The 230,686-nt window shown below is 34.6% G+C and carries 197 protein-coding genes, 1 other RNA gene and 1 riboswitch (1 of these 199 cut by a window edge); of the genes, 114 read left to right on the top strand and 84 right to left on the bottom strand.

What is annotated here, in order from left to right:
• The 7 genes from ilvD to ACFSJT_RS16035 form a co-directional block, all read left to right on the top strand.
• Window positions 1-1,073 carry the 3' portion of a dihydroxy-acid dehydratase gene (gene ilvD, locus ACFSJT_RS16065; protein ID WP_378321353.1) on the top strand. Its footprint begins 604 nt before the window's first position, so the window shows 1,073 of its 1,677 coding nt (coding positions 605-1,677); its start codon lies off the left edge, out of view; it ends in the stop codon at window positions 1,071-1,073.
• A gap of 135 nt (window positions 1,074-1,208) precedes the next feature.
• Window positions 1,209-2,942: a biosynthetic-type acetolactate synthase large subunit gene (ilvB, locus tag ACFSJT_RS16060; protein ID WP_378321352.1), complete on the top strand. Its 1,734-nt coding sequence runs from the start codon at window positions 1,209-1,211 to the stop codon at window positions 2,940-2,942.
• 49 nt (window positions 2,943-2,991) lie between these two features.
• Entirely contained in the window at window positions 2,992-3,525 is a 534-nt protein-coding gene (gene ilvN / locus ACFSJT_RS16055; RefSeq protein WP_378321351.1) for an acetolactate synthase small subunit, read from the top strand.
• A 223-nt stretch (window positions 3,526-3,748) separates the two neighbouring features.
• Complete coding sequence (gene ilvC, locus ACFSJT_RS16050) at window positions 3,749-5,224, top strand: ketol-acid reductoisomerase (protein WP_378321350.1); 1,476 nt, start codon at window positions 3,749-3,751, stop codon at window positions 5,222-5,224.
• Window positions 5,225-5,443: 219 nt separating this feature from the next.
• Entirely contained in the window at window positions 5,444-6,709 is a 1,266-nt protein-coding gene (gene ilvA, locus ACFSJT_RS16045; protein ID WP_378321349.1) for a threonine ammonia-lyase, read from the top strand.
• 198 nt (window positions 6,710-6,907) lie between these two features.
• On the top strand, window positions 6,908-7,459 hold the full coding sequence (locus ACFSJT_RS16040; protein ID WP_378321348.1) for a hypothetical protein: 552 nt from the start codon (window positions 6,908-6,910) through the stop codon (window positions 7,457-7,459).
• A gap of 307 nt (window positions 7,460-7,766) precedes the next feature.
• On the top strand, window positions 7,767-8,324 hold the full coding sequence (locus tag ACFSJT_RS16035) for an outer membrane beta-barrel protein (protein ID WP_378321347.1): 558 nt from the start codon (window positions 7,767-7,769) through the stop codon (window positions 8,322-8,324).
• Between the two features lie 70 nt (window positions 8,325-8,394).
• Here the strand turns inward: ACFSJT_RS16035 and ACFSJT_RS16030 are convergent, their stop codons facing one another.
• Window positions 8,395-8,700, bottom strand: coding sequence for a hypothetical protein (locus ACFSJT_RS16030; RefSeq protein ID WP_378321346.1), 306 nt, complete (start codon window positions 8,698-8,700; stop codon window positions 8,395-8,397).
• A 741-nt stretch (window positions 8,701-9,441) separates the two neighbouring features.
• On the opposite strand from ACFSJT_RS16030, the gene ACFSJT_RS16025 reads away from it, so the two are divergent.
• The 13 genes from ACFSJT_RS16025 to ACFSJT_RS15965 all read left to right on the top strand — a co-directional run bounded on the left by ACFSJT_RS16025 (window position 9,442) and on the right by ACFSJT_RS15965 (window position 23,164).
• The gene (locus ACFSJT_RS16025) at window positions 9,442-10,083 is read left to right on the top strand and encodes a GNAT family N-acetyltransferase (protein ID WP_378321345.1); all 642 of its coding nucleotides are present in this window, start codon (window positions 9,442-9,444) and stop codon (window positions 10,081-10,083) included.
• Window positions 10,071-11,261: an argininosuccinate synthase gene (locus tag ACFSJT_RS16020; protein WP_378321344.1), complete on the top strand. Its 1,191-nt coding sequence runs from the start codon at window positions 10,071-10,073 to the stop codon at window positions 11,259-11,261. The genes ACFSJT_RS16025 and ACFSJT_RS16020 overlap by 13 nt, the downstream gene beginning before the upstream one ends.
• Entirely contained in the window at window positions 11,258-12,235 is a 978-nt protein-coding gene (gene argC, locus ACFSJT_RS16015) for an N-acetyl-gamma-glutamyl-phosphate reductase (protein ID WP_378321343.1), read from the top strand. The genes ACFSJT_RS16020 and argC overlap by 4 nt, the downstream gene beginning before the upstream one ends.
• 93 nt (window positions 12,236-12,328) lie before the next feature.
• Window positions 12,329-13,123: a pyrroline-5-carboxylate reductase gene (gene proC / locus ACFSJT_RS16010; protein ID WP_378321342.1), complete on the top strand. Its 795-nt coding sequence runs from the start codon at window positions 12,329-12,331 to the stop codon at window positions 13,121-13,123.
• Between the two features lie 66 nt (window positions 13,124-13,189).
• Window positions 13,190-14,335, top strand: coding sequence for an aspartate aminotransferase family protein (locus tag ACFSJT_RS16005; protein ID WP_378321341.1), 1,146 nt, complete (start codon window positions 13,190-13,192; stop codon window positions 14,333-14,335).
• A complete protein-coding gene (locus ACFSJT_RS16000) occupies window positions 14,332-15,528 on the top strand; it encodes a glutamate-5-semialdehyde dehydrogenase (protein ID WP_378321340.1) in 1,197 nt (398 codons plus the stop codon). Before ACFSJT_RS16005 ends, ACFSJT_RS16000 begins: the two co-directional genes overlap by 4 nt.
• Window positions 15,506-16,315 carry a glutamate 5-kinase gene (proB, locus tag ACFSJT_RS15995; protein ID WP_378321339.1) on the top strand — a complete coding sequence of 270 codons (810 nt, stop codon included), beginning with the start codon at window positions 15,506-15,508 and terminating at the stop codon, window positions 16,313-16,315. Before ACFSJT_RS16000 ends, proB begins: the two co-directional genes overlap by 23 nt.
• Window positions 16,312-17,256 carry an N-acetylornithine carbamoyltransferase gene (locus tag ACFSJT_RS15990; protein WP_378321338.1) on the top strand — a complete coding sequence of 315 codons (945 nt, stop codon included), beginning with the start codon at window positions 16,312-16,314 and terminating at the stop codon, window positions 17,254-17,256. Before proB ends, ACFSJT_RS15990 begins: the two co-directional genes overlap by 4 nt.
• 200 nt (window positions 17,257-17,456) lie before the next feature.
• On the top strand, window positions 17,457-18,239 hold the full coding sequence (argB, locus tag ACFSJT_RS15985) for an acetylglutamate kinase (protein WP_378321337.1): 783 nt from the start codon (window positions 17,457-17,459) through the stop codon (window positions 18,237-18,239).
• Window positions 18,240-18,241: 2 nt separating this feature from the next.
• A complete protein-coding gene (locus ACFSJT_RS15980; protein WP_378321336.1) occupies window positions 18,242-19,306 on the top strand; it encodes a M20 family metallo-hydrolase in 1,065 nt (354 codons plus the stop codon).
• Between the two features lie 29 nt (window positions 19,307-19,335).
• Entirely contained in the window at window positions 19,336-20,613 is a 1,278-nt protein-coding gene (gene argH / locus ACFSJT_RS15975) for an argininosuccinate lyase (protein ID WP_378321335.1), read from the top strand.
• Between the two features lie 685 nt (window positions 20,614-21,298).
• A complete protein-coding gene (locus ACFSJT_RS15970; RefSeq protein WP_378321333.1) occupies window positions 21,299-22,180 on the top strand; it encodes a carbohydrate kinase family protein in 882 nt (293 codons plus the stop codon).
• Between the two features lie 78 nt (window positions 22,181-22,258).
• Window positions 22,259-23,164, top strand: a complete 906-nt coding sequence (locus ACFSJT_RS15965) for a hydroxypyruvate isomerase family protein (RefSeq protein WP_378321331.1) — start codon at window positions 22,259-22,261, stop codon at window positions 23,162-23,164.
• A 4-nt stretch (window positions 23,165-23,168) separates the two neighbouring features.
• Here the strand turns inward: ACFSJT_RS15965 and ACFSJT_RS15960 are convergent, their stop codons facing one another.
• Window positions 23,169-23,528, bottom strand: a complete 360-nt coding sequence (locus ACFSJT_RS15960; RefSeq protein ID WP_378321330.1) for a hypothetical protein — start codon at window positions 23,526-23,528, stop codon at window positions 23,169-23,171.
• 221 nt (window positions 23,529-23,749) lie between these two features.
• Here ACFSJT_RS15960 and ACFSJT_RS15955 point away from each other — a divergent pair, with 221 nt between their 5' ends.
• The 34 genes from ACFSJT_RS15955 to katG all read left to right on the top strand — a co-directional run bounded on the left by ACFSJT_RS15955 (window position 23,750) and on the right by katG (window position 58,758).
• Window positions 23,750-24,169: a transposase-like zinc-binding domain-containing protein gene (locus ACFSJT_RS15955; protein ID WP_378321328.1), complete on the top strand. Its 420-nt coding sequence runs from the start codon at window positions 23,750-23,752 to the stop codon at window positions 24,167-24,169.
• Between the two features lie 112 nt (window positions 24,170-24,281).
• Window positions 24,282-25,517 (top strand): hypothetical protein, encoded by a 1,236-nt coding sequence (locus ACFSJT_RS15950; protein ID WP_378321327.1) that lies wholly within the window; start codon window positions 24,282-24,284, stop codon window positions 25,515-25,517.
• A 10-nt stretch (window positions 25,518-25,527) separates the two neighbouring features.
• Complete coding sequence (locus tag ACFSJT_RS15945) at window positions 25,528-25,785, top strand: DUF4212 domain-containing protein (protein WP_378321325.1); 258 nt, start codon at window positions 25,528-25,530, stop codon at window positions 25,783-25,785.
• Between the two features lie 30 nt (window positions 25,786-25,815).
• Window positions 25,816-27,588 carry a sodium:solute symporter family protein gene (locus ACFSJT_RS15940; protein WP_378321324.1) on the top strand — a complete coding sequence of 591 codons (1,773 nt, stop codon included), beginning with the start codon at window positions 25,816-25,818 and terminating at the stop codon, window positions 27,586-27,588.
• 81 nt (window positions 27,589-27,669) lie between these two features.
• Window positions 27,670-27,864, top strand: coding sequence for a hypothetical protein (locus tag ACFSJT_RS15935; protein WP_378321323.1), 195 nt, complete (start codon window positions 27,670-27,672; stop codon window positions 27,862-27,864).
• The gene (locus ACFSJT_RS15930; RefSeq protein ID WP_378321322.1) at window positions 27,857-30,541 is read left to right on the top strand and encodes an ATP-binding protein; all 2,685 of its coding nucleotides are present in this window, start codon (window positions 27,857-27,859) and stop codon (window positions 30,539-30,541) included. The genes ACFSJT_RS15935 and ACFSJT_RS15930 overlap by 8 nt, the downstream gene beginning before the upstream one ends.
• Window positions 30,542-30,606: 65 nt before the next feature.
• Window positions 30,607-31,020 (top strand): response regulator transcription factor, encoded by a 414-nt coding sequence (locus ACFSJT_RS15925; RefSeq protein WP_465252812.1) that lies wholly within the window; start codon window positions 30,607-30,609, stop codon window positions 31,018-31,020.
• 51 nt (window positions 31,021-31,071) lie between these two features.
• Window positions 31,072-31,296: a hypothetical protein gene (locus ACFSJT_RS15920; RefSeq protein ID WP_378321319.1), complete on the top strand. Its 225-nt coding sequence runs from the start codon at window positions 31,072-31,074 to the stop codon at window positions 31,294-31,296.
• Window positions 31,297-31,333: 37 nt separating this feature from the next.
• Complete coding sequence (acs, locus tag ACFSJT_RS15915; protein ID WP_378321317.1) at window positions 31,334-33,241, top strand: acetate--CoA ligase; 1,908 nt, start codon at window positions 31,334-31,336, stop codon at window positions 33,239-33,241.
• 11 nt (window positions 33,242-33,252) lie between these two features.
• On the top strand, window positions 33,253-33,750 hold the full coding sequence (locus ACFSJT_RS15910) for a DinB family protein (protein WP_378321316.1): 498 nt from the start codon (window positions 33,253-33,255) through the stop codon (window positions 33,748-33,750).
• A gap of 40 nt (window positions 33,751-33,790) precedes the next feature.
• A complete protein-coding gene (locus ACFSJT_RS15905) occupies window positions 33,791-34,342 on the top strand; it encodes a hypothetical protein (RefSeq protein ID WP_378321315.1) in 552 nt (183 codons plus the stop codon).
• Between the two features lie 27 nt (window positions 34,343-34,369).
• Window positions 34,370-34,846 (top strand): YcxB family protein, encoded by a 477-nt coding sequence (locus ACFSJT_RS15900; RefSeq protein ID WP_378321314.1) that lies wholly within the window; start codon window positions 34,370-34,372, stop codon window positions 34,844-34,846.
• A gap of 1,216 nt (window positions 34,847-36,062) precedes the next feature.
• Window positions 36,063-36,395 carry a hypothetical protein gene (locus ACFSJT_RS15895; protein WP_378321312.1) on the top strand — a complete coding sequence of 111 codons (333 nt, stop codon included), beginning with the start codon at window positions 36,063-36,065 and terminating at the stop codon, window positions 36,393-36,395.
• Window positions 36,392-36,763, top strand: coding sequence for a hypothetical protein (locus ACFSJT_RS15890; RefSeq protein WP_378321311.1), 372 nt, complete (start codon window positions 36,392-36,394; stop codon window positions 36,761-36,763). The genes ACFSJT_RS15895 and ACFSJT_RS15890 overlap by 4 nt, the downstream gene beginning before the upstream one ends.
• 163 nt (window positions 36,764-36,926) lie before the next feature.
• Window positions 36,927-38,009, top strand: coding sequence for an alpha/beta hydrolase family protein (locus ACFSJT_RS15885; protein WP_378321310.1), 1,083 nt, complete (start codon window positions 36,927-36,929; stop codon window positions 38,007-38,009).
• Between the two features lie 367 nt (window positions 38,010-38,376).
• Complete coding sequence (locus ACFSJT_RS15880) at window positions 38,377-38,502, top strand: hypothetical protein (protein ID WP_378321309.1); 126 nt, start codon at window positions 38,377-38,379, stop codon at window positions 38,500-38,502.
• A gap of 104 nt (window positions 38,503-38,606) precedes the next feature.
• A complete protein-coding gene (locus ACFSJT_RS15875; RefSeq protein WP_378321308.1) occupies window positions 38,607-39,059 on the top strand; it encodes a nuclear transport factor 2 family protein in 453 nt (150 codons plus the stop codon).
• 292 nt (window positions 39,060-39,351) lie between these two features.
• Window positions 39,352-40,395 carry a serine hydrolase domain-containing protein gene (locus tag ACFSJT_RS15870; protein ID WP_378321307.1) on the top strand — a complete coding sequence of 348 codons (1,044 nt, stop codon included), beginning with the start codon at window positions 39,352-39,354 and terminating at the stop codon, window positions 40,393-40,395.
• 477 nt (window positions 40,396-40,872) lie between these two features.
• A complete protein-coding gene (locus tag ACFSJT_RS15865) occupies window positions 40,873-41,409 on the top strand; it encodes a hypothetical protein (protein WP_378321306.1) in 537 nt (178 codons plus the stop codon).
• A gap of 150 nt (window positions 41,410-41,559) precedes the next feature.
• The gene (locus ACFSJT_RS15860) at window positions 41,560-42,378 is read left to right on the top strand and encodes a DUF5694 domain-containing protein (RefSeq protein ID WP_378321305.1); all 819 of its coding nucleotides are present in this window, start codon (window positions 41,560-41,562) and stop codon (window positions 42,376-42,378) included.
• Window positions 42,379-42,657: 279 nt separating this feature from the next.
• Window positions 42,658-43,815 (top strand): helix-turn-helix domain-containing protein, encoded by a 1,158-nt coding sequence (locus ACFSJT_RS15855; protein WP_378321304.1) that lies wholly within the window; start codon window positions 42,658-42,660, stop codon window positions 43,813-43,815.
• Window positions 43,816-43,934: 119 nt separating this feature from the next.
• On the top strand, window positions 43,935-45,581 hold the full coding sequence (locus ACFSJT_RS15850) for a serine hydrolase domain-containing protein (protein WP_378321303.1): 1,647 nt from the start codon (window positions 43,935-43,937) through the stop codon (window positions 45,579-45,581).
• Between the two features lie 513 nt (window positions 45,582-46,094).
• Window positions 46,095-46,661, top strand: coding sequence for a hypothetical protein (locus ACFSJT_RS15845; RefSeq protein WP_378321302.1), 567 nt, complete (start codon window positions 46,095-46,097; stop codon window positions 46,659-46,661).
• A gap of 287 nt (window positions 46,662-46,948) precedes the next feature.
• Window positions 46,949-48,631 carry a tetratricopeptide repeat protein gene (locus ACFSJT_RS15840; protein ID WP_378321301.1) on the top strand — a complete coding sequence of 561 codons (1,683 nt, stop codon included), beginning with the start codon at window positions 46,949-46,951 and terminating at the stop codon, window positions 48,629-48,631.
• A 1-nt stretch (window position 48,632) separates the two neighbouring features.
• Window positions 48,633-49,292 carry an SCO family protein gene (locus ACFSJT_RS15835; RefSeq protein ID WP_378321300.1) on the top strand — a complete coding sequence of 220 codons (660 nt, stop codon included), beginning with the start codon at window positions 48,633-48,635 and terminating at the stop codon, window positions 49,290-49,292.
• A gap of 100 nt (window positions 49,293-49,392) precedes the next feature.
• A complete protein-coding gene (locus ACFSJT_RS15830) occupies window positions 49,393-49,920 on the top strand; it encodes a hypothetical protein (protein ID WP_378321299.1) in 528 nt (175 codons plus the stop codon).
• A gap of 425 nt (window positions 49,921-50,345) precedes the next feature.
• Window positions 50,346-50,636 carry a YgaP family membrane protein gene (locus ACFSJT_RS15825; protein WP_378321298.1) on the top strand — a complete coding sequence of 97 codons (291 nt, stop codon included), beginning with the start codon at window positions 50,346-50,348 and terminating at the stop codon, window positions 50,634-50,636.
• A gap of 4 nt (window positions 50,637-50,640) precedes the next feature.
• Window positions 50,641-50,940: an SRPBCC family protein gene (locus ACFSJT_RS15820; RefSeq protein WP_378321297.1), complete on the top strand. Its 300-nt coding sequence runs from the start codon at window positions 50,641-50,643 to the stop codon at window positions 50,938-50,940.
• A gap of 104 nt (window positions 50,941-51,044) precedes the next feature.
• Window positions 51,045-51,464 carry a hypothetical protein gene (locus ACFSJT_RS15815; protein ID WP_378321296.1) on the top strand — a complete coding sequence of 140 codons (420 nt, stop codon included), beginning with the start codon at window positions 51,045-51,047 and terminating at the stop codon, window positions 51,462-51,464.
• Window positions 51,461-52,351 carry an RNA polymerase sigma factor gene (locus tag ACFSJT_RS15810; RefSeq protein WP_378321295.1) on the top strand — a complete coding sequence of 297 codons (891 nt, stop codon included), beginning with the start codon at window positions 51,461-51,463 and terminating at the stop codon, window positions 52,349-52,351. The genes ACFSJT_RS15815 and ACFSJT_RS15810 overlap by 4 nt, the downstream gene beginning before the upstream one ends.
• Window positions 52,352-52,936: 585 nt before the next feature.
• Window positions 52,937-53,464, top strand: a complete 528-nt coding sequence (locus ACFSJT_RS15805; RefSeq protein ID WP_378321294.1) for a hypothetical protein — start codon at window positions 52,937-52,939, stop codon at window positions 53,462-53,464.
• 61 nt (window positions 53,465-53,525) lie between these two features.
• The gene (locus ACFSJT_RS15800) at window positions 53,526-54,752 is read left to right on the top strand and encodes an alpha/beta hydrolase-fold protein (protein WP_378321293.1); all 1,227 of its coding nucleotides are present in this window, start codon (window positions 53,526-53,528) and stop codon (window positions 54,750-54,752) included.
• 98 nt (window positions 54,753-54,850) lie between these two features.
• The gene (locus ACFSJT_RS15795) at window positions 54,851-55,942 is read left to right on the top strand and encodes an alpha/beta fold hydrolase (RefSeq protein WP_378321292.1); all 1,092 of its coding nucleotides are present in this window, start codon (window positions 54,851-54,853) and stop codon (window positions 55,940-55,942) included.
• Between the two features lie 515 nt (window positions 55,943-56,457).
• Entirely contained in the window at window positions 56,458-58,758 is a 2,301-nt protein-coding gene (gene katG / locus ACFSJT_RS15790; RefSeq protein ID WP_378321291.1) for a catalase/peroxidase HPI, read from the top strand.
• A gap of 152 nt (window positions 58,759-58,910) precedes the next feature.
• Here katG and ACFSJT_RS15785 read toward each other — a convergent pair whose 3' ends face one another.
• The 5 genes from ACFSJT_RS15785 to ACFSJT_RS15765 all read right to left on the bottom strand — a co-directional run bounded on the left by ACFSJT_RS15785 (window position 58,911) and on the right by ACFSJT_RS15765 (window position 65,196).
• Window positions 58,911-60,452: an acyl-CoA carboxylase subunit beta gene (locus ACFSJT_RS15785; RefSeq protein ID WP_378321290.1), complete on the bottom strand. Its 1,542-nt coding sequence runs from the start codon at window positions 60,450-60,452 to the stop codon at window positions 58,911-58,913.
• Window positions 60,453-60,548: 96 nt separating this feature from the next.
• On the bottom strand, window positions 60,549-61,988 hold the full coding sequence (gene accC, locus ACFSJT_RS15780) for an acetyl-CoA carboxylase biotin carboxylase subunit (protein ID WP_378321289.1): 1,440 nt from the start codon (window positions 61,986-61,988) through the stop codon (window positions 60,549-60,551).
• A gap of 48 nt (window positions 61,989-62,036) precedes the next feature.
• On the bottom strand, window positions 62,037-62,522 hold the full coding sequence (locus tag ACFSJT_RS15775) for an acyl-CoA carboxylase biotin carboxyl carrier protein subunit (RefSeq protein WP_378321288.1): 486 nt from the start codon (window positions 62,520-62,522) through the stop codon (window positions 62,037-62,039).
• 89 nt (window positions 62,523-62,611) lie between these two features.
• Window positions 62,612-63,280, bottom strand: coding sequence for a 3'-5' exonuclease (locus ACFSJT_RS15770; protein WP_378321287.1), 669 nt, complete (start codon window positions 63,278-63,280; stop codon window positions 62,612-62,614).
• A 2-nt stretch (window positions 63,281-63,282) separates the two neighbouring features.
• A complete protein-coding gene (locus tag ACFSJT_RS15765) occupies window positions 63,283-65,196 on the bottom strand; it encodes a DUF294 nucleotidyltransferase-like domain-containing protein (RefSeq protein ID WP_378321286.1) in 1,914 nt (637 codons plus the stop codon).
• Window positions 65,197-65,332: 136 nt separating this feature from the next.
• On the opposite strand from ACFSJT_RS15765, the gene ACFSJT_RS15760 reads away from it, so the two are divergent.
• Window positions 65,333-65,938, top strand: a complete 606-nt coding sequence (locus ACFSJT_RS15760) for a LysE family translocator (protein ID WP_378321285.1) — start codon at window positions 65,333-65,335, stop codon at window positions 65,936-65,938.
• 51 nt (window positions 65,939-65,989) lie between these two features.
• Entirely contained in the window at window positions 65,990-66,490 is a 501-nt protein-coding gene (locus ACFSJT_RS15755; RefSeq protein ID WP_378321284.1) for a DUF1761 domain-containing protein, read from the top strand.
• 66 nt (window positions 66,491-66,556) lie between these two features.
• On the opposite strand, the gene ACFSJT_RS15750 is transcribed toward ACFSJT_RS15755, so the two are convergent.
• The 5 genes from ACFSJT_RS15750 to ACFSJT_RS15730 all read right to left on the bottom strand — a co-directional run bounded on the left by ACFSJT_RS15750 (window position 66,557) and on the right by ACFSJT_RS15730 (window position 72,182).
• Complete coding sequence (locus tag ACFSJT_RS15750) at window positions 66,557-67,570, bottom strand: metal-dependent hydrolase (protein ID WP_378321283.1); 1,014 nt, start codon at window positions 67,568-67,570, stop codon at window positions 66,557-66,559.
• Window positions 67,571-67,574: 4 nt separating this feature from the next.
• Window positions 67,575-68,765: a hypothetical protein gene (locus ACFSJT_RS15745; RefSeq protein WP_378321281.1), complete on the bottom strand. Its 1,191-nt coding sequence runs from the start codon at window positions 68,763-68,765 to the stop codon at window positions 67,575-67,577.
• Window positions 68,766-69,051: 286 nt separating this feature from the next.
• A complete protein-coding gene (locus tag ACFSJT_RS15740; protein ID WP_378321279.1) occupies window positions 69,052-69,501 on the bottom strand; it encodes a DoxX family membrane protein in 450 nt (149 codons plus the stop codon).
• Window positions 69,498-70,133, bottom strand: a complete 636-nt coding sequence (locus tag ACFSJT_RS15735) for an HmuY family protein (protein WP_378321278.1) — start codon at window positions 70,131-70,133, stop codon at window positions 69,498-69,500. Before ACFSJT_RS15735 ends, ACFSJT_RS15740 begins: the two co-directional genes overlap by 4 nt.
• A gap of 18 nt (window positions 70,134-70,151) precedes the next feature.
• Window positions 70,152-72,182, bottom strand: coding sequence for a TonB-dependent receptor plug domain-containing protein (locus ACFSJT_RS15730; RefSeq protein WP_378321277.1), 2,031 nt, complete (start codon window positions 72,180-72,182; stop codon window positions 70,152-70,154).
• Window positions 72,183-72,366: 184 nt separating this feature from the next.
• Between ACFSJT_RS15730 and ACFSJT_RS15725 the strand changes: the two genes are divergently transcribed.
• The gene (locus ACFSJT_RS15725; RefSeq protein ID WP_378321276.1) at window positions 72,367-73,257 is read left to right on the top strand and encodes a DUF6607 family protein; all 891 of its coding nucleotides are present in this window, start codon (window positions 72,367-72,369) and stop codon (window positions 73,255-73,257) included.
• A 141-nt stretch (window positions 73,258-73,398) separates the two neighbouring features.
• Here the strand turns inward: ACFSJT_RS15725 and ACFSJT_RS15720 are convergent, their stop codons facing one another.
• The 11 genes from ACFSJT_RS15720 to ACFSJT_RS15670 all read right to left on the bottom strand — a co-directional run bounded on the left by ACFSJT_RS15720 (window position 73,399) and on the right by ACFSJT_RS15670 (window position 83,584).
• Window positions 73,399-74,193 (bottom strand): 3-keto-disaccharide hydrolase, encoded by a 795-nt coding sequence (locus ACFSJT_RS15720; protein WP_378321275.1) that lies wholly within the window; start codon window positions 74,191-74,193, stop codon window positions 73,399-73,401.
• A 22-nt stretch (window positions 74,194-74,215) separates the two neighbouring features.
• Window positions 74,216-75,268: a sugar phosphate isomerase/epimerase family protein gene (locus ACFSJT_RS15715; RefSeq protein WP_378321274.1), complete on the bottom strand. Its 1,053-nt coding sequence runs from the start codon at window positions 75,266-75,268 to the stop codon at window positions 74,216-74,218.
• Between the two features lie 127 nt (window positions 75,269-75,395).
• Window positions 75,396-76,541 (bottom strand): Gfo/Idh/MocA family protein, encoded by a 1,146-nt coding sequence (locus ACFSJT_RS15710; RefSeq protein WP_378321273.1) that lies wholly within the window; start codon window positions 76,539-76,541, stop codon window positions 75,396-75,398.
• Window positions 76,542-76,545: 4 nt separating this feature from the next.
• Window positions 76,546-77,775: a nucleoside permease gene (locus tag ACFSJT_RS15705; protein ID WP_378321272.1), complete on the bottom strand. Its 1,230-nt coding sequence runs from the start codon at window positions 77,773-77,775 to the stop codon at window positions 76,546-76,548.
• A 13-nt stretch (window positions 77,776-77,788) separates the two neighbouring features.
• A complete protein-coding gene (locus ACFSJT_RS15700) occupies window positions 77,789-78,781 on the bottom strand; it encodes a sugar phosphate isomerase/epimerase family protein (RefSeq protein ID WP_378321271.1) in 993 nt (330 codons plus the stop codon).
• Window positions 78,782-78,797: 16 nt separating this feature from the next.
• Entirely contained in the window at window positions 78,798-79,436 is a 639-nt protein-coding gene (locus ACFSJT_RS15695) for a gluconate 2-dehydrogenase subunit 3 family protein (protein ID WP_378321270.1), read from the bottom strand.
• A gap of 10 nt (window positions 79,437-79,446) precedes the next feature.
• A complete protein-coding gene (locus tag ACFSJT_RS15690) occupies window positions 79,447-81,138 on the bottom strand; it encodes a GMC oxidoreductase (protein ID WP_378321268.1) in 1,692 nt (563 codons plus the stop codon).
• A gap of 30 nt (window positions 81,139-81,168) precedes the next feature.
• On the bottom strand, window positions 81,169-81,657 hold the full coding sequence (locus tag ACFSJT_RS15685; protein ID WP_378321267.1) for a c-type cytochrome: 489 nt from the start codon (window positions 81,655-81,657) through the stop codon (window positions 81,169-81,171).
• A gap of 360 nt (window positions 81,658-82,017) precedes the next feature.
• A complete protein-coding gene (locus tag ACFSJT_RS15680; RefSeq protein WP_378321266.1) occupies window positions 82,018-82,320 on the bottom strand; it encodes an HPF/RaiA family ribosome-associated protein in 303 nt (100 codons plus the stop codon).
• A 218-nt stretch (window positions 82,321-82,538) separates the two neighbouring features.
• Window positions 82,539-82,775, bottom strand: coding sequence for a hypothetical protein (locus tag ACFSJT_RS15675; RefSeq protein ID WP_378321264.1), 237 nt, complete (start codon window positions 82,773-82,775; stop codon window positions 82,539-82,541).
• A 29-nt stretch (window positions 82,776-82,804) separates the two neighbouring features.
• Entirely contained in the window at window positions 82,805-83,584 is a 780-nt protein-coding gene (locus ACFSJT_RS15670; protein ID WP_378321263.1) for a prohibitin family protein, read from the bottom strand.
• Between the two features lie 102 nt (window positions 83,585-83,686).
• Between ACFSJT_RS15670 and ACFSJT_RS15665 the strand changes: the two genes are divergently transcribed.
• On the top strand, window positions 83,687-84,610 hold the full coding sequence (locus ACFSJT_RS15665; RefSeq protein ID WP_378321262.1) for a LysR family transcriptional regulator: 924 nt from the start codon (window positions 83,687-83,689) through the stop codon (window positions 84,608-84,610).
• Between the two features lie 428 nt (window positions 84,611-85,038).
• Here the strand turns inward: ACFSJT_RS15665 and ACFSJT_RS15660 are convergent, their stop codons facing one another.
• Both ACFSJT_RS15660 and ACFSJT_RS15655 read right to left on the bottom strand, forming a co-directional pair.
• Entirely contained in the window at window positions 85,039-86,001 is a 963-nt protein-coding gene (locus tag ACFSJT_RS15660) for a sodium-dependent bicarbonate transport family permease (protein ID WP_378321261.1), read from the bottom strand.
• 55 nt (window positions 86,002-86,056) lie between these two features.
• Window positions 86,057-86,347 carry a hypothetical protein gene (locus ACFSJT_RS15655; protein ID WP_378321260.1) on the bottom strand — a complete coding sequence of 97 codons (291 nt, stop codon included), beginning with the start codon at window positions 86,345-86,347 and terminating at the stop codon, window positions 86,057-86,059.
• Window positions 86,348-87,198: 851 nt separating this feature from the next.
• On the opposite strand from ACFSJT_RS15655, the gene ACFSJT_RS15650 reads away from it, so the two are divergent.
• The 9 genes from ACFSJT_RS15650 (at window position 87,199) to ACFSJT_RS15610 (ending at window position 98,750) form a co-directional block, all read left to right on the top strand.
• The gene (locus tag ACFSJT_RS15650; protein WP_378321259.1) at window positions 87,199-88,839 is read left to right on the top strand and encodes a TldD/PmbA family protein; all 1,641 of its coding nucleotides are present in this window, start codon (window positions 87,199-87,201) and stop codon (window positions 88,837-88,839) included.
• 33 nt (window positions 88,840-88,872) lie between these two features.
• Window positions 88,873-90,189, top strand: coding sequence for a TldD/PmbA family protein (locus ACFSJT_RS15645; protein ID WP_378321258.1), 1,317 nt, complete (start codon window positions 88,873-88,875; stop codon window positions 90,187-90,189).
• 135 nt (window positions 90,190-90,324) lie between these two features.
• A complete protein-coding gene (locus tag ACFSJT_RS15640; protein ID WP_378321257.1) occupies window positions 90,325-90,945 on the top strand; it encodes a DUF4159 domain-containing protein in 621 nt (206 codons plus the stop codon).
• A 10-nt stretch (window positions 90,946-90,955) separates the two neighbouring features.
• On the top strand, window positions 90,956-91,948 hold the full coding sequence (locus tag ACFSJT_RS15635) for an AAA family ATPase (protein WP_378321256.1): 993 nt from the start codon (window positions 90,956-90,958) through the stop codon (window positions 91,946-91,948).
• Window positions 91,949-91,968: 20 nt separating this feature from the next.
• Complete coding sequence (locus ACFSJT_RS15630; RefSeq protein ID WP_378321255.1) at window positions 91,969-92,868, top strand: DUF58 domain-containing protein; 900 nt, start codon at window positions 91,969-91,971, stop codon at window positions 92,866-92,868.
• Window position 92,869: 1 nt separating this feature from the next.
• Complete coding sequence (locus ACFSJT_RS15625; protein ID WP_378321254.1) at window positions 92,870-94,171, top strand: BatA domain-containing protein; 1,302 nt, start codon at window positions 92,870-92,872, stop codon at window positions 94,169-94,171.
• Window positions 94,168-96,384: a tryptophan-rich sensory protein gene (locus ACFSJT_RS15620; protein WP_378321253.1), complete on the top strand. Its 2,217-nt coding sequence runs from the start codon at window positions 94,168-94,170 to the stop codon at window positions 96,382-96,384. The genes ACFSJT_RS15625 and ACFSJT_RS15620 overlap by 4 nt, the downstream gene beginning before the upstream one ends.
• The gene (locus ACFSJT_RS15615) at window positions 96,377-98,137 is read left to right on the top strand and encodes a hypothetical protein (protein WP_378321252.1); all 1,761 of its coding nucleotides are present in this window, start codon (window positions 96,377-96,379) and stop codon (window positions 98,135-98,137) included. Before ACFSJT_RS15620 ends, ACFSJT_RS15615 begins: the two co-directional genes overlap by 8 nt.
• Before the next feature lie 154 nt (window positions 98,138-98,291).
• A complete protein-coding gene (locus ACFSJT_RS15610; RefSeq protein WP_378321251.1) occupies window positions 98,292-98,750 on the top strand; it encodes a COG2426 family protein in 459 nt (152 codons plus the stop codon).
• A gap of 65 nt (window positions 98,751-98,815) precedes the next feature.
• On the opposite strand, the gene ACFSJT_RS15605 is transcribed toward ACFSJT_RS15610, so the two are convergent.
• The gene (locus ACFSJT_RS15605; protein WP_378321250.1) at window positions 98,816-101,158 is read right to left on the bottom strand and encodes a hypothetical protein; all 2,343 of its coding nucleotides are present in this window, start codon (window positions 101,156-101,158) and stop codon (window positions 98,816-98,818) included.
• A gap of 252 nt (window positions 101,159-101,410) precedes the next feature.
• Between ACFSJT_RS15605 and ACFSJT_RS15600 the strand changes: the two genes are divergently transcribed.
• From ACFSJT_RS15600 to ACFSJT_RS15550, 11 genes are all read left to right on the top strand, one after another.
• The gene (locus ACFSJT_RS15600) at window positions 101,411-101,911 is read left to right on the top strand and encodes a GTP-binding protein (protein WP_378321249.1); all 501 of its coding nucleotides are present in this window, start codon (window positions 101,411-101,413) and stop codon (window positions 101,909-101,911) included.
• Between the two features lie 299 nt (window positions 101,912-102,210).
• Window positions 102,211-102,834, top strand: coding sequence for a hypothetical protein (locus ACFSJT_RS15595; RefSeq protein ID WP_378321248.1), 624 nt, complete (start codon window positions 102,211-102,213; stop codon window positions 102,832-102,834).
• A 292-nt stretch (window positions 102,835-103,126) separates the two neighbouring features.
• The gene (locus ACFSJT_RS15590; protein ID WP_378321246.1) at window positions 103,127-104,098 is read left to right on the top strand and encodes a helix-turn-helix domain-containing protein; all 972 of its coding nucleotides are present in this window, start codon (window positions 103,127-103,129) and stop codon (window positions 104,096-104,098) included.
• Window positions 104,099-104,175: 77 nt separating this feature from the next.
• Window positions 104,176-105,027 carry a DUF5694 domain-containing protein gene (locus ACFSJT_RS15585; RefSeq protein ID WP_378321245.1) on the top strand — a complete coding sequence of 284 codons (852 nt, stop codon included), beginning with the start codon at window positions 104,176-104,178 and terminating at the stop codon, window positions 105,025-105,027.
• Window positions 105,028-105,030: 3 nt separating this feature from the next.
• On the top strand, window positions 105,031-106,113 hold the full coding sequence (locus ACFSJT_RS15580; RefSeq protein ID WP_378321243.1) for a serine hydrolase domain-containing protein: 1,083 nt from the start codon (window positions 105,031-105,033) through the stop codon (window positions 106,111-106,113).
• A gap of 58 nt (window positions 106,114-106,171) precedes the next feature.
• Complete coding sequence (locus tag ACFSJT_RS15575; RefSeq protein WP_378321242.1) at window positions 106,172-107,590, top strand: S41 family peptidase; 1,419 nt, start codon at window positions 106,172-106,174, stop codon at window positions 107,588-107,590.
• A 36-nt stretch (window positions 107,591-107,626) separates the two neighbouring features.
• Window positions 107,627-108,547: a serine hydrolase domain-containing protein gene (locus ACFSJT_RS15570; protein ID WP_378321241.1), complete on the top strand. Its 921-nt coding sequence runs from the start codon at window positions 107,627-107,629 to the stop codon at window positions 108,545-108,547.
• A complete protein-coding gene (locus tag ACFSJT_RS15565; RefSeq protein WP_378321239.1) occupies window positions 108,547-109,113 on the top strand; it encodes a tetratricopeptide repeat protein in 567 nt (188 codons plus the stop codon). Before ACFSJT_RS15570 ends, ACFSJT_RS15565 begins: the two co-directional genes overlap by 1 nt.
• Before the next feature lie 446 nt (window positions 109,114-109,559).
• Complete coding sequence (locus tag ACFSJT_RS15560; protein ID WP_378321238.1) at window positions 109,560-110,171, top strand: DUF6434 domain-containing protein; 612 nt, start codon at window positions 109,560-109,562, stop codon at window positions 110,169-110,171.
• Window positions 110,172-110,389: 218 nt separating this feature from the next.
• Window positions 110,390-111,988: a malate synthase A gene (aceB, locus tag ACFSJT_RS15555; RefSeq protein ID WP_378321237.1), complete on the top strand. Its 1,599-nt coding sequence runs from the start codon at window positions 110,390-110,392 to the stop codon at window positions 111,986-111,988.
• Window positions 111,989-112,055: 67 nt separating this feature from the next.
• Window positions 112,056-114,341 (top strand): isocitrate lyase/phosphoenolpyruvate mutase family protein, encoded by a 2,286-nt coding sequence (locus tag ACFSJT_RS15550; protein WP_378321236.1) that lies wholly within the window; start codon window positions 112,056-112,058, stop codon window positions 114,339-114,341.
• A gap of 660 nt (window positions 114,342-115,001) precedes the next feature.
• On the opposite strand, the gene ACFSJT_RS15545 is transcribed toward ACFSJT_RS15550, so the two are convergent.
• The 5 genes from ACFSJT_RS15545 to ACFSJT_RS15525 all read right to left on the bottom strand — a co-directional run bounded on the left by ACFSJT_RS15545 (window position 115,002) and on the right by ACFSJT_RS15525 (window position 119,604).
• Window positions 115,002-115,565, bottom strand: coding sequence for a Fic family protein (locus ACFSJT_RS15545; protein WP_465252811.1), 564 nt, complete (start codon window positions 115,563-115,565; stop codon window positions 115,002-115,004).
• A gap of 217 nt (window positions 115,566-115,782) precedes the next feature.
• Entirely contained in the window at window positions 115,783-116,943 is a 1,161-nt protein-coding gene (locus ACFSJT_RS15540) for an NAD-dependent epimerase/dehydratase family protein (RefSeq protein WP_378321234.1), read from the bottom strand.
• Window positions 116,944-116,981: 38 nt separating this feature from the next.
• Entirely contained in the window at window positions 116,982-117,635 is a 654-nt protein-coding gene (locus tag ACFSJT_RS15535; protein ID WP_378321233.1) for a hypothetical protein, read from the bottom strand.
• A gap of 47 nt (window positions 117,636-117,682) precedes the next feature.
• On the bottom strand, window positions 117,683-118,852 hold the full coding sequence (locus ACFSJT_RS15530) for a LamG domain-containing protein (RefSeq protein ID WP_378321232.1): 1,170 nt from the start codon (window positions 118,850-118,852) through the stop codon (window positions 117,683-117,685).
• 101 nt (window positions 118,853-118,953) lie between these two features.
• On the bottom strand, window positions 118,954-119,604 hold the full coding sequence (locus ACFSJT_RS15525; protein WP_378321231.1) for a hypothetical protein: 651 nt from the start codon (window positions 119,602-119,604) through the stop codon (window positions 118,954-118,956).
• A 399-nt stretch (window positions 119,605-120,003) separates the two neighbouring features.
• Between ACFSJT_RS15525 and ACFSJT_RS15520 the strand changes: the two genes are divergently transcribed.
• A complete protein-coding gene (locus ACFSJT_RS15520; RefSeq protein ID WP_378321230.1) occupies window positions 120,004-121,266 on the top strand; it encodes a hypothetical protein in 1,263 nt (420 codons plus the stop codon).
• 66 nt (window positions 121,267-121,332) lie between these two features.
• On the opposite strand, the gene mnmE is transcribed toward ACFSJT_RS15520, so the two are convergent.
• Window positions 121,333-122,724: a tRNA uridine-5-carboxymethylaminomethyl(34) synthesis GTPase MnmE gene (gene mnmE / locus ACFSJT_RS15515; protein ID WP_378321229.1), complete on the bottom strand. Its 1,392-nt coding sequence runs from the start codon at window positions 122,722-122,724 to the stop codon at window positions 121,333-121,335.
• Between the two features lie 307 nt (window positions 122,725-123,031).
• Here mnmE and ACFSJT_RS15510 point away from each other — a divergent pair, with 307 nt between their 5' ends.
• Entirely contained in the window at window positions 123,032-125,473 is a 2,442-nt protein-coding gene (locus tag ACFSJT_RS15510) for a trypsin-like peptidase domain-containing protein (RefSeq protein WP_378321228.1), read from the top strand.
• A gap of 184 nt (window positions 125,474-125,657) precedes the next feature.
• Window positions 125,658-125,996 carry a DUF4870 domain-containing protein gene (locus ACFSJT_RS15505; protein ID WP_378321227.1) on the top strand — a complete coding sequence of 113 codons (339 nt, stop codon included), beginning with the start codon at window positions 125,658-125,660 and terminating at the stop codon, window positions 125,994-125,996.
• A 59-nt stretch (window positions 125,997-126,055) separates the two neighbouring features.
• Here the strand turns inward: ACFSJT_RS15505 and ACFSJT_RS15500 are convergent, their stop codons facing one another.
• On the bottom strand, window positions 126,056-127,306 hold the full coding sequence (locus tag ACFSJT_RS15500; protein ID WP_378321226.1) for an ammonium transporter: 1,251 nt from the start codon (window positions 127,304-127,306) through the stop codon (window positions 126,056-126,058).
• Window positions 127,307-127,377: 71 nt separating this feature from the next.
• Complete coding sequence (locus ACFSJT_RS15495) at window positions 127,378-127,716, bottom strand: P-II family nitrogen regulator (RefSeq protein WP_378321225.1); 339 nt, start codon at window positions 127,714-127,716, stop codon at window positions 127,378-127,380.
• A 448-nt stretch (window positions 127,717-128,164) separates the two neighbouring features.
• Here ACFSJT_RS15495 and gltB point away from each other — a divergent pair, with 448 nt between their 5' ends.
• Window positions 128,165-132,667, top strand: a complete 4,503-nt coding sequence (gltB, locus tag ACFSJT_RS15490) for a glutamate synthase large subunit (RefSeq protein ID WP_378321224.1) — start codon at window positions 128,165-128,167, stop codon at window positions 132,665-132,667.
• 205 nt (window positions 132,668-132,872) lie between these two features.
• Window positions 132,873-134,336: a glutamate synthase subunit beta gene (locus ACFSJT_RS15485; RefSeq protein WP_378321223.1), complete on the top strand. Its 1,464-nt coding sequence runs from the start codon at window positions 132,873-132,875 to the stop codon at window positions 134,334-134,336.
• A 194-nt stretch (window positions 134,337-134,530) separates the two neighbouring features.
• On the opposite strand, the gene ACFSJT_RS15480 is transcribed toward ACFSJT_RS15485, so the two are convergent.
• The 3 genes from ACFSJT_RS15480 to ACFSJT_RS15470 all read right to left on the bottom strand — a co-directional run bounded on the left by ACFSJT_RS15480 (window position 134,531) and on the right by ACFSJT_RS15470 (window position 138,508).
• Window positions 134,531-137,260, bottom strand: a complete 2,730-nt coding sequence (locus tag ACFSJT_RS15480) for a M56 family metallopeptidase (protein WP_378321222.1) — start codon at window positions 137,258-137,260, stop codon at window positions 134,531-134,533.
• Window positions 137,260-137,619 carry a BlaI/MecI/CopY family transcriptional regulator gene (locus ACFSJT_RS15475; RefSeq protein ID WP_378321221.1) on the bottom strand — a complete coding sequence of 120 codons (360 nt, stop codon included), beginning with the start codon at window positions 137,617-137,619 and terminating at the stop codon, window positions 137,260-137,262. The genes ACFSJT_RS15480 and ACFSJT_RS15475 overlap by 1 nt, the downstream gene beginning before the upstream one ends.
• 379 nt (window positions 137,620-137,998) lie before the next feature.
• The gene (locus ACFSJT_RS15470) at window positions 137,999-138,508 is read right to left on the bottom strand and encodes a peroxiredoxin-like family protein (protein ID WP_378321220.1); all 510 of its coding nucleotides are present in this window, start codon (window positions 138,506-138,508) and stop codon (window positions 137,999-138,001) included.
• A 271-nt stretch (window positions 138,509-138,779) separates the two neighbouring features.
• Here ACFSJT_RS15470 and ACFSJT_RS15465 point away from each other — a divergent pair, with 271 nt between their 5' ends.
• Window positions 138,780-142,493: a bifunctional metallophosphoesterase/BamA family protein gene (locus tag ACFSJT_RS15465; RefSeq protein WP_378321219.1), complete on the top strand. Its 3,714-nt coding sequence runs from the start codon at window positions 138,780-138,782 to the stop codon at window positions 142,491-142,493.
• Here the strand turns inward: ACFSJT_RS15465 and ACFSJT_RS15460 are convergent.
• The 14 genes from ACFSJT_RS15460 to ACFSJT_RS15395 form a co-directional block, all read right to left on the bottom strand.
• A complete protein-coding gene (locus ACFSJT_RS15460) occupies window positions 142,490-143,425 on the bottom strand; it encodes a threonine ammonia-lyase (protein WP_378321218.1) in 936 nt (311 codons plus the stop codon). The two genes, ACFSJT_RS15465 and ACFSJT_RS15460, sit on opposite strands and share 4 nt — an antisense overlap.
• Window positions 143,426-143,523: 98 nt before the next feature.
• A complete protein-coding gene (locus ACFSJT_RS15455) occupies window positions 143,524-144,729 on the bottom strand; it encodes a succinylglutamate desuccinylase/aspartoacylase family protein (RefSeq protein WP_378321217.1) in 1,206 nt (401 codons plus the stop codon).
• Complete coding sequence (locus ACFSJT_RS15450; RefSeq protein WP_378321216.1) at window positions 144,713-146,590, bottom strand: glutamate-cysteine ligase family protein; 1,878 nt, start codon at window positions 146,588-146,590, stop codon at window positions 144,713-144,715. Before ACFSJT_RS15450 ends, ACFSJT_RS15455 begins: the two co-directional genes overlap by 17 nt.
• Window positions 146,591-146,774: 184 nt before the next feature.
• A complete protein-coding gene (locus ACFSJT_RS15445; RefSeq protein ID WP_378321215.1) occupies window positions 146,775-147,734 on the bottom strand; it encodes an aldo/keto reductase in 960 nt (319 codons plus the stop codon).
• An 8-nt stretch (window positions 147,735-147,742) separates the two neighbouring features.
• The gene (locus ACFSJT_RS15440; RefSeq protein WP_378321214.1) at window positions 147,743-148,591 is read right to left on the bottom strand and encodes an alpha/beta hydrolase family protein; all 849 of its coding nucleotides are present in this window, start codon (window positions 148,589-148,591) and stop codon (window positions 147,743-147,745) included.
• A gap of 1 nt (window position 148,592) precedes the next feature.
• Entirely contained in the window at window positions 148,593-150,110 is a 1,518-nt protein-coding gene (locus ACFSJT_RS15435) for a M20/M25/M40 family metallo-hydrolase (RefSeq protein ID WP_378321213.1), read from the bottom strand.
• A gap of 176 nt (window positions 150,111-150,286) precedes the next feature.
• A complete protein-coding gene (dnaN, locus tag ACFSJT_RS15430; protein WP_378321212.1) occupies window positions 150,287-151,405 on the bottom strand; it encodes a DNA polymerase III subunit beta in 1,119 nt (372 codons plus the stop codon).
• Between the two features lie 157 nt (window positions 151,406-151,562).
• Window positions 151,563-152,138, bottom strand: a complete 576-nt coding sequence (locus tag ACFSJT_RS15425) for a DUF1572 family protein (RefSeq protein ID WP_378321211.1) — start codon at window positions 152,136-152,138, stop codon at window positions 151,563-151,565.
• A 74-nt stretch (window positions 152,139-152,212) separates the two neighbouring features.
• Complete coding sequence (locus tag ACFSJT_RS15420; protein WP_378321210.1) at window positions 152,213-153,244, bottom strand: FecCD family ABC transporter permease; 1,032 nt, start codon at window positions 153,242-153,244, stop codon at window positions 152,213-152,215.
• Entirely contained in the window at window positions 153,245-154,384 is a 1,140-nt protein-coding gene (locus ACFSJT_RS15415) for an ABC transporter substrate-binding protein (protein ID WP_378321209.1), read from the bottom strand.
• A gap of 30 nt (window positions 154,385-154,414) precedes the next feature.
• Window positions 154,415-154,981: an alpha-ribazole phosphatase gene (gene cobC / locus ACFSJT_RS15410; protein ID WP_378321208.1), complete on the bottom strand. Its 567-nt coding sequence runs from the start codon at window positions 154,979-154,981 to the stop codon at window positions 154,415-154,417.
• On the bottom strand, window positions 154,963-155,727 hold the full coding sequence (locus ACFSJT_RS15405; RefSeq protein WP_378321207.1) for an adenosylcobinamide-GDP ribazoletransferase: 765 nt from the start codon (window positions 155,725-155,727) through the stop codon (window positions 154,963-154,965). Before ACFSJT_RS15405 ends, cobC begins: the two co-directional genes overlap by 19 nt.
• Before the next feature lie 169 nt (window positions 155,728-155,896).
• On the bottom strand, window positions 155,897-156,934 hold the full coding sequence (gene cobT, locus ACFSJT_RS15400; protein ID WP_378321206.1) for a nicotinate-nucleotide--dimethylbenzimidazole phosphoribosyltransferase: 1,038 nt from the start codon (window positions 156,932-156,934) through the stop codon (window positions 155,897-155,899).
• 8 nt (window positions 156,935-156,942) lie between these two features.
• Window positions 156,943-157,449 (bottom strand): bifunctional adenosylcobinamide kinase/adenosylcobinamide-phosphate guanylyltransferase, encoded by a 507-nt coding sequence (locus ACFSJT_RS15395; protein WP_378321205.1) that lies wholly within the window; start codon window positions 157,447-157,449, stop codon window positions 156,943-156,945.
• An 84-nt stretch (window positions 157,450-157,533) separates the two neighbouring features.
• Window positions 157,534-157,821: riboswitch (cobalamin riboswitch) on the top strand.
• A gap of 77 nt (window positions 157,822-157,898) precedes the next feature.
• Between ACFSJT_RS15395 and ACFSJT_RS15390 the strand changes: the two genes are divergently transcribed.
• The gene (locus ACFSJT_RS15390; protein ID WP_378321204.1) at window positions 157,899-159,857 is read left to right on the top strand and encodes a TonB-dependent receptor plug domain-containing protein; all 1,959 of its coding nucleotides are present in this window, start codon (window positions 157,899-157,901) and stop codon (window positions 159,855-159,857) included.
• Window positions 159,858-159,934: 77 nt separating this feature from the next.
• On the opposite strand, the gene ACFSJT_RS15385 is transcribed toward ACFSJT_RS15390, so the two are convergent.
• Together ACFSJT_RS15385 and ACFSJT_RS15380 are read right to left on the bottom strand one after the other, a co-directional pair.
• Window positions 159,935-161,452 carry a S41 family peptidase gene (locus tag ACFSJT_RS15385; protein ID WP_378321203.1) on the bottom strand — a complete coding sequence of 506 codons (1,518 nt, stop codon included), beginning with the start codon at window positions 161,450-161,452 and terminating at the stop codon, window positions 159,935-159,937.
• A gap of 95 nt (window positions 161,453-161,547) precedes the next feature.
• Window positions 161,548-162,948 carry a S41 family peptidase gene (locus tag ACFSJT_RS15380; RefSeq protein WP_378321202.1) on the bottom strand — a complete coding sequence of 467 codons (1,401 nt, stop codon included), beginning with the start codon at window positions 162,946-162,948 and terminating at the stop codon, window positions 161,548-161,550.
• A 135-nt stretch (window positions 162,949-163,083) separates the two neighbouring features.
• Here ACFSJT_RS15380 and ACFSJT_RS15375 point away from each other — a divergent pair, with 135 nt between their 5' ends.
• The 4 genes from ACFSJT_RS15375 to ACFSJT_RS15360 all read left to right on the top strand — a co-directional run bounded on the left by ACFSJT_RS15375 (window position 163,084) and on the right by ACFSJT_RS15360 (window position 165,283).
• Window positions 163,084-163,593: an RNA polymerase sigma factor gene (locus tag ACFSJT_RS15375; protein WP_378321486.1), complete on the top strand. Its 510-nt coding sequence runs from the start codon at window positions 163,084-163,086 to the stop codon at window positions 163,591-163,593.
• The gene (locus ACFSJT_RS15370; protein ID WP_378321201.1) at window positions 163,580-164,011 is read left to right on the top strand and encodes a hypothetical protein; all 432 of its coding nucleotides are present in this window, start codon (window positions 163,580-163,582) and stop codon (window positions 164,009-164,011) included. Before ACFSJT_RS15375 ends, ACFSJT_RS15370 begins: the two co-directional genes overlap by 14 nt.
• A gap of 45 nt (window positions 164,012-164,056) precedes the next feature.
• Complete coding sequence (locus tag ACFSJT_RS15365) at window positions 164,057-164,596, top strand: DUF4252 domain-containing protein (RefSeq protein ID WP_378321200.1); 540 nt, start codon at window positions 164,057-164,059, stop codon at window positions 164,594-164,596.
• 144 nt (window positions 164,597-164,740) lie between these two features.
• Entirely contained in the window at window positions 164,741-165,283 is a 543-nt protein-coding gene (locus ACFSJT_RS15360; RefSeq protein WP_378321199.1) for a DUF4252 domain-containing protein, read from the top strand.
• Window positions 165,284-165,354: 71 nt separating this feature from the next.
• On the opposite strand, the gene purB is transcribed toward ACFSJT_RS15360, so the two are convergent.
• Together purB and ACFSJT_RS15350 are read right to left on the bottom strand one after the other, a co-directional pair.
• On the bottom strand, window positions 165,355-166,698 hold the full coding sequence (gene purB / locus ACFSJT_RS15355) for an adenylosuccinate lyase (protein ID WP_378321198.1): 1,344 nt from the start codon (window positions 166,696-166,698) through the stop codon (window positions 165,355-165,357).
• Between the two features lie 172 nt (window positions 166,699-166,870).
• Window positions 166,871-167,425: an adenylosuccinate lyase gene (locus tag ACFSJT_RS15350; RefSeq protein ID WP_378321197.1), complete on the bottom strand. Its 555-nt coding sequence runs from the start codon at window positions 167,423-167,425 to the stop codon at window positions 166,871-166,873.
• 233 nt (window positions 167,426-167,658) lie between these two features.
• On the opposite strand from ACFSJT_RS15350, the gene ACFSJT_RS15345 reads away from it, so the two are divergent.
• Entirely contained in the window at window positions 167,659-168,195 is a 537-nt protein-coding gene (locus tag ACFSJT_RS15345) for a heme-binding domain-containing protein (RefSeq protein WP_378321196.1), read from the top strand.
• On the opposite strand, the gene ACFSJT_RS15340 is transcribed toward ACFSJT_RS15345, so the two are convergent.
• Complete coding sequence (locus ACFSJT_RS15340; RefSeq protein WP_378321195.1) at window positions 168,181-168,861, bottom strand: SIR2 family NAD-dependent protein deacylase; 681 nt, start codon at window positions 168,859-168,861, stop codon at window positions 168,181-168,183. The two genes, ACFSJT_RS15345 and ACFSJT_RS15340, sit on opposite strands and share 15 nt — an antisense overlap.
• A 371-nt stretch (window positions 168,862-169,232) precedes the next feature.
• On the opposite strand from ACFSJT_RS15340, the gene ACFSJT_RS15335 reads away from it, so the two are divergent.
• From ACFSJT_RS15335 to ACFSJT_RS15295, 9 genes are all read left to right on the top strand, one after another.
• Window positions 169,233-169,970 carry a LytR/AlgR family response regulator transcription factor gene (locus ACFSJT_RS15335; protein WP_378321194.1) on the top strand — a complete coding sequence of 246 codons (738 nt, stop codon included), beginning with the start codon at window positions 169,233-169,235 and terminating at the stop codon, window positions 169,968-169,970.
• Between the two features lie 396 nt (window positions 169,971-170,366).
• Complete coding sequence (locus tag ACFSJT_RS15330; protein WP_378321192.1) at window positions 170,367-170,525, top strand: hypothetical protein; 159 nt, start codon at window positions 170,367-170,369, stop codon at window positions 170,523-170,525.
• A gap of 55 nt (window positions 170,526-170,580) precedes the next feature.
• The gene (locus ACFSJT_RS15325; protein ID WP_378321191.1) at window positions 170,581-170,745 is read left to right on the top strand and encodes a hypothetical protein; all 165 of its coding nucleotides are present in this window, start codon (window positions 170,581-170,583) and stop codon (window positions 170,743-170,745) included.
• A gap of 106 nt (window positions 170,746-170,851) precedes the next feature.
• Window positions 170,852-172,885: a tetratricopeptide repeat-containing sensor histidine kinase gene (locus ACFSJT_RS15320; protein ID WP_378321190.1), complete on the top strand. Its 2,034-nt coding sequence runs from the start codon at window positions 170,852-170,854 to the stop codon at window positions 172,883-172,885.
• 120 nt (window positions 172,886-173,005) lie between these two features.
• Window positions 173,006-173,677, top strand: coding sequence for a response regulator (locus tag ACFSJT_RS15315; protein WP_378321189.1), 672 nt, complete (start codon window positions 173,006-173,008; stop codon window positions 173,675-173,677).
• A 237-nt stretch (window positions 173,678-173,914) separates the two neighbouring features.
• Window positions 173,915-174,871: a PorP/SprF family type IX secretion system membrane protein gene (locus tag ACFSJT_RS15310; protein ID WP_378321188.1), complete on the top strand. Its 957-nt coding sequence runs from the start codon at window positions 173,915-173,917 to the stop codon at window positions 174,869-174,871.
• Between the two features lie 40 nt (window positions 174,872-174,911).
• Entirely contained in the window at window positions 174,912-176,885 is a 1,974-nt protein-coding gene (locus ACFSJT_RS15305) for an OmpA family protein (protein WP_378321187.1), read from the top strand.
• A 1,671-nt stretch (window positions 176,886-178,556) separates the two neighbouring features.
• Entirely contained in the window at window positions 178,557-179,213 is a 657-nt protein-coding gene (locus tag ACFSJT_RS15300) for a TrmH family RNA methyltransferase (protein ID WP_378321186.1), read from the top strand.
• A gap of 27 nt (window positions 179,214-179,240) precedes the next feature.
• Window positions 179,241-179,606, top strand: coding sequence for a VOC family protein (locus tag ACFSJT_RS15295; RefSeq protein WP_378321185.1), 366 nt, complete (start codon window positions 179,241-179,243; stop codon window positions 179,604-179,606).
• Window positions 179,607-179,611: 5 nt separating this feature from the next.
• On the opposite strand, the gene ACFSJT_RS15290 is transcribed toward ACFSJT_RS15295, so the two are convergent.
• From ACFSJT_RS15290 to ACFSJT_RS15280, 3 genes are all read right to left on the bottom strand, one after another.
• Window positions 179,612-180,379, bottom strand: a complete 768-nt coding sequence (locus ACFSJT_RS15290; RefSeq protein ID WP_378321184.1) for a carboxypeptidase-like regulatory domain-containing protein — start codon at window positions 180,377-180,379, stop codon at window positions 179,612-179,614.
• Window positions 180,380-180,460: 81 nt separating this feature from the next.
• A complete protein-coding gene (locus ACFSJT_RS15285) occupies window positions 180,461-182,227 on the bottom strand; it encodes a DEAD/DEAH box helicase (protein ID WP_378321183.1) in 1,767 nt (588 codons plus the stop codon).
• Between the two features lie 254 nt (window positions 182,228-182,481).
• Window positions 182,482-183,531 carry a glutaminyl-peptide cyclotransferase gene (locus tag ACFSJT_RS15280; RefSeq protein ID WP_378321182.1) on the bottom strand — a complete coding sequence of 350 codons (1,050 nt, stop codon included), beginning with the start codon at window positions 183,529-183,531 and terminating at the stop codon, window positions 182,482-182,484.
• A gap of 89 nt (window positions 183,532-183,620) precedes the next feature.
• Here ACFSJT_RS15280 and ffs point away from each other — a divergent pair.
• The 3 genes from ffs to fsa all read left to right on the top strand — a co-directional run bounded on the left by ffs (window position 183,621) and on the right by fsa (window position 185,307).
• An RNA gene (ffs, locus tag ACFSJT_RS15275) (signal recognition particle sRNA small type) lies at window positions 183,621-183,719 on the top strand.
• Window positions 183,720-183,817: 98 nt separating this feature from the next.
• Window positions 183,818-184,642, top strand: a complete 825-nt coding sequence (locus ACFSJT_RS15270) for an SDR family oxidoreductase (RefSeq protein WP_378321181.1) — start codon at window positions 183,818-183,820, stop codon at window positions 184,640-184,642.
• Window positions 184,643-184,653: 11 nt separating this feature from the next.
• Entirely contained in the window at window positions 184,654-185,307 is a 654-nt protein-coding gene (fsa, locus tag ACFSJT_RS15265) for a fructose-6-phosphate aldolase (protein WP_378321180.1), read from the top strand.
• 34 nt (window positions 185,308-185,341) lie between these two features.
• Here fsa and ACFSJT_RS15260 read toward each other — a convergent pair whose 3' ends face one another.
• Window positions 185,342-186,814, bottom strand: coding sequence for a TlpA family protein disulfide reductase (locus ACFSJT_RS15260; RefSeq protein ID WP_378321179.1), 1,473 nt, complete (start codon window positions 186,812-186,814; stop codon window positions 185,342-185,344).
• Window positions 186,815-187,079: 265 nt separating this feature from the next.
• Between ACFSJT_RS15260 and ACFSJT_RS15255 the strand changes: the two genes are divergently transcribed.
• Entirely contained in the window at window positions 187,080-188,705 is a 1,626-nt protein-coding gene (locus tag ACFSJT_RS15255; protein ID WP_378321178.1) for an ABC-F family ATP-binding cassette domain-containing protein, read from the top strand.
• 152 nt (window positions 188,706-188,857) lie between these two features.
• Here the strand turns inward: ACFSJT_RS15255 and ACFSJT_RS15250 are convergent, their stop codons facing one another.
• Window positions 188,858-189,457 (bottom strand): TetR/AcrR family transcriptional regulator, encoded by a 600-nt coding sequence (locus tag ACFSJT_RS15250; RefSeq protein WP_378321177.1) that lies wholly within the window; start codon window positions 189,455-189,457, stop codon window positions 188,858-188,860.
• An 85-nt stretch (window positions 189,458-189,542) separates the two neighbouring features.
• Between ACFSJT_RS15250 and ACFSJT_RS15245 the strand changes: the two genes are divergently transcribed.
• Together ACFSJT_RS15245 and ACFSJT_RS15240 are read left to right on the top strand one after the other, a co-directional pair.
• Window positions 189,543-191,393 (top strand): fatty acid desaturase, encoded by a 1,851-nt coding sequence (locus ACFSJT_RS15245; protein WP_378321176.1) that lies wholly within the window; start codon window positions 189,543-189,545, stop codon window positions 191,391-191,393.
• Window positions 191,390-192,943 (top strand): GMC family oxidoreductase, encoded by a 1,554-nt coding sequence (locus tag ACFSJT_RS15240; RefSeq protein ID WP_378321175.1) that lies wholly within the window; start codon window positions 191,390-191,392, stop codon window positions 192,941-192,943. Before ACFSJT_RS15245 ends, ACFSJT_RS15240 begins: the two co-directional genes overlap by 4 nt.
• 213 nt (window positions 192,944-193,156) lie before the next feature.
• On the opposite strand, the gene ACFSJT_RS15235 is transcribed toward ACFSJT_RS15240, so the two are convergent.
• The 7 genes from ACFSJT_RS15235 to ACFSJT_RS15205 form a co-directional block, all read right to left on the bottom strand.
• Entirely contained in the window at window positions 193,157-193,384 is a 228-nt protein-coding gene (locus ACFSJT_RS15235) for a putative signal transducing protein (protein WP_378321174.1), read from the bottom strand.
• A 207-nt stretch (window positions 193,385-193,591) separates the two neighbouring features.
• The gene (locus ACFSJT_RS15230) at window positions 193,592-194,311 is read right to left on the bottom strand and encodes a hypothetical protein (protein ID WP_378321173.1); all 720 of its coding nucleotides are present in this window, start codon (window positions 194,309-194,311) and stop codon (window positions 193,592-193,594) included.
• A 251-nt stretch (window positions 194,312-194,562) separates the two neighbouring features.
• Window positions 194,563-195,429: an N-acetylmuramoyl-L-alanine amidase-like domain-containing protein gene (locus ACFSJT_RS15225; protein ID WP_378321172.1), complete on the bottom strand. Its 867-nt coding sequence runs from the start codon at window positions 195,427-195,429 to the stop codon at window positions 194,563-194,565.
• 246 nt (window positions 195,430-195,675) lie between these two features.
• The gene (gene leuB, locus ACFSJT_RS15220) at window positions 195,676-196,791 is read right to left on the bottom strand and encodes a 3-isopropylmalate dehydrogenase (RefSeq protein ID WP_378321171.1); all 1,116 of its coding nucleotides are present in this window, start codon (window positions 196,789-196,791) and stop codon (window positions 195,676-195,678) included.
• Between the two features lie 78 nt (window positions 196,792-196,869).
• Window positions 196,870-197,457 carry a 3-isopropylmalate dehydratase small subunit gene (gene leuD, locus ACFSJT_RS15215; RefSeq protein WP_378321170.1) on the bottom strand — a complete coding sequence of 196 codons (588 nt, stop codon included), beginning with the start codon at window positions 197,455-197,457 and terminating at the stop codon, window positions 196,870-196,872.
• Between the two features lie 2 nt (window positions 197,458-197,459).
• Window positions 197,460-198,842, bottom strand: a complete 1,383-nt coding sequence (leuC, locus tag ACFSJT_RS15210; protein ID WP_378321169.1) for a 3-isopropylmalate dehydratase large subunit — start codon at window positions 198,840-198,842, stop codon at window positions 197,460-197,462.
• 129 nt (window positions 198,843-198,971) lie between these two features.
• Window positions 198,972-200,144: a 2-isopropylmalate synthase gene (locus ACFSJT_RS15205; protein WP_378321168.1), complete on the bottom strand. Its 1,173-nt coding sequence runs from the start codon at window positions 200,142-200,144 to the stop codon at window positions 198,972-198,974.
• Window positions 200,145-200,352: 208 nt separating this feature from the next.
• Here ACFSJT_RS15205 and ACFSJT_RS15200 point away from each other — a divergent pair, with 208 nt between their 5' ends.
• Both ACFSJT_RS15200 and ACFSJT_RS15195 read left to right on the top strand, forming a co-directional pair.
• On the top strand, window positions 200,353-201,897 hold the full coding sequence (locus tag ACFSJT_RS15200; protein WP_378321167.1) for a hypothetical protein: 1,545 nt from the start codon (window positions 200,353-200,355) through the stop codon (window positions 201,895-201,897).
• A 9-nt stretch (window positions 201,898-201,906) separates the two neighbouring features.
• Window positions 201,907-202,764, top strand: a complete 858-nt coding sequence (locus ACFSJT_RS15195; RefSeq protein ID WP_378321166.1) for a DMT family transporter — start codon at window positions 201,907-201,909, stop codon at window positions 202,762-202,764.
• 9 nt (window positions 202,765-202,773) lie between these two features.
• On the opposite strand, the gene ACFSJT_RS15190 is transcribed toward ACFSJT_RS15195, so the two are convergent.
• From ACFSJT_RS15190 to ACFSJT_RS15175, 4 genes are all read right to left on the bottom strand, one after another.
• Window positions 202,774-203,472, bottom strand: a complete 699-nt coding sequence (locus ACFSJT_RS15190) for an RluA family pseudouridine synthase (protein WP_378321165.1) — start codon at window positions 203,470-203,472, stop codon at window positions 202,774-202,776.
• Window positions 203,473-203,508: 36 nt separating this feature from the next.
• A complete protein-coding gene (locus tag ACFSJT_RS15185) occupies window positions 203,509-203,859 on the bottom strand; it encodes a four helix bundle protein (protein WP_378321164.1) in 351 nt (116 codons plus the stop codon).
• 51 nt (window positions 203,860-203,910) lie between these two features.
• A complete protein-coding gene (gene panB, locus ACFSJT_RS15180) occupies window positions 203,911-204,729 on the bottom strand; it encodes a 3-methyl-2-oxobutanoate hydroxymethyltransferase (RefSeq protein WP_378321163.1) in 819 nt (272 codons plus the stop codon).
• A gap of 160 nt (window positions 204,730-204,889) precedes the next feature.
• A complete protein-coding gene (locus ACFSJT_RS15175; RefSeq protein WP_378321162.1) occupies window positions 204,890-205,270 on the bottom strand; it encodes a hypothetical protein in 381 nt (126 codons plus the stop codon).
• A gap of 174 nt (window positions 205,271-205,444) precedes the next feature.
• On the opposite strand from ACFSJT_RS15175, the gene ACFSJT_RS15170 reads away from it, so the two are divergent.
• Window positions 205,445-205,870, top strand: coding sequence for a nuclear transport factor 2 family protein (locus ACFSJT_RS15170; RefSeq protein WP_378321161.1), 426 nt, complete (start codon window positions 205,445-205,447; stop codon window positions 205,868-205,870).
• 93 nt (window positions 205,871-205,963) lie between these two features.
• Here ACFSJT_RS15170 and ACFSJT_RS15165 read toward each other — a convergent pair whose 3' ends face one another.
• The gene (locus tag ACFSJT_RS15165; RefSeq protein WP_378321160.1) at window positions 205,964-207,388 is read right to left on the bottom strand and encodes an L-serine ammonia-lyase; all 1,425 of its coding nucleotides are present in this window, start codon (window positions 207,386-207,388) and stop codon (window positions 205,964-205,966) included.
• A gap of 227 nt (window positions 207,389-207,615) precedes the next feature.
• Here ACFSJT_RS15165 and dnaK point away from each other — a divergent pair, with 227 nt between their 5' ends.
• Entirely contained in the window at window positions 207,616-209,526 is a 1,911-nt protein-coding gene (gene dnaK, locus ACFSJT_RS15160; RefSeq protein ID WP_378321159.1) for a molecular chaperone DnaK, read from the top strand.
• Window positions 209,527-209,611: 85 nt separating this feature from the next.
• Here dnaK and ACFSJT_RS15155 read toward each other — a convergent pair whose 3' ends face one another.
• From ACFSJT_RS15155 to ACFSJT_RS15145, 3 genes are read right to left on the bottom strand one after another with little or no spacing between them, the layout of a single operon-like run.
• Window positions 209,612-210,283 (bottom strand): DNA alkylation repair protein, encoded by a 672-nt coding sequence (locus ACFSJT_RS15155; RefSeq protein WP_378321158.1) that lies wholly within the window; start codon window positions 210,281-210,283, stop codon window positions 209,612-209,614.
• 10 nt (window positions 210,284-210,293) lie between these two features.
• Complete coding sequence (ggt, locus tag ACFSJT_RS15150; RefSeq protein WP_378321157.1) at window positions 210,294-212,000, bottom strand: gamma-glutamyltransferase; 1,707 nt, start codon at window positions 211,998-212,000, stop codon at window positions 210,294-210,296.
• 2 nt (window positions 212,001-212,002) lie between these two features.
• Window positions 212,003-212,587, bottom strand: a complete 585-nt coding sequence (locus ACFSJT_RS15145; RefSeq protein WP_378321156.1) for an acyl carrier protein phosphodiesterase — start codon at window positions 212,585-212,587, stop codon at window positions 212,003-212,005.
• A 122-nt stretch (window positions 212,588-212,709) separates the two neighbouring features.
• On the opposite strand from ACFSJT_RS15145, the gene glmM reads away from it, so the two are divergent.
• Window positions 212,710-214,098 (top strand): phosphoglucosamine mutase, encoded by a 1,389-nt coding sequence (gene glmM / locus ACFSJT_RS15140; protein ID WP_378321154.1) that lies wholly within the window; start codon window positions 212,710-212,712, stop codon window positions 214,096-214,098.
• Between the two features lie 133 nt (window positions 214,099-214,231).
• Here glmM and ACFSJT_RS15135 read toward each other — a convergent pair whose 3' ends face one another.
• The 3 genes from ACFSJT_RS15135 to ACFSJT_RS15125 all read right to left on the bottom strand — a co-directional run bounded on the left by ACFSJT_RS15135 (window position 214,232) and on the right by ACFSJT_RS15125 (window position 217,105).
• Entirely contained in the window at window positions 214,232-215,131 is a 900-nt protein-coding gene (locus ACFSJT_RS15135; protein ID WP_378321153.1) for a lysophospholipid acyltransferase family protein, read from the bottom strand.
• A 64-nt stretch (window positions 215,132-215,195) separates the two neighbouring features.
• Window positions 215,196-216,101 (bottom strand): lysophospholipid acyltransferase family protein, encoded by a 906-nt coding sequence (locus ACFSJT_RS15130; RefSeq protein ID WP_378321152.1) that lies wholly within the window; start codon window positions 216,099-216,101, stop codon window positions 215,196-215,198.
• Between the two features lie 104 nt (window positions 216,102-216,205).
• Entirely contained in the window at window positions 216,206-217,105 is a 900-nt protein-coding gene (locus ACFSJT_RS15125; RefSeq protein ID WP_378321151.1) for a lysophospholipid acyltransferase family protein, read from the bottom strand.
• Between the two features lie 143 nt (window positions 217,106-217,248).
• On the opposite strand from ACFSJT_RS15125, the gene ACFSJT_RS15120 reads away from it, so the two are divergent.
• Window positions 217,249-217,899 (top strand): rhomboid family intramembrane serine protease, encoded by a 651-nt coding sequence (locus ACFSJT_RS15120; protein ID WP_378321150.1) that lies wholly within the window; start codon window positions 217,249-217,251, stop codon window positions 217,897-217,899.
• 48 nt (window positions 217,900-217,947) lie between these two features.
• Here the strand turns inward: ACFSJT_RS15120 and ACFSJT_RS15115 are convergent, their stop codons facing one another.
• A complete protein-coding gene (locus tag ACFSJT_RS15115; protein WP_378321149.1) occupies window positions 217,948-219,081 on the bottom strand; it encodes a redoxin domain-containing protein in 1,134 nt (377 codons plus the stop codon).
• A gap of 337 nt (window positions 219,082-219,418) precedes the next feature.
• On the opposite strand from ACFSJT_RS15115, the gene ACFSJT_RS15110 reads away from it, so the two are divergent.
• Entirely contained in the window at window positions 219,419-221,782 is a 2,364-nt protein-coding gene (locus ACFSJT_RS15110; RefSeq protein WP_378321147.1) for a GAF domain-containing protein, read from the top strand.
• Between the two features lie 24 nt (window positions 221,783-221,806).
• Here the strand turns inward: ACFSJT_RS15110 and ACFSJT_RS15105 are convergent, their stop codons facing one another.
• Window positions 221,807-222,982: a Pycsar system effector family protein gene (locus tag ACFSJT_RS15105; RefSeq protein WP_378321146.1), complete on the bottom strand. Its 1,176-nt coding sequence runs from the start codon at window positions 222,980-222,982 to the stop codon at window positions 221,807-221,809.
• A gap of 57 nt (window positions 222,983-223,039) precedes the next feature.
• On the opposite strand from ACFSJT_RS15105, the gene ACFSJT_RS15100 reads away from it, so the two are divergent.
• Complete coding sequence (locus ACFSJT_RS15100) at window positions 223,040-226,744, top strand: metallophosphoesterase (RefSeq protein ID WP_378321145.1); 3,705 nt, start codon at window positions 223,040-223,042, stop codon at window positions 226,742-226,744.
• Window positions 226,745-226,765: 21 nt separating this feature from the next.
• Here the strand turns inward: ACFSJT_RS15100 and ACFSJT_RS15095 are convergent, their stop codons facing one another.
• The 3 genes from ACFSJT_RS15095 to ACFSJT_RS15085 all read right to left on the bottom strand — a co-directional run bounded on the left by ACFSJT_RS15095 (window position 226,766) and on the right by ACFSJT_RS15085 (window position 229,413).
• Window positions 226,766-227,632, bottom strand: coding sequence for a hypothetical protein (locus ACFSJT_RS15095; RefSeq protein WP_378321144.1), 867 nt, complete (start codon window positions 227,630-227,632; stop codon window positions 226,766-226,768).
• Window positions 227,633-227,695: 63 nt separating this feature from the next.
• On the bottom strand, window positions 227,696-228,259 hold the full coding sequence (locus ACFSJT_RS15090; RefSeq protein WP_378321143.1) for an NUDIX hydrolase: 564 nt from the start codon (window positions 228,257-228,259) through the stop codon (window positions 227,696-227,698).
• Between the two features lie 59 nt (window positions 228,260-228,318).
• Window positions 228,319-229,413, bottom strand: coding sequence for a M42 family metallopeptidase (locus ACFSJT_RS15085; RefSeq protein WP_378321142.1), 1,095 nt, complete (start codon window positions 229,411-229,413; stop codon window positions 228,319-228,321).
• A gap of 119 nt (window positions 229,414-229,532) precedes the next feature.
• Here ACFSJT_RS15085 and ACFSJT_RS15080 point away from each other — a divergent pair, with 119 nt between their 5' ends.
• Window positions 229,533-230,252, top strand: a complete 720-nt coding sequence (locus ACFSJT_RS15080; protein ID WP_378321141.1) for a DUF4294 domain-containing protein — start codon at window positions 229,533-229,535, stop codon at window positions 230,250-230,252.
• The last annotated feature ends 434 nt before the right edge of the window (window positions 230,253-230,686 follow it).

The following is a 230,686-nucleotide window of genomic DNA, read 5'->3' as shown; positions in this document are numbered from 1 at the left end:
ATACGATGGCTTCTGCTATCGAGGCTTTAGGGATGGCGTTACCTTATAACTCTTCAAATCCTGCAATAAGTAAAAATAAGGAAGAAGAAAGTATAGCGGCAGGTCGAGCCATGCGGTTACTTTTAGAAAGAGATATTAAACCTAAAGATATTGTTACCAAAAAATCTTTAGAAAATGCAATACGATTGGTTACCGTTCTTGGAGGGTCTACCAATGCGGTATTACACTTCCTGGCAATTGCCAGAGCAGCAGATGTAGAATTTACATTGGCAGATTTTCAAAGAATTAGTGATGAAACTCCTTTTCTTGCTGATCTAAAGCCTAGCGGAAAATACTTGATGGAAGATGTACACGAAGTGGGAGGAATTCCTGCGGTATTGAAATATTTATTAAAGAAGGGCCTGCTTCATGGAGATTGTTTAACCGTTACCGGAAAAACATTGGCAGAAAATCTATTAGATGTCCCAGATCTTACTGAAGGTCAGGACGTCATAAAACCTCTCGAGAATCCTATTAAAAAGACAGGTCATTTGAGAATACTATTCGGAAACTTGGCCAAAGAGGGTTGCGTTGCAAAAATAACGGGTAAAGAAGGATTGCGTTTTCAAGGAAAAGCAAAAGTGTTTGATGGCGAGTATGCAGCAAATGATGGTATTAAAGATGGGAAAGTGCAAAAGGGAGACGTGGTCGTCATACGATATGAGGGGCCTAAGGGTGGTCCGGGAATGCCAGAAATGCTCAAGCCTACTGCTGCGATTATGGGAGCTGGTTTAGGAAAAGATGTCGCTCTGATAACCGATGGAAGGTTTTCTGGAGGAACACACGGATTTGTAGTTGGACACATTACGCCAGAAGCTCAAGAAGGTGGATTGATTGGCCTCGTAGAAGATGGAGATATGATTACTATCGATGCAGAAACAAATTCTATTACAGTAACTATTGATGAGGAGGAAATTGAGAGAAGAAAAACCAAATGGGTACAACCAAAACTAAAATTTAGTAGAGGAGTATTATATAAATATGCCAAGACAGTATCATCAGCATCAGAAGGATGTGTAACCGATGAATTTTAATAGAACTTCAATGCTTAGCATTGATTTCAACGATTGTCATTCCTGCAAGATGCATCGAGCTTGTCGAAATGTAGGCAGGAATCTAATAAAATCTAGCATCTAATTTTTAGATGTCTGAATTTCTAAAAAAAGCGTATGGAAACACAAACGCAAACGATAAAAAAAGAAACAAAAGCAGTGACAAAAAAAATCACCGGAGCAGAAGCTGTAATCCGATGCCTTTTGGCAGAGGGTGTAGACCTGGTTTATGGATATCCTGGAGGTGCCATTATGCCGGTGTATGATGAGTTGTATAAATTTAGGGATCAATTGCATCACGTACTCACTCGACATGAGCAAGGTGCTACGCATGCGGCTCAGGGATACGCACGTACAAGCGGTAAAGTTGGTGTTGCAATAGCGACTTCGGGTCCTGGAGCTACTAATTTCGTAACCGGGATTGCAGATGCTCAAATCGATTCTACACCCATGGTTTGTATAACAGGTCAGGTTGGCTCACATTTGTTAGGTTCTGATGCATTTCAGGAAACTGATATTATTGGGATCTCAACGCCAATCACGAAGTGGAATCATCAGGTTACCAAAGCGGAAGATATCCCCACCATATTGGCTAAAGCATTTTATATAGCACGTTCTGGGCGCCCGGGCCCCGTTTTAATAGATATTACCAAAGATGCGCAGTTTGGAGAACTAGATTTTAAGTATTCAACATGTAAAGGTATAAGAAGTTATGTACCAGTGCCAGAAACTGATCCAAAAAGTTTAGAAGAAGCTGCAGTATTGATCAACAAAGCTAAAAAACCTATGATTGTTTTTGGACAGGGAGTAATTTTAGGTGAAGCAGAAGAAGAATTGAAACGCTTTGTAGAAAAGTCCGGAATTCCAGCCGCATGGACAATACTTGGGCTTTCGGCCTTGCCAACCTCGCACCCACTTAATGTGGGGATGGTGGGGATGCATGGTAACTATGGTCCAAATATGTTAACAAACAAATGTGATCTGCTATTAGCCATAGGAATGCGGTTTGATGATCGCGTTACTGGAAATTTACAAACCTATGCAAAGCAAGCAAAAATTGTTCATTTTGAAATCGATCCTGCAGAGGTGAATAAGAATGTTAAGGCAGATGTGGCGGTAATGGGCAATGTCAAGAATACACTTAATCAGATACTACCTTTAGTGAAATCTGATGCTTATGAAGTATGGGTGCAAGAATTCAAAGATCATGATGAAATAGAATTTGATAAAGTAATCAAAGAAGAATTACATCCTACCAAAGAAGGTTTGTCTATGGGAGAAGTTCTTAGAGGTATTAATGAAGAAACGAAGGGAGATGCAGTAATTGTGTCTGATGTGGGGCAACATCAAATGATTGCCTGTCGATATGCAGAATTTACCAAATCAAAAAGTAACGTCACTTCTGGTGGTCTGGGAACGATGGGATTTGCACTGCCAGCCGCTATTGGTGCCAAAATGGGAGCTCCAGAGCGTGAAGTGGTTGCCATCATTGGCGATGGTGGATACCAAATGACTATACAGGAATTGGGAACCATATTTCAGACTAGAGTCCCTGTGAAAATTGTGGTGCTTAACAATGATTTTTTAGGAATGGTACGCCAATGGCAACAGTTATTTTTTGATAAACGTTATGCTTCTACAGAAATGGTGAATCCTGATTTTGTGACCATCGCAAAAGGATACCACATACAAGCAAAAAGAGTAGCTAAACGAGAGGATTTGCAAGACGCAATAGCAGAAATGATAGCTTCCAAAGAACCTTATTTTTTAGAAGTATGTGTTGAAAAAGAAAATAATGTATTCCCCATGATACCAACAGGTGCATCGGTTTCAGATATAAGACTTGAATAATAAAAATTTGTCATTCCGGCGTAGGCTGGAATCCATATAATTTAAAATAATGGAAAAAGAGAATTTCACAATATCGGTATACACCGAAAATAATATAGGATTGCTTAACAGAATATCTGCAATTTTTTTAAAGCGTCATATTAATCTGGATAGTATGACGGCTTCTCAGTCTGAAATCAAAGATGTTTTTCGATTTACAATCGCTGTGAAAGTAACAGAAGAACAAGTAAAGAAGATTGTGGGACAAATTGAAAAACAGATAGAGGTGATCAGGGCTTTTTATCACAAGGAAGAAGATATTATTTACCAGGAAACTGCATTGTTCAAAGTAGCCTCAAAATTACTTTTCGAAGAGCGTCAAATTCAAAATGTTATAAAGAATAGCAACGCAAATATAGTTACCGTTACTCCAGAGTTTTTTGTGTTAGAAAAAACGGGAAGGCGAAGAGAGGTTGATGCTTTATATCATAAGTTAGAACCCTATGGATTAATGCAATTTACCAGATCAGGTCGGATAGCAGTTACTAAAGAAAAGATGCACATATCCACAATTCTTGAAAAATTTGCAATAGAAACCGTGTAAGGCCTGCCTGACGGTAGGCAGGGATAGCAGCGGCATCCTTTTATTTTTGACCCCTGAGGTTCTCCGAAGGGGTCAAAAATAAAAGATAAAGTGTATAGCCCGACCCTGAGGTGTCACACTGAGCTTGTCGAAGTGCAGTCGAAGGGAACACCAAAAATAAACAACCAAAAATCAAAATTAAATCAGATTTCCAATCGGAAATAGTAACAAATTAAAAAAGGAAATGGCAAATTATTTTAATACGCTATCATTAAGAGATAAATTAACGCAATTAGGAAAATGTAGATTCATGAATGCCGAGGAATTTTCGGCAGGTGTTGACGCCTTAAAAGGGAAAAAAATTGTGATTGTAGGATGTGGTGCTCAGGGCCTTAATCAAGGATTAAATATGAGAGATTCTGGACTTGATATCTCATATGCTTTACGTGATGCAGCTATAAACGAAAAAAGACAATCCTATAAAAATGCTACCGATAATGGTTTTAACGTAGGTACTTATGAAGAATTGATTCCTGATGCCGATGTAGTGATTAATCTTACACCCGATAAGCAACATACTCAGGTAGTCAATACAGTAATGCCATTGATGAAAAAAGGTGCTACATTATCTTATTCTCATGGATTCAATATTGTAGAAGAAGGAATGCAGGTGAGAGATGATCTTACGGTAATCATGGTTGCTCCTAAATGTCCGGGATCTGAAGTGAGAGAAGAGTATAAGAGGGGGTTTGGAGTACCTACTTTAATCGCAGTACATCCTGAAAACGATCCTCAGGGACATGGATTAGATCAAGCCAAAGCTTATGCTGTGGCAACAGGTGGTAATAGAGCAGGGGTGTTAGAGTCTTCTTTTGTAGCCGAAGTAAAGTCTGATCTCATGGGAGAGCAAACCATACTCTGTGGTTTGCTGCAAACAGGATCTATTTTATGTTTTGATAAAATGATTGAAAAAGGAATTGACGCCGGATATGCTTCAAAATTGATCCAATACGGTTGGGAAACCATTACCGAAGGGATGAAGTACGGGGGAATCACTAATATGATGGATCGTTTATCGAATCCTTCAAAAATAAAAGCTTATGAGCTATCTGAAGAGTTAAAAAATATCATGCGGCCATTATTTCAGAAACATATGGATGATATTATGACCGGTCACTTTTCCAGAACAATGATGGAAGATTGGGCCAATGACGATAAAAACCTATTGTCATGGAGGGCTGCTACCGGCGAAACCGCATTTGAAAAAACTCCTGCGGGTGACGTTGCAATTTCAGAACAGGAGTTTTATGATCATGGTGTTTTGATGGTGGCTTTGGTTAGAGCTGGGGTGGAACTGGCTTTTGAAGCAATGACAGAATCAGGAATTATTGAAGAATCAGCATATTATGAGTCATTACACGAGACACCACTTATTGCGAATACTATTGCACGCAAAAAGTTGTTTGAAATGAATCGCGTGATTTCTGATACTGCAGAATATGGCTGTTATTTATTCGATCATGCTTGTAAACCTTTATTGGCAGATTTTATGAAAAAAATGGATACCGATGTTATTGGAAAAGCTTTTGATCAAGGAAAAGATAATGGGGTTGATAATGCAAAATTGATTGAAGTAAATGCTGCATTTAGAAATCATCCTATAGAAACGGTGGGAGCAAGGTTAAGGGCTTCGATGACGGCGATGACACCCATAGTTTAATCCACATCTTGGAGTTTAATTCTCCGGGCTTGCCCCGAAATCAAAAAAAGGTGTTTCAGCTGGATGCCTTATGGGATTGCCCCGGGGTAGTTGACTTTGAGAAATATAAAAACCAACTAAATTTTGTTAAGCCGGATCTGTTAAAGTTTTGAGATGTGTATTGTGTGAGCTTTGATAGATCCAGGCTAACAAAGAATTAATAAATACGATAATGGAATTATGAGTACCGCTACGACCACCTATTTTCCTGAATTAGAAGATATTCAGAAAGCGGCTTCTGCTATAAAAGAAGTTGCTATGGTAACTCCATTGATGAATAGCATCCGGTATTCTAGAAGATATGATGCCAATATCTTACTCAAAAGAGAGGATCTTCAGCGTGTTCGTTCATACAAAATACGTGGTGCTTTTAATAAGATAAGTTCACTATCCAATGAGGAATTAAAAAAAGGGGTAGTTTGTGCCAGTGCAGGTAATCATGCGCAGGGCGTGGCTTTTGCCTGTAATCATTTGGGCATTAAGGGTACAATTTACATGCCTTCGGTGACTCCTAAACAAAAAGTGGCTCAAACGCAAATGTTTGGAGGGGATCACGTTCATATCGTTTTAGAGGGAGATACTTTTGATGATTCTTCAAGAGCAGCAATGAAAATGTGTGAGTCTGAAGGAAAAACATTTGTTCACCCTTTTGAAGACCCTAAAACCATAGAAGGTCAGGGCACAATCGGTCTTGAAATATTCAAACAGGCAGACATCCCTATTGATTATGTTTTTGTAGCGATCGGTGGTGGTGGTTTAGCTTCTGGATTGTGTGGTGCTTTAAAAGCTTTATCGCCTAAAACTAAAATTATTGGTATTGAACCTGAAGGAGCTCCTTCTATGCTTACTTCTATTAAAAAAAATAAAAACACCGAAATTTTTGATATTGATAAATTTATCGATGGGGCCGCTGTGCAAAAAGTAGGGGATCTCAATTTTGAAATTTGCAAAGAATATTTATCAGATATGTATACTGTTCCCGAAGGACTAGTGTGTCAGACAATACTTGATTTGTATAATAGAGATGCCATAGTAGTAGAGCCGGCGGGAGCTTTAACCCTGGCTGCTTTAGAGTTTTATAAGGAAAAGATCAAAGGGAAAAATGTAGTTTGCATAGTAAGTGGTAGTAATAACGATATCACTCGTACTGCAGAGATCAAAGAGAGAGCTTTGTTGTATGCAGATTTGAAACATTATTTCATCGTTCGTTTTCCGCAACGGGCAGGGGCACTAAAGCAATTTGTGGGAGAAGTATTAGGCCCTAATGACGATATCACTCATTTTGAATACTCTAAAAAGTCAAGTAGAGAAAATGGCCCTGCAGTAGTTGGTATAGAATTGAAAGATAAAAAAGACCTCGAGCCTTTAATCTCAAGAATGAAAGCACTTAATTTCTTCGGTGACTATCTTAATGATAAACCAGATTTGTTTCAGTTTTTGGTGTAACTACATAGACGAAGTTTAAATAGTTTTGTCAGCACTTATTGATTAATATGGATCTCCTACCCCTTAAGGGTCTCTTTTTTAATTAGTTAAATATCAATCAATTACGGTTTAACCATAATTTTTTTACATAAAAATTTGTTAATTAATGTTTTTTATCGATATATTCGTACACTTTAACGATAAAACCTAAAATCTATTATGAAAAAATTATTACTTTTTACTGCTGTGGCTTTATTAGGATTAACGGCTACAAACGCCCAGGTTAAACTTGGTTTTGGTGTTGGTTATGCAGTACCATCAGGAGATGTTGCTGACTTTACAGACGGTGGTATTTCTGCGCATTTTGAACTTGGATACGGCGTTACAGAGAATATTGATGTCTCTTTCCTTTATACAGGAGATTTCCTGGTTGGAGCAGATCTTGACGAAGCTGGAGTTAGCGGATCGATAGGAAACGTTGCTGTAGGTACTTATATGGTAAACGGACGCTATTATTTTACAGAATCAGGATTTAGACCTTACGGGAGTCTTGGTTTAGGTCTTGCATCGATAGGAGCTATTGAAGTAGATGGTTCTTCAGCAGAGCTGGCGGCAAGCACATCTAACTTTGCATTTCGTCCTGCTTTAGGATTTAAGTATGGAGTTCTTAATATGAATGCTGCATATTTAAGTGCAGGTAAAACGGGTGAGGCTTCTGTAAATGATATTTCATTTAATATTGGATTGTTATTTACTTTCGGAGGAAAGTAATAGAAACTGTAAATGATATTTTAAAGAAGGCGGTCTAAATAGATCGTCTTTTTTGTTTAGTGTTATAAAGCGAATATATAAATGAATAAATAGTTTATAGTCTTGAAGCTTCGATTAAAACATAAGAAACCTCTAGAGGCATTTTTTAAGGGCTTTTCTGTAATGCTTAAGAGATTGATTACTAGAGATTAATAAATCAATCAAGTAAGAATTGCATATGTTTATCTTAAGTACCAAATCAGGGATGTTTTAATTTTTGGTCTGATAGTTGATAAGTAAGGTATTCAACATAAATTTAAATTCAATTATGAAAAAAGTTTTATTTTTTGCTGCAATAGCAGTATTAGGTTTTACAAGTGCCGAGGCACAAGTTAAATTAGGTTTTGGTGTTGGTTATGCTATACCGTCTGGAGACGTTGCCGACTTTACCGACGGTGGTCTCTCTGCACATTTCGAACTTGGATATGGCGTTACAGAGAACATCGATGTTTCTTTATTATATACCGGAGATTTCCTTATAGGATCAGAACTTACTGCAGGAAATGGACAAGCAAGTGTATCTGTAGGAAATGTTGCTGTAGCCACTTATATGGTAAACGGGCGCTATTATTTTACAGAATCAGGATTTAGACCTTATGGTAGTCTTGGTTTAGGTCTCGCATCGATTGGTGCTATCGAAGTAGATGGATCTTCGGCTGAGCTATCAGCAAGTACATCAAACTTTGCATTTCGTCCTGCTTTAGGATTTAAGTACGGGGTGCTTAATATGAATGCTGCGTATTTAAGCGCAGGTAAAACGGGAGAGGCTTCTGTAAATGATATTTCATTTAATATCGGATTGTTATTTACTTTTGGAGGACAGTAGTAGAAATTGTAAGTAATATTTCAAGAAAGGCGATCTACCCAGATCGCCTTTCTTATTTGTGTCCAGATTTTTAATACTCAGTTTGTCTTACAATTCGTTCCAACTTTTCGTAATGCTCATAAAGAACATGGTTTGGATTGCTAGGATTGTAAAGAATACTAATTCTCTCATAAACAATTGCTGGAGTTTCCCTTAAGAAATGATCTTCCTCAACGTTATAAGAATTCTCTATATTTGTTTTTTGCTCGAAATTATCATCATCGAAATACTCGTAAATAATTTTTTTTAATAGTACCACATCGTTTTCTTCCACTACAAATTGTCCGTACATGCTATTGCACAGTAAAAAACATAGAAGTAAGCCCCAAATTCTCATATTTTTTCTATTTCCTATAAAATTAACTGCTTCATGAATGTAAAAATGAAAACAGTTTGTTAAAAAGAAGCTATTAAAATCAATTGTTTGGAAGAATATTTCGGTACTTTAAAGTATTTATTCGCTTTTTAAAGATATAATGAGTTCTTAACAAGATTTAATTATGTTTTGTGGTACTTTTTTGATGAAAAGTGTATTGAAAAGTATTACAAAAACTATGTTAAAGTCCTAAAAATGATTTTTAACCCGATTGACCCAGAAAAGTGCTCTTTAGAGTATTTTCCTCTTTTCTTTGAATTCAATAAGAATTTATCATTTAATTTAGAAAAAAGAAACAATCTGAAAAAAAACAAGAAATTCCACCTTTAGATGATGGAACCGATTATTTTTTTACGTATTATTGTACTATCTAGTTAACGAAAGGGGCTACGGCCGACGATTTAGAGTTACTATTATGAAAACGGCAAATTTTATTTATTCAGAAGTTAGAGTTCAATCTTTGAACAAACCAAGTAACGTAGTTATACCAGCACGTCGTTTTCGTCGCCCCTAGGGGGTCTAATTTTCTTTTGAAGTAGGTGCGTCCTACTTCCCCGAGAGACATATTCCATTTTCGATGTAAATAAATTTTAATAATAGGGCTAATAGCTTTTGTATAATCATTTACAACACTCGAGTCTTTTTTCGGAATCCAATCATAAATTTTAATAATTAAACTATTTGATAAACGGAAACACGTTTATGAAACAGGTAGATATCATCATAGCCGACGAAAGTCACTTTAAGTACTCGCAAGAGATATGTGACGTTATATCAGACTCTGCCAAAGTCAGAGGAACAGGTATTGCAAGACGTACTCCAGAATATATCCATGCCAAAATGGAGAACAAAAATGCAATCATCGCCTTGTCTGGTGATCGATTTGCGGGATTTTGTTATATAGAGGTATGGGGTCACGAGAAATATGTAGCACATTCTGGATTGATAGTGCATCCCGATTTTAGAAATCAAGGTTTAGCAAAAAAGATTAAAGAGTTCACTTTTAATTACTCCTTGAAAAAGTATCCAGCGTCAAAGGTGTTTGGTATTACAACGGGATTGGCAGTAATGAAAATTAACTCGGATCTTGGATACAAACCTGTTACCTTTTCAGAACTCACCGATGATCCTAAATTCTGGGCTGGTTGTAAAACATGTACAAATTTTGATATTCTAACAGCGAAAGAATATAAAATGTGTCTTTGTACAGGGATGCTGTATGATCCCACAAAAAAATTAAAGAAAAAGGAAAAGTGGTTCAATAAGAAAATATTAAAAAGATTAAAGAATATTAAGCAGACAATGATCACGAGCAATAAACAATTGTTATTATGGAAAAAGTAGTATTGGCATATAGTGGAGGTTTAGATACTTCATACTGTGTAAAATACCTCATTCATGAAATGAATCTGGAAGTTCATACCATATTGGTAAATACCGGTGGATTTTCTGTAAAAGAATTAGAAGAAACAGAAAAGAGAGCTTATGAATTAGGGAGTGCAGATCACGTCAATAAAACTATATTAGATGAGTTTTATCAAAAGGCAATCAAGTACTTGATCTTTGGTAATGTACTAAAAAATAATACATATCCTCTTTCAGTAAGTGCAGAGCGAATTTTTCAGGCTATCGAGGTGATTAACTATGCCAAGAAAGTAGGGGCAAAATACATTGCACACGGTAGTACAGGAGCAGGTAATGATCAAATCAGATTTGATGTGATTTTTCAAACATTAGCCCCAGAGATTGAGATTATCACACCGATTAGAGATCTTAAACTTTCCCGCCAGGCAGAAGTGGAATACCTAGAAAATCACGGTGTGCATTATAGTTGGGAAAAAGCTCAATATTCGATCAACAAAGGAATTTGGGGAACAAGTGTCGGCGGTAAAGAAACCTTGACTTCCCATGATTCATTGCCAGAAGAAGCATATCCTAGTCAACTTCAAAATGAAAAAGAAGAGACTATCAAACTCAATTTTGAAAAAGGGGAATTGATAGGAGTAAACGGAGTTATAGAAAATCCCGTAAAAAATATTCAAAAACTGGAAGAACTAGCAAGTGCATTTGCCATTGGCCGAGATATTCATGTAGGGGATACCATTATAGGAATTAAAGGAAGAGTAGGATTTGAAGCGGCTGCACCCATAGTTATTATTAAAGCACATCACTTATTAGAAAAGCATGTTTTAACTAAATGGCAACAGTACTGGAAAGAGCAATTGGCCAATTGGTATGGCATGTTGTTGCACGAAGGTAATTATTTGGATCCGGTAATGAGAAATATTGAGGTTTTTATGGAGGACTCTCAAAAATCGGTAACAGGATCAGTAAAAGTTAAGTTAAAGCCATATCATTTTACTCTGGAAGGTATAGAGTCTGATTTTGATATGATGAAATCTGATTTTGGACAATATGGGGAGATGAACAACTCATGGACAGCCGATGATGCGAAAGGTTTTATTAAAATTTATGGAAATGCCAATAAAATTTATCACAATGTAAATTCAACTGAATCATGATAAAAGTAGGAATCATAGGAGGATCAGGATATACGGCAGGAGAGTTGTTAAGGTTACTTATTCACCATCCAAAAGTAGATCTAGATTTTGTTTACAGTACGACGAATGCTGGTATATCAATTCACAAACAACATCCAGATATGATAGGAGAAATCGATTTGAAATTTACCGATATGATAAATCCCAATGTGGATGTAGTGTTTTTGTGTTTGGGTCATGGAAAATCAAAGTCTTTCTTAAAAACTTATGATTTTTCTGAAAAAACTAAAGTAATAGATCTGGGAAATGATTTCAGATTGAAAAATGATCAAAGGTATTTGAATCGAGATTTTATTTATGGTCTGCCAGAATTACAAAAAGAAAGTATAAAATCTGCTCAAAACATCGCAAACCCAGGATGTTTTGCTACTGCAATTCAATTAGGATTGTTACCATTAGTTTCAGTTGGTAAACTTGTCGACACTGTTCATGTAAATGCAACAACAGGTAGTACTGGTGCAGGAGTGATGCCTGGTGCAACGACCCACTTCAGTTGGAGGGATAATAATTTTTCAAGTTATAAGATGTTTACCCATCAACATTTAGGAGAGATTGAACAAAGTATAACAGAATTACAAAGTGATTTCGAAACTACTATTTTCTTCATTCCAAATAGAGGGAATTTCAGTAAAGGAATCTATGCAACCATATATACGAAGTATGATGATGATGAACAGAAGGCTGTTGAATTATACAAAAAATTTTATAAGGATGCTGAGTTTACCGTAATCTCTGATGAGGAAATTCATCTGAAACAAGTTATAAATACCAACAAGTGTATCCTTCATATCTGTAAAAAGAAAGGAATGCTAATCATAACATCGATACTTGATAATTTGATCAAAGGAGCTTCCGGACAGGCAATTCACAATATGAATTTGATGTTCGGATTAGAAGAAAAAACAGGATTAGAATTAAAAGCAAGTGCTTTTTAACATTGATGTCACACTGAGCTTGTCGAAGTGTACCTCAAAAATACAAATATTGTGGGTCTTCGACAGGCCCAGACTGACAAAATAGAAGACAAAATGAACAAAATAACAATCATAGGAGGAGGGAACTTAGGTAAATCGATTATTTATGGTCTGGCAAATAGTGATTTGTTTGAAGCGAAAAATATCACAGTAGTTGATAAGTCAAAGCATAATCTAGAAGAGGTAGCAGAAAAATTTGGTGTTTCGACATCGCAAGATATAGTAACCTCGATAAAACAAGTAAAATGGGTTATCCTTTGTGTACAACCAAGACAACTAAATGCTGTTTTACAAGAAATTACAGATATCGTTACTAACGATCAGATATTAATTTCTACAGTAACAGGCACGTCAATGGCAGAGATCAATGAGGTGGTACCAAATAATACCGTAATACGAGTAATGCCCAATACTGGCGCGGCTAAAAGGCTGTCTATGACTTGTATTTCGGCAAGTGAGGATGCGAGAGAAGAACTCGATTTTGTAGAAAAAATGTTTAATACCATCGGAAAAACTCTGGTTATTGAAGAGCGATTAATGCAAGCTGCTACAGTTTTAGGGGCCAGTGGAATCGCATTTTTTTTAAGATTTCTAAGAGCGATGATTCAAGGTGGCATACAAATGGGATTTCATCCACATGAAGCTCAAATTATAGCTGTGCAAACTGCTATTGGAGCAGCAACATTGGTTGCAGAAAATGATACTCATCCTGAGCGTGAGATAGATAAAGTGACCACACCGCAAGGATGTACTATAGAAGGCTTGAATGAAATGGAACATCAAGGGCTAAGTTCTTCGGTAATAAAAGGAGTAATGGCGTCTTATGAAAAAATAAACACTATAAAATAGATCCCTCTACCTCTGGGAGAGGATTGGGGTGAGGGCTTTTTAGTCAGAATTTTAATTATAAATATTATGAAATTATTTGATGTATATCCATTATATAAGGTAGAGCCCGTAAAGGCTTACGGTAGCACTGTGATTGATAAAAACGGAACAGAATACCTGGACTTATACGGCGGTCATGCGGTGATTTCGATTGGTCATTCACATCCTCATTATGTTAAAAGGTTAAAAGAACAAGTAGATAAAATAGGGTTTTATTCTAATGCGGTTCAAAATAGTTTGCAAAATCAATTGGCCCAAAAGCTTGGGGAACTCTCAGGATACAATGATTATCAATTGTTTTTATGCAATTCAGGAGCTGAAGCCAATGAGAATGCATTAAAGCTAGCTTCATTTTATACAGAAAAATCAAGAATTATTGCGTTCAATAATGCCTTTCATGGTAGAACCTCTGCAGCAGTAGCAGTTACAGATAATCCAAGAATCAATGCACCACTCAACAAGCAGCAAAATGTAACCTTTTTACCACTAAACCAGATAGAGTTAGTAAAAGCAGAATTGGCAAAAGAAGATGTATGTGCTTTGATTATAGAACCTATCCAGGGTGTGGGCGGATTAGATGAAGGTACAACAGCCTTTTTTCAAGAAGTAGAGCAGCTATGTCAGGAATTTAAAGCGGTTTTGATTTTGGATGAAGTCCAATCAGGATACGGAAGAACAGGGAAATTCTTTGCACATCAATATCATGGCATCACCCCCGATATTATTGCTATAGCAAAAGGTATGGGTAACGGCTTCCCGGTAGGAGGCATTATGATTGCTCCACACATAGAACCAAGCTACGGATTGTTGGGAACTACCTTTGGTGGAAATCATCTGGCATGTGCAGCAGCATTATCAGTACTGGAAGTCATTAAAACTGAAAACTTGATCGATAATGCAAGGTTAACAGGGGATTACTTTTTATCGCAGATCTATGGTCTTTCCGGACTGAAAAAAATAAAAGGAAGAGGGCTAATGCTCGGTTTAGAATTTGATTTTGAAGTAGCCGAATTAAGAAGGAAGCTCATTTGTGATCAACATATTTTTACAGGAGGCGCTATGAATAAAAAACTGCTCAGGATACTTCCACCACTTACTATAGGAAAGAAGGAAATAGATCAATTTATAAAAGCATTGCAAAGTGTCTTAAAGAGCCAAAAAGTAGGATTATGAGTATACAATTGAGTTTAGAACAGAGAAATTCAGTACTGCACAACATGGCTACTCTTGTACATCAAAAGAGCGAGTTGATCATCAATGCTAACCAGAAAGACCTTGACGCATACTCGGGTAATGACAAGGCGATGTACGATCGGTTAGAAGTAGATCAAAACAAGATTAAAGGAATGATCTCTTCACTTCAGCAACTAACAGAACTGGATGATCCGGTTGGAGTAGAAAGATTTAGGTTTGTACATGATAACGGAATGAAAGTGACTAATAAAACTGCATCTTTTGGCACCATATTGATTATTTATGAGTCCAGGCCAGATGTTACCATAGAGGCAACAGGAATAGCTTTTAAATCTGGAAATAAGATTTTACTTAAAGGAGGTAAAGAATCTATCCATTCTAATTTGGAAATCGTCAAGCTTTGGCATCAGGCACTTTCTGAAAATAATATAACTACCAATTGGGTACAATACTTGAACTATAATAGGACAGAGACTCAGGCATTTCTCGAAAAACCAACTCAAAAAGTAGATTTGATAGTGCCGCGAGGAGGAGAGAAATTAATTGATTTTGTAAAAACCCATGCTACGTGCCCTGTAATCGTTAGCGGAAGAGGAAACAACTTTGTATATGTTCATAAAGAAGCTGATAGAGGTTTGGCATTGGATAATATCATTAACGGAAAAACAGATAAAATCTCTGCTTGTAATGCGATAGATAAGGTGTTGATTGACAAAAACCTTCCCAATAAAGAGGATTTTGTGAGAAACTTGATCACCACCCTTAAAAATTATAACGTAGAGATCCTCGGTGATGAATCATTGTCAAAGTATGAGGAAGTAAAACAAATCAAAGCTGATTCTGTTTGGTACGAAGAATTTTTAGATTATAAAATTGTATTGGGGGAAACCGAAAGTAATGTTGATGCAATTACAAAAATTAATCAGTACAGTGGAGGACATTCTGCAGCAATTATTACAAGAAACAAAAAGGAGGCTGAATCGTTCATGTCATCAGTAGACTGTGCAGCAGTGTATCACAATGCATCTACCAGGTTTACAGATGGATTTCAGCTTGGATTAGGAGGAGAGTTAGCAATAAGCACAGATAAATTGCACCAGAGAGGTCCAATAGGACTACAACATTTGGTGACTAATAAATGGTATATACATGGCGACGGGCAAATCAGATAAAAAAAGGATTGTTCTAAAGATAGGATCTAACACCCTGACAAAGGGAACCGACCAGATCTCTAGAGGTAAGATCGAAGATATTGGTAGGCAAATAGTGGCACTACAGGATATTTATGAATTTGTAATTGTAAGTTCAGGAGCCATAGCTGTGGCAAAGCAGTTTGTTAATTTAGAAAGTACTGGAAAAGAAATTAATGTAAAGCAGGCACTCGCATCTATTGGTCAGCCTCATTTGATGAGAATATTTCAAGAAAGCTTCAGAGATCTAGGTTTATTAACCTCACAGTGTTTACTCTCATATTCTGATTTTGAAAGAGAGCAATCTAAAAAGAATATCGTAAATACTATTAATGTGCTGGTTGCCAATAATTACATACCCATTATAAACGAAAATGATACGGTGGCTATAGACGAAATTCAATTTGGGGATAATGATAAGTTAGCTGGCCTAACAGCAGCATTATTACATGTAGATTTACTAGTAATTGCTACAAATACAGATGGAATTTGTACCAAAGAATCTGTAGAGAATGATACATATCAGACTATTCAGGAAGTAGCAGATATTGAATCGCTTGAAAATGAAGTAGCACCTTTAATTTCTTCTCATGGTACGGGCGGAATGAAATCAAAGATTGAAGCAGCTCAAATAGCACAAAAGGAAGCAATAGAGACTTGGATTGTAAACGGGCTTACAGATAATTTTTTAATAAAAGCAATTGAAAATAAAATTTCATTTACAAGAATTTGCAGAGAAAATAAAAAAGAGAAAATAAACTTAAAATGAAGAATTATTTTTCCATAAAAGATATAGATTCTATAGAAAACTGGGTTAATGAGGCAATTGAATTGAAGAAAAATCCATTAGCAAATAAAACACTGGGTACAGATAAAACAATTGGACTTCTTTTTTTTAACCCTAGCCTTCGTACACGTTTAAGCACCCAGAAAGCAGCTACGAATCTTGGAATGAATGTGATTGTCATGAATTTTACAGGCGAAGGATGGTCACTAGAATATGATGATGGTGCAGTCATGGACCAGGGAACCTCAGAGCATGTAAAAGAAGCGGCTCAGGTCGTTTCTCAATACTGCGATGTATTGGCAATTCGTGCTTTTGCAAAATTAAAAAACAGAGAAGACGATTATAACGAAAAAGTGTTACAAAGCTTCATAAAGTATGCTACTATACCGGTTATTAATATGGAAAGCGCTACAGGCCATCCTTTGCAGGCATTAACCGATGCCATAACAATTATCGAACATAAAAAGAAAAATAAACCAAAGGTTGTATTATCATGGGCACCGCATCCTAAAGCTTTACCCCAGGCCGTTGCTAATTCTTTTGTAGAGATGATGCAACGTATGGAAGCAGATTTCGTAATTACTCACCCTGTCGGATATGAGTTAGCCAGCGAAATTACGAAAGGGGTATCTATTGATTACAACCAGAAAAATGCATTTAAAGACGCGGATTTTATATACGTAAAAAATTGGAGTTCCTATGAAGATTACGGTAAAGTGAGTGAGGATAAAAGTTGGAAGATTACTGAAGAAAAAATGAAGCAAACCAATAATGCAAAGTTTATGCATTGTTTGCCGGTTAGAAGAAATGTTGTTGTTGATGATGCAGTACTTGATAAGGAAAACTCAATAGTTATAGAGCAAGCAAATAATAGAACATATGCTGCCCAGCTAGTATTAAAGAAAATATTGGAAAGTAAATAAGTGATTTAAAACTACTATACCAAAGTTCCCTATCCTTGTTGAGAAGGCTAGGGTGAGGTGTAATTTAGAAAGAAATGAAACAACAACAAATATTAGTAGCCAAAATTGGTGAGGACCGAACGTTAAGAAAATGTCTCGCAGACATTTTTAGTGAATGGGCCAGCTGGCGGGTTGGCATTATGAATTTATAGTTCAGTTTTATGAAGAAAAGGAAATTATTAGTAGCCAAAATAGGAGGAAATATAATAGAAAATCAAGATTCTTTAAATTCTTTCTTATCTGATTTCGCTAAAATTAAACAACCAAAAATTCTGGTGCATGGCGGAGGGAAATCTGCTACAAATCTCGCTATGAGGTTGGGGGTAAGGACAGAAATGATCGATGGACGAAGAATAACTTCAGTAGAGAATCTTGAAATAGTAGTAAAGACTTATGCCGGGTTGTTGAATAAAAAAATAGTAGCGAGTTTACAAAAACACAATTGTAATGCCTTAGGTCTTACGGGATCAGATGCTAATGTGATTTTGGCAGAAAAAAGACCAGTACAGTTTATTGACTATGGATATGTAGGTGACGTGATCAATGTAAATGCTGATACCATAAAAGAGTTTTTGGAGTTGGGAATAACCCCGGTGTTTTGTGCAGTAACTCATGATGGTAACGGACAATTATTGAACACCAATGCAGATACTATAGCTTCTGAAATTGCCTCAGCAATGGGAGACCATTATGAAGTTTCTCTATTCTATTGTTTTGAACTTAAAGGAGTTTTAGAAGACATAGGTGATAAAGACTCTGTAATAGAACACATTAATTTAGAAAAATATAACAAATTGATTGAGGCCAAAATAATCGCAGACGGCATGCTTCCGAAGCTCCAGAATTGTTTTGACGCACTACAAAAAAAAGTAAGTGAAGTACATATCGCAAATGCAGAATTTATTAAAGATCAAACAACCAAACATACGACGTTGAGTTTATAAAAATGATAGAACAACTTACAAATAAAGCTATTGAGCTTTTACAACAACTGATTGAGACACCATCTTTTTCAACAGAAGAGGATAAAACGGCACAGCTGATCGAGAATTGGTTTAAGCAATACGCAATTCCTTTTGAGAGGGAGAATAATAATATATGGGCCTACAACAAACATTTTCATGAATCCAAACCCACTATTTTATTAAATTCTCATCACGATACCGTAAAACCAAACGGCAATTACACGAATGATCCTTTTAAAGCTTTTGTACAAGATGGTAAATTATTTGGTTTGGGAAGTAATGATGCAGGAGGCTGCTTAGTTTCACTCATGGCAACATTTACCCATTTTTATCATCAAGAAGACTTAAAGTACAATTTTGTAATTGTTGCTTCAGCAGAAGAAGAAAATAGTGGTCCATTAGGATTAAAAAGTGTATTAAAATATTTTGAAAATGTCGAATTTGCAATTGTAGGTGAGCCTACTTTAATGCAATTAGCCGTGGCAGAAAAAGGACTCTTAGTATTAGACGTTTCAATAAATGGAACGTCAAGTCATGCTGCACACCCAAATGACGATAATTCTATATATAATGCACTAGAGGTTATAGAATGGTTTAAAAATTATCAATTTAAAAAAGAATCAGACACTCTAGGTGAGGTAAAAATGACGATAACCCAGGTGAATGCAGGAAATCAGCATAATGTAGTCCCTTCACATTGTGATCTGGTCGTGGATATAAGGGTCAATGATAAATATAAAAATGAAGAGGTATTAGAAATTGTAAAGAAAGCAATGCCCAAAAATGTTAATGTAAAACCAAGATCCTTGGATTTAGGCTCTTCTTCAATTCCGGTAGAACATCCAATTGTAAAATCAGGAGTCGCCCTGGGGAGAACCACTTACGGCTCACCAACATTATCTGATCAATCGGTTTTAAGTTGCCCATCTTTAAAACTTGGACCTGGAGATTCTACCAGATCACACTCGGCAAATGAGTTTATTTATATAAATGAGATTAAAGAAGGAATAGTATTGTATATAAAGATTTTAGAAGGAATAGTTTGAAGTATAAATAGATAATAAATAATAAGATAATGAAACTTTGGGATAAAGGTTTACCAACCGATCAAAAGATAGACATGTTTACCGTAGGTAAAGACAGGCAATTGGATTTGGTACTTGCTAAGTACGATGTGAAAGCGACATTAGCGCATGCATTAATGCTACATAAAATAAACCTTCTTTCTAATGAAGATATATCAAGTATTAAGAAAGAATTGAGCAACTTGAAGAACGAAATTGAAAATAGCACCTTTATCATTGAAGATAAGTTTGAAGATGTCCATTCTAAAATCGAATTTGAGTTGACTAAAAGAATTGGGGATGCAGGCAAACGTATTCATACGGCTAGATCGCGCAATGACCAGGTGCTAGTCGCGATGCATTTGTATTTGAAAGACGAATTGTCCCAGATTAAATCCTTAGTTAAAGATTTGTCAAAAGATTTATTGATTTCAGCAGAGAAATATAAGAATATTTTGTTACCAGGCTATACACATTTGCAAATTGCAATGCCATCATCTTTTGGTTTGTGGTTTTCAGCCTATGCAGAAAGCTTCGTAGATGATTTATATTTTGTGAATGCAGCTTTAGAAGTTGTAGATCAGAATCCATTGGGCAGTGCAGCAGGATATGGTAGTTCTTTTCCGATAGATCGAGAATTTACTACAAAAGAATTAGGTTTCAAAACCTTAAAATATAATGTAGTTGCAGCACAAATGAGTCGGGGGAAATCTGAAAAATCTACTGCTTTTGCAATGAGTAGTGTTGCTGGTACACTCTCAAAGTTGGCCATGGATGTTTGTTTGTATATGAGTCAGAATTTTGACTTTATGAGTATTCCGTCAGAGTTTACCACGGGATCGAGTATTATGCCGCATAAAAAGAATCCGGATGTTTTCGAATTAATTAGAGCAAAATGTAATAAGATTCAAGCACTACCATATGAACTTACTTTATTGACCAACAATTTGCCAAGCGGTTATCATAGAGATTTACAATTACTTAAAGAAGGTATCGTACCTGCTATCCAGGATTTGAAAGCGTCTTTAGAAATGGCAATGTATGCGCTAAAAAATGTTACAGTAAACAAAAATATTTTAGAAGATGAAAAGTATGATTATTTGTTTAGTGTAGACACATTGAACACTTTGGTGATGAATGGGATGTCGTTTAGAGATGCTTATTTGAAAATTGGGAAAGATATAGAAAGTTCAAATTATAAGCCCGAAAAAAATACTAGGCACAGTCACCTGGGTAGCATTAATAATTTATGTCTTGAAAATATAGAAGAAAAGCTGAAGCAAGTTTAATGAGACTTTGCTTTCAGGAGCGAAAGCGAATTGAAAGTAAATAGCCGAATTAAATCCCGAACTCGTTTCGGGATCAGTCAAAAAGAAGCTGAAAATTTAAAAATATCAAAAAGAAGCTGAAGCAAGTTTAATTGAGTGTAAGTTGAGTTAGTTTAATTTTTTGGCTTCAGCCTAGACCCTCAGCGGAGTTGTTAACCGCTGGGGGTTGTTTTTTTTACGATAAGAAACTCACATTATTTAGAATTATTATGGCAAACTGGAAACCCTCTCAGAAAACCTGGCAGGTACTTCTGTACAACTGGAATGCCCTCTGGATTTCGGTGAGCATAAACGGTTGCACCTGAATGCTGTTTACAGTCCCGATATATATTTTTAGTACAATTGAAGTAGCCTAAGGTATTTTGGAGGAAGGTTACCTTATTTTTTTAATCTTGGATTATGCATTAAAATTTCGTTATGAAGCTTTGAGATATAATAAATAGGATGTTTTTTTATTCTAAGAAATTTTTCGAGGCTCTGCCCTGGAGTTTCAGGTTTACCTTTCCTTTGGAGAGGTCAGAACTGCCATTTTTGGCAGTTCTGGGTGAGGAAAAATAAAAGTTCAAAATAGTTCACCAAGAGGTTAGCAATAACGCTAAAGCTATTTACACATAAAAACCTATATTTATCATAAAGAATCACAAAAATGAAAATCACCTGTTTCGGAGAAGTACTTTGGGATATATTTCCAGAACATAAAAAAATAGGAGGAGCACCACTTAATGTGGCTTTACGACTCAAAAGTATAGGGGTTGATTCTTCAATTATTACTAAAATCGGAAACGATGATTTGGGCAACGATATCAAAGCCTATGTAGAGGATAGAGAGTTACCTACGCATACCTTTCAGGTAGATAAGAAGTATAAAACCGGAGAAGTTCTGGTAACACTGGATCATGAAAATACCGCTACTTATGAAATAAGCGGACCCGTCGCCTGGGATTTTATAGAGTATTCCGAAAAGATCTCAAATGAAGTGCAACAGTCTGATGCCATAATTTATGGAAGTTTAGCAAGTAGACATGAAGTTTCCAGAAATACATTGCTCAAATTATTAGATAGCGCCAGGTTTAAAATATTAGATATAAATCTTAGACCGCCGCATTATAATGCAACGCTTCTTTTAGAATTAATGCAAAAAGCAGATTTTATAAAACTAAATGATGAAGAGTTAGAGGAAATTTGTACTCATTTTGATATCGCTAAAAATGTGCTCGAAGACCAGGTTAAAGCAATCTCTGAATATACAGATACAAATCAAATTTGTATTACTAAAGGTAGAAAGGGAGCCACTTTATTTTATAACAATACTTTTTACTACAATTTGGGGTATGAAGTAAAAGTTGTGGATACTGTAGGAGCAGGCGATTCTTTTTTAGCCACCTTGATTTCAGAATTGCTTAGTGGAAGGAATTCGCAAGACGCACTTGACTATGCCTGCGTCATCGGGGCAATGGTAGCAGGTAGTGAAGGCGCTAACCCGACATTTACTCAAGAGGAGGTCACAAAATTCATAGAAGATCAATGAAAATCAAAAAGGTATTGATAAAGATTGAGTTATAAGCTATTGTAGTATATTTATTACAATCACACAACCATTTTTGATATGGCAGCAAAGAAAATTAGTCGTAGACAGGCATTAAAGAATGTATCTATAGGAATAGGAGCAATTAGTATGACTGGATCTGTTTTGGCCAGTAATATTAGAAATGAAGAAAAAAGCCCGGGCAATAAACAAGCAGTTACTTTAAAAGGTAATATCAATCATTCTGCATGTAGATGGTGCTATCAAAAAATTCCATTGCAAGAATTTGCTCGAAAAGGAAAAGAGATAGGGTTGAAAGCAATAGATCTATTAAAACCAGAGGAGTGGAAAATTGTTCAGGATTCAGGTTTGAAGTGTTCATTGGCTACCGATTCCTTTGCCAGTATCTCCCATGGATTTAATGACCCTAAGAATCATCAAAAATTGCAGCAACAGTATCTTGAACTTATTTCCAAAGCTTCACATGTCGGGATAAAGCAAGTTATTGTATTCTCTGGGAATCGTAATGGTATGTCAGATGAAGAAGGATGGGAGCAATGTGCAAAAGGATTGGATCCATTAGTAAAACATGCAGAGAAAAACGATGTCACTCTAATTATGGAATTGCTAAATAGTAAAGTCGATCATAAGGATTATCAATGTGATCACACTCCTTGGGGTGTGGCTTTAGTCGATAAGATTGGATCTCCAAATTTTAGACTACTGTATGATATCTACCATATGCAGATTATGGAAGGAGATATTATCGCTACCATTAGAAAGTATAAGGATTACTTTGCACATTACCATACTGGAGGTGTTCCCGGGAGAAATGAAATAAATGACAATCAGGAGCTCAATTATCCTGCAATTATGAAGGCAATTGTTGATACAGGTTTCAAAGGGTATGTGGCTCAGGAATTTATCCCAACTTATGATAATAAACTAAAAGCTTTACAAGAGGGTATCACGATCTGTGATATTTAATAATTTAAGGAACTAGTTTTTTAAGATCATCAACTACATTGATATTATGTCTTAGACTTGCATATAGAATAAAAAGTACAAAAATTGCAACCGTAAAACCAAAAAGAGTACCATTCTTACTGGTGCTCGAGAATCTTTTTGAAGTTTTTAAGTACGCTTGGGAGAGTTTCTTAGTGTATTTGGTTACCAAGGCAAATGCAGGAGCGAATATGAGTACCACAATAGCCATGTCAATGATCACCAAAAGATATCCATCTTGTTCAATATGTTTTTTGACATATTTTATAATGTGTTCATTAATTAAAGCTGCACAAAGAACAGCAACTGCATAAATAGCGTATTGGGTCAGTTTTTTATTATTCATCGGGTCGTAATCTATTTTTTTAAAGCGGAAAAGCTACTAAAACTATCGGGTTATATCAAGATTTCATGACAAGAAAACGTCTTGGACAGTATTTTTAGTATAGCTCAAAACCAATGAATACAATAAATTTTTAAGAATTTACTTGTTATTTATTCATAAAAAATAATATTTACTTAAAAATTTTATTGCTAAATTAATATATTTATGCTAAATAAATATATATGGAAATTAAAACATGCCCTAATTGCGGTTCAGCTAAATATATAAAGAGTGGAATAGTGAATAACAGACAGCGATTTAAGTGTAAATCGTGCAGTTATTTTTTTTCTGTAAATAAGATTGGAAAAAAAATTGACGATTACTATGTTAATAAAGCGTTACAGTTATACTTAGAAGGGTTAACGTATCGAGAAATAGAACGAATTTTGGGCATTTCTCATGTAAGTATTATGAATTGGGTAAAAAAATACAACATAAAAAGACCTTATAACGCCAATTATCATCCTACTTACAAAATTTTAAGCGCTTCAGAATTATCTAATTATTTTCAAAATGTTAACAATTTGTCAGGAGCAGGTGTTGTGGTTACTGAGCTTGGAGATAAGTTTATGCTCATAAAATGGGAACGTTTTAGAGATTAGATATATTAAATTAACAAATAAGTATATTAGTTTTTTGTTAACTCATACTTTTTAAGAGATTAGTAGTGCACACAGTATCAAATTAATACTAATCTTAATTTTTTAAAACTCTATGAGAAAACAACTAATTCTACTGTTTGGTTTAACTTTTTTTACCTTACAGTTTACGTATTCACAAGGATCACCAGATTATACTGGTGGACTAAAAGTGAAACTCAACGAAGAGGGATCAAAATACTTTAGGATCATTTCATGGGCACAATTCTGGGCACGATATCAGGATGAGGTACCAGACGATGTTAGTAATACCAGTATGAGCATTCGAAGAGCTCGAATTCTTACATATGCACAGATCAACAAGGATTTCTTAATTCTTACACATTTCGGATTAAACAGTTTGAACGGAAATAACCAAAGTCCTCTGGGATTTGGCGAGGAGTCTCAATTGTTCTTTCACGATGTTTGGGTACAATATAGTATTGGCAAAAACCATGTGGTTGGAGGCGGCCTCCATTACTGGAACGGGATCTCTCGTCTTAATAACCAAAGCACACTTAACATCATGACTTTAGATAATAATCGCCAGTCCTGGGCAACTATTGGACTGTCAGACCAGTTTGCCCGTCATATAGGAATTTTTGCCAAAGGAGCCTTTGGTAAATTACAATATCGTGTTTCGGTGAACGAATCTGGGACTAACAACCTTCAGGAAACCGTCGCCGCACCTATAGCTGGTGAATCTGCTGTTTACGCAGGTAGAAGATTATTAGGATCCAAAGATGCTGGAAAAAACTTTGCAGGATATTTTGATTATAATTTCCTCGACCAGGAATCTAACTTTTTGCCATATAAAGTAGGATCATACATAGGTGGTAAGAAGATTTTTAATGTAGGTGCTGGATTCTTCTTTCATCCAAACGGGAGTGTAATCGCTAACTCAACCGGAGAACTAGAAGGCGAAGACGTGGCAATATTTGCTGTCGATGCTTTCTACGATGCTCCTTTAGGTGAAAACGGCTCTGCTATTACGGCGTATGCTACCTATCAAAATAATGACTACGGAGAAAATTTTACCTTAGGACAGACCTACGAGACCGGTTCTATGATTTATGGTCATGTAGGATATGTGATTCCAAATGACAACAAGAAAACTAAGTTTCAACCTTATGCGTCCTTTAACACCAGATCGATTGATGCAATAGATGATAATGCTACGACCTTTGGAGTTGGAGCGAATGCATATTTCAGCGGGCACAATTCTAAAATAACATTAGAATATTTGAATACAAAATATGGGGATAACGATGCACAAAGCTTTCTTACTCTTCAAGCAATGATTTACTTATAAAATTAAACTTATGACAGATAAACAAAAAGCAGTCGCTTACTGGAAAGAAAACCTTAAGTATCTGGTAATTCTATTAACAATTTGGTTCCTGGTTTCTTATGGAGCAGGAATATTGTTTAAAGATGCATTAAATAATATTCGATTAGGAGGATTCAAATTAGGGTTCTGGTTTGCTCAACAAGGTTCTATTTATGTTTTTGTAATACTCATTTTTGTGTATGTACGATTGATGAATAAACTGGATAAAAAATATGGTTACGATGAGTAATCTTAATACTAACCAAAAAAATATATTATTATGAGCGTTCAAGTATGGACATGGATTTTAGTAGGGATTACGTTTACCCTTTATTTTGGGATAGCCATATGGGCTAGAGCAGGTTCTACAAAAGAATTTTATGTAGCCGGCGGTGGAGTTTCTCCATTGGCAAACGGTATGGCTACAGCAGCCGATTGGATGAGTGCTGCATCATTTATCTCAATGGCGGGTTTAATCTCGTTTATGGGATATGATGGTTCTGTATTTTTGATGGGATGGACCGGAGGATACGTTTTGTTAGCACTTTTGCTGGCTCCTTATCTTAGAAAGTTCGGAAAGTTTACTGTGCCTGACTTTATTGGAGACCGATACTATTCGAACACAGCCCGAACAGTCGCAGTTATTTGTGCGTTGATCGTTTCATTTACCTATGTAGCAGGTCAAATGAGAGGCGTAGGAATCGTATTTTCCCAATTCTTGCAAGTTGATATTACCCTTGGAGTGATCATTGGAATGGCAGTAGTATTGGTTTTTGCCTTTTTAGGAGGAATGAAAGGAATCACGTATACGCAGGTTGCTCAGTATTGTGTTTTGATCTTTGCCTTTATGGTTCCGGCATTTTTTATTTCAATGCAAATGACTGGTAATATCATTCCACAAATAGGAATGGGGGGTACTGTTGAAGATGGAACTTATTTGTTGGAAAAGTTGGATACATTACACACTCAACTTGGATTTAATGAATATACAGATGGATCAAAATCAACCTGGGATGTTTTTGCAATTACATTAGCTCTTATGGTGGGTACAGCTGGATTACCTCACGTGATTGTACGTTTTTTTACGGTGCCTAAAGTAAAAGATGCCCGTAAATCTGCTGGTTTGGCACTCTTGTTTATTGCAATACTGTATACTACAGCACCGGCAATCGCAGTTTTTGCAAGAACAAATTTGATTGAAACGGTTAGCAATACTGAATATGAAGCGGTACCAGAATGGTTTAAGAATTGGGAAAATACAGGGTTAATCGCCTGGTATGATAAAAATGGTGATGGTAAAATTCAATATGTAAATGGTAGTGCCACAGACGGAAAACCAAAATATACCGGAGAACGAGGGCAATACAATGAACGTTTGGTTTCTAACGCCAACGACTCTGCAAATGAGTTATACGTAGATAGAGATATTATGGTACTTGCCAATCCCGAAATCGCCAATTTACCAAATTGGGTAATTGCCTTGGTGGCGGCTGGAGGTTTGGCTGCTGCCTTATCAACTGCTGCAGGATTATTGCTGGTAATTTCAACCTCTATTTCTCATGACTTGATCAAAAAACAAATCAAACCCGATATTTCAGAAAAAGGAGAGCTTTGGGCTGCCAGAATCAGTATTTTGTTTGCGATTATTATTGCAGGACTGTTCGGTATCTATCCGCCTGGTTTTGTAGCTGCGGTCGTCGCATTGGCTTTTGGATTGGCTGCTGCATCTTTCTTCCCAGCAATTATCCTTGGTATTTTTGATAAAAGAATGAACAGGCAAGGAGCAGTTTGGGGAATGATCGTAGGAATTACCCTCATGTTATTTTACATGATTAGATACAAAACAGGATTAATAGGGGTGATGGAACCAAGACCGAAAGAAGAATGGTGGTTTGGCACATCTCCTGAAGGCTTTGGTACGATTGCCATGATAGTTAATGTTGTTGTTTCTGTTGTAATATCACGCATGACAGCTGCACCACCAGAAGAAGTGCAAGATATTGTAGAACACATTAGAATACCGAGTGGAGCGGGAGAAGCATCTTCACACTGATTTTTAATTTAGAAGAATACGGTGTTATACCATAGTATAGCACCGTTTTTTTCCTAACTTTATAAGGTTAATTGTTCTAAAATGAAAAAAAGACATCAACAGAAGCTTATTGTTCTTTCCCTGGTGTTGTTTTTACTATGGAATGTCCCATTGGTATTGATTTTTGATCATTCTGGCGAAATTTTTGGGTTTCCGATGATCTATTTCTTTATTTTCCTGGTTTGGATATTGGCTATAATCATCTCATTTTTCATATTACGTAGGCACTATGAATAATTATCTTTTGATATCTGTCATTATTGTCTATTTGGCTTTTTTATTTTTGATTGCCTTTTGGGCAGAAAAAAACTCAAAAAGCAAATGGGTTAATAACCCTTATATATATGTTTTATCTTTAGCGGTATACTGTTCTGCCTGGACATATTATGGTAGTGTGGGTATAGCTTCTCAATCCGGTATCAGTTTTTTGACCATTTATTTGGGACCCGTAATCTCATTACCACTATGGATATTGGTAATGCGCAAGATCATTCGCATTTCAAAACAACATAAAATATCCAGTATTGCCGATTTTATATCCTTACGCTATGGAAACAATCGATTTCTAGGAGCTCTTGTCACAGTAATTTGTGTGTTTGCTATTGTGCCTTATATTTCTTTACAATTAAAAGCTATTTCGGAAACCTTTGAGATTATTACTGATGAAACTAGTTATGTTTCAACTACAATATTAGATGATTCCACTTTCTATATTGCGGTACTTCTTGCAATTTTTGTGGCCTTTTTTGGGACACAGGCAACAGATGCGTCACAACGAAGAAAGGGGATTATGACAACCGTTGCAGTAGAGTCGATACTTAAATTGGTATTTTTCTTGGTCGCAGGTGTTTATGTGACCTTCTTCTTGTTTGACGGAACTTCAGATATTTATCAGCAGGCTTCGCAACTTGACAACTTTAAACAAATCACTTCATTCAACGGATTAGAATCAGGTTTTAACTGGATGTTTACCATAATGCTTTCATTTTTTGCCATTTTTTTACTGCCCAGGCAATTTCATGTTGCAGTAGTAGAAAACGATAGAGAACGATATCTCAAAAAGGCGATTTGGATGTTTCCATTATATTTACTCTTATTCAATGTATTTGTAATTTTTATTGCCTGGGGCGGAAATCTTTCTTTTCAAGGCGATGTAAATCAAGATTATTATACACTTCTTTTGCCATTACAGAATAACAACATTGTACTAGCAATGACAGTATTTCTAGGAGGCTTTTCGGCCGTGATTTCTATGGTGGTGGTGTCTACATTGGCTTTATCGACCATGGTCAGCAATAATCTGGTAATACCTTATGGATTTTTAGATAAATTCATTCAGGGAAATCCTGAAAAGAACACCAATTATATTAAGAACATTAGAAGAATATCAATTTTTTCTTTAATTATCATTGCGTACTTCTTTTATGTAAACTTCTCTTACGAATTGTCATTATATTCAATAGGATTAATATCGTTTGTCATCATTGCACAGCTTGCCCCTTCCTTCTTTATAGGACTTTTCTGGAATCGTGGTTCAGCCAAAGCAGTAAAAACTGGAATGATTGTAGGAGTTTTGATTGTCGTGTATACCCTAATTCTTCCGTTTGTTTTAAATGTCCTAAGAGGGAATAACTCGTTTGTTGAACAGGGCTTATTTGGAATCGAGTTGTTAAAACCCTATGCGTTCTTGGGGATCGATTTTCTTAGTCCAGAGGCACATTCCTTTTTTTGGAGTATGTTTTTAAATACCAGTAGCTTTCTTACTATATCCTTACTTTCTAAGGGGAATTATAGAGAACGTAATTATGCCGAAATGTTTATAAATAGTAGTAATTATGCTAACCTACAAGATGGAGCATTTATCTGGAAAGGCGAAGCTTATGTTTCTGATATACGTAGTGTGCTGAATCGTTTTTTAGGCGAAAAACGAACAGAAAGAGCATTAAATCTTTTCAACATGAAGTATGGTATTTCTAAGGAAGAAGAGATGGCCGATGCCAGGCTTATTAATTTTTCTGAAAAATTACTTACGGGTAGTATCGGTAGTGCTTCGGCTAGAATTTTAATTGGTAGTGTAGCCAAAGAAGAACCGGTAAGTCTTCTTGAAGTATTAAAGATATTGGAAGAATCAAAAGAAACTATTGCCATAAATAAGGCATTAAAAGAGAAATCAGAAGAACTTACCCAACTCACAGAAAAATTAAAAACTGCCAATACTGAATTGTTAGAACAGGATCGAATAAAAGATGAATTTTTGGACACCGTGGCCCATGAACTAAAAACACCAATTACTTCCATAAAAGCAGCATCAGAAGTGCTTACTGATGGAGATGAAATGCCTCCTGAACTCAAAACCAAGTTTCTTGATAATATTGTAAATGATTCTGATCGCCTGGCAAGATTAATTCATAATATCCTGGATCTCGAAAAGCTTTCGGGTGGTCATGATCAATTAGAAATTCGAACTAACCAGATAAATAAAACTATAGATAAAGCTATCGATGGGATTTCACAGATGGCTAACCATAAAAAAGTAACAATTGTTCATCAAAACGGCATAGCTATTTTTGCTAATTATGACGAGGACAGAATGCTTCAGGTACTTACCAATCTGTTATCAAATGCCCTTAAGTTTTCTGATCCCCACAAAGGGGCAATAACTGTACTCGCTCATCAAAAACAGGAAGTCGTAGAGGTGGTTGTCGAGGATAACGGAAAAGGAATTCCGGCAGAAGATGCAAACTACATTTTTGATAAGTTTTATCAGGCGAAACATCAAAATATAAAAAAGCCACAGGGTAGTGGTTTGGGGTTAGCAATAAGTAAGAAGATCATAGAGAGTCATCATGGAAAAATTTGGATTGATAAGAAATACAAAAAGGGAGCACGCTTCTTGTTTACCATACCAAAGTAATAGCCTCAATCAAGAAAAACTAATGTATGAAATAAGCCATAACAATAAGGTTGATACCCACCGATATGATTATATGGCGATTCCATCTGACCGCTAAAAAACAGAAATATAAACAGATGAAAAAGATATTAATCGTAGACGATGAACCTAACATAGTAATGTCACTCGAATATACCTTCAAAAAAAAGAACTTCGAAGTATATATCGCTCGAGATGGCGGAGAGGCTCTGCATATAGCAAAGGAGAAGATTCCGGACATAGTGTTGTTAGATATCATGATGCCCAATGTAGATGGTTATGAAACCCTAAAGAAAATTAAAAGCAATAAAAGCCTGAAAGGCATAAAAGTAGTTTTCCTTACAGCTAAAAATAAAGCTTCAGATATCGAAAAAGGATTGCAAATGGGTGCAGACAAATATATAACCAAACCTTTTTCTGTAAAGAAATTGGTTTTAGAAATAAACGAATTATTAAACTAACTTTTTGATGTTGTGTGCAATCGACATTTGTTTAAACTAAATAAGTAACACATGAAATTAAGATTGAATCCCTTAGCCTCAGATATTGTAATTAGCATTTATGTAGTTATATCGCTATACTTAAGATTTAGCCTTGAAAATCAAACACCTATAAGTCCTTTAAATTCTGTTGTTATAGGACTGTGCTTTGTAACCATCCTTTGGGTTTTAATTAAATTAAAGGTGCTGAACCCCAATTGGTTTGGTCTTTTTAAAGGAAAAAAACACAAGAATTAAAAAAAATAGAATTAAAAATATATTAAATACACCAACAATGAGTAATTATCACATAAAACATCTTGAAGAATACTATCAGGTATACAGAAAATCAGTAAGAGATCCAGAAACGTTTTGGGCAGAGGTAGCCGAAGAACACTTTATGTGGCGTAAAAAATGGGACAACGTATTAAGCTGGGACTTTACAAAGCCAGAGATAAAATGGTTTGAAGGTGCACAATTAAATATCACAGAAAACTGTATAGACAGGCACTTGAGTAACAGGGGGCATAAGACAGCGATTCTTTTTGAGCCTAATGACCCCAAAGAAGATGCTCAACATATTACCTATAAACAATTACATGAGCGTGTTTGTAAGTTCGCTAATGTACTTAAAGAACAAGGGGTAAAAAAGGGAGATCGAGTTTGTATTTACCTTCCTATGATTCCAGAATTGGCCATTTCGGTATTGGCCTGTGCAAGGATAGGAGCAGTACACTCCGTAGTTTTTGCTGGTTTTTCGGCTAAAGCATTGTCAACAAGAATTAATGACTGTGATGCAAAAATGGTAATCACCTCAGATGGGTCATATCGCGGAGCCAAGACTATCGATTTGAAAGGTATCGTCGATGAAGCATTAGAAGATTGCCCGGGCATCAAATCAGTGCTGGTTGCTAAACGAATAGGATCTGATATTCATATGAAAAAAGGCCGAGATCACTGGTTGCAGCCACTACTTGATGAAGCATATAAAGATTGTGTTCCCGAAGTAATGGATGCAGAGGACCCTTTGTTTATTTTATATACCTCTGGTTCGACTGGGATGCCAAAAGGAATGTTACACACTACAGCAGGTTATATGGTGTATACTGCCTATACGTTCAAGAATGTATTTCAGTATCAGGAGAATGATATCTATTGGTGTACCGCCGATATCGGCTGGATCACAGGACATTCTTATATCGTTTATGGTCCCTTGGCAAATGGGGCAACTACGGTAATGTTTGAAGGAGTACCTTCATATCCTGATTTTGGACGTTTCTGGGATATTGTGCAAAAGCACAAGATCACTCAATTTTATACCGCACCAACTGCCATTAGGGCATTGGCAAAAGAAAACCTGGATTATGTGACCGATCATGATCTATCTAGTCTTAAAGTATTAGGCACCGTAGGAGAACCTATTAATGAAGAAGCCTGGCACTGGTATAATGATCATGTAGGGGATAAAAAATCACCTATTGTAGATACCTGGTGGCAAACTGAAACTGGCGGAATCATGATTTCACCCATACCTTATTCTACACCTACCAAACCCACCTATGCAACCTTGCCTATGCCAGGAATTCAACCTGCTTTAATGGATGAAAACGGACAAGAAATCAAAGGAAATCAGGTCGATGGACGTTTGTGTATTAAATTCCCCTGGCCATCGATGGCTAGAACCATCTGGGGCAATCATCAACGATATAAGGATACCTACTTTTCGGCTTTCGAAAACAAATACTTTACTGGCGATGGTGCCTTGCGTGATGAAGTAGGATATTATAGAATTACAGGTAGGGTAGACGATGTGATTATTGTTTCTGGTCATAATTTGGGGACAGCACCAATCGAAGATGCAATTAATGAGCATCCTGCCGTAGCAGAATCGGCAATTGTTGGTTTTCCCCATGATATTAAAGGAAATGCATTGTATGGATATATCATTCTAAAAGAAACTGGTGAGTATCGTGATCGTAATAACCTGAGCAAAGAGGTCAACCAGCAAATTACAGAACGTATAGGGCCCATCGCAAAGCTCGATAAAATTCAGTTTGTACCCGGGTTACCTAAAACAAGAAGTGGTAAGATTATGAGAAGGATTCTTCGTAAGATAGCTTCCAAAGATACCAGCAATCTTGGAGACACCAGTACACTTCTCAATCCTGAAGTGGTACAGCAGATCATAGATGAGGCGTTATAATCCTAAATGGTATGCAAATTAATGATATCAATAGCTTTCTGGGATACTATTCTAAAATAAAGAATAGAACCAGGAAGCTTTTTGAGTATATCCCGGAAGATAAGATGGAATGGACATATCAAGAAGGGAAATTTACCATTGGTGATATCATACGACATCTAGCGAATATAGAACGTTATATGTATGCCGAAACGGTTCAATCCAAACCGAGCCTCTATAAAGGTTGCGGAGTCGAATATGCCAAAGGATTTCAGGAAGTAACAGCTTATTATAACCGAATGCATAATGAATCCATGAAAATATTTGCAGAAGTATCACCAGAAGATCTTCACAAAAAATGCAAGATCCCCGGGGGAATAGAAATTACCATCTGGAAATGGTTACGAGCCATGGTAGAACATGAAGTACATCACAGAGGGCAACTGTATTTGTACCTGAGCATATTAAATGTAAAAACTCCACCAATTTTTGGATTAACTTCTGAAGAGGTGGTAGCAAATAGTGATTAAACCCATTATCTTTACAACGTTGAATTGTAAGGAGTGCTGCATGAAAGTAACGTTAAAAGATCGCATAGATTTCTCGATTAGATCGATTAAGAAGCATTCGGGAATTCTGGCTATACTATTACTATTTATCTCTATTGGTAGCTTTCTCATCTATATTGGTACAAGAACCGAAGATTATATTTTCTTTTATGCTTTTGGCGGGCTCATGGCAGGAATGTCTCTTTTTGCTTTTTGGTATACGATGCCCTCTAGTTTTTTGTACTATTACGAACAGGAAATGACCAAAAAGTATGGCAGTTATGCAATTGCCAAAATCACACACAAAGAAATTGAAGATCGTTCGTATCAAGAAAAGGTAGGTAATCGCATCGATCATATAGAAGAGCTTCATTATATCATATCCTATACTTTTGAATATAGAAATATTATGTATAACAACAGTTTTTATGTGGCGGGCGAAGCATGTTTTAATGGGTTAACTATTGGATCCACGATACCTATCAAATTTTTACGCACTAACCCAAAAAAATCATCAGTGAGAAGATTGAAACTTAGCAAGGAGCTTGGTCTTGAAAAGAAATTATGTGAATGATGATCATCTTAAAACAGCAAAGTAATCATGGTTACTATAAGAATAGTAGTAAATTTTAAATATGCACTCAAAGGTAAGTTCTATCAATTCTTTAAGAAATCGATGTATTTATATTTGGCGGCCTCTTTACTAATTGGGTATGCCAATCCATTAGAGAATCAAGGTATTTTCATTTCGGGGATGATCTATTTTTTGATACTATGCAGCATTGTGTTTTTCCTGTATATATTGATGGCTTTCATCATGCCACCTATCATTGGCTTCGATGCAGATGTCACCTTTACCGAAAATGAAATCATTTTGAAGCATAGAAATAAAAACGATATCGAAAAACGAGATTGGACCACTATTAAAAAGATCGATGAAAGTAAAACGATGTTCTACCTGCATGTAGATCGGCGTGCTTTGGCCGCCAGATCCGGGGCTAATCTCTTCTATATCCCAAAAGATAAGCTATCCAAAGAAGCTCTGGAATTATTTAAAGAAAAGAAAAAAGCTTTATAGGTCAGTATAACTATATTCGTAATGCTGCCTATCATGGTCACTGCCCTATTATACACAGTTCCGTCATTACGAGAAGGCATAACAAACATACCGTCACTACGAGGAGGTACGACTAAGTAGTCTGCTGACTATGAAACTATACTTCTCATTATAGCAAAAAGATTGGTTCATTCTACTTTCCTAATGCCAAGCATGTTCGCAATTACGAACATACCGTCACTACGAGGAGGTACGACAAAGTAGTCTTTCAGCTATGAAAAAACTACGCCACTCCCAATAAAAAGATTGCTTCTTCGCTTAAGGCGAATCGCAATGACGAACACCCCGTCACTACGAGGAGGTACGACGAAGTAGTCTGTTTACTATAAAACGATACTTCTCATTATAGCAAAAAGATTGCTTCATTCTACTTTCCTAACGTCAAGAAGATTCGCAATGACAAGCACCCCGTCACTACGAGGAGGTACGACTAAGTAGTCTTTTCTATACGCTCTACACGCTCGTAACACCAAAAAATACAAACCCATTGTGGAAATCCGTAAAGAACTATAAAAGTTATTATCGAATTTTGTAGAAAGAGGTATTGGTAAATTTTTACAAACGTCTTTAAGTATTTTTATAATGGAAATAATAGCAATTGCTATACTTAAAATATGTTTACTTTTATATATACACAATTGTTAGCAAGCATTTGATGAAGATAGTAAACACAAATAATTTGAAAGTTGAGCAATTAGGTGAAAACAAATATCTGACCTGGACTTCTACTATCTATATTTTATTTGTCCCGAAAGTTATTTTTGAGTTGGATGATAACGGAAAAGTGAAAAACACCGATGTTATTGGATTCGCTAGATCTTTGTTGTTAAACTATGCATTTATAATTGGTATATTTTTAATTTATCTATACTTTAAAAATCTGAGCCTTTCTCGAATAACTGACTTTGCGCCTTTTCTCTTCGGAATATTATTATTTCTAATTTTAATAAATTTTATAGTTATTGGAACAACAAAAAGAATTGTAAAAAAGCAAATTAAATAAAAACGACTTGCTAACAATGAACTAAGCTAAAATCCATTGCTTGATATGGTTTTAAAACAAAAGTTTATGTAAATTTTATAATGGCTGATTCCTACTCGGAAATTTCCGTTGGAAATTTACTCCCAACGAAATCATAGCCAGAAACGTTGTGTGTGATCCAAAAAAATCCTTGATTTGATTAAAAAAATAGACATTTTCACTCTAACTATTACTATTTCAACAATTCTCTTTTCTTGCAATAAAGGAATTAAAGTTAATGATGAATTTACTATTGAATATATGGAAATGTTTTCATCAATTTCGTTACGAAATGAGATGCAGGGATTTGTACCAAATGTAACCGAGGCATATTGGAATAAGGATTCTTTAGTTGTATCTGGAAATACAGGATGTTTTCTAATAATATTTAAAAAAACGGAATACAATGATGAAATGGAAAAAATAGATTGTAATGATCTCAAGAAGAAGCTAAAAACAGAACCTACAAAAAAATTCTTCTCAAAATGAAAAGAAAGTATTTTCTATTATTTATTGCTTTTATAATTAGTTGGACTTATTCAGTGCTTATTTTTTATCCTCAACCTGGCCGGTTTGATTGGTTAGGAACTACCATCTTAACATTACTATATGGTTTCTCTTGGATTATCCCAATGACATTCTTTGCATTAGGAATCTTTAAAAAAGGAAATAGAATTCGAAAGATTATAGCAAGTAAGTATTTCACAATCGGACTTATATTAATACTAGGAACTTTTCTGTACATATCTTGGAATACCAAATTTTCAAATGACTTAATTTTTATTGGTTTTTGGACTTTAACAACTTTGCTGTGGTGGAACACTTATCTGAACTTAAAAATATTACAAGGAATTTAAAAATAGACGTTTCAAGAAATAGAATAAAACTACACACAACAATTTGTATATTGTATATGTCGCCTTCAGCAAGCAAACGTACCATACAAGAGCCGTTAGCAACTATTGCAAAAAATGAAGTAACAAGATTCAAATTTGTTCGTCTTGTTAATAAAGAAACTCAATGAAGATTAAGAAATTTTATAAACTAATACTTGCAATTTGGGCATTCGCTCTATTTGGTTGTAAACAAGACAAACAATATTTAAACCCAATTTCTGAAGATGTAGTTATCGAAAACACAGAAGACAATATAAGTCTTTCGGGGACATTATCCTTACCGAGTGAAAAAGGTATCTTTCCAGCTGTAATTCTAATAAGTGGAAATGGAGAGCATAAGAAAGATGCTGAATTCGGTACTCACAAACCATTTTTGGATATTTCAAATTATTTGACTAAAAACAGAATCGCTGTATTACGCTACGATAAGAGAGGTGTTGGACAATCAACTGGAGATTATGATTCGGCGAATTCATTTGATTTTGCTTCCGATGTTAAATCTGCTTTAGATTATTTATTAACAAGAGATGAAATCAACAAACAACAAATTGGATTGATTGGTCATAGTGAGGGAGGTTTAATAGCACCAATAGTTGCCTCTAATTCTTCCAATGTAGCATTTATAATTTCATTAGCGGGACCAAGTCTCTCAGGCGATAAAATTCTTCTATCCCAACAAAAAGCAATAGCCTCTTCGAAAGGTGTAAGTCCGTCTGAAATAGAAAAATCTCAAAAAATAAATAGAGAGGCTTTTGAAATTGTTAAAAAATATAGAGATAAGGATACTCTAAATAGAAAAATGACGGAATACATTGAAAGAATATCTTTAAACGATCCAGATAAACCTGAGAATATGACATATGAAGAATATGTAGATGCACAGGTAAACGGAATTTTAAGACCTTGGATGGAAAACTTTTTAAGGTATGAACCTTCCAATATTATCAAAGATGTAAAATGCCCTGTTTTTGCTATCAACGGCTCTAAAGATTTGCAAGTTTTAGCAAGTCAAAATTTACCAGAATGGAAAAGAATTTTAGAAAATTCGGGAAACGAGAATATAACGATTAGAGAGTTTCCGAATTTAAACCACTTATTTCAAAATAGCGAAACAGGATTACCCGAAGAATACAAGAATCTTGATGAATCTTTTTCGAATAAAGTGATGGAAGAAATGTCAATTTGGATAAAGAAACAAATAAAATAATAGTTGCTAACACCAGTAACCCTTGCACAAGTCCTTAAAAAGTAACTATTGCATTCCACATCTTCAATGTAAGCGATGATTTATGTTGGTGATATTGTAATACTTTAAGGATATAAAGTTGTTCTAAACAGCTTATTTAAGGCCTTAAAGAGGATTTTAATAGTAAAATATATGTAAATATCACCCCAGTTTTGACTTTGCATAGTATTCCCAGTAAATTTTAAAATTTTCCCAGCGGGTAAGCAATGGCAGATAAATACGCATACTTGTTTGCCCGATCTCTAAAGCAAAATCAACACAAATATGCATACGCACCCTGGGGTCATTTATTTAGATATAGAAATTCTCATCTGGCTTAAATTTTTGGATGTATTGGGTATATTTAACAGCAGCTTTAAAAGGAAAATATGTAGGTGTCGAAGAACTAGTAAATGGTATTTGGAAAGTTTATTATGGAAATGTATTTTTAGGATACTTTGATGAAAAACAATGAAGAAACAAACAATAATCTACAAGGTTAGAAACTAATTTAGTGTAAAGTCTAATCTTTAACTTGTGTAGACCATGTATCTTAACGAACACCTAAAAAATATAGAAATGAAAAAATCAATTATCGGATTAGTTTTAGTTATCGCTTGCTCGAGCCTATCCTTCTCACAGAATTCTAACGCTAAAGATGAGATTAAAACTCTTTCCAAGAATAAATGGACATGGATGGCGGACAAAAATGTGGAAGAACTAGCCAGACTTTTTGATGACAGGTCTAAATTCGTCCATATGAGCGGGACTTGGAACAAAGACAGGGAACTCGAAATAATTAAAACTGGTAGTATTTGGTACAAGCAAGCCGATGTTCATGATGTTGCTGTAGAAATTTTTGATAATACCGCGGTACTATGGAACCGAATAACCTTGGTTGCACATGTAAGAGGGAACGACGTATCCAATGAATTTACGGTAACCGAAATCTATAAAAAGGGAGAAGCAGGATGGAAATTGTTGGACTTGACATTCAGTAAGGTTAGGGATACCCATGAAATTGAGCATTAGTCGGCCGATTAATGCAATGCTAAAAAAGGCAGCAGACAACAAAACCATAAACAATACGGGCTTCGGGCTTAATCGAAAGGTTTTTGTGTTTTTATGTTATCCGCAAAATCTTCGGGATTTTGCTTTAGACAAGAAAAGAAAAAACAAAAAGATTTTGCTATGTGCGTGGCGGTAAGTAATTGCTAGTTTGCTCCCGTACTGTTCATAGCTAGTTAGCAAAAATTAAATTCACGAAATGCTGTAACCTAATTTATTTATTAATCGTCCTAAGCATATAAATCAAATATATATTATGAAAAGACGAGTACTTTTATTTTTTGCACTATTCTATGTTATAGTATCAACCGCTCAACACAATACTTCAGTAACCACTCCAGATCACAATACAATAAACGAATGGTTATTGAATAATAATGTTCCAGCTATTGCTATTGCCACAATTGAAAACGGAAAATTAAATCATCTACTTTCATACGGAAATACTCAAGGTGGATTACCTGCTAAATCGAACACTATATTTGATGTTGCTTCACTTACAAAAACCGTAACAACATTACTGACTCTAAAACTAGTTGGTAATGGTTCTTGGGATTTGGACAATCCTTTGTTTAATTACTGGATAGACCCAGATGTGAAAAATGATTCCCTACATAAAAAGATAACAACACGACATGTTTTAAGCCATAGGACAGGTTTTGCCAACTGGAGATGGATGCACCAAACTAAAAAATTAACTTTTGAGTTCGAACCCGGTTCTAAATTTCAATACTCTGGAGAAGGTTTTGAATATTTGAGAAAAGCTTTAGAGAATAGGTTTGACATACCCTTTGAAGAACTTGCCGATTCGTTGGTTTTCAAGCCAAACAAAATGAACGACAGTTATCTAGTTTGGAATGAACATATAGATAGTGTCAGGTTCGCAGGTGCTCACGACAAATCTGGAAATGCATATGATTATGTTAAATCTTTTAAAGTAAATGCAGCCGATAATTTATTAACTACAATTGAAGATTTTGGAAATCTTGGAGTAAATATTATTAATCGCCAATACCTTGATCAAAATGTATATGATGAAATGATAAGTCAACAATCCATAGTTCGTGAAGGAATAAATTTTGGATTGGGTTGGATTGTTTTCAATGACTTACCTAATAATGAGTATGCGTTGTTTAATGCGGGAAGTGATATAGGTGTAAACGCCTTGATAGTTCTCTTGCCTAAATCTAAAAGAGGACTTATCGTGATTACAAATGGAGATAATGGAAGAGCACTTGCTATGAAAACTATCGGAGAAACTTTGGGAGAAGCTGGAAAGGAAATCCTGGGCAGATTCTAAAACTTTTGCTAACTATGGTAACCGTTGCACAATCCTCTAAAAAGAACAATATTGATTAGAAAATCGATGATCTAAGCCCTGCTTTCTATGAACAATATTATACTATCTTACGAATGTAATTATGCTCTAAATTGCTTATTTGATGCCTTAAAAGGTGTTTTAATATTAAAATTTATGCAAATTGTACCGCAGTCTGACTTTGCACAGTATTGATGGTAAATTTTAAAAATTTTTCCAGCTGGTAAGCAATGGCAGATAAATACGTACACTCGTTTGCCCGATCTCTAAAACGCAATCAAGACAAATATGCATACGCATCCTGGCCGTTTATTTAGATGTAGTATAAGAGTAATGGTAGAGAGATACAAATGTTTTAAGTATTTTTATAATGGAAATTATAGCAATTGCTGTATTTAAAATATGTTTACTTTTATACATATGCAGTTGTTACCAACAATTAAAAGGAAAACAAAAACCATGAATCGAATTAAAATAATCATACTAACAATTTTGGCAATTGCATTAACAAGTGCGTTTACTGTAACTATTGATCTAGAAACAAAGTCCTTACTGAATGAAAAAGTTGAGCTGAAGATTCCAAAGGATTTCGATATTATGTCGGAAGAATTGATGAAATTAAAATATCCGTCAGATAGAAGACCAACTTTAGTGTATTCTAACGAATCGGGTGGAATTAATATCGCTTTGAATCTGACTCAAAATCAGGCAAGTCAACAAATGATTCCTGCCTACCAGGACAATTTCGTTCAGACTTTTAAAAATCTTTATCCTTCTGCTGAGTGGAAAGACAATGGGATTAAAATGATTAATGGTAAGAAAGTTGGTTATCTTGAATTAGTGACCCCTGCAATAGACACCGAGATTTACAATTTACTGTTCTTTACTGACTTAGACGGTAAATTGCTTCTTTGCACTTTCAATTGCACTAAGAAAAGCATTGACAAATGGACACCTATTGCCAAGGAAATTATGAACTCTCTAAAAATAAAATAACTGGTGCCAACACCGCATATAGCTTATAGCGGGGGGATGGCTGCCAGCAAGGTTCTCGCTTTATTAACCAACGTTGTTTTTGGTAGACAGAAAAGTGCTTGGAAATCGCCACAAGCCGTATGCAAAGCATTAGCCTCAATTTGACCAAAAATGAGAAATCTAATTTTAATATTTTGTATTTGCTTCTGCTTCCAAAGTCAAGGACAGGAAAAAACAATCGATACGATAAATGTAGTGTTGCTCGGAACTTTTCATTACGGAACGACAACCGACGCTAGTAGAACTGATTTTCCAGACTTGTTTAGCGATAAAAGGCAAATTGAACTCGAGGAGTTAACTAACCAACTTGCTAATCTTGACTTTGATAAGGTTTTTATTGAACGACAAGAAAAATATCAGAGAAAATATGATAGCCTTTACAATCTCTATCTTTCTCAAAAATTAAAAGATACAACGATTATTCGGCCAGAAGAAATTCAAATTGGCTTTAGGTTAGCTAAAAAATTGGGACTCAACAAAGTATTTTGTGTTGATGTTAAGCAATCCCTGCCGTATCATAAAATAAAGGAATTCGAGAAAAATTTTGCTAACGAGGAAGAATCATCATTTTTTAAAAATTCTATTTATCCATTTAAAGACAAAAGCCAAAAACTTGATTTGTCAAATCAAAGTTTATCTGAATACTATTTGAAAATGAATAATGATTTTCATAAAAAATATAGATTTTACGATTATTTTCATTATTCAATGTCTTATCAATCGGAAAATGATTTCACTGGAGCTGAATTTACTAGTGTTTGGCATGAAAGAAATTTGAAAATTTACAGTAAAATCTTGAATCACCTAAGTGAAGAAGATAAAACCATTTTTGTTTTGTTTGGAAGCTCTCATACCGACATTCTTGAACAATTCTTTAAATTAAATCCTCACTTCAAAATAATCAAATTAAACGAAATAATAACCGAATAAAAACTGTGGCTAACCTTGACTATAAATAATTGCTTGTTCTCGACTACTTCTGAAAATTCCAACTGAATTTTCAGTTTGATGTGCACTTACAAACATAATTAAGGAGAATCAAGAAACAAGTCTCTAGCAATCAAAAAATATAATCAAGCGTTAGATATAGCTAAAGATTATTTTGATTATAATCGTACATTTATTCATGATATAGGAAATAAATTAAAAAAATAACAAACTACAACAGACGTTATGTACAATTACGAAAACAATAAAACTCTATAACAAATGGATAAACTTACCATAGTAGGTACTTTTACTTTTGTTATTCTGTTTTTCTCCGTACTATTTTCCTTTTTTCTACTAACCGTAAAACCTAAAAACAAAATAGGAAATAAATTATTGGCCATATATTTTATTGCATTTGCAATACATATTAGTGTTTTCTTCTATTCTCAATATATAGAACTTCCATCGGTAATTGAAATGTTACGAGATCAAATTATTGATTTATCTAGTCCGCTACTTTTCTTGTATTTATTAGCTAATATATATTCAGATTTTAAATTTCGCTTGATACACCTCTTACATGTACTTCCTTTAATTATTGGCATTTTAATATTTACTCCTCGATTTTATGGAGTTAGTGAAAGCGATAGGATTCTTTTTACTGAAAATTTCAACTCGCAAATTGAAGTAAAAATCAGCTATGTAGTTAGCACACTTATTAGCTTATTTTACTTGATTTTAATGTTTAGTGAATTAAAAAAATACAAAACACTACTTATAGAAAATTATTCAAATACATCTTCTTTTAACTATAAATGGCTATATCAATTAACCTTGGTCGTTTCATTTATTTTTGCATTTTCTCAATGTAAACAAGTGTATAAATTTATAGGTAGCGATGTAGATACCTTAAATTTAATGCGCCTGTTACTTATCATAGTTCTATTAGGCTTTCTACTTTGGATTGTATTGAAAAGTATGTATCAGCCTGAATTATTTAAAGCGATCGATTCCAGACACCTTTTAATCACTGAAGAACTAAAGAAAAAGGATGTAGTTACAGAGATAGATAACGTTGTAAAGTCACAAATTAAAAGCTTAGAGCGTTTCATGGAAGAGAAAGAACCCTTTCTCGATGCTTCATTAACTATTCAGAAATTAGCTTTTCAATTTGGAATACCTTCGCGAGAATTATCTATTTTAATAAATCATCATTTAAATCAGCATTTTTTCGATTTCATAACAACGTATCGTATAAAAAAAGCGATAACTTTAATAGAAAACCCTTCAAATAAAAACCTTACTGTTTTAGAAATTTTGTACGATGTTGGCTTTAATTCTAAATCTCCTTTCAATAAAGCTTTTAAAAAACATACAGGATTAACACCAACTGAGTATCGCAAACATCTTCACAAAAAAGATCTTAACATAAAGTAGTACGTCCTCTAAAAAAGTAATACGCATTTATAGGATAAAAAAGCGTACAACTTTATTTAGTTGTACGTCTTATTAACTACTTCTTTTCACTTTTGCTTTGAATTTAAAACAAAACAAAAATGAAAACTCTTTTTTTATCCATCGTTACTATGTTAACCTCTTCTAATTTTTTTGCGCAAAATCAATCGCAAGATATCAATGCTCAAAACGCAGAAATATTACTAAATGAATATCTAATTAAAAATGATCCTGGAATTGCTGTTTCTGTTGTTAAAGATGGAAATGTCATCTATAAGAAAAATAAGGGGTATTCGAATTTAGAACATAGGGTTCCCATAACAGATTCTACAAAATTTGTTGTAGGTTCCATATCAAAACAATTTACAGCATTCTCAATCTTATTATTAGAAGAGGAAGGAAAACTTTCTATAGATGATGATATTACGAAATATTTGCCTGAACTCAACGGTTTACCCTATAACATAACCATTAAGCATTTTATGAACCACACCAGCGGGTTTAGAGATAATACAGATTTGAATAGTCTTAAAGGTAGAACAGATTTGGACCGTACAAGTCAAACACAAATGGTAAACCTATTATTAAGACAAAAAGGATTAAATTTCGTACCAGGCTCTAGGTTTCAGTATTGTAATTCGGGTTATGTTCTATTGGCAGAAATTGTGAAACGTGTTTCTGGGATAACATTTGCTGAGTTTGTTCGCAAAAGGATTTTTGAGCCTCTTGATATGAAAAATAGCCTGTTTTTAGACGACCCTGGTTTAGTGGTAAAAAACAAGGCGCTTTCTTATGGTAAACAGAATGACAAGTATTATTACATCCCACTTAATAGGTCTATAGTTGGGTCTACAGGACTTTATACTACCGTTAACGATTTGTCTCATTGGGCCAATAATTTTGACAATTTGACTATTGGAAGTACAAACATACTTAAGAAAATGGAAACCAAAAGTCGTTTAAATAATGGCGAAATTATTCCGTATGCATTAGGTCAAGAATTAAAAGTTTACAAAGGTCTGGATGTTATTTTTCACGGAGGAGGTGATGCTGGTTACAGATCGTATTTATTAAGAGTACCAGAACATCAACTTAATATTTCAGTTTCTGGTAATTTTGAATCATTCAATCCTTTAAATATTTCTTATGGTTTGGTTGATATATTTTTATCCGATTACATTAAAAAACCTATTAAAAAAGAACTCCCAAATTACACAAATAAGAAATTAAAAAAGTTCGAAGGCGAATATCAAGTTTTCCCGGGTTTGTATATAACTATTTTTGCTGAACAAGACGCTCTTTTCTTTAAGAGTTATGGTTATGAAGATAAATTAAAATTACCTGTTTTGGGAGAAAATGAATTTGAGTTCCCAGCCAGAGCACATAGCAAGTTCAAGTTTGTAAAAAATGGTCTTAATTGGCATTTTTCAGACTTTTATTATCCTGCAAAAAAAGTAACTCTAAATCCACCACAATATGCTGATATAGATTTAAAAGAACTAAAAGGAATATATAAAAGTGATGAAGTTCAAACTTCCTATGAATTTATAATACAGGATAATAAACTAATAGGTATTCATAATTTTAATGGCGATGTAGAATTAAAGCCAATAGACAAAGATAGCTTCATAACTGATTTATCATATATTGGTCGTATAGAATTTACGAGAGATAGTAAAGGAAACATTGATGGTTGTAAAATATCTGGACAAAATTCTTACGATGTGTTTTTTTATAAAAGTGAATAAAATAACAGTACAAAACAATGGTAACTGTTGCGCGAGCCTGTTAAAAGAACAATATTGATTAGAAAATCGATGATTTAAGCCCTGCTTTCTATGAGCAATATTATATTATCTTGAGTGTATAACTATGTTCTAAACGACTTATTTGATGCCTTAGAATGGGTTTTAATAATAAAATATATGCAAATAGCAACCCAGTCTGACTTTTTACAGTATTCCTAATAATTTTTAAAAATTTTTCCAGCTGGTAAGCAATGGCAGATAAATACGTACACTCGTTTGTCCGATCTCTAAAGCACAGTCAACACAAATGTGCATACACATCCTGGGGTCTTTTATTTAGATGTAGAAATTCTCAATCTGGCTTACCAATTTTTAGATGTATTATAGGAGCGATGAAAGAGAGATACAAATGTTTTAAGTATTTTTATAATGGAAATAATAGCAATTGCTAAACTTAAAATATGTTTACTTTTACACATATACAATTGTTAGGATTTATAAATATTAAAATAAATGACAATCCCGAGATTTCTGTATCACTACTATGAACTTGAAAAAGGATCATTCCAGAATATTACTGAACTTGGATTTGACAATGCTATAAAAATCCAAAATCAAATATCTGAGGGATGGAATAGTCAAAGACCCAATAATTACATTGAATTAAGATTTGCTTTGGAAAAGCGAATTAAGGAACAGTTTACTTTAATGGGAGGAAAACCTAATCGAAATGACCCTTTTTACTTCACATTAGGAGAATGTGAATGGGCTAAATCTTGGTATGTTAACCCAAGTTTTATAAAAATACCTTTGTCTGACTTTCATACTGAACACATCAGCTTTACATATCCCGATAGTATGATTTCTTTTCAATTTTATGATGAACCTAAACTTAATACTTATCGAAAAGAATGTAATGGAAAGGTTTTTTTATTAAATGAATTGGATAACTTGATAAATGAATATGGTTTACCTTCAAAACAGCTATGGGAATCTGAAGAAAAAATGAAGTATGATCGATATATCGAGGTACAAATATGGGATGATTCAATAATTAAAGATTATAAAAACAAATCCTAACATCATATATAAAATCAAAGCAAAGTTTAAGGCTAGATCAGAAGATAATTTCCTTTTTGCAATGGCGCTAGATACCCAGTCAAGCTGAGTACAAGCTTTTATAAATTAAACCTGCCTACCTGGCGGATGGCAGGCAGGCAAGAAATAAAAATGCACACCTGCCTGCCGTCCGAAGGTAGGCAGGGATAAATCAAATGGTTCAGGTGTGTTTGCCTTGCTCCAACTCATATATTTAACGTTAGCAAACATAGCACAAACCCTTAAAAATTAATTCAGTACCTTGTAGAATGAAATATTCTATAAGTACTTTGCTAAGTCTAGGGGCTATTGTCATTTTTTTAATTTCTTCATGTAAAAACAACAAGCCAAATGCAGATTTATCATCATTAAATCTACTGAGAGGTGAACTCCAATTGTGTGGTAATGGTGAGTTTGGAGATGTCAACTTTTCAGAGTCCTGTAGTTATGAAACAAGAGAAACATTCAACCTTGCTATTTCTTTGCTTCATTCCTTTGAATATATTGAAGCTGAAAAAGCATTTGCAAAAGTAATAGATAAAGACCCTGAATGTGCCATGGCATATTGGGGTGTAGCAATGAGTATTTATCACGGGTTATGGGCACCACCTGAGAAATCCGTTTTAGAAAAAGGAGTAAAACTTATTGCAATAGCTGAAAAACTGCCCAAATCAAAAAAATCGAAACAATATTTAGACGCCATAGGTGCTTTCTATAAGAACTGGGAATCAGCTGATGACCAAAGTCGAAAGCTTGCTTATGCCCAAAAAATGAAAGACATGTATGAAGAAAATAGCGAGGATACCGAAGTAGCCGTATTCTATGCTTTGGCCCTTCGAGCATCAGCAGTAGCCTCAGACAAAACCTATTCAAAACAACGTGAGGCTGGACAAATTTTAGAGGATTTGTTCAGAAAAGAACCGAACCATCCGGGCATTGCACACTATATCATTCATTCCTACGATTATCCAGAATTAGCCAAGCTGGGACTGAACACAGCTAGACGCTATGCAGATATTGCTCCAAATTCTGCACACGCCCAACATATGCCGTCACATATATTTACACGTTTGGGACTTTGGGACGAATCAATTGGCACTAATCTTAATTCTGCTGAATCAGCAATTTGTTATGCAGAAAGCGTTTCACCTGGAGCACATTGGGACGAAGAAGTACACGCCATGGGATATTTAGTTTATGCCTATCTGCAAACAGGAAATAATAAACTCGCTTATCAACAATACGAGTACCTTAAATCTTTTAAAGAAATCTTTCCGCCTAACTTTAAAATTGCTTACACTGCAGCAGCTATTCCTGCACGTATAGCCGTGGAAAACAAAAATTGGGAAGAGGCAGGAACTTTAGAGTTACCTCGAATTGCGGGATTAGAGTGGCAGAAATTCCCTTGGCAAAAATCATTACTACATTTTGCAAGAGCATTGGGCAACATTCATACAAATAATCTAGAATTTGTACATAAAGACCTTAATTTCCTACGTTCTTTTGAGAAAGAGCTGATCATAGTAGACGACACCTATAAAGCCAATCAGGTAGCTATCCAAATTAAAACAATAGAAGCATGGATTAAATTAAAAAAAGGGAATAACGAAGAAGCCATCACTTTAATGACTACCGCAGCTGAAATGGAAAGTTTAACCTCCAAACATCCTGTAACTCCAGGTGAAATTTTACCAGCAGATGAACTTTTGGCAGATATGCTTTTAGCCTTAAATAAACCGCAGGAAGCATTAGCAGCCTATGAGCTAAACCTCGTAAGACGTCCAAACAGATTCAACGGTCTATATGGAGCGGCCATTGCAGCAAAACAATCTGGTAATATGAAAAAATCAGCTATTTATTTTGAAGCACTGCTAAAACTAACTGAGAAAATAGACAGCGATAGAAAAGAAATCAAAGTGGCCAAAGCATTTCTAGAACAGAATACCATTTAATATGAGCTTAGGTAAACCCTATGGTAGTATTCTCATTGTCTTCGTTATTTGTTACTCAATATCTTGTCATAGAACAACGAAAAATGAATTGCCAGTTTATAATCCTTCAGATTTTAATCCAAAATTAGTAGATATAAGCTTACAAAAAACAAGTAAAAACCATACTGTATTAGATTTTGAATTGATAAATCAAAACGGAAAAATTGTAACTCAAAAAGATTATCATAATAAAATTTATATAGTCGATTTCTTTTTCACTCGTTGTCCAAGTATTTGCCCTATAATGACTACTAATATGGGTGAACTTCAGAAAATATTCTTAGATAATGATAACATTATGTTTTTATCATTGTCAGTCACACCTGATATTGATAGTATTGCTGTGTTAAGAAAGTATGCCACCGACAAGGGAGTAATAGATACTAAATGGAATATTACAACTGGAAATAAAAAGCATATTTATGAATTAGCGAGAAAAAGTTATTTTGCAGTTGTAGAAAAAGGTGATGGCGGGCTACAAGACTTTATTCATACTCCCAACTTTATATTAGTGGATAAGAAAAAACAGATACGAGGAATTTATGATGGCACGGATAAGGATGAAATTTTTCGAATTATAAATGATATTAGGACTTTAACAACTGATATTGAGAAAAAATAAGTGTCTACTACTGGGGTACAACAAGGCTAAAAATGCATTAAAACATATTTCAAATTAGACGTTAACTTTAGTAACTCAAAATATGAAATAACTTATTTATATGTATTTAATTAGTCTATTTTGTATAAGTTGCTATAAGCAAAAAAAGAAATCTATTGAGATACAAACTCAAAAAGAAAATGAAATAGAATGCACCGAAAATGGTTGTAGCGGTACATACACTGGTGCCGAATTTATAAATGGTAATGATATTGCTCATCAATTTTCAAATAAAATGAGTCAAGCTGTAGGAAATAAATTAAAAGAGCTTTATCACGACAATAAATATAAAAAAGTAGATTTTTCCTCGATTAAAATGACAACGAAAGCGATGGGAAGTGGAAAAGTAATTTATTACCTTTTTATACCGTTCTCTTCTGTTGAGTCAAAATGTGATGGGTATACATCCTTTGATCACGTTGGAGGTTGGAATCATACACCAGCACTAAACAGACGAAAAAAAGAACTTGAATCAGTAACTATGGAAGGGCATAATTTAGATATTAGTGAAATTAAAAAAACACCAGAAGGGTTACAGGAATATTGGATTCAATTGAAAAATAAAAAAACTCAATCAGATTGTGAATAAAAAAACTACAGTTAATCAAAGTAACCGTTACACAAGCCTCTAAAAAGGGTAAGATTAGGTAGGAAATCGATGATCTAACACCCTTCGTTTATTTGCAATATTGTAGTATCCTAAATATATAACTATGTTCTAAACTGCTTGTTTGAAGCCTTAGAAAAGGTTTTAATGATAAAATACACGAAACCTGGCACTCCTGCCTGACCTTGCGATGTGTTTCTGGTAAATTTCAAACATATGCTAAGCCGGTAAGCAATAGCAGACAGATTGATCTGGACTTATTTGCCTTGTTCCGATTCCTATATTTGGCGTTGTGTTCATAGTAATCTCATGGCGCACATAAAAATTAACTACCATACTTGTCACACATCAGAACTTTCATTGTTTCATGATAAATACCTCTTAAAGGAGATATAAAATGAAACTATATGAACAAATTTATTAAAGGAATTACATATTCCTACTATAGGAACATTGGCTGGCAAGACCGAACTATTCGAACCACTGTGGGAATTCTTGCTGTTGTTGGAGCGATTTACTTTTTCAAAACTAATGCATCGGTGTCTATTGTATTAGTTGTTTTTGCAATCGCCCAATTTGGAACAGTCCTATCTGCACGTTGCATTATGTGCTACTTCGCAGGAAAGTGCACAATAGACAGCAAAGAAAAAAAGGCACTTCAAGCCAAAGCCATTCCTTATGAAAACCCAAAAAACTAAAAACATGAAAAAAACTATCGAAACATCTCACAAATTGAATGCAAACCCTGAAAAGGTTTGGACGATAATAAGTAAAGCCTCAGGTGTAAATGAATGGCTACCGATAATTACTTCTTGTAGTTTTGAAGGAAACAAAAGGATTTGTACTACTGAACAAGGCGATTTGAAAGAAACTATTTTAATAATTGACAATGCCAATAAAATATTTCAATACGCGATAGACGAACAGCCCTTGCTACCAATTCACAACGTTGTAGGAACGATGAAAGTACTTACAAAAAATGGTGGTACAGAACTAATTTAGAATATTGATTTTGATATTGAAGACGAAAGTCAATTCCCAATGGTAGCACAAGCTATTAAGGATTTGTATCAAGCAGGTGCCAATGGACTTGAAACCATATCAAAATGAAAAAAGTAATCTTTCTAATTATAGCATCAATTGCACTTTTGAATAGTAATAATCTCAAAGCTCAGCATAAAATGGAACAAAATGATTTTGTCAAAACGTTTGTTTTAGATCACAAAACCTACCAAATGGATATTCAGTCGGCAGGTATCGCAACAATTCCAAATGCAACCCTATCTGATAAAGGTGCTTTACACATTGAGTACGCATATAATTCTGAAGGTGAAAAAAGAAATGGAGAAATGACACTTATGCTTAACCTTAAAAGTGAAAGGTATGAAGGTGGTTGGAAAACAGTGGCAGATAGTGGAAATATTTACCAAGGCGATCTTTATTTTAAGTTTGAAAAAGATGGTCAGGCAAATGGCTTTTATCAATTTGGTGGAATTAACTATAAAATAACGATATTTAAGTTATGAGAACTGTAAATCCATTCGGCCAGAACAATTATTCAGACCAAAAAGATTTGGAACTGATTCATTTGGCCGTAAATGGCAATCGAAATAGTTTGAGTAAACTGATTGAAAATCACCAACAATATATTTTCAATATTGCCTTAAAAATGGTGAATAATATTGCTGATGCAGAGGATATTACGCAGGAAATACTAATAAAATTGGTGACTAACCTTTCTCAATACGATAGCACAAAAGGAAGATTTAGGACGTGGCTTTATAGAATTACGTTCAACCATTTTCTTAACATCAAAAAACAGAAATACGAAACCTTGGTAACCAGTTTCGATGTATTTTTCGATTATATAAGAGAAACACCAGAAATCCAACTGACACAGGCAGAAGAAAAAGAAATGCAACAAGAGATCGAAGAAAGTAAAGTTTCATGTATGGCAGGAATGTTAATGTGTCTTGATAGAGAGCAAAGGCTCATTTATATTGTAGGTGAACTTTTTGAAATAGACCATAATTTAGGTAGTGAAATCTTCAATATAAGTCCGGCAAACTTTAGAAAAAAGTTATCCAGAGCAAGAAATGATCTTTATCAATGGATGCACAATAAATGTGGACTGGTAAACACAAATAATCCCTGTCGATGCCCTAAAAAAACCAAAGGATTTATTGCAAATGGTTGGGTAAATCCTGAGGACTTAAAATGGCAGAGTAATTATCAGAAAAGGATCATAGATTTTTCAGAAAGAAATTTGGAAGAAACATTAATGACTATTGATGATATCTATGCCAAACTATACAAAGAACATCCATTTAAAATTTCACAGAAAACGGAAAATATTGTGGAAAAAATAATCAATAACAACAATCTCAAGAACACATTTAATTTAGAAGAGTAAGTAGGAATTTTTGTAATAGATTAAAATTATGGTAAAGCAGATGAAAACATCATTTGTACTAAATGCAACAAGAAAACAGGATTGACACCTTCAAAATATAGAATAGAGTCAGAATAATGACTGGGGCTAACTTACGATGACCTTTACACAAGTCCTTAAAAAGCGACTCAGGATTCTATATCTTCGATGTAAGCGATGATTTGTATGTGTCATATTATAATATTTTAAGAATATAAAGTCGTTCTAAACCGCTTATTTAAGGGCTTAGAAAGGATTTCAATGATAAAATACATAAAAGTAACACCCCTGCTTGACTTTGTATAGTGTTTCTGGTAAATTTCAAGTACTTTTTTAGATTGGATTCAATAGCAGATAGGTGCATACACTTGTATGCCTGATCTTTAATGGGCAATCAACACAAACAAGCTTGCTAGTCCCGAGGTAGTTTACTTGGACTACGGAAATTCTCAATCTAGGTTTCGATTTTTTGAGTAGTATAATAGGAGCAATGGTTAACAGATACAAATGTTTTTAAGTATTTTTATGTAATGGGAATAATAGCAATTGCTATTATACAATTGTTGTGTGTCATTAAACAGAGATATGAAATTTTGGAAAAATAATAAGGAATCAAAATCTGAAATAGAACTGAAAGAACTAAACCCGCAAGAGTTAAGTGAAATTGAAGTTTCGTACCTAAAAGGTAATTCCAGAATTACGGATTACTATGACATTCTGACTATTAAATACTCAGGCAAATACGGAATTGGTTCAGCAGGAAATAGTGATGCTCAATACATGTATGCGAAAGGTGAATATGGTTTGAACTGTTATGAACCCATGGGAGCCATTCTTGACTTGTCGAACCTTGAATATGAATGGGGAGACATGATGGATTTAGTATTCAATGTTGGTTCAAATCAATATGTTGATGCCGAATTTCCCATTGCATTGATCATCGGAGAGAAATGTGCTGAAGCGATTGGAACCTTAATTCATGGGATTAATAGTAAAGAATCCGCAACTACCGAAGAATGGATTTTTGACGATTTTGAAATGGCGTGGAAATTTGTGGAAGAGAAAATAGAAAAACGAACACACAACAACGTATAAGAGGCATTAAAACAATCGCTTATACGAACCGTTGTAAACAATTAAAACCAAAGTGTTAAACATGAAATTCAATCTATTTATTGGTTTAATTCTAATCAGTTTATCAATCTTTGCCCAAAAGAACATTACCATAGGGCATACTTCAACAATATACTCACAAATTCTAGATGAAGATCGATTATTGGAGATTTATCTACCTAAGAGTTACGAGACGTCTAATAAGAATTACCCCGTACTATATTTACTAGATAGTTTTTTAAATTTTCGGCATGCAGTAGCCTCAGCTGAATTTCTTAATTTTGACCAGCGTATTCCAGAAATAATTATTGTGGGGATAAGAAATACACATCGTATTCGTGACCTTACTCCCGAATCTTCTAATCTCGACCCAAAAGAACGGGAAAGATTGGGTAATGTGGGTGGTGCCGACAACTTTATTGCCTTTCTTGAAAAGGAATTAATACCCCATATAGAAAAAAATTATAGAGCAGCTCCATACAAAATAATTTCTGGACATTCATTAGGTGGGCTTTTTAATGTTTATACTTTCTTAAAACATCCTGAATTGTTTAACGCTTATATAACCATAAGCCCAAGTTTATGGTATCCAATTGATAATATTTATCAAGGACTTGACACGATATTTCCTGACCCTACTAAAATGAAACAAACCTTTTACATGACTCTTGCTAGCGAAATTGGAGGCAACATGCGAGGTAATATTATTAAATTAAGTGGTGACTTTGAAAACTACATTAATACTCATAAGGACACAAGTCTTCGGTTTAAATATAACCATATGCCTGAAGAATCACATCTTTCTGTGGGTTTGCCTTCTGTGTTTTTTGGTTTACGTTACATATTTGAGCCTATAAAATTTAAAAGGTTTAAAACTAAAGCAGCAATTATGGCACAAGGTGGTCCAAAAAAAGCCATTGACAATATCATCACCTATTTCAATAAAGCTTCCAAAACGTATGGGTTTGAAATTTCCAATGAAAGTGCATTAATAGATTTGGGTTATGATTTATTAAAAATAGAGGACCTAAAATCTTACGCCGTTGATGTTTTTAAAGTTAACCTAAAAGCACATCCCGATTCTTATGATGCTTATTCTTTATTAGGTATGGCTTACGAAAGTCTTGACGAATTACAAAAAGCAAAGGACAATTACGAAATATCTTTAAATATGGTTAAGAAAACTGGGAACTTTGAATGGGAGACTTACAAAGCCGACTTAGATAACATAGAAAAGAAAATAAAAGCAAAGACCGACAAAAAGCATTGAAAAACTGTTTACAACACAATATAACAATATATGGTTGCTCTTCGGGACAACAACGTTTGTTATATTTACCGTTGTGTGTTATACAATAAAAATAATAAATGAGAAAAGTTTTGAAAACAGGACGTATTATATTTTTTGGACTTACAATTTGTCTTATTGCTCTTTTCATAATATTTTATATTTATAGTCCTGGAAAGCCACAATCTTTTTTAGATGAAAATGGAAATCCAATAGAAAACAGCATCTCAATCATTGAAAAAATAAGCATTGGAGATGTAAGCCAACATCTAATTATACGAGGAGTAGACACCAGAAATCCTGTACTTTTGTTTATTCATGGAGGTCCTGGATTCCCTGAATTTACAATTTTTAAAGAGAGCAATACCAATCTTGAAAAAGAATTTGTTGTTGTTTACTGGGAACAACGAGGAGCTGGTAAATCGATGTCAAATAACATTCCTGACTCCAGTATGAATCTTGAACAGTTTATCCAAGATACTTCGGACGTTAGTGAATATATCAAAAAACGCTTCAATCGTCAAAAAATACATTTAATGGGGCACTCATGGGGTTCTTTAGTCGGTATACTAACGGCCCATAGGTATCCACAGCATTTTAATTCATATGTAGGAATTGGACAAATAGTAAAACAATACGAAGGGGAGCAAATATCTCTTGATTGGATAAAGAATGAAGCCCGAAAAAGAAAGGATAATAGGGCTTTAAAGAAAATTGTGAAAATTGATATTCCCGATTCTCTGGCAGATGGCAAAATTTGGCTAGATTATCTAATGAGACAAAGAGCTTATGTCCAAAAGTATGGTGGAGGTATGGACCGGGAAAAAACTAATATTTGGACCTACACGGTAAAATTAATCACTAAAACAAAAGAATACACGCTAAAAGAGAAGTTAAATTTTATAAAAGGGAATCCTTATTCTGTTAAAAGATTGTGGCCAGATGTTGTACAAACAAATCTCTTCAACGAAATAGATAGTATTGCAATTCCTATTTATTTTATGCACGGAGTACATGATTATCAAGTTCCCTACTCCCTTGCAAAAAAATTTTATACCAAAGTAAATGCACCAAAGAAAACCTTTATTTCATTTAACAATTCTGCACACGCCCCTTTCTTAGATGAAACTGAAAAGTTCAACGCAACAATTATAGAAAAAATCTTAAGATAATAAGTATAAAAACCACGAACGCACAACATTATATCTTTAAAAATCATCATATCCGAATATACGGTTAAAAAATGCCTTCAGGAGGAGGTGCAATTACTAGAAATTAACGTTATAATATTGTAAAACAATTCAAATACTGGGAATGCTTCTTGTTAAAAGCATGACATTCATAATCACAAAAGAGAACACACCTTTTTCTTAGCTCTTAACAGACCTGATCATTCTTGATGATTTTGAAAACTCAATGATCAATAATAAATGAGTTTAAGGGAAGTGGAGAATAAGTTTTGGCTCTTGCTTCTTGTGCGGGTCAGGCTTTTGTTTTAAGGAATAATCATAATCAACGAAATATACTTTTTTTGTATTTGTCCTATTAATGGTGTTCTGTGGTAAGTCATAAATATTATCTATTTATCTATAATTTTATTTAAGCTTTTGCCTTCATATCTACAAAAAATAACCTCTACTTTTAATGCTGATACCTAAAACCATATTATTAATTTAAACACAAATCAATGAAAAAGTCACTCTTAACAGTTGTATCTTTCCTAATACTTCTTGTAGTAGGATGTCAACAAAACGAATCAAGCGGGGATGTTTCCGAAAAGGGGAAATGTCCTTTCGGTTTTACCTCTGAGGGACCATCGGGAGGTCTTAATGTGAGCAATGATGCTAAAACCAATAGAGATTGGTGGCCTAATCAGTTAGACTTAAGTGTACTTAGACAACATTCAGCTAAGTCGGATCCCATGGGTGAAGATTTTAATTATGCAAAAGAGTTTAGTAGTCTGGATTATGAAGCTTTAAAAAAAGATTTAACCGAGTTAATGACCGATTCTAAAGATTGGTGGCCAGCTGATTATGGTCATTACGGTGGACTTTTTATTCGTATGGCATGGCATAGTGCGGGTACTTATAGAACAGGAGATGGGCGAGGGGGCTCACGTGAAGGGCAACAACGTTTTGCACCACTTAATAGCTGGCCGGATAATGCTAATCTTGATAAGGCAAGAAGACTGCTTTGGCCCATTAAACAAAAATACGGAAGTAAAATCTCATGGGCAGATTTAATGATACTCACTGGTAATGTTGCGTTCGAATCGATGGGTTTCAAGACTCTTGGTTTTGCAGGAGGTAGAGAGGATGTCTGGGAACCCGCAAGCAGTGTATATTGGGGTAAAGAATCTAAAATGCTTGATGATGAACGATATTCAGGAGATCGTGAGTTGGAAAAACCCCTGGCAGCCGTACAAATGGGACTTATATATGTGAATCCTGAAGGACCAAACGGAAATCCGGACCCTGTTGCCGCGGCAATCGATATAAGAGAAACGTTTGGACGCATGGGTATGAACGATGAAGAAACAGTAGCGCTTATAGCAGGCGGGCATACGCTGGGTAAAACTCATGGTGCAGCCCCTGGTTCACACCTGGGCGCTTCACCAGAAGCTGCTGACATAGAAGAGCAAGGATTTGGTTGGAAAAGTGATTATGGTACAGGAAAAGGAAAAGATGCAATCACCTCTGGATTAGAAGTTATCTGGACGGCCACTCCCACACGATGGAATAATACCTTTTTTTCCAATTTGTTTAATAATGAGTGGGAGTTAACAAAAAGTCCCGGTGGAGCGCATCAATGGGTAGCAAAAGATTCAGAAGAGATATTTCCAGATGCTTTTGATTCAGAAAAGAGACATAAACCCACCATGTTAACTACCGATCTTTCGCTAAGATTTGATCCAGTTTATGAAAAAATTTCAAGAAACTTCTTAGAAAATCCAGACGCTTTTAATAAGGCATTTGCACGCGCATGGTTTAAATTAACGCATAGGGATATGGGACCGAAGACTGCATATTTAGGACCAGAAATCCCCAAGGACGAGTTTATCTGGCAGGACCCAATTCCCGCACTTGATCACAACTTAGTCAATGCAAAGGATATTACTGATCTGAAATCGAGCATTTTAAGTTCAGATCTAACGATAAGCGAATTGGTGTCTACCGCATGGGCTTCTGCATCTACTTTCCGTAACTCGGATAGACGTGGTGGTGCCAATGGGGCACGTATTCGATTAGAGCCTCAAAGAAACTGGGAGGTCAATAATCCCGAACAACTGAATAAAGTACTGACAACTTTAGAAAGAATACAAGATGATTTCAATGCAAAAGGCAAAAAAATATCTATGGCCGATTTGATTGTTTTGGGAGGATCGGCTGCTATAGAGGAAGCAGCTAAAAAAGCTGGTTTTTCTATTGAAGTACCTTTTACTCCAGGACGAATGGATGCGCTGCAGGAACAAACAGATGTGAATTCTATGACTTTATTAGAACCTATGGCCGACGGATTTAGAAATTATTTAAAAACGAAGTATACCTTAACTACAGAAGAATTACTTGTAGATAAAGCACAATTGTTAACATTAACTGTTCCCGAAATGACAGTTCTTGTTGGTGGTATGCGTGTGCTAAATACAAATTTTGATAATTCAAGACATGGTGTTTTTACAAAAAAACCAGGGGCGTTAACCAATGATTTCTTTGTGAATCTTTTGGATATGAGCACAGAGTGGAAAGCGGTTTCTGAAGCAAAAGAAACGTATGAAGGAAGAGACCGAACAACCAATGAATTAAAATGGACGGCAACTCGTGCCGATCTTATATTTGGTTCGAACTCTGAATTAAGAGCATTGGCTGAAGTCTATGCAAGTAATGACGCTAAAGAGAAGTTTATAAAAGATTTTGTTGCAGCCTGGAACAAAGTCATGCAACTTGATCGTTTTGACCTTAAAGTAAGCCAGCAGTTGGCGCAATTGTAAAGGAAAAAATTGGGTAATGAAACGTTTTAAAGAGCTTATCACTTTTAATAACGTTACTTTGGTAAGGTATGACGAAGCAGTCTTTTCATATCAGGAAGATTGCTTCATCATCCTTCCATATCGCCAAGCAAGTTTGCACTGACGATCTCTATCTACAAAGGAATATTCCCATGTTTACGTTTAGGTTGATCTACCACTTTATTTTCAAGCATACTAAAAGCCTTTAAAAGCTTACGTCTTGTATTTTCGGGTAAGATGACTTCATCTATAAATCCACGTTGCGCGGCACGATAGGGATTGGCAAATTTGTTGGCATACTCTGCTTCTTTTTCGGCTAGTTTGGCTGCGGGATCATCTGCAGCTTGTATTTCTTTCCTAAAGATAATCTCACTCGCTCCCTTGGCGCCCATTACTGCAATTTCAGCAGTGGGCCAGGCATAATTAAGATCGGCCCCAATATGTTTTGAATTCATTACATCATAAGCACCCCCATAGGCTTTACGAGTGATCACGGTAACTTTGGGCACAGTAGCTTCGCTAAGCGCATATAATAATTTGGCACCGTGAACGATAATACCATTCCACTCCTGATCAGTTCCGGGTAAGAAACCGGGAACATCTACTAACACTAACAACGGGATATTAAAGCAATCGCAAAAACGAGTAAATCGGGCGGCTTTTTTAGAACTATTTACATCCAACACTCCTGCCAGAAACATAGGTTGATTGGCAACGATTCCAATACTTCTTCCACCAAGACGTGCAAAACCTACGATAATATTCTCTGCATAATCCTTATGGATCTCATAGAACGAATCCTCATCAATAATGCCACCAATCACCTCATGCATATCATAAGGTTTATTTGGATTGTCAGGAATAATATTAGAGAGTTGTTCCCGTACTTCTTCATCTATCGAATAGGGCAACTTGTTTGGATATTCGGCATTGCTTTGCGGTAGATAACTTAAAAGTTTCTTTACATCTTCAAGACATTCAATATCATTACTAGAAGTCACATGGGCTACTCCGGATTTAGTAGAGTGCGTGCTTGCTCCACCCAATTCTTCAGAGGTTACTTCTTCATTGGTTACGGTTTTAACTACGTTGGGTCCGGTAACAAACATATAACTGGTTTCTTCAACCATCAATGTAAAATCGGTCATAGCTGGAGAGTATACCGCACCACCGGCACAGGGCCCCATAATCGCAGATATCTGGGGAATAACTCCAGAGGCCTGCACATTTCTATGAAAAATATCGGCATAGCCACCCAAAGAACGAACACCTTCTTGTATTCTTGCGCCACCAGAATCATTAAGACCAATAACAGGAGCTCCAATTTTAACGGCCATGTCCATGATCTTGCAAATCTTTTCAGCATGAGTTTCAGATAGCGCACCTCCAAACACTGTAAAATCCTGGGCATAAATATAGACTAACCTGCCTTCGATGGTTCCGTAACCTGTAACAACTCCATCTCCATAATAGATTTCTTTATCCATTTCAAAATCTGTGGTTCGATGGGTAACAAGAATTCCTATCTCTTCAAAAGAACCTTCATCCAATAAATAAGCTACACGCTCACGGGCTGTTAGTTTTTTCTTTTCATGTTGTTTTGCAATTCGATGTTCACCACCACCTAACTTTGCCTGATCTATTTTTTCTTGTAATGTTTTTATTTGTGAATCCATTTAATTGTTAGTTTATTGTTCCTCAATCACCTACTATCCAAATATCTATTATCCACTGCCCACCTTTTAAAGTCTACAGCCTACTACCTAAAGCCTTCAAATCGGCAGTCTTAATTTTTTTTGATCTTTTTGGTATTGTTTTAAGGCGATTAGTGCAGCAATTCTTGCCTCTTCTGCAGTTGCAGCTTGTATTTTTTCTGCAGAATAGTATTTCTTTACAAAATGTGTATCAAAGTTTCCTGATCTGAAAGCCTCATGCTCACACACAAATTTTCCGAAGGGTAGGGTAGTCTGCACCCCTTCAACTTGATATTCACCAATGGCTTTAATCATTAATTGAATAGCTTCTTCTCGGGTTTTACCATAGGTGATGAGCTTGGCAAGCATAGGATCATAATAAATTGGGATATCCATACCTTCTTCAAAACCATTGTCGACACGAATTCCTTTTCCGACAGGTATTTGATAAGTATCTAAATGCCCAACACTTGGTAAAAAGTCATTTAGAGGATCTTCAGCATACACCCGAAGTTCTAATGCGTGACCGTTGATCTTCAAGTCTTCTTGTTGTATGGGTAACACTTCTCCTCTTGCTACTCTGATTTGAAGTTCAACCAGGTCTACTCCAGAAATAAGTTCGGTTACGGGATGTTCTACCTGCAAACGAGTATTCATTTCAAGAAAATAGAAATTATGATTTTCGTCTAACAAAAATTCAACGGTTCCTGCACCTATGTAGTCACAGGCTTTGGCTACTTTAATAGCCGCTTGACCCATTTCCTCTCGCAACTTGGGAGTTAATACTGCCGAAGGTGCTTCTTCAACTACCTTTTGATGACGGCGCTGTACACTACATTCTCTTTCAAAAAGGTGAATGGTATTTCCGTGGCTGTCTGCCATAACTTGTATTTCTATATGACGTGGTGAGCCTACATATTTTTCTATAAACACAGAACCATCACCAAAGGCCGAGATTGCTTCACTTATAGCACGTTGCATTTGTGATTCCAGATCTTCTTCTTTTTCTACGACACGCATGCCTTTACCACCGCCACCTGCAGAGGCTTTAATCAAGATAGGGAATCCAATATCTCTCGCAATGGTTTTGGCTTTATCTACATCGGTAATCGCTTTGTCGATACCAGGCACCATGGGAATATCATACGCTTTTACAGCATCTTTGGCGGCAAGTTTGCTACCCATCACTTTAATAGCCTTAGATTTTGGCCCTATAAATATGAGATCATTTTTTTCTACAGCCTCGGCAAAATCGGCATTCTCACTTAAAAATCCATATCCCGGGTGGATAGCGTCTACATTCAATCTTTTAGCAACTTCAATAATTTTTGAACCTAACAAATAGGATTGACTAGAGGGTGCTTCACCGATACATACTGCTTCATCTGCAAATTTTACATGAGGAGCATTTCTGTCAACAGTAGAATAGACCGCCACTGTTTTTATACCCATTTTTTGTGCGGTGGTCATTACTCGTATAGCAATTTCACCTCTGTTGGCAACTAATATTTTTTTCATAGTATATTCTATTAGAACTGTTTGTCCTATTTAATATCCCTAATGGGCTTATGCGAATTCAATTAACATTTGTCCTTTATCTAAGGCATCACCTTTGCTAGCTGTAATAGATTTGATGACTCCATCTCTTGGCGAAAGGATAACATTTTCCATTTTCATGGCTTCGAGGATCAATATTGGATCATTCTCTTTCACCTCTTGATCCACTTCTACATGAATGTCTAGCAATAAACCTGGCATTGGAGCCTTGATCGCATTTACTTGTTTTGAAGACCCAACAGAAAATCCCATTGCGGCGATTTGCATATCAAGCTCGTTGGCAATGGTGACCTGGTAGCTATTACCGTTTACTTTGACAGTATATTTCTTGGTATTGAAATTAGTTTCAACTATTTCAGCATGGTATGATTTTTCCTCTAGAAGCGTATGATATCGATTTTCTGAAGTCTGCAATGCGTCAATTTTTGAAACATCTTCGTCGGTAAGATCAAACTCAAGAGCCCCATTTACCCGAAACTTATATTTCTTGCTCATCCTATTATTGGTTTACATGATAAAAATATGTGTTAAAGAGAATAATTTCTTGGGGTAAATGCAAATTAATTATGAGTTCGTTGACAGTTTTATAATAATCCTCTTCGATTTGGATTATAAAACAAGCTTTTTAAGGTTGTTTTTCTTGTTGCTGAAAGTTGTGCCAAGATTTTTAAAAAAACAATTCCTGTAATGAAAGCATCGCCAGAAGCCGTATGTCGATCATGTTTCTTAATATCAAATAGGGTGCACAACTCATCCAAAGCATATAATTTGTCTTTTGAAGTGCAAAGCGTTGTTTTCTTGAATAGTGTACCTGTGTCTAATACTTTATTTTTTAGTTTTGGTAAGTTTTGTCTTGCCAAACATTCGTTAATCATTGTAACATCAAAAGCTGCATGATGTGCAACCAGAATAGCGTTTTTTATATAATCCAAAAATTGCGCTAAGGCTTCTTTTTCTTCAGATTTTATGATATTGCCTTCTTTTAGAATCCCATGAATGGCTACTGTTTTTGAATTGAACAGGTCTTGTTTGAGGTATATTTCCAGACTATCGGCTACATCCATCGTATTCCCCGTCACCGCAATAGCGCCAATCGATAAAATCCGATCTTTTTTTATATCGAGACCAGTAGTTTCGGTATCAAAGACGACAAAACGAGCGGTATTTAGGTCATGTTCTTCTTTGTTCTTGAAATGTTCTTGATATTGCTTCCAAAAATCAGGATAGTTTTTTTGCTTGAACCAGGTAAACATATTTATAGTAGTTGTGATAAGTTGAAACGTACCTGTATTAATTCCTGTATGTTTTTTATAGGTTTAAAACATCCTTTAAGTTTAAGTCGATCTGTTTTATTTAAGGTTTTAAGATCAATAAACCTTCCTGAATTACCATGTCGTAATCCTTGCTGAGTTCTAAACTGAAGTAATATGTTAAAAGCATCTATGCATGAAACATATAGATCTTTGTTTTGAGGCTCGACTTCGGCTAATTTTTCGTATCGTAAAACCGTATTATTAAAATCTTTAATGTTATGAGAAAGAATCAGTAAACGTGCCGCATCTACCAGGGGCATGAGTGCCCGAGCTTTGATATCAAATTGGTCTTTGTGTTCTCCGCTGTGCTCTACCAAAAACTGTCTAAAAAAGCTAAGTGGAGGAGGATTCTTTAACGCATTTAATCCCAAGAAATTTAGAAAGATCTCATAGGTATTGATAGCGTCAAAAATACTTTCAGACATTTCATTTACTAATTCTTTATTGCCAAATACCAGATTATAATCAAAAAAAATAGTACACAACATTATTTTATCGGCATCGGGTTTCGTAATCCATTTATTAAACTGCTCTTTCCATTCGTCTAGTGACAAACACCATTGCGGATTGCTAGCCATCATCTTTGCAGGGCAAAATTCGAAACCAATGGTATTCAGTTTATGAGTAACTTTATCAGAAAGTGAAAGAAAGTAATTTTTTGTTTGAAAGTACTTCTCTTCGGGTACATTTTCAAATACTAATGCGTTATCCTGATCTGTAAGTAGTAATTGTTCTCTTCTGCCTTGACTTCCTAAGGCTAACCAACTATACTCTGTTGGTGGAGGGGTATCCATTTCTTCTATGGATAATGTTATAGCTTTTTGTGTAATAGTAGTATTAATTGCCGAAATGACTTTAGCAATAAAAAAGATCGGGACATTTTGTGTAATATAGCCTTCAAGTAGTTGTTGCGCTTTATCACGAATATATTTAAGATCTTTGGCGGTCTTAGAGCGTTTTACCTCCTTAATGAGAACGGAAGGATTGTTACCATGGATTACCACGATATCATGTTCAGATAGAATACCTACAAGTTTGGCGTCCAGGGTTCCGTTCTCGGTAATACATAAATGAGATATGCTATGCTGCAGCATGGCTATTTGTGCTTCGGCAACAGTAATATTTTTTGGGTATGTAATTACCGGCGCAGACATGATGTTTTTTACTGTATCTTCAATAGGAAATTGTCCTGTCGCAATTTTATTTCGTAAATCTTTATCGGTAATAATCCCTAAGGGTTTTTCTTCTTTGGTAATAACAATAGAACCAATACGATTTGAACTCATAGTCTGTGCGGCTTCTTTAATAGAGGTATTTAAAGTACAAGTGATGGGATTCTTCGAATATTGAGCAGACTGTACCTCGGTTAAGTTAGAAGTGCTTTTCTGAAGATCTTCTGTTTGCGTAAATAAAGAGTCTTTACTTTCACCAGAATAGGGATTTCGTATGTTAGCGACAAAGCTTGCCAATAAGTACTTATTGGCCTGAGCATTGGTATGAATTACTTTTTCGAGTAACTCTGACGATATGCTGTACAAAATACTTTCCTCGATAGCCTTGGCACTTAAAATATAATTATCTTTTCTGATCAAAGCTCGTAGACCAAAAATATCCCCTTCATCGCACTCGTCCACCAGGGTATGATCTTCTTCTCTAAAAATACCTACAGCACCATCTTTTACCACATAAAAATGATCATGAATCTTTTCGTCAGTTTTAAAGATATATTGATCTTTTTGTAAATACACTACTTTAACATTTTTTGATATTGTGTAGAGTTCTTCTTTCTGAAGAACATCAAAAGGAGGGAAGTCTTTTAGGAAATCAAAAATTCTTTCGGCAATAGTATTCTTCATGGTACTAATTTAGATAAAAGTCGATATGAACAGAATGAGATTTGTCATTTTTTTAATTCGAATTATCCATTAGAAAATCTCTTACAGCTTGAAATTACTCTATATTTACCAGTATTTAATAGGTATTTACGTTTTAATGTCATTTTTAGAAGGATATGGTATTGGCTTAGGAATGATTATATTCATTGGTCCTGTATTCTTTTTATTATTGAATAGCAGTCTTCAATATGGAAAAAAAGCAGGACTAGCGGTAGCTTTGGGTATCATTTTCAGTGATTTTATTTGTGTAGGCCTATGTTATTATGGGCTCTCTTCTTTTATTAATATCGAAAAAAATGAATTTTTGATTGGGAGTATCGGTAGTGTAATTGTTTTCGGTTTAGGAGTAAATTATTTGATTAAAAAAATCATAATAACTACAAATATTTCGATCAACACCAGAAACCTTCGAACTTTTTTTTTAAAAGGATTCAGTGTTAATTTTTTTAATCCATTTGTATTTGCGGTTTGGATAGGGGTTTATAACTATGGTAAGCATAAATATTCCAGTACTGAATCTTTATTAGTCTTTATTTTTGCTGTATTGATGGGTATATTTACTACAGATGTATTAAAGGTATTTTTGTCTGAAAAATTAAAGAAATTCATTTCCCCAAAACGCCTGATTCTATTCTTTAGAATAACCGGAATCCTTTTGATTGTACTGGCTTTCAAGCTATTATATCTTGTTTGGCACTATTGATAAAACCGATTTTACTTATATTTGGTATAACAACCTTTAATACTAATCAATATGGAATTTAATTTTTTGATTACTGCCCTTGCGGCATTGGTCCCTATGATTTTGGGATTTATTTGGTATAACCCTAAAGTTTTTGGAACCGCATGGATGAATGCATGCGGATTTACAGCAGAAGATTTAAAAGGAGGCAATATGGCCTTGATCTTTATCCTAAGTTATATTTTTAGTTTCTTTTTGGCAGCTATGCTCACGGGAATGGTGATACATCAATATGGTTTTTTTTCTAGTATTATGGCAGATCCGGCCTGGAATGAAGTAGGTTCTGAAACCTATGAGTTTTCTCAGCAATACATGGAAACTTATGGACAAAATCATAGAAGTTTTGGTCATGGCGTATTGCATGGAGTAGTGGTGGGCTTATTCTTTGTGCTTCCTGTATTGGGTACGAATGCTCTTTTTGAAAGAAAAGGCTTTAAATATATTGCAGTAAATGTTGGATATTGGACTGTATGCCTGGCATTAATGGGTGGAGTTATATGCCATTTTGTATAATGGTAAAGGGGATAAAATATTAGGCAAAGCTGAATTCTAAGGTAACAAAGGAAGAATTCAGCTTTGTTATGATTTATTTCCAAGCACTCTGTTGAACAGTTTTTTTAATAGTGGAGAGGCATCATCCATATCCCGTTCACGTTCTTTTGCCGTTAGTTCTCCATTGTTATCATAATATAACTCATAACTAAACACAAAGCGATTTGCCTCAGGACCTATACCTAATAATCCAAAGCGAAGATCATTAAAAAAAATTTTATTATTAGTTTTTTCGATAGTATACCAGCCTTCTGTTAATTTTATTAGTCGAGGAATAAGGGGATCTTCTTTCATACCGGCTAATAAATGATGATTTTTAGGAAATTCAGAAAAGTCAATATGATCATCTTCATCTAATAGTGAGTAGTATCCTATTAAGAAAGAATCTTGAGTTTCAATATTGGCTGTCCATAAAACACTATTTAATGGTGTAGGACGAGTTTGTATTTCATTGTATTGTATATGTTGATTCTCTAAACTAGTCGAAAAATTTGCTTTTGCACTTTGTTGTAGCATCAAGGTGATTAAGAGATAAGAGCTACTTACATATAATCCATAGCTATTATATCTTTTTCTTTTTGGATGCGTTCGCTTGTAAAACATGGCTATAATTACAAATACTAAAAAAGGGACTGTATATAATGGATCTACTACAAAAATATTATTAATGGCTATTTTATAGTCTAATGGCCAGAATAGCTGGGTTCCCCAGGTTGTGAATGCGTCTAAAACAGGATGCGTGAAAAGCCCCAGAAACATCAACTTGGTCCAGTCTTTCCAATCTGCTTCTTTGTTTTTATATAATTTTGAAATCAACCAACCCAATAGTGGTGCAGCCAAAATGCTAAACAGAATAGAATGTGAAAATCCTCGATGTAATTCATTTGCCGTCACTGTATCTACAAAAAGTTTTGATACTACATCAAGATCCGGAATGGTTCCAGCTACTGCTCCCCATAGCATAGCTTTGTTACCTACTTTTTTTCCGAGAACGGCTTCTCCAACGGCAGCTCCTAATACAATTTGGGTTAACGAATCCATATCACTAATCTAATTGAAGTTTGAAAGGGTTTCTAACTTCATATTCACTTGGAGAAATTAATTCTACCAATGGTTTTAGAAGTGTGTTAGAAATAGAATTTCCATGACGAACATATAGTTTCATTTCTACTGGTTTGGCACCAACACTACTTTTAATAATTTCTGCAGTTCTTCCCAATCTAAGTGCTTTTACTTTTTTGGTAATGGCTAGGTCAACATAATCATATAGCATTTTTTGATAAATAGCATGTTTTTTGTTAAAACTATAATCAATACCAATGTGATTTGCCTCTATGGCATCGCTTAGCATAAAAGATGAAGTAAACCCTACCAACCTCTTATCAATGAAATATCCCTTAAAAATAAATAATTCACCTAGTTTTTGTTTTAGATGCCTAAAAGTAGAAGCATTTAATTTTCCAATCTTAAAATCTGCTTTTTCAATGACCGATAAATAGAGTTTGTTGATTTCTTCTTGATATGTTTTAATATCCTCAGGGGTAAAATCCTGTACTATAATCTTTTCAGATTTTTGAAACACTTTTTTAGCTCGAGTTCTAAATTTTGTACGCATACTTGCCAGATAATCCTCAAAAGTATCCCAGCTAGCATGAATGGGTAGCACCATATTAACATCGATTTTAAACTCCTTAAAATCATATTCCTTTATATAATCACTAGTTTCAAAAGATTCTGGCCAAAATTCTTTAAGTAATATAAAAGATGGTTTGTTAGAATTTTCAGATTTTCTAATTTGGAGCAAAGCATTCGATAAATTTTCAAACGCCTGCTTAGCATCTAGACGTTTAGCATCATATATAAAGCCATGCTCTCCACAAGAAAAGATATTTCCACACACCAATGCTTTAACTTCAAGGTTTTTGAGCAACGTATTTTTTATGGTATCATTGATTTTACAAGGGAATTCCTGAATTTCTAACTCTGCAGGATTAAATTTTATGAGCTGTGCAATGGCTAATGCTACCGGAACCTCCTTATCATAAAACAAGATATATTTAGATTTTATAGCCTCGGAAATAGTATTCTCCAAAGCTTTTAGGTAATCGAGTGATAAAAAAATTAAATTATTCCGATTTACCCTATTCCAATCCTTTACAGGAATATCATTGGTATGATTGAAATATGCATATCGCAAAGATTTGGTTTTACACCTATTTTTTATTTTTTCAAGCATTGATCCCTTTCAGACTATTCAAGTAGTATATAAGTCGTCTGTTTATCCCCAAAGTTACATTTATTTTTGATTGTTATCAGATTGACCAACTGAATAAGTCAGGTATGATCGAATAAAGTACTCAATTTTCCATCCTTAAGCGGGTCACAGTATCGATGAAATAGTATTAATTTTTTTGGAATTTTTAAGTATGTCATAAAACTTTGAATATTATTGATAATAATTAAAGCCAAAATCATTAGTTTCTTATGCTAATGATTTTGGCTTTTAGCGATCCTTTTTGGACTTATTTGAAAGAGATCCAAAGTAGGTCTTTCCATTTTTTGTATTCTTTGGTCACTAACAAAATATTCACTGTTAAATATCCTCCAGTTGTTATCAGCTCTCCAATTTCATCAGATTCTAAAAATAAATGAAACAGGAAAATATGCAGCGTTATGGGCAACAAAAATAATGCACCTATCAGGCTAGTGCCTTGTATCACCAGTAGTAAACCAAATAGTAATTCGCATATTCCTAAAATTTGCCAAAAATAACCGGTCTGTTTCATTCCGTTGATATACAAAATCTTTTGTAAGGTATTTTCTTGATCAGGTTCCTGAAATTTTGAAGCTTTTTGTATGACTTCATTTGGAGTTGGATTTGGCTTCTGAAACTTTTGAATGCCACCATAGATCATCATTCCTCCCAAACCTAAACGAAGAATAATAAAGAAGATGCTTATAATTTTATTCATAGTTCTAAATTTTTGTCTCCTTCATTAGGGTTATAGACATAGTTAAATGTATAATATCTTCCTTCGTTTAAGGTCGGGTCAGGAGAAGTTGGAGCGTCTTTATAATAACTAAGGATTTCTAATTTGGCGTATCTATTATTTCTAGTTCTAAACACTAAAATTTTACCAGCAATTGGGGACACTATATTGGTCTGAAAATTATAATTGTACCATCCATTTCCACTTCCTGTAGGTATGGCAAAAGCTCCATCAGAGTCCTGAAGGAACTCTGATGTTTCAGGCACTTCTTTAACGTCATTAAAAGTATCGGTCATAAGCAAGGCAGCTACATTCCCGTTTCGTAGGGGTTCATCTTTGGTTCCGGTAACAGATCCGCCATTAATAGCAATAGTAGTTCCTCTAAAAGCAATATCCCATTCCGTTTCGCTGGTGGTAATTTGCCCTGTAGAGAAGTCGAACTTGGTAAATGTGCCGCCCACAGGTTGTCCCTGACCGCCAGTTTGTGGCGCATGAAGATTACTAAATCTTTGAGACACTACAGGATCGGTAACCGTTGCCGAATCATCATCGCTACTGCATGCTGTAGCGAATAGCATAATAAGTAATAAAATAATGGGTTTGAAGGTTTTCATATTGATTGTGATTTATAATTAAAATTGAATATTTATTTTTCCATAGACTTGTCTTCCTGCAAGATTTGGGATGTTTTGTATATCGGTATAGTCAAAAAGGTTATTCACCCCAGTCTGAAGCGTATAACGATCGTAAAAAGTTTTTGTAAGGGTTACATTGGTTACTGCATATCCTTGAACAAAGGGGTCATAAATATCAAGTATGTCATTTCCTCCTTCAGTATTATTTAGGAGGCCATATTTGCTTCTATAATTTATGCGTAAACTCATATTTGCATTCAAGTCAGGAATGTCACAAAATAACTTGAAGTTAATGGTGTGTCTGGATCGGTTTAATAATCCAAAATAATCCGATTTTTGTAATCTTAAGGTTTCTAAGGTCTCAGGGTTACGGGCAAAGAACTCTCCTTTTTCTAATCTGTCTAATACATCTTTATCCCTGGCGTACAATAATTGATAACCACCTTGAATATTGATATGTTTAGTGAGTTTATATTGAGTATTAATTTCTAGTCCAGTAGTAAAAACGGTGTTGAAATTAGTATAACTAAAAACATTTTGGCCATTTGTTTTTCTTGCAATGACCCGGGTGTCGATGAGGTTTTCAATTTCGTTTCTGAAGTAATTTGTTTCCAAAAGGAATTTTTTATCCTTGTACGTAAAACCAAAATTGAAACCAATAGAATTTTCGGGTTTTAAGGGATCAGTAAGGTCATTAGGATCAACGACTATATCAGCAATTTGATCAAGATTTACTAATTCCTGAAGTTTGGCAACTGTGACATTATATCCAAGAACGGTATATCCAACGGCAGAGTTTGTAAAATCGAAGTACAGTTGTCTGAAATCGGGTGCTTTATAGCCATATCCAGTAGATGTTTTTATAGAAAGGTTTGTAGTAAGATCATATTTAAAGGAGACTTTGGGACTGAATTGAGATTGATACTCGCTATGATTGTCAAATCGTGCACCAATGATGATATTTAGATTGTTCAATGGATGAAAGTCATATTGTGCAAAGGCGTATTGAGCATTAAACTGTACTTCTTGATCAAAGAAAGTACGGTTTAATCGCTCATTATTCCATCCCATGCCAAGGGTAACGTCATTTTTTGGTTTGAAAGAATAGGTACCTCGAACTTCTGGACGAAAGAGATGTTGATCAAAACTACTTTGGGATAAAATAGTAATGTTAATGGGATCGGTTAATAGTTCTGAAGCTTTATAGTTGGTGTAATATAATTCGTATTGTATTTTTAGTGCTGATGAAGGTAAATGGTCGAGTCTGATTTGAGCGTTCATCTCATTAAGATCACTAGTGCCTTCAAAAGTAGTATCATCAAAAAACAAACTAAGATCCTGATCCTGAAAATAGTATCTACCCGATGCAAAAATGGAGAGGTTGTCACTGAACTCATACCAGACTTTCCCTTGAAACGTATAATTTTCGAAAGGATTTACTGTTTGTCCGGGAGTATCTGGCCTAAGATCATAACCCTCACTAAAAAGTCGATTAACAAAAAAGTTATACCTCAACTTATTTATTCGTTGTTTCATGGTAAGATTGCTGTCTTGTGTATTAAAGGAAGCGATTCTATGAGAAATGTTACCTTGAAAATCTTCATTGGGTGATTCAGTAATGATATTAATGATTCCACCTAGGGCTTCAGATCCAAAAAGGCTTGAAGAAGGGCCTTTAACCACTTCAATCTGTTTAATATTACCTACAGAGAGCCTGCTTAAATCAAGATTTCCTGCACTTCGACCTATAAGCGGTACTCCATCGATTAAAATCATAATGTAATCTGAACTAATACCCTGCATTTGGATTCCCTCAAAACCACTTTCATCAGAAGTGGTAATAATACCGGTTTGCTCGTTTAAAATTTCATTTAGTCGAATAGTGCCAGTATTTATGATTTGTTTTTTAGCTATTAAACTAACTGGAAGTGGAAGAGAAGACAACTGTCTTTCGGTACGTGTTGCACTAATTATTACTTCTTCCAGTTGTTGAGATGGTATAGAGTCTAAAGCTTTTTTAGCTATCATTTCTTGACCGTAAAATTTTGATTGTAAGAGTAGTGAGATAAATAAAGCCCTAATCATATTATTTATATTAATTCTAAATAATCGTGTGTGCCGACAAATATATAAATCTTATTTTTATTAAATCTAAATAAATTTAATTATTTTTGAACCAATTTTTAACCTATAAATCATCTTAAAAATGAAAATGAAAAACTTTAGTATTCTTCTTTTAGTGCTTGCTTCATCGGCCATAAATGCCCAAGGAGATAAGAAGCAAAAGGACATCAAAGCGATTAAATCTATGTGTGGTTGTTATGAAGTGACCTTTAAATATTCTGAAACTTTTTCTCCAAAAGAGGGATATGAAAAATCAAAGGATTATGTCTCGGGCGGTCTCGAATGGGCAGAATTAATTGTTGACGAGGACGATAAATTATCGATTCAACATTTATTAATTGTAAGAGATTCTATGATTGTAAAACATTGGCGGCAAGATTGGTTATATGAAAATACAGATGTACATCATTATTTTAAAGACAATTTATGGAAACATACTTCTCTTAAACGGGAACAGGTAAAGGGACAATGGACACAAAAAGTATACCAGGTAGACGATAGTCCAAGATATTCGGGATCAGCGACTTGGGTGCACGTTGATGGTCGTCACTATTGGGAGAATAAAACCGATGCTCCATTACCAAGGCGTGAGTATACCAAGCGCAATGATTACAATGTGATGGTACGCGGTAATAAGCAAGAAATCACCAATTATGGATGGGTACATGAACAGGATAATGATAAAGTGATTAGAAAAGACGGACAAGAAGATGTTTTATTGGCAAAAGAAAAGGGATATAATATTTATACCAAAGTCGAAGATGAGAAATGTACGTTAGCCAAAACCTGGTGGAAAGAAAATCAAAAGTTTTGGGCTGCTGTACGTAGTGAGTGGGACGAAATTTATGATAGAAATACTGATCTTTCTCTTAAAAAATCGGTGAACGATAAACGCTTATATGAATTTTTATTTGGAATGGATGCGAAAACAAAACAAAAAGACATAGCCGAGGTCGTAGAGAAATTCTTACAAGAATAAGGGATATTACTTCTTTTTCTTAAAAAGAAACCCTAACGGAAAGACCATAAAAATAAAAAGGTACCACCCGGTGATTAATCCGATTATGGTGATTGCAGCTGCAATCACCATAATCCAAATATTTTTTTGAGACCATTCCATTTATAACTCCCTCACCCAAATATTACGATACTGTACTAAATTACCGTGATCTTGTAGTTTAATTGGCCCTTTACCATGGGCAGGATTTTTAGGAGGGCCAATATACTCGGTAGTACCTAGAATTTCAACATGGTCTTGTACCAGCACTCCATTATGAATAACAGTAAAAGTTCCAGATTTAGTTTTATTGCCCTCTCCATCAAACTCTGGTTGATGAAAAATAATATCATATGTTTGCCATTGATCAGGAGCTTTGGTAGCATTAGCTAACGGAATGTGCTGTTTGTAAATTGAGGTAGCTTGCCCGTTTGCATACGTTCTATTCTGATAACTATCCAGAATTTGCACTTCGTATTTGTTTTGAAAGAAAACTCCGCTATTTCCTCGACCCTGTCCTTCACCTTGTATAATATCGGGGGCACTCCATTCCAGATGTAATTGAATACTACCAAAATTCTGCTTCGTTTGGATATCTCCGGATCCTGGCTTCACTGTCATTGTTTTATCAGGATGTACTGTCCAGCTAGCAGGGGATATGCTGTCCTTAGCAGAAACCCATGCTTTTAAGTCAGTACCATCAAATAGTACAATTGCATCAGAAGGTACATTGTTATTATTAAATGAGATTACCTTTGGTTCTGGTTCCCAAACTTCAGTTGCTGTTGGATCTGTAATCTCTTTTTCTGATTGTATATCTTTTGTAACCTCTTCTTTTTCAACTTTAGTGATTTCAATTTTTTGTTTACATGAAAAAGTGATCATGATTAGACAAAAAAGATAATTTAATTTCTTCATTCTGATTATTGGTTTTAGTTAGTTACAGTCCTAAAATTTTCTTTAGTTGTTCTTTATCAATATCTGCTCCGGCAAAATCATCAAAAGCTTTTTCTGTAGCCTCTATAATATGATTTTTTATAAATGGGGCACCTTCTTTAGCTCCTTGTTCGGGTGATTTTATACAACATTCCCATTCCATCACCGCCCATATATCGCAACCGTACTGGGTAAGTTTAGAAAATATGGTTTTGAAATCTACTTGCCCATCGCCCGGAGAACGATATCTTCCGGCTCTATCGATCCAATCACTATATCCTCCAAAAGCTCCTTTTTTTCCTGTAGGATTAAATTCAGAATCCTTCACATGAAAAGCTTTAATAAACTCGTGATAGTGATCAATATATTCGATGTAATCTAATTGCTGCAGCACAAAATGGCTCGGATCATATAAGATGTTTACTCGTTTATGATTATTAGTGGCTTCCAAAAAACGTTCAAAAGTAACACCATCATGAAGATCTTCCCCCGGATGAATTTCATAGCATACATCGACTCCATGAGTATCAAAATGATTAAGAATAGGCAACCATCGTTTAGCGAGTTCTTCAAACCCCATTTTTACTAAACCTGTCGGTCTCTGTGGCCATGGGTGCATCGTATGCCAAAGTAAAGCTCCTGAAAATGTTGCATGAACGTTAATTCCTAACCTTTGACTGGCCTTGGCAGCATTCATTACTTGTTGCACCGCCCATTCTGTTCGCCTTTTTGGATTATTTTTACAATCATCTGGCGCAAAATTATCGAACATTGTATCATAAGCAGGATGCACAGCGACTAATTGTCCCTGCAAATGTGTTGATAATTCGGTTATTTCTAATCCGTAATCGGCAATTTTACCTTTTAATTCGTCACAATACGTTTGACTTTCGGCAGCTTTGTCCAGGTTTATTAATCTTGTTTCCCAGGTAGGAATTTGAATACCTTTATAACCCAAGTCAGATGCCCATTTGCATAATCCATCTAAAGAATTAAATGGAGCTTTATCATCCATAAATTGAGCTAGAAATACGGCAGGGCCTTTGATTGTTTTCATGCAATTAGTTTTTTTATAGCTTGAAGTCCCTTCTCCTGGGGAGAAGGTTAGGATGAGGAGATTTTCTTAGAACACCCTCACCTTAATCCTCTCCCTCAAGGGAGAGGAAACCTTTGGTACTTTATTATTAAATTTTTATCCAAGTAGCGTTGTTTTTACTGCTTTCTACAGCCGCATAAATAAATTTCATTCCTCTAACACCATCTTTTATTGTTGGGAAATCGGCCGAAGTTGAAGGGCTTTTTCCAGCTTTTATTTGATTCACTTCTTTTGCAAAGCTTCTATATATCGTCGCAAAAGCTTCAAGATATCCTTCCGGGTGGCCAGCAGGAATTCTCGTATACTCTGAAGCTTCAGGATATCCACCGTTTCCTCCGGGAGTAAATATTTGTTTGGGCTTGTCGAGCCAACGAACTACCAATTCATTAGGATTTTCTTGATACCATGCTACACTTCCTTTAGTTCCATATATTCTAATACCTAAATTATTTTCCTCACCGGTTGCAATTTGTGAGAATGTCATGGTTCCCTTGGCACCGTTCTCAAAACGAAGTAAAACATTGCCATCGTCGTCAAGTATTCTTCCTTCTCCAAATGCAGTAACATCTGCCGCCAATTCTTCAATCCGGAGTCCAGTAATGTATTCAGCCAAATTTTCTGCATGGGTTCCTATATCTCCTAATGCGCCACCAATTCCGGATTTTTTTGGATCAACGCGCCATGCGGCCTGTTTCTGGCCGGTTTTTTCAAGCGAAGTGGCTAACCAACCTTGCAAATACTGTACATTGATCTTGCGAATAGTTCCTAAATCTCCTTTCGCAATCATGGCCTTTGCCTGTTTTACCATGGGGTATCCAGTATAGTTGTGCGTTAATGCAAAAACTTTTCCCGTAGATCGCACTATTTTTTCCAGTGCTATGGCTTCATCCAAAGTTAATGTGACCGGTTTGTCACAAATTACATGAAATCCTTGTTCGAGAGCCATTTTCGCGGGAGGAAAATGCATGTGGTTAGGGGTTACAATCGCAACAAAATCCATACGTTCTGCTTCGGGTAGTTGTGCTTCTGCTTTGATCATTTGTTCAAAGCTACCATACGCTCTGTTTTTTGGGATACCCAACGCTTCCGCGGAAGCGATACTTTTTTCTTCACTACTTGAAAATGCACCACATACCAAATCGATCATTCCATCGATACTGGCAGCTTTTCTATGTACGTCTCCGATGAAAGAACCAATTCCTCCACCGACCATTCCCATTTTCAGTCGGGTCATATTTTCATTTTTTATATTCTATTTTTTCATTTTTGAAGAAAATTGCAAAAAGTAGTAGTACTACTGCTGCAAAAATTGCAGGAAAAATCCAGATATGATTCCAATCGTGTTGTCCTTCTGAAATCAAATTCGCATCTGTTATTTTACCGGCAACATAAAAACCGATTAACATCCCTAGTCCATAAGTAGCTAAAGTTATTAATCCTTGTGCGGCACTTTTAAATTTTTCTCCTGCTTTGCTATCGGTATATATTTGCCCTGACACAAAAAAGAAATCATAGCAAATACCATGTAATGCAATCCCGATAATCAACATGAAAGCTAATTCGCCCGAATTTCCATAAGCAAATAGCAAATATCGTAGTGTCCAGGCAAGCATACCTACTAAAAGAGTTTTTTTGAAACCAAACTTTTTAAAGAAAAAGGGGAGGAGCAACATAAAAATCACTTCGGAAGCTTGGCCAATAGTCATCTTCGCAGCCGGATTAGACACTCCAATTTCACCTAAAAATTGACCTGCATGTTGATAATAAAAAGCTAAGGGAATACATATTAATATGGAAGCAAGGAAAAAGAACAAAAAGTTTCTATCCTTTAAAAGCTTTAATGCATCTAACCCCAAAATATCAGAAATACTAATCTTTTGATCTCTACTGACCTTTGGGGGTGTTTTAGGTAATGTAAAACTAAAAACCCCAAGTACTAGTGATGCTACAGATGTCATTAAAAAAGTATTTTTTAGCATTCCGCTGGCAACTCCTGCTTCAGAATCCCAATGAAAAGCATAACTTATCACCAAACCAGCTACGATCCAGCCAATGGTACCAAATACACGTACAAATGAAAATTGTTTAGCAGGGTCATTCATTTGATTAAATGATACAGAGTTTACTAAGGCTAATGTTGGCATATAAGCAATCATGTAGCCTAATACATAAGGATAGAATATCCCAAAGTCGGTAGCATTTGCCATTTGGTACATTAAAAATGCTCCGATGAGATGTAATATACCTAATATTCGTTCTGCATTAAAAAAGCGGTCGGCTATGAGTCCGATAATAAAAGGTGCGATAATCGCTCCCCATGATTGGGTAGAGTAGGCCATAGCAGTTTCACCCCCGGTAGTTTTTAAGGTATTTGGTAGATATATGCCCAAAGTTACAAACCAACCTCCCCAAATGAAAAATTCTAAAAACATCATTAAGGACAATTGTACCTGAGTTGTGGTTTTCATAAAAGGATATGGGTTAGTTAAGTTGTTTTGCTGCATTTAATAATAAATCACGAGTAGCTTTAATACCTTCAATTTCATTGAGTTGTTTTCCTTCGTACTCTACACCAATAAAACCATGATACCCTGATTTTTTAATGATTTCCAGCATTTTTCTATAGTCAATAGTAGTCTCATTTCCTTCTGCGTCAAAATCATAAGATTTTGCACTTACGGCTTTAGCATAAGGCATCATTTCTTCTACACCTTGATATTTTGGGTATTCTTTAATACATTTTCCACCCCAACGAGCACCTCCTTCTCTTTCTAGGCAGAAATTTCCAAAATCTGGGAGTGTACCACAATTTGGTTGATTTACCTTTTGCATAACTGCTATTAATAAGGAAGCATTTGAAGAAAGATATCCATGATTTTCTACTATAATATTTACATTCTTGGGAGCAGCATACTCTGATAGCTTGCTTAAACCATCAACCGATGCATCAACCCATAGTTTCTGATCATTTGTACCGAAGAGATTAACACGTATCGAGTGACATCCTAAAAATTGAGCGGCATCGACCCATTTTTTATGATTTTCTACTGCTTGATTTCGTTTTTTTTCATCTGTGACAGCCAGATCACCTTCGCCGTCCACCATAATAATTAGGTTTTGAATATTATGTTCTTGACTTTTTGCTTTTAAAGACTCCAGAAGTACCTGCATAGCTTTTTTTGGATCTGGATCCTTTTCTAATTCTTTTTTATAGAGATGATTAACATATTCGACACCTTCAAAACCAAGTTCTTTGGCTTTTTGAGCAAAGTCCATGGGGTTCATTTCGCCAGAAAGTATAGCTTGATGAAGCGACCACTGAGCTAGTGAAAGTTTGAAAAATGGTTTGGTTTCTTTTTCATTGGTTTCCACAGTTGATTCTTCTTTTTCAATTTCTGATTTTTCAGCAGTATTATTTTTACAGGAACTTAAGAAAAGAGCGATAATAAGACCTGATATGATGATTTTTCGCATGATTTAAATTATAAGTTTATAGTGACCAGGCTTTTCCGCCAGTTAGTTTTTCCAGAGAATCGCATCCAATTTGTTCACCAGGTACGGGAGCATAGGCCAATACGTTTTCTCCGATTTCTTCACTGGTTTTAAACCCCCAAATAGATAAATCTCTTACCGCACTCAGAAATGAAAAAATACTAACTTCATTAGATAAACTTTCGAAATCTTTCAGGCTTTTAATTTGCGCTACTTCTCTATTATAGGTTTCTTGTTGTTCTTTCGTAGATTTAAGATATTTTGATAACAAGGCATCATATTCTTCGATCTTTATTTTTTTAACAGGCCTGTCTTCGTTTACACCTAGTTCTTCTAGAACAAGACCTGCTGATCTTTTGAACATTGCTGCTTCTTCTTTTTTGGCAACCTCATTCATATATTTATCGATAAACATCGGTACATTAAGAGATTTTGCACCAGGAATATCAGTTTCAGGAATTATTAGGTCAACAAGTTGGTCTAATATTTTTGCTTCATCTTCTGAAAGTAATTGAGGAACCCAATCTAGTTTTATTTCGCTCGTACAACTCTGTAGTACGCTTAGAATAGTTGGGGTTGCAGCTATATATCCGACTGATAATCCGATATTTTTTAGGGCTTGTCGTCTGTTTATCATAGGTATGGGATTAGGCGTTTGTTTGAATTTGTTTGGCAGCATGTTCTGCAGCTCTGGCAGTAAATGCCATATACGTGAGAGATGGATTTACACAACTTGCAGAAGTCATAAAAGAACCATCGGTCACATAAACATTGGGTACTGCATGAATCTGATTGTTTTCATTTAAGACAGATGTTTTGGGATCTTTACCCATTCGGGCCGTTCCCATTTCATGAATACCCAGTCCAGGAGCGCCGATGTCATCCCAGGGTTCAATATCTTTAAAACCAGATTTTTTAAGCATTTCCATGGCTTGAGTAACCATATCTTTGCGCATGGCGAGTTCATTTTCTTTAAATTCTGCATCAAAAGTTATCGTTGGTAATCCCCACTCGTCTAGTTTCTCATAATCCAATGTCATCTTGTTTTCATGATAGGGTAAACATTCACCAAAGCCCATTAGTCCTATTCTCCATTTCCCCGGTTTTAAAATACTCTCTTTTAGTGCTGCCCCATACCCTAATTCTGCAATGGTTTCTCTCCAGTCGCTTCGAGAAGCTCCTCCTTGATACCCGTATCCTCGTTTAAACGTTTTTTGATCGGTTTCACCACCAATATTTCTGAAACGGGGAATGTATAAACCATTAGGCCTTCGTCCTTTATAATATTTATCTTCAAAACCATCAAAAGTGGCAATAGCACCGGCTTTAAAATGATGATCCATGATATTATGACCTAATTCATTGCTGTCATTCCCCATTCCGTTTGGAAAACGGTCTGATTTTGATTGCATCAGGATACTTGCCGAGGCAATAGCAGAGGCACATAGAAAAATAACCTTAGCAGTGAACTCGAACGTTTCTTTGGTTTCGGCATCAATTACTTTTACACCAGTAGCTTTGCCTGTTTTATCATCATAAATTACCTGATGAACAATAGAGTTGGGACGTAGTGTCATGTTACCCGTTCGTTCTGCAGCAGGCAAGGTCGAGGAGTTACTACTAAAGTAAGCACCAAAAGGACAGCCTCGCATACAGCGATTTCGATACTGGCAATTCATACGGCCTTCGAAAGTTTTTGTACCGGTAATGTGTGCTGTTCTTCCAATGGTTAGTAATCGATCTTCATAATTTTCTGCAATATTTGATTTTAAATGCTCCTCTACACAATTAAGCTCCATGGGTGGCAGAAATTGTCCGTCGGGTAGTTGTTCCAGTCCTAATTTTTCACCACTAACTCCAATAAAATCTTCGACTTTATCGTACCAGGGGACGATGTCATTATAACGCACCGGCCAGTCTACAGCAATTCCTTCTTTTTTATTTGCTTCAAAATCGATATCACTTAATCGATAACTTTGACGCCCCCACATTAATGATCTTCCCCCGACGTGATATCCTCTAATCCAGTCAAAACGTTTCGTTTCATTATAGGGGTGCTTAAGGTCATTTACAAAAAAGTGACGATGTTCTTTGGCGGTTACATATCCGGTACGATGTTGTTTTTCTTGTTCGGCCACTTCTTCTCTGGTAGGTTGACCTTTGAACTCAGCATCCCAGGGGTCATCATTCATAGTTGTGTAGTCTTCGATATGGCGTACCATTCGTCCACGTTCTAAAACTAGTGTTTTCAACCCTTTTTCACAAAGTTCTTTGGCAGCCCAGCCGCCACTTATTCCTGTTCCTACGACTATAGCATCGTATTGCGGTTCTTTTTTCATGTATTTTTATCGATTTTTGAGTGATTTCTATTATTCTAAGGTTCTGAACCATTCTACCATTGCCCGTGCTTCTTCTTCAGGTATATTTTGATTGATCATGATGGTGTTATTGTATTTTTTTAGCAAAGCCTTGGCAACAGGGTCTTTCTCCAGCATCTCAGCAGGGTTCATAATCATATTCATCACCCATTCTGGACTTCGCTTTTCGTAAATCCCGACCATTGGTGGTCCAATAAATCTTTGTTTTACCTTATGACAAGCTGTACATTTAGACTTAAATAACTCAGCCCCTTTCTTTGCCAGATTTTGATCAATCTCACTTTCAAAAGTAATTGAAGTTATGGGGCCTATACCTTTATTGTCCAGCATAACAGGTACTGTAGAATCTTCTTTTGTTGATATTGGTTTTTCCTTCTTTTTACCAATGGATATAGATTCATTGTTTGATTTTTTTTGTTCTGCACAATTACTAAATAGTACAGAGCACATAAGGACTAAACAAATAGAGATTGTTTTCATGTAAGATGGTTTGTTTTAACATTTTACCGTACTAATAATTATCTGAAAATAAACATAGTGTGGCTCTATGATTAAATTCGGGTACTCTCTGACTTTTAAGTTAAGCCATAAGCCATTTAACAATGACTTTATAAATGTGAAATGTTAGCTTTTGAATAATAACAGTTAAATATAAGAAGTTTATTTTTGTTTTAACAAAACAATTAACTATTCCTTAAATAAAATAGGTTGCGTATTCAAGATGTAATAACACATTAAGAACTCGTTTTTTTGAAAATATCCTATATATACAACCCTATTTGCATAAAAACTGATATTCATTATTATGCAAATAGGGTTTTTTTGAAGATTTTATAAATATTATGCAGATTTATAGAGTTTCATTTTCCGTTTTTGAAGTTGATCCTTTAAATCGTCAATTGTGTTACTTATAGCATTTTCGAAGTTTTTTTCGTCTGATGAAGCATACAAACGTGGTCCGGGAGCACTTAGTCGTATCCCGCATATATGACCTTTTTCATTATTTTTATTTTCCTTTTTGAAGAATACGTCTCCGCGTATCACGAATGGATATTGATCAAAGATTTTTTTCATTTTTTTGATTGTAAATGACTCTAATCGGTCGCTTGCTGTTACATTGGTGTATTCGAAAATGGTTTTCATACGTTTGTTTTTTATGGTTATTTTTCCAATTTCTAGTTTTAAATAAATTTGAATTATCTAATTCAGAAACGCTACTTTTCCTGTTTCTATATGGTATAAGATAACTACTATTTTTAGTACAAATCACAAGTAAAGAATTTTTTGACCGCAGTATCTAAGTATACATTATTTAGTTCAAACTCTATCTTTACATGTGGTTTGATTTGAATTGATAGAATTTATAAATGCTGTAAGGTGCTAATCAATCCTTTTAGTCGTTTTTCAGTTTTACGTTTTTTATTGGTGATAGATTTCATGATTTCCATAAGTTTGGGATCTTTATTTTTCTTGTATATTTCATTGATTTTAAGAACCAGCTCTTTAGCTTCTCTAGAAGCAGAAACTCTATCGCTAGTACTCATGTGTGATATTTTCTTTCTTTGAAATTTTTTGGCTTGTTCTATTAATAATTCCATAATTAAAAATTTTAGATTAACACTTGTATTTACTCATCGGTTTCGATCAATAATGGGGTTTTACCATCGGTGATGATCACTTTGCTATTTTGAGATTTTGATAATTCATTAAATGCCTCTATGCTTCTTATTTTGATGATCTCTTCGGTTAACCCTTCGGCTAATATTTTTTGAGCATCCCGTTCTCCTTCTGCATCAATTATTTTCCTATCGGCCTCTAATCTTGCCTGTTGGATAACAAATTCCATTCGCATTGCATCTTGTTCTGCCTGTAATTTTCGTTCTATAGAATTGGCCAGACCCCTAGGTAATTGAATACTTTTCATTAAAACTGCAATTAACTCGATGCCATCTGCTTGTTTTTCGAGGTTTTCTTTCATTTTCATTTTGATCTCTTCTTCTATTTTGGCCCGCATTCCTGAGTGCATGTCTTTGGCAAAAAATTGTGCGCATACGTCTGAAGATGCAGATCTAAAAACGCTAGTGATGATTGACTCATATCCTTGACCTAAATTTTCTAGCACAGAGGGGATTTTATCTAGTTGTAAGCGATATAAAATTGAAATTTCTGAGTTAACGCTTAACCCTTCCTTACTTGGTAAACTCAATATAAGCTTAATGTTATTGGTCTGTGTGGATTCTTTTATGACCTTACTCGTAAAAGGGTTATAAAATATAGTGCCTTGTGTAGAGACCTTATCCGAAAACTTACCGAGTGTTTGTCTAACACCTGCTTCTCCTGGTCTAATGACAGCACAGTTTGTACATAGGATAAGTACTCCAATTAATAAGAAAATTTTTGTTTTCATTTATGTGTGATTTAAGTTGAACTATTGCTTTTTTTATAAATTTATTAAAGAATATTCATATATTTTTATTTATCTTTATTATGATTTACATAAATAAATATTATGCATTATACTTTACATCAACTACAGATCTTTTTAAAGATAGCAGAGAAACAAAGCATTACGAAGGCTTCTGAAGAACTACATCTCACACAACCGGCAGTATCGATACAATTGAGAAACTTTCAGGGTCAATTTCCAATTCCTCTTACAGAGGTAATCGGTAGAAAATTATACATCACAGATTTTGGGAAGGAAATTGCTGTTGCTGCAGAAAGGATTTTAGAAGAAGTAAAGGAGATCAATTATAAAACCATGGCTTATCAGGGGCAATTGTCTGGAGTACTGAAGATTTCTGTAGTTTCTACAGGGAAATATGTTATGCCCTATTTTTTATCTGATTTCATCAAAAAACATGAGGGAATCGATTTAATCCTTGATGTAACCAATAAAGCCAAAGTTATACAAAGCCTTGAAAAAAACAATGTGGATTTTTCTCTAGTATCTGTGTTGCCCACCAATTTACAAATTGAAAAGACCGAATTAATGGAAAATCAATTATATCTTGTAGGCAATACAAAGGAAAAGTTTAAAAAGAAGATGTATGATAAATCTATATTCACAAAATTGCCATTAATTTACCGCGAACCTGGGTCGGGTACAAGACATACTATGGAAAAGTTTATCGAAAAGAATAGTCTACCCGTAAGAAAGAAAATGGAGCTTACTTCTAACGAAGCTGTAAAACAAGCTGTCCTGGCTGGACTGGGATACTCCATTATGCCATTGATTGGGATACGAAATGAATTGAGTGCTGGTCGTTTGCAAATTATCCCAGTTAAAGGATTTCCTATAAAATCAAATTGGAATCTTATTTGGTTAAAGAATAAAAAGTTTTCTCTTGCTGCAAATGCATTTTTAGAGTATCTAGAGGTAGAAAAAGAAACGATTATGAAAAACAACTTTGAAGGCTACGAACAAAATTAATCAACGTGGCCTTTATTTAATTTCTTTAGTTCTTTCTCTGTGGCATGTAGTAGTTTTTTAAGTCTTCTTTTTTTAATTAAGCATGTAGAATCATATAAATCATTTTTTGTTCTATATAATAAAGATTCACAATAATTAATTCTGTTGAAGACCGGAAGTTTCGAAATAACGATCCTATACAAGTAATCACATTTGATTAAAGAGTTTGGGGTATTCTTTTTGAAGAGAGGCATTTCAGTTGGGGTTTGGGCCGATTATTCATAAACATTGTGTAATGTATGTCTGTACATCACACAATGTTTATCTTCAAATTTCATACCTAAGAGTACTTTTATAATTTAAAATTTATATAAATTTTTAGGACTTCTCTGTATACCAGTTTTCATTATTATGAATAGTGAAAATTATTTGTCGATTATATTGCTACATTAAAACATTTGTATGAGATAGAGGTAAAAAGGCATTCCAAGGGTTATATTAAATGGAAATGTTATAGCTAATGCCATGGGTAAATACAATCCGGGATTTGCTTTTGGAGCAGCTATTCTCATAGCTGCCGGAACTGCAATATAAGAAGCACTGGCCGCTAAGATGGCAAAAAGAAAACGGTTTCCCACATTATCTGTAAAAGTCGAACTTAGAAAAGAAACTATAGAACCATTGACCAAAGGAATAATTATAGCAAATATTAAGGCAAACCATCCTTTCTTGAGAAAAGCAGAAAGTTTTTTACCACTAGTAATTCCCATGTCTAATAAAAATACAGCGAGAAATCCTTTAAAAATATCAGTTGTAAAAGGTTTGATGCCTTCAGCTTGTTGTTCACTGGCCATAAAACCTATTATAAGACTTCCTAAAATCAGTAAGACGCTACCATTAGTTAAAGAATGTTTCACGACTTTGCTCATGGGTATCTTATCATTTTTGTCTTTATTATAGATAGACATTAGAAGTACTCCTACCATAATAGAAGGAGCTTCCATCAATGCCATGACTGCCACCATATGTCCACCAAATTCTATTTGTTCGATTTCCAGAAAAGAAATTGCAGTAACAAAAGTAACTGCACTTACAGATCCGTAGGCCGCCGCTATTGCTCCGGCGTTATAGACGCTGAATTTTCTTCGTAATATAAAGTAAGAATAAATCGGAACTACTAATGCTAACAGAATACCAAATAACAGTGACCATATAATTTCAAGGTCTAAGTCACTATGAGATAATTCTTGTCCTCCTTTGAAACCAATTGATAAAAGAAGATATAGTGATATGAATTTGGAGGAGTTAGGGGGTATTTCTAAATCACTTTTAAATCTTACCGAAACGATTCCTAAAAAGAAAAAAAGGAGAGCAGGATTAGTAAGATTGTCAATCAATAAATGTAAATCCATATATTGCTTTAAGGGTACGTAATCAAAAATTTATGACTGTCGATTAATGAAATAATTAATCGTTTTTGATTAATTCAATCTCGACAGATCCGTTTATTTTTAATTGATATCCTTCATTTCTGGCATTTACAATCAATGCTTTTGTTTCTTCTTCTGCCCTTTTTAATTGTTCTATACGGTCGTCAAGATGTACGGTATTATCATCACAATATTGTTCTAGAGCACTTAGTCTTTGAAGCTTGTGAAAGTTTATTTTTTTACTGATCATTGAAATTAAGATGTCAGCAGCTTCAGAAGGTGTAAATGTTCCTTCGATAAGTTTAACGTGTTGTTGTGTTTTAGTCATTACTTCCATTTTAATAATTATTTAAAGTTTGATTCGTTTAAAATTTTCAATCCTAAAATACAAGCCAAAATAAAGGCAGATACTATTAGTTTGTCCATAAATAAATGATTGTTTAAATAGGACAATATTAGAAAAGTACTTACAATACCTATTCCGACAATAGCAGAAAAAGTTGTCTTGGAGTTAGTTCTCTTATTCTTCTTGATAATGGATCTGTACAATTTCATCTTTTATTATTTTCGACAAAATTGAGAAGAGTTTTTTATATATTTTCATTTATATAAATTATATAAATCATTAAATTAATTTATATTTAGTATGATTTTGCAAATTGATTTATTGACTAAATACACAAAACCTGAGATGTTATAGGGTCTTAAAAAAAGGAATACGTTCATTACCTTTAAATAAAAATTACTTGAAGTTTATTTTAATATGGGTAAATATGAGATCTTTATATTTTAGAGGAATGAATAAAAAGTTTAACAAAACTTTACAAGTATTTCTGTGTGATGTTTTGCAAAAGTGATATGGTCATTTTTAGCTTATCTATAATACTAGCCTTTCTTTTTTTAAAATTAATAATTTGATAATGAGATAATTAATAGATTCTGTAAGTTTTCTCATTATAGAATATAGTATGGGTATACAGGTTTTTACGATAACTATGACAATATGGTTATTTGGTATAATTTTTCTACTTTTAGTCCTAATCCAAACTAATACGCTTGTTAAATTGATTTCTACTACCTGCATAGAATTGTTTGTAGTATTTATAAATACTTCGTAGCGGACTATTTCGGATAAAAAACAAACAAATAAATTTTCATTCAATCAAAAATGAGGCTTATATGAAACGAAGAGACTTTGTTAAGTATGCAGGATTAGGATCAGGTGCATTGATGATGCCATCCTTATTACTAGGAAATGACATTCCTGTAGAGGCGTTACTCCATCCAGGAATGGATGTAGCGATCAAAAAAAGTTTAGCGGATATGGCATTAAATACCGCAAAAAATTTAGGAGCATCATATGCTGATGCCAGAATTGGCAGATATTTAAATCAGTATGTATTTACAAGAGAAGATAAGGTGCAAAATGTTGTAAACACCGAATCTTTTGGTATAGGAATTAGAGTCATTGCTAATGGTACATGGGGTTTTGCGTCCACAAATAATGTTACCGAAAAGGGTATTAAAAAAGCAACCGAGCAAGCTGTAGCCATAGCAAAGGCTAATTCAAAAATTCAAAAAGTTCCAGTAAAATTAGCTCCTGTGCAATCATATGGAGAAGTAACCTGGAAAACCCCTATCAAGAAAGATTTTAAAGAAGTACCGGTTTCAGAGAAAGTCGATTTATTACTTTCTGCTAATGCTGCTGCGTTGAAGAGTGGAGCAAATTTTGTGAATTCGGCATTGTTCATGGTGAATGAGCAAAAGTATTTTGCTTCAACAGAAGGGTCATATATAGATCAAGATGTTCATCGTATCTGGCCGACTTTTACAGTTACCGCTATTGATAGAGCTTCAAATAAATTTAAGTCTCGTCAGGCTATGAGTGCACCTATGGGAATGGGATATGAATATATGGATGGATTAGCGTCAGAGAAGCTACAAGGACCTGAAGGACTAAATCTATATAGAAACAGTTATGATATGGTAGAAGATGCTACCGTAGCTGCAAAACAGGCTAAGGAGCGACTTACTGCTAAATCAGTAGAGGCCGGTAAATACGATCTTGTTCTCGAACCTAATCATTTAGGATTGACTATTCATGAATCTGTAGGACATCCATTAGAATTAGATAGAGTACTGGGTTATGAGGCCAATTATGCAGGTACTAGTTTTGCAACGTTAGACAAGTGGAAATCTAAAAATTTCAAATATGGAAGTGATATCGTAAATCTGGTTGCAGATAAAACCCAAATTGGATCTTTAGGAGCAGTAGGTTATGATGATGAAGGAGTAAAAACCAAACAATGGGATTTAGTTCGTAACGGAATCTTAACGAATTATCAAGCCATTCGCGATCAAGTGCATATGATTGATCAAAATGAATCTCATGGATGTTGTTATTCTCAAAGCTGGAACGATGTACAGTTTCAGCGTATGCCTAATGTTTCTTTAGAGCCAGGCAAAGAGAAATATTCTATTAATGATATGATTAAAGATGTAGAAAAAGGAATTTATATTGCCGGTAGAGGTTCTTATTCTATTGATCAACAACGATACAACTTTCAGTTTGGAGGAACCGTGTTTTATGAGATAAAGGATGGCAAGATTGTAGGAATGCTAGATGATGTTGCTTATCAATCCAACACTCAGGAATTTTGGAATTCGTGCACAAAGATTTGTGATGAGAGTGATTACAGGCTTTTCGGATCATTCTTCGATGGAAAAGGACAGCCTTCTCAGATAAGTGCTGTATCTCACGGAAGTTCTACGACCAGGTTTAATAACGTAAACGTGATCAACACAGGTAGAGCTATTTAAAATACTGTTTCACTACAAAATATTAAAAATATCATGGCAATATATTCAAAAGAAGAAGCAAGACAAATCATGGAAAAGGCATTAAGCTTTTCTACAGCAGATGCTTGTGAAGTTAATTTGAGTGGAAGTGAAAGCGGTAATATCCGCTATGCAAGAAATACAGTGTCTACCGCAGGACACAGATCTAATCAAACTTTGGTGGTACAATCAAATTTTGGAAAAAAATCAGGTACCGCTACTATCGATGAGTTTGATGACGAATCTTTAAAGAAAGTAGTTAAGCGATCAGAAGAGCTGGCAAAACTCTCTCCAGAGAATCCTGAGTTTATGGCTCCTTTAGGTCCGCAAAAGTATGATGAATCTATTACCTTCAACAAAAGTACAGCTGAGATTACTCCGGAGTATCGTGCGAATGTAGCCAGTAATAGTATAGAACCAGCTGCAGCCAAAGATATTACTGCAGCAGGATTTTTTGATGACTCTTCGGGATTTAGTGCTATGCTAAATTCTAACGGACTTTTTGCATATAATAGATCTACAGATATGAATTTTACCGTCACTATGAGAAGTAACGATGGTACTGGTTCTGGATGGGTTTCAAGAGACTTCAATGACGTTAGCAAGTTTGATGCCGCTGAAGCTTCAAAAGTAGCAATAGATAAGGCTATACTATCTAAAGAAGCCAAGGCAATAGAACCTGGTAAATATACTGTAATCTTAGAACCAGCAGCCTCTGTTGGACTATTGGGCAATATGGCTCGTGCATTTAATGCTCGTACTGCAGATGAAGGGCGAAGTTTTATGTCTAAAGAAGGAGGAGGAACCAAGATGGGAGAAAAGATTGTTGACGAACGTGTGAATATCTGGTCAGATCCTTTACATCCAGAAGTTCCCACAGGTACATGGAACGGTCAAGGGCAGCCTCTCAAAAAAACCACTTGGATAGAGAATGGAAAGGTTAAAAACCTTGCTTATAGTCGCTATTGGGCAGATCAAAAAGGTGTAGATCCTGTGCCTTTCCCTAACGGATTCATAATGCAGGGAGGAGATGCTTCTCTTGAAGATCTTATTAAGGATACCAAAAAAGGAATTCTGGTTACCAGGTTATGGTATATCAGAACTGTAGATCCTCAAACACTTCTGTATACAGGTCTTACAAGGGATGGGACCTTTTATATCGAAAATGGGAAAATTAAACATCCTGTAAAAAACTTTAGATTTAATGAAAGTCCGATTATTATGCTTAATAATCTGGAAACTCTTGGTAAACAAGTAAGAATTAACGGTAATCTAGTACCTTATATGAAGGTAAGAGATTTTACATTTACCAGTTTATCTGATGCGGTATAATTAAGAAAATTGATAACAATTACTGGTTATATTTGATACTTCATATAACCAGTATTTTTCCTTGGAAGTTCGGATGAATTTTAGTGTCGCTTCAAGAAAGAAACATATAATTTAAGGGAATATAAAACGAATTCATTGGCAAACAAATTCTTCTTTACAAGGTTACAATATGAGTCAGGGGATTGGGATGTGGATCAAAGAATGCCTTCTAATCTTTTAAATTCTCTCGTTGAGTATACCACACTTGAAGTAGATACACAGGAAAAAATTATTCCTTTAAGCAGTGATGATATCTTTAAAAGCCCTTTTTGTTATATATCGGGCCATAAATTAGTACAGTTTACCAGAAAAGAAAGAGAGAATTTTAAAAAATATGTTAAGAATGGAGGTTTCGTCTTTGCCGATGATTGCAATCACGACATTGACGGTCTGTTTTCTAAATCATTTGAACGCCAAATGGAAGAGATTTTTGGTCCTGGTGAACTAAAAAAGATTCCAAATAATCATGAGATTTATAACATCTTTTTTGAATTTGAAAATGGTCCGCCTACAACATCACAAGAGCTTAATGGGTGGGGAGACGATATCGTACATGATTACTTGAAAGCGATCGAAATTAATGGTAGAATTGGAGTTCTTTTCAGCAATAAAGATTATGGTTGTGAGTGGGATTATGATTTTAGAAACAAACGATGGTATAAAATTGACAACACCCGCTTTGGGGTAAATATAGTGATGTATGCATTGACATCATAAAAATAGAACTATGAATAAAGACTTAGCAAGTATAGAAAAGGAGATAAATATACTTACTGAAAAACTAGTAACCTTAAAGAAAGAAATAGGAAAGGTAATTATAGGGCAAGAAGAGACTGTAGAGCAATTGCTTATTACATTTCTTGCAGGAGGACATGCACTTTTGGAAGGTGTTCCCGGACTAGCAAAAACTCTAATGATTCGAACACTGGCTCAAGCTATTGATCTAAAATTTAAAAGGATACAGTTTACCCCGGATCTAATGCCTTCAGATATTATTGGAACCGAAATATTAGAAGAGGATCATAGTACCGGTAAAAAGTTTTTTAAATTTAATAAAGGCCCAATCTTTGCCAATATCATTTTAGCAGACGAAATCAATCGAACACCTCCTAAAACTCAGGCAGCTTTACTAGAGGCGATGCAGGAATTTGAAGTTACTTATTCAGGTAAAACTTATACCCTGGACAGGCCATTTTTTATTCTGGCAACTCAAAACCCCATTGAGCAGTCAGGAACCTTTATTCTTCCTGAAGCACAACAAGATCGATTTCTATTGTACATCAAGATTGGATACCCAACAGAATCTGAAGAAACAACGGTTTTAAAAAATACGACGGGAACGAAACAGACAATGTTATTTAAAGTGATTAGCGAAGAGGATATACTACGTTTACAAGATTTGGTAAGAGAAGTACCAATTAGTGATGATCTGATCTCATTGGTGAGTAAATTGATCAGAGCTACACGTCCCGAAACTACTTCAGATTCTTATGTAAAAGAATGGGTGAGTTGGGGAGCAGGACCAAGGGCAGGGCAAGCCATGATATTGACAGCCAAGGCTAGAGCCCTAATTAAAGGGCGTTTATCTGTAACTCCAGAAGATATAAAACATGTAGCACTTCCTGTATTGCGACATAGAATTATTGTGAACTTTAGAGCAGAATCTGAAGGTATTACCGCTGATAATGTGACATGTCAGCTTATAAAGACACTATTTTAATAAGGTTTTATTTTAAATAAGTGAAACGAGAAGAGTATCATCAGTTACTTAAACCAGAGCTAATCAAAACCGTATCGGGGTTGGCGCTCATAGCTCGTGTGATAGTAGATGGATATTTATCAGGACTACAGCATAGTAATAATGTGGGATCAGGTATGGAGTTTAATCAATACCGTAACTACGAGCCTGGTGATGACTTGCGTCTATTAGATTGGAAAATGTTAGCCAGATCTGGAAGGTATTATATTAAGCAATCAGAAATAGAAACTAACATTGCGGTAAAATTTATATTGGATTCCAGCAAATCTATGCTTCATACAGAGGAAAACTTATCTAAGATGGATTTTGCCAGGGTTTTAATTGCTTCTTTAGCATATTTATCTAAAAATCAAGGAGATGCGGTGGGGCTTTTTGCACTCAACGATCAACAGTTATATAACATGTATCCGAAGGTACAAAAACAGCACTATAATAGGTTATTAGAAGGTCTTATTGATATTGAAAACAAAGGAAAATGGCCTGTCAATCCTGAAACGTCTAAGCATCTTTATGATCGAAGCCATAAAGAATTGATTTTTTTTGTCACCGATTTATATGAACAGGATGAAGAGATTATCTCTTTTGTTAAGCGATTAAAAACACCTAGAAATGAAGTTGTCGTGTTACACCTTATGGGTAAAAATGAATTGGATTTTAATTATGAGGGAACCGTAACTTTTGAAGATTTAGAAACCGGAGCTAGACTTCAGGTAGATGCAAAAGCAGCAAAAAAAGAATATCTTTTTGCCCTAGAAGAAATGATGAAAAAGGCTAAAAATACTTTATTGGCTAATGATATAGGATATCACCTATTCAGACTAGATGAAAATATAGGAGCAGCTTTACAATTCTTTCTTAAAAAACGAAATAAACTCATTTAATATGTTTTTTCTTAATCCGACATACTTATGGGCAATGCTTGGGTTAATCGTGCCCGTAGCAATACATCTCTGGAGTAAGAAAGAGGGTAGAACAATTAAGGTCGGAAGCACCAAACTGTTTAACGAAACAGATTCTCAAAAATCCAGAACTATTCAGCTTAATGAATGGTTCTTATTGCTTTTAAGAATGTTACTTATCGGTATGCTTGTCATTATCATTGCGGCACCAAGAATAAAGAAGAAAGTAGATGCGATTCCGATTACATATATAGTTGAACCCGCTTTATTAAATAATGAAAGGATACGCACTATTATAGATACGCTTGAAAAAGGACCTTCATTAAGACTTCTACAAGTTGATTTACCAGAGTTAGAAGAAGAAGATTTAGATAAAGACAACCATCATAAGTTATCATATTATTGGCAGCTAATTCAAGAAATGGAAGCATTGAACACCGATAGTATTGTGGTTTTCACCAATGGATTTCTTTCTGGGCTACGGGGTTCGAGGCCTAAAATGAGCAAAAAGATTTCTTGGGTGGCCATAAATCCAGGAAATAAAGTAAGAAAAGAACTAAAGGCCATACGAAAAGAAAATGGAGTAACCTTACTTTCTCTATCAAGTGATCAGCAACATGTAACTTTTAAAAAAGAAGTAATCGCTGTAAATAATAATGGTTATACACTTAACTCAACTAAGGACAGTTTGCTTTTCGATGTAGATGAAAAACAAGAAAGATTGGCTATTACTTTAGAAAAGCCGGTTAATATACTTTTGAACTATCAGGAAAGTTTGTCTAATGAGGCGACATATATTAATACAGCATTGAATGTCATATCAAAATTTCTCAAAACCCCTATTGCAGTGCAAAGAGCAAAGAGTATGGATACGGTAGATATCGAACGTTTCGATATGGTGGTTTGGTTAAGCACAGATTCAATTCCGCAGACTTCGGCAAAGGTATTAGCCTATCAACCAGACGAGCTAGCTTCTCGAATAATAGAGCCAGGATCTACAAAAAGAGTTTTTTATATTACAAAATCACTTACTTCAGAAAATATTATAGAAGAACATTTTTCTGAACAACTTTTGAGAATATTAGATTTTCATAACGATATAGAGGAAGAAATTATAAAATACGATAAACGAATTGTTGCCTTAGAAGAATTACTTCCTGTACATATTAAACCTAAGGTTGATACAAGGAATTTTTCTATTTTGGATATTTCTAAATGGTTGTGGGGTTTATTGGCCATATTATTGATGATAGAACGCATTACTGCAAAATTGAGAAATCAATGAGTGCACCAGGAAACAAAATAGTAACTCGATTCAAGAGGCATTGGCAATTAAAACTTTGGATAGAAGTGATAATGTATGCCCTGGGACTTACGATTTTTACTTATTTTGTATTTCAAATAATTCTATTTTCAGTAGTTGTTTTTGTAGTAGCTGCAGGAATAATGGCTCTCATTATTAAGCCTTATGCTCTTAATCTGCAAAAAGTAAGTACATACATTGACCAACATCTACACGATGCAGAATATAGCACAGGCCTTTTATTAATTCCGGAAGAGAATTTATCTGATATAGCAAAACTTCAACAGCATAAGATAATCACAGAGTTGAATGCAAGGCTGAAAACTTTAAAGCCTCCCGGTCATTCGATCAGAGGAGTAGTGGTTATGGGATTATTTGTGGTCATTGGATTTGTTATAAGTCAATTTGATCTAATGAGGCCTTCTCAAAAGATTCAGCAATCAAATATGCCATCAGAACAGATAGTTTTTGTGCCTACAGACTCAACTCAGGTAAAAACCAAACCTCCCAAAGTAGAAAGTCAGCACGTAACAATTCAATATCCTAAATATACCAACACACCTTCTTTTCAAACTTCAGAAATGAATATAAAAGTGTTGGAAGGGTCAGAGTTATCTTGGCATATAAAATTCGATTCAGCTATCGAAAGTGTAACTATGGAAAGTATGGGGAATCATTATCCTATGCAACCGGTTGATAGTGCGTATGTAAGTACCTCAAAAGCAAAATCTACAGGTTTTTATAATTTCAAATTTATTAATAGTGACGGCGCTTCGTATGTATCGCAATTGTATTCAATTGAAGTGATCAAAGATCAGATTCCTATAGTGGAGGTTAAAGATATTAAACAGTTTACTTCTTTTTCTTTCAAGGACAGTAAAAATCTAGCTTTTAACGCTTCAATTACCGATGATTTTGGGGTGGCAAGTGCCTATATTATTGCTACAGTAAGTAAAGGCTCAGGCGAGTCAGTAAAATTTAGGGAAGAAAAGTTAAATTTTGATACCGGAGTAGTTGTAGGAGGCAAAAGACAAAACCTTTCAAAAACGATTAACCTGGATCAGATGAAAATGGAACCCGGTGATGAATTGTATTTTTATATTGAAGTTCTTGATCAAAAAAGACCCAAACCAAACAAGTCAAGAAGCGAAACTTTTTTTGCAGTAGTCAAAGACACAGTTTCAGATCAGTTTGCAGTAGAAGGGACTATGGGAGTAGACTTAATGCCGGATTATTTTAGAAGTCAGCGTCAATTGATTATTGATACCGAAAAATTGTTGAAAGATAAGCCCAAACTTTTATCTCAGGAATTCAAGTTTAAAAGTAATGAGTTAGGTTTTGATCAAAAGGTGTTACGTATTAAATACGCCGAATTCATGGGTGACGAATCAGAATTTGGCCCGGCTCAACAAGAAAGTGAAGGAACACATGAAGAAGGAGAACAACATGATAGTGAAGATCCCTTGGCAGAATATACTCATAAACATGATACAGAAAATGAGCATAATCTGGTAGCCGAAGAAGGGGAGGGCGGGGAGAAGGAAGATCCCTTACATGAATATTTACATAATCATGACGACCCTGAAGAATCTACACTCTTTACCCAGTCATTAAAAAGTAAATTACGGCAAGCTTTAAATCAAATGTGGGATTCAGAATTATATTTAAGACTTTATCAACCCGAAAAATCCTTGACTTATCAGTACAAAGCTCTTAAACTTATTCAGGAAATTAAAAACAGCGCACGCATTTATGTACATCGTATTGGTTTTGATCCTCCACCTATTAAAGAAAACAAAAGACTTACAGGTAAGATTAAAAAGGTAAAAAATTTTAGGAAAGAGGAGGAGTTAGCCCAACCTGCATTATATCCATTCATAAGACAGGCAACTTTGCGACTGGAACAATTAGTAGCGAACAAACAAATCCTTTCAGAAAGTGACAGAAATCTTTTTGAACAAGCCAGAAATGAATTAGCTATAAAGGCTATTGAAGCCCCGGGAAAGTATCTCAAAACATTACAACAATTAAAACAGATTACAGAGATAAAAGAAATACCTAGCTCGACTTTAATAGAAGTACAAAAAGAATTATTTGCTGTACTTCCTGAAGCCAATCCCAATCCCATTAAAAAAGAGAAAGTGGCAAGTGAGATTAATGAATTATTACTAAAAGAGCTCGAGATTCATGATTGAAACCTTAACTTTTTTAAATAATCACATGTTCTGGCTGATCAGTATAGGTGGGTTTATACTTTTCGCAATATTTATATGGAAGGAATTCCATCAATTTGGTACACGCAAATTTTGGGTTAAAGTGATTGTATCTTTTTTGGCTATTGTTTCACTAGTGTTAATAGCATTACGCCCTGCGATTTCTGTTCGTAAAGGAACTGCAAATATCGCACTACTCACCAAGGGATATGATTATCATCAACTAGATAGTCTTCGAAAAGTTCATAAAAAATTAAAACTGATTACATATAAAGCCAGCGATCCCATTTTTGATAATCAGACCGCGATCGATTCAGTTTTTTTATTAGGATATGGTATAGAACCTTTCGACTTTTGGCAGTTAGATGAAAGGAATGTAAAATATTTGGCTAAACGTGAGCCTTCCGGTATTACCAGGTTTACATATAATTTTAAAAATAAGATTGGTCAAGATGTAGTTTTTAAAGGACTTTATAATAAACCAGAAAAAGACAAAAAACTTATCCTTCAGGGGCCTGGCGGATTAGCAATAGATTCTGTCATTTTAAATGCTGCAGACGAGTACAAATTTCAGCTACAAGTCAAACCAAATGTCAAGGGTAAATATCTTTTTTCGCTTGTAGAGAAAGATTCTTTGGGTACAGTAGTATCTCGTGATCCAGTTCCAATATTAGTAGAAAACCCAATGCCTTTGAAAATATTAATAGTTAACGGATTTCCAACTTTTGAAACTAAATACCTTAAAAATTACTTAGCAGAAAAAGGGCATCAAGTAGCAGTGAAAACTCAAATTACCAAGGGGCGGTACAAGTTTGAATATTTTAATATAGAAAAATTACCAATTAGAGCTCTTTCCAGAAAAAATCTGAAACCTTTTGACCTTGTAATTATTGATGCTACTTCATTCCAAAACTTAGGAAAAAAATCACTTACCGCTATAGAAAATTGTGTAAGAGAGAATGGATTAGGTGTTTTTATTCAACCTAATGGCCAATTTTATATATCCTCAATAAAAATTACATCTTTCAATTTTGTTTCTGATAAAAAGGCAGAAGTTATCTTCAAAGAAATACCAAAATCTAAAACATCTAAGTATGCTTATGTGTTTAAGAATGAATTTCCGATACAGTCTATTCATAATGATCGTCAAAACAATATCATCTCTGCTTACAAACGTGTCGGTAAAGGTAGAATTGGATCGACAGTACTAGAAAATACGTATGAATTGTTGTTGAAAGGAGAAACAACAGCTTACCAACAAATATGGTCAGATATTATTGGTAAGGTGAGTGGGAGAGAAGTTTCTTCCATTCAGTGGGAGTCAAATACAATAATTACATATAAAGATCATCCTTTTGAGTTCAACCTACGAACTTCGATAGAGAAACCAGAAATAGAAGCAAATGAAACTTACAGGGTTTCATTACAGCAGCATATAGATGTTAACAATCTATGGAGAGGAATCACGTATCCGTATAATTTTGGATGGAACACGCTTTCTGTAAGACAAGATACTACAGTCGTTTTCAATTATTTTGTTACTGATACTATACATTGGCAATCATTAGCAGAGTATAAAAAAGTGAGAGAAAATAAAAGGCAATTTGATAAATTGTATGAGAAAACCAGACATAAAACATATCCGTCAAAACCTGTTAACCTCACTTTATTTTTTATAACATTTTTATTATGTATGGGATACTTATGGTTAGAACCTAAAATAGCAAGCAACTAAAAGTGATCATTTCCAACAAATTGTACTTATATCTCGTACTAAAAAAGGATCTTAATATATAAGGGGAAGGATATTTTAATGGTTTTTTATGATTAAAAATATGATGTAAGTCATTTATAACCTTAACTTTGCATTCTCAAAAAAAAGTAAGTTAGTGATAAAAGAAATAATTATTGCCATTCTTTGGAGTATCTCTCCCTTTGGAGAAGCCAAGGTTGGAATCCCTTATGGAATGTTTAATGGTGTAAACATCTACTTAGTATTTGTTGTCTGTTTTATTGCTAATTTATTGGTCTTTCCTTTAATGATTTTCTTCTTAGAAAAAATTAACACCTATTTATTAAGGTGGAATTTCTATAAGAAATCTGCCATTTTTGTCGCCAGAAGAGCCAAGACAGGTTCTGGAGATAAGATTAAGAAATACGGTTTTTGGGGACTTTTGCTTTTTGTGATGATTCCGCTTCCAGGAACTGGTGTATATGCAGGAAGCATAGCAACGTATTTATTTAAGATTAAAAGGAGAAAGGCTTTTATCGCTAATACTGTGGGGATATTCTTATCTTCGGTTATAGTTTGGTCTACTACTTTGCTTACTATGCAAGGGGTTTCTTGATACAGCTGTTCAAAAATACAATAAACAAAAGAATACCATGCAAACTTCTGTTTATTTGGCTTGGATCAATCAAAATTTACTTGATTAATTGAAGAGATGAGCTTTCCGTTTTCTGTCATCCCTTCTATAAATAGTTTTACACCCTTTAATCCATAGTAAGGAAAAGTAATAGTAACTTCTTTGTTATTACTAAAGGAAAGCTTGGGTTCCCAATGAATATGCCCATAATTAAGAAAAGATTTGTTCACAAAAGTTCCAAATTTTGGATTGTAATAATCGACGGGTCTTTCAAATCCTTCACTAGCCATTTTTTTAACTAGTCTTTTTTTGGTTTCTAAGAAATCCTCACCGTATTTTCTATAGATATAAACTGTTCCTCCACCACTTCCATGCGTTCCAAAATTCTCATAATAAATCTCATCGATACTGTCAAGAGGATAATCGGTGAGGTTGTTATCAACTCGAAAATCATCCAGAATAATAATGGGAGGATCATCGACCCTAGTTTTTGGTAATATCCAGAAGGAACTGTTTGCCGAATTTGATCTAACCTTAAAACCAAGACGTTTTATTAGATTAGACAATTTTCTATGTTTCTTTATATCAGTTTCATTAATTTTTTTTCCTTCAATAGTACCACCAATTAATTTTTTGTTTTTTGTAAGTTCAGGCACTATTTTTTTTTGAATAATAACACTATCAAGATTTATAGTGTTTTCGGTTCTAATTATTTCATCATTACTATTAAGTTTTTTCGGTTTTACGAAGGTTGTGATATCGAGATTTAAGTCAGAAGATGAAATGGAGTCTTGTTCAATTTTAGGGAAAAAGTCTAATAGGATATTAGGGTTTTTTTTTAAAGCTTTTCCATTAGTAATACCAATATTTAATGTTTCTCCTTTAAGAATATATTTGTTGCTAAACTCGAATTTTTTATTTTCTGCAAGATTAGCATTTAATAAGCTGCCCAAGCTGGGTTGAAACATAATTACTTGATCTTTTTTGTTTTCAGCCGGAGTAAGCACTTGGCCTTTGATAGTAATACCTCTTTGAAAATCAAATTTTCTATTTGGAGTCTCTTCAAATATATTTTTCCATTCATATCGGCTCCAGCCAAGTGTAAGAAATAACAAATCCAAATTATTCAATGTAGATCGATTAATGTTATGAAAAAAAGACGAAGAGTTGGTCACTTTATTCTTGAAATAAGGTTGTAAAAGAAACGAGGAAATAATTGATTTTTCAGGATTGGCCAAGGTTTCTTCTGGGAGCACAGACACACTCAAAGATCCCGACTTTATATTTTGATGGTTAAGACTAATTCTAACTTTTACAGAATCGTTTGTTTTGTCAAGGACTTCTGTATTAGGCTCTATTTTTAGAAAATCCAAGTTACGTTCATTAAAAATTAGTCTTTCAAGTAAAGGGTTTAATTGGTTGTCGAAAAGGGTCATAATATTTGTACCTGTAAGTAGTTTTTTTTTAGAGAACGAAATAGTTTTTTCGGTTTTATCAAACACAAATTCATGGGCTTTGATCATTCCGTCTCTATGTATTGCCAGATAAAAATTATTACCCTGTATTTTTGAAAAAGTTCTTGAATTGGTTCGTAAGGCTACAAAAACCTTATCCTCAAATAAGTTATTTATCGATATAGTTATTCCTGTTTCCTTAGGTTCGGGGAGTATTTTTGTAATGCTATCTCCATTGACAAGTTCGATCTTTAAATAGTAGCGCTGATTTTTACTTGGACGTATAGAAAATTTTCCGATACCATCATTATTACATTTAATATTCTTGAGTATAACTTCATTATTTTCAGTAACGATGAAACCACGTCTTATAATTTTTCTTGTGTCATCTGGGCTTTCAATTCTAAAACCAACGGTATTCAAAACTTCTGAAACCAAATTTCCTCCTTCGGGTAAAATATGCAGTGCATATTTTTTTTTAGCATTTTGTGTGGTGATGATTGTATCATTAAGAACATAAATTTTTTGGAAGAAAGCATTATCTTCTTTAAAATTTTTCATCCAATTGGTGTATAATTTTACGATAAATTCTCCCGAACCAAAACTTGGATCCAAGGATAACGTCCCAAATGCTACGCCATTGTCGACGTAGAATAACTTTTTGGTCAGAAGCTTTCCATTACTATTATAAATACCACAATAAAGATTAGTAGTTTTCAAAAAGGGAAGCCCTGTTTTTGTATGGTATACATATCCTGTAAACCAAATATTTTCTCCTTTAAAAAAAATGTTCTTATTGAGATGTAAAAAAACGCTTTCTCTGGGTAGTTCAAAGTAATCCTTATATGTTTTTGTTACTGTAGAAGAAACATCTTGAGCAGACGCAGGAAATATAAAAGTCAAATGAAGAATAAAAATTAAGCACGTTGCTCTCATATAGGCATAATTCAAAACTTAAATTTACGAAACTTTAGGGCTATAATATGAATTGATAACGGGGGGTGACTTTTTTTGTGCTGTTTTTATTACTTGTTTATTATTAATTAACATTTACAGCAATGAATAGCAATCTAGATGTGATAAAGTTCTGTGTTCAATATATTAAAATACTTCAGGATGTTCAAAAACTGATAAAAATCAGTAATAAACAGTAAAAAAAATATTAAAATTGATTTTTAAATTTGGTGTATGGAAATCTCAAAAGATATCGTGTTACGGCCAAGGTTTTTTCAGGACTTGAACATTCCGTCAGAAAAAGTACTAGAAGCTTTTGAAAGTAAGGGTGAAACCTGTAAAAATTTTAAAGTAAGTCGCATAGATCATCATGTTTTTATACGAATTCCAAAGAAAGAACAACACTTTTGGTCACCACAACTTCATCTGGAGATTTATGACGTTAAAGGTAATAAACCGAAGCTTAAGGGGCTTTTTGGGCCCAGTCCAACAGTTTGGACGTTTTTCATGTTCTTACATTTTATGGTCGCAATAGTATTCATTGGAGCAGGAATTTGGATGTACGTAAATATGAGTTTAGGTGAGCCCTATATCTATCCAATTATAGCAATGGTTTTTCTTTTTATCACTTGGTTTGTTCTTTATTTTGCAGGTCGCTTAGGAAGAGATGCAGGAAAAAAAGAAATGCTCTCGTTATATGAATTTATGAGAGAGACCTTGAATTCGATTAAGTAGTCTTATCTTACCGATGACCTGCCGATATATTGTATATCAAATCTTCATCGATACATGACTTTTAAATGAGATACGCTCATAACAGAAGCCTTTATGAACTCCTGGCATGTTTTTTGTCTTTATATAATCTGACGAATTAAGTGATATTTGATGTATTATCGATTACTATTTTGAGAAAGAATGCCCCAGAAAGGGACTTTAAAATATTAAATTTTAAAACAATGATAAATCAGAACAAACAAAGCTTTGAAAATAATTTATGAAGTTATAATTTTGAATCCCTAAAATAACCTATTATTATGCGTGGAATAAATGTTAAGAATGCAAAAAAGTCATTATTGATACTTGTAAATTTATGCTTTTTCGTAAGTATGCAAGCACAAAATGACCAAATCTCTCTTCAATCTATAAGTGAACAAGAATTTGCCGTCAACAGTATTAATGGAATTCCTTTTACAGTGGTTTTAGAAGACAGTAACAGTGATGGGCAATATCATTTACCAAGTGGTGGAAGCGTTACCTTTAAAGTTGCAGACATGATCGGTAAAAGAAGTACTCTCAGAATTGTTTTTGAAGAAGAGATGTACCACTCTCTAGAAGATAAACTTATCGAACAATACGATTCTGATGTGCAGTGGATTACTAATTTTTTAGAAATAAAGGAAAAAGATCGTAAAATGTTTCCAACACGACCGGTCTTTACAGATGCAGGTTTAGAAAAATTAAAATCCAAAGTATTCGAATATGCCACTACCGATAGAAAAGAGGATTACTTTAACCAATGGATCGAAAAAATAAACTACTCTGTTGGTGCAGTGGATTTTTTCAGGAAGTTGTACGCTGCTTCTAATGGTGAAGATAATGAACATCGCCATAATTTTTTACCCATTAACATACACGAAGAACTTCAAAAATATAGATAGATAGTCTCTCAAATACAAAAATTGTTAAAAGGGTTGTTTTTACGACCCTTTTTTCATGGTTTAAATTTAGTTGTACTTCAAAATCATTCAGAACCTGTATTTTTTCATACAATAAAAAATCACATTCATAGGGCTATCTATGAGAAGTTCATAATTGCTCTAAACCAATTTTTAATACTCTACATCCATTTTTACGTAACGCATAGGAGTTTTGTAAGTCAAATATCTTCATATTGCCATAGTATTTCTTGTTATCTTTAGACTAGATACGCAAAAGACTCAGTAAATTTATATGAAAGAAGTAGCATATCGCATTGCACATACCCCATTTATCGCCCAAGCAGTAGCTAATACCTTTGGGATATCTATAGAAAATTCTATTTACGATCTTCAGCATGAATTGATAGGAAGTGTAGAGTTTTATCAGCTCAATACAGGATTATCAATACAGATTAGTAAATTTCAACCTAAACTACCTATTAGAGTATCAAGGACTGGAACAGTAGATGATCGATTGTTAGTCTTGGATTTTCATATTACCGGTAACGCAACTTTAAATGTCGCCAACAACTCTGATTCTTCTCAAACTAATAACGGACTAATTCATGGGGCTTATTTTGCATCTTCAGAAGTGCAATCATTTGCTTCATTTTCTCCAGGATTTTACAATGAACAATTCCATATTATCATCGATAAAAAATGGTTAGAAGATTTCTTTTCATCTGATATTGAAGAGATTTTACATAAAATTATAACCGCAGAGCCATTTTTTATGTATGAGCATTTAAACAGTGAACTAATGACTTTGCTCGTTACAATTTTTAATTCAAATAGAAATGCGAGTTTTAGACAAAGCTATCTGTATGGAAAGACTATTGAGTTGCTATCACTTTTCTTTAATCAACTTAAAAATAGAGAAGAAAATTTGGGCTATACTGCATCCAACTATACAGATATTTCTAACTTGTTCGAATTAATGCAATTTGTTGATCATCATCTCGATAGTGATTTGAGCGTTCAAAGATTAGCTAATGAAATTGGATATAGTGAAAGTAAATTACAAAAGCTTTGTAAAGCAGTTTACGGAAAAAGTGTGTCTAAACAAATTACAGAACGGCGTATGAATAAAGCTTTAGAACTACTGGGAAGTCGAAAGTATACTATTGCCGAAGTAGGGTATAAAATGGGATATCAGAATATGAGTCATTTTTCAAATGCATTTAGGAAAATCCATGGGTTTCTTCCTTCTCAGTATTTGAAATAATTGAAACGGAGTATTAATTTGTCCAAATCGGGTATAAGATGTGGATATTTCATTGTTTTTTTGGTCATAAAGTAATCATGAAAAAAATCATTTTTTTATTCTTATTAGCAGTAAGTATTTGTAGTTATGCGCAAGATGTACCTATGGTAGAAATATCCTTTTTAGGAACATTTCACTTTGATCAGGTGCATAATCCCGAAAATTCAAATACCAATTTCTTCGAAAAGGATCGTCAATCTGATATACAAAAGATACTTTCTAGACTCAAATTATATCAACCAGACCGAATATATATTGAAAGAGAGCCTAAATTTCAAAATTCGATAGATAGCATTTATCAGTTATATAAAGTCGATAAACTACAATTAAGAGACCTTAGAAATGGTTCTGGCGAGGTATATCAATTGGCCTTTCAACTCGCTAAAGAATTGGATCTACCAGCTCCATTATGTGTAAATTATTATGCAAGTACTTCACAAAGTCTTTTGAGTTCTGGAAAAAACATAGAGAAATATCAAATGGCTTTACAAGATTTTCAGCAACTTGGAAGAAGTACAGAGCGAGATTTTATACAAGGAAAAGCCTCTTTACTAGAAACTTTACTACTCATGAATACACCGGAGAATTTAGCTAAATCGTACAGGCTATTATTCAATATTCCTGCTTATGTTAAAAATGGCGAATTTGTGAACTATGATAAAGTAGATTCAACTTCGATTGATAAAAATTATATAGGGGCAGAGTTTATCTCCCTGCTTTATGAACGTAACCTAAAAATTTATTCCAATATTCTAAATACTCAACAGGATAATGGTGGAAAAAGAATTTTAATGATAACAGGTCAAACCCATGTAGGGGTACTTCAAGAACTCTTGTATAATAATACAGATTTTAAGGTGATACCAATTCATACATATTTAAAAAACTAGATTTTGAGGATATATTTGACTTTTACTTTACTTACTTGCGTTATCCTTTCTTCAATTGCTCAAGAACAACTATTAGAGAAACTCTCTGAGTCTTTCTTTAAGGATTCTACCAATTATGGATTAGCAGTAGGAATTGTACATAACGATTCTGTGAAGGACTTTTATTATGGGGGCAAGTACTATCCAAACAATCTGGATATCGATGATCGAACTATTTTTGAGATAGGTTCTGTTTCCAAAACTTTTACATCGTATATATTGGCTTCTATGCAGGTTAAAGGAATAATACATAAAGATGATCATCTCACCGATTACATGTTTTCGAGTCTTGAGAACAAAAAAGTTTTTGAACCTGTTTTGTTAAAAAATTTAGCCACTCATACCTCTGGAATTCCGTTAACAGGTACCGATGACTGGCAGGTTTTACAAAAGGACCAACGTTTTAATCCAGAAAGTCAGTTTGATTTACTTACAAAAGAATTTATTTATGAAAAACTCGCTAAGATGGATAGTTTAAACAATTTCGGCACCTACAGATATTCTAATGTCGGACTATCAATACTTTCATTTGTTTTGCAAAAGAAAACCAGTTTATCTTACCAAGAATTATTACAAAAATTGATTTCCGATCCATTGCAATTAAAAGATCTTTATCTGGAGGTACCCCAGGATAAAGTACATCGAATTGCTATGCCACACCAAAAAGAGTTGCAAGTTCCTCTAATTGAATTAAGCGATACCAAGGCTGCAGGAGGTGTTAAGACGACCATGCCAGATATGTTAGTTTATCTCAACAGTTTGGCTAATCCAAAAACTAAAGCTCAAAAACAAATTCAGCAGCTGCTTTTCGAACCTCAATTCACAGATAATAACCTAAAACATCTTGGACTGAGCTGGGGCATATACAAATTAGCTGGAGAGCAGGTATATTTTCATAACGGAGGCACTTATGGTAGCGGAAGTATCGCTATAATATGTCCTTCAAAAAAACTAGCAATAGCTCTTTTTGCAAATAGTCAGGTTACCAGTGAAGTGCAGAGTTATGGTATTAAAATTATAGAAGAAATCATCTCTGGCAATAATTAGATAAAAATAAATTACTGTAACAGCGTAATTTTTATTTCATCTTTAAAACAAAATGACAATGAAAATTAGAATATCTATTTTATTTCATATCCTGATCACATTATTGTTCGTTGGGTGTCAAAAAGAAACTTCTAATCCCTTGTATGGCTCATGGAAATCAGTCGGGTACGGAAAATATTTAGTGTTGGATTCTATAAATTATGCTTTTTATGACCATACAGACATATCTTGCCTACCAGCCCAAAAAGGTGATATTTCTCTATTTGATAAAAGAATGCATCTTCAAAATGACACCTTAATTATTACCAAGGGAACTGGTTTATATTCATATACCAGAGTGAAACAATTGCCTGAGCTATGTTTTCAGAAACTTTCAGAAGACAAGAGAAATGATCCAGAGTACAATTTTGAAGTATTTGTAAATACTATTAGGAATCATTACGCCTACTTCGAGCTTAATAAAATTGAATGGGACAGCCTATATACAAGAACAAAACGAAACGTATCTACACAGACCACAGCAGTAGAATTATATATGATATTTGAAGAACTTATCGTTGCATTAAATGATAATCATGGTTACGTCGAACCTACCGATGAGGTGTATCAAGAGGCAGAGAAGTTAGACGCGCACTCGCGAGAAACGGATACGGTACCAGAGTATGGAGATTTCCAAATAGCGCAAATGGTGGCTGATGTATATTTGGAAGAAAATATGACGAAGGATAGCGGGCTAGTGAGTTGGGGTAGGACATGTGATAATATCGGGTACATTCAATTGAAAGCCATGTGGTTGTTTGCAGATTTGCAACTGTCAAAAGAAGAAATTGAAGAAAAAGGATATGTTGATGCTTATGTAGACACTTTTACCAAAATGAATGAAGGAGAATATATTAAAAAGGAACGTGCAGGAGTGGCTAAAGTAATGGATCAGGTAATCCATGATTTGTGGGATACAGACGTAATAATTTTGGACATACGATTTAATGGTGGGGGTCAGGATGCTGTAGCCTTAGAAGTAATGAAAAGATTTAATAACAAGAAAAGGTTAATTGCCACCAAAAAAACAAGAGCTGGAAAAGGATATACACAACCTATTCCAATTTACCTTGAAGCTTCAAGTCGACCTTACCTAAAACCTGTATATCTTCTCACTTCTCAACAAACGGGAAGTGCTGCAGAAATGGCAACGATGGCTACCTTAGAACTAAAACATATAAAAAGAATAGGCTCACATACACAAGGGGCTACTTCTGATGCTTTAGAAAAACGTTTGCCTAACGGATGGTATTTTACTACATCAAACGAAGTATATTTAGATGCTAGGGGAAAATGCTACGAAAACATAGGACTGCCGGTAGATTATGATCTTCATTATCCTGATGATCGACAAACATTCTTTAGAGATGTAGCTAATGATCTGGAAGGAGACCAAACGAAGGTGTTCAAAGGAATTGAAGTGCTGAATGCTAAATAATGTATAGTCTCAATCAAAAAACGTAAACTTGATATTATGTTTAAAATACCACAATTACCAGTTTGTATGATTTGTATGTTCATCATTTTGAATGGGTGTAACTCTAATAAAAAGAATGATAAAGACAGTCAAAATTTGGAAAAATTTGGTCAGGAATTGATCGAGCTTAAGGAGTACTTTAAAATTCCGGGGATGGCAGTTCTTGTTAAGAAAGATGGTCAAATTATCTATGAGGAGTACTTGGGTAAAAGTGATATCAAAAATACTGTACCTGTTGATGCTAGTACGGTTTTTCCTATCGCATCATTAACAAAAGTATTTACAGGAATTGCTATGATGAAGCATGTAGAAGAAGGAAAACTATCGTTAGACGAACCTTTATCCAAGTATTTTCCTGATCTTCAATTCGATGATTCGATCAATTTAGCACATGTTCTATCTCATACCTCTCAAGGCAGACCTGGGGAAAACTTTTATTATAGCACGCGTTTTGGGATATTAACCAAGGTTATAGAAAAAGCTTCATCAATTTCGTTTAAACAGTATATTGAGGAAAAAATTATAAACAAACTCTCCTTAAAGCATACTTTCCTGTTGCAGGACTCTACACAATTAAAGGGAATAAAAATTGCAAAACCGTATCTTTTGGAAGAAGGTATTCAAGATGGGTTTATAGATTATGGTTTTTCTGCCGCAGCTGGAATTGTTTCTACAGCCAGGGATCTTTCTAAACTAGATAGTGCGTTAGACAACAATACCCTTATCTCTAAGGCTTCAAAAAACAAGATGTTCACATCTTTCAAACCTGATTTGCCTTATGGTTACGGAATTTTTAGTCAAGATTTTGAAAATAAAAAGTTCATATGGACTTATGGCCAATATGATTGCTATTCATCGCTCTATCTTAAAATACCAGAAGATAATCTTACGCTAATTTATTGGCCAATAATAATTTGATGAGTGATCCTGCAAGGCTGATTTACGGTAACATTTCTTCCTCATTATTTGCGATAAGTTTTCTTAAAAATACAGTACTCGGCTATGACAATTTATTTTTATTTGAAAGTGAAGAAACCCTTCAGCAAGACGCAAAGATTTCAACCTTTAAAAGAGAAAAAATGTTAGCACAAGCACTAGCTGCTTCTTTTATGTCCCGTTTTGACTTAAAAGAAATGGAAAGCAGCAAAAGATTACTAAAAAAAGTGTTTAAAGATTATCCGAATTATCAAGAATATGGAGACCTTTCTTTACTGCATAACCTGATGTTCTTAAAAGAAGTTGCTTTCCATAGAGAAATAGGTGAGTTCAATGATTTTGATGTGCAAATCGAAATCATTGGTAAAAATTTACTACAAACAGATCCTGATAATCCGTATGCTAACTATTATTTGGGAAGTTTTTATAATAAATCGGGGAGTATAGAACAAGCGAAGAAGTATTTTGAAAGAATTGTAAATGCCAAGAACTTCTCTCCAAATTGGTATACAAAAGAGGCAGAGTTATGGTTAAAAAGTAACAAGTAAAAATCAATAATGTTCTAGAGTACAATGATTAGTTCGAATCAAAATGGTTTTATCGTAGGAGATAATCGGGTGAAAAGTGTCGAATTTAAAAAGAGGATTACCAATTAATAATAGAAGATCTTTAACACCCTAAATGGATATTATTTCAAACCTTATTCGTTGCCCAAAATGAAGCCATTTAAAGATCAGTTTAATGGTTATGTCACTGTAAAACAGATAGTTACTGCATGTCTGTAAGTACAGAATTGATAGCCTTGCGCTGGCCATATAGAGGCATTAACCTATTAGCTGATCAAACAGGAAGAGACATGAAAAATACTGCGCCAGACAGTATATCATTATGAAGTTGCCTAACTCAAAACTTATTTGTTACACCTCCTTGTAAGAATTGGAAATAGGTGATCATGTTAAATTATAAGAATTAAAATCCTTACAATAATTAAAAAATGCAAAGGCCTAAGTTTGAAGACATCATATCAGGAGCCGAATTCAATAATTGGTATTGGTTGAAGGAAGAAATGGTTGATATCTGTAAACGCTCAAATTTACCTGTTAGTGGTAGTAAATTTCAATTGAGAGATCGAATTATGTATGCTCTGGACAATGATGGAAAACTAAAACCTGAAAAGAAAACAGCTAAACCAAAATCCAAGTTCAATTGGGTAAAAGCAGAATTAACGTTAGATACCATTATTACCGATAATGTCTCTTTTGGTCCTAATTTCAGAAAATTTATGAAAAGTCAGATTGGTAATAAATTTTTCTGCCATAGTGATTTTATGGATTGGGTTAAAGGGAATATAGGTAAGACTCTAGAAGATGCAGTGTATCAATGGGAAGAATTAGAAAAAAGAAAAGATCCCAATTTTAAGAGAGAAATTGCCAGTAATAATATGTTCAATCAGTATATAAGAGATTTCTTAGATGACAATAAAGGGGGATCATTTCAAACTGCTAAAAGGTTTTGGGACATAAAAAAGCAATATCCTGCAAAAAATGGTTTCGTGATCTACGAAAAATCTGATCTGGAGTTAGCCATAGAAGTTGATAAAGAATGATAGGTCAATAGAATTCATAGTTGATTTCAATAAGCTTGCTATTCCAAAGAATTCTTATGTAGTATCATTTTTATAGTACAGCTTTTTATGGATTCTTCAAATTATTCCCTTGATATTTGTTAAATCTGTTATTTTTTGTGTTAATTTAAAATTTAGCGAACGTTCGCTTTTTTTTGAAAAATTATTTTATTAATATTATGGTATATAATGAGTTAGCCATGAAAAATATTGATGAAATCACAAAAAAAATTGAATACTCAGGTAATGTTTCGAACTTTTATCCTGAGATTCTAACCCAAAGTGCCCTTACATTTCTCGTAACCCTTCATGAGAAATTTGAAAGTAAAAGATTTGAATTATTAGAAAGTAGAAAAGCAGCCCAGCTTACATTTGATGATGGTGCTTTTCCTACTTTCCCAGAAGAAACTGTATCTATTAGGGAAGGAGAGTGGCAGGCAGCTCCAACCCCGGCTGATTTGCAGGATAGGCGTGTAGAAATAACCGGTCCAGTAGATAGAAAAATGGTGATTAACGCACTCAATTCTGGAGCTAAGACCTTTATGGCTGATTTTGAAGATAGTAATTCACCTACCTGGGATAATACTATTCAGGGACAGCAAAACTTGATTGATGCCAATAATAAAACCATCACCCTCGAGGATAAACAACGCGGGAAATCCTATAAGTTGAATAAAGAAACCGCAGTTTTACTAGTTCGTCCCAGGGGATTACATCTTAATGAGCGTCATATCTTGATTAACGGCAAAGAAGCGTCAGGAAGTTTGGTGGATTTTGGTTTGTATGTTTTTCATAATACCCAAGTACTCCTAGGCAATGGTACAGCTCCTTATTTTTATCTACCTAAATTAGAACACTATCTGGAAGCACGCTGGTGGGATGAAGTTTTTACTTTTGCAGAGCAGTATCTCGATGTCGCTCATGGAACTTTCAAAGCCACCATTCTAATTGAAACGATTACTGCCAGTTTTCAACTTGATGAGTTTATTTATGAACTCAAGGATCATATTGTTGGGCTTAATTGCGGTCGGTGGGATTATATTTTTTCCTATATCAAAAAATTTAGAAATCACCGGGGGTTTGTCGTCCCAAATCGTGATCAGGTAACTATGGCAACACCTTTTATGGCGGCCTACTCTACATTAGTAATCCAGCGCTGTCATAAACGTGGCATTCATGCTATGGGTGGAATGGCTGCGCAAATTCCTATTAAAAATGATCCTGAAGCAAATGCTGCAGCATTGGAAAAAGTAAGAAAAGACAAAGAACATGAGGCCAAAAGTGGTCATGATGGTACCTGGGTAGCACATCCTGCATTGGTTGAGGTAGCTATGAAAGAATTTGACACCTACATGCCCACACCTAACCAGAAACATGTGTTGCGGGATGATATTTCTATTTCCAAGGCTGATTTGGTAGAAATCCCGAAAGGTACAATTACAGAAGCAGGTATAAGAAAGAACATAAATGTAGGGATTCTATATATAGAAGCATGGCTTCGGGGCAATGGTGCTGTAGCACTGTATAATTTAATGGAAGATGCTGCAACCGCTGAAATTTCAAGAACTCAAGTTTGGCACTGGTTAAAAATAAATGCTACACTTGAAGATGGAAGAAGTCTTGATAAAAAATTGTATCAGGAAATTTTTGAAGATGAGGTAAACAAAATAAAGCGGGAAGTAGGGACAGAAAAACTCGCAGAAACTAAGTTTCAGTTAGCATTTGATTTATTTAATGAGTTGGTGATTAGTGAAGATTTTGAAGAGTTTCTCACACTACCAGCTTATCAATATATTTAAAATAAAAAATCCCACGAATGCGACAACACTCCTATGGGATTTAGTATCAAAATTAAAACACAAAATTATGAAAAATGAACAAATTAGGATGAAAGATTCCATTGAAGCCGTGAAGTCTTATTTTGGATCACCCCGTTTTAAAGGTATTAAAAGGCTTTATGCTGCCAGGCAAGTAGCAGAGCAACAAGGAACCATTACTAATGACTACTCCATAGCAAAGAATGCAGCGGTAGGTTTCTTTAACAGGCTTAGAGAGCATTACGCGAACAAAACGCAGATTACCACTTTTGGTCCGTATACGGCCAGCCAGGCGGTAATGATGAAACGTTCTGGTATTGAAGGTATTTATCTGGGGGGCTGGGCTACTTCTGCTAAAGGCTCAATGGATGAGGATCCGGGAGCAGATTTGGCAAGTTATCCGCTAAGTCAGGTACCTAATGAGGCAGCTGGCATTGTAAGGGCATTGGTAACGGCAGATAGAAATCAAGCTTTTCAGCGATTCAAAATGACAGAAAAGGAGCGTACAACACAAAAAGAGTTTGACTTCAGGCCGTTTATCATTGCAGATGCAGATACGGGCCATGGTGGGGATGCACATGTAAGAAATTTGATCAGGCGTTTTGTAGAAGCAGGCGTAACAGGGTATCATATCGAGGATCAAAAGCCAGGTACAAAAAAATGCGGACACCAGGGCGGTAAGGTATTGGTGCCTTGCGACGAGCAAATCAAAAGGTTGAACGCTGCTCGTTTTCAATTGGATATCATGCGGGTTCCCGGTATTATTGTTGCAAGAACCGATGCAGAAGCTGCTTCACTACTAGAGAGCATCTCTGATGAACGAGATCACCCATTTGTGCTTGGTGCTACTAAGACAACAGGTGTTCCTTCTTATAAAATAACATTCCTGGCATTACAAAAATACTTGCATGATCTGGGAGCAGAGGACATTAAAGGACATTTGTTATATAATATTTCTGTTGCAGACATAGAGAGGGCTACACAGTGGTTAGAGTCTACTGATATTGTTGAAGTGATAGAAGAGTATAAAACAAAATTATTAAGTGAATCCGCTTCAGAATTTGAACCTGCCTATGATACAGTTCTAGGTCATTTTGCTAAAATATGGGAGTCTTCTGCTGGGATTCAAACCCTAGGTATGGCAGTGGCCAATCTAATCGATTTAGGAGTTGAAGAAGGTTCAAAATTTGAAATGACCAAAGACGAATGGTTTAAATTTTCAGGTACTGCTTCCTTTTTACAAATGTATCAAAAGGCCCAGGAATTAGGATTAGATGTGTCATGGGATTGTGAAATGGCTCGTACACCAGAGGGATATTACCAGGCTAAAGGAGGGATTCCTTTTGCTGTTGCTCGTTCGTTAGCGGTGGCACCCTATGCAGATATTTTGTGGATGGAAACAAAAACAGCAGATTTGGCAGATGCTAAAAAGTTTGCCGATGCTATTCATGAAGTATTTCCAGATAAAATGTTGGCTTATAATTTGTCACCTTCTTTTAATTGGGATACCACAGGAATGACAGAAGAGGAAATGGCTAATTTCCCTGCGGAATTAGGTAAAATGGGATTTGTTTTCAATTTTATTACTTATGGAGGACATCAAATAGACGGTTTGGCAGCAGATGAGTTTGCGAATTCATTAATGACAGAAGGAATGGTAGCTTTGGCAAAAGTACAACGTAAATTCAGATTACTGGATTCGCCATATAAAACACCACAGACTCATGTAGGAGGCCCTCGTTTGGATAGTGCACTGGCGGCTTCTTCGGGTAGAACAGCAACAACAAAAGCTATGGGTAAAGGTTCAACACAGTTCCAGCATTTAACCCATACAGAACTTCCTACCAAAGTATTATCAGCCTGGATTGCAGAGTGGAAAGCATATTATAAGATTACCAACGATTTCGAGGTACAATTGAAGCCTCATATTCCTGCTTCAACTATTATGGAGTTGTCTTTAATTGCAGATAAAGAAAAGGTAGCCAATGTAGTGTTTACTTCGGTAACAGATCGAAACCAGAAGTATATACTCTCTGTACGGGATCAGAATATTTTCAAAACGTCACTCAGAAAAAAACGTTTAATGACGTTGTTACATATTTTTTTAATTAACAGATATAAATCCAACGTAGTTCATTATTTAACACCTACCGATGATAATATCCAACAATGTGAAGGTATGAAACGACTTGGGATCTATACAGATGTAAAAAATGAAATAGGACAAATCATAGTTGCTGAAATTGCTGATAAAAAGGTAAAATCGTTCTTAGAAGATATCGAATCCATTTTGAGACTCATTAGAAAAGAAAGTTTGGATCCTATTGGAACATAATTTAGGTTACATCCTAATGGCTATAGAGGGCTTTATTGCATAGATAGTTGACTTCAATAAATTTTCAATTCTTTTTTGGAAATGAATACTTGTATTATCCCAGCATAGATTTACGGGATCAGTACTCAGCAGTTACCCGGCTGTGCTGATCCTGTTTTTAAAACTTTTGGAAATAAAAAATCTTTTTTGAAGTGAGGATAATTTAAGATTTTCAAATTATGCCCAAATAATATGATCATTATCTTTTAAGTTATTAAAAAAAACAAAAACAAAAACAAAAACTAATCGAATAATCTCCAACGAATACTAGAATAATAATGCCTAAGCTTTAACATGTATTTTGTAGAGAAGCTTCTACTATATTGTAAAGTATAATTTTTCGTTACATACAGTACATGAATATATATATTCCTTATAAAGTACTTTGTAGATGGTCTTGTTTTCTTTAAGAGTAATCTGCCAAAGAAAGGAAAAACTACTTCCCGATACAATAAGTAGCAAACCCTTGTGGATAAAGAGGTAAAGGAGTTGGGTGTGAAATGGAGGTGCTAGATTTTCTTTTCTTTTGGTAAGGTTTTATTTGACTTAACCTCAATTAATAAAATGATATTTTGTATTTCTTTTATCTCCAGTCTTAGAAAGAATACGTTCCGAAACAATTCAATTTAAATCTCTACTTGCTGTTGCCTGAGAGATATTTTTAAAGTTTTTTAAATATTCTTTTCTTCCGAAATCCTCTTTTTTCATTTTATCTCTAAAAATAGAAATTCGATCATCTTTGGTAACAGATTTATTTTGAGATGGTAATACTCTTTTTAAAGCTTCAAGAATGATAGCCAGCATGAATTCTATAAATGGGGTTGAGTTTCCAGATTTATCGGATATGGCTAATACGTTATAGTATTCTTCTTGTTTATTTTTGATTAGCGTTTCTGCAGGGAGATATTCAAGTGCAGGATATTGTTGTATCAATATTAAAGTTTGCCATAATCTACCCATTCTACCATTTCCATCAATAAAAGGGTGAATGAATTCTAACTCGTAGTGAAATACGCAGCTTTTTATAAGTATGAGATCATTTTCGTTTTTGATATAATCAAATAGATCGCCCAGTAAACCTTTTACCATATTTCCTCCTGGAGCAATATGAGCAACTTCTGATCCCTTTACAATACCTAAGTTTTTTGTTCTAAGTTTTCCAGCTGTATCAATTAATCCATTCACTAAACACCTATGTGCTTTACATAGATCATTTAGTTTATGTGGATTAAGTTCTTGTAATAGTTCATAAACTTTTATAGCATTCTGTATTTCTAAAATATCTTTTTGAGGAGCTAGGACTCTTTTATTATCTAATAGAGCAGTAATCTGCTCTTCTGTAAGAGTATTTCCTTCTATCTCGAGTGACGCCAGATGATATGTCTTACTATGAAATTTGTAATCAATTTCTATTTTTCAACTTCCATTTTTTAATTATTTCTTTCTCCTGATCTAATGAATAACATTTTACCCTACCATCAGGCTGTTCACCAAATTTGATATCATTTTTCGGATATCTATGTTTATAACCCTCTATCTGATCTTTTATCATATCTACCAAAGGTCTATGCACAAAACCAGCTTCGATTGCCTTTTGTACATTAAAATAATACGACCCTTCCGGATGAGGTTTCCAAAAAGGAACGATTTTATAGGGAATAAGTCCATTTTCTATTAAGAATTCACCATCAATCCAATGCATTCTTGTTGGTTTTTGAGTAGCATGTATTAAACTTGACACATAATCTTTAAAGGGTGTTGGTTGAAAAGCAATATTAAACTCCCCAAAAGTTTTCTTGTTAGAACAATGGAGAATGAAACTCACCATACTTCGTACATCAACTGCTTGGATATGATGATTTTTTACATCAGGCAGTAAAATTTCCCCTCCTCTGTAGAAGCGTATCGGCCAAAATGGCTCGTCAATTATATTGTTAGGGTCAACACTTCTGTAATCTCTCATCCCGTGAGATCTATATATCGTATAATTATCTATTCGTGTTCTTATAATTTCTTCTGCAAACGTTTTACGAAGCGCGTAACGATGCTCCATTCCTTCAGCTATAGATTTAGGGAGTTCAGGCAAAGGATTTAAAGGCTCGTCTTCCTTTATGAATTTTTTGTCCCATTTATCGTAAACAGAAACACTCGAGATATAGTGGTAATGACCAATACTATCTTTAAACTCCTCTAAAAAATCTGAAACAGCCTTTGGTGATTTTTGCCACGTATCTATTACCACATCCCAGAATTTATCTTTGTATTTTTTATCAATTTCTTTCAAACCAGCCTTATTTTCTTTTTCGCGATCACAAATTATTAAGGGTAAGTTTTCAAAAAGATGCGTATTTGTTTTATTTCTGTTTAACAAGGTGACTTCGTAACCACCATCTAAAAATGATTTGACAATAGTAGGGCCGATAAAACCTCTACCACCAAGAATCAATACTTTTTTATCATTACTAATTTTAGGTTGTTCTGAAAAACTTAAAGCTGTTAATGGATTTAAGATTGTAAGAGCCGCAGTAGTGCCAATAGTTTTTATAAATTGTCTTTTGTTCATAAGTAATTAGTTTTTTATTCTTTTTACATCATTGGTGTTTAGTATCCATTAGTACTATTTTTATTTTTAAATAAGATTCGGGTAAACCAAATAAAAACGATCAAAGCCCATAAACCTAAGAATGGACCCAAGTCTATAAGATCAGCTTCTGCTGGTGCTGTAGGGAAAGTTACCATATTTAAGGTCAAAAGACTCGCTGAAATCAGGCAACCAGTCCATCCCAATAGCTTATTAAAATAAGAACTTTTCGCAATGTTAATTCCGAAAAGGAACCAAGATATACTAATGAAAATATCGAAAGTAACATCCAATCCTGCTTGCACTCTGTTTGCACCTTTGAAAGATGCTTTTAACAATGATTTTGCTTCTTCAGAATGTGTTGCTTCCATTGCAGTGGTATGCCATATAAAATTTGCTTGTTGAACCACAATAAATGAACAAGCAATTGCCGCTCCAATGATTCCAAATAAATAAGCTATTTCAAGTGTTGACGTGTGATACTCTTTTTTTAAAAAACTATAAAGTCCCATAAAAGCAATAATCCAAAATAATGGAAAAGTGAACCCTAACAATCTACTTAGGTAATCCGGAATAAACGGTAGGACCGCTAGTAAGTAAAATATAATGGAGAGAATTCCAGCTATTGCTCCGATTTTTTCTAAATGATGAATGGTATTCTTCTTTGATTTCATGACTTTTTTGACTATTTGGTCATCCAAATTATTAAACATATCACGAGTTACCTCTCCATGTAAATAAAGAAGCCTCCTGAAGCAAACTGTCCATTCCTAACCCTAATTATTAATTGATTTTTTCCTTGCTTTAGAGAAATTCTTTTCTTCCTGCCTTTATGTTCAGGATTTTTGTAGAAATCGTACCAGGCATTCCAGTCATTGTCTTTCGAAACATAGCCATCTCGGTAAACTCTTCCTGCGTCTTTTCCATTTAAATATAGGGCCAACTCATCTGTAGTTGTAAAGTGCAATGTCACCGTTTTATCTTCTTCGGCAATTAACAACGTACGAAAATAGGCAACCGTGTTTTCTCCTTGATATTCAGTGATTCTACCTGTGATTAACGCACCTCTTGCATCCGTTTCAAAATTTTCCCACATACTTTTTTTTTCATCTATCTCCATTGAAACATCATTGTAATTTGCAGTTTGTTCAATTGCTGAATAGGGCTTTGTTAAAGGTCCAAATACTTCCCATTTTGTGATTAACGAATCTGGTTCGTACTTAATAGTTGGAATATTTTCGCCTTTATAATTAAGCTGTTTAATTGAGGTTACTTTAATATCGTCAATCCAGACAGCTCCACCTGTAACTCTGGGTTGAAATCCTATTTTACCAGATTTTAGCTCAAAGTGGTCGAAGGTTATTTTAGGTCTCTGCATGTCATTAACGTATAAATGGCAGGTTTCATTGACAACTTCCATTTTAAACGAGTGCCACGTCCCAATTTTAATAGCCTGATCTTCTGCTAGATTAGTTTTGTACTCTTCGTATAAAAGTCGAGAAACATTACCATCTCTACATGGATTTGCTCTTATATAACTTCCATTTCCTTTAACATACAACAGACCAAAGTCTTCTCTTTGGGTTGTTTTTTGATAATTGTAAATGAATCCTAAATAATTATGCTCATCTGTTGGAAACAACATTTTGCCTTCTACTCTTATAGAACCCCATTGATCAGAATTTTTGATTAACGCCGAAACATTACTATTAGGTCTTAATATTAGCGCCTTTCCTTGTTTGGGGTTTTGAGAATCGAGTATTTCCAACGATGCGGTATTATTTAATTCCCATCCAGAAAGATTTCCTTCAAAATTATCCTCAAATAATATTTGAGCAGCGCAAACTATTGGTAAAAATGAAGCTATTACAAAGTTTTTGGCTTTTAGCATCGTTATGTCTTTTTATACTAACATTAATCTTAACAAGGCTGAATTCAGGCTAACGAAGTTTACATGAAACGTAGCATCTCTGTAGGGTCTTCTATACATTGTTAGTACTTCGTTTTCAACTTCTTTATTTTTAAATTTCTAAACTCACCTTTAGAATTATAACCTGTCCAGAGTCCTATTCTGTTAGAGATTTGTTTTGTTAATCGTTCAATCGAGAGTAATTCTACCTTAGTTTCTTGGTCATAAACGAATACTTTTTTACCATCAATTTTCACTCTTACTTTAAACCATTCATCTGGCGATGGTTGGCGTGGGTATTCACTCTCAAATTGCCCTTTATAGTTGGTTCTCAAAAATCGCCATTCAAATTCTGGTTTAGAGATATACTGGACGGAATGTTCTCTTCTTACTTTCTCATTAGATTGAAAGTTGAAAGGTCTAAAATAAACCGCTTCGTATATAGAATCGTTTTGAATGTTAAATGCAATACCCACAAAGCTTTTTTGTGGATTATTCTCTCCTTTTAACTCTACTTCAATAATACCTTCATCGAATTTCAAATCTTTGATTATTGCGATTCCATCTCCTATTTTGTTATTTAATATCAGAGTGTTGACGTCCCTATTAACCGACACAATATCCCGATTTCTAACATCTAAATTAGCATTGGTTAACGGTATTATTTTACTTGAACATCCCATTAGGATTAGAACTATAAAATTTGTTATAAATCTCAAAATTTCTTTTTTCATCTTATCTTTGTTTAATCGATGAGGGTTTAATTTCAGGCTTATTCAGTATATATGTCGAAATATCTATTTTTGGATATCAGCCTAGAAATATCTTATGTAATATTATGCTTAACCGTTTCATTCTTTTTAATTTTTAAAAATGTATACTCTTTATTATTCTATTCCGTTTTGCTACTCGAGAATCATAAAAAGGTCAATGAAACCTTAGTTGTATTGAGTAATAATGTTTAATGGTAAGACATAATAGTTTTATAATTTTTGTTAGGTTATTAGGGCATTGATAAAACATTTATTTGATAGAATGAAATTGCACGAAAAGCATTAATACTAAAATTCAAATGAGTATCAATCTGATTCAAAAACATTCAATCTTAGAAAACATCAGGTTTTCAATTACTTATGGATAGAACGAGAGAGAACATAAATCGACTATTGAAAATTATCGAGAATCAAATCGGTAGAGGTAATGGCAATACTTGGAATGGATATGATTTTGAGTGGCTGAGTGATGCTATTCAAGAAAAGACTGGGGAAAAAATTAGTTCACTAACCTTAAAACGGCTATGGGGAAAGGTTAATTATGATTCTAAACCCAGTATTAGCACCTTAAATATTTTAGCTCAATATGGGGGCTACAACGATTTTAGAGATTCCGTACTTCAGCAATTACAGAACTCTGAAAAAGAAGTTATGTCCGTCATATCAAACAAAAAAAGAACCATTGCACTTAGGAAAATTTTTCTCTCAGTGATATCCATATTAGCATTGAGCCAGGTTGTCTGGTTACTTTCTAAAAACGGATCATCTAAGAGAACGCTTGATGCAAAGGAATTTAATTTCTCTATTGATAAAGTTGGGAATAACCTCCCATCTTCAGTAGTGTTTAGATACGAAAGTAAAAACACCTCTTCTGAAGATGTCTTCCAGATTCAACAAAGCTGGAATACCAAAAGAAGGACTCAAGTAAACCAAAATGATTCAATCCATACCAGTATTTATTATTATCCTGGTTATTATGAAGCAAAACTAGTTGTAAATGATAAGGTAGTCAAAGAAAAACCTTTACTTATACCCTCCAAAGGTTGGATTGCAGCAATTGATAGGAAAACTATACCGCAATATCTTAACGATTCTGAATTCCGGTATAAGGATAGTTTAAGTATATCCAAAGACTTACTTAAAACTTATAACATAGTTCCAGAGACCGAAGAAGTTTGGACGGTATTTAGTTATGTTAAAGAGTTCGAAGGTTTATACGCAGATAATTTTAGTTTTAAAGCAAACCTGAAAAATGAATCCATAGGAGGAGTAAATATTTGTCAAAATACTGAATTACTAATATTATTGGAAGGTGATGCTATTATTATTCCATTTTCGTTGTTAGGTTGTATTGCTAATTTATATATGTACGTTCCTTCTGTAGAAATACGCGGAAAAAATAATGACTTATCAAATTTTGGAATAGACCTATCTAACTGGCAAACCGTTGAATTAATATCAAAAAACAATGTACTCTCTGTTCTAGTTAATAATCAAATTATTTATACTATACCAACAGAAGCATCTAATCCCATTTATGGGTTAAGAGTTCGTTTCCAAGGGGCAGGGAATATTGCTAACGCTGTTTTTAAAAATAATTTAAGTACCTACGAGCTAAAATAATATACTATAGCCTCTTTTATTAGAGAATATTTAGCAAAGCAAGAAGTACACTAAAATTGAGAAAAACTACTTCCCGATACAGAAATTAGCAAAGATATTCCCCAAAAGATCATCACTGGATATTTCACCAGTGATCTCACCAAAATGGTATAATGCCTGTCGAATATCAATAGCCATTAAATCTCCCGAAAGCCCGGTGTCTAGACCATATTGGACTTTTTGGATTTCTTCTAGAGCCTTTAATAACGCATCATAATGCCTGGTATTGGTAACAATAGTTTCATTGTTACGCAGGGCTCCTGTATTTACAAATTCCAAAAGTTTGTTTTGTAATTCTTCAACTCCCAAACCGGTTTTTGCAGAAAGTAGATGAATATTCTCGATTTCCAAAGTCAAATGATCAATTTGATCCTGTTGCAGTTTATCAGTCTTATTGGCAACAATAATCAACGGTTTTTGCGGGTATTTATTTTTTATTTTACCGATTTCAGTTTTTAGTACTTGCAAACTATTAGCTGTTAATTGTGAACTGTCAACCAAATAGATGACTACTTGCGCTTGTTCAATTTTTTCAAAAGTCTTCTGTATACCTATACTTTCAACTATATCTTTAGTATCTCGTATTCCAGCAGTATCAATAAACCTAAACCCTATTCCACCAATATTAATTTCATCTTCAATCGTATCTCGTGTGGTTCCGGCTATATCGGATACAATGGCTCTTTCTTCATTGAGAAGAGCGTTAAGTAATGTAGATTTACCAACATTAGGTTCGCCTACAATAGCGACCGGGATTCCATTCTTGATTACATTTCCAACGGCAAAAGAGTCGATCAAACGTTTTAAAACCTTGGTAATTCTATTGATTAATTCCTTAAACTGAGTGCGATCCGCGAACTCTACATCCTCTTCTGCAAAATCAAGCTCTAATTCAATTAATGAGGCAAAGTTAAGTAACTCGTCTCGTAGCATTTTTATTTCATTAGAAAACCCTCCGCGCATTTGCTGCATAGCAATTTGATGAGATGCTTCAGAATCTGAGGCTATCAAGTCGGCCACCGCTTCTGCCTGAGAAAGATCCAATTTTCCATTTAAGAAGGCGCGCAAAGTAAACTCACCAGCATCTGCCATTCTGCATCCTTTACGCAGTAAAAGTTGAATAATTTCTTGTTGAATATAAATAGAACCATGACAAGAAATTTCAATAGTAGGTTCGCCTGTATATGAATTATTTCCCTTAAAAATAGATATCAATACTTCATCCAACACTCGTTCTCCATCTACAATATGTCCAAGATGTATTGTATGACTTTTCTGTTTATCAAGCTCCTTTCCACTTACTGATCTAAATAAGGGAGAGCATATAGCAATCGCGTCTTTCCCGGAAACACGAATTACTGCTATGGCACCTGCTCCTGATGGAGTGGCTAATGCTACTATAGTATCTTGTGGGATCATAATTGTTCTTGCTAGGTGGTAAAAATAGAGATTAATATACTCACTTTAAATACACATTGTTAAACTTTTTTTGAAGAGTTGTTTTTCTTTTTTTATCTTGTACAGGGAAGAAGTTAAAACACTTCTATCGTAGCTACCTCTTTTACTAGTGGAAACAAGAATTAGGATAAAAATTGGAGTCCGAATTAAGCAAACTACTTAGTCACGGATGAATTGGGAGACAGTTTTGTTGTAATTATGAAATTACAGCAATTTTTTATGTATGTTAAATTTAATGTCTAACCAATAATAACTAATTCTTATTCGTATGAATTTACAAAACACAAACTCAACTTATTTTAAAAAACCGCTTGATTTGCGAAAATTAGGAGTCCTAATTAGCATGGTTTTCTTAATTTGTACTCATGTTGCTTTAGCTCAAAACGAGTTAAAAAGACATTATACAAAATATGATCTGAATTTAAAATCTGGAATACAAAAAAGTAATAGTTCACAGATTATTACCGAAACTATTTCTGAAAAAGATGCTACTTGGTTACGTTTATTTTTCAAAGATGTAAATCTTGGCCAAAGAAGTACGTTAACCATTACTTCAGCATTAGATGGAGCTACTCAAGTTCTAACTTCTCAAACTATTAAAAACTGGAATAATTCCAGTGCTTATTTTAATGGCGATAAAGTAATAATACAATTAACCATAGCCCCTGGAGAAAGCGCCATTGGGTTGAATATAAGAGAATTAGGCGTAGGTGAATTAGATCCTACGATAAAGTCACAATGCGGATCAAACGACGATAGAATAGATTCAAATGATGCTGCTATCGGTAGAATGGTTCCTATCGGTTGCACTGGTTGGATTATTACCAATGGTAAATTGGTAACTGCTGGACACTGCGTAGGTAGTAGTGCTCAGGTAATAGAATTTAATGTTCCGAAATCAAATCCTGATAGAAGTATTGTGCATCCGGGACCAGAGGACCAATACCCAATTGGTAATTTCGTTTCTCCATATCCAAGTAGCCCTAGTCAAGCCAATGATTGGGGAGTCTTTACCGCAAGTGCGAATTCGCAAACAGGTTTAACACCTATCGAGGCACAAGGTAAATCTTTTAATGTGGTACAAGATGCCCCTAGCGGTAATATCACCATTACTGGTTTTGGGACCGATACAGGGATTGATAATCAAACTCAACAAACGCATACAGGACCTTTATCTTCTGCAAATAATACTTTTGTAAGGTATAGAACAGATACTACCGGGGGTAACTCTGGAAGTCCAATTATAGATGCAGCGACAGGAAATGCAGTAGGAGTTCATGCGTATGGAGGCTGTTCTGGATCAGGAGGTTCAAATTCTGGAGAGCGAGCAACCATACCTGCCTTTTGGGATGCTATGGGGTTAGGCACGCCACCGCCTCCGCCAAGTGGAGATTGTACAGGTGATGTTGCTTCTTTTCCATTTAGTGAGAGTTTCGAATCAAGTTTTGGACAATGGTCACAAGCTACTACAGGTGATGATCTGGATTGGACAAGAAACACAGGGGGTACGCCTTCTAGTGGCACAGGTCCAAGTAGCGCTGGCGATGGGAACACATATATTTATGTAGAGGCTTCAGGTAACGGAACAGGTTATCCTAACAAAAGAGCGATTTTAAACTCTCCTTGCTTAAACTTTAGTAGCTTAACAGATCCAAACCTTACCTTCCAATATCATATGCTGGGAAGTGCGATCAACAGTTTAACGGTTGAAGCCAGCACCAATAATGATGGTAGCTGGACTAGTGTCTTCAGTAGAACTGGGGAGCAGGGGAGTGCCTGGAATGCTGCCGATGTTGATCTTTCTGCCTATGCAGGAGAAGCCAGTGTACAGTTACGCTTTAGTGTAGTTACCGGTAGTGGTACCAGTGGCTGGCAAAGTGATATTGCCCTTGATGATGTAAGCATTCAAAATGGTTCAGGAACTCCACCACCACCTACCTGTAGTGCATTGAATTTTAATGATTTTACGATTACTTCGTTCTCAAATCAGGATGCAGCAGGAAACTTCTCTGTAGGCAGTGGAGGTGCATCTCTGGCACTAAGCAACAATACCTGGAAGTATATTGGTCTTACCTACAATGTAACGGCTAATACTGTGATAGAGTTTGATTTTAGCAGTACAGGTCAGGGAGAAATCCATGCAGTTGGATTTGAGGATGATAATGCCTTAACACCAACGAGATATTTTAAAGTCCATGGTACACAAAATTATGGGGTTACCAATTACGATAACTACGCTGGGGGTACGACAAAATATGTGATCCCTGTAGGAAGTTTCTATACAGGAGCTATGGATCGATTGGTGTTCATCAATGACAATGACGCTGGTTCTGGAAACAATTCAACCTTCTCTAACGTGAAGATCTATGAAGGTTCTTGTGGTCAATCTGTACTTACAGAGAGTATGGTCAGTGAGAGAGCATCCGTAGTTCCGACACTGGGGACCGACAATGAGTATAGTGCTCTTAGTTCAAAAATATCTCCTAATCCGGCGAGAGAAAGTTTCTCTATCCGCATCAACAACAATATTGAAGGAGAAATAAATGCAGTAGTCTACACGATTTTAGGAAGGAGAAAGGCGTTAATTAAGCTTTCTTCTGGTGATAATACTATTCTTACTCGTAATTTTGGTTTAGGTACAGGGATTTATCTGATTAAAATCGAAAATAGAGGAAACGTATTAAGTACTCAGAAACTGATTATAAACTAAAGCATTTTTTAAAAGACATTAAATTAATGAAAAGCATCTCGATATCATGTTGGGGTGCTTTTTTATTTATGGAAGCTAATTTTTAGGAATATTCCTTGTAACGAACTGCAATTGTTTTCGTCATATATGCATATATTGCTAAAAATATTAGCAAAATCATCAATCAATCAAAATTATAGAAATCATGAGAAAGGACAGATCACTATTAGTCATCACACATTTATCGCAATTGTTGGATATTATAACTGGATTTGGGGGATTTATAGTACCCTTAATTTTATGGTTAACTCAGAGAGAAAGAGTGCTGGCAATGGATGAACACGGTAAATCAATTATGAATTTTCAGATGAGTATGTTTATCTATGCGATGATTTGTATTCCGTTGATATTATTATTCGGATTAGGCGTATTGGGATTAATTATTATTGCGATATTATGTTTTGTGTTTCCTATTCTTAATGCCATAAAGGCGAGTAATGGAGAGCATCCTTCATATCCTTTGTCGTTACAAATAATTAAATAATTTAAAAAGCGGGAGGTTTCATGAAATCTCCCGCTTCATTGGTCAACATTATTTAAGTTCTAATGTTGGTTAAGTCTAAAATCTGGATAAGCGTCCATACCATGCTCATGACTATCCAGTCCATCAATCTCTTCTTTTTCAGAAACTCTGATTCCGATGGTTTTCTTTAGTGCAAAGATGATAATGAAAGCGGTGGTTACACAAAATCCGCCAACAATGAGTACACTAAGTCCTTGTACTAAAAACTGGTCAAATCCAGCTTTGGATCCAAAGATGCCAACGGCCAACGTTCCCCATATACCACATATTAAGTGTACAGCAATGGCGCCAACGGGATCATCTAGTTTCAATTTGTCTATTAATGCTACGCCAAGCACAATTATTATACCTGCTAACAGTCCTATTATAACGGCTTCATTTGGAGACATTAAGTCTGCTCCGGCAGTAATACCTACAAGTCCTCCTAAAATTCCGTTTAAGAACATCGTTAGGTCGTAGTTTTTATATAAAATTGTAGAAAGCACAAATGCTCCTATGCCTCCTGCTGCAGCTGCAAGACATGTAGTCACCAATACGAGAGAAGTTCCTGCTGGGTCTGCAGAAAGTACAGACCCTCCATTAAATCCGAACCACCCTAACCAAAGAATAAGTACTCCCGCTGCTGCTACTGGAATGTTGTGTCCTGGTAGTGCTTGTGGCTTTCCATCTGAACTAAATTTTCCAATTCTTGATCCTAAAAGAGCGACAGCTATCAAGGCAGCCCAGCCTCCTACAGAATGTACCAAGGTTGAACCGGCAAAGTCATAAAACCCTTCAGCTTCTCCTATAGACAGTGAGGATAGAAAACCACTTCCCCATTGCCATGAACCTACGATTGGATATACAAGGCCTACATAAATCACGGTAAAGATCATAAACGCACCAAGTTTGATACGCTCTGCTACAGCTCCTGATACAATAGTCGCCGCAGTAGCAGCGAACATTCCCTGGAACAAGAAGTCGGTCCACCAGGTATATCCTCCATCTGCATACTCAGGAGTCATTCCATTCTCTGGTGCAGCAATACCAAATCCTGCAAATTTTAAGAATCCGAAGTCCCCGTCTTCAAATCCTGGATACATTAGGTTAAATCCACCAATATAGTACATCAGTAGCCCTACACAGATGATAAAAACGTTTTTAAATAATATGTTGATTGTATTTTTTTGACGAGTTAATCCAATTTCTAAAAAAGAAAATCCTAAGTGCATGAAAAATACAAGTGCAGTGCACAACATCATCCATACATTATTTGTAGTTAAAAGTTCCATTGCTTAATTACTATTAAAATTATTTTTTGTTTTCAAGTTGATTATTTGTTATCTCAATGAATAAAGAAGATTTAGGTGAGAGTTTCTCCTCCTTTTTCTCCTGTGCGTATGCGATAAGCTTCTTGTATGTCGGAAACAAAGATTTTTCCATCTCCTACTTCTCCAGTTTTTCCGGCTTCCAAAATTGCAGCAATAGCGACCTCGACAAAATCATCATTCACCACTATAGATAAGTAACGCCTTTGAATATCTGTGGTGCTGTAAGAAATACCCCGGTATACACTCCCTTTTTGCTCATGTCCAACACCAGTTACATCCCAGTATGAGAAAAACATTACGCCTTTACCATGTAAAGCTTCCTTTACGGCACGGTACTTTGATCTCCTGATGACTGCTTCTATTTTTTTCATAAAGAATAAAAGTTAAAATTAATGTTAAATTCGATTCAAAAATATGTCAAATTGTATTTTACATCCAAATTTTATGGGGTTAACACGTAATTTTTATCATTTTTGAATATTTATCCCCTAAAAAATTAGGGGTACATATTTTTTAAACTAAAAAATGATGATTTGACATACAATAATTACGGACTTTTTAACGAAAACGTTGTAGTTGTAATTTATTGATAATAATAGTTATGAAATCTTGAAAATTTTATATTTAAAAGAGGTGTTTCTCCTCAAAACCCTATTAGGAAATTCGTAATTAGAAGTTGTTATTTTGTGATTATTTTATCCATTCAGGCCTTTTTTTAGAGAGCTCAGAAAAGTGATATAGAATGATTCCATTTTTTTTCTTCTTCCTTAATGATTTGTTAATTTCAATCTCTTGAAATCGTTTAAGTCGGAAAATATTATGAAGAAACAAGGAATGTATTTACCAGAATTCGAGCATGATGCATGTGGTGCCGGATTTATATGCAGTTTGGCAGGAAAAAAGTCGAATGACATTATTCATAAAGCACTAGAAATTCTTGAAAAACTAGAACATCGCGGTGCTGTAAGTGCAGATGGTAAAACAGGCGATGGTGCGGGGATACTAATTGACATACCTCATGATTTTTTTGTAGAACACTGTGATTTTGAACTACCAGAACCGGGTGAATATGCTGTAAGTAATGTCTTTTTGCCCAAAAAAGAAAATCAGAGACAGTTTTGTATAGATACATTCGAAAAGAATGTTGTTGAGCAAGGTCTAGTACTGTTAGGATGGCGAAATGTTCCTGTCGATCATATACATATAGGTGAAATAGCCGCTACAACAGAACCTTTTATTAAACAAATATTTATTGGTAAAGAAAATAAAGAGCAAAGCTACTTTGATTTTAACCTGAAGTTATTTACAGCAAGAAAAGTTACAGAGCATAGTATATATGGTTCTAAACTTTCTGAAAGCAAATTTTTCTATTTACCAAGTTTATCGACTAAGACATTAATATTTAAAGGACTCTTAATGCCAGAAGATATTAAATTGTATTATACCGATTTAATGGATCCCAAAGTAGTTACCAGATTAGCTCTGGTACATCAACGTTTTTCTACCAATACATTTCCTACCTGGGATTTAGCCCAACCTTTCCGATATATGTGTCATAATGGGGAGATTAATACCTTAAGAGGAAATGTTACCAGAATGCGCTCTAGAGAAGAATTATTGAAGAGTGATTGGTTTGGAGAAGATATCAAGAGAATACTTCCGGTAGTATTAAAAGGAAAATCAGATTCTGCTTCTATGGATATGGTGGTAGAATTATTATTAATGACAGGTAGATCACTTCCCGAAGTGATGATGATGATGGTGCCCGAGGCATGGGAAAAAAATCCTGAAATGTCTGAAGCGAAAAAAGCATTCTACGAGTATAATTCTTGTGCTATGGAACCATGGGATGGTCCTGCATCAATTCCATTTACTGATGGCAACTATATTGGTGCGGTATTAGATAGAAACGGACTACGACCATCAAGATATACAGTGACCAAGGATGGTTACGTGATAATGTCGTCAGAGACAGGAGTGGTTGATATAGTACCAGAAAATATTGAATATCACGGTAGACTAGAGCCAGGCAAGATGTTCCTGGTAAATATGGAAGAAGGAAGAATCATAAACGATGAGGAAATTAAAGAGGAAATTGCATCAAAACATCCTTATAGAGAATGGTTAGATAACAATCTCGTTCATTTAAAAAATATTCCTTACAATGATTGTCCATTATTTTTAGGAGAAGAAACGGTAGCTAAACGAAAGGAAGTATTCGGGTACACCCAGGAAGATATAGATACTATTATTTCGCCCATGGGTCAATCGGGAAAAGAGCCCATCGGTTCTATGGGATCAGACACTCCAATTGCGGTACTTTCAGAACGTCCTCAATTAATTTACAATTACTTCAAGCAATTATTTGCCCAGGTTACGAATCCACCACTAGATGGTATACGTGAAGAATTGATTTGTGATATTAGTCTTACCTTAGGTTCAGATCATAATATCTTCGATATTAATGAAAAACATTGTCAGAAATTAAAGATCCAAAATCCGGTGATCTCCAAAGAGGATCTGGATAAAATCAAAACCTATGCCGATAAAGGGTTTAAGTCGACTTCGGTGCCAATGTTATACAATGTAAATAGAGGACTGAACGGTCTGGAGGATGCTTTAGAAAAATTATTAAAGGAAGCTTCTGAAGCTATTGATGAAGGAACAAATATCATCATCCTTTCTGATAGAAATGTGAGCAAGCATAGGGCTCCTATCCCTGCTTTACTGGCATGTTCTTACGTAAATAGTGGTTTACAGAAATTAGGAAAACGCTCTAAAGTGAGTATTATAGTCGAATCTGCAGAGCCTAGAGAAGTGCACCACTTTGCTTTATTGTTTGGATATGGTGCCAGTGCTATCAACCCATATATGGTAAACGAAATTATTGGAGAACAAATCGAAGAAAATAATATCATTGATCTGACTTTTGAAGATGCCATATATAACTATAACAAAGCAGTTGGAAAAGGAGTGCTCAAAGTGATGAATAAGATTGGTATTTCTACCCTAAATTCATACAGAAGCTCACAACTTTTTGAGTGTATAGGAATTAACACCAAAGTTGTCGAGCAATATTTTCCAAATACTGCTACTCGTATTCAGGGTATAGGACTATATGAAATCGAAAAAGAGATTTCAAAACGACATAAGAAAGCGTATGCCGAAAGAGAGGTAGGTGCAAGTCTAGATCTTGAAATAGGAGGCCAATACAGGTGGAGGAGAAACGGAGAGAAACATCAATTTAATCCTTTATCTGTTGCAAAACTTCAAAAGTCTGTGCGTGATAATGATCCTAAGACCTATAAAGAATATGCCAAATTGATTAATGAACAGTCCAAGGCTTTAATGACCATTCGTGGATTGTTAGAATTTTCTAATTATGATCCAATCTCAATCGATGAGGTAGAGCCATGGACAGAGATCGTAAAACGCTTCAAAACAGGAGCTATGTCTTATGGATCAATTAGCAAAGAAGCTCATGAGAATTTGGCCATTGCTATGAATCGTATTGGCGGAAAAAGCAATTCTGGAGAAGGTGGAGAAAATCCACTTAGGTTTTACAAAGATGTAAATGGTGATTGGAAAAACAGTGCCATAAAGCAGGTAGCTTCAGGACGATTCGGAGTTTCTTCAAATTATCTTACGAATGCAGCAGAAATTCAGATAAAAATGGCTCAGGGTGCCAAGCCTGGGGAAGGTGGGCAATTACCAGGTCCAAAAGTAAATCCTGAGATAGCAAAAACACGTAATTCAACCCCTTATGTTGGATTAATTTCTCCACCACCACATCATGATATTTATTCCATCGAAGATTTATCACAATTAATTTACGATTTAAAATCTGCTAATAGAAACGCAAGAATTAATGTAAAACTGGTTTCTGAAGTAGGAGTAGGTACCGTCGCTGCGGGTGTTGCAAAAGCAAAAGCCGATGTGATTCTGATTTCAGGATTTGATGGAGGTACGGGTGCCTCGCCCTTAACATCCTTAAAACATGCAGGGTTGCCTTGGGAGCTTGGTATTGCTGAGGCACAACAAACACTGGTGGGCAATAACCTACGAAGTCGAGTAGTGGTAGAATGTGACGGCCAATTAAAAACGGGGCGAGATGTTGCTATAGCCTGTCTATTAGGAGCAGAGGAATTTGGATTTGCAACCGCACCATTAGTAGCATCAGGATGTATCATGATGCGTGTGTGTCATCTAAATACATGTCCGGTAGGAATCGCAACGCAAAACCCAGAATTGCGTAAAAAATTCAAGGGTAAGCCAGAACATGTAGTTAATTATATGTACTTCGTAGCTCAGGAATTGAGAGAGATTATGGCGCAACTTGGTTTCCGTACGGTCAACGAAATGGTGGGGCAAGTACATAAGTTAGATCATAATAAAGCCATTGAGCATTATAAGGCAGCTGGAGTGGATCTTTCACCCATCTTACATCAAATAGAAGTTCCGGAAGGAATTCAAGTATATAATACAGAAATTCAGGATCATGGCCTTAGTAAGTCTATCGATTTTGAAATTATTGAGCAAGCGCATCCGGCATTATTCCGTAAAGAGAAAACAACTTTAGATTTTGATATTACCAACACTGATAGGGCAGTAGGAGCTATCCTTAGTAACGAGATTTCTAAAATATATGGAGCACAGGGATTACCTGATAACACATTGAAATTGAACTTTACCGGCGCTGCGGGACAAAGCTTTGGGGCTTTTGCTACCAAAGGATTGACCATGGTAGTGAATGGTAATACAAACGATTATTTAGGCAAAGGGCTTTCTGGAGCAAAATTGATTATTAAAGTTCCAGATGAAGCCACAATTGTTCCTGAAGAAAATATTATTACAGGTAATGTGACGCTATATGGTGCAACAGATGGAGAAGTCTATATCAATGGTAAAGCTGGTGAGCGATTCTGTGTGCGCAATTCGGGTGCTCAAGCAGTAGTTGAAGGAATTGGAGATCACGGTTGTGAATACATGACCGGCGGTGTAGCCGTAATTCTTGGTGAAGTCGGAAGAAATTTTGGAGCCGGAATGTCTGGAGGTATAGCTTATATCTACGACAGCAAGAAAACATTTGAGGCACATTGCAATAAGGAGTCTTTAAATCTTGATCCTGTGGTTGAACAAAAAGATATTGATGAATTAAAGATATTGATAGAGAATCACTATAACGCTACCTTAAGTCCTCTGGCACAAAGGATCCTTGAAAATTGGGAACAAGAATTACCAAAATTCATCAAAATATTCCCCGAAGAATACAAGCAAGCTTTAAAAAGAATAGAAGAAGAGAAGGTAGAAGTTAGAGGTTAGAGGTTAGAAAATAGAGAGATTTTGATTTATCAGTTAGAGGCAGATTAATTATTTATTTTGAACTTTAGATAAGGTGAAGTTAAAAATTCTAATCATGATACAATAGATAATAAAAAACAAGTTTTATAAAATGAAGAGCTAATTCTAGAGAAAATCTGAAACTTAGATTCTTTGTTGCTAAGAGACTTAGAAACTTAAAAATAACATGGGAAAGATAACTGGATTTTTAGAATTTGAAAGAGAGACCGAACAGTACCAACCTGTTAAAGATCGTATAAAAGATTATAAAGAGTTTACAGTAGAAATGCCTGAAAAAAAACTCAAAAATCAGGGGGCAAGGTGTATGGATTGCGGAATACCATTTTGTCATAGTGGTTGTCCGCTTGGTAACCTGATCCCTGACTTTAATGATGCTGTGTATCGTGGCAAATGGGAAAAGGCAGCTAGTCTATTACATGCAACCAATAATTTTCCTGAATTCACAGGAAGATTATGCCCAGCACCTTGTGAAGAGGCTTGCGTACTTGGGATTAATGAAGACCCGGTAACCATCGAGAATATTGAAAAAAATATCGTTGAGCAAGCCTTTAAAAACGGTTGGGTAAAAGCAAATCCCCCAAAAGAAAGAACAGGAAAAACCGTAGCCATAATCGGCTCAGGACCTGCCGGGCTAGCTGCAGCCCAACAATTGAATCGTGCAGGGCATTTGGTAACCGTTTTTGAAAGAGATGAAAAAGTTGGAGGTTTGTTGCGTTATGGTATTCCTGATTTTAAGATGGAAAAACATGTGATCGATCGTCGCATTGCTGTTTTAGAAGAAGAAGGGATTTTATTTAAGACCAGTACTCATATTGGAAAAGATATCAAAGCAGATCAGATCAAAGCAGATTTCGATGCAGTTGTCTTATGTACAGGAGCCACAGTTCGACGTAATTTACCAGTAAGAGGTTCTGATCTTAAAGGTGTGGTACAAGCAATGGATTTTCTTCCACAAAACAATAGAAGAGTAGATGGGATCAAAGATTTAGGAGAAGAGATTCTGGCAACAGGAAAAGATGTGATTGTGATCGGAGGAGGAGATACGGGATCAGACTGCATTGGTACTTCAGTACGTCATGGTGCCAGTTCTGTAACTAATTTTGAAATTATGAATAAAGGAACCACAGCGCGTCCTACAAATCAACCTTGGCCATTTTGGCCGATGCGTTTGCGTACAAGCTCGTCGCATCAGGAAGGAGTAGAACGTAACTGGAGGATCTCTACCAAAGAATTTTTGGGAGATGAAAATGGAAATTTAAAAGGATTGATTACTTCAGAAGTAGAGTGGGTAAAAGAAAATGGTCGCTTTACCTTAAAGGAAATCGCCGGTACAGAAAAAGAATGGAAATGTGACCTTGCATTATTGGCCTTAGGGTTTACAGGATCAGAACCTACAATCGCAGAACAATTAGGGATCAATTTGGATGCCAGAACTAATATTGAAGCGAATGAAGATAATTATGCAACCAACATAAAAGGTGTTTTTGCTGCAGGTGACACCCGAAGAGGACAATCCTTAATTGTTTGGGCAATTGCAGAAGGGCGACAGGCGGCCCATCATGTAGATACCCATTTGATGGGAAATTCTAATCTTCCGCTTAAAGGTGATGGTGATTTGCCAAGAATCTAATTGCGTTTCTAATATTTTAATTACTAGTGTTAAAAAAGAGGTCTATAAAAGATCAAAAAACGTCATTACGATCTGCCTTTGGGCGGAGAAGTAATCTGTTGTTTATTAGTATTCAAATTTGACAGATTCCTTCTCTATGCTCGGAATGACGACCTTTTAGACCTCTTTCGTTTTTTGATTGACTAACTTTTAATTTAAAAATGGATCTTAATTCTTACAGCTTGATCTAATGAGATATTAGGATCTTGTTTCTTTAGCTTTTTTACAAATTCCGGAGTTACATTATGAATTTTTAGACTTTGTGCTTGGTCTGCAGTAATGTTTGGATATCCTAAATCTTCGAATTGCTTAATAAACGCTGGTGTAACATTATGTATTTTGAAAGAAATGATCTCATCTAATGGAATATCTCCATATTTGGTTTTCTTGAACTCTCTAATATACTCTGGTGTGACATTATGAATTTTTAGTGACATTAGATCATCGACAGAAATATTGTTGTATCCCAACATGATATAAGCCTTTGCGTTATCTGGAGATACGTTATGGATTTTTAAACCGACCGCATTGTCTAAAGAGATATTTTTATATCCTGCTTTCTTAAAAGAATTAATGAACTCTGGAGTTACATTATGGATTTTTAATGCTATTACTCTATCCAGTGGAATATTTTTGTAACCAGCGGCATTATATTTCTTAATAAATTCTGGCGTTACATTATGTATTTTTAAGGCGATAATATCATCAATGGGAACATTAGTATATCCCAGATCAGCAAAAGCTTTCATAAAATCACCAGGATCTTGTTGAGTATCCTGTTCTTTTTTACCCGAGTTATTTGTGGAACTAGAAGAATAACCTCTGGTTACTTTAGCTTGCTCAGGACTTACATTATGAATTTTAAGTTTAATAACATCTTGCAAAGAAAGAGTTGTTTGCCCTGATTTTAAATAAGATTGTATAAAATCAGTAGTGATATTGTGAATCTTTAATTTTTTAGCCTCGTTTAGGGTAATATTTGGATAGCCAATTTTCTTAAAGCTATCAATAAACTCCGGAGTTACATTGTGAATTTTTAATTCTTTAGCTTCTTTTAGTCCTATATTTTTATACCCGGCATCTTTATAGGTTTGAATGTACTTTGGAGTCACATTATGAATTTTTAGGTTTTTAGCTTCGTTCACAGATATATTCGAATAACCTTCTTTTTTAAAGGTATCTATAAACTCTGGTGTTACATTATGTATTTTTAATTTGATATATTCATCCAAAGACATACTGCCATACCCCTTGTTTTTATATGAATCTATAAACTCTGGTGTTACATTATGAATTCTGGCTTTGGTAATTTTTTTTAACGATGTTTTTGAAGAATTTACCTTGTTTATAAAAGAAATATAAGAAATGTCTACATCAAAAAGATTAAGTTTACTAACCTCTTCCATCGTGTAATTATTATATCCCAATTTGTCTAACTCTTTACGATACATTTTTAATTTTTCAAGAGGTAGAGATTTATGGATAATATCTTCAAAATCATCTTGATCTATATTGAGTTTTTCATTCTTGAGATAAGTGAGGTAAGTGGTATTGAAATCTGTTAAAAAACAATGCATTAAATCACTATTATCTGCCTGTAAGCTATATTTTTTTAAAGAATTTTTGAAATTCAAATTAGGCTCGAAAATGTATCTACCATCACCGATATTATTTTCAAATTCGCCAATAAAAGTTAGCGTACCTGCATCGCGCGTTATCGAAAATTTTTGTTTATCTCCATGCGGAAAATCTGAAAAAAATGAAGGTTCATAACATCGTGTTGTGGACCAGTAATTTCTTTTGAGCGGTTCAGCACTTCTGAACATAATACAAAGTTTACCTCCCCCAATCTCGGCATCCCAGACACCTTTGGTAAAGTCATTTTTGAATTTTGAAACAGTTTCTTTAGGTTCTGATTTCAAAACCATATCTAAAGCTTCATCATCATGATTAGTTAGTAACGATTCGTTTGGTTTTACCGGATTGAAAGAAAACACGGTAAGAGCCAGTAATGGAATAATGATTAGGTATTTCCATCCTGATTTTGCTGTCGATTTTTTAGAATTCATCATAAGTATTCGTTTTTTGAGAAATGATTGATTGTAACTTGTTGCCAAACCTGTAGGCATATTTGGAGTTGATACTTTTAGTAAATTCATTTGATAGACCTCTTTATCTTCACCAATGCTTAGCATATTATCATCAGTTAGATATTCAAGATTATTATCAATAGCTTTACGATATAACCATGCAAAGGGGTTAAACCATTGCAACATGACCAGAAACTCTACTAATAGCATGTCAAGGCTATGCTTACCTTTTATATGTAGTTGTTCATGTTTTAAAATTTGCAAATAGGTGTCAGGATTATACTGACTCGGGTTCATAAAAATTCGATTCCAAAACGAGTAGGGTGCATGGTTCTTATTAGTTTCAATTATTTTATAAGAATCAACCTCTATAGTAGGATATCTGATAATTCTATATAGTAAAACTCCCAATTGAATTAAAAAGTGAACCATAAATACTAATACTCCTAAAACATAGATGTATAGAACAATGGATTTCCAATCTAGGGCAATATTGGTTGAACTTGCAGTAGGGGCAGTATTTATAATTGATGTGTTTTCATTGATCATAGGTTCATCGACTATGTCAACTTTTGTAGATGGAGTTTCAGAAAAAAAAGTTGTGTTTTCAGAATTTACAACATTTTTGAATGATAAATATTCTGGAACCGATATCAGTGGTAGAGTAAACGACAGAAGGATCAATGATATTAATATCCATCGGTTTAAATGATAAAAGGTTTCTCTGGAAAGAAAAAATTGATAAATCAAATACGATAAACCTATTAATGCCGAGCTATATATGATATAGTCCATTATTTTTTGTTTTTGATAAGTTGAATGATTTCTTCTAGTTCTTCTGTTTTAATTTTCTCTTCTTTGGCAAAAAACTTAACCAAAGCCAAGGGGGAGTTATCAAAATAATTATTCATTACTTCTCCCAAAATTTGTTTTTGATATTCATCTTTTGACACTAATGGATAGTACTGAAAACTATTTCCATAAGCCACATGACTTATAAAACCTTTTTCCTCAAGAATTTTTACTATAGTTGCTGTAGTATTATAATGAGGTTTGGGATCTGATAGCTCCGCAATAATCTCTTTTATGAAAGCTTTTTCAAGTTTCCAAAGACTTTGCATAATTTGTTCTTCTCTTTTAGCTAGTTTTTGCATGCTATTAATTTTATAAAACAAACGTACTACTAATTTTTTAGTTTTACAACTAATTAATTAGTAGATAAACTAATGAATTAGTAATTTATAGTTCAATCTCTCATTATACTTGGGCTACAAGACTTGTTAAATAAATAATAAATTAATTTTGGATATTTGATTTTTTCGATTTGTAATCGATTTTCTATAAAAAAGGGGATGTCTAAAAAGTATCAGAAAACGTCATTACGATCCTCCTTTGGGCGGAGAAGTAACCTGTTTATTGGTGCTCAAATTTGACAGATTCCTTCGCTATGCTCGGAATGACGACTTTTTAGACATTCCCTTTTTTATCAGATCAAGATGATCGCATTTATATAGAAGCCACCAAAAGAATCATTTAAGATTCTCCTCTTGCAGGATATTCATTTTTCATTATATAGTCGATAGCATTTAATATCTCATCAAACTTTGGTCGTGCAAAAGGCATGGTCTGCACAGAAGAAAAATATAAAGTTTGATCTGGCCGTATCAGAAAAATTCCAGGTTCTGAAAAATGCTCAGGTTCTTTGTCGTCTTTTGCAGTGGATATATACAATCCCCATTCTCGTGCTTTTTCTATAGTCATTTCATAACCAATGGGTAGTGAAGGAACTTTCCATTTGTCTCCCGTAGTTTTGGCCTTTTCTTCTGTATCACAACTTACCGCTAGAACGTTTACTCCTTTTTTAACAAATAAATTTAATTTCGAAGCTAATTCTTCCAATTGTTTTTTACATATGGGGCAGTGTAATCCCCGGTAAAAAACAATCATTGTAAAATTTTCGGGGTTTTGATCCTCTATTTTCCAATGGGTATTATTAATCAAATCTACCTGAAGACTTGGTACTTTTTTTCTTGGTTTTAACATAGCTAATTTCTTTGTGATGAAAATATTATTTCAACAATAACTTGATTGACTTTATCACAAATTTTGATAACCCAAATCAAATTTATCGTTACAAATTTTTAGAAATATAAATTTTTGATTTTATCGTTAGAGTAAAAGAAAATACGGTATGCGATACGATTATTTTTCAGTTTTAAGTTCCTTAGCTTTTTTAAGAAAGTATTACCTAGCCGAAATACTTCGCAAAATAACTAACGAGATATTTTATTGATATAAAATTAAATAATTTACTATGAATTTCCGTATATCGACAATTTCTTTTCTTGTATGTATACTTATACAATCTTGTGCAACATTTCAACCTCAAATAAAAGACTCGGTTGACACCACTGGTGTTATAGATAAAGAGGTTTCTCATATTTTTTATGTTGTGGGAGGATATGGTAATCAAGAAAAAGACAATTTCACCGCAGCTTTAGATCAAAAATTGTCTGCCGAACTCAAGAAAGCCGGAAAAAACAGTACCCTCCTTTTCATGGGAGATAATATTTCTGATAAAGTAGGGCAGAAAGAAAAAGATTTCAAATTATTAGATAAGCAATTGTCTTTGGCCGAGGATTATAAAGGAGAGACGCTTTTTATTCATGGGGTAAATGAGTGGAAGGACGCCAATATTAATCAAATGGAGGAATATGAGGATTATGTAGAAAAGAGAAAGTCAATAGACTCAAAATTTCCTGAAAAAAATGGTTGCCCCATTGAGCATATCGTCGTTAATGAAAAATTGGATATCATTGTGGTCAATTCTTATTGGTTTATTGCTAATTGGGATCGGATCGAAGAAATCAACAAGAAGTGCACCAGTGTAAACACAAGAAGACGTTTCGCAGAAGAACTTGAGGGGTATATTAATGATGCACAAGGTAAAAATGTGTTGATCGTGATGCATCATCCAATTTTTAGTAATGGTACTTATGCTGGTCATGAAACTTTGAAAAGTCATTTATTACCGTTACCAGTAATAGGAACATTAACCGGTGAAGTTAAGGATTTGGCCAATTTAAATAGGGACCAATTAGATTTTCCGAGATATAGATATTTAAGAATATTGTTAAGTTCTGTTGCGCAAAAATCAGATCGAGTGACAATCGTTTCTGGTCATGAAGAAAGTTTACAATATCTCGAGGGAAAAGGTATACATCAGGTAATAAGTGGTTCATATGGGGGAGCAGAGGCCACAAATCGTTCTAAAGGATTCATTCATGCACCAGGCGGAAGTTTGTCTTACGAAGGAAAATATACACATGGAGCACCTGGTTTTGCCAAAATCACATATTACAAAGACGGATCTTCTGCAGTAGATTTCATAACTGAAGATGATGATAAAAACGAATCATTTAACGTGTTGTCACCTTTTAAAACCTATAAAGATTACGCATTTACAGCAGAGTCTCATCCCAAACAGAAAAAAGCGGTAATTATTAAAGATGAGGTAACATTAGATAAATCTGGATTCTATAAGCTCTTATGGGGAGACCGTTACCGCTCTTACTTTAATAAAGAAGTTACAGTTCCCGTAGCTCTCTTGGATACATTGTATGGCGGTTTAGAGGTAACCAAAAAAGGGGGAGGGCATCAATCTAATTCTCTTAGATTGGTAGATAGTCAAAATCGAGAGTATGCAATGCGTTCTCTTAAGAAAGAAGCCCTAAAGTTTTTAACACAAAAAGTAAGAGGAATTTCGTATGATACTCAAGATTATGAAAACACGCTAACTGAGGATCTTGTTTCAGATTTTTTTACTACTGCTCACCCTTTTATGCAAATGGTAATTAATGATATGGCTAAAGCTCTGGAGATTAACCATGCCGAAACCGAATTGTTTTACGTACCAAAGCAAGACCGCTTGGGAGAGTATAATGCTACTTTTGGAGATGAACTTTATTATATAGAACGCAGACCTTCTGATGAGCAAAAAAAATACAAAGGATATAGAAGAGCACTGCCCGATGTTGAAGGCGAAATAACAGATTTTGAAAGTACTACAGATGCTTTAGAAAAATTAAAGGAAGATGAATCTTACATTATGGATCAAGAGGCGTATATACGCGCCAGAATCTTTGACATGCTTATCGGTGATTGGGATCGCCATCAGGATCAATGGAGATGGATAGAGTATGAAAAAGACGAAGGAGACGATAAGATTTTTATTCCAGTAGCAAGAGACAGGGATAATACGTTCTCTAAGTTTGACGGTATTGCAATGCCCATGATTAAAATCTTCTCTCCGGCTACACGACCTTGGCAAACCTACGGCCCCGAAATCAAAAGTTTGAAATGGTTTAATGCAGAAGCGAATAATCTTGATCAAACACTTATCACCAAGTATGGAATAGATACTTGGGTAAAAGAAGCAAAGTACATTCAAGAAAATCTTACAGAAACTCAAATTGAAATAGCTTTTACCAATTTACCACCAGAAATTCAGGATAAAACAACCAACGAAATTAAAAATAGCCTAAAAGCACGACTAAAAGTTATTGATCAATATGCCAAAAAATATGCAACGTATTTAAATAAAACTCAGGTTGTATACGGGACGCACAAAGATGATTTATTCGAAATCACAAGAATGCCAAATGGTAAAACAAAGATTATAGGAAAAAGAAAATTGAGCGATGAAAAAAATAAAGTCTTTTATGAAAGAATTTTTGACAGCAAGGAAACTAAAAGAATTCTCGTTTACGGATTAAATGATGACGATACCTTCATAGTTAATGGAGACGGAGATGGATATAGTAAGGTAAAAATCGTCGGTGGGTATGGGAAGGATACTTACAAAATTGAAAATAGAAAAAAATTGAAAGTATATGACTGGAAATTCGAAGAATCTAAATTTGAAGAAAAAAAGCCCAGTCGACAGCTTACTAATTTATACGAGACAAATACCCTACACTGGAGGTATTTTCAGGAAGATTTCAATATAGTAATACCTACAATTGGATTGCGCAATGATGATGGTTTTTTCGTAGGATTGACAGATACGTATACTATTTATGGAATTCATGGTGATGGCAAAGATTTTAAACAACGACATACTTTTGGTGGAAATTATTATTTTACATTTCAAGGTTTTGATCTTAATTACCAGGGAGTTTTCGCTAATATTTTTCCCAATTGGAATTTAACGATCAATGGGTACTTCACTAACGAAGCATATGCTAATAACTTTTTTGGTTTCGGAAATGATACTGAGAACTTTGATGATGATTTGAGTCAGGATTTTAATAGAACTCAAATGCAACAAATTAAAATTGACGCAGGAGTTAGCTACAGGTCATTGTATGTAAAAGGACTTTTTGAGTCTTTTAACGTTGTCGAAGATGAAGATAGATTCGTATCAACCGGAGTCGTAAATCCCTTAGTTTTTGATTCTCAAAATTATGTAGGTGCCGAGGCAGGTATTTCTTTTGACAGTCAGAACGCACTTGATTTCCCTACAAAAGCTTTACTTTTTAACCTTTCCGGTGGGTACAAGCGAAATCTTGATATTCCCGACAATGAGTTTGGTTATATCACTTTCGCTTTAGGCGGAAGTCACCAGCTTATTTCTTCTGGTCACTTAGTGTTAGGGACTAAAGCCGAAGTAAAAGCAAATCTTGGAAATAACTTTTTTTATTATCATGCACCATCAATAGGAGGAGATAACGGACTAAGAGGTTTTAGAAATGAACGATTTACAGGAGAAAGTTACTTTTATCAAACAACTGATTTAAAGGCAAGGCTAAAACGATTTACCACCTCGGTATTTCCGGTTACTTTTGGTACCTATGGAGGTTTTGATTACGGAAGGGTCTGGATAGATAATGATGATTCTAATCAATGGCATACTTCGTACGGAGGTGGATTCTGGATTAGCGGGGCAGATACCTTTTCGTTTAGACTGGGAATGTTCTCTTCAGATGAAGGCGTTCAGGTACAGGGAGGCTTCGGGTTTGAGTTTTAGAAGGGTAGGTTATTCAAATCTATGTTTCCGCCAGAAAGAATGATACCTACTTTTTTGTCTTTAAAACGATCTTTTTCTCGAAGTAAAGCTGCAAACGGTACAGCGCATGAAGGTTCTATAATAATTTTCATGCGTTCCCAAATCAGTCGCATTGCAGATATGATTTCATTTTCTTCAACTCGAATGATTTCTGAAACATATTTTTGTATAATGGGAAAATTAACATCTCCCAACTGAGTTTTTAATCCATCTGCAATAGTGTTGATCGTGATATTGGTTTCGATTTTCCCACTTTGCAAAGAGCGGTAAGCATCATCAACTTCAAAAGGCTCCCCGCCAATAACCTTACAATCAGTACCATAGAAATGCGCAGCCAGAGCAGTACCTGCAATTAATCCACCACCACCTACCGGTGTAAAGATATAGTCTAAATCAGGATAATCTTCAAGAAGTTCGATCGCAGCCGTACCCTGACCTAAAATCACATCCAAATTATTTGATGGATGTAAAAAAGTAGCGCCCTTTTCTTCTTTAATTTTGGCCGCAGCACGTTCTCGTTCTTCTAGGGTAGGAGGACACTCAATAATTTCTCCTCCGTATCCTTTTACAGCATCTTTTTTAACTTGCGGTGCGTTTGAAGGCATTACAATATATGCTTTCACTCCCAAACTCTTTGCAGACAAGGATAAAGCTTGGGCAAAATTACCCGAAGAATGCGTAACTACGCCTCTTGATTTTTGAGCTTTTGACAATTTTGAAATAGCACTAGAGGCTCCGCGCATTTTAAAAGCACCCATTCTCTGAAAATTCTCACATTTAAAGAAAATTTTGGCTCCAGAGATCTCATTCAGTAAGGTTGAAGTTAATACGGGCGTCCTGTGAATATAGGGTTTGATACGATCATGACACGCTGCTAGGTCTTGTTTCGTCATTATCTAAAAATGATGTTTATAAATGATGTTTAAAAGTAAGACTTTACGAATAATAATAAAAACATAAATAAGTTTCAAATCGTAATTAAAACTTCTTCTTACTTATTGATCCAAGATGTATTTTTATATTCTTTAGTTTTCGATGCGGTTTCTCTATTTCTAACTCTCAAACGTGTTTCATCAACTTTTTTGTTCCTATACCCCAGTAAATGGAAAAATTGTTTAGTAAAAAAACGTGCAATCTTCAGGTCTACGGTTAACACATCTTTTTTGTCAGAACCCCATTGAACGCCAGGCAGTAGGGTTAAAATGTGGTCAAAACGTATCTTGCGTAACGCTGCAGATAAATTTAGAAATAGCTTTGGAGTTCTTTTTATGGTAAAAAAACCATCGTCTCCCAAATTTTGATAAAGAGGCATAAAAATCCTACCATCTCGTTGGGCCGTAATGAGTTTGCCATTACTTTTGGCTAACTCTTGTCCTTTTCTAATTTCCTGGAAATTAATAAATCCTGGTTCCATCTTAAATGTATCGCCATTAATGATTTCATGGCGATAATATATCTCATAAATATGTTTAAACTCCATCGAGTTATCGAATAATATGCTGTAATAATGAGGGTAATTAATCGAAGTTTTTGAAATACTTCCGGTAAAAACTAGGGTCAGATAGATAAAAGCAACATGATTTTGAACAGAGGCAGGGTCATCATGCTGACCGGCTTCAAAACCAAAAGCTACATAGCCTAGCTCATTAATATAGCTAAGTAATGGCCCTTCAAGATATTCTTCAATACCTAAAATTATAGGTACAGGATATTGATTGGTAAATTTCCGATTCAATAAACTATCATTTACGGTTAAAAAAGGGACGGTTTCACTTGAGGTGGTATGTAGATCCATAAAATAAAATGGACCACTTTCCTTTTGTACTATATCGCGTATGGTTCGATAGAGATCAATTTGTTGGGAGATGTCTTCATTTCGAATCTCAAGATGGTTGTTGAGTACCTTCTGCATATTCTCACTCGTCCATAGTCTGTTGAGATCTTGTTTATCGTAACGTTTATTACGTTCTAGTGCCCAAAGATTACCACTTAATGCGTATACATTTCCTGTAATGGAAATTTTCTTTTTTTGAAGCTCATCGAGAACTTGCTGGAGTGCGAATACACCAGAGGGTTCATTACCATGGATTCCTCCAATAAAAATAAGGGTAGGCCCAGACTGAGAACCTTTTAAATGTTTGATAATTCGTTTTATCTCCAAGGTTTGGTTCAATACTGTACTATGAATTTTTACCATTGTCAAATTCAATTACATCCTTGATTGTAATAATTCCCACAAGATCTTCCTTTTGTACAACCGGAAGACAACCTATTTCATTTTTTTTCATTATTCTGATAGCCTCTTTTATAGATGATTTTGGAGATATGGTTATCACTTCTTTTTCCATAATGTCAGAGACTGTACGTTCGTCCCCATTTGTTTTTAGATTTTGAATTTTCGTTGCATGAGTCCACGTAAGTAAACCACAAAGAGTACCCACCATACTTTCTACAGGGACATGGTGTATGTTTTTCCATTTCATGATGTTTGTAGCAAGAGTCGCAAGATCATGTTCACCTACTGTAAATAATTGAGTGGACATAATATGCCCTACCAGAGTGGCATCCTCACTTGTTTTTGGCAACTTCTCAAGCATTGGCCATTCATGTATTGGAGATCCATGCTGTTGATTGTCATACATGGTTTTTGTAAGAGCTCTTAAAGCACTATCGATCTTCATATTTTTTCTGAGAAGCCTATAGTTTTTGATATTCCATACCGAAGGTGTGATACCCTTAGCCCGACTTTCAATAACCGATAGTAATCTTTCCCTGTCCTCTTTATCTACGTTGGCTTTCTCTAATCCTGAATGTGCTATAGGTAAAAGCTCTTTGATAATCAAATCCTGGACCGAAATAGAGTTTCCCATCCATTGCAATATGGTATCCTTCCCCATGCGCGCAGCTTTAATAAAATTTGCTTTTACATCTCTAAAATCCATACAAGCGGGCATATTATCAAACTTTGTAGGGCGTCCTATCATTACTCCTGCCCAGAAGGCGAAATTAGCGATCTCATCCAATACTGTTGGTCCCGAAGGGATGTATCGATTTTCTATTCTCACATGAGGTTTTCCTCCTCCAACACCATAGCATGGCCTGTTCCATCGGTATACCGTACCATTATGCAAATTGAGAGCTTGTAGTTTAGGAATATTTCCCTTTTTTAATTCAGAAAGAGAATTAGCGGCAATATCACGGGATATCACTACTTTGTGCTCTGCTATATCATTTTTGAAAATTTGGGCTACTGATCCATAAGCCCAATGATCACTAAAACTTACTCTTGCCCTTCGATCTTTAAGGGCGTGAGATGCGCTGCGTATATCCAGGCTTTGTCTAAATAAGGCTATCCGGGTTTCACTCCATAGCTCTCTTCCAAACAGCAAAGGAGAATTAGTACATATTCCTAATATTGGTCCTGATATGGCTTGGGCCCAATTATAACTTGATATAAAATCTTGGGGAGGTACTTGCAGATGCATTTGAAAACTAGTATTGCAAGCTTCAAAAAGCACAGAATCATGATGTATGCTTAATTCATCTACTCCTCGTATATGAAGTTCGAAATCTGTACCTCTTTGCAACCTTAGAATAGCATTAAGAGCAGAATATCTGGGGTTTGGAGTCATATACTCTAGTTCTAAATGCCGTTTGCTTATTGTGGGTAAAATTCCTGTTAGCAAAATTTTAGTTTCGCTATCGATACCAGCTTCTTTTGCCTTATTTAGTAAACGATTTATTTCACTTTCTACTTGAGAAAAGCAATCTTTTTTTAATTCTAAGGGATCTAGATTAATCTCTAGATTAAATTTTGCTAACTCTGTTGTAAAATGGGAGTCATTAATAGTCTTTAACATTTCCATAGCATTATTAGCTGGTCTCCAGTTTCGATCAACCAAACAAAATTCCTGTTCAGCTCCAATACGAACGATGTCATCTTCTATCAGGTTTTGTTCTAGCATAATTTCTAATGCTTTTATATCGTCTAGCAGATGTTTTATAAACCCGGCTTTGTTTTTTTGATCTATACTACTATGTACATTGTGTTCTCCCATACAATTATGTTTTATGAAAATGCCGTTATGAACGATAAATTGGTCAAAAAGAGCTTTTTATACTGATTTTATTGCATAATAGCGCTAAAACTAAGTATTCGTAACATTATAAAATATGCTATTTGTCATAGTTATTGATTTTTTTATCGTTATCCTATAAAATTAGAAATGTTTAAAAGAATCTCTAGTTCCAGGGAAGTCTTTTTCGTTCTGACCAGTAATTTTCAGGATTGATACGAAAAGATTTCAGAAGTTCAATTTCTTCATCCTCAAGTTGAAATGTTAGCGTTTTTAGGTTGTCTATAATTTGTATTTTATCAGAAGCTCCGCTTAAAATTTTAAACGGTTCTACAGTATCAATACAAAAGCGCAAAGCAATAGCATCAATGCCAACATTGTATTTGTTAGCAAGTTGACCCATAAACGAATACAGTTTTTGATAATGTCGATATTTCTTATTAGGGAACAGCCTACCATTAGCCAGTGCTTCTTTAATAATTACTTTTTTAGCTTGATTTTTAAGCGTTTTTATCATTTCAAAAGTGTTTTGATCCTTAACGTTATAGGTTACTTGAAAAGCTTCAAATAAAGAATGACTTTCAACTTCTATATCAAGTGCTTTCTTAAGAACTTCTACCTGATTACTTCCGGTAGTCGTTATCCCTATATCTATGTTATATTCTTTCCTTAATTCTAACAATTTCTGAAGCACAGCTTCATTTTCTAATACCCCTGACTCAAAAGTAGCTGAATGAATTTGATAGATTGTAAGGTTAGAAAGGAGCTCCTTGGATTTTTGCCATTGTTCATTTAATTTAGAAAGGCTATGCTCTTTGACTTCGTGTTGTTTTGCTTCAAGATCAAAATTAGCAGTATAGGTATAGCCCCATTTGGTTGCGATCTGGATTGTGGGATCATTCTTAGTTTTCACCCAATCGATAAGTAATTCTTCTGCCAGACCATATCCAGGTGCCGTATCAAAATATCGAATACCTTGTTGGTATGCATATTCTAAAGTACTTCTGCCAAGTTGACGAAAATCTTCTAGAGAAATTTGATCACTTGCTTCTTGCCTTATGTTGATGTATTGTGGTCTACCAATGGCTGCAGTTCCCAAACCAATTATTGAATCATTTTTGCTCATTATACGTATTAAATGTCATCAAACCAAGCCAATGTCTTTGTCCATAGAGTATCTTCAAACTTTCGACTAAAAAAACCAAAATGACCAATTTTTCTGGTAGGTACAGATGATAATTTAATTATTTCAATTTGTTTTTCAGAAGCTTCAAATAAATTGTGAATTCTTCTAATTGCTGATTCTGTTCCTATGGGATCGTCTTCAATACCCAGAGTTAATAGTTTGGCAGCATAAGTATGATAAAAGAGCTGAACACCCTGAGCCTCGATCTGGGTTTTCATGTCTGTATACTTTCTTCGATTATGCCATTGATCGATTACTCCTTTGGGAATATCTTCTAACATTCTAAGTCTTTTTCCGGGGAAATAACCGTATAACCTGGTAATAGCGGGAAAAAGAATATGCCACATAAAATAAATTTTAGTTTTTTGATCTTTTGCCCAATCTTTATAGTATGCTGTTTGTGCACCGATATTAATAATACCACTAATTTGGATGTTATTCTCAGTCATTCCAATGATCGTACCCCCAATACTGTGACCGAGTGTTACAATTTTATGGTCAGGAAACTTATCTTTTGTAAAATCTAATACTGCAGAAAAATCTTTTTTTCCCCAGTCTGTAAAAGAAGCCTTAAAACCTCGTAGTTTTTTGGGTCTCGAAGATGCAATTCCCCTATAGTCGTAAGTGATCACATGATATCCATTCTGGGTCATGAAAGAGGCATAATGGTGGTATAATTTCTTGTCTACAGCTGTTGCTGAGTTGATTATCAACACCTTACTTTTATGAAGGTTACTTGATGTAGTATACAACTTCCCAGCAAGCTTATAGCCATCTTTTGCGGGAATCGAAATCATATCATAATTCTTGAGTCAATATAGCTGTAACAGTTTTGATACCATCAATATAATTACCAAGCCTGATATTTTCATTAGGACTGTGCTGATTATTATCTTTGTTTACGGTTGGTACAATAACAGCAGGAATATTCAAGGTATTCACAAAAGGTGAAATTGGTATGGAACCTCCTCCAGTTCTTATTTGTACTGGTGCACTACCAAAAGCCCTGTTCATAGCTTTTCGTAACCAACGTCCAATTTCTGTATCAAAATCTGTTCTAAAAGCATCATAAGCAATATTATAATTAAATCTAACAATTTTCGGATATTCCATTCGCTCTTTTTCAGTAGGAAGACTATCAACAATATGATATCCTTCTTTAATAATATGTTGCTTCACCAGGTCTACCATACGTTGAGCACTAGTTTCTTTAACTAATCGTATATTCATTTCGGCGATGGCGCTAGAAGGTATGATCGTTCGTGTTTCATTACCGGTCCATCCTGAACGAAGGCCTAAGATACCTAAAGACGGATACTGAATAGATTCTTGATAGGTTTCTGCAATATTATCTATTGAGGCGATTCCTAACTTGTTTCTGATTGTTTTTTCATCATCAGGCACTTCTCTTAAAATCTTTTTTATTTCGGGAGAGATCTCAATACCATCATACCATCCAGGAATAGCAACTCGTCCATCATCCTGCATCATAGAAGCCAATAATTGTGAAAGCTTAAGAGCAGGATTGGGAACATAATTTCCGTAATGACCGCTGTGTTGTGGTGCTCTGGGACCAAATACTTCTAGTGACAACCTTGTTATACCTCTGGCACCATAGGTTAATGTTGGTTGATTCGAAATATGTCGAGGGCCATCAAAAATAACCAACATGTCTGAAGCCAATTCTTCCTTATAATCGATCACAGCTTTTGGCAAACGAGGAGAGCTTATTTCTTCTTCAAAATCGAGGATCACTTTGATATTATAATTGGGTTCTTGTTTGAAATCGTTGATGATGTCCATTGCTTTTAAGAACATCATTACAGGACCCTTGGCATCTGAAGCCGATCTTGCAAAGATCCTCCAATCTGGATTAATGTCACCTTCCAATTTTGTAATAGGAATCGTATTCCATTTTTTAGCGGCATCAAGTTCTTTTAAAGTTGCTTTATATGGGTTTTCCTGAAACCATTTTGTGGTGTCTACCGGCTGGCCATCTACTTGCAAATAAACTAAAACGGTTTTTTTAGCATTTTTATAGTTTTTGTTGGCCAAAATCAATGGGATTCCACCTGTAGTTAACTTTTTAGTTATAAAACCACGATTAGCAAAAGCCGATTCACACCACTGTATATTCTTTTTAATATCATTAGGGAAGTGAGCGTCATTAGGTAAGCTTAACAAATTAATAAATTCATCAAACGATGACTTGGCATATCTAAGTGAGAGTTTATCAAGTTCATTATCCTGTATTTCTTGAGCATAGGAGTCGAGAAGGGTAAACAGTAAAATAAGTCCTATATAATATTTTTTCATGATGAAAAACATTTAGTTACGGTTGTAGATAAGGTAAATGTATGTAAAATATTAAAACTATCTTTTCTATTTTTTCAAAGTCTGATAATGAACTCATATCACTAGCGATTAAATTATAACAAAAAATCCAATCACATTATATGATTGGATTTTTTGCTATAATTTGAGAACCCGGTTTAATTATTGAGCATCACGGGCATCACCAACATAGTGACATGTTCACCTTCATCTAATCCATCTACCGGGGTAAGAATACCCGCTCTGTTTGGTAAAGACATTTCCAGTTGTACATCGTCTGCATTCAGGTTACTTAACATCTCGCTAAGGAAACGAGAGTTAAAGCCGATTTGCATATCATCACCCTGATAGTCACAAGTCAAACGCTCTTCAGCTTTGTTTGAATAATCAATATCTTCTGCAGAGATATTTAATTCAGCACCCGCAATTTTTAAGCGTATCTGATGCGTTGTTTTGTTAGAGAATATAGAAACCCTACGCACAGAGTTTAAGAATTGAGTACGTGCTATAGTTAATTTATTAGGATTTTCTTTCGGAATAACGGCTTCATAATTTGGATATTTACCATCAATAAGTCTACAAATCAACTGCGTTTCATCAAAAGAAAATTTAGCGTTAGATTCATTATATTCAATAACCACTTCGCTATCACTTCCTGCCAATATACCTTTAAGTAAATTCAATGGTTTTTTGGGCATAATAAACTCAGCAGACTGCGAAGCTTTAATATCTTCTCTTGTATATTTTACTAGTTTATGAGCATCTGTAGCAACAAAGGTTAATCCTTCTGTAGAAAACTGAAAAAACACACCACTCATTACAGGTCTAAGATCATCATTACCTGTTGCGAAAATGGTTTTTCCCACAGCGGTAGCTAATACATCACCAAGTAGTGTAGTCGAACTAGGATCTTCTAACTCTACAGCTTTCGGAAATTCTTCTCCATCAGCGTAAGCCAATGCATATTTACCATGATTAGAGCTAATTTCAATGGTGTTATTATCTGTAGCAACAAAAGTTAAGGGTTGCTCTGGAAAAGTTTTCAGTGTTTCTAATAATAATTTGGCAGGAACAGCAATGGTTCCCTGATCTGAAGATTCAACTTCTAATTTTGCAGACATCGTAGTCTCAAGATCTGAAGCAGAAACCGTTAGAGCGTTATTATCTAATTCGAATAAAAAATTATCTAAAATAGGTAGCGTATTACTATTACTGATTACTCCACCTAATACTTGTAGTTGTTTTAATAAATATGAACTTGATACTATAAATTTCATATAAGTGTGTGTGACTAATTATATTAAGTTTTACGCAAATATAATTGGAATCTGTAAGGATTATGGTATTCAAAAAACCATAGTTATTAACAAACCCAAAGGAGTTATTGACTATCCTGAAATATTGTAGGATTTAGGAATTAGGTTTTACCAATTATCATTCGGTATCATTATCCATAAGTTTATCTGTATAATGTGCTTTATGTTTAGGAGTATCAAAGCGTTTTTTATTATATTCCGATGATTCTCCTCTAGGAATTGAGAGACTTTTCCAGTCTGATCCAGCTATCATTTTTCCCAGAAGCACTATTTGCCCAACATGATAAGCATAGTGTGCCAGTTGTCTGTTAACTGCTTCAGTAATACTATGTTCTATATTTCTTATGTAAATGGGTTGATTGAAATTGTCATTATCTATACTTTCCAAGGCATCAAAAAGACATTGCCAACCTTCATTCCATTTCAATAAGAGTTCTTCTTTAGTTTCAATAGTACTCTCAAATTCTGCATCGCGTTCTCGCCAGTCTTTTTCGCCATCAGTCGTAAGAAAATTGGTCCATCTGGATTTCATGTTTCCCCAAAGATGTTTTATCAATATGGCAATGCTATTATTGTCTTCATTATACGGCCAGAACAGTTTCTCTTCTGGTAATTGATTTATTGTTTTTTCTCCCAGAGATTTATAGTATCTAAATTGTTTTTGTATTCCTTCGAGATAGATATCTGGATTCATTGTGTTCAGGTTTACTCTAAAGATACTTTTTTTAAAAGAATTATATCTAAGATAGTATTACTAAAATAATGTCTTTAGAATAGCATTTTTCGTTTACGTACCAATAACCAAATTACAACGGGCGCCCCGATTAAAGAAGTGATCGCGTTAATTGGCAATGTATATTCACTAGAGGGTAATTGAGCAATACTATCACAAATTAGCATAATTACGCTTCCTATAAGTATTACAGCAGGAATTAACGTTTTATGGTCAGAAGTATGAAACAATTGTCGTGTAAGATGAGGAACGGCAAGCCCAATAAAAGCGATAGGACCCGCAAAAGCAATGATGCTTCCAGAGAGTAAACCGGTTGCCAAAATAATAATAAAACGACTGGATTTTATATTTAACCCTAAGCTACGGGCATAGTTTTCTCCTAGTAATAATGTGTTTAGTGGTTTTATAGAAGCTATAGTAAGCAGTATGCCCAATACAAATACAGCAAAGAAGATGAGGACTTCATTCCAAGATAGATTTCCAAGACTTCCGAAACCCCAAAAAACATATCGCTGTAATTGATCTGCAGGAGCAAAGTAGGAGAGTACACTCACAATAGCTGCAGTAATACTACCAAACATGAGTCCAATAATTAGGATGGCCATAGTATCTCTTACCCTGGTGGATACGAGCATTACTGCAAAAAGTACCAGAATACTGCCGATACATGCTGCAATAACTAATCCCCATTTTGAGATTAAAAAGCCTGATAACGCTGTTCCAAAAAAGGCACTTCCTAAAATTAATAAAGCAACCCCAAGTGTTGCACCAGAACTGATCCCCAAGACAAAAGGTCCGGCTAGAGGGTTTCTGAATAAAGTTTGCATTAACAAACCAGAAATACCTAATCCGCTACCAACAATAATAGCAATTAACGCTTTTGGCAACCTATAATTTATAATAATATGTCTCCAGGATTCTTTTTCTACAGAGCCACCAACTAGACTACTCAATGTATCTAGCCATGGGATAATAACAGAGCCTAAGCTAATATTAGCAATAAAGCATATTAGCAAAAGCACAGCAATTCCTATAAAAACCTTTTTATATGATTGGTTTGGGGTCAATTAATTAAGTTTTTCAAAAAAATATAGTTCGTAATCGGTTAACAGCTCTGGATGGGCAATTTGGATAATATCTTTTAAAATTAAATCCGGGCGCATTGGCCCTAGTTCGTAATATATCAATCCTCCTTTTACACCCATTTTTAATGTTGAAGAATATACGGTTTTATTTTTAAACGCATCAAATAGAACGTACTGATGGTTTTTTTCTTTTAGCTCTGTTAGTGATTGAGAATTTCCAGAACCAATCCATAAATCGGCATTTTGGGCCTTTTCCAGCACACTTTCAAAACTTAATGCAATACTTCCTGTTTTTTGAGTATCTGCCCATAAATAGTTTGTATTAGCATCTTTTAAAAATTTCGCAACATAACTATTTCCACCAGGAACGTGCCATACATCTTTAAACATATTGCCAGATAACACCGTGGGTGAACGAGTAACATTTTGGGCCAGTGTAAGGGCCTCATTATAATCCTTTTTTATTTTATGAAATACTTTTTCGGCTTTGTTCTCTTTTCCGAAAAATGCTGCTATAAATTTAATCCATTCTGCTCTTCCCAGTGGATGCTCCTCCATCCATGAACCATTCATTACAACCGAAATACCTGTCTTTTGTATTAAATCGTATGCTTTTGTATCTCCGCTGGCAGAAAATCCAAGAATCATTTCGGGAGAAAGCTCAAGGACTATTTCTGTATTTAGATTGTATTCCTTACCTAGCTCTTTTATAGCGCCTTTATCTATCAAAGCACGGGTCTTTTCTGAAGAAATATAATCGGTATGTGGGAAACCTACTAGTTTATTTTCTAAATTTAGATATTCTAGCATGGGTATATCAGTAGTAGAGGTCACCACAACTCTTTCTATAGGAACTTCAACAAACACAGCTTTCTTTGACTTGAACGGTTTTTCAGTTCCTTTGGGATGTAAAATATATACTAATTCTTCTTTGGCGTCAGGCCAAGGCGTGGTAACTTTGATCTCTTTGTAAGTTCCATGATTTTTAATGGTAAATCCTTTGGCGTATTCAATTTGTTGAGGAGCAAAATACATGACAGTAAGCTGATCTGCTTCTTCATGTATCTTTTTACAGGAAGTATACATGAAAAATATAGACAATAATAGTAAAATGCTACGCATGAGATAGGATGTTTATGTAAAAATAATAAATCATGATACGTTCAAACCAGAGGTGATTTCAAATTGATTTTGACTGGTTTTTATGGTTATGATATGACCATAATCCAGCTTTATGTTAAACGAATTTTTGAGGGGAATATTTTTGATAGAGGATACTAATGATCGTATGGTTCCTGCATGAGATACAATTATATTCTTTTCTTTAGAATTATGATTTAATGAAGTGAAAAAATCCAATATACGTTGTTGCAGCATTACATAAGACTCACCATTCGGAACTTTAACATTAACAAAATCGATCATCCAGGGATCCAATTCTTTACTATGAATACAATCCCAGGAGCGTAATTCCCAATCTCCGAAGTTTAGTTCTTTTAAACGGTCATCAAAATGTATCTCTTTCTTAAATGTTTTTGCCAGTAGTTTACATCGCTGTAGTGGGCTGCTGTAAACCGTAGAGATTTCCTGAACTGGAATATTACTATGTATTTCCTGAACTTCAGTATGAAAGGAATCAGTAATGCCTATATCACTTTGGCCATAACAAATCCCTTTTTCAATATTGGGCGTCGTATGTCTTACCAGATATATTTCCATATCGCTATAATTGTAAGGTAAAATACCACTTCGCTAAGTTGTTGAACGGCTCCTGCACAATCCCCTGTTTGACCACCAATCCATTTTCTAAATTTGACCCCTAAAAACATTTTTGACAAGTACATTGGGATCAATGTAAGGAATATCCATGGATTTTTAAATAAAAACATCGGAGCAATTCCAAAAACACCGCTTATCATTAGCATCTTCACATTCATGCCCTTTGCAGCGGGTTTGGCCTTGCTATCATCAGTATCTCTTACGTAGGGGTGTGTAAATATTAAGGTGTTTGCAATAAACCTACTCAGGCTATGTCCCGAAATTATTACTAACGGAATATATAATATCTCAATCTCTCTTAGAGCGGTAAATTTAATAGCTAGAATTAGTAATAATCCGATAGTGCCGTAAGTACCGAGTCTTGAATCTTTCATGATGAAAAGAATCTTTTCTTTGGTCCATCCTCCACCAAAACCGTCACAAACATCTGCAAAACCATCTTCGTGAAACGCACCCGTAACATAAATAGTTGAAAATATAGAGAGTAATAATGCAATTTCAACCGAAAAAAGAAAAGAAGTCGTATAAAAAACACCACCACCAATGCTACCCACAATGATCCCTATTAAAGGAAAATACTTAGCACTTAGTTGCAAATAACCTGGATCATGATTTACCCATTTCGGACAAGGAATGCGGGTAAAAAACATAAGCGCTGTAAAGAAAATCTGAATTTCATTTTTCATTCTTGAATAGGCGTTAATTTATCATAGTTTAACTTCAATTAAAAATCTAAAACAAATTTGTTGTGTATATAACTCCAAACAGACTCATCACAAAAGATTTAAAAATCATTAATTATTAGGTGTATTTTCTAACAATTACTTTTTTTACTCACTACTCACTACTCACTACTCATTCACTACCAGAAACTCCAGCAGTTTCGAAACTAGCCATGTTATTTAAAAAAGCAACCGCAGATGCTATTAATGGAAAAGCAACCGCAGCACCGGTTCCTTCACCTAATCTCATACCAAGGTTGATTAGAGGTTCTTTTTTCAAATAGTCCAGCATTTTTTGATGTCCTTGCTCTCCCGACGTATGCGCAAATATGCAATAGTCAAGAACTTGCGGATGTGTGCAATGAGCCGCTAACAATGCGGCTGTAACAATAAAACCATCAATAATAATGGTCATTTTAAGCTCAGCAGCTTTCAAAATGGCACCATTGATCATAGCAATTTCAAAACCGCCATAATACATAAGTGCATCTGTATCTGTGGATAGAGTATACTTATCATACGCTTTAGACAAGATTTTTTGTTTTAATTTAATAGCTTCAGAATCCAGCCCTGTGCCAGCCCCAACGCATTCTTGAAGAGGTATTTTGGTATAATAAGACATTAACAGGGAGGCCGATGAGGTATTACCGATTCCCATTTCACCGAAACCGATTATATTGCAGCCTTCTTTATGAGTTTGATATACTATATCAGCACCCTTTTTTATAGCAGCGTTGTATTGCCGAGCGTTCATGGCTGGTTCAGACTCATAATTTTTAGTACCAAAAGCAATCTTGGCATTGATTAGTTCTGGTATTTCTCCAAAATCATGATTTACTCCGGCGTCAATAATTTTTAAATTGATATTATTTTGTTTGCAAAACACGTTTATAGCAGCCCCTCCATTTAAGAAATTATAAACCATTTGCGCTGTAACTTCTTGTGGATAAGGGTTAACTATACCTTTTTTGGCTATCCCATGATCTCCTGCAAAAACAAGTATGGTTGGATTAGAAAGTACCGGGCGTTCGGAATTTTGGATTTTACCTATCCGTAAAGCAACTTCTTCCAATGTTCCCAAGGCTCCAATGGGTTTGGTTTTGTTATTAATTTTATATCGAAGAGTTTCTTCAATACTGTTATCTGAAACGTATGCTATGTCAAAGTTCATGTTTCTTTTTAATTTTTAATCTCTAGAGGGATACCTGAGATCATTAGTATGGCTTTATCGGCATGTTTTGCAATATGCTGATTCATCCAACCTTGTAGTTCAGTAAATTTTCTGCCTACTTCGGTAGTGGCATGAACACCCATGCCTATTTCATTAGAAATGATAATAATAGTAGCTTCTCGCTTGAGAAGCTTAGTAAACTCGTCTTTTGCCAGCGCTAACGATTTTTCAATATCATTTTTGGTATCTACAAAATAGTTCGTGAGCCAAAGTGTTACACAATCTATGACCACAACACTTCCATCCTTAATGACTTTAGACAACTCTTTTTCTTCTTCGATAACGGTCCATCGTTGATCTCGATCAGCAATATGTCTCTCTATTCGTTTACGATGATTTTCATCCCAAATGCGAGATGTTGCAAGATAAAAAGGAGTGCTGGATAGTTCTAAAGCAAGGTTTTGAGCATAATTGCTTTTTCCAGAACGTTCTCCACCTGTAATATAATAAAGCATGACAGAGCTAGTTTTAAAGATGCCAAAGTTAATCGAATAGATTATATATGGGTTACTATAATATCAGATTCGTAAAAATATAATACATTCGCACTGAATTTTGGTTCTGAGACTCTAACCGTAGAGTTAAAGATTAAAAGGGAATCAGGTGATCTGTAAAAAAATGAAATTTCTAATTTCTGTTTTTATAACATTCCTGGGCTGTTCCCGCAACTGTAAGCTGTACCGAATCGCTATTGATATGTGAAAATATCAGTCCGTATTAGGTGCTCATTGTTAATTCTTTTGAAACCACTGTCTTCATATTATTTGGGATGGGAAGGTAAACAATGAGACGCGAGCCAGGAGACCTGCCTTTATTCGATAAAGTCAAACTTTCGGGATAAAGGTTTGGGTATGGGTAAACTACATACTTTTTTCCGGTAATTGTAAACAATTAAGTAATTAAAATGAACAAAGAAATGTTTTTTGGGGCAGCATTTTTGTTGCTGGGATACTCTGTTGTCTCTGGACAAGACACCCAGAAGAAAGAGAAAGTAAATGAATTAGAGGAAGTCGTTATTTCTGATTCTAAATTTAATTTAAAACGAGAACAAAGTGGTAAGGTAATCACCAAAATTAGCGAGACAGAGTTAGAACGTAGCCAGGGGCAGTCTGTTGCCACAGTTTTAAATCGTATTGCCGGTATCGAAATTAATGGGAATACGAGTGCTCCCGGTCAAACCCTTGGCTATTTTATTAGAGGAGGAAGAAACCGCCAGGTAGTCATAAGGATAGATGGTATCACAGTTAGTGATCCTTCAACCATAACAGGCGAATTCGACTTAAGATTATTATCCACGAACCAAATAAAAGAAATAGAAATCCTTAAAGGAGCTTCAAGTACATTATATGGATCAGGAGCTTCTACCGCGGTCATAAATATTACTACAAAGTCTGAAAGCAAAGAAAAGGTCTCAGCAAATTTTCAATCAAGCCTTGGGACTAATCAATCACAGGATAATCAGGATTATGATGTTAACGAGTTCGTCAATTTAGCTTCTGTGAGTGGAACTTTAGGTAAAATATCATACCTAACTAGCTTTAGCAATCAATTTTCTGATGGATTATCAGCTGCAGAGAAATTACCTGATGATTCTTCAGAAACCGTTTTTGAGGATGATGCGTATTCAAAATTTAATATTAATACTAAATTAGGATATCAAGTGAATGAAAAAATGAAACTTCAATTTTTTGGAAATCTGGATCAATTTAAGAACGAATTTGATGCAGGAGCAGGAGAGGATGGCAATAATGATGCTTTTAGTAGACAACTTAGAGGTGGAGCTTCGGTAACTTACGAGTATACCAATGGTAGTGTTGTTTTTACTAACAGCTATTCTTTGTTAGAAACAGAATTTTTGTCAAATACTTTTGCTTCCAAAAATAAAAGTAGATTTTATTCTTATGATTTTTACAATAAATATAGTTTTAATGACAAAATATTCACTGTTGTAGGAATAAACGGATCTAATAATGATTATGAAGGATTTAGTGCCGGGGCAAGAGGACAAGAATTTTTTAGAACCATTGATGATGATACGGCCGATTTTGATATTGTAGACCCCTATGCTAATATAGTATATGCTTCAGGTTTTGGTTTGAATCTAAATTTGGGAGCAAGACTCAATATACACAGTGAGTATGGAACTAATATCGTATATAGTATAAACCCTTCTTATACGTATAAATTTGGCGAGAATTACATCAAGGGGCTAGCTTCATATTCTACGGCATACATTACTCCTTCACTTTTTCAATTGTTTGCAGAAGGTTTTGGAAATCGGAAATTAGACCCCGAAGAGAATACTACTATAGAAGGGGGAATTGAATTTTCTTTAGTGAAAAAATTGCGAGTGAGTGCCGTATATTTTGTCCGTAATGAAGAAAATTTTGTTGATTTTGTAGATACAGGAAATTTTGTGTTTCAATATCAAAATATAAAAGAAGACTTTAGCACAAGCGGATTAGAATTTGAAATCAACTCTCGAGTATTGGACGATAAATTGTCTTTGGCTGCTAACTTTACGTATACCAATGTAGATGAAGACCTAGCCCAAATTAGGATTCCTGAAATTAAAATTAATGCCACTGTTGGATACCAGATAACCGATAAAACATTTTCGTCATTAAGCTATCAATTTAATGATGATAGAGAGGATAGTTTTTTTAATAATACAACATTCGAATCAGAATCTAAAACTTTGGATTCTTATAGTTTGCTGGACTTGTATATCAGCCATCAGCTCATGAGAAATTTAAAGATTTTTGGAGCATTGAATAATATCGCCAACGATGATTATCAAGAGATCTTTGGTTTTAGTAGCAGAGGTAGGAATGCTAGGATAGGGTTTAATTTGGAGTTTTAAACTCAAGTAGCAATAACAAAGAACTCCCAAACATTTTTTGGGAGTTCTTTGTGATTTATATGTTCGGGCTAAACGATTTATTTTAGAGTTAAACCTTTTAATGGCCGGTCTAAGTACATTTTTTGATATGATCTCCTATTCATTTTACTTTCTCCAACCATTTCAAATTTCATAAATCCTTCTTTACTTCTAACAGCGGGTATCGAATTATTCACAATGTACTCTAATGCTGCATTTAAAAATGGCTCAGAAGTTTCTCCAATAACTCCTAGGTTTTGAAAATCTTCATCAAATGGAACTAGCGGAGTAAACCCTGTTATGTAGTCTGTATTGCCATCTTTATTTGATACTTTGCTAACTAACGGTTGAAGTGCATACGTATGATTTTGATTTACACCCTCTCTACCTAAGTCTTCAGAATCATAAAGCGTTCTGGAAGCTTGATACTTCCCCCTTGTCTGAGCTCCGATATGAATTACATCTATATAAGAAGTAAGACCGTTAATAACTAACTCACTTGCCGACGCACTGCTTCTTGTCGCAAGAACATAAAGTTTTTGAAGTCCCAAAGAATTAATAGGTTCTTCAATATTGTTCTCAAAATCAACTATTACATTGTCCAAAAATCTGTCATTTAAAAATGAATCGGCATTAGATTGGTTGTTTACGATAGCTTGAACATCAGGATTATAAATGCTCTTTGCAAAAACTTCACCTGTATAACCGCCTGTAATCATACTCGCAAGTGCAGTAGCAGTATATACAGAACCACCTCCATTATAACGCAAATCAAGAATTAAATGAGAAATTTGATCATTTTTAAATGCGGCAAATGCATCATTAAGTTCTTTGTTGAAACCAAAGGTAAAACTGTTATAAAGCATGTATCCTACTTTTTCACCTTTATATTCTATAGTTTTCGACATGAATATGGGATTCTCAGTATATTCAGTTTTATTGAGCGTAAGTGTTTTTGCCGGAACGAGCGTATTATTTTCTATGGTATTAAAGCCTATGTCGTAACCATCTGTATTGAAAAGAAAATCTACGTAATTAGAAACCGTCAATTGAGTACCATTAATGGTTGTAAATATATCTCCTCTGATTACACCTTTGGCTTCCGCATCTGTCCCTGGTAATACATAGGTGACAAAACCAAATAAATCATTAGAATCACCTATTCGCCCTAGTTGAAACTCCATTCCATTGCTTTTACTTACTCCACTAAACTCTTGCTCCAAAGCAATGTAATCATTAACTACAAAACTAAATTGATCCTCTGGTAAACCTTGCAATGTTCTTTTGGTTAGCAATGCATCAAATAGATTTTCTGGAGCATCATAAGAATTTAAAAACCTTCTATAGGTATCAACATTATCTAATTTACTATCTTGAAGATCAGTGACATCAGGCTTGTATAAATACCAAAAATTCATAGCTTTCCAGACAAAATCATCGATTTCTTCATCGGGATTGTTTATCGTAACTGGTGTAGATCCGGGATCAGGAATTTGTATATCATCATCACTCGAGCATGCAACGATAAACAGAAATGAAAGTAACAGTATTCCTAACTTTAATATTTCCTTCTTCATAAAATTTGTTAAAATTTGTTAATTTTTTTCGCTAAAGTACAGATTTTTTTACGAAACTGAAAAATGTCCATATTTTCAATAAAGCAAAGAGTATTCTAATTTTTATGGATATACATTCTTTCATAATTTGGTAAATGCATCTTGCTACTTCCTATATTTTTCAAACTTTGTGTGTTATATTGAGCAAAACTACGAACACCAGAAATATGATCTAAAGCAGCTTTCAAAAGAGGTTCATCTGTATTTCCAAGAATTCCAAGGTTAGAAAAATCCTCTTCAACTAGTATCTCAGGGGCAAATCCGTTGAAATAATCAGTCACTCCGGCAGAATTAATAGATTTTAGGACCAAAGGCTGCATGGCATAGGTGTGTCCTGCAACTTCAGCTCCTTGTCTTGCATAATTTTCGGTATCATATAAGGTAATCGAAGCCTGAAATTTTCCTCGCGTAGTATCACCTACTTTTATGGTCTGTATATATGGGTTCAATCCATTAATCACAAGTTCACTTGCTGATGCAGAGCTTCCTGTTGTTAAAATATAAACGCGAGATAAATTAAGACTATTAACAGCGGCCCCTGTTCGAATCTGATTATCAAAAAGGTTGGTACTACCAAACTCTTCCTGGCGGTCAGCATTCCATTCTTCTGTTGTAAATACCTGTCCGTTAAATTGTCCCGTGATCATACTTGACAGGTCAATAGCACTGGTAACAGATCCACCCCCATTATATCTTAAATCCAAAACCAAATCAGTCACATTTTCTGATTGAAATTGTGCAAAAGCGGCATTAAGTTCTTCATCAAAATCAGCAGTAAAAGAATTGTACATTAGATACCCCACTGAATTACCACCAATATCGAAGGTCTTTACTATAAAAACTGGATTTTCTTTATATTGTACTTTAGTAAGTGAAATAGAAGTGCCGGTTGGAGTTACTTGGGTGCCATCAAAAGTTGCCAAACCAATAGTATAACTATCCGGTGCCAGTAGCTCGCTAAAATTCTGGTCGGTAATCTGGGTGCCGTCTATACTGTTAAAAATATCTCCTCGTTTTATTCCTTTTGCTTCAGCATCAGTCCCCGGTAAAATATAACGTACATACCCAAATACATTAGTTGGGTTATCTGGATAACGTACCAAACCAAACTCCATTCCATTGTTTCTTGTTATACCATCAAAAGCTTGTTCTAAGGCAACATAATCATCCACCAGAAAACTAAACTGATCTACATTAGATTGCAAATCATCAAAAATAGCTTCGGGAGAAGGATATCCTCTTAAGAAATCGGTATATTCCTGATCAGAAGAGAAACGATCATCTGCCAGATCGGCTACATCGGCTTTGTATAGATAAAAGACATTCATACCTTTCCAGATAAAATCATTAATATCTAGCGTAGTAGCAATCTGTGGTACATCATCATTATCATCAAAACATGCGGTTAATAGACTTCCAGATATCATCAACAGCAAGAAATGCTTCCAAAATTTCATATGATCTTTTTTATATGTAAGGCTTTAAATGTAATTACTTTATTATAATTTTAAAAAAGAATGTAACAAATTATAGGTATAGTCGTCTCCCTTATATAAAGCTGACAAGGTTTTATGCAACCAACCAAGAAAGAAATGAAAGAAAGAGCATTTATAACGCTTACCAATGGGTTTAAAGACAAACTGTTTAGGTTGGCAAAGCGCTTGTTGATAAGTAATGAGGAGGCAGAAGATGCTACTCAAGAGGTTTTACTTAAGCTTTGGAAGAATAAAACCAAAATGACTGAGTATAAGAATGTAGAAGCTTTTGCGATGACAATGACCAAAAATTATTGTTATGACAAGCTTAAAGCAAAAGAAACAGGAAATTTAAAGATCGTACATAGTAATTATAAAGATGAACGACCTTCATTACAAAGACAAGTAGAAGCAAAGGACAGTCTGGATTGGGTAGGTAAAATCATGAATGATCTGCCAGAGCAACAACGTATGATTATTCAACTTAGGGATATAGAACAATATGACAATGCAGAAATTGCAGACATGTTAGGGATTAACGAAGTTGCTGTAAGAGTTGCATTATCAAGAGGAAGAAAAAAAATTAGAGAAGAATTATTAAAAAAGCATAATTATGGAGTTGTCTAACATAGAAAAATTACTTGAAAAGTATTTCGAAGGCGAAACGACCATTTCTGAAGAAAAAAAGTTAAAGGTTTATTTTACCAGAGAAACTGTGCCGTCACATCTTGAGAGATACAAAGATCTGTTTCAGTATTTTTCTAAAGAAAGCAACATTACTGCTACCAAGGATCTAAAATTGAAGACAAGTAAAACATTCAGATATTCCTGGATTGGTCTTGCAGCATCAGTAGCGTTGATTGCCGGTATATTTTTAACAAAAACTACACCGTCTGACCCTGTTGATACTTACGAAGATCCCGAAATAGCATTACAAGAGACCAAAAAAATCCTCAATATGGTTTCGCAATATATGAATGAGGGAAAACAAGGGTTAGTGTACCTTAATGAATTTGAAAACACTAAAAATAAGTTTATAAAGTGAAAATTAATTAACGCTGATTATAGCGAGACTTAAAATTATGTAATTATGAAAAAGTTAGCAATTGTATTACTACTGGCTGTTTTACCATATGTGTCTAATGCGCAAAGTTATTTTGATAAATATGAAAACATGAATGATGTTACCTCTATGGTCATCACTAATAAAATGTTTAAGCTATTAAGCAAAATGGATTTTGAAAGTACTGATGCAGAAACACAAGAATATCTTAATCTGGTAGAAAATATTAATAATATAAAAGTATTTGTTACCGAAGATAAAGATGTGGCTCAAAAAATGAAAGGAGATGTTGATCAATATCTGAAAAAGTCATCTCTAGATGAATTAATGCGAATAAAAAGTGATGATGGTGAGAATATTAAGTTTTATGTAAAACCGGGAAAAGATGAGGATCATGTACAAGAGTTATTTATGTACCTGGTAGGGAATGATTCTAATGAAGGAAAACCTGAAACGGTAATACTTACTATAACAGGTAATATAGATTTAAAGCAAGTATCAAAACTGGCAAATGATCTTAATATCCCGGGAGGAAAAGAACTTAAAAACGTAAAGAAAAGAAATTAGTACCCACTTCAGGCGGGCAAGCATTTTATATTATAAAGAATCAAACTTCTTTTGGCCTGGAGGATTAAAAGGAGTTTGGTTTAAACATCAATCAAAAACAATAAAACAATCCTGAAATATTCGGGATCAAAAAATCAATCAAAAATGAAAAATATAGTTAAAATCTTAGGTTTGGCAAGTGTATTGCTTTTTATGAGTTGTAACAATGATGCATCATTACAACAATATTTTGTTGATCATCAGGGCGATGTGGATTTCATAGCAGTAGATGTGCCTTCGAGTCTTTTGGACAAAGAAACGGTAGCACTAAATGCTGAGGAGAAAGAGGCACTAGAAAGTATTAAAAAAGTAAATTTTCTTGCCTTACCATTAAGCGAAAAAAATAAAGTACGTTATAAAAAGGAAAGTGCTGATATTAATAAAATTTTAAGCTCTGATAAGTATGAAACATTAATGAAATTTGGATCTAACGGAACCAATGCGGTGTTGAAATATACAGGCGATGATGATGATATCGATGAAGTTATTGTTTTTGCAACAGACGATAAGAAAGGCTTAGCATTAATACGTGTATTAGGTGATAATATGAGACCCGAGAAAATGGCTAAACTGGCAAGATCGGTAGAAAAAGGTAAAATTGACTTGGAAGCTTTTAAAAAAATAGGTGAAACTATAGATATAGATTAATCACGGTTGTATAAAATAAAAAAGCGCTGATAGAAATATCTGCGCTTTTTTAATATTATAGATTCTGTATTCTATATCCCCGTATAATTAGATGGAGTAATCTGTTTCAATTCAGTTTTGATAGCTTCAGAAATCTCCAGGGTTTCAATAAAGTTAGCAATACTTTTCTGGTTAATTGTCGAATTCGTTCTGGTGAGGCCTTTAAGCGCTTCATACGGATTTGGATATCCTTCTCTACGTAAAATTGTTTGAATAGCTTCGGCTACTACTGCCCAGTTATTCTCGAGATCTTCAGCAAACTTATCTTCATTCAATAAGAGTTTATTTAGACCCTTCAATGTAGCTTGAAAAGCAATCAGAGTATGCCCAAAAGGAACTCCAATATTTCTAAGAACCGTACTATCAGTAAGATCTCGTTGTAATCTACTTACGGGTAATTTTGCAGACAGATGTTCAAACAAAGCATTTGCTATACCAAGGTTACCTTCACTATTCTCAAAATCTATAGGGTTTACTTTGTGAGGCATGGCAGAAGATCCAACTTCTCCTTTTTTGATTTTCTGTTTAAAATAATCCATCGATACATAAGTCCAAACATCACGGTCAAGATCAAGTAAAATGGTATTGATACGTTTTAAACCGTCAAAAAGCGCCGCCATATGGTCATAATGTTCTATCTGCGTCGTTGGAAACGAATGATGTAACCCCAGTATTGATTGTACAAAATGAGTTCCGAAGGCTTTCCAGTCAATATTTGGGTAAGCGACTTGATGTGCGTTATAGTTTCCGGTGGCACCGCCAAATTTTGCTGCACTTGGGATATCTTTAAGCTGATCAAATTGTGCTTCGAGCCTGATAACATATACCTGAAATTCTTTTCCCAATCGGGTAGGTGAGGCAGGTTGGCCATGAGTTCGAGCTAACATGGATACCTCTGCCCAATCTTTAACCAAAGACTTAAGTTTTTCTAAAAGCTCAGTATAATGTGGTATGTAGACATCGCTTATTGCTTCTTTAATACTTAAAGGTATTGCGGTATTATTGATATCCTGAGAGGTAAGTCCAAAATGGATGAACTCCTTATATTCTTGCAGGCCAAGCTGATCAAATTTTTCTTTTATGAAGTATTCTACTGCTTTGACATCGTGGTTGGTTACCTTTTCTATGTCTTTAATCGCCAGGGCGTCCTCACTCGAAAAGTCAGTATAAATTTTCCTAAGTTTATCAAATAAAGATGGATCAACATTTTGCAATTGTGGTAGCGGAATCTCACATAAAGCAATAAAATACTCGATTTCTACTAATACGCGGTACTTGATTAAGGCTTCTTCGCTAAAATATAAGCTTAGCGATTGAGTTTTTGAGGCGTAACGACCATCAATAGGAGAGATAGCTTTCAAAGGAAATAATGACATGATTTTCTTTTTTTGAAGCTGCAAAGATAGGGGATAAGTTTTTATTAATGATTTTTTAGAGTTTCAAAGTTTTAGGGTTTAAAAAACCTGGGGACATATCTTTGATTTACCGCGTTTCTAACGCTATTCAGTATGTAGTTAACAACTCATACCTCAGACCTCACCACAAATACTAGCCAAGTTTTTTCAATATCATTCTGGATCTGGCCTTATACGCCGCACTTCCCATATTATAGTTGTTTTCAAGAATGATTTTGAGTTCTGGGTGAACCCAGTCAAATTCGGTGCCCAGCAAATAGAGTGTAGTCATAGAATATGCCTGTGGAGCGACTTTTTGATCGGTAATAAGCCAGTCAAAGCAGATTTCGGTAATTTTTTCACGATGTGTTTGGGTTAGATACTTGTTCACTTCGTTAGATTTCTTCTGATAATAGGCAATAATTAGACATTCAAAAATTTTTGCCATAGGTCGTACCGAAGGGTGCTGATATACCTTTGAGGTAATACCGATAATTTGATCAAGATACGGGAGTATAGCCGTAAGATTCTTCTTGCACAAGTACTCAAGTGCCCATGATGCCTTGCAAGAAATCTCATCATCTACTTTTTCACAAATACTTAACAACTCTGGTAACGATTGTGGATTGTCAAGAATAAGATTTGCAAAATAATTTCTTTTTTCACGAGAATGATCGACAGTATTTAAAATATCTACTAAAGCTGACATCTGCACTTCATGTATGGTTGTATTGCATATAAAAATAATCGAAAAAGAAAGAATTCTAGCAATACCAGTAGATATTTCAACAATGATTTACGTAAAGTATAGGTATTCAATCCGTCTTCTTTTAGCATTGCAAATGGCATTTTATTGATAATAATTACTTGTTAAAACCGTTATCTCTTCTGTAACAGGTTATTATAATCGTCTTTAATCACTTTAACTAAATAACACACGTCATGCTTACTAAGATTAAAAACATTTTCATTGTTCTAATATTGGTCTTAATCATCACCCAGTTTTTGAGACCTGAAAAAAATGAAGCTAGTTATGATAGTATTGCTAGTTTTGAAGAAGCCACCAGCTTACCGGCTGAAGTTAAAACCGTACTGCAAAACAATTGTTACGATTGCCATAGTAATATAACCCGATATCCCTGGTTTATGGAGGTTAGTCCCATAACACATTATATGGCCTATCAAATTGAAGAGGGTAAAGAGCATTTTAATGTATCTACCTGGGATACCTATACTGATAAGCAAAAGGATCGAAAGTTGGCAGAATTAATCGAAGAAATAGAGTACAAAAAGATGCCATTGAAACCCTACACCTGGATGCATGGTGAGTTATCTGGAGCAGATGGCAAAAAACTGATTGCCTGGGCTAAGGAGACCCGGGAAAAGGTAAAAACCCGTAAGTCTGATTCTTTGAATACTCAAAAAATCGATTCGACTGTAATAGATAGTACAATAAGCAAAGTATCACTTGTTTATTAATTCTTTCACAACTCTGGGAACACCCACTGTTGCCTTTTCGGCTATAATAGTAAGATGTTGGGTTGGTGAAATAGCAGGATTCGGATCAATAAAATAGATAGGAATCTGTCGCCTGGTATATTGCAATAGGCCAGCTGCGGGATATACCTGCATCGAGGTTCCTATAACCAGTAGGATATCGGCTTGTTCTGTAATATTAATTGCCATGTCCATCATGGGTACCATTTCTCCAAACCATACAATATGGGGGCGTAATTGCGAATTATGTTCACAAAAGTCACCAAGATTAAGATCTTGCTTCCAATCTAATATAAGATTTTCATCAAACTGACTACGTACCTTTAAAAGTTCCCCGTGCAAATGAATTACAGATGAGCTGCCAGCTCTTTCGTGCAGGTCATCAATATTTTGAGTCACAATGGTTACATCGTATTTCTCTTCTAATGTTACAAGAGAAAAATGTCCTTCATTTGGAGACACTGTTAATAATTGCCGACGTCTTTCGTTGTAAAAGTCAATTACCATTTGTGGATTGTTTTTCCATCCCATAGGGGAGGCGACCTCGGTTACATCGTGTCCTTCCCACAGTCCATCGGCATCTCTAAAAGTTTTGATACCACTTTCTGCACTTATACCTGCTCCTGTAAGTACGACGATTTTTTTCATAGAGATAAAGCTCTTTGCAATTTGTTTTAAAGCTATTTAAAATAGTTGAATTGTATACGCCAAAGCGGGATAGATTTTTTATAATTCTTACCTAATTTTTATAATTTTTAGCCGTTTTAAGAATTTTTAACATTTTTTAACAGGGCTACATACTTAAAAATGGAGGAATGCGTTCTAGATTGGCGATAGCTCTTATATCGATGAATAGCGCAAGTTTACCGATGAAGTGTAAATCGTAATCGTTTGATTTGAAGATAGTTCCGTAGTATTATTACGGTATTACCGTATTTATAAAAGCATTAAAAAACCTATCTTGTAAGTAGAATTTTACAATGTTTAAGTGCCAACACTAACTAATTAATCGATACCCTATGAAATATCCTTACGTAATTATTGATCATGACCCGAAAAATGCAGATGCTATTCAAATTGCATTAGAAGGTCAAACGGACTATATCTGCACGGGAATTGCAAAAGATGAGCAAACGGCATTGGATTTAATTTTAGAAAGGAAGCCCCGATTAGTTTTTTTAGAACCAGAAGTCCCTGGAGTACATTGTGCGAAAACACAGTATACTTTAATTACAGAATTGGCAAAATACATGTCCAGGTTACCAGAGTTTGTAGTGATTACAAAAACTGCAGAATATGCTATAGAGGGAATACGCAACAGGATACTGGATTACATTTTAAAACCAATGGGTAAAAGTCAGATTTTACGAACATTAATGCGGTTTGAGAAAGATTTTAACGAGGTAGCAGATAACACACTTTGTTTTAAATCTTATGGCGATTATCGCTTTGTGGATGTCGAAGAAGTACTCTACTTAAAAGCAGATAACAACACTACCGATTTTATTATGAGCAATGGTAATAAAGTAGAAGCTTTTAAGACCCTCAAACATTTTCAAAATTTATTGCCAGACCATTTTGTGCGAATTCACAATAGTTACATTATCAATACGCATTATGTCTCGAGGATCCATTTTGGCAAGGCCAAATGTGCTATTAAAAATACCAACGATATGATTCCTTTTTCAAAATCGTACAAGAATACTGTAGAAGAGATTAAAGATAATCTGGCCAAAAAAAGCCTGATCCATATTTAGTATTACAAAACATTTTTTAGATAGTAACCGATAGATCGTATGATTTATCGGTTTTTTTGTTGAGTAAACTTGTTGATTCATACAAGTGAAAATCGTACGCTAATTCCTACAAGAAAAATCCCCTATTTTGAAATCCATCTAAGTACCCGTATAAACGGTCTATTTACCCCTAAAAAAGGTCAATTCACTAAAGAGACCTTTATTTATTGGGCGCGCGCGAGGTTTAGACCTACATTTGTAGTGTACAAAAGGAGAAATAGTCAATTTATAATCCACTTTTTTCCTACAAAATCGTAAGCGCAACGATTACCCAAAGTAAGAAAAATGAATATATTAATTTACCCCACAAAGATCTTTATTGGTCTTTGAATGAAAACAAAAAAACTAAGAGAACATATGAAAACAATTAAGACTTTATTTACAGTATTATTTTTAAGTACATTTTTTATCGCGTGTGAAGCGGATTCAGTAAATGAAGAGGTTGGAATTGAGTTCGTTGATGAATCGGGATCTGAAGAGGAGCTTCCATCATCAATACCTCCTGTAAAAGTATAATATAATAAGAATTAGAAACAAATTTATAAAATAATATTCTAAAACATATATAGGTATGAAGACTATAAAAATTATATTCGCAGTATTACTCATGAGTAGCATGTTTTTGGCGTGTGAAAAAGACAACGTCAATGATGAATTAGGAGTTGAGTTTGTTGATGAATTCGGATCTGAAGAGGAGCTTCCATCATCAATACCTCCTAGGGGAAATGGAACTTGAAAAAAAGTAATTTACCCACAAAAGAATATCAGCCTTATTAATTTTGTAATAAGGCTTTTTTCTTTTAAATAAATTTTTTAAATTCTTTTTAAAATGTTTAAACTTAATGAGCCGTTATATTATATACATATTGTCAATTATACTTCTAATTAATTTGTCATGTTCTAATACTAATAAAAAGCCAGCTGTTAGTAAAGAAGAAGATAAAACAAAGATGATAAACAACTATATAGAAAAAGCCAAGGATGATCTACTTTCCGAAGAACAAAGAATTTCTAATTTAAATAATGCTTTGTTTTGGTCTATTAAGCTGCCTGAAAATAGAGAAAAAAGAGTGATTTTATTAGAGATTGGATATCTATATTATGGTTTAAAGAAATATGATAAGTTTAAGAAAACTAATGATTTAACACTTCTTCTTTCAAAGAAAACCAAGGATTCTTTTGGTATTGCAAAATCTTATAGTAACATAGGATCATATTATGAAACTCAAAGTTCAAAAGATAGTGCATTCTATAACTACATAAATGCTGATAAGATTTATAGTAAAATGAATAAGAAATACCCAGATGACCATGGTATACCTTTATTTAATATGGCGATTATCCAGCGGAGTTTTAAAGACTATGTAGGTAGTGAAGCTAATATGATTAATGCTATTGAACAGTTTAAAGAATCAAACAATTTTTTATATTTAAATTTTTGCTACAATTATTTGGGCGTGTTGTCTAAAGACGTAGGAATGTATGAAGAAGCCATTGAAAATTATCAAAATGCGTTGGATTATGCAAAGAAGCTGGAGAGGGGTAAGTATATGGAAATTCAAGCACTTAATAATATTGGAGTGGTTTTTAAGGATCAAAAGTTGTACAATAAAGCTATTGAATATTATGAGCGAGCCATAAATTATGAAGGATTAGCGAAAAAAAATCCTCGATTTCATGCTAGGTTACTTGATAATATTGCTTATGCAAGGTTTTTGTCAGGAGAAACGAAAGGTATATTAGATTCATTTAATATAGCATTAGGTATAAGGGATAGTATAAATGATAAAAGTGGTCTAATCACAAGTAATTTGCATCTAGCTGAGTATTATGATACCATTGGTGTAGATAGTACGGCGAATAAATATGCCTCATATGCAAGGGATGTGGCGCAATCAGTAAATTCTAAAAAAGATTTACTTAAGTCTCTGTTACTACTTAAGGATGTTTCACCAGAAAATGAAGGATTAGTTTATGCCAATCAATACATTGCACTTAATGATAGTTTACAAAATCAAGAGAGATTAAGCAGAGACAAATTCGCACGAATACGATTTGAAACCGATGAAATCGCAGAACAAAACCAACAAATAAGTCGGGAGAATGAAATTTTGATCATTGCGATATTAGGCTTAACCGCTTTGTTTTTATTAGGATATATCATTTTTAGACAGCAGCAAAGTAATAAAGAACTATTGTTTGCCCAGACCCAGCAAGAAGCGAATCAAGAGATCTATCGCTTGCTGCTTAACCAGCAAATTAAATTGGAAGAAGGTCGAAAACTAGAACAGCAACGTATGTCTGAGGAGTTGCATGATGGCGTATTGGGTCGCTTATTTGGAGTGCGATTAAGTCTGGATGGGATCAACCAACGAGCCAACGATGGCTTTACAGAGGCACGTAACAAATACATAGATGAGCTCAAGGATATCGAAAAAGAAATACGCCTTATTTCTCACGACTTGAGTTCTGAGACCTTACCGTCTGATGTAGCCTACATTGATGCGGTAGAAAATTTGATTAGTGACTTATGCGAAGTGAACAATATTAATTTCGAATTTAATAATGACGAAGAGATCGATTGGGAAGTGATCGATGACCAGAAAAAGGTAAATTTATTCAGGATTTTACAAGAATCATTGCAGAATATTTTTAAACATTCAGGTGCAAAAAGCATAAAAATTAATTTCGATTATATAGAAGATAAAATAAATCTTACTATCTTGGATGATGGAATCGGGTTTAACAGTACAAAAGTGAAAAAAGGAATTGGTTTAAAAAATATTACATCAAGAGTTAGTCAGATGAGTGGAGTGGTACAATTTTTAAGTAATAAAAGCACAGGTACCCGGGTATCTGTAAGTGTACCGGTGTAAACGAATATGTAAAACAGTTCTTTATAGATTCAGGATAGGTTATACTATTTTTCTATGATCACAGTTAGATAAGAAGAACGTCCCGTTTTTTTGAGAACTAAAAAACAACTAATTTAAAAAATGAAGAAAAAGCTAAAAGTTCTTATGATTGATGATCATCCTATGATTATCGAAGGGTATAAGAATACCTTATTAGGTGAAAACCAAAAAGAATATCAGATCAAGATCGATATTGCATCAAATTGTGATGATGCATACGAAAAAATTGTTAAGTCTTCAGAAACGATACCCTATGATATGCTTTTTGTAGATATAAAACTACCTCCATCTTCAGACGGTACGATTACCTCTGGAGAAGATTTGGCAAAACATGCAAAAGAACTGCTTCCAAAATCAAAGGTGATTATTTTGACTATGCATCGAGAAGATCATAGAATTCACAATATCCTTAAAAATATTAATCCTGCTGGTTTCCTTATAAAAAGTGATTTAACATCAAGCGAATTGCTTTTAGCATTCAATAATATAGTAAAGGGTAAGGCGTATTATAGCGCTACGGTAAATGATCATTTTAGAAAAATGATGACTAATAAATTTTCTCTGGATGAGAAAAATTTAAAAATACTCTACCATTTATCTCGGGGTGTAAAAACAAAGAATCTCCCTAATTATGTAAGCTTATCTTTGAGTGCTATAGAAAAAAGAAAAAATCAAATCAAAGAAATGTTTTCTATCTCAAAAGCAGACGATCAAAAGTTATTAGAAGAAGCTCGTAAAAGAGGATTTATATAATCTTAAATAAGAAATGAATTATAAAAGGGATCGGTTTTGATCCCTTTTTTGATCGATTAAAAGCAAAATAAGTCAATTTACGTTTTGATAATGCCCGATTTTAATCTGGTATTTTATTTATATTGGTTTATAAGGTCTTTAATAACGATGATGAAGATTTTTCTATTTTCTTCAAAAACAGTCATATTTATTTTATATTAGTATATTTGGGAGTCCCTAAATCTAAACCTAAATGCAATGATTAGAATTCCTATTCTATTTCTATTGTTAATATCTCTATTGACAAGAACCTCCCTGGTAGCCCAGCAAGATGCTCAATATACCCAATACATGTATAATACAATTAGCGTTAATCCTGCTTATGCAGGTAGCCGTGGCGTAATGAGTATCATGGGATTGCATCGCAGTCAATGGGTTGGTTTGGAGGGTGCACCACGTACTCAAACGTTAACGCTTAATACGCCCATAGGGGATAACGAACGTGTGGGCCTTGGATTCTCTATCGTTAATGATGAAATAGGTCCTACCGATGAAACCTATTTTGGAGTTGATTTTTCATACACCATTCCAACTTCAGAGGAAGGAAAATTAAGTTTTGGATTAAAAGCAGGAGGACATTTGTTAAACATTGATTTTCTTCGCCTGACTCAGTTTAATGCTAATGACGCACTTTTTGAAGCAAATATTGATAATAAATTTAGTCCACAAGTAGGTATTGGGGCATACTACCATACAGAAAAATTTTACTTTGGATTAAGTGCACCAAATTTATTAGAAACTGATCATTTTGATGAAAGTACAACCAGTAGTGATAGTGATGCGGTAAGCTTTCTGGCAGAAGAGCGTATTAACTATTATTTAATCTCGGGATATGTGTTTGATATCAACCCTGATCTTAAATTGAAACCGGCTATACTTACCAAATTAGTATTTGGGGCCCCTTTGCAGGTTGATCTGTCTGCCAACTTTTTATTATACGATCGTTTAACTCTGGGAGCAGCCTATCGATGGAGTGCGGCGGTTACCGGGCAAATAGGTTTTCAGATTTCAGATGCCATGATGATAGGTTTTGCTTATGATCGGGAAACTACAGAACTTGGACAAGCACAATTTAATGATGGCAGCTATGAAGTAATGTTACGGTTCGAACTCTTTAAAAAATATAATAGAATGTTAACGCCACGTTTCTTCTAAACGAAATATCATTCCTAAGAAATAAACAAAACCAAGACAGATGAATTTGAACAACTACATGGTACATCTATCCTTATGCATATTAATATCTTTTATGTCATATTCTCAGGAAAAACGTCTCGAAAAGGCAGACGAGAGTTTTAATCGTTTTGCTTTTGTAGATGCACGTAAAATATACCTCCAGGTTGCCGAGAGTGGTTATGAGTCATTAGAATTGTTTAAAAAATTGGGAGATTCCTATTATTTTAATGCACAACTAGAAGAGGCTGTAACCTGGTATGAGAAATTAACTAGTAATTATGCAGAAGAAATAGATCCAGAGTATTTATTTAGATATTCTCAAAGTTTAAAAAGTGTCGAGCGTTATGACGAAGCAGATAAGGTCATGGAAAAATTCATTACCCTTACCGGAAATGATCAAAGGGCTGAATATTTTATGAATACCAGGGATTATTTAAAGTTTATTGAAATGCAATCAGGGAAATTCAGGTTGTTGAAATTGAGTGTGAATTCCAAATTTTCTGATTATGCCCCCAGTTTTGACAATCAAGGACAATTGGTATTCGCATCTTCAAGAGGTGGTGGTAGTGGTATGACTAAAACAATCCACGAGTGGAACGAAATGCCGTTTCTGGATTTGTTTGCCTCTAATATGATTGCAGCTAATGGGATTCTTCAAACTCCCAAAAAACTGAAAGGTAAAATCAATTCAAAGTTTCACGAATCATCAACTTCCTTTAGTCAGGATGGTAAAACGGTATATTTTACAAGAAATAATTATACCAAGAAAAAATTAGGATCCAATACACAAGGAACTATTTTGTTGAAAATTTACAGAGCAACACTCGAAGAGAATAAGTGGACAAACATAGAAGAACTACCTTTTAATAGCGATGAGTATTCTGTAGCACATCCCGCACTTACCGCAGATGGAACCAAACTCTATTTTGCTAGCGACATGCCAGATAGTAGAGGGCTTTCAGATTTGTATGTTGTAGATATTAATACCGATGGAACCTTTGGAGAACCAAAAAACCTTGGTGATAAAATTAATACTGAAGGTAGAGAAACATTTCCATATGTTAGTGACTCTGGGAGATTATATTTTGCAAGCGATGGGCATATAGGTTTGGGTGGATTAGATGTTTTTGTTGCTGTTCCCGAAGGGCTTGATGAATTTTCAATACCGTATAATGTAGGAAAACCGGTTAACAGTGATGAAGATGATTTTACCTTTGTTCTTAATGAAACTACCAAAATAGGATACTTTGCAAGCAATCGTTCAGGAGGGAAAGGAAATGATGATATCTACAGTTTTAAACAAACCGGAGAATTAATTACTGAATGTAATCAATACGTAACCGGTGTGGTCACCGATGCTACTTCTAAAGAAAAACTGGAAGAAGTAGAAGTTATCTTAATGGATGATAAGAATAATGAATTGCAACGAACGACTACGGGAAAGGATGGAAAATACAAATTTGATCTCGAATGTGACATAGCATATATAGTAAGAGCTACAAAGGCTACATACACCCCAACAGAGACCTTACTTACTACTAATAATGTATTAGAGTTTGAACATGACCTTGCCTTACAACTTACTCAAGGAAGGTTAGATGGTCGAAAAGAATTCCGTCGTGGGGACGACTTAGCATTAATATTAGATTTAGAACCTATTTATTTTGACTTGAACAAATTTTTGATCCGTCCTGATGCTGAAGTGGAGCTACAACAAATAATTGCCGCGTTAAAAGAATATCCTCAACTGAAAATAGATGTAAGATCACATACCGATAGTAGGGCAGATGATAATTACAATATGTTGTTAAGTGAGAAAAGAGCTAAAAGCACTATCAAGTATATTATAGAAAAAGGAGGTATTGATCCGTCACGTGTCACCGGAAGAGGTTATGGCGAAACTGCTTTAGTTAATAAGTGTTCCAATGGTGTAGAATGTAGTGATGAAGAACATCAGCTCAATCGAAGAAGTGAGTTTATTGTTGTTGAATAAGACGTGTTGCGAAATATTCAAGATGGAAATCAAGTTTTAATCTACAATCACAAATTAAGATAAGCTTTTGCTAAAGAATTTCTTTTTTAAACTATTTACTATAGGATAACTAGAGTATTTCCGTACATTTTTTTTGAAACAGAATGCTCAATGGATGTTTTATACAAAAACATATAAATGGTAATACAGTACAATTTTTATAGTAGAAGCGTAAATTTTAATAGGTAAACGAAGGATACTTTTACAGGATTTTTATAAGAAAATTCAAATTCTGGACTGGACAAGAGATGAAGTAATCTGAAAATAAAGTGGTTAGGCCCGGTTCTAAGATTTTGAACACTCAAAAGCCGTTAAGTTTTGATGAATACATCATTGTTATGGTTTAACCATAATAATTAGGTGGTTTTTTAGTAATTTAATTTAACAAATTGTAACTATATTTAAATATCGTTTTAAGAGAAAAATTGACATTGTAGTTTTAGTATAAAAAAAAGCTTATTTCTTACCCCACCCTGAGCTTTTTTAAGTACAATTACGTAGTATTGTGCAAAAGTTCAAGACTATTGTATTAGTACATTTCACAAATGTTTTGAATGATTACATAAGTAAGGGAGCATATAATCTAGGAATACGTAAAAAAATAATCAATTAATATCCTTTTTTGGGATGTTTGGTAAATTTAGTATACAATATGATCAATAATTAATTATGAATGATGAAAAAATATGAAGTCTAATGTCTAGACATGTTGTTGCTTATTTTTAATAAGTGATAGCCTAAAAAAAACAACCCCGCTATTTGTAAAACTTTGGCGAGCCGACAAAAGCAGGGTCTGAATAACAATTAATTGAATAAATTAATCATTATGAGTACAATATTACTTCTTACAAGTATAAGATATGTTCTATGTCTAAGAGTAATTTCTCTTTATTGTAAAGAAAAATGCATACTTCCTATTTGCATTAAATTTCAAACGAAATATAGGGATTCTTTAACTTTTCTACGGTATCCCCGTAAAACTTTTAGCACTTTCTTAACAAGTTTAGTGATGCGTTACTCTGTATTACTCCATGGTTTTTTTAACTCAATTAAGCTTAACATTTTGACTATCAAACATGTTTTGGTGTTTTTAATTCTATCTGTTCCTTAAATAAGGGAATCTTATTATCCTGACACTTTAGGTGAAAATTTAATAGGATCTATTTAAATATCAAAGTGATAGGATTGTTAAAAGCGATTAAAAAAAAATTAAAATATAGTACAAGTTATTGAAAGAGGAGAATTAGACTATTTAACAATTTACTTGATGAATAGTTGAAAGATGCATTTTGACGATGTGTTTACTTTAAACCCCCTGTTTTTAGGGGTAATTTCAGGGGGTTTTAACCTTAAGATATACTTGGTAATAAAAACATAAACTGTTCATTGCTTAAGTGATTAGTTGAAAGATGCATTTTGACGATGTGTTTACTTTAACCCCCCTGTTGTTAGGGGTAATTTCGGGGGGGTTTCTTTATCATCGCAGTATAGAATTTAGAATAAAATATGATATCTTCTCATAATTTGACAAGTTTAAATGCTTGTCATTTGCTAAGTGTTTTTTTATAGAATGTAGATTTCTGTGGAGCTGCCGGGTTCATATCCTGGTAGCTTTTTTATATTTTAGCGGTTATGGTAGATATAAAACTTCTAGAATACTTAGAAACCTTTCTTACTCCACGACGTCTTGAATTATATAAAAAGGTACTGGAAAAAAGAACCAATCATTTTACAGTGGCCGTTGAAGATGTATATCAATTACATAATACTAGTGCAGTGATACGTAGTTGCGATGTTTTTGGTATCCAGAACGTTCATGTAATTGAAGAAGTCAATGTAAAACGTATTGATAGAGAAATAGCAATGGGAGCTCAAAAATGGGTAGATATTAATCGCTATCTCACTACCAGGGAATGTTTAAAAGAGCTAAAAGAAAAAGGATATCAAATTGTAGCCACAACTCCCCATGATGATTCTAAGGTCTTAACAGATTTTGATGTGACAAAGCCTTCAGCTTTTTTCTTTGGCAGAGAGCAACAAGGGTTAAGCAATTTGGTGCTTGAGGCAGCAGATTGCAAATTACATATACCCATGGTCGGTTTTACCGAAAGTCTAAATATTTCAGTTTCAGCTGCTATAATTTTACAGCACGTTACTTCAGAATTAAGAAGAACAGATATTATTTGGCGATTATCAGAACAGGAAAAATTAGAAAAACGAATGGAATGGGCCAAGAAGGTAATCAAAAGTCACGAGCAGATTATTGCACGATATCATGATAATATGTAACTTTATAAGAACTAACAACTATACGTTATGGTTATCTGGTTCGAAATTCCTGTTACAGATATGAGTAGGGCAAAAGCTTTTTATGAAAATGTCTTTGGTATTGAGATTGATTTGCAAAAAATGAATGGCCTTGAAATGGGATGGTTTCCTAATAAAAATCAGACAGGTATGGCTACTGGGACATTGATACGAGCAGGAGAACACTATAAACCATGCAATGATGGGGTTTTGGTATATTTTTCATGTGAAGACGTAGCTAATGAAATTAGTAGAGTAGAAGTAGCGGGAGGAAAGGTCATTTCAGATAAAAAACAAATATCAGAAAATCATGGCTTTATGGCTAGTTTTATCGATTCTGAAGGCAATAGAATTGCATTACATTCCGAGAGATAAGAGTGCTACTTTCTGTCTAATACCTTGTATTCCTCATAGCATTCACTTATGGCATCCAATATTTGAAGATCGTTGGCAAATTTTATAAAATCGACTGAGTAATTGCAATTTCTAAGAATTTCATCAATATCTAAACGTTCTACTTGCAAAAGGGCCATTAAAGTTTCACGATCAAATTTATTTTCGAGTAAATTCCTAATTTGATCATCTTTCTTCATTTTCCGCAGTTTTCTAAGTTCTTTAGAGCGTTTGCTAAAAATATTATATAAAAAATCTGCAGGGTTAAAAATAGCACCCAGTACTTTGTTAACAGCTCCTGGTTGCCTACTGCCACCTTCATACCCTGAGTTTAGTCCCGAAATACTGTATCTATAGTTATTGTATACCGGAATTCTCTTAGCATCAATTTCTAGATATCCGGTTAATTGTATATCAGCGACTATTACTTCTTCCAAGGCAATTCCTAGCTCGGTCATTTTAATTTTCACGTCACCAAACTTGATCCAGTCGTTGGTAACTCGTACTCTAATTGGTTTGTAACCAATATATGAAAAGTATAGCGTATCATTTACCTGTGCCTGAATGGTAAAATCACCTTCACCATTAGTAATAGTACCAATCACTTGAGAAAGGTTAACGATATTAACATTTTCAAGCTTTTGGTCTGTTGCGGCGTTGAGCACTTTTCCAGAAACTGTCTCTGTATTGTTTTCCTGTGCAAATGCAGTTGCACTTTTTGCAAGTACTAGTATGTAAAATAGTATTCTCTTCATATAATAGTATGACGTTCTATATATATTAAGATAACATAAAAATCGCGCCAAAAATCATATTACTATGTTAATGTATATAATTTATCTTCGATCGCTACGTTTTCTACGATCTCTTCTTCGGTTACCACCCTCTCGGCTACTCTCATTAGAATCGAAACGCTTTTTTCCTTTAGGTTTAAACCCTTCGCTTCTTCGTTTTCCTTTAAAACCACCGTCACTGGTATCACGGCGACGTTTACTACCTCTACGGTTTCCAGAACCTTTAGAAACTTCAACATTTACTTTACGGCCTTCCATCTTAAAGTCTTCAAAAACAGCAAGTACTCGTTCTTGATACTCTGCACTGGTATTGAAAAAAGAAAAACTTTCTTTTACATCAACGCGACTTAAAGAATCACTTCCAAGTTCTAATACTTCTTTTAAGAAGTCCTTTAAGGTCATCCAGTCAAATCCGTCTTTTTCACCAACATTGATAAAATATCGTGTGCTTCCATCACCTCCAGAATCTCTCGCGCTATCTCCCCCTATAACATTAAGGTCTCTTGCATTTTTATAATAATTGTGGAAACGTGAAAATTCAACAGAAAAAAACTTTTTAATTAACTCTTCTTTGGAGAAGTTTTCTAAAACTTCATTAATAGAAGGAAGGTAACTATCGATCTCATGGTTTATTTCTGCTTTTGCAATATCACTTGCCAAATGAAACAATTGTACCTGACATATCTCTTCTCCATTCGGAATTTCTTTCTTTTCGAAATTCTTTTTGATAATGCGCTCAACAGATTTTATTTTTCTTACCTCACTTTTTGAAACGATTACCATCGACACACCACTTTTTCCAGCACGTCCTGTTCTTCCGCTACGGTGCGTATAGGTTTCTATTTCATCAGGTAATTGATAATTGATGACGTGAGTAACATCATCTACATCGATTCCTCTTGCTGCCACATCAGTCGCCACCAACATTTGTATTTGTCGATTTCTGAAGCTCTTCATAACCATATCGCGCTGATTTTGACTTAGATCTCCATGCAATGCTGCGGCATTATATCCATCTCCTATGAGGTTTTCTGCTACTTTTTGAGTATCTCGTTTAGTACGACAAAAGATAACCGAAAAGATGTCTGGATTGGCATCTGCAAGCCGTTTTAAGGCAGCATAGCGATCACGGGAATTAACCACATAATATTCATGAGAAACATTCTTAGAACCCGTATTCTTATGACCTACGGTAATTTCTACCGGGTCGTGCATAAAACGTTTGGCAATGGTCGATACTTCTTTGGGCATAGTAGCCGAAAACAACCAGGTGCTTTTTTCATCCGGAGTGTTAGATAATATAGCTTTGATATCTTCATAAAACCCCATATTGAGCATCTCATCTGCTTCATCTAATATGCAGTAATCAATATTAGAAATATCAACCATTTTACGATTGATCATATCCTGCATGCGTCCAGGAGTTGCTACTACAATTTGAGCACCTCGTTTTATTTGTTTGGCCTGATCAGTAATACTTGCCCCTCCATAAATAGCCACAGTATTAAGTCCAGGGATAAATTTTGAGTAATTCTTAAGCTCGTTGGTAATTTGTAAGCAAAGCTCACGAGTGGGGGACAGGATTAGTCCTTGCGTAATTCTGCTGCTGCTATCTATTTTCTCGATTAAAGGAAAACCGAAAGCGGCGGTCTTTCCTGTTCCTGTTTGAGCTAACGCTACAATATCTGTATCCTTTTCAAGCAAGATAGGGATTGCCTTTTCCTGTACTTCACTAGGGGTTTCAAATCCCATATCATTCACCGCCTTAATTATGGCTTCACCCAGTCCTAACTCTTCAAATTTGTTCATATAGTAAAAATAAGCCGCAAAGGTACGGTTTATTATTTGTCTACAACAATAACGAGATACTTATTATGGTGTTGCAGTATAAGGTTTTAAATTAAGGNATTATGAATTATGAATTATGAATTATGAATTATGAATTATGAATTATGAATTATGAATTATGAATTATGAATTATGAATTATGAATTATGAATTATGAATTATGAATGCGAGGTTTATTCTTATTTATCTAATTACCGTCAACTATCAACTATCAACTATTTAACAATTTCAATTTCAAAAAGTTTGTCCCAATTTTTTCCGGTAACAAATAATTGATTTGTGTTGGCTTTGTAGGCGATACCATTTAGGACATCTAAATCAGAATGTTGAGACACTTTTTTTCGTAATCCCGAAAGATCGATTACAGCTTCAAGAGCACCATTTTTTGGATTAATAACTGCAATACCATCTTTTTGCCAGGTATTTGCATAGATCTTACCATTGATCCACTCTAATTCATTGAATTTAGATTTAACTCCCTTGTTTGTAGTCACTTCTATATAATCTTTTTCAACAAGAGTTTTAGAATCGAGAAGCCATATTTTTTGCGTACCATCACTCTTATAAATAATGTCGCCGTCGTTACATAGTCCCCAACCTTCTTTACTTTTGTTGTAGCTAAAAGTGCCTGTTTTGTCTAAAGTTTTTAGATCATAGATAAAACCTTCTTTGGATCGCCAGGTCAATTGAATTATTCTATTGTTTAGAATAGTAATACCTTCTGCAAAAAACTGTTTTGGTACTTCTTTTTTCAGAAGCACCTCTCCGGTTGTATAATTTACTTTTCTTAAGGAAGACTTACCATTTTTTCCTGTGCTTTCATATAGAGTGTCACCAAAAAATTCTAACCCCTGGGTAAAAGCCTTTTTATCATGAGGGTATTCTGCAATGATTTTATAAGAGTATAATTTGGGTGAGGCATTGTTAAGAAAAACTATCTTTTTGGTTATCGTATCGATGTTTCCGTTATAAAATACTTGAGCCTTCAGGATATGATTTCCCAATTTTTCATCATCTATTTTTTCTTCATAAGTAAAATCACGATTGGCAGTAATTCTTTTATTATTCAACAAGTATGTAACAGAATCAATTTCTATATTTTTATCATTCCTAATAGAAGCTTTTATAGTTTCCCCCAGTTTAAATATTGCCTGATTGTTATCTGTAACAATGCTAAAGTAACTTTTTTTCTTATTTTGATTACTCCCACAAGAAAAAAAGAGTATGCTTAAGGCTATGATGCCGAAGAGATTACGAATGTTCATTTTAATAATTAAAATTTAGAGCAAGATATTTATTTTAATTGGGTTTGAAAAATGATTGTAATATTAACTAAAGGTTGTATCTTTGCACCCGGCAAGTCCTACACAACCAGCTCCTGTTGAATCCTCCAGGGCGGGAACGCAGCAAAGGTAAATGGTCGTAGCGGTGTGATGTAGGTAGCTTGCCTTTTTTTGTGCCCAATTGTTAGCAAGATTATTTTTGATTTCTTCATAATAATTCGATAATCTTTAGTCGTGATTCGCAAATCATAATTGTATATTTGCGCCCATGAACAGAGATCAAAAATCTACGGTTGTTTTAATAACAGGTGGTTCTTCGGGAATAGGTAAATCAATAGGAACATTTCTTAAAGATAAAGGATATATAGTTTACGGGACAAGTCGTAACCCCGAAAAATTTAAAAGCTTTGAATCATTTGCATTATTACAACTTGATGTTGCCGATGTTGATAGTATAGAAACTGCAGTTCGCCATATCGAACAAAAACATGGGCGATTAGATATATTGATCAATAATGCAGGTGCAGGGATTATGGGAGCAATAGAAGAAGTACCCCATGTAGAGATATTAAAAAACTTTACAACCAATTATTTTGGGCCTATACATGTTACCAAAGCCGTTTTACCTTTGATGCGTAAACAAGGTCATGGTTTGATCATTAATATAACCTCAATAGCTGGCTACATGGGATTGCCTTACAGGGGGATTTATAGTGCCTCTAAAGCAGCTCTTGAAATGACAACTGAAGCTTGGCGTATGGAATTAAAGGGTTTTAATATTAAGATGGCTAACGTTGCTCCTGGAGATTTTGCTACCAATATTGCAGCAGGTCGATACCATGCCCCGGTGAGAGAAGGGTCTCCTTATGCAAAATCTTATGGCAACGCACTAGAACTCATAAATGAGCACGTAGATGAAGGAAGTGATCCTCAAGAAATGGCAAAAGCAGTTTATAGGATTATCAAAACTAAGAATCCGAAAATACATTATAAAGTAGGGGCATTTATGCAAAAGTTTTCTATTGTGCTAAAGCGCATTCTACCAGATAAAACTTACGAGAAATTATTAATGAATCATTATAAAATTAAATAAACACAACAACAATGAAATTTTTTATTGATACGGCAAATCTAGACCAAATTAAAGAAGCTCAGGACTTAGGTGTTCTAGATGGCGTTACTACAAACCCTTCGTTAATGGCAAAAGAGGGGATTACGGGGAAAGAGAATATTATTAATCATTATAAAAAAATATGTGATATTGTAACCGGGGATGTTAGTGCCGAGGTGATTGCTACCGACTACGAAGGAATTATCAAAGAGGGACAAGAGTTGGCAAAACTTCACGATCAGATTATTGTTAAAGTGCCCATGATTAAAGATGGTGTAAAAGCAATAAAATATTTTAGCGATCACGGGATCAAAACCAATTGTACATTAGTTTTTTCTGCAGGTCAAGCAATACTTGCTGCAAAAGCAGGAGCAACGTATGTATCCCCTTTTATAGGAAGGCTAGATGATATTTCTACCGATGGACTTAATTTGATTGCCGAGATGAGAATGATCTATGATAATTATGGATTTACTACGCAGATTTTGGCTGCCTCAGTGAGACATACAATGCATGTCATAGATTGTGCAAAAATTGGTGCTGATGTAATGACTGGACCTTTATCATCTATTGAAGGGTTGCTAAAACATCCATTAACTGATATTGGACTTGCAAAATTCCTGGCAGATTATAAGAAAGGAAATTAAGATCTAAAAAAGCATATTAAACATATAATAAAAGCTACTTTTTATTTATAGGGTAGCTTTTATTATTTTGAAGACTTGCCAATCTTGAGTATTTCATGAGCTGCTTTTCTAATTTAGAAGAAAATAAATCTGCTTTAGCATTAATAATTTTTCCTTCTTTATCAACGAGAATTACTTTGTTACGATTATAAATTACTAACTCTTCAGAAGAACATTTGGGATACTTAAATTCATACTCTTTGCCTAAATTATAATGATGTCTTTTGATAGTTTTTAACCAGTTTTTTGTCTGTTCATCATCGGTATTGATGGCAATAAAATCGATTTCAGGATATAATGCACTCAGATATGAAGCCTTTTCATGCGATTTTATAAAGTGATCTTTCCTATCCATAGACCAAAAGTACAGAGCTGTAATAGGTTTATTAAAAAGAGAAGTGAGTTCTATAATTTCACCATTGGCTGTTATGAGTTTTTGTTCAGGTATTGGATGATTTGGTCTTAACCTGGAAATGGCTCTATTTAACTTTCTTAATTCTTTTTGAGATTTTTTATTAGAGCTTACACTTAGGTAATGATTCAGCACTTTGTTTGAGTCATGATCATTCTTGCTTTCCAGCAAAAAATTGGCTGTAACTCTTCTTAATAAGTTATTTTTTATGTATGGATTTTGTACTAGACTATCAACCAGATCTAATTTATAAACTGTGCTCCCAATTTCACCTTCATACTGTGAAAATTCGTTATTGTAATCTCTAAGGGACGAATTTGTAAAATAATAATTTAGATACCTATTATAGGAATAAAGTCGTTTAAGCTCTTCATCGTTAAAATTGATATCTTTTCGATAGTCAAAAAAAGATTCAGGAAGATCTTTCGTAGAATCTAAACCGCCTATTCCATAGCGACGATGAAAATATAACTCATGTCTTGTATAATAATCAAATATAAAACTGGCTTGCGTTATCTTTTTTGCCAAGGTGCTTAATTCATGCTTTTTCGTTAATTTTTCATAAGCCTTTAGCTTTCGTTTAATTAGAGAATCTTGATTTCTCTTGAAATAAGATGGCGATAACTGAAGTTCAGTCCTTCTTAGTTTTTCACGCTCTATTTCATTTTGTAAATACATGTCGATCAAGAAATTGTTTTTTCTTGCTCCATCACCGGTAAAAACAAGAGACTCATCAAATTCTAATGTATTAAGACGTAAAAGAATACTATCCCCTTTTTCGATAAGTACAATCTGATTTTCTGGATTGTGTCTGAAGAAGTAAATACCTTCTTCTAGGTTCTTGATTTTGTGCAAAAACCTATTGTCTCTATCAAGTTGTATAGTATCGTTTGCCCCATTTCCCTTAGAAAGGATGACATAATTGGTGTTGGGATTTACAATTTCTCCGCCAAAATAAGTGTATTCTCTATTATTTTCTTCAGGAGAGGTGCAGCTGCCAAAACAATAGCACAACAAAGAAATCTTTGTAAAATATGTAATCCAGGAACATCGCATTTTGGGTGTAGTAATTATCTGACTATTGTTCAAAAGTAAAGTGAAACGTCTTTTTCATTTGTTAACGATACGTTAATTCTTTAATTATTAGGATATTATTAGGATATGGAATTTTGTATTATGCATTGAAGGCAACAGATAAGGTTTTTGAATCGGTAAATAGATAATCGTTTGATAATGATTTTAATTTAATGCTAGATTGTTTCTGGTTCTGAATCGATTTTTCTACTTTTGCGCCAAATTCAAATTTTACAACTTTTTAATCATGTTATCAGTTTCTAATCTTTCGGTTCAATTTGGTAAACGAATTCTTTTTGACGAGGTAAATACTACTTTTACACAAGGTAATTGTTATGGTATTATTGGAGCCAATGGTGCAGGAAAATCAACGTTTCTAAAAATACTTTCTGGTGCACAAGAACCTACTTCGGGTCATGTTCATCTCGAACCAGGTAAGCGAATGTCTGTTTTAGAACAGAATCATTATGCTTATGACGAATATACAGTGTTAGAAGCTGTTATCATGGGTAACAAACCTCTCTATAAGATCAAAAAAGAAATTGATGCCCTTTATGCAGATTATACCGATGAGAATGCAGAAAAGATTGGAGAGTTGCAGGTTCAATTTGAAGAAATGAACGGATGGAATGCCGACAGTGATGCAGCGGCAATGCTTTCTAATTTGGGCATCAAAGAAGACTTGCATTATACACAAATGTCTGATCTTGACACTAAACAACGAGTACGTGTGTTAATAGCTCAGTGTTTATTTGGTAATCCTGATGTATTGATTATGGATGAGCCAACTAACGACCTGGATTATGAAACGATTTCCTGGTTAGAGAATTTCTTGGCTAATTATGAGAATACGGTAATAGTAGTATCTCACGACCGACATTTTTTGGATTCGGTGTGTACCCATATTTCTGATATTGATTTTGGAAAGATTAATCACTATAGCGGAAACTATACTTTCTGGTACGAATCTTCTCAGCTAGCGGCCAGACAGAGAGCACAACAAAATAAGAAGGCAGAAGAAAAGAAAAAAGAATTACAAGAGTTTATTGCCCGATTTAGTGCCAATGTAGCTAAATCGAAACAAGCAACCTCTCGTAAGAAAATGATTGAAAAACTCAACATTGAGGACATTAAGCCTTCAAGTCGTCGTTATCCGGCTATTATTTTTGAAAGGGATAGAGAAGCGGGAGACCAGATTTTAAATGTGGAAAGCCTGGCGGCAAGTTTAGAAGGAGAAATATTGTTTAAAGATGTAGATATTAATCTTGCAAAGGGAGATAAAGTAGTGGTTTTCTCAAAAGATTCCAGAGCTACTACTGCTTTTTATCAAATATTGAATGATAAGCAAGAAGCTGACGCTGGTAAGTTTTCCTGGGGTATTACCACAACGCAGTCATATTTACCTGCCGATAATAGTGAATATTTTCAGAATGATTTGACATTGGTGGATTGGTTACGCCAATGGGCCACTACTGAGGAAGAACGTGAAGAAGTTTTTCTTCGTGGTTTCTTGGGGAAAATGATTTTCAGTGGAGAAGAAGCACTAAAAAAATCTAATGTACTATCAGGAGGAGAAAAAGTACGTTGTATGTTATCAAAAATGATGATGACTCGTGCCAATGTATTGATGTTGGATGAGCCCACCAATCACCTGGATCTTGAGTCGATCACTGCGTTCAATAATTCTTTGAAAAAATTTAAAGGAACGGTGTTATTTACCACTCACGATCATGAGTTCGCTCAAACGGTAGCTAACAGGGTTATAGAACTTACTCCCAATGGTGTAATCGATAGATATACAACTTTTGACGATTACATGAGTGATAGTAAAATTAAAGAGCTACGAGATAAGATGTACGCAGTAAATGTTTAACGAGATATTACATTTAAAAGTAAGGTCGTTTTGTCTAGAAAGGAATAGAAAATGTCACTTCTTAACATTTTAAATTTCTCTATTTGTTAGTGACTTAGAATTCATAGATTCTTTCGATTCTTATAGAATGAAGGCGATCCAGAAGAGCTTTTTTATTTCATTAATCCTTCAAACTTTAAAAACATGTAGTCTTTAATAGTGGATTCGAGGGTTTCTTTACTTTGATTAAAAAAGGAATCATCTGTAATTAATTGTAAGATGAAATATTGATCGAGTTTAAGAAGAAGATCTATAGATACGGCTTTAAATAAGTTATTCTTAATGCCATTAAGGTACATTTGTTTAAAATCGTCTAATAATCCAAACAAAAAATCTTCAATAATTTTCCAGGCACCTGGATAATGTTCTCGTAATTGTTTTAGATAAAATGCAGAAATATCTTTTGCTCCATCGGTTAGGATTGCTGCCAGAGTTTCATAATGATAGTTTAATTGTAAAATTTCAGAAGTAATTTCATGCTTATATGCATTTAGGCGATCAATTCTTACTTGCGTGATATATTCAAAAATCTCTTCTTTTGTTGTAAAATATTCATAAATAGTCGACTTGCTCTTATTCATCAATAGGGCCAGATCATTCATGGTTAGATTTCCAAGATCTTTGCGTTTAAGTTTTGGAAGTATGGCCTGTGTCCATTGTTCAACTTTTTTATCCTTGCTTTTTCTTTTCCTTGCGATAGATTTTCTCCCCATAATTGATTAATTCATAAAATCGAACTATATTTACAATAATAGTTTGATTTCAACATCTTTTTTTTCAAACTTAATAATTTACCGAATGAAAGATCTAGATATATGGTTAAAATATACTGGAAAGGTTGCTTGGCCTACTATAATTTTATTCCTATCCTTACTTTCTGGTTATATACTACTCTGTTATCTATTCAAAATGGGATTTTCAAAAGTTTGGATAGCTTGTAGTGGAGCAGCAATGGCATACAGCATGTTTACTGTGGCACATGAGGCGAGTCACGGTAATATATCTGGGGGTATTAGGTCTTTTAAAAAAATTGAAAATGCTCTGGGATGGGGATCAAGCTTTTTTTTGCTTTTTCCTTTTTCTGCCTTTGTGGTTATTCACCTTCAACATCATGCTCATACAAACGATCCTGTAAGAGATCCCGACAATTATGTAAATGGGAAAAATGCATTTTTGGTATTTTTTAGATGCCTTACTTTAATCGCGCATTATTTTAAGCTGTCTCTGGGAAAAGATAGTAAGAAAAATATTACCATGAAATCGGTTAGAAGTCAATCTCTTTTCTTTTTGGTGTTTCAGTTAACTAGTATAGGTTCAATAATTTTAATTGGTGAAGGAGAGTTGCTTTTCTATGTTTTTATTTTGCCAGCATTAATTGCGGCTCCTGTTTTAGCTTTTTCTTTTGATTGGATTCCTCATTATCCACATCATAACCTGGGAAAATATCATAATACAAGAGCTATAACCATTCCCGGGTTAGAGTTTCTGTCTTTATACCAAAGCTACCATTTAATGCATCATTTATATCCTCGAGTTCCTTTCTATAGCTATAAAAATTGTTTTCTGGATTATGAAAATGAATTGCGAAAAGAAAAATCACCTATTGAAGGTTTTGGAAAGTATGATTTACAACTTCTAAGAAAGAAAAATACCTATTTCGATTTACTTGATCATAAAAAGTGGAATTATATTCTGGAGGTTGAAAATGTATTTCATGAGACACATGATGCTATAAAAATTGTGTTTAGAAACTTAGATACTATTCCTTTTACCTATCAATCTGGTCAATATGTTGTTATTTCTGATTACGTAAATAATCGCCTGGTAAGTAGGTGTTATTCTATTTGTGAAGATCCTTTAACCGGTAAATTAGCGGTAGCAGTTAAGAGAGTGGCTAACGGAAAATTATCGAATCATCTTTTGGATGTTATACAATCAGGTTATAAGCTAAGAGTTTCTGGTCCTTATGGTCAATTTGTATTGCCTGAAGTATTGCAAAATCCTATGTTGCTAATTGCGGGTGGAAGCGGTATTACACCCATAATTTCTATGTTGAAGACTGTTCTGCATACCTCAAACCAACGGGTAACCCTTTTGTATGGATGTAGAAGTGCCATAGATGTAATATTTGAAAAGGAAATAGAAGAACTTTCAAAAAAACATGAAGATCGGTTAACGTATTTTTTGAGTTACAAAATTTTAGACATAAAAGAACAAAGCCAGTATTTTAATAATATTTCAGTAAATACGCAATGCTATATTTGCGGACCAAAACCAATGATGGAGGCTTCAAAAGTTGTGTTGGGCTCAATTGGAATTTCAGAAGACCAAATATATACAGAAAAATTTGTATATGCTTCAAAGAAGTTAACAGGATATACGAATCATGTAGAGATATTGAACCCTAATCAAACCTCATTTTCAGTAGACACCTCTGAAACAATTCTTGAGGCTTCTATACGAAATCGTAAAGAACTTTCTCATGCCTGTAAAATGGGACAATGCGGTACTTGTAAGTTAAAACTAATAGAAGGCGAGGTAACATGGCAAAATAGGGATGAAATCTCTTTGTTGCAACATGAAATTGATCAGGGATTTATTTTGCCATGTGTTTGTAAACCTTGCACAAACTTAAAATTAAGGGTATGAATATGGAATATGACTATATCATTATAGGTAGTGGTTTCGGAGGATCAGTAAGTGCTTTAAGACTTTCAGAAAAAGGCTATAAGGTTTTAGTTATTGAAAAAGGTAAGTGGTATGCTGCTCAAGATTTTCCTAAATCCAACTGGAATCTCAAAAAATGGCTTTGGATACCATTTTTTAGGTGGTTTGGTATCATGAAGATGTCTTTTTTTAAGCATGTAGTTGTTATATCAGGTACAGGTGTCGGTGGAGGCTCATTGGTGTATGCGAATACCTTGCCCATTCCTAAAAAAGAATTCTTTACTTCTGGTAGTTGGAGTGAATTGGCAGATTGGCAATCAGATCTTGCACCTTTTTATAAAATAGCGTTGAATATGCTTGGCGCCCAAAAAAATCCAAAGCTTTTTGATGGAGATAAGGCATTAAAGGAGATGGCTTCTCAAATGGATAGAAATAAAAGTTTTGAACCTACAAATGTTGCCGTCTTTTTTGGGAAACCCAATGAAACAGTTTCTGATCCTTATTTTGATGGAAAGGGACCAGATCGAACAGGTTGTAATTACTGTGGCGGCTGTATGACGGGATGTAGATTCGGAGCAAAAAATACTTTGGATAAAAATTATTTGTACTTGGCACAGCAATTAGGGGCAGAAATTCTTGCAGAGCAAGAAGTATATGATGTTATTCCCAATAGGGATGGGTATGAAATTAAATATAAATCTTCTACACGATTCTCTAAGTCACATAAATCTGTTAAAACCAAAGGTGTAATTTTTTCTGGAGGCGTTTTAGGGACTGTTAAATTATTGCTTAAGCTTAAACAAAAATCACTACCCAAACTTTCGGATAGATTAGGGTTTGATATTCGAACAAATAACGAAAGTCTTATTAGTGTTACCAACCTCGATGGGAAAAAAGATATGTCAAAAGGAGTAGCGATTGGATCCATACTTAATACTGATAAAAATAGCCATCTTGAAATTGTACGATATGCCAAAGGGTCTGGTTTTTGGCGATTATCGCATTTACCATTAACCCATGGCAAGAATACGATAGTTAGAGTAGTAAAAATGATCACGAGCTTTATAAAACACCCTATGTCTTATATCAAATTGTATACGACTAGGGATTGGGCCAAAAGCACAGTTGTTTTACTATTTATGCAAACACTAGATAGTACCCTAAGGCTAAAACGCAATACCTTGGGAATTATGAATACCAGGGTTGCAGAAGGGAAAAAACCTTCAGCGTTCATCCCCCAATCTCTGGGGTTGGCAAAGAAATACGCATCTTTGATTAAGGGAAAGGAAACTGTTTTTGGTTTAGAACCCTTGGCCGGGATTCCCTCTACTGCTCATATACTCGGAGGTGCAGTAATGGGGAATAATCCCTCTGAAGGTGTAATTGATAAAAACAATAGGGTTTTTGGATATAAAAACATGTATATATGTGATGGCTCTATGATATCTGCAAATCCGGGAGTGAATCCGTCATTATCAATTACCGCTATTTCAGAACATGCAATGAGTAAGATTCCTAAGAAATCTAAATAAGGGCTAGACTAGAGTTTTGATGAATTTTTAAAATACCTGAAAACTAAAAAAGCACCATAACCAATAAACAGAATTGTTAAAATAGATTGCAAACTCCAATTTGCTTCTGTTTGCCATCTATTGTAAAGTCTTAGGCCTCCAAAGAGAATTAAGGCGATACCAATCATTAAGTCCCATGTTTTTCTGGGAGATTTATCTTCATTTTCCATACGATCAAGAAAGACTCTTTTCTATAATGGGAAGGGCTTCTTCCATATCATCCTTTTTTACAAAAAGTTGTATGTGATCAGGGACACCTCCACCAAAACCAGCCATCATTCCAGATTTCATCTCGTCTCGAGTTATAGAGTTGATACCTCTATCTTGAAGTAAAGTCTGTAGAAATTGAATATTAACCAGACTACCGGTATATACTCTTTCGTATTCACTCTCTGGAAACATAAGTTTTTAAATTTTTAATAAAATTACAAAAGAAACTATACATTTCAGCAACTTTTGAAGGAATATTGATTCTGTAGGATATAGGTTTTAGTTCGTAGTACTATAATTATTGCTCTCTATTTACTATTTTACTTTTGTGATATAACTAATATAACTTGATTCGTTTTTGTGAATTCTGCATACCCTTCTATCAAAATAGACTTCATGCTATGCATTGAAATATTTGCTATTCCAAATGGCCGGATTAAAATTTTTACCTAGTGCAAATCCATAGAATAATACCACTGCAGCTACCGATTTAAACATAAAGAAAAAAACCATTATAAAAGTAGACGTATTACTTTCCTTCGTAAATAAACCATCAGGAACCATGAAAGTAAGCAAAAGACTCACTAAAAAGGTAAGAAATAGTAAATTTTCAAAACTTTTAAAAGACCACATCATTATTTTACGAAGAGGATGCAGATCATTTCCCCACTTATGAACCAAGTAAAAATAATCATTCCCCATAGGAGCAAAGAGAAGAGGATCATCTGCATTTTCTAATTTGAAAAGTTTAGACGGAGCAATAATTTTAAATCCTTTAAGTTCAGTTTGATGTTTTTTCTCTAAATCTTTAATTGCAGAGATTGCAGATTTAGGTAATTTTCCTTTAAAATATTTAGAGTCCAAGAAACGCAATCGATAATCTATACAGATTTTTTTTATTTGATCGATATGATAGATCTTATGAGTATCCAGTTGATCAAAATCTAAAATATTAACAACAGATTCTGATGACGAATCTAGATTTCTAACAATTCTTTCTTCGTGAGCTAGATCTTTTCTGAAAATTTCCTGTACTTGATTTCTCCAGCTGGATGAATCAAATTCTTTACTACGTAATTTACTTAATTTATGTTCAATGTTTGTTCTGGGAAGCATCATTTTCTTTTTTCTTTAGCGCCACTAAATTAGCAATTTAGCTCAAGCTTTAAAAATAATAAGATGTGTAATGTTATAGAATATAAAATTTTTAACGATTGTTGAAGTCAGTAATAAGTTTTGAGGCAGATTATAGTAAATTACCTCAGGGCAATCCCACTGGGCATCGGAAGGAAATTAATTTTGATTTCGCGGCAAGCCACCTTTAGCCTTTAAATCTCGATTATCGAGTAAAAAGGAAATGGAATATCATGTTATTGAATTCTATTAACGATGATACCTGTGTTGTTTTTTGATTTTTGGAGGTAGGCAGCAAGAGGTACTTCTGAAATGAGAACCTTACCCTTGGTCGAGGCATGAAGCAAATGAATTCTTCCTGACGCTAATCGTATTGCAATTCCAGTATGACTAACATCCAAACCTTTAACAGCAGTAGTTATAGCAATAATATCCCCTGAATTTATTAAGTTTTCGTTATCCTTAATCTGATCTTTAGGTAAATAGTAAAAATCTGATTGATTCATATTCATTTCAGATTCTTTTATTCTATTGAAATTTTGATCATCTTTCAGGAAGGGATAAAGTTCCCGATGAGTGCTCATAAAATTGATATTCTTTTTTAATTTTTCACCCCCAATATCTCCAGTAATATTTTTTATAATTTCCTTTTTTTCATTGTTAGCAATCCAATCTGAAAAATAATGCAATCGAGAAGCATAACCATCTAGAATACCATCTTTGTAACGAATTTTTTGAAGATAGTGAGTGTAGTTGTCAAAATTATCTTGGTTGTTTTTTAGCATCAGGCTAAATGCAATGACATTCTCAACAAAGGTTGTACAATCTAACCCTTGAAGATTAATAACCAAAGACTCTTTAGTACCTATTTCAAGTGTTTTGGGAACATAGGGAGTTCCAAGAAAAGAATTTCCTACCAATATGATAGTTTCTTCTATACTGGTGTTTGTTGTATAATTATTTTTGAGTTCAGATATTTTGGATTGAAAAATCTCTTTATCTTTTGAAGAGCATACAATTTCTTGAGCATCAACACTATTTTCTTGAGCATTAACACTATTAAATATAAATAATAAAACCAGAAGCAAAACAGAATTATTCATCTGCGATATGTATGATGTTTGAATCTATAGATACAAATATAGTTTTTTAAGGTGTTGTTATATAAAAAGAGGTTGTCTGAAATGTATATTATTTACAGTCCTGTCACATTGAGCCTGCCTTGTCGGCAGACAGGCGGAGTCGAAATGTATTGAAAACCAAATATTATTGTTTCTCGACTCCGCACGAAATGACAGAGAAAGTTACTTTTCAGACAGTCTCTTTTTTAAACAGAAATGATCGTATACCTAGATAATCGTTGATTGTCCTACGTGTATGTTTTCAAAATTCATATTTGAATCTTCAGGATTCAGAATATAATCAGCTATAAAATCTCCTACTTTTTCGGTGGTAAGAGGGTTATTAGAATTTAAGTCAGGTGTAGTCAGGTTTAATTCTAGTGCCTTTTCTACAGCATCACGAATAGCTGTGGCTTCACCTATTAAATCAAAATGCTCTAGTAGCATAGCCGCAGATAATATTGCAGCAATTGGATTCGCAATTCCTTTTCCTGTAGCTTGTGGATAAGAACCATGAATAGGCTCAAACATACAACAAGAATTTCCAATAGAAGCTGAAGCCAAAAGTCCAATAGATCCTCCTATAACACTAGCTTCATCAGAAATGATATCGCCAAACATGTTTTCGGTAAGGATAACATCAAACTGGCTCGGATTTAAGATCATTTGCATGGCTGCATTATCAACAAATAAGAAATCAAGTGCTACATCTTTATATTTATTTGAGATTTCAGTGACTACTTTTCTCCAAAGTCTTGAGGTTTCCAGCACATTGGCTTTATCAACCAGCGTTAATTTTTTTCTTCTTTTTTGTGCTGCTTTAAAAGCAAGGTGGGCAATACGCTCTATTTCTTCTTTAGAATATTCACACAAATCAGATGCGATAGTACCGTCATCACTCAATTCTTTTTTTCCAAAATAAATACCTCCGGTAAGTTCTCTGTAAATAGAAATATCGGTTCCTTCTATAATCTCACGTTTGAGCGGGGATTTATCAATGAGTGTACTATAGGCTTTAACAGGACGTATGTTTGCATAAAGCCCCAATTCTTTACGTAGCTTTAATAGACCTTGTTCTGGTCGTACCGGTGCACTGGGATTATTGTCATATTTGGGATCGCCAATAGCGCCAAACAAAACGGCATCGGTATCTACACAAAGCTGTAGTGTCTCATCGGGTAAAGGATTTCCTGTTTTATCAATGGCAATAGCGCCTACCAAAGCTTCTTTAAAAATAAACGTATGGTCAAAGCTATGAGCAATAGCTTCTAGTGCCTTTATGGCCTGAGCAGTCACCTCTGGACCGATACCATCTCCTGATAATACTGCGATATCTAGTTTCATATCTTCTGTTTTTTGTCTTACTGAGCTTCTTAATTTGTTTTTGAGGCGTAACAAGCACTATCTGACATTTTTTTCGTATTAAATTCTATTGTTTTCGAATTTCTCTATTGCTGTTGTATTACTAATTAAAAAGTCAATATCGTCATAACCATTAATTAGACATGTTTTTTTGTATGGATTGATTTCGAAAGCTTCGGCAGAACCGGTAGCAAGGATTGTGATTTTTTCTTTCTCAAGATCTACTTCTATTTGCGCATTTGCATCCTTGTTGATCACTGTAAATAGTTCTTGCAGGTATTCTGCTGAAACCTGAACAGGTAAGACACCATTATTGAGGGCATTTCCTTTGAAAATATCTGCAAAGAAACTTGAAACTACTACTTTGAAACCATAATCATGCAGCGCCCATGCAGCATGCTCACGACTTGATCCGCATCCAAAATTATCTCCTGCTACCAGGATGCTGCCTGTAAAGGTGTTGTCGTTCAAAATAAATTCATGATTTATGGTGCCATCTTTATTAAAACGCCAGTCTCTAAAAAGGTTTTCTCCAAAACCATCCCTATTTGTAGCTTTTAAAAATCGAGCGGGTATAATTTGGTCTGTATCTACATTTTCGATAGATAGAGGTATAGCAGAGGATGTTAGTTTTCTAAACTTATCCATGATTAATTTAAGTGTTTAGTAATATCGATAATTTTTCCTTCAATCGCTGTTGCTGCAGCTACCAGCGGGCTTGCCAAAATAGTTCTTGAGCCTTGCCCTTGTCGCCCTTCAAAATTTCTATTAGAAGTAGAAACACAGTATTCTCCCTCTGGAATTTTGTCATCATTCATGGCCAGGCAAGCAGAGCAACCTGGTTGGCGAAGCCTAAAACCTGCATCTTCAAAAACTTCTTTTAACCCTTCTTCTACTATCTGCTGGGCTACTTGCTGTGAGCCTGGTACAAACCAGGCAGTTACATTGTTGGCTTTTTTCTTTCCTTTTATAAAATTAGCTGCAACTCTAAAATCTTCTATTCTACTGTTGGTACAGCTTCCTATAAATACATAATTGATTTTTTGATCGATCAATGACTGCCCTTTTTCGAAATTCATATACGCTAATGACTTTTCAAAAGAGGCATTATTTTCGACAGGAATATTTTCTGAAATTTTGATCCCCATACCAGGATTGGTTCCGTAAGTAATCATAGGTTCTATATCGGCAGCATCAAAATGGTATTCTTTATCAAAGATAGCTCCTTCATCACTAGGAAGCGTTTTCCAATAGGCTACTTTTTTATCGAATTCATCTCCTTTGGGAGCAAACTCTCTTCCCTTTACATACTCAAATGTGGTTTCATCAGGGCCAATCATACCACCTCGGGCCCCCATTTCAATGCTCATATTGCAAACGGTCATTCGACCTTCCATAGACATCTCTTCGAATACATTACCTGCATATTCACAAAAATACCCTGTACCAGCATTGGTGCCTAGTTTGGCAATTACATACAATATTACATCTTTAGGTAAAACACCTGGCTTTAGTTTACCATTTACATTCACTCGAAGACTCTTGGGTTTTTGGAGTAACAAACTTTGACTAGCAAAAACCTGTGCTACCTGACTTGTTCCTATTCCGAAGGCAATAGTACCGAAAGCCCCGTGAGTAGAAGTATGACTATCACCACAAACTATAGTCATTCCTGGCTGGGTAATTCCTAATTCTGGTGCCATTACATGAACTATACCATTGTATTTGTGCCCTAAGCCATATAAGGTTATGTTATTTTTTTTGCAGTTCTTGGTAAGCTGTGCTAATTGATTTCTTGACAGTGCATCTTTTACCGGCAAATGCTGATCAATGGTAGGCGTGTTGTGATCTGCTGTTGCCACAATTTGGTCAGGTCTGAAAACAGGAATTCCACGTTGTTCTAATTCTGCAAACGCCTGCGGACTTGTAACTTCGTGGATTAGATGCTTGTCTATGTATAATATTTGTGGACCATTCTCAATTTTCTTGACTACATGAGCATCCCAAACTTTATCAAATAATGTCTTTTTCATTTTATATCTAAAGTAATCATCTATCACATTAAGCGTAGTCGAAATGTGTTTTTATGATTTTATATTTTACAATTTTCTCGACTACGCCCTAAATGACTATAAAATACGTGGTTATAATTGTTGGTTAAATTATGCTACAATTGCAGCTGTTACATTGATGTTTTTCATAATTTGATGAATATCTTCATCTACGACTTCTTTCTTTTTATCTGCAAAGTTTAAAAATTCTTTGTAGACATCGTCCAATTGAAGTTTGGTCAATTCATATCCAATTTTCTTTGCTCTGTATGCCAATGCAGCTCTACCACTTCTCGCGGTAAGTACAATAGCTGATTCTGTCACTCCAACTTCTGCAGGATCTATAATCTCATAGGTTTCACGATTCTTAATTACACCATCCTGATGAATCCCCGAACTATGAGCAAAAGCATTGGCTCCTACAATAGCTTTGTTGGGTTGTACTGCCATTCCCATCTTTTCAGATACCATTCTACTGGTATCATACAATAATTTGGTATTAATGTTAGTATTAAGATCTAAATAAGGATGTTGGTTCATAATCATTACAACTTCCTCTAGAGCTGTATTTCCGGCACGTTCGCCAATTCCATTAATAGTACATTCAATTTGTCTTGCACCATAAATAGCTCCGGCTATAGAATTTGCAGTCGCTAGGCCTAGATCATTATGGCAGTGACAAGAAATGATGACATTGTCAATTCCTTTTACATTTTCTTTTAAGTATTTGATCTTAGCTCCATATTCTTCTGGTAAACAATATCCTGTAGTGTCAGGAATGTTAAGAACGGTCGCCCCGGCTTTGATCATAGCTTCACAAACTCGTGCTAAAAACTCATTGTCGGTGCGACCAGCATCTTCTGCATAAAATTCTACATCTTCTACAAACGATTTAGCATATTTTACCGCGGCAACACCTCGTTCAATAACTTTTTCCTGAGTAGAGTTAAATTTATATTTGATATGGGATTCAGAAGTACCTATCCCAGTATGTATTCTTGGTCTTTTGGCATGCACCAGTGCTTCTGCCGCAACTTTGATATCGTTTTCTACTGCTCTTGTTAGTCCACAAACCGTAGCATTTTTAACAATTCGTGCAATTTCGGTTACCGAAGAAAAATCTCCCGGACTTGACACAGGAAATCCAGCTTCAACGACATCAACGCCCAAAAGGTCAAGTCGCTCTGCAATAATTAATTTTTGTTCGGTATTAAGTTTACAACCAGGGACCTGTTCTCCGTCTCTTAAGGTTGTATCAAATATTTGGACTTTATTATTGCTCATGAGAATTTTATAAATTATAAGATTGGTATGATTAATAAAAGATCATATTTTTTAAATATTCTTAACAAGATGTTTCTTAAATCTCTTACGAATTTATATTTTGGGATTGCAAAAAGGAAGTATTCAGATGTTACTTTTACAATGGTAAACTATTTTATTGAAAACATAACTTTCTTTTAATCAATTAATTAAATCGTAATTTCTTACAATGACTACTGATCAAAAAGATCCTTTGTTTGTTTTGGTAAAGTCACTTTCTAAATCAGAAAAGCGACAGTTTAAAGTATATGTAGGTCGATTAGGCGTAAATACCGATTCAAAATTTCTTGCTTTATTTAATCATTTGGATAAGAGCGATACACTTGATGAAGAACTTATTGTAAAGAAAGGCATTGTAACAAAACTGCAACTTTCTAACCTAAAAGCACATCTATACAAACAAATTTTGATTAGTTTACGATTAAGTCCTCTGCATCAAAACATACGTTCTCAAATCAGGGAACAATTGGATTTTGCTTCTATATTATATCATAAGGGTTTGTATAAGCAAAGCTTAAAGATTTTAGAAAAAGCAAAGTCTTTGGCAAAAGAAAACGAAGAACATAATATAGCTTATGAAATTGTAGAGCTTGAAAAAGTTATTGAAACTCAGTATATCACTAGAAGTATCAATAGTAGGGCAGACGAATTGACGGTTGAGGCAAAAATGTTAAGCATGAAAAATGTTTTAACCAGTAGGTTGTCTAATCTATCGCTTCAATTATATGGGTTAATGTTAAAGAGTGGATATGTTCGAAATGATAAGGAGCATAACGTAATTACTAATTATTTTCACAGCAAACTCCCCAAATATGAATGGAGTATGTTGGGTTTTAGAGAAAAATTGTGGTTGTATAAGGCCCATTTGTGGTATAGTTTTATCATTCAGGATTTTTTGTCATGTTATAAATATTCTAAAAAATGGGTGGATCTGTTTTATGAAAGCCCAAAAATGATGATTCAGAATCCTGTATTTTTTTTAAGAGGAAATCATTATTTACTCGAATCATTATACCTTATAAAGGATAAAACACAATTGAAGTCTACGCTTAAAGAGTTTGAAAATTCTATTGCAGAAAGCACATTTCCAAAAGATGATAATATAGAGGTATTATCATTTCAGTTCATTTACAACAACAGGTTAAATATTCATTTCTTAGAAGGTACTTTTGATGAAGGGGAATACCTGGTTGAAGAAATACTCAAGGGAATCGAAAATTATAAAAACCGTATTGACGACCACCATATCATGGTATTGTATTATAAGATAGGATGTTTGTATTTTGGAATGGGAAATCATAGGAAATGCATAGAATACCTTACAAAAATTATCAATAATAAATCGTTGAAAATGAGGGAAGATTTAATGTGTTTTTCTCGCGTGTTGAGCCTGGTTGCACATTATGAAGCGGGAATGGATTATCATCTCGAAAGTCAACTAAAAGAAACGTATAGATTCTTACTGAAGATGGACGATTTACACGAGGTGCAAAAGGAGATGATTAAGTTTTTAAAAAATCTTGGAGATATTTATCCGCATCAGATCAAGGATGAGTTTAGAAAACTTCATAAAACTCTGAAGCAGTATGAAGATCATCCCTATGAAAAAAGAGCATTTTTGTATTTAGATATATTATCGTGGTTAGAAAGTAATATCGAAGGAAGGCCTGTCGCAGATATTATTAAGGAAAAATCTCAAAAACTGGTTCGGTAATACTCTATGATGCAAAAAAATCTACACCTACGCAATATTCTGGAACTCAATCTTGCTATGCTATTAATTAGCACTTCTGGAGCATTGGGAAGATACATTAATATGCCAGTGCCTGTTATTATAGGGTTTAGAGCATTAATGGCAGGAGTCTTACTATTTGCTTTTTGCAAATGGAAAGGAATTTCTTTCAGAACAGGAAGCAAAGATCGACCAACCATTATTCTTAGTGGTATTTTAATGGGATTGCATTGGATTACATATTTCTACGCTTTGAAACTATCAAACGTAGCTATTGGTATGTTGTCAATTTTTACATATCCGGTGATTACTGCCTTATTGGAACCCTTGCTATTGAAAACTAAATTTCAGAAAGTGCATCTGTTGCTTACATTACTGGTTTTATTGGGAATTTATTTTTTGGTTCCTGATCTGGATTTTACTAATTCATATACCAAAGCTGTCATCCTTGGTGTGGTCTCTGCGTTATGCTATGCATTGCGTAATATTATTATGAAAACCAAAGTAGGAAATTATGATGGCTCGGTTTTGATGTGGTATCAATTAGTCATCGTAAGTATCTTTCTACTACCATTTTTATTCATCATGGATAGTTCGGGTATTAAAGAACAGTGGCTGCCTACCTTAACATTAGCATTATTAACCACAGCGATTGGGCATACATTATTTTTGGCAAGTTTTAAACGATTTTCTATCACAACAGCAAGTATTATTAGCAGTATACAACCGATATATGGTATTATCCTTGGTATGATTTTTTTAGGTGAAATACCTGTTCTTTCAACAATACTCGGGGGAATTTTAATTCTAATTTCTGTAATGATTGAAAGTGTGAGAACTTATAAATAAAATTCTTGTTTATACCAGGCAGGCATCCCATGTGGGATCGGGTGGAGGAGGAGCAATGATAGTTACAGATTCTTTTTTTACCGGATGTACAAAAGCAAGTTTTCTTGCATGAAGGTGAACACTACCGTCTTTATTGCTACGATCTGCTCCATATTTTAAATCTCCTTTAATCGCACATTTTATGAACGATAGTTGAGCTCTTATTTGATGATGTCTTCCGGTATGAAGGTCAATTTCGAGTACATAATAATTATCCAACTTTTTAATAATTCTGTAATCCAAAATTGCCTTTTTACTATCTGGCACTTCCTGTACATAGGCATACGACTTATTTTGCTTTGGATTTCGCTTAAGCCAATGAATTAGAGTGTCACTTTCTTTAGGAGGTTTGTTTTTTACTACAGCCCAGTACGTTTTTTTTGCCTCTTTATTGGCAAATATCTTGTTAAGTCTGGGCAGTGCCTTACTGGTACGCGCAAACACTACGATACCACTGGTTGGTCGATCCAACCGATGCACAACACCTAAGTAAACCGCACCAGGTTTATTGTATTTTTGTGCAATATATTCTTTAACCACTTCACTTAGTGGCTTATCACCTGTCTTATCTCCCTGTACAATATCTCCGGGACGTTTGTTGACTATGACCACATGATTATCTTCATAAAGAACTTGAAGATTGTTTTTATTTGAAAGAGTCTTAGGCATTGATTTTTTCGATTCTTGGATTATTCGATTCTTGGATTATTTCAAAGTAGAATTGAATTTTGAAGTCATTTTAATGATAGACTCTAATTCTTTTGAAAGTAAATGAAGTTCTTCTTTGTTAATAAAGTTTAAGTCGTAAGAAATTAATAGTTGCGTTTCTATTTCATAAGCAGAACCTAAAGTAATTTGAAGAAATCTTGAAAAGTCTTTATTTGAGTTTCTAGATGAACCCTCAGCTATATTGGGTAGAATTAAAACTGAAGCTCTTCGTAATTGATTAGTCAATCCAAATTTTTCAGTTTCGGAAAACTTTGATGTTATGGCGTAAATTTTAGAACAAAAAACTCTACTCCTTTTCCATATTTCCAAGTCTTTGAATTTATGCATATTTAAATGTCTAACAATCTAAATTGTCTAAAGATCGAATTCATCTACCTACTAATACTGTTCATTTTCGTTGGGAAAATCAACAGCTTTTACGTCAGTAACATACTGCTTAAAAGCATTGGTCATTTCTGTATACAGATCTAAATAACGTCTTAAAAACCGAGGATTAAATTCATGTGTCATACCTAACATATCATGTGTTACCAACACTTGTCCATCAACACCATTTCCCGCACCTATACCAATAATTGGTATCGTAAGACTTTCTGCAACTTCTTTAGCCAGTTTTGCCGGAACTTTCTCAAGAACAATAGCAAAACAGCCAATCCTTTCTAGCATCAAAGCGTCTTCTTTTAATTTTTCGGCTTCCTCTTCTTCTTTGGCGCGAACTGTGTATGTTCCAAATTTGTATATTGATTGTGGAGTCAATCCCAAATGTCCCATCACAGGGATTCCAGCATTCAGAGTTCTTTTAATAGATTCCTTGATCTCTCTTCCGCCTTCCATTTTTACAGCATGTGCCCCTGATTCTTTCATTATTCGTATCGCAGAGCGTAGTGCTTCTTTCGGGTCACTTTGATAACTTCCAAAAGGTATGTCCACCACAATCAAAGCACGATCAATAGCGCGAATTACAGATGAAGCATGATAAATCATTTGGTCCAGGGTTATAGGAAGTGTGGTTTCATGTCCAGCCATTACGTTTGAGGCAGAATCTCCAACAAGAATTACATCTACACCGGCACCATCAACGATCTTCGCCATGGTATAATCATAGGCGGTTAACATGGATATTTTTTCTCCATTAGATTTCATATCTACAAGAGATTTTACCGTGACGCGTTTGTAGTCTTTCTTCGCTGTTGACATTTGCTATTGTTTTTAAAGACTGTAAAAGTAATCATTTAGCCATATCGTAACAAACGTTATGTCACAATTTGATTTGTCTTTATTTGTTGACGAATTTGAAGCGATAAAGAATGAAATCTAAAAAACAGGATATGGAGTCTTGTATTTTCTGTGAGTACCATTAATCATTGCTAAACAAAATTTTTCTAACCCAAATCATCGCTTGGTCAAAGGAGCGAAATACTTCAAAGCTTTTGTCGTAAAATTTACCTTCGAACTTTGCGTTTTCAATATTATTATCAGCGCCAACTATAATACCGATACCCAATAAATTTTTAATTTTTGCAGCTTTTTTATATACAAGAGGGTCTACAGAGTATGAAAACGTTCGGTTCGAAAGATATACTATAGGTTTATTCTTGAAATGTTTATGAATCACATTTTCTAATTCGTTTATATAATTTGGTGTGACTATTTCACCTTCATAAATTTGTTTTATGATTAAATTTTCGAGAACAAAAATTTCGCAATAATCTAAATCATAATGATAAAATTTACTCATGATAATTTACTTAGATAATTAGTATCTTAAAAATAATACCTATATATGTATAATCAAAGCCTTGGATTTTTAAAAGATAAATATCATTAAAAAATTATAGTTGTGTATAAAACATCGATATTCACTTTTGTCATTTTCCTATATAGTACAATTTGTCATTCACAAAAAAACGTTTTGAAAGATGATATCAACCGTTATAAAGAGGAAGTAAAAGAAACTATTTTAGAATTTTTTGAAGGGTTTCACAGTGGCGATACGGCTAAAATGAAAAAAACTATGGATTATAATATCGTCATGCAAACCATCATCAGAACAGAAGGAGGAAGGATGAAAACTAGAAAAACAGATGTAAAAATGTTTTTGGAGGCTATACATGATAGAACAACAGAGCAACAATGGGACGAAAGATTATTACTTTTCAAAATTGATGCAGACTCTACCATTGCCAATGCATGGACTCCTTATGAGTTTTATCTCAATGATAATTTTAGTCACTGTGGTGTTAATGTTTTTCAGTTATTTAATGACGGTACATCTTGGAAAATCATAGCGATCGCTGATACCCGTGTGCGAGAAGGATGTAAGAGTAGTGGTGAATAATTGAGTGTTGCAAGGTCAGTTTATGGGATATCCTGTCTGCCTTCATCAAAACTTTGCAACATTGAATGTCTGATACTTTACTACTTTAAAATACTAACAGTCACTCAAACTAACTTTAACAGCCAGGCCACCTTCACTGGTTTCCTTATATTTGGTATTCATATCTTGTGCAGTTTCCCACATGGTTTCAATGACTTTGTCAAGAGGAACTTTGGCATTAGCGGCATCGGTATCCAGCGCCATTTCACAAGCGTTAATAGCTTTGATAGCACCCATAGCGTTTCTCTCTATGCACGGTATTTGTACTAGACCTGCTATAGGGTCACAGGTCAATCCCAGATGATGTTCCATGGCAATTTCGCTGGCCATTAAAACTTGTTCTGGTGTACCACCCATTAATTCTGTAAGTGCACCAGCCGCCATCGCAGAAGATACGCCAATTTCTGCCTGGCATCCCCCCATAGCAGCAGAGATAGTGGCACCTTTCTTAAATAAACTACCAATTTCTCCTGCGACCAACATAAATTGTTTTATATCATCAAAATTAGCATCATGATTTTCAATGACCATATAATACATCATTACTGCAGGAATTACACCTGCGCTTCCGTTGGTAGGAGCTGTAACAACTCTTCCCAAAGAAGCGTTTACTTCATTTACTGCCAGGGCAAAACAAGAAACCCATTTTAATATCTGCCGAAATTTTACTTCGGTATCCCGTATGGCTTCAATCCATTCTGTTGGGTTTTTATAAGGAGTACTTCCGATCAGTTTTTTGTGCGTGTCAAAGGCTCTACGACGAACATTTAATCCGCCGGGTAATGTTCCTTCAGTATGACAACCGGTATACATAGACTCGAGCATGACATTCCATATCTGTGAAATTCGTTCATCTATTTCTTTGTCGGTATGTAAGGACCTTTCGTTTTCTAGTACAATGTCAGAAACCTTTTTGTTTTTATTCGTACAGTACCTTAATAGATCAGTAGCTTTTTGTATGGGTAACGGGAATTGTTTAAAAGCAGAGAGTTTCTTTTCTTTTCTTTTTCGTTCTTCTTTCACCACAAAACCACCTCCTATAGAATAGAAGGAAGATGCGATTTCTTTTCCGTTTTTTAGGGTAGCTAGAAAAGTAATAGCGTTAGGGTGAAATTCTTTAAATTCTTTATTAAAAATGATTTGCGTGTCAGGGTCAAAAGAAATAGATCGCTCACTATTAAATTGAAGCTGTTTTGATTTTCTGATAGTATCAACAATGTCAGAAATAGAAGATACATCGATAGTTTGTGGATCATATCCACATAAACCTAAAATAACTGCTATATCAGTAGCATGTCCTTTTCCTGTTAGAGATAACGAGCCAAAGAGATCAACTTTGACAGCTATAACGGTTTCAAATTGATTACTACCTTTTAATTCGGCTATCCATCTGCGTCCTGCACGCCACGGACCTAACGTATGAGAACTTGAAGGACCAACACCTATCTTCAACATATCAAAAATACTGATACATTCCATAATCTATAATTATTGATACTATTTTAGGAGGTAAATATAGTTTTTTGACAATAAAGAACCTTCTTTTTTAAGGAATAGTTAAAGTTGTTTTCCTATTGTAAAAAAAGAAACTCTACTACGGATGAATAAATTCTAATGACATCCTGTCATATATCTGGCAATGGCATAATCATTGACCTAAGAGTGATAAATAATTACGAACAATAGTATAACAATTTAGTATAAAAATGAGTAAAATAATAGGAATAGACTTAGGGACAACCAACTCTTGTGTTTCTGTAATGGAAGGTAATGAGCCTGTAGTGATCCCTAATGCTGAAGGAAAAAGAACAACCCCTTCTGTAATAGCTTTTGTAGAAGGAGGAGAAATTAAAGTAGGAGATCCTGCGAAGCGCCAGGCAGTTACTAATCCAACTAAGACTATCTCTTCGATAAAGAGATTTATGGGTAATAAATTTTCTGAATCTGCTAAAGAAGCAGAAAGAGCTGCTTATAAAGTCGTAAAAGGAGATAATGATACACCACGTGTTGACATTGACGGACGTTTATATACGCCACAAGAATTATCTGCAATGACACTTCAGAAAATGAAGAAAACGGCAGAAGATTACTTAGGTCAGGATGTTTCTAGGGCTGTAATTACAGTGCCTGCATATTTTAACGATGCACAACGTCAGGCTACAAAAGAAGCCGGAGAGATTGCAGGTCTTACCGTAGAAAGAATTATCAACGAGCCTACTGCTGCAGCATTAGCATATGGTCTTGATAAAAAAGGAACTGACCAAAAAATCGTTGTATTTGATTTTGGTGGTGGTACTCATGACGTATCAATCCTAGAATTAGGAGATGGTGTATTTGAGGTATTAGCTACAGATGGAGATACTCACCTTGGAGGTGATGATGTAGACCAAAAGATAATCGATTGGTTAGCAGAAGAGTTTAAGGCAGACGAAAATATGGACCTACGTCAGGATCCAATGGCATTACAACGCCTTAAAGAAGCTGCAGAGAAAGCTAAAATAGAATTATCGTCTTCGGCTCAAACAGAAATTAATTTACCATATGTAACGGCTACCGCTAGCGGACCTAAGCACTTGGTAAGAACACTAAGCAGATCAAAATTTGATCAATTAATTGACGATTTGGTAAAACGCACTGTTGAACCTTGTCGTACAGCACTTAAAGCTGCTGGATTGTCAACCAGTGATATAGACGAAATTATTTTGGTAGGAGGATCTACGCGTATTCCTGCAGTTCAAGAAGCAGTAGAAAAATTCTTTGGAAAAGCACCAAGTAAAGGAGTAAATCCTGATGAAGTAGTTGCCGTTGGAGCTGCGATTCAGGGAGGTGTATTAACAGGGGACGTAAAAGATGTACTTTTATTAGATGTTACACCGCTTTCTCTTGGTATTGAAACTATGGGTAATGTAATGACGAAGCTTATTGAAGCGAATACGACTATCCCAACCAAGAAATCTCAGATTTTTTCTACAGCTGCAGATAATCAACCATCGGTAGAGATCCATGTGTTACAGGGAGAACGTCCTATGGCAGCAGATAATAAAACGATTGGTCGTTTCCACTTAGATGGAATTCCACCAGCGCAAAGAGGAACACCTCAGATCGAAGTTACGTTTGATATTGATGCTAATGGTATTATTAAAGTTTCTGCTACCGATAAAGCGACTAATAAGTCTCAGGATATTCGTATCGAAGCTTCTTCAGGATTAACAGAAGAAGAAATTGAGAAAATGAAGCGAGAAGCTGAAGCAAATGCCGAAGCTGATAAAGCTGCAAAAGAAACAGCTGATAAACTAAATGAAGCTGACGGAATGATCTTCCAGACTGAAAAGCAGCTAACTGAATTTGGAGATAAATTATCTGATGATAAGAAAAAACCAATTGAAGAGGCTTTAGAAGAACTGAAGAAAGCTTATGAGTCTAAAGACTTAGCCGTGATTCAACCTGCTCTTGATAAAATCAATGAAGCATGGAAAGTTGCAAGCGAAGAGATGTACAAAGCTCAAGCAGAAGCTCAACAAAATGGACAACCAGGCCCCGATGCGGGAACAGATCAATCTGGAGGAGGTTCTGAAGGAAGTGATGTAGAAGATGTTGACTTTGAAGAAGTAAAGTAATTTTGATTAACAAAGTACGATTTTAGAAGTACAAGTATAATTGTAAAATAAACGCAGATAGCATTATGCTATCTGCGTTTTTGTTTTAAGTAACTCTTTTCAAAGCCTCCTTTTTAGATAGAGGTCTTAAATCTGTCTCTGAAACAAAATCCTTTACAGCTTTTGGATTTATCTTAGAGTATTCTCTTAATGCCCATCCAATTGCTTTTTTGATGAAAAATTCATTAGAAGATTTATGCGCGTTGCAAAGTCTAAATAATAACTCTGGATCAGTTTTATCCCTATATCCTAGTTGAAATAAAATAGCACTTCGGTTTAACCACATGTCTTTTGAAGATGAAAATCTTGGGATAACCTTTGGTATTTGATTAGGGTATTGAAGTAAATAATTTCCTAAAATATGCTTGGCAATAAAATCAACAGAATCCCACCAGGAATTGGTAGTGATTAATTTCTCAATGAAATGAAGGTCATTAACCTCATATTTTGTTTTAAGATACCGATCTGCGATTTCTATAGCGCAATAATGAAGTTCTCTGTGTAAATCTTGATACAATGTATTAACTATCCTAATCACATGGTCTCGTGTTAACTCGGCTTTAAAACGATTTATGGTTTCTTTTAAAAGAGTTTTTCTTACAGGAGCTTTTATGCCGTAAAATGAAAAAAGATCCTTCATATATGCCTCCATTGCCCTGGCTTGTTCTGCATCTGCATTTTCTTCAAACTTATATTTTAAAGCTGAGACAAATTTCATTTTTTAATAATTAAAAACCCACTGCCATATCGTCTCCTCGTTTGTCGGCTCCGCCTTCAAGGGCTCCATCTGGCAACACAAGAATACCATCAACTTTACCAATAATTCGAGACTGCTCCTCATTAATATTATAGCCTTTTGCTCTTAAGTTATCCAAAAGCTCATTATCAAATGAATTAGGTTCGAAAACCACAACGTCTGGTAACCATTGGTGATGAAAACGCGGAGCATTTACAGCGTCTTGCATTGTCATTCCGAAATCTTTTACATTGAGTATCGTCTGCAATACCGATGTGATAATGGTAGATCCACCTGGGGTACCTACAGACATCCATAATTTTCCATCTTTCTCTACCAATGTTGGAGTCATAGAGCTTAGCATTCGTTTTTCTGGAGCAATTGCATTAGCCTGCGCACCAATTAATCCAAACATATTAGGAACTCCTGGTTTTGCACTAAAATCATCCATTTCATTATTCAAGAAAGTTCCTACTTCGGGAACATATAATTTTGAACCATAAGCTCCATTAAGTGTTATCGTTACCGATATTGCATTTCCAAATTGATCAACGATAGAGTAGTGCGTCGTCTCATCACTTTCATGGCCAGTAATACTGCCACAATTTATCTCAGAAGATGCTGTAGCGCTGTCAAATGAAAAATCAGCCATTCTATTAGATAAATATGTTTTACTGATTAAAGAATCTATTGGAATTTCTGTAAAATCCGGATCGCCAAGATAAAAACTACGATCTGCATAGGCTCTTCGCTCTGCTTCGGTAATCACCTGAATTGTTTTGAGTTGATTGTGTCCGTATTTTGAGATATCATAAGGTTCAATCATTTTCATAATTTGCGCCAGGCATACTCCGCCGCTAGAAGGGGGAGACATAGAAATTATAGATAGATCCCTATACTTAAATCTTATGGGGTCGCGCCATTGGGCTTCGTATTTTGACAAATCTTCTAAAGTAATTATTCCTCCATGCTCTTGTATGCGTTGTACCAATTTTTTTCCTGTTTCGCCTTCATAAAATTCTGCTTTTCCATTTAAAATAATACGCTTTAAGGTTTCAGCCAGCTTTAGGTTTTTTATTGTATCACCTACTTTATATTCTTTTGCAAAGAGAATAGTGTCTTGATTCACTTCAAAAAATAAATCCTTGTAATTATCAAAACGTTTTTTTTGTTTTTCGGTAATGGCAAAGCCTCTTTTTGCTAAATCAACTACCGGAGTAAGAATTTCGTCTATGGGCAAAGTTCCAAATTTCTCATGTACGGCGAATACTCCTGCTACAGTTCCAGGAACTCCTATAGCAAGTGCTCCTAATTGACTTTTTTCAGGAATAGGGTCACCATTTTCATCCAAATACATATCTTTTGAAGCTGCTAAAGGAGCTTTTTCTCTAAAGTCTAGAGCACCAGTTTCACCATTCGTTTTTCTATATACCATAAAACCACCGCCGCCCAAACTTCCCGCAAAAGGATAACTCACTGCCAGAGCCATTTCTGTAGCGACCATGGCATCAAAAGCGTTACCACCGTTCTTTAGTATCGCCGTACCAATTTTTGATGCTTCTTCACGAGCAGAAACTACCATAGCTTCTTGAGTGATCAAACCACGTACAGGTCGATAGGGTTCGGTTATTTCTTTGGGAGTTGTTTTACATGAAACAAAGAATAACGCAGATAAGAAAAAGTATAAGATGTATTTCATTGTTAAAGATTTCTCATTTCATTTTTGGTAAAGAGCTCTAATTCTTCAAAAAAAGCATGAAACTCTCTGTCAAAATCGGTATAATATTGTTCTAATTCTATGACTGCAAAATTCATTTTGGAACGATTCTTTGTTCTTCGATTCATTCCTGAGAGCACATTGCCTATCCCAGAAATAGAAGCATAACTTAATAGCCAATTGTCCCGAATCATATAGGGTAGGAAATTCTGAATTCGTTGGGGAAGAATTTCATAATTCTCATTAAGTAAACCATAAAAATCCACGGTAAATTTATCTAAAGGAGTGTCTGAGTATCTTGTCCAATTCGCAGCAAGAAAATGATCGTATAATATATCAACGATCACAGCGCTATATCGTCCATATTTAGGAGATAGCTTAGCCATACTTTCTTTTACAATTTCATGAGAATCTGTATACGCATCGATTTTACGATGTAAAGTAATTCCCTGAGCGATACGCTCTGGGTATTCTAAAAATTTTTTTCCCTTTACTGAGTCTGCTATAAAATTTCCTATTTTAAGCTCCGGGTCTTCACCGGAAAGATAGATATGAGCTAAAAAATTCATTAGTGAAATTTACAATTTTTTGAGAAGTAAGTATTGTTTTTTTGTAAACTTTAATTGTAAAGTTGTAGTAATGTCTTATAGCTTGTACATTTGCGATCAAAATTGAACAATCAATCCATACTATGACTTTAATAAAATCAATATCTGGAATTCGTGGAACCATCGGGGGATCGGTAGGAGATAATCTCACACCTGTAGATACAGTTAAGTTTGCTTCGGCTTATGGTAGCTGGCTTAAAAAAGAAACAAAGAAGGAACATCCAAAAGTAGTTGTGGGAAGAGATGCTCGTATTTCTGGATCGATGATACAACAATTGGTTATGAACAGCCTTGTGGGGCTCGGAATAGATGTAATTGATTTAGGATTATCAACTACTCCTACGGTAGAAGTAGCTGTACCTTTAGAAAAAGCAGACGGTGGTATAATCCTTACTGCAAGTCATAACCCAAAACAATGGAATGCTTTAAAGTTATTGAACAGTAAGGGAGAATTTTTGAATGCCGAAAATGGAAAAAAGATTCTTGAAATTGCCGAAAACGATGGGTATACTTTTGCTGAAGTTGATGATTTAGGTAACATTACGATAAATGACACGTATATCGATAAACATATTGATAAAGTACTCAATTTGTCTTTAGTAAATGCTGAAATCATTAGAAAAGCAAGATTTAAAGTGGTTGTGGATGCAGTAAATTCTACTGGTGGAATTGCAGTTCCCAGGCTTCTTAAAAAATTGGGAGTAGCTGTAGTAGAGTTATATTGTGAACCGAACGGTCACTTTCCTCATAATCCCGAACCCTTAAAGGAACATTTAACAGATTTATCTGAGTTGGTCGTTAAAGAAAAAGCTGATTTTGGACTCACTGTAGACCCCGATGTAGATCGTTTGGCATTTATAAGCGAAGATGGAGAAATGTTTGGCGAAGAATATACATTAGTAGCTTGTGCCGATTTTGTTTTAGGAAAAACACCCGGAAACACAGTCTCTAATTTATCGTCTAGTAGAGCTCTGCGGGACGTGACCGAGAAACATAATGGTAATTATGAAGCCAGTGCAGTAGGAGAGGTAAATGTGGTTGAGAAAATGAAGACAAACAATGCCGTAATCGGAGGAGAAGGGAATGGAGGAATTATTTATCCAGAGTTGCATTATGGTAGAGACTCTTTGGTAGGTATAGCACTGTTTCTTACACATTTGGCAGAGAAAAAATGTAGTGTAAGTGAACTACGTAATAGTTATCCGTCATATTTTATGAGTAAAAACAAAATTCAATTAACCCCAGATCTTAATGTAGATGAAATCTTAGATGGGTTTCATAAGAAACATTCGTCTGAAGAAGTGTCAACAGTAGATGGAGTGAAAGTTGATTTTGACGATTCTTGGGTACATTTACGAAAAAGTAATACAGAACCTATTATTCGTATTTACACTGAGGCGTTGAGCCAGGAAAAAGCAGATCAATTAGCCGAAGATACCATTACAACATTAAAAAGAATAGCAGGAATTTGAGTAAATGGGACTAAAAAAGTATTATTCCCAGAGAATCGAAGGAATCTGTATGATCTTAAGCCGCTTATAAACAGATTATTTCTCTATCTGTGGCGTGTTGTAATGACGGTAAGCAGATGTTTTTATACAATTATTAATCGATAATTGCACCCTCAGGTTTTTCTGCATTACGATGTTTCCATCGTTTATGAGTCCAGAGGTAATATTCGGGTTCATCCCGTATTTGCTCTTCGAGCAACTGGAGGTATTTTTTTATAGAATAAAACTTTTCTTCTTCCGTACTATTCTCAGATATAGGAATAAATTTCACCTCATAATGGCCTCGTTTTACTTTTTTCACTTGAAGATATAGTACAATGACATCAAGCCGTTGTGCCAGAAATTCTCCTCCCAAAAAAATAGGTACTTTTATCCCCATAAAATCTGTCCAATATTTTGCATTATTGATTTTTGGCGATTGATCAGAAATCATACCGTACGCGCATACAGTATTCTCTTGTTTATCCTTAATAATTTGTCTGGCTACTTTGTGGCTGGCAATAAGCCTGGAGTTAAATCGTCCACGTATGCGGTGTGCTAAATTATCAAAATGTTTATTTTTAATTTGTTTATAAATACCAACACATGGGTTTATTGATACCAAGTCGATCGCGTTAGACCATTCAAAGCTTCCATAATGGCCCATCAGAGCAATTATACTTTTGTTCTTTTTTTCAAATTTGTGGAATTCTTCCAAATTTACAACCCTATATCGTTTTATTAACTCTTCTCTAGAAATAGACAACGATTTTGTCATTTCCAGAAACATGTCGCACATATGTTTGTAGAATGCTTTGCGTATTCTTTTTATTTCTTTCTCAGATTTTTCTGGGAAAACCAAGGTCAGGTTTTCTGTAACGGTCTTTCTTCGGTAACGTATTATATAATATGTCAAAAAATAAGTGCAGTCAGAGAATCCATAGAATAATTTCCATGGCAGCTTAGATATTCCTAAGATTATGGGATAAGTAATACTATAAATTAGTAATTGCATGAACGGGTAATTATAAGCTTACAAAGGTAGGTTTATTTCTAGGTTATTTCTTAAAAATAATGCTTTAATCTATTGTAGCGCCTTCTGGGGCCTCTGATATGGCATTACGATGTTTCCATCGTTTATGAGTCCAGAGATAATATTGAGGTTTGTTTTTAATTTGTTTTTCGAGAATCCTTAGGTAATTCTTTACTATGGCATACTCTTCACATGTATTAGGATCATCGGCAATAGGAACAAACGTTGCTTCGTAATATCCTCTTTTTACTTTTTCTACTTTCAAATAAAATACTTTTATGCCCAGGCGTTTAGCCAAAACCTCTGCTCCCAAGAACGTTGGTACTTTTACTCCCATAAAATCGGTCCAATAGGTTGCCTTATAGATTTTTGGAGATTGATCGGCTGCCAATCCATACATACGTACTCCATCTCTGTTTTTATCTTTGGTGATTTCTTCCATAGCATTTTTTGTAGGAATTACACGAGAACCAAAACGAGCACGTATTCTACGTACTAAACGATCAAAATACTTATTTGCAAGTGGTTTGTATATTCCCACAGCCTGGATGTTAGTTTGAATGTCTACTACATTAGCCCATTCGTAGCTTGCATAATGCGCCATAAATACCATTATACTTTCTCCTTTGGCTTCTAATTCGTTTAACGTGTTAAGATTGGTCACTTTGAAACGTTCTTTCATTTCTTCATTTGAGATAGAAATTGATTTGATCATTTCTAAGAACATATCACACATGTGCTTGTAAAAATCTTTTCTGATACTACTAATTTCTTGTATTGATTTTTGAGGAAATACAAGAGTAAGATTCTCTGTTACTGTTTTTCTGCGGTATCTAAAAATATAATAAGTCAAGAAAAAAACAGTTGTAGAGAACGCATAAAATAATCTCCATGGTAATTTCGAAATAAACCATAGTATAGGATAGACGAGTCTATAAATAATCAATTGCATAAATAAGTAGGGCTTTGATCGCGAAAATAGTAGTATTTTGTTAAACCTGACTATTAAATGTTAAAAAAAACAAAAAATCAAGCACAAAATAAACAGCTAGTAATTTAATCCAAAATGGCTCCTTTGGGGGTTTTCGCGTTTCTATGCTTCCAGCGCTTATGAGTCCAGAGATATAGTTCGGGTCTATTTTGAATTTGCTCTTCCAGCATTCTTAGATATGTTTTAGTAATGTAGTGATTCTCACAGTTTTTGGTATCCTCAGTAATGGTTACAAATTTGGCTTGATAATATCCTCTTTTTACTTTTTCTACTTTAAGAAAGGCCACTGCCATATCAAATCTTTTTGCCAAAACTTCTCCTCCCGTGATTATGGGTACTTTTATTCCCATGAAATCTGTCCAATACAAAGCATTTTTCAATCTTGGTGATTGATCTGATAGAAGTCCGTAGGCACATAACCTTTTGTGTACTTTATCTCTAGTAACTTCTTTAATCACATTATGGCTATGAATGAGCCTTGTATTAAACCTTCCACGAATACGATGTACCAAATTGTCAAAGTGCTTATTCTTTATCTTTTTGTAGACTGCCACTATAGGAAAATCCATGATAAACTGAGCCGCGATGGCCCATTCGTAGCTTGCATAGTGTCCCATTAACACAATAATTCCTTTATTTTTTGATTGTAGTTCTCTAAAGGAATCTGGATCGATAATTTTAAACCGTTTGATCATTTCTTCCTTAGAAATAGATAAGCTTTTGGTCATTTCCATAAACATATCACACATATGTTTGTAAAAAGCTTTTCGAATTTTATTTATTTCTTTTTTGGATTTATCTGGGAAGACTAAAACTAAATTTTCTGTTACAATTTTTTTTCGATATCCAATAAAATAATAGACGATAAAGTATAGTATAGAAGAAAGCATATAAAATAACCTCCATGGTAACTTAGAGATTAGCCATAAAAGTGGATATGCCAAACGATATACAAGAGACTGCATTAATAATTAAATTAAGCTAACAAATATAAAATTATTCAATTTTTTATTTCATAAACTTTTGCTAATACCATGTCAAAATCAATGTATATTTTATGAGGTTAAAAAGGATGGTATATTTATATTTGAATTAAAATTAGTGATATATGGGAAACCTTGATCTTGTTGTAATTATCATTATTGGAGCAAATATTTTGATGTCGTTGAAGGGATTTAATGACTTTTCTTTTTTTGAAAAATATAAATTTAATGTTGGAGGATTAAGACGGGGCGAACAAATTAGAATGCTTACCTCTGGATTTTTGCATGTTGATATGACGCATTTGTTTTTTAATATGCTTACGCTTTATTTTTTTGCGCCTGTGGTCTTGAGTTTTGCAGGTAATATTAAGTTTTTGGTTATTTATTTTGGCAGTCTGTTGGTGGGAAATTTGTTTTCATTATTTTTTCATAAAGACGAATATCATTATAGTGCTGTAGGGGCTAGTGGTGCCGTATCTGGAATAATATACGCAGGTATTTTGTTTCGACCAGATATGAGTTTGTATTTGATGTTTATTCCTATTCCCATACCGGCCTATGTTTTTGGTATAGGATATTTGTTATATTCTATTTTTGGTATGAAAAACCGTGTTGGAAATATTGGTCATGATGCCCATTTTGGAGGTGCAGTGGGTGGATATATTATTACTCTAATTTTGGCACCATGGTTATTTCAGGAAAATCCTTTAATGATCGGGTTGTTGGCAATACCAATACTTATTCTCTTCATTCTGCAAAAATTGGGGAAGCTATAAAAAAAAGACTCTAATTAGAGTCTTTTTTCATATCTGTAAATATTCTAGTTATAAAGCTTCACCAAGCAATTCTGAAATTTTATTTTCCAGAGCGGGACCTCGCAAATTCTTAGCGATAACATTTCCTTTTTCATCCAGAATAAACGTAGCCGGGATAGAACGCACTCCATAAGCTCTTGCGATGGGTTCCTGCCAAAACTGTAAATTTGATACGTGGTTCCAGCTTAAATTATCATCTGCTATGGCCTTTACCCATGCTTCCTGTTTTTTATCCAACGAAACCCCGATAATATTTAAGCCCTTGTCATGATATTTATTATAAACCCTTACTACGTTAGGGTTTTCCATTCTACATGGCTTACACCAAGACGCCCAGAAATCTATAATGGTTACTTTACCCATAGATTCTTTTAATGATAGTGTTTTGCCATCGGGTGTAGGGGCAGAAAAATCTGTGGCCTCACTTCCAACATCGATTCGCTTTTGCATAGATTGCGCTAAAGCAGAGCTTATTCTGGCATTAAGATCTTTTCCTATTCGCGTATTTTTTAAGGTATCGTTAAGTAAATCGTACTTTTCTTTGGCATCTTTAGGAGTTAAAATTTTCATATTTACCAAGTCTGCTAGGGCAATTATTCCGACTAGGGAATTAACATTTTTTTCAGCTATCCCTATTCTGTATTCCTTTTCCCTTGCGTTAAGCTCTTCGATTTCTGTTACAATTTTAACTGTTTTTTCAGTTTCATTAAGTTTAGATGCAATTTGATATTTGGTGTTGAGTTTCATTTTTTCATCTCCATATGCTCTAAGAGTTTTAATATAATCAAAAAATAATTCATTTTCAGCCCCTCCCTTAATGATCGAAGACCGTAAACTATCTTTATAAATGGTAATTTTAATAGGATTATTTTCTGCCAAATATAAAACGTTCCCTCCCATATTTTTAAACGTGAGGTAATTGAAATCATAACTTTCAGAAAAAGGAAGAGTGATTTGAAACTTTTCCTGTTTGATTATTGCGGTGTCAATGACTACAGGTCGGTTAGATTGACTAATAGCATTTATATACACTTCGGTACCATCTTCAAATCCAGCGGCGTCTGCAATTATAGAGTATCCTTTTTCTTCTTTTTGACAAGATACGATCATTAATATTGAAGCTAGTAAAGCAATTCTTTTCATGGTATTTTGGTTTAATTGGCAGTAAAAATAAAGAATCCAGCGTATATACCTCAAAAATTAACTTTTTGATGTAGCTTTTGTTAACATAATCTTATGAAGACGATAAATTTGGAAGAAAATCATGTATCGATGTAACAAAACTTAATGGTTTTTAGTCTAATTTATCGTATATTAATATAGAAAATAAATAAAAAGTTAATTTTAGGTCTAATTATTGATAAATATTTTGTCATAGTATCAATTTCAGTTTCTTAAAATTATATTTAATTAATTGTTAATATTTGTTTAACCAAATTTGATTATATTATTTTTGTTAAATTACCATAAATAGGCAGATATGAGGGTGTTAGAGCAGGATTTTCCGCTAGATATATGGATAAGTTTTTCAAAATTTTTTGAACAATATAGGGGCTTTCTTGATAGTGATAATGAACTTCTTAGGGATCGTGCCAAACGAGTTTTAAAAATTGTTGAAGAGTATCCAGAACTAGAAGAAGGCATAAAAACAGAAGAAAGGGTGCAAGAATTGTTACCCCAAATCCACTTGGTCCTCGAAGATTCGTTTGCCCAGGTTTTACAGTTGAATGAAATTAAAATAGCGACAATACCTTTTAACAACACTGTTTTAAAATCTTCGCAGCGTTATCAAAATATAATTAATGCTGCAGGTAAAAACTTTGAACCTCAAATAAAAAATTTAGACGAGGATCATTATTTCATCATGGGATGTAGCATTATTCTAAATACCTATTATGGGTATACTATAGACTTTAGAAGACCTTTCTTTTATGATATTCCTGATGCTAATGGTATAATGAGACATTATCGGATCATGTATAATGGAGATTTTATAGACATTATCAAAACCGATAAAGCCAAAGATATTACAGATGCCGATGTGGCAGAGTTATTAGATAACTTTGACAATGTTGACATATGGAAAGAGAAATTCCCTCCTTATAGCTGGATTTTTAAAGGGATAGTTTTGGCCAATATGTTTGATGTTACCACAGATGTTTCTTTATCTGACTTTAAAACCAGTTTGATAAAATACGATAAGACTCAAGGAGATTTTATAGGAAGTTTTGAAAGTATTTTTAGGGCAATTTTTAATCTACATGAGATCAAGGTTGGTTTTTCTAATTATAATCCAGAAAGTCAATCGCTAGAGAGAATACCGTTTAAAAATATTGATAGTTATATTTTATACGACGAGTATTGTGATTGTTGCGAGACAGCGCTTTGTGGAGGAACATATCATTATTTATTCGAGAAATCCACGTATTTTGCAATTTCTGATGTAAAAAAATATCAGAAATCTTCTCCTAAAGAGATCATGTACAAGAATCTGGTAGCGCAAAATATTAATAGCGCCATTCTAGCTCCTATAAAAAGTGAAGGAAAAATGCTTGGAATTTTAGAGATTGTTTCTCCAAACATACATGAGTTAAATAGCATCAATGCGAATAAGCTGCAGGATGTTATGCCTTATTTGGTAGATTCTGTTTTGCGCTCTAAAGCTAAGATGGAAAATGAACTTGAGTTGATTATTCAACAGGAATGTACTTCGATTCATCCTAGTGTACATTGGAAATTTAGAGAAGAAGCTAAACGTTTTATGAGATCAATGGTTGAGGAAACCCCAATTTCGTTTCAAGAAGTTGTTTTTGATAATGTTTATCCGTTATATGGACAGATAGACATTCAAGGATCTTCCGATGCTCGTAATCATGCAATCCAAAAAGATCTGGTCTTACAGCTTAATGCTATTTCTAAAGTCATCAATAAGGTATTAGAAACAGACTCGCTACCCATTTATGAACAATTAAAGTATAGAACAAACCGATATATTGATTCTATTACCGAACAGCTTCAGGTTGATAGTGAACAAAAAATTATAAATTTCATAAAGAAAGACATTACACCTTTTTTTAAGCACCTTAAGAAAAAGAGTAAGGATCTTGATGTGGTTATCGAAGAATATAATGAAATACTGGACAAAAGCTTAAAAACTGTTTATAAGCATCGAAAAGCTTACGATGATTCTGTAATGCTTATTAACAAAAAATTAGCTTCATTATTAGATCAAAAACAAGATGAAGCACAAGGAATGTATCCTCATTATTTCGAACGTTTTAAGACAGATGGTGTTGAACATAACATGTATATCGGTGAGTCTATAACAAAACAAAATAGCTTTAATAGAATCTATCTTTATAATTTAAGATTATGGCAACTACAGGTCATGTGCGAAATGGAAAATGCATATTACCAAATGAAAAATGATTTACCTGTTCCTCTGGATGTTTCTTCCATGGTATTGGTATTTAGTACTTCGTTGTCAGTTCGATTTAGAATGGATGAAAAGCGCTTTGATGTTGATGGTACCTACAATGCCAGATATGAAGTTGTAAAAAAACGAGTCGACAAGTCTAAAATTAAAGGAACTGATCAAAGAATTACAGAAAAAGGGAAATTGGTAATTGTATATTCCCAAAGCTCAGACGAAAGGGAGTATATCAAGTATATTAATTTCTTGCAATCTAAGAATTATCTTGAAGAAGAAATAGAAGTTGTCGAGGTTGAAGATCTTCAGGGAGTTACAGGATTAAAGGCTATAAGAGTTAATATTCTCTACCATAAAAATGAAGAAGATAAAGAATTCTATACGTATGAAGATCTAATGAAAGAGCTTAATTAATCACTGAACTTTTTTCTTATATAGCTATTGTAGTGTGTTAAAAGCTATTGCAAATGAAAGTACAGAAGATACAATGCCAATAATAAAGACTGTATAAGTTATTCTTAATATCTTGTATTTTTTGTGTAATACCTTGCCTAAGAAATAAAGGTCTTTAATCATAGTGTCATAAATATATTCTTTATCTGCCATTAACTCAGTCATAGCCCATTTATATTCTTCCAGGGGCATCTTATGAAAATTTCCAAAGAACAATAAATTCACTTTTTTCTCTTCAATTTCTTTACGTGTAAATTCTCCACTTGTAACGTTTGGTCGAGTCGCTAATACCGATAAAACTATGGAAACAATACTAAAAAACAAAAAGATTAATGTAGGATAAATCAAATATTGATTAGATGGATTGTCTAATTTAGGAATAAGATTAGATAGTGCCAGAGATATGATAATTGCATTTACCGAAAGGAGAATATTGGCTTTGGTATCTGCAATGTCACTAAGTTTAAGATGATTTCTTAGTGTAACCCTAAATAAAGTTTGTATTCCTTTTTCAGGGCTTTCTTCCTTTAATAATTTTTTTAATTTTTCTTTTTTCTTTTTTTTCTTTCTTTTAGTTTGCTCTTCTATCATTTTAGATAGATTTTCTTCTTTTTTGGGTTGCCAATGAGTAATCGCATATTCTGTGTAATAATGATGCTTGTTCTGAAATAAATCTATATTTGCCTTAAGCCATTCTGAGGTACTTAAGTCATATATATTATTCAATTTAAACTCTTGTCTTAACAATTCACTTGTTTCTCCATAATAATCTTTGGCAAAATGCGAAGCATCAGCATCTCTAATGATTTCTTCCATGAAATCTGTAGGTTTATGCTCCATTTTGGTTGCCATGATTTGCTTACATACTTTGTCGATAATCTCCTGAGAAACATTATGTTTAGCTAAAAACTCCATTGCGATTTCAGCACTGTGTGCTTCGTGATTTTCTGAGCTTCTGGAATATCCAGTATCATGCAATAAAGCAGTTAATAATAAAACTTCTTTATCTTCATCAGAGATATTAACATTATCAAGAATTTCTTTTGTACTTTTAAATACTCTTTTGGTATGATCGTAGTTATGATATATGCATGAATTAGGTAATTCTTTTTTAAAAAGTTCTGAAACGAATTTATCTGTTTTTTCAACTAATGAAGACATGTCTGTATTTTTTCGATAACCAAAATAATTAAAAAAAAGAGATTGTACTCCAGAACAATGAATAAATATAGTAAGATTCTAACTATTTGCACAACTCTACTGTTAAGCTCATGTGCAACATACTCACCCAAATATACAGTCGAAGATTTCGCAAAAACATTACCAGATACTGAAATAGATAAAACATTTTATCTTATTGGAGACGCAGGTGGTGCTAACATGAATGAAAGTACCAAAGGCTTATTGATACTTAAAAAAGTATTGGATACTTCAAAAACAAAAAATAACTACCTTCTTTTTTTGGGAGATAATATATATCAACGGGGAATGCCCGAAAAGAACTCACCGAAAAGATCTTTGGCAGAACATCGAATCGATGCACAAATTGATGCCGTAAAGAATTTCAAAGGAGATGTAATTTTTATACCAGGGAATCATGATTGGTACAATAAAGGATTAGAAGGATTAAAGCGGCAGGAGAAGTATGTTGAGAAAAGAATTGAGAATAACGATTCGTTCTTACCAGAAAAAGGATGTCCCCTAGAAAGCATAGAAATAAGTGATCAGTTACATTTAGTAATCTTAGACACACAATGGTTTCTTGTAAATTGGGATAAGCATCCCACAATTAATGATGATTGCCAGATCAAAACCAGGGAAAAATTCTTTCTCGAACTAGAAGGAGAGCTAAAAAAGCATAGTAACAAGACTATTCTTATAGCTATGCACCATCCTATGTTTTCAAATGGACCTCATGGCGGAAAGTTTGCTTTCAATAAGCATATTTTTCCTTTTAAGAAGAAAATACCGCTTCCGCTATTAGGATCACTGGTTACTTTAATTCGTTCCCAGGGCGGAGTTACTTCCCAAGATGTTTCAAATACTCATTATAATAGATTAATAAGAAGGCTTTCTACAATGACCAAGAGCATCGATAAAGTGATTTTTGTGTCAGGTCATGAGCATTCTTTGCAATATATCAAGAGTGATGGTTTGAAACAGATAGTCTCTGGATCTGGATCCAGGGTTTCTGCAGTTTCTTTAGGGAAAGATGGATTATTCTCTTACCCTGACCAAGGATTTGCCATTTTAGATATTTATAAAAATGGAGCTTCGAATGTGCGCTTTTATACTAGTGAGAATGGAAACCCAAAGTTGGTGTATCAAACACAAGTACACCCAAAAGATAAGGATTTTGATTCTAACGACTTTTCTAATTCTTTTAACAAAGAAATTTCAGCTTCAATTTATGAGAAAGATGAAGTAGAAAAATCAGGATTTTTTAAATCATTATGGGGAGATCACTATCGCAAGGTATATGGAAAAAAAGTAAAAGTGCCCGTTGCCACACTTGATACCCTAATGGGTGGATTTAGTATAGAAAGGCAAGGAGGAGGTCAAGTCACTAGATCGTTGCGTCTTGTTAATAAAGAAGGTAAACGCTATAGTTTGCGAGCCATGCGAAAGAGTGTCACACAGTTTCTTCAAAAAGGAGCATTCAAGTATACATATTTAGATGATGGGTTTGATGACACTTACACAGAAGATATACTTTCAGATTTTTATACATCAAGTTATCCGTATGCATTTTTGGCGGTTGGGCCATTAGCAGATGCAATTGGTGTATATCATGCTAATCCAAAACTATATTATATACCAAAGCACCCGGCTTTAGGCAAGTATAATGAAAAATTTGGGGATGAAATTTATTTTTTAGAAGAACGTCCGGGGAAAGAGTTCTATGATGAGATTTCTTTTGGAAAACCAGACGATATTGAAAGCACAGATGATCTGCTTAGCAAACTAAGGAAAGATGAAAAATATCAAATAGATGAAGCGCATTATATAAGAACTCGCCTTTTTGATATGATTCTTGGGGATTGGGATCGACATGCTGATCAATGGAGATGGGCCCGTTTTGATACCAAAGATGGAAAAGTATACAGGCCCATTCCCAGGGATAGGGACCAGGTTTTTTCAAATTATGATGGATTGATTCTGGATGTCGTAAAATCAGTATCACCACTTTCTCGCAAATTTCAGGTATATGACAAGGAGCTCAAGAAAGTGAGATGGATTAATCAATCAGGTATGCCATTGGATAAAGCTTTGATTCAGAATTCTGAAAAAGAAACCTGGTCAGCAGAAGCAAAGCATATTAAAGAAAATCTTTCAGATGCAATAATCGAAGAAGCATTCAAAAATATCCCCATAGAACTTCAAGATAAAACAATCGAAAACATCAAAGAAGATCTAAAAGCGAGAAGGGATAATATAGAGGATATCGCAAATCGCTATTATGAATACCTTTCCAGACATCTCATAATTACGGGTACCGATAAGGATGATTTTTTTGAAATTATAAGAGAAGACAACAAAACGATTATAAAAGTTTCAAGAATAAAAAAAGATAAAATCACAAAGCCCTATATAGAAAGAGATTTTGATTCTAGAAAAACTAAAGAGATTTGGATCTATGGGCTGGATGATGATGATGAGTTTGTCGTTAAAGGAAAAGGAAAAAATCCGATTAAAATACGAATAGTTGGTGGTCAGAATAACGATATATATACAATTGAAAATGGAAGAAAAGTAAAGGTTTATGATCATAGATCAAAACCAAATACGATCGAGAAAAGGGGAGGAGCGAAATTTAGACTTAGTAATATCTATAATTACAATACTTATGATTTTAAGAAATATGTGGAAAAAACTAACGCGGTAACTCCTTTTGTTGGTTTTAATCCGGATGATGGGCTTAACATTAATATAACAGACATCTTTACAGTAAGAAGTTTTAAAAACGATCCGTACCATAGCAGGCACAAATTTAGAGCTGCATATTATTTTGCTACTGAAGGGTATGACGTTTCATATTCTGGAGAGTTTGTTAATGCTTTAGGCAATTGGAATATACTAACTACCGGATTGTATACGAGTGAAAACTTTGCCCAGAATTTCTTTGGTTTTGGAAATAGTACCAATAATGAAGATGATGATTTAGGATTAAACTTTAATCGAGTAAAAATTGGAACATGGGCTGTTGGTTTTGGTATTTCTAAGCGTAGTTTTAATGGAGCAGAGTTTTCTGTTAAAGCAAACTATGAAGGAATAGAAGTGCAGGATACTCCTGGAAGAATTATAACCTCTGGATTTGATTTTGTTACTAATGATCCTGATTTCTTTGAGCGCAAGTATTTTGCCAATTTGGATCTGAAATATAAATTTGAAAACTATGATAATCCTGTAAATCCAACTCGTGGAATGTTATTTAGTTTTCAAACTGGCGCAAGAATGAATGTGGATGATACTGATAGAACGTACGGGTATATAATTCCAAAGCTAGGTTTTTATAATGCCATTTCCAGAAATCGAAAATTAGTCCTTAAAACAGATGTTATTGCCCAAGTAAATATTGGCGATAATTTTGAATTTTATCAAGGAGCAACGTTGGGAGGTTTTAACGGATTGCGAGGATACCGGGAAGAGCGCTTTACTGGTAAAAGTGCATTAGCCTTTAGCGGTGATCTACGTTATAGTTTCAATAAATTTAAAACTGGCTTATTACCATTGCAGCTAGGGGTGTTTTCTGGTTATGATATCGGAAGAGTATGGTTGGATAATGAAGATTCAGATACTTGGCATGATTCTATAGGAGGTGGATTCTGGATAAACGCAGTTGATACCATAGGAGGGCAACTAGGACTATTCAATAGTGATGATGGCCTACGAGTTACTTTCGGTTTTGGATTAAGTTTTTAATGATATTATTCTTTTTTCTGATTATTTTAAAAAGTACTTATACAGGTTACCGCCAGATTTTTTTCCTCCCTCATCAACAATTAATAATGTGGAGTCGTTTTCAAAACAAATACCTTCTTTTTGCGAGTAATGGTCTAGTTTTATTTTCTGAACCTTTCCCCCAAATAGGTTGTCTCCTTCAAAATTGGTAAGAATAAATAGTTTGTTATAGGTAAGCAAAGCTATCTTAGATTTATCTTCATTAATAGCGGCTCCAGTGATAAAACAATCTCTAGAGTCACCACAAGCCTCGAATGTGGAAACTAATTTTGCAACATGATCCCCTTCTGTAGCAGGAATTTTATAAAGTTTTGTTGTGCCGTCAAAATCTGAACTTCTGTTTTTAGTAAATAGAAATAAATTGTTGTTTAAGAATACAAATGCTTCAATATCATAATTTCGTTTCTTCTTTTTTGGAGGAAAATCTTCTTGATCTTCTAATCGGAATCGTATTTCAGATGTTTTGGTTTTTTCTGAAGGAAGACCAAAGACTTTATAGATGACTAAATCGTCACGTTTATTATTATTGTTTCCAAAGTCACCAATGTAGATATATCCTTCATGATCATATGTCAAATCTTCCCAATCTTCATTCTTTGTTTGATGTAGATCTATTTCACTGATAATATCGCCATTAAGTTGTAACTTAAAAATAGAATTATCGTTACCAGAATCATTTATTGCATACATAAAATCATCTCCTGGGAGTTTTGTAATTCCAGAAACTTCACGAATTAATTTTGAAAGATCATTGATGAATATTAGATCAGTATCTTCCATTTTTTGACAACTTGCCATAACAACGTTCAATAAAAGAAGACCAAGAATGTTGGATTTTAGATGTGACATTCAGATGTTTTAAGGTTGATCATAATATGCTTTTGTTTAATACTAACCAAATATTTTTTGTTTCTAAACCCTACTGTTAAGCTGCCTTTTTAAATGTTCAAAAGTAAATTTATAATAAGCAACGCTATGAGGAACAAAATCTTTATTTTTTTTTGGATTTTCAATAATATTTTTCAGAACGTCGATTTTTAGTAATCTAACATCAGAAACTTCTTCTTTTTGAAGTGTAAGTTTCTGAATAGGTATAGTTAATTCCAAAAGATATATATGATGAAATTCGTTATCGAAAACTCCTTTTCTGGGAATCTTTTCTGCCAAATGTGTTCCAATAAATTTTAATTTATCTTTTGTGGCATAAAGACCAATTTCTTCTGCAATTTCACGAATAGCAGAGTTTTCAGGAGATTCTCCCGCCGCAATATGTCCGGCCACAGAAACATCCCATAACTTAGGAAAAGTATTTTTGTTATCCGCACGTTTTTGAAATAAGATTTCCCGCTTTTTGGTATAAAGCCAAATATGGACACTGGCATGATATAGTCCTAATGCGTGGGCCTTCGATTTAAGTTGAATTTCTCCGGTAGGTTTGCCTGTTTTGTCTAATATGTCAATTAACTCATCTGCCATAACTTAAGACCAAAATATCCTGCTCGACCGAGCAGGATATTTATTTGAATCCATAATATTTATTTTTTACCAAAATAACTAAAAGTTTCTCCTTCTTTAATATTGAGTACACTCTCATAAATAAGCTTAATTACATTTTCAACATCATCTCTGTGCACCATCTCTACAGTAGTGTGCATGTAGCGAAGCGGTAATGAAATTAGAGCAGAAGCAACACCGCCATTGCTATAAGCAAAAGCGTCAGTATCGGTACCTGTCATTCTGCTAGACGCCATACGTTGAAAAGGAATCTTTTTATCTTCGGCAGTATTGATTAGCAACTCTCGCAATATATTCTGCACAGCAGGAGCGTAGGAAATTACTGGGCCGTCACCAATTTTTGTTTCACCTTGAGTTTTCTTTTCAATCATCGGAGTGGTAGTATCATGACAAACATCAGTAACAATAGCAACATCTGGTTTGATAGTTTGTGTAATCATTTCGGCCCCACGTAAACCGATTTCTTCCTGTACCGAGTTGGTGATATATAAACCAAACGGAAGTTTCTTTTTATTTTCTTTAAGTAAACGCGCAACTTCTGCAATCATAAAACCACCCATTCGATTATCAAGAGCACGACAAACAAATTTGTCTTTATTTAGAATAAAAAATTCGTCGGGATAGGTAATGACACAACCCACATGTACTCCAAGCTTCAAAACCTCTTCTTTGTTAGAGCATCCAACATCGATACATATATTATCTAGTTTTGGAGCTTGTTCTTTTGATTTATCCCTTGTATGAATAGCGGGCCAGCCAAAAACGCCTTGTACAATACCTTTTTTGGTATGAATATTTACGCGTTTCGAGGTAGCAATCTGGTGATCACTTCCTCCATTCCTTATTACATAAATAAGACCATTATCAGTAATATAATTTACATACCAGGAGATTTCATCAGCGTGTCCTTCTATTACAACTTTGTATTTGGCTTTTGGATTAATTACTCCGACTGCGGTTCCGTAAGTATCAGTTATGAAATCGTCTACATAAGGTTTTAGATAATTCATCCATATTTTTTGACCTTCCCATTCGTATCCTGTGGGAGCAGGATTATTCAAATATGTTGAGAGAAACGTTATTGATTTTTTGTTGAGTATGCTTTTTTTAGCCATAATTTATATAATGTGAATATTATTTTTTTACGAAATTAACAATATTCACATAGATTTCACGCTTTAGAATCTGTTAATTATTAATTTTGAAGTAATTTTAGAAGACCTCATAATCTGTTATGTTTAAATATCTGTCATACATATTATTTACTTTGTTTAGTTTGGTGCTCAATGCTCAAAAAGAAGAGCACAAATCTATTGACACTTCAAAAGTTGATACTACCGGGTATGTACAATATTATATCGTAGAGGGGGATACTATCCCGCATGAAGCTATAGATCTTGATGAAGTGGTTATACTTGGTAGATTGAAGTTTAAGGATAGACTTGCCAGAAGAAAATACCTAATTCTTAGAAGAAAGACTCGAAAAGTGTATCCATATGCGAAGTTAGCTTCTGAAAGAATAATTACATTAAATGAAAGATTAGAAGGCATTGATTCTAAAAGAAAAAAAAGAAAATATATTAAAATGCTCCAGAAATATATGGAAGAGGAGTTTACATCTGAACTAAAAAAGCTAACACGTACAGAGGGTCAAATTTTGGTAAAATTAGTTCATCGGCAAACAGGTAAAACTATGTTTAACCTTGTAAAAGAATATAGAAGCGGTTGGAGAGCGTTTTGGTATAATAATACAGCAAAAATTTTCAATATCTCTTTAAAAAAAGAATATGATCCAATTAACGTGGAAGAAGATTACTGGATAGAAGATATACTGCAACGTAGTTTCCAGTCTAATATCCTAGAGGAACAGAAAACGGCTCTAGATTTTAGTTTTTATGATTTAAGAAATAAATGGACTGATACAATTAAGACAACTACAATTATGAAAGAGTAAAATAAAGTCATTAGGTTTCTGATTATAACGGAAAATTGTTTGGAATTTTTATTCATGTTTTGATTTAATTTGTTATCTTCGTTTTCTATCTTTTTCAAAATCAGGGTCTTTCTAAATTCCTGAAAATTTTCTTAAAAAAAGATGTTGTAGATTAGAAAAAGGGGTGTATGTTTGCACCCGCAAAACGGGATTTAGTTTTGCTTTGTTCATTTAGGGTTTTTGTATTTGCTTAGGACGGAAAACTTTTTTTCAAATTATTTTAAAAAAGTTTTGGTGGTTAGAAAAGGGGTTGTATATTTGCACCCGCTTTGAGATTCAAGCGAAGTTCGCAGGTATAAATTATATTGGATTAGGGTTAATTTTTTTAGCTTTTCGGGGTTCGATTCCCTGGGTAATTACGGTAGTAGATTGGCTATTGATAGTGGTTTAATTTA

It is taken from the genome of Aquimarina celericrescens (assembly GCF_042682765.1).
Lineage (GTDB): Bacteria > Bacteroidota > Bacteroidia > Flavobacteriales > Flavobacteriaceae > Aquimarina > Aquimarina celericrescens.
Note: the sequence above shows the minus strand (reverse complement) of the source record. Positions and strands in the feature narration are given on the sequence as shown.

Coding starts and splice junctions, on each gene's coding strand:
- ilvB (WP_378321352.1), top strand. CDS start 1,209: ATGGAAACACAAACGCAAACGATAAAAAAAGAAACAAAAGCAGTGACA.
- ilvN (WP_378321351.1), top strand. CDS start 2,992: ATGGAAAAAGAGAATTTCACAATATCGGTATACACCGAAAATAATATA.
- ilvC (WP_378321350.1), top strand. CDS start 3,749: ATGGCAAATTATTTTAATACGCTATCATTAAGAGATAAATTAACGCAA.
- ilvA (WP_378321349.1), top strand. CDS start 5,444: ATGAGTACCGCTACGACCACCTATTTTCCTGAATTAGAAGATATTCAG.
- ACFSJT_RS16040 (WP_378321348.1), top strand. CDS start 6,908: ATGAAAAAATTATTACTTTTTACTGCTGTGGCTTTATTAGGATTAACG.
- ACFSJT_RS16035 (WP_378321347.1), top strand. CDS start 7,767: ATGAAAAAAGTTTTATTTTTTGCTGCAATAGCAGTATTAGGTTTTACA.
- ACFSJT_RS16030 (WP_378321346.1), bottom strand. CDS start 8,700: ATGAGAATTTGGGGCTTACTTCTATGTTTTTTACTGTGCAATAGCATG.
- ACFSJT_RS16025 (WP_378321345.1), top strand. CDS start 9,442: ATGAAACAGGTAGATATCATCATAGCCGACGAAAGTCACTTTAAGTAC.
- ACFSJT_RS16020 (WP_378321344.1), top strand. CDS start 10,071: ATGGAAAAAGTAGTATTGGCATATAGTGGAGGTTTAGATACTTCATAC.
- argC (WP_378321343.1), top strand. CDS start 11,258: ATGATAAAAGTAGGAATCATAGGAGGATCAGGATATACGGCAGGAGAG.
- proC (WP_378321342.1), top strand. CDS start 12,329: ATGAACAAAATAACAATCATAGGAGGAGGGAACTTAGGTAAATCGATT.
- ACFSJT_RS16005 (WP_378321341.1), top strand. CDS start 13,190: ATGAAATTATTTGATGTATATCCATTATATAAGGTAGAGCCCGTAAAG.
- ACFSJT_RS16000 (WP_378321340.1), top strand. CDS start 14,332: ATGAGTATACAATTGAGTTTAGAACAGAGAAATTCAGTACTGCACAAC.
- proB (WP_378321339.1), top strand. CDS start 15,506: ATGGCGACGGGCAAATCAGATAAAAAAAGGATTGTTCTAAAGATAGGA.
- ACFSJT_RS15990 (WP_378321338.1), top strand. CDS start 16,312: ATGAAGAATTATTTTTCCATAAAAGATATAGATTCTATAGAAAACTGG.
- argB (WP_378321337.1), top strand. CDS start 17,457: ATGAAGAAAAGGAAATTATTAGTAGCCAAAATAGGAGGAAATATAATA.
- ACFSJT_RS15980 (WP_378321336.1), top strand. CDS start 18,242: ATGATAGAACAACTTACAAATAAAGCTATTGAGCTTTTACAACAACTG.
- argH (WP_378321335.1), top strand. CDS start 19,336: ATGAAACTTTGGGATAAAGGTTTACCAACCGATCAAAAGATAGACATG.
- ACFSJT_RS15970 (WP_378321333.1), top strand. CDS start 21,299: ATGAAAATCACCTGTTTCGGAGAAGTACTTTGGGATATATTTCCAGAA.
- ACFSJT_RS15965 (WP_378321331.1), top strand. CDS start 22,259: ATGGCAGCAAAGAAAATTAGTCGTAGACAGGCATTAAAGAATGTATCT.
- ACFSJT_RS15960 (WP_378321330.1), bottom strand. CDS start 23,528: ATGAATAATAAAAAACTGACCCAATACGCTATTTATGCAGTTGCTGTT.
- ACFSJT_RS15955 (WP_378321328.1), top strand. CDS start 23,750: ATGGAAATTAAAACATGCCCTAATTGCGGTTCAGCTAAATATATAAAG.
- ACFSJT_RS15950 (WP_378321327.1), top strand. CDS start 24,282: ATGAGAAAACAACTAATTCTACTGTTTGGTTTAACTTTTTTTACCTTA.
- ACFSJT_RS15945 (WP_378321325.1), top strand. CDS start 25,528: ATGACAGATAAACAAAAAGCAGTCGCTTACTGGAAAGAAAACCTTAAG.
- ACFSJT_RS15940 (WP_378321324.1), top strand. CDS start 25,816: ATGAGCGTTCAAGTATGGACATGGATTTTAGTAGGGATTACGTTTACC.
- ACFSJT_RS15935 (WP_378321323.1), top strand. CDS start 27,670: ATGAAAAAAAGACATCAACAGAAGCTTATTGTTCTTTCCCTGGTGTTG.
- ACFSJT_RS15930 (WP_378321322.1), top strand. CDS start 27,857: ATGAATAATTATCTTTTGATATCTGTCATTATTGTCTATTTGGCTTTT.
- ACFSJT_RS15925 (WP_465252812.1), top strand. CDS start 30,607: ATGATTATATGGCGATTCCATCTGACCGCTAAAAAACAGAAATATAAA.
- ACFSJT_RS15920 (WP_378321319.1), top strand. CDS start 31,072: ATGAAATTAAGATTGAATCCCTTAGCCTCAGATATTGTAATTAGCATT.
- acs (WP_378321317.1), top strand. CDS start 31,334: ATGAGTAATTATCACATAAAACATCTTGAAGAATACTATCAGGTATAC.
- ACFSJT_RS15910 (WP_378321316.1), top strand. CDS start 33,253: ATGCAAATTAATGATATCAATAGCTTTCTGGGATACTATTCTAAAATA.
- ACFSJT_RS15905 (WP_378321315.1), top strand. CDS start 33,791: ATGAAAGTAACGTTAAAAGATCGCATAGATTTCTCGATTAGATCGATT.
- ACFSJT_RS15900 (WP_378321314.1), top strand. CDS start 34,370: ATGGTTACTATAAGAATAGTAGTAAATTTTAAATATGCACTCAAAGGT.
- ACFSJT_RS15890 (WP_378321311.1), top strand. CDS start 36,392: ATGAAAAGAAAGTATTTTCTATTATTTATTGCTTTTATAATTAGTTGG.
- ACFSJT_RS15885 (WP_378321310.1), top strand. CDS start 36,927: ATGAAGATTAAGAAATTTTATAAACTAATACTTGCAATTTGGGCATTC.
- ACFSJT_RS15880 (WP_378321309.1), top strand. CDS start 38,377: ATGTATTGGGTATATTTAACAGCAGCTTTAAAAGGAAAATATGTAGGT.
- ACFSJT_RS15875 (WP_378321308.1), top strand. CDS start 38,607: ATGAAAAAATCAATTATCGGATTAGTTTTAGTTATCGCTTGCTCGAGC.
- ACFSJT_RS15870 (WP_378321307.1), top strand. CDS start 39,352: ATGAAAAGACGAGTACTTTTATTTTTTGCACTATTCTATGTTATAGTA.
- ACFSJT_RS15865 (WP_378321306.1), top strand. CDS start 40,873: ATGAATCGAATTAAAATAATCATACTAACAATTTTGGCAATTGCATTA.
- ACFSJT_RS15860 (WP_378321305.1), top strand. CDS start 41,560: ATGAGAAATCTAATTTTAATATTTTGTATTTGCTTCTGCTTCCAAAGT.
- ACFSJT_RS15855 (WP_378321304.1), top strand. CDS start 42,658: ATGGATAAACTTACCATAGTAGGTACTTTTACTTTTGTTATTCTGTTT.
- ACFSJT_RS15850 (WP_378321303.1), top strand. CDS start 43,935: ATGAAAACTCTTTTTTTATCCATCGTTACTATGTTAACCTCTTCTAAT.
- ACFSJT_RS15845 (WP_378321302.1), top strand. CDS start 46,095: ATGACAATCCCGAGATTTCTGTATCACTACTATGAACTTGAAAAAGGA.
- ACFSJT_RS15840 (WP_378321301.1), top strand. CDS start 46,949: ATGAAATATTCTATAAGTACTTTGCTAAGTCTAGGGGCTATTGTCATT.
- ACFSJT_RS15835 (WP_378321300.1), top strand. CDS start 48,633: ATGAGCTTAGGTAAACCCTATGGTAGTATTCTCATTGTCTTCGTTATT.
- ACFSJT_RS15830 (WP_378321299.1), top strand. CDS start 49,393: ATGTATTTAATTAGTCTATTTTGTATAAGTTGCTATAAGCAAAAAAAG.
- ACFSJT_RS15825 (WP_378321298.1), top strand. CDS start 50,346: ATGAACAAATTTATTAAAGGAATTACATATTCCTACTATAGGAACATT.
- ACFSJT_RS15820 (WP_378321297.1), top strand. CDS start 50,641: ATGAAAAAAACTATCGAAACATCTCACAAATTGAATGCAAACCCTGAA.
- ACFSJT_RS15815 (WP_378321296.1), top strand. CDS start 51,045: ATGAAAAAAGTAATCTTTCTAATTATAGCATCAATTGCACTTTTGAAT.
- ACFSJT_RS15810 (WP_378321295.1), top strand. CDS start 51,461: ATGAGAACTGTAAATCCATTCGGCCAGAACAATTATTCAGACCAAAAA.
- ACFSJT_RS15800 (WP_378321293.1), top strand. CDS start 53,526: ATGAAATTCAATCTATTTATTGGTTTAATTCTAATCAGTTTATCAATC.
- ACFSJT_RS15795 (WP_378321292.1), top strand. CDS start 54,851: ATGAGAAAAGTTTTGAAAACAGGACGTATTATATTTTTTGGACTTACA.
- katG (WP_378321291.1), top strand. CDS start 56,458: ATGAAAAAGTCACTCTTAACAGTTGTATCTTTCCTAATACTTCTTGTA.
- ACFSJT_RS15785 (WP_378321290.1), bottom strand. CDS start 60,452: ATGGATTCACAAATAAAAACATTACAAGAAAAAATAGATCAGGCAAAG.
- accC (WP_378321289.1), bottom strand. CDS start 61,988: ATGAAAAAAATATTAGTTGCCAACAGAGGTGAAATTGCTATACGAGTA.
- ACFSJT_RS15775 (WP_378321288.1), bottom strand. CDS start 62,522: ATGAGCAAGAAATATAAGTTTCGGGTAAATGGGGCTCTTGAGTTTGAT.
- ACFSJT_RS15770 (WP_378321287.1), bottom strand. CDS start 63,280: ATGTTTACCTGGTTCAAGCAAAAAAACTATCCTGATTTTTGGAAGCAA.
- ACFSJT_RS15765 (WP_378321286.1), bottom strand. CDS start 65,196: ATGAAGAATACTATTGCCGAAAGAATTTTTGATTTCCTAAAAGACTTC.
- ACFSJT_RS15760 (WP_378321285.1), top strand. CDS start 65,333: ATGTCATTTTTAGAAGGATATGGTATTGGCTTAGGAATGATTATATTC.
- ACFSJT_RS15755 (WP_378321284.1), top strand. CDS start 65,990: ATGGAATTTAATTTTTTGATTACTGCCCTTGCGGCATTGGTCCCTATG.
- ACFSJT_RS15750 (WP_378321283.1), bottom strand. CDS start 67,570: ATGGATTCGTTAACCCAAATTGTATTAGGAGCTGCCGTTGGAGAAGCC.
- ACFSJT_RS15745 (WP_378321281.1), bottom strand. CDS start 68,765: ATGCTTGAAAAAATAAAAAATAGGTGTAAAACCAAATCTTTGCGATAT.
- ACFSJT_RS15740 (WP_378321279.1), bottom strand. CDS start 69,501: ATGAATAAAATTATAAGCATCTTCTTTATTATTCTTCGTTTAGGTTTG.
- ACFSJT_RS15735 (WP_378321278.1), bottom strand. CDS start 70,133: ATGAAAACCTTCAAACCCATTATTTTATTACTTATTATGCTATTCGCT.
- ACFSJT_RS15730 (WP_378321277.1), bottom strand. CDS start 72,182: ATGATAGCTAAAAAAGCTTTAGACTCTATACCATCTCAACAACTGGAA.
- ACFSJT_RS15725 (WP_378321276.1), top strand. CDS start 72,367: ATGAAAAACTTTAGTATTCTTCTTTTAGTGCTTGCTTCATCGGCCATA.
- ACFSJT_RS15720 (WP_378321275.1), bottom strand. CDS start 74,193: ATGAAGAAATTAAATTATCTTTTTTGTCTAATCATGATCACTTTTTCA.
- ACFSJT_RS15715 (WP_378321274.1), bottom strand. CDS start 75,268: ATGAAAACAATCAAAGGCCCTGCCGTATTTCTAGCTCAATTTATGGAT.
- ACFSJT_RS15710 (WP_378321273.1), bottom strand. CDS start 76,541: ATGACCCGACTGAAAATGGGAATGGTCGGTGGAGGAATTGGTTCTTTC.
- ACFSJT_RS15705 (WP_378321272.1), bottom strand. CDS start 77,775: ATGAAAACCACAACTCAGGTACAATTGTCCTTAATGATGTTTTTAGAA.
- ACFSJT_RS15700 (WP_378321271.1), bottom strand. CDS start 78,781: ATGCGAAAAATCATCATATCAGGTCTTATTATCGCTCTTTTCTTAAGT.
- ACFSJT_RS15695 (WP_378321270.1), bottom strand. CDS start 79,436: ATGATAAACAGACGACAAGCCCTAAAAAATATCGGATTATCAGTCGGA.
- ACFSJT_RS15690 (WP_378321268.1), bottom strand. CDS start 81,138: ATGAAAAAAGAACCGCAATACGATGCTATAGTCGTAGGAACAGGAATA.
- ACFSJT_RS15685 (WP_378321267.1), bottom strand. CDS start 81,657: ATGAAAACAATCTCTATTTGTTTAGTCCTTATGTGCTCTGTACTATTT.
- ACFSJT_RS15680 (WP_378321266.1), bottom strand. CDS start 82,320: ATGAAAACCATTTTCGAATACACCAATGTAACAGCAAGCGACCGATTA.
- ACFSJT_RS15675 (WP_378321264.1), bottom strand. CDS start 82,775: ATGGAATTATTAATAGAACAAGCCAAAAAATTTCAAAGAAAGAAAATA.
- ACFSJT_RS15670 (WP_378321263.1), bottom strand. CDS start 83,584: ATGAAAACAAAAATTTTCTTATTAATTGGAGTACTTATCCTATGTACA.
- ACFSJT_RS15665 (WP_378321262.1), top strand. CDS start 83,687: ATGCATTATACTTTACATCAACTACAGATCTTTTTAAAGATAGCAGAG.
- ACFSJT_RS15660 (WP_378321261.1), bottom strand. CDS start 86,001: ATGGATTTACATTTATTGATTGACAATCTTACTAATCCTGCTCTCCTT.
- ACFSJT_RS15655 (WP_378321260.1), bottom strand. CDS start 86,347: ATGACTAAAACACAACAACACGTTAAACTTATCGAAGGAACATTTACA.
- ACFSJT_RS15650 (WP_378321259.1), top strand. CDS start 87,199: ATGAAACGAAGAGACTTTGTTAAGTATGCAGGATTAGGATCAGGTGCA.
- ACFSJT_RS15645 (WP_378321258.1), top strand. CDS start 88,873: ATGGCAATATATTCAAAAGAAGAAGCAAGACAAATCATGGAAAAGGCA.
- ACFSJT_RS15635 (WP_378321256.1), top strand. CDS start 90,956: ATGAATAAAGACTTAGCAAGTATAGAAAAGGAGATAAATATACTTACT.
- ACFSJT_RS15625 (WP_378321254.1), top strand. CDS start 92,870: ATGTTTTTTCTTAATCCGACATACTTATGGGCAATGCTTGGGTTAATC.
- ACFSJT_RS15620 (WP_378321253.1), top strand. CDS start 94,168: ATGAGTGCACCAGGAAACAAAATAGTAACTCGATTCAAGAGGCATTGG.
- ACFSJT_RS15615 (WP_378321252.1), top strand. CDS start 96,377: ATGATTGAAACCTTAACTTTTTTAAATAATCACATGTTCTGGCTGATC.
- ACFSJT_RS15605 (WP_378321250.1), bottom strand. CDS start 101,158: ATGAGAGCAACGTGCTTAATTTTTATTCTTCATTTGACTTTTATATTT.
- ACFSJT_RS15600 (WP_378321249.1), top strand. CDS start 101,411: ATGGAAATCTCAAAAGATATCGTGTTACGGCCAAGGTTTTTTCAGGAC.
- ACFSJT_RS15595 (WP_378321248.1), top strand. CDS start 102,211: ATGCGTGGAATAAATGTTAAGAATGCAAAAAAGTCATTATTGATACTT.
- ACFSJT_RS15590 (WP_378321246.1), top strand. CDS start 103,127: ATGAAAGAAGTAGCATATCGCATTGCACATACCCCATTTATCGCCCAA.
- ACFSJT_RS15585 (WP_378321245.1), top strand. CDS start 104,176: ATGAAAAAAATCATTTTTTTATTCTTATTAGCAGTAAGTATTTGTAGT.
- ACFSJT_RS15575 (WP_378321242.1), top strand. CDS start 106,172: ATGAAAATTAGAATATCTATTTTATTTCATATCCTGATCACATTATTG.
- ACFSJT_RS15570 (WP_378321241.1), top strand. CDS start 107,627: ATGTTTAAAATACCACAATTACCAGTTTGTATGATTTGTATGTTCATC.
- ACFSJT_RS15565 (WP_378321239.1), top strand. CDS start 108,547: ATGAGTGATCCTGCAAGGCTGATTTACGGTAACATTTCTTCCTCATTA.
- ACFSJT_RS15560 (WP_378321238.1), top strand. CDS start 109,560: ATGCAAAGGCCTAAGTTTGAAGACATCATATCAGGAGCCGAATTCAAT.
- aceB (WP_378321237.1), top strand. CDS start 110,390: ATGAAAAATATTGATGAAATCACAAAAAAAATTGAATACTCAGGTAAT.
- ACFSJT_RS15550 (WP_378321236.1), top strand. CDS start 112,056: ATGAAAAATGAACAAATTAGGATGAAAGATTCCATTGAAGCCGTGAAG.
- ACFSJT_RS15540 (WP_378321234.1), bottom strand. CDS start 116,943: ATGAACAAAAGACAATTTATAAAAACTATTGGCACTACTGCGGCTCTT.
- ACFSJT_RS15535 (WP_378321233.1), bottom strand. CDS start 117,635: ATGAAATCAAAGAAGAATACCATTCATCATTTAGAAAAAATCGGAGCA.
- ACFSJT_RS15530 (WP_378321232.1), bottom strand. CDS start 118,852: ATGCTAAAAGCCAAAAACTTTGTAATAGCTTCATTTTTACCAATAGTT.
- ACFSJT_RS15525 (WP_378321231.1), bottom strand. CDS start 119,604: ATGAAAAAAGAAATTTTGAGATTTATAACAAATTTTATAGTTCTAATC.
- ACFSJT_RS15520 (WP_378321230.1), top strand. CDS start 120,004: ATGGATAGAACGAGAGAGAACATAAATCGACTATTGAAAATTATCGAG.
- mnmE (WP_378321229.1), bottom strand. CDS start 122,724: ATGATCCCACAAGATACTATAGTAGCATTAGCCACTCCATCAGGAGCA.
- ACFSJT_RS15510 (WP_378321228.1), top strand. CDS start 123,032: ATGAATTTACAAAACACAAACTCAACTTATTTTAAAAAACCGCTTGAT.
- ACFSJT_RS15505 (WP_378321227.1), top strand. CDS start 125,658: ATGAGAAAGGACAGATCACTATTAGTCATCACACATTTATCGCAATTG.
- ACFSJT_RS15500 (WP_378321226.1), bottom strand. CDS start 127,306: ATGGAACTTTTAACTACAAATAATGTATGGATGATGTTGTGCACTGCA.
- ACFSJT_RS15495 (WP_378321225.1), bottom strand. CDS start 127,716: ATGAAAAAAATAGAAGCAGTCATCAGGAGATCAAAGTACCGTGCCGTA.
- gltB (WP_378321224.1), top strand. CDS start 128,165: ATGAAGAAACAAGGAATGTATTTACCAGAATTCGAGCATGATGCATGT.
- ACFSJT_RS15485 (WP_378321223.1), top strand. CDS start 132,873: ATGGGAAAGATAACTGGATTTTTAGAATTTGAAAGAGAGACCGAACAG.
- ACFSJT_RS15480 (WP_378321222.1), bottom strand. CDS start 137,260: ATGGACTATATCATATATAGCTCGGCATTAATAGGTTTATCGTATTTG.
- ACFSJT_RS15475 (WP_378321221.1), bottom strand. CDS start 137,619: ATGCAAAAACTAGCTAAAAGAGAAGAACAAATTATGCAAAGTCTTTGG.
- ACFSJT_RS15470 (WP_378321220.1), bottom strand. CDS start 138,508: ATGTTAAAACCAAGAAAAAAAGTACCAAGTCTTCAGGTAGATTTGATT.
- ACFSJT_RS15465 (WP_378321219.1), top strand. CDS start 138,780: ATGAATTTCCGTATATCGACAATTTCTTTTCTTGTATGTATACTTATA.
- ACFSJT_RS15460 (WP_378321218.1), bottom strand. CDS start 143,425: ATGACGAAACAAGACCTAGCAGCGTGTCATGATCGTATCAAACCCTAT.
- ACFSJT_RS15455 (WP_378321217.1), bottom strand. CDS start 144,729: ATGGTAAAAATTCATAGTACAGTATTGAACCAAACCTTGGAGATAAAA.
- ACFSJT_RS15450 (WP_378321216.1), bottom strand. CDS start 146,590: ATGGGAGAACACAATGTACATAGTAGTATAGATCAAAAAAACAAAGCC.
- ACFSJT_RS15445 (WP_378321215.1), bottom strand. CDS start 147,734: ATGAGCAAAAATGATTCAATAATTGGTTTGGGAACTGCAGCCATTGGT.
- ACFSJT_RS15440 (WP_378321214.1), bottom strand. CDS start 148,591: ATGATTTCGATTCCCGCAAAAGATGGCTATAAGCTTGCTGGGAAGTTG.
- ACFSJT_RS15435 (WP_378321213.1), bottom strand. CDS start 150,110: ATGAAAAAATATTATATAGGACTTATTTTACTGTTTACCCTTCTCGAC.
- dnaN (WP_378321212.1), bottom strand. CDS start 151,405: ATGAAATTTATAGTATCAAGTTCATATTTATTAAAACAACTACAAGTA.
- ACFSJT_RS15425 (WP_378321211.1), bottom strand. CDS start 152,138: ATGAATCCAGATATCTATCTCGAAGGAATACAAAAACAATTTAGATAC.
- ACFSJT_RS15415 (WP_378321209.1), bottom strand. CDS start 154,384: ATGCGTAGCATTTTACTATTATTGTCTATATTTTTCATGTATACTTCC.
- cobC (WP_378321208.1), bottom strand. CDS start 154,981: ATGGAAATATATCTGGTAAGACATACGACGCCCAATATTGAAAAAGGG.
- ACFSJT_RS15405 (WP_378321207.1), bottom strand. CDS start 155,727: ATGAAAAATGAAATTCAGATTTTCTTTACAGCGCTTATGTTTTTTACC.
- cobT (WP_378321206.1), bottom strand. CDS start 156,934: ATGAACTTTGACATAGCATACGTTTCAGATAACAGTATTGAAGAAACT.
- ACFSJT_RS15395 (WP_378321205.1), bottom strand. CDS start 157,449: ATGCTTTATTATATTACAGGTGGAGAACGTTCTGGAAAAAGCAATTAT.
- ACFSJT_RS15390 (WP_378321204.1), top strand. CDS start 157,899: ATGAACAAAGAAATGTTTTTTGGGGCAGCATTTTTGTTGCTGGGATAC.
- ACFSJT_RS15385 (WP_378321203.1), bottom strand. CDS start 161,452: ATGAAGAAGGAAATATTAAAGTTAGGAATACTGTTACTTTCATTTCTG.
- ACFSJT_RS15380 (WP_378321202.1), bottom strand. CDS start 162,948: ATGAAATTTTGGAAGCATTTCTTGCTGTTGATGATATCTGGAAGTCTA.
- ACFSJT_RS15375 (WP_378321486.1), top strand. CDS start 163,084: ATGAAAGAAAGAGCATTTATAACGCTTACCAATGGGTTTAAAGACAAA.
- ACFSJT_RS15370 (WP_378321201.1), top strand. CDS start 163,580: ATGGAGTTGTCTAACATAGAAAAATTACTTGAAAAGTATTTCGAAGGC.
- ACFSJT_RS15365 (WP_378321200.1), top strand. CDS start 164,057: ATGAAAAAGTTAGCAATTGTATTACTACTGGCTGTTTTACCATATGTG.
- ACFSJT_RS15360 (WP_378321199.1), top strand. CDS start 164,741: ATGAAAAATATAGTTAAAATCTTAGGTTTGGCAAGTGTATTGCTTTTT.
- purB (WP_378321198.1), bottom strand. CDS start 166,698: ATGTCATTATTTCCTTTGAAAGCTATCTCTCCTATTGATGGTCGTTAC.
- ACFSJT_RS15350 (WP_378321197.1), bottom strand. CDS start 167,425: ATGTCAGCTTTAGTAGATATTTTAAATACTGTCGATCATTCTCGTGAA.
- ACFSJT_RS15345 (WP_378321196.1), top strand. CDS start 167,659: ATGCTTACTAAGATTAAAAACATTTTCATTGTTCTAATATTGGTCTTA.
- ACFSJT_RS15340 (WP_378321195.1), bottom strand. CDS start 168,861: ATGAAAAAAATCGTCGTACTTACAGGAGCAGGTATAAGTGCAGAAAGT.
- ACFSJT_RS15335 (WP_378321194.1), top strand. CDS start 169,233: ATGAAATATCCTTACGTAATTATTGATCATGACCCGAAAAATGCAGAT.
- ACFSJT_RS15330 (WP_378321192.1), top strand. CDS start 170,367: ATGAAAACAATTAAGACTTTATTTACAGTATTATTTTTAAGTACATTT.
- ACFSJT_RS15325 (WP_378321191.1), top strand. CDS start 170,581: ATGAAGACTATAAAAATTATATTCGCAGTATTACTCATGAGTAGCATG.
- ACFSJT_RS15320 (WP_378321190.1), top strand. CDS start 170,852: ATGAGCCGTTATATTATATACATATTGTCAATTATACTTCTAATTAAT.
- ACFSJT_RS15315 (WP_378321189.1), top strand. CDS start 173,006: ATGAAGAAAAAGCTAAAAGTTCTTATGATTGATGATCATCCTATGATT.
- ACFSJT_RS15310 (WP_378321188.1), top strand. CDS start 173,915: ATGATTAGAATTCCTATTCTATTTCTATTGTTAATATCTCTATTGACA.
- ACFSJT_RS15305 (WP_378321187.1), top strand. CDS start 174,912: ATGAATTTGAACAACTACATGGTACATCTATCCTTATGCATATTAATA.
- ACFSJT_RS15300 (WP_378321186.1), top strand. CDS start 178,557: ATGGTAGATATAAAACTTCTAGAATACTTAGAAACCTTTCTTACTCCA.
- ACFSJT_RS15295 (WP_378321185.1), top strand. CDS start 179,241: ATGGTTATCTGGTTCGAAATTCCTGTTACAGATATGAGTAGGGCAAAA.
- ACFSJT_RS15290 (WP_378321184.1), bottom strand. CDS start 180,379: ATGAAGAGAATACTATTTTACATACTAGTACTTGCAAAAAGTGCAACT.
- ACFSJT_RS15285 (WP_378321183.1), bottom strand. CDS start 182,227: ATGAACAAATTTGAAGAGTTAGGACTGGGTGAAGCCATAATTAAGGCG.
- ACFSJT_RS15280 (WP_378321182.1), bottom strand. CDS start 183,531: ATGAACATTCGTAATCTCTTCGGCATCATAGCCTTAAGCATACTCTTT.
- ACFSJT_RS15270 (WP_378321181.1), top strand. CDS start 183,818: ATGAACAGAGATCAAAAATCTACGGTTGTTTTAATAACAGGTGGTTCT.
- fsa (WP_378321180.1), top strand. CDS start 184,654: ATGAAATTTTTTATTGATACGGCAAATCTAGACCAAATTAAAGAAGCT.
- ACFSJT_RS15260 (WP_378321179.1), bottom strand. CDS start 186,814: ATGCGATGTTCCTGGATTACATATTTTACAAAGATTTCTTTGTTGTGC.
- ACFSJT_RS15255 (WP_378321178.1), top strand. CDS start 187,080: ATGTTATCAGTTTCTAATCTTTCGGTTCAATTTGGTAAACGAATTCTT.
- ACFSJT_RS15250 (WP_378321177.1), bottom strand. CDS start 189,457: ATGGGGAGAAAATCTATCGCAAGGAAAAGAAAAAGCAAGGATAAAAAA.
- ACFSJT_RS15245 (WP_378321176.1), top strand. CDS start 189,543: ATGAAAGATCTAGATATATGGTTAAAATATACTGGAAAGGTTGCTTGG.
- ACFSJT_RS15240 (WP_378321175.1), top strand. CDS start 191,390: ATGAATATGGAATATGACTATATCATTATAGGTAGTGGTTTCGGAGGA.
- ACFSJT_RS15235 (WP_378321174.1), bottom strand. CDS start 193,384: ATGTTTCCAGAGAGTGAATACGAAAGAGTATATACCGGTAGTCTGGTT.
- ACFSJT_RS15230 (WP_378321173.1), bottom strand. CDS start 194,311: ATGATGCTTCCCAGAACAAACATTGAACATAAATTAAGTAAATTACGT.
- ACFSJT_RS15225 (WP_378321172.1), bottom strand. CDS start 195,429: ATGAATAATTCTGTTTTGCTTCTGGTTTTATTATTTATATTTAATAGT.
- leuB (WP_378321171.1), bottom strand. CDS start 196,791: ATGAAACTAGATATCGCAGTATTATCAGGAGATGGTATCGGTCCAGAG.
- leuD (WP_378321170.1), bottom strand. CDS start 197,457: ATGGATAAGTTTAGAAAACTAACATCCTCTGCTATACCTCTATCTATC.
- leuC (WP_378321169.1), bottom strand. CDS start 198,842: ATGAAAAAGACATTATTTGATAAAGTTTGGGATGCTCATGTAGTCAAG.
- ACFSJT_RS15205 (WP_378321168.1), bottom strand. CDS start 200,144: ATGAGCAATAATAAAGTCCAAATATTTGATACAACCTTAAGAGACGGA.
- ACFSJT_RS15200 (WP_378321167.1), top strand. CDS start 200,353: ATGACTACTGATCAAAAAGATCCTTTGTTTGTTTTGGTAAAGTCACTT.
- ACFSJT_RS15195 (WP_378321166.1), top strand. CDS start 201,907: ATGCAAAAAAATCTACACCTACGCAATATTCTGGAACTCAATCTTGCT.
- ACFSJT_RS15190 (WP_378321165.1), bottom strand. CDS start 203,472: ATGCCTAAGACTCTTTCAAATAAAAACAATCTTCAAGTTCTTTATGAA.
- ACFSJT_RS15185 (WP_378321164.1), bottom strand. CDS start 203,859: ATGCATAAATTCAAAGACTTGGAAATATGGAAAAGGAGTAGAGTTTTT.
- panB (WP_378321163.1), bottom strand. CDS start 204,729: ATGTCAACAGCGAAGAAAGACTACAAACGCGTCACGGTAAAATCTCTT.
- ACFSJT_RS15175 (WP_378321162.1), bottom strand. CDS start 205,270: ATGAGTAAATTTTATCATTATGATTTAGATTATTGCGAAATTTTTGTT.
- ACFSJT_RS15165 (WP_378321160.1), bottom strand. CDS start 207,388: ATGGAATGTATCAGTATTTTTGATATGTTGAAGATAGGTGTTGGTCCT.
- dnaK (WP_378321159.1), top strand. CDS start 207,616: ATGAGTAAAATAATAGGAATAGACTTAGGGACAACCAACTCTTGTGTT.
- ACFSJT_RS15155 (WP_378321158.1), bottom strand. CDS start 210,283: ATGAAATTTGTCTCAGCTTTAAAATATAAGTTTGAAGAAAATGCAGAT.
- ggt (WP_378321157.1), bottom strand. CDS start 212,000: ATGAAATACATCTTATACTTTTTCTTATCTGCGTTATTCTTTGTTTCA.
- ACFSJT_RS15145 (WP_378321156.1), bottom strand. CDS start 212,587: ATGAATTTTTTAGCTCATATCTATCTTTCCGGTGAAGACCCGGAGCTT.
- glmM (WP_378321154.1), top strand. CDS start 212,710: ATGACTTTAATAAAATCAATATCTGGAATTCGTGGAACCATCGGGGGA.
- ACFSJT_RS15135 (WP_378321153.1), bottom strand. CDS start 215,131: ATGCAATTACTAATTTATAGTATTACTTATCCCATAATCTTAGGAATA.
- ACFSJT_RS15130 (WP_378321152.1), bottom strand. CDS start 216,101: ATGCAATTGATTATTTATAGACTCGTCTATCCTATACTATGGTTTATT.
- ACFSJT_RS15125 (WP_378321151.1), bottom strand. CDS start 217,105: ATGCAGTCTCTTGTATATCGTTTGGCATATCCACTTTTATGGCTAATC.
- ACFSJT_RS15120 (WP_378321150.1), top strand. CDS start 217,249: ATGGGAAACCTTGATCTTGTTGTAATTATCATTATTGGAGCAAATATT.
- ACFSJT_RS15115 (WP_378321149.1), bottom strand. CDS start 219,081: ATGAAAAGAATTGCTTTACTAGCTTCAATATTAATGATCGTATCTTGT.
- ACFSJT_RS15110 (WP_378321147.1), top strand. CDS start 219,419: ATGAGGGTGTTAGAGCAGGATTTTCCGCTAGATATATGGATAAGTTTT.
- ACFSJT_RS15105 (WP_378321146.1), bottom strand. CDS start 222,982: ATGTCTTCATTAGTTGAAAAAACAGATAAATTCGTTTCAGAACTTTTT.
- ACFSJT_RS15100 (WP_378321145.1), top strand. CDS start 223,040: ATGAATAAATATAGTAAGATTCTAACTATTTGCACAACTCTACTGTTA.
- ACFSJT_RS15095 (WP_378321144.1), bottom strand. CDS start 227,632: ATGTCACATCTAAAATCCAACATTCTTGGTCTTCTTTTATTGAACGTT.
- ACFSJT_RS15090 (WP_378321143.1), bottom strand. CDS start 228,259: ATGGCAGATGAGTTAATTGACATATTAGACAAAACAGGCAAACCTACC.
- ACFSJT_RS15085 (WP_378321142.1), bottom strand. CDS start 229,413: ATGGCTAAAAAAAGCATACTCAACAAAAAATCAATAACGTTTCTCTCA.
- ACFSJT_RS15080 (WP_378321141.1), top strand. CDS start 229,533: ATGTTTAAATATCTGTCATACATATTATTTACTTTGTTTAGTTTGGTG.